The following is a 227644-nucleotide window of genomic DNA, read 5'->3' as shown; positions in this document are numbered from 1 at the left end:
CGCCAGAACTCGTACAGACCGGCCATGGCGAAGACGGAGCCGTCCGCGGGCGTCACGAAGTACGGCTGCTTGCGCGGCCGCTTCTTCCTGCCCTCGACCTCCAGCTCCCGCTCCGCGGACCCGGTCACCCACTCGTAATAGCCGTCCGCGGGGATGATGCAGCGGCGGGCGGCGAAGGCCCGGCGGTAGGAGGGCTTCTCGTGCACGGTCTCCGCGCGCGCGTTGATCATCCGGGCGCCGCCCTCGGGCGTCCTGGCCCAGGACGGGACCAGGCCCCACTTGAGCCTGCGCAGCTGGCGGACCGGCCCGCCGGACACGGAACTGGCGGGTGCGGCCCCGGCGTCCTTCACGGGACGGTCGAGGACCGCGTACACCTCCTTGGTCGGGGCCACGTTGAAGTCGGGGGCGAGGGCCTCTTCGGCGTCCCTCCCCCGAGCTCTCGACTCCGCTCGCCCCGGGGGGACCCCCATCTCGATCTCAAAGATTTCTGCGAGATCCTCGGGCCCACGACTCGCTGCATACCGTCCGCACATACGTGCCAGACTGCCAGATTCCGCGACACCAGAGGGAGCCTTCGCCGACCATGGACAGCACCGCATTCACCTCCCTGGCCGGGCTCTGGGACCAGGTCTTCGGCAGCCAGCCGGACCCGGACACCTGGGTGGTGATCGCCACGATGGCCGCCGCGGTGGCGGTGGTCGTCCCGCACGTCCTGTGGCGGCTCTCGCGCAACGCGATCACCATCGCCCACGAGGGCGGGCACGGCCTGGTGGCGCTGCTCACCGGCCGCAGTCTCAGCGGGATACGCCTGCACTCCGACACCAGCGGCCTCACCGTCAGCCGCGGCAAGCCGACCGGCCTCGGCATGATCCTGACCGCGGCCGCCGGCTACACCGCGCCGCCGCTGCTCGGGCTCGGCGGTGCCGCGCTGCTGGGCGCCGGCCACATCACCGCGCTCCTGTGGCTGGCCACCCTCCTGCTGCTGGTCATGCTCGTGATGATCCGCAACGCGTACGGCGCCCTCACGGTGCTGCTCACCGGCGGCACGTTCCTGGTGGTGTCCTGGCTCGCCGGACCGCAGGTGCAGGCGGCGTTCGCGTACGCGGTGGTGTGGTTCCTGCTGTTCGGCGGGGTCCGGCCGGCCTTCGAGCTCCAGGCCAAGCGCAGGCACGGCAACGCGGGCGACTCCGACGCCGACCAGCTGTCCCGGCTCACGCACGTGCCGGCCGGGATGTGGCTGTTCCTCTTCCACGCGGTGTCCCTGTGCTCCCTGCTCGGCGGGGGCCGCTGGCTCCTGGGGGTGTGAGCCGGGGTGGTCGGCGGGTTCCCCGCCCGGCGGCGCGCGCGGGCGGGGCGGTCGGCGGGTTCCCGGCCCGCCCCGCCCGGCTGCGTGCGCGGGCGGGGCGGTCGGCGGGTTCCCGGCCCGTCGGCGCGCGCGGGCGGGCCGACGGTTCTTACCACCGCTCTGTTTCGCTCGGATTTCGCCGCTTCTGATCAAGATCTCCGCCCATCGGCAGCCACTAAAGTGGGGGCATGACCGTTAACCCCGCGCACACCGCCCTCTGGCCCGCCCCGCACGCAAGCGGAGCCGTCGACGCGACGGTCCACGTGCCCGGGTCGAAGTCGGTCACCAACCGGGCTCTCGTCCTCGCCGCCCTCGCCTCCGAGCCCGGCTGGCTGCGCCGCCCGCTGCGCTCGCGGGACACGCTGCTGATGGCCGGGGCGCTGCGCGCGATGGGCGTCGGCATCGAGGAAACGGTCTCCTCCAGCTCCACCGTCGCGGTGGGCTCCGACGGCACGGGCGAGGCCTGGCGGATCATCCCCTCCGGCCTGCACGGCCCGGCCACCGTCGACGTCGGCAACGCGGGCACGGTGATGCGCTTCCTGCCGCCGGTCGCCGCGCTGGCCGACGGCCCCGTCCGCTTCGACGGCGACCCGCGGTCCTACGAGCGCCCGCTGCACGGGGTGATCGACGCGCTGCGTGCCCTCGGCGCCCGGATCGACGACGACGGCCGCGGCGCGCTGCCGCTGACCGTGCACGGCGGCGGCGCCCTGGACGGCGGGCCGGTGGAGATCGACGCCTCGTCCTCGTCGCAGTTCGTCTCCGCCCTGCTGCTGTCGGGCCCCCGCTTCAACCAGGGCGTCGAGGTCCGCCACACCGGCTCACGGCTGCCCTCGATGCCGCACATCCGGATGACCGTCGACATGCTGCGCACGGTGGGCGCCCAGGTGGACACCCCCGAGTCGGGCGGCGAACCCGACGTCTGGCGGGTCACGCCGGGCGCCCTGCTCGGCCGCGACCTGACCGTCGAGCCCGACCTCTCCAACGCCCAGCCGTTCCTGGCCGCGGCCCTGGTGACCGGCGGCAAGGTCCTCATCCCCGACTGGCCCGAGCACACCACCCAGCCCGGGGACCGGCTGCGGGAGATCTTCACCGAGATGGGTGGTTCCTGCGAACTGACGGACCGAGGTCTGGAATTCACCGGATCGGGTTCGATCCACGGTATCGACGTGGACCTGGGCGAGGTGGGCGAGCTGACCCCCGGCATCGCGGCGGTCGCCGCCCTCGCCGACTCGCCCTCCACCCTGCGCGGGGTGGCCCACCTGCGCCTCCACGAGACGGACCGGCTGGCCGCGCTCACCAAGGAGATCAACGAACTCGGCGGTGACGTCACGGAGACCGCCGACGGCCTGCACATCCGTCCGCGACCGCTGCACGGCGGCGTCTTCCACACGTACGACGACCACCGCATGGCCACCGCCGGCGCGGTCATCGGCCTCGCCGTGGAGGGGGTCCGGATCGAGAACGTGGCGACGACCGCGAAGACCCTCCCGGACTTCCCCGACCTGTGGACCGGAATGCTCGGGAACTGACGGGCGGATCAGGATCATGCGCCGATACGGCAAGCACACCGACGAGGACGACATCCCCAGCCGCCCCAACCGCAAGGGCAACCGTCCGCGTACGAACATCCGGCCCAAGCACGAGGAAGCGGTCGAGGGCATGGTCGTCACCGTCGACCGGGGCCGCCTCACCTGTCTCGTCGAGGACCGCCTCGTCACCGCGATGAAAGCCCGTGAACTGGGCCGGAAGGCCGCCGTCGTGGGCGACCGGGTCGCGATCGTCGGGGACCTCACCGGCGAGAAGGACACCCTCGCCCGCATCGTCCGCATCGCGCCGCGCAGCTCCGTCCTGCGCCGCACCGCCGACGACGACGACCCCTACGAGCGCGTGGTCGTCGCCAACGCCGACCAGCTCGCCATCGTCACGGCCCTGGCCGACCCCGAGCCCCGCCCGCGCCTGATCGACCGCTGTCTGGTGGCGGCGTACGACGGCGGCCTGGAACCCCTGCTGGTCCTGACCAAGTCGGACCTCGCCCCGCCGGACGAACTCCTGGAGCTGTACGGGTCGTTGGGCGTCCCGTACGTCGTGACCAGCCGCACGGAACTGGAGAGCGGCGAGGCGGTGGAACGGGTGCGCAAACAACTCGACGGCAAGATCACGGCGTTCGTCGGGCACTCGGGCGTCGGCAAGACGACCCTGGTCAACGCCCTGGTGTCGCTGGACCGGCGGCGCAGCACCGGCATCGTCAACGCCGTCACCGGCCGCGGCCGGCACACCACCACGTCGGCGCGCGCGATCCCGCTGCCCGGCACGGCCGGCTGGGTCGTCGACACCCCCGGCGTGCGCTCCTTCGGGCTGCACCACGTGGACCCGTCCCGGGTGATCAAGGCCTTCCCCGATCTGGAGCCCGGCACCGAGGGCTGTCCGCGTGCGTGCAGTCACGACGAGCCGGACTGCGCGCTGGACCAGTGGGTGGCCGACGGTCACGCCGACCCGGCCCGCCTCTATTCGCTGCGCCGGCTGCTGGCGACGCGGGAGCGGCACGAGGACGACTGAGCCGTCCGCACGGGAGGGGCCCGCGGGCGGCCTTTGGCGCGGACGCCCGCGAAGACCGCTGACCTCCGCGTTGTTTGCGTCCCCGGCACGTCGGTAAGGGCATAATCGCACCGAGCCCGATCCGAGCCAGGCGAAGCAGTCGACGTGGTACGCGGGAGGACAGGACATGGCGTGGCTGCTGGTCGTTGTGGCGGGCCTTCTCGAGACCGGCTTCGCCGTCTGCCTGAAACTCTCGCACGGCTTCACCAGACTCTGGCCGACCGTCGCGTTCTGCGTCTTCGCGCTCGGCAGTTTCGGGCTGCTGACGCTCTCTCTGAAGAAGCTCGACGTCGGCCCGGCGTACGCGGTGTGGACCGGCATCGGCGCCGCCGGCACCGCGATCTACGGGATGATCTTCCTCGACGACCTGGTCTCCACGTTGAAGATCGTCTCCATCAGCTTCGTGATCATCGGCGTCATCGGGCTCCAGCTGTCGGGTTCCACGCACTGACCCGGCGGTCAACCGGACGCGGCACGCGCGCCGCCCTCAGTTTCCCAAGGCGCGCTGCGGCGGGGCGAGCGCGGACTTCACCAGGCCCGAGACGCCCCCGGCGCTCGGCGGCGCCACCACGCAGGACAGCGAGAGGCGTACGACGAGTTCGCAGGAGCGGGCCAGCTCGGCGGCGTCCGACCTGGTGGCGCCGGGTCCGCAGAGCGCGGTGACGGCGCGGTCGCGCACCAGGCCCACGAGGTCGGCCGGCGAGGGCAGTGGCCCGTCCGCCCGGCGCTGGGCCGGCACCGCGGACGACGACGGCACCGCGGCGAGCGTCGGCGACGGCAGCCGCTCGCTCCAGCAACCGGTGAGCATCGCCCGCACCAGCGCGTTGTCGCGGGCCGTCGAGGCGGTCCACTCGGCGGCCGCCACGAGACGGTCACGTGGATCGGGATGCGCGGCCAGGGCGCGCTCGAAGCCCGCGAGATAACCGTCGGCCTCCCGCCGCACGAGGGCCCGCGCGAGCCCCTCCTTGGTGCCGAACTCGTTGTAGAGCGTCTGACGGGACACACCGGCCACGGCGGCCACGTCCACCATCCGCACCGTGGACCACGGACGGCGGGCGAGCGCCGTGTAGGCGGCGTTCAGCAGGGATTCCCGCGCTGCAGGCATCTGCGCCTCCCAGGGGCGACCGGCTCTGCAGCCCACATTTGACGCGCCCCGAAGCACTGTCAAGGGTTCGCGGCAGCACCGAGGGGGCGCGCGCCGACCGGGCCGCGCGCCACGTCTGCGGGGGCCGCCGTGCGTGTGTGGGGCGTGCCGCGGACGGCGCACACCACGGCCGCGGGGCCGTGCGGGCGGCCGGGGAGCCCACGCTCCGCTGGTGCGCTGGTGCGCTGGTGCGTTCGTGCACTTGGTGCGCTGGTGCGTTCGTGCCGGAGCGACCCGGGCCCGCGTGGCCCCGGGGCGGCGCGGCCGGATACGGTTCTGCCATGCCCGACTATCGCGATGACCTGCGCCTCGCCCACGTCCTGGCGGACGCCGCCGACGCGGCGACCATGGGCCGGTTCAAGGCACTCGACCTCAAGGTGGAGACCAAGCCGGACATGACGCCGGTGAGCGAGGCCGACAAGGCCGCTGAGGAGCTGATCCGCGGCCAGCTCCAGCGGGCCCGCCCGCGCGACGCGATCATCGGTGAGGAGTACGGCGTCGAGGGCACCGGCCCCCGCCGCTGGGTGGTCGACCCGATCGACGGCACCAAGAACTACGTACGCGGCGTGCCCGTCTGGGCCACGCTGATCTCCCTGATGGAGGCGGGCGAGGGCGGCTACCAGCCCGTCGTGGGCGTGGTCTCCGCACCGGCGCTCGGCCGCCGCTGGTGGGCCGCGAAGGGCCACGGCGCGTTCACGGGCCGCAGCCTGTCCACCGCGTCCCGGCTGCACGTCTCCGGCGTCTCCCGCATGGCCGACGCCTCGTTCGCGTACTCGTCGCTGACCGGCTGGGAGGACCAGGGCCGGCTCGGCGGTTTCCTGGACCTGACCAAAGCGGTCTGGCGCACCCGCGGATACGGCGACTTCTGGCCGTACATGATGGTCGCCGAGGGCTCGGTCGACATCTGCGCCGAACCCGAGCTGTCGCTCTGGGACATGGCGGCCAACGCCATCGTGGTCACCGAGGCGGGCGGTTCCTTCACCGGCCTCGACGGCCGCCCCGGCCCGCACAGCGGCAACGCCGCCGCGTCGAACGGCATCCTGCACGACGAACTGCTCGGCTACCTCAACCAGCGCTACTGACGGACGCCCGCACCCGCGTCACGGGAGTGATCCGGGCGCTCCACTGCGAACCCTGAGCGCCCGCGTGACCCGTGGGCGCCCCTGAACTCGCCTCCCGCGCCCTCTTGTTGACCCTCTCTTTCGCTGCCACCCTGAGAGCCCCCACTTGTGAACTTGTGAATCGCTTCTCGTGGGCGTTTCACGAAGGAGGTGGCTCCATCCCATGCTCGTCCGCGACGCCATGAGCACGGTGGTCCTCACCATCGGCCCGGCACACACTCTCCGCCAGGCGGCCCGGCTGATGTCGGCCCGCCGCGTCGGCGCGGCCGTCGTCCTCGACGAGGAAGCCGATGGTCTCGGAATCCTGACCGAGCGCGACATCCTCAACTCGGTGGCCCTCGGCCAGGACCCGGACACCGAGACCGCAGGCACCCACACCACGAACAACGTCGTCTTCGCCACCCCCGCCTGGACCCTGGAGGAGGCGGCCACGGCCATGTCGCACGGCGGCTTCCGCCACCTCATCGTGCTCGACGCCACCGGCCCGGCCGGCATCGTGTCGGTCCGCGACATCATCCGCTGCTGGGCTCCGGCCGGGCAGCACGCCCCGGCCTGACCCGCCCCCGGCGCACGAGCGGGCCGGACCCCCTCCCGGGGATCCGGCCCGCTGCCCACGACAAGCGATCCAGTGCTGTACTCAGCCGCGCAGGGCCTGGACCGCGGCCTCCAGCCGCTTGCCGAAGTCCCCGTCGGCCTGACGGAAGTTGCTGATCGCGCGCTCGGCGATGTCGTCGCGCGAGACCTTGGCGATGAAGCCCGCCAGGTTGTCGACCAGACGGCCCTTCTCGTCCTCGGACATCAGACGGTAGAGGTTGCCCGCCTGCACGAAGTCGTTGTCCTCGGCGTGGACGGGCGCCTCGCTGTTGCCCGTGACCCCGGTGACCGGGACCGGCTGCCACAGCGGACGCTCCGACTGGAACGGGCCGCCGAAGCTGTTCGGCTCGTAGTTCTTCGCGCCCTTGTGACGGCCGTCGTACAGGAAGCCGTCACGGGAGTGGGTGCGCGCCTCGGTGGCGTGCGGGCGGTTCACCGGCAGGTGGTCGGCGTTGATGCCGACGCGGTAGCGGTGGGCGTCGCCGTACGCGAACAGACGGCCCTGGAGCATCTTGTCCGGGGACGGGCCGATGCCGGGCACGAAGTGGGCCGGACTGAAGATCGACTGCTCGACCTCGGCGAAGACGTTCTCCGGGTTGCGGTTGAGCTCCAGCTTGCCGAACTCGACGACCGGGTAGTCGGCGTGCGGCCAGACCTTGGTGAGGTCGAACGGGTTGAAGCGGTAGTGCGCCGCCTCGGCCGCCGGCATGATCTGCACGCCCACGGTCCACGTGGGGAAGTCGCCGCGTTCGATCGCCTCACGCAGGTCCCGCTGGTGCGAGTCCGGGTCGACCCCGGAGAGCCGCACGGCCTCCTCGGTCGTCAGGTTCTTGATGCCCTGGTCGGTCTTGAAGTGGTACTTGACCCAGAAGGCCTCGCCCGCCTCGTTGTTCCACTGGTAGGTGTGCGAGCCGAAGCCGTCCATGTGGCGGTACGAGGCCGGGATGCCGCGGTCACCGAAGAGCCAGGTCACCTGGTGGGTGCTCTCCGGGCTGAGGCCCCAGAAGTCCCAGACGTTGTCCGCCTCCTGCGAGCCCGTGTACGGGTCGCGCTTCTGGGTGTGGATGAAGTCGGGGAACTTGATGGCGTCCTTGATGAAGAACACCGGGGTGTTGTTGCCGACGAGGTCGTAGTTGCCCTCCTCGGTGTAGAACTTCAGGGCCCAGCCGCGGGGGTCGCGCACCGCGTCCGCGGAGCCGAGGTTGCCGGCCACGGTGGAGAAGCGCAGGAAGGTCTCGGTCTGCTTGCCGACCTCGGAGAGGAACGCGGCACGCGTCCACTGCGAGACGTCACGGGTGAGCGTGAAGGTGCCGTACGCCCCGGCACCACGGGCGTGCACGACGCGCTCCGGGATGCGCTCACGGTTGAAGTGGGCGAGCTTCTCGAGGAGCAGCTGGTCCTGCACGAGGACGGGCCCGCCCACGCCCGCGGTCTCGCTGTTCTGATTGTCGGCGACCGGCGCGCCGGCCTCCGTCGTGAGCGGTCCCTGCGTCACGTGCGCCTCCTGCGTCATACCTGTCCGTTCCTGTCCCTTGGCCAATGCCGAACTCGATCCTACAATAGACAATGTCTAAGTCAAGGGACCTTCCAAAGTCACACCTGTTCGGGATCTGGTCCCCCTGCTGTTAGGCTGGTGCGCATGAGTGACCTGTTGGAACGATTGCGTGGACGCGGCTGGCGCATGACCGCGCAGCGCCGTGTCGTCGCCGAGGTCCTCGACGGCGATCACGTTCACCTGACGGCCGACGAGGTGCATGCGCGGGCCGTCGCGAAGCTGCCCGAGATCTCCCGGGCCACCGTGTACAACACGCTGGGTGAGCTGGTCTCGCTCGGCGAGGTGCTGGAAGTGGCCACGGACAAGCGCGCCAAGCGCTACGACCCGAACGCCCACCGGCCCCACCACCACCTGGTGTGCGCGAAGTGCGGCGCGATCAAGGACGTCCACCCGGGCGGCAACCCGCTCGCCGACCTCCCCGACTCCGAGCGCTTCGGCTTCACGGTCTCGGACGTCGAGGTGACGTACCGCGGCGTCTGCCCGAACTGCGCGGCAGCCTGACCCACCGCTCACACGAAAGCCCCGGCACCCATGGGCGCCGGGGCTTTCGCATACGAACGTCTGGGCTTTCGCATACGAACACATACACCGAAGGCCCGGAACCATTGGTTCCGGGCCTTCGGCCTTCAGTAGCGGGGACAGGATTTGAACCTGCGACCTCTGGGTTATGAGCCCAGCGAGCTACCGAGCTGCTCCACCCCGCGTCGGTGAAATGAACACTACGTCAACCGTGTGCACGCATGCAAATCACTTCTGGTTTCGCCCGACTGGACGCCCGAGCCCGCCCCAACCGGCACCCGAGGACGAGGCCAACCCAGCCCGTCCGGCGCTTGAGGACGAGGCCGCAGACCAATCCAGCCCGTCCGGCGCTTGAGGACGAGGCCGAAGGCCAATCCAGCCCGTCCGGCGCTTGAGGACGAGGCCGAAGGCCGACACGGGGGTCTGGGGGCGGAGCCCCCAGGAACGGGACGGGAAGGGGCGGAGGGGGCGAACAAACCCCGCTCACACCCCCGCACCACCGCCGGCACCCGCGCAGCCAAGACGGGCACCGCACCCCACCCACCCGACGCGACTCACGCAGGCCACGGGGCTAACGCGGCTCACGGGGCTCACGGGGCTCACGGCCAACGCGGGCCCCACGGCTCACCGCACACGCAGGCCACGCAGGCCCCGCGGCTCACGCCGTCAACTCCTGCCGCAACGCATCCCGCAACCGAGCCGCCCGCTCGGACACTTCCGCCGGCCCCAGCGACACCGCACGATCCGCCCATCGCTGGCCCTCCGCAAGCTCCCCACGACGCGCGTAGACGAGCGCGAGCCGAAGCGCGGCCCGCCCGTGCCCCGCGTCGGCCGCCCGGGTCCACCACAGCGCCGCCTCGGGCTCGCTCCCCTCACGCGCCAGCAGCAGCCCGAGGTTGAACGCCCCGTTCCGCGATCCGGCCTCCGCGGCCTCGCGGTACCACCGGGCCGCCTCCACGACATCGCCCCGCGCGGCGGCCAGCATCCCGACGCGCACCTGCGCCCGCCGGTGCCCCTGGGAGGCCGCCCGCTCGTACCACTCCTCGCACTCGCTCTTCTCGTACGCCGGCTCCCCCAGCTCGTGCGCGGGCGCCGGGGGCCGCCGGGCGTCGAGCACGGACGCGAGCCGGTACGCGGCCTCCGCGCTGCCACCGCCCGCAGCGCACCGCAGATGCCGCTCGGCGGCCGGCTCGTCACCCTCCCGCAGCCGGGCGATGGCGACCTGGAGCGCCGCCTCGGTGTGCCCCGCGGCAGCCGCCCGCTCGTACCAGCGCAGCGCGGCGGCCTCACCCTCCTCGCCCCGCCCCGCGTGCAGGATGCCCAGGTTGAACGCGGCGTCCACGCTGCCGGCCTCGGCCGCCTTGGAGAACCAGGGCTCGGCCCCGGCCGCGTCGCCGACCTGGAGGAGCAGGATGGCCAGCGCGTTCGCCGCCTCGCGGTGTCCGGCGTAGGCGGCGCGCCGGTACCACTGCTCGGCCTGCGCCGTGCGTCCCTGCTCGGCGCAGAGCAGGCCCAGGTTGTACGCCCCGTTCACGTCACCCGCGTCCAGGGCCGCCCGGTACCACCGCTCGGCGGTCTGGTGCTCGCCACGCTCGGCGTGCAGCGCGCCCAGGGCGTTGGCCGCGTTGCCGTCGCCGTCCTGGGCGGCCCGCAGCCACCACACGGCGGCGCTCTCACTGTCGCCCGCGTCCCGCAGCAGGAATCCGAGCGCGCAGGCGGCCCGGGCCTCACCGTCCTTGGCGGACGTCAGGTACCAGCGTCCGGCCTCCTTGAGGTCGCCGCGCTTCTCCAGGATCGCCCCGAGGTGCAGCGCGGCCCGCCGGTGGCCGCGCGCGGCGGCCTGCCGGTACCACTGGGCGGCCTCCTCCCCACCTGCGCCGATGACACCGTTGTCGGCGCCGACCTCGCCCGCGTCGACGGCCCTGCGGTCCAGGGTGCGCGCCAGCCGGTAGGCGGCCTCGCGGTGCCCGCGCTCCGCGGCGGCCCGCAGCCACCGCTCGGCGCCGACGTCGCCGCGGTGCTCCAGGAGGTCCGCGAGTGCGTACGCGCCGAGGGCGTGGCCCTGCTCGGCGGCCTGTCGCAGCCAGTACTCGGCGGCGGGCTCGTCACCCCGCTCGCGGTGGTGGCGCCCGAGCGCGTGCGCGGCGGCGGCGGAGCCGGCGACGGCGGCGATCCGCCACCAGCCCGCGGCCTCGTCGGCGTACCCGCGCTGATGCAGGAGGACACCCAGGTTGTTGGCGGCGGCGCGGTCACCGGCAGCGGTGGCCGCGCGCAGGTGAGGCTCGGCTCCGTCGAGATCGCCACGGCGCAGCAGCATGGCTCCGAGGACGCTCATCGCCTCGACGTCGCCGGCTTCCGCGGCGAGCCGCTGACGTGCCTCCTCGACAGCTTCGCCGGTTTCGTCCCGGCCGGAAGGCTGCACAAAACGCCCTGTATCCAACAGAGTTGCCTTGTCCCCCATAACGTCCATCGTCGCACCACCTGCAACCTGGGTACACCTGGTATACCGCAGTCAGTGAGGTCACTTCAGCGTTTTGTCGACATGCCCACAGAGAGACAAGTCAAACACAGATCGGCCAACTCGCCGCACAGGAAGCGGTCTTCGCGCGCGTCGCCATCCAACTCCGTACGTACGTCCACATCTTCCGTACGCGCGTCCCACGAGGTACCCGTACAGGTCCCCGACGGCCGCGCGCACGTCCCAGCGCACCTGCCCCGCCCACGCCGGGGCACGCGCAAGTCCCGGAATCAGGCACGCCCGCTCCCCGCTCCCCGCTCCCGTGCGCGCACGCACACACAGCGAAGGCCCGGATCCATAGGATCCGGGCCTTCGCCTTTCAGTAGCGGGGACAGGATTTGAACCTGCGACCTCTGGGTTATGAGCCCAGCGAGCTACCGAGCTGCTCCACCCCGCGCCGTTGTGTTGCAACCGTACCACGGCGCGGGGAGGGCTCCGGTTCAGCCGCCCCCGGAGTTCTTGTCGCTGCTCTTGTCCCCGTCCCTGGGCGTGTCCTTGGAGGTGTCCTTGTCGGCGCCGCTGCCGCCGGCACCGCCGGCCTTGTCGGCCTTGTCGGCCTTGGCCTGCGCGTCCTCGGCCTGCTGCAGCGCGTCCTCGAGATCCTTCTGCGCTTTGCCGTACGCCTCCCAGTCGCCCTTCTTGAGGGCGGCCTGGCCGTCGTCGAAGGCCTTCTGGGCGTCGTCGAGGGCCTGTTGCACCGTCGGGTCCTGCGACGTCGGCGGCTTGGTCCCCTCGCCCTCACCCGGCGGCTCCTGGGTCGCGCCCTCGGATCCGAAGACCTTGTTGAGCGCTTCGCCCAGCGTGTCCTCGAAGGCCGTCGCCCCGCCGTAGGTCACCAACACCTTCCGCAGCAGCGGGTACTTGAGGCCACCACCGCGTACGTAGACCGGCTCCACGTAGAGCAGTCCTCCGTCGAGCGGCACCGTCAGCAGGTTGCCGTACTCGACTTCCGAGTCACCGCCTCTGAGAAGCCTGATGGACTCGGCAATGGACGGCTCGGAGTTGAACTGGCTCTGCACCCGCTTCGGTCCGTCGACCGTTCTGCCCGTGGGCAGTTTCAGGATGCTGATCTTGCCGTACTCCTCCGTGCCGGCCTCGGCGTTGACAGACATGAAGGCGCTCAGGTTGTCCCGGCCGTTCGGTGTGAGCGTCGTCGTCAGAGAGAACGCCTGGGAGTCCTTGCCGGGCAGCTTCATGCTCAGGTAGTACGGCGGCACGGCGTTGCCCGACTTGTTGGTCGGGTCGTCCGGGACCTGCCACACCTCACTGCCGCTGAGGAACGTCTGGGCGTCCTTCACGTGGTACCGGGTGAGCAGCTCGCGCTGGACCTTGAACAGGTCCTGCGGATAACGGAGATGGTCCATGAGGGCCTGCGGGATGTCCCCCTTCGACTTCACCGTCCCCGGGAAGGCCTTCTTCCAGGTCTTCAGGACCGGGTCCTTGGTGTCCCACTCGTAGAGCGTCACCTTTCCGGTGTACGCGTCGACGGTCGCCTTCACCGAGTTGCGGATGTAGTTGACCTGGTTCTGCTGGGCCACCACCGCACGCTGGTTGTTGGCGGCGGTCAGCGAGTCGGCCGTCGTGTCGCCGAGGGTGGTGCGGGAGGCGTACGGATAGCCGTTGGTGGTCGTGTACGCGTCGACGATCCACTGGATCCTGTCGCCGACGACCGCCGGGTAGGCGTCACCGTCGATGGTCAGCCACGGCGCGACCGCCTCGACGCGCTCCTTGGGCGTGCGGTTGTACAGGATCCGCGACCCCTCGCCGATCGCGCCGGAGTAGAGGATCTGCGGTTCGCTGAACGCCACCGCGTACGCGGCCCGGTTGACCGGGCTGGAGAGGTTGACCCCGCTCTTGCCCTGGTAGCTGGTCGTCTTCTCGCCGTTGTCGTCGGAGTAGTCGATCTCCTTCTGCGGCCCGCCGACGATCGAGTACTGGGTGGTCTTCTCGCCGTAGTAGACCCGCTGCTGGTACTCACCGAGGTTGCCCTTGGACGGCAGGTCGTACTCGGTGAACTCCGGGCGGCCCTCGGCGTCGGCCGCGGTTCCCTTGGCGGCGACCACGCCGTACCCGTGGGTGTAGCGGAAGTGGTCGTTGATCCAGTTGTTCTTCGGGATGCCCTGGAGATTCAGCTCGCGCAGACCGATGACCGTGTCCTGGTCCTTGCCGTCCTTGCTGTAGCGGTCGACGTCCAGGTTCGACGGGAACGCGTAGTAGTTGCGCACCTGCTGGAGCTGCTGGAACGTCGGCGAGACGACGTTCGGGTCCAGCAGACGGATGCTCGCGGCACCGTCGGCGTCCTTGCGCAGCTTGCTCTTGTCGTCGGTGTCGCTGCGGCCCGCGTACTCCTTCACCTGGGCACCGTCGATGCCGTAGGCCTCGCGGGTCGCCTGGAGGTTCTTCTCGACGTACGGCGCTTCCTTGGCCTGCTCGTTCGGCTGGACCTGGAACTTCTGGACGATCGCCGGGTACAGCCCGCCGATGAGGATCGCCGAGAGCACCATCAGGCCGAAGCCGATGACGGGCAGCTGCCAGGTGCGCCGCCACAGGGTGGCGAAGAACAGCACAGCGCAGATCACGGCGATGCAGAAAAGGATCGTCTTGGCCGGCAGGTACGCGTTGGCGTCGACGTACCTGAGGCCCGTCCAGTTGCCCGTGGCCTTGAAGTCACTGGACTTCACGGCGAGCCCGTACCGGTCGAGCCAGTACGCGACCGCCTTCAGCGCGACGAAGATGCCGAGGAGCACCGAGAGATGCCCGGTGGCCGCGGCCGTGGCACGCGCGCCGGGGCTGGTGATCCGCAGCCCTCCGTAGAGATAGTGCGTGAGCGCGGCGGCGATCAGCGAGAGCACCGCGGCGGCGAAGCCGAAGCCCAGCAGGAAGCGGTACCACGGCAGGTCGAAGGCGTAGAAGGAGACGTCGAGGTGGAACTGGGGGTCCTTCTGGTGGAAGGGGACTCCGTTCACCCACATCAGCCACGTGCGCCACTGGCCCGCGGCGGACGCGCCCGCGATCAGCCCGACGAGCGAGGTGACCCCGAGGAGCAGCCACCGCTTGTAGGGCGCGATGCCCATGCGGTACCGGTCGAGGCTCTGCTGCTCCATCGACATCGCGCTCAGCGGCGGGCGCAGCCGGTGCGCCAGCCAGACGTTCACGCCGACCGCGGCCGCCATCAGCAGCCCGAAGACGAAGAAGAGCCCGATCTTGGTCCACAGCGTGGTCGTGAACACGGACGAGTAGTCGACCGACCGGTACCAGAGCCAGTCCGTCCAGAACCCCGCGAACATGGTGAACGCCATGGCCAGTACGGCCAGGACGCCCAGCGTCATCAGCAGGGTCCGGACACGCCGGGACGGGCGGCCCACTCTGATCCGTGGCCCCGTCGGGCCTCCGCCGCGGTCCGGCATCTGGAAAGCCAAGGTGCGCACCTCGAAGTTCGCTGTTGATCCGTCAGGCCCCCGAGATCGTGGACCCACACCTATGCAACTTACTCACGCTTTACTCGGTTCCCGCTTCCGGGTACTTCCGAGGCAGGATTGTGACCATGTCCAACACTCCCATGGCAGCGAGCCCGCTCACCCGGGCCGTACTCGAGATCGACGAGTACGCCTCCGGCCTCGGCTGGGACCAGCCCGCTCGTCTCTTCGCCCTCGTAGACACCGCACGACTGCGCGCCCAGGAGCCCGGTCTCGCGGCGCAGCTCGGCCTCGGGGACGAGCAGCAGACCACCGCTTTCACCCCCATCGAGCAGGACGAGGTTCCCGCCGACAAGCCGCTGGACGAGTTCCTCGGCACCATCGCCTGGCCGGACGCGGTCGTCGGCTGCGCGCTGACCGTGGAGCGGCTGATGCTGCCGCCGTCGGCGGAGGCCTCGGTCCCGGAGGGTCTCAGCGACAAGAAGCTCGCGCAGTGGGTGGCCGAGCACCCGGACCGGCAGGAGGTCCGGATGACGGTCGCGGTGCTGCGCGACGGCTCGCGCGACTCCGCGCTGCGGCTGCGTGCCAAGGACGCGCCCACGGAGGTGCTGACGGGTTCCGCGCTGGTGCCCGGTCTCGCGGAAGCCCTGTCGGCCACTTTCGCGGACTGACCGCCTCCCGCTCACGTCTGCACGAGGCTTCCCGTACGGCGACGGGGGCGCGCCCGGTTCCGGGTGCGCCCCGGTCCGTGTACCCGTTCGTGTCCGGGGCGTTCTTCGCGGTCAGCCCTTGGACGTGCACTTCGGCAGGCCGGCGGTGTCACCGGAGCGGATGTCCTTCAGGGCGTCCAGCGCGTCGTCGATGGTGTGCACCTTGACGAGCGTGAGGCCGTCGGGGGTGTCCTTGGCGGCGGCCGCGCAGTTCTCCTTGGGCGTCAGGAAGTACCGGGCGCCCTTGTCGCGGGCGCCGACCGTCTTCATCTCGATGCCGCCGATCGGGCCGACGGTGCCCTCGTCGTCGATGGTGCCGGTGCCGGCGACGAACCTGCCGCCCGTCAGGTTCCCCGGCGTCAGCTTGTCGACGATGCCGAGGGCGAACATCAGGCCGGCGCTGGGGCCGCCGACGTCGGCGAGCTTGATGTCGATGGTGAACGGGAACGTGTGATCGGTCCCGGCGGAGATGCCGACGATGGCGCGGGCCTCGCCGGTGTCGTCGGACTTGTCGGTGGTGATCGTGACGTCCTCGGTGCGGGTCGCCGTCCTGTTCGCCTTCTCGGCGGCGGCCTGTTCCTTGGCGGGCACGATCGTGAAGACGACCTTCTCACCCGGCTTGTGCCTGGTGACCAGCTTCGCCACGTCCTCGGGTGCCTTCACGACCGTGCCGTCGACGGACTTGATGACGTCACCCGCGTGCAGCTCGCCCTCGGCGGGGGTGCCCTTGAGGACCGTCGAGACGATCACCCAGGACTTCACCGGGATGTCCAGCTCCTTGAGGGCCACGACCTTGGCGCTCTCCTGGGACTGGCTGAACTCCTCGGCGTTCTCCTGCGTCGACTGCTCCTCGGTCTTGCCGTCCGGGTAGAGCGTGTCGTGCGGCACGATCTTGTTGTCGTGCGCCAGCCATCCGTAGACCGCCTCGACGAGGTTCATCCTGTAGTCGGCGCTGGTGACCCTGACCGTCGTCATGTTGAGGTGACCGGTCGTGGGGTACGTCTTGCGGCCCGAGACCTGCAGCACCGGCTCGCCCGCGTGCTCACCGAGCGTGTTCACCGTCGGCCCGGGTGACATCTCCGAGTACGGCACGTCGATGAACACTCCCGCGCACAGGAGTGCGATCAGCATCAGGGTGGAGGCGAGCATCGTCGCGGTGCGGCGTGGCATGGAACGACAGTACGGGACCGCGCCGACAGCGCACTGCGGGGGCCGTCCGTCCGTGGTGGGCCTCGGTCACGTCCCGGAGTGGGACTTCTCCATGGCCTCACGGAAGCGCGTGTAGCCCGCCAGTTCGGTGCCGTCTCCCGTGGTCTTGCGATTACGGCCGACCCAACTGCCCCACAGACCGGCACCGATCGCAGCGAACAGCGGAATCAGCAACCAGGCGAGCGCCGCCATACCGACCTCCCGACCCCATGAGCGACCGCAACTGAGTGATCAGCAGATTAACCATCCGCTCGGTCAACGCTCATGCCAGGGGTGCGGTTACGCAACCGGAAGACCGGGCGGGGGTGAGGAGTTCGGGGATCGCCACCCCTTGCCTCCGGCTGTGGAGGCCGCCTCGGTTCGGCAGGCGGCCTCCGGAGCCGGAGATGCTTCGGTCCAGCCGGCGGCCTCCACAGCCGGAGATGCTTCACTCCAGCCGGCGGCCTCCGCAGCCGGAGGTGCTTCGGTCCAGCCGGATGTGCACGGCCCTTCGGCTCGGCAGGCCGGCTTTCGGTCAGCAGGCGCCGACCCATTCCTCCGTGCCGTCGGAGAACGTCTGGTGCTTCCAGATCGGCACCTCGTGCTTGAGGTCGTCGATCAGCTTGCGGCACGCCTCGAAGGCCTCCCCCCGGTGCGGACAGGACACGGCGACGACCACCGCGAGATCTCCGACGGCCAGGTCACCCACACGGTGGACCGCGGCCAGGGCCCGCACCGGATAGTCGGCGGTGACCTTCTCGGCGATCCGCCGCATCTGCGCCTCGGCCGTGGGATGGCACGAGTACCCGAGCCGGTCGACGTCGGCGCCGCCGTCGTGATTGCGCACGGTCCCGACGAAGAGCGCGGTTCCGCCCGCGGCGTCGTCCCCGACGGCCCGGAAGACCTCGTCCAGGGAGAGCGGCGTCTCACGGATGGCGAGCAGCCTGATGGGATCCTGTGCCGCCTGCTCGCCCGGGTGGTCAAACGTAGGTGCCATGAGCCCATCGTGCCGCACGCCGCCGACAGGGCGGAATAGCGCTTTCGCCCGGCACGCGCGCGTAGCCGTTTGGAGCCTCCTACAGGAGCCGGCCTGCCGGACGGGCACGCTTCGACGCGGGCCCCCGACGAGCCGGGCGGCACCCGGAGGGACGCCGACCGGGCCGATTCCGCGGCACCGACGTCAGATCCGGCGCCGGGCCTTGCGGGCCCGGCGGACGAGGGCCGCCGTACCGAGCAGGGCGACCGTCGCTCCCGCGGCTCCCGCGGCGGTCGCGTCCTTGCGGCCCAGCCGCCGCCCGGCCAGCGTGCGCCTCCCGGTGACCTCCTCCAGCAGCTCGGCGAGGACCTCCTCGTTGCTCCACCGGGGCCGCCAGCCGGCGTCGTGCAGCCGGTTCCCGCTGACCACCCACGGATACATCGTGTAGGCCAGGTCACCGGCGGGCGAAGGGGTGAGGCCGATCCGGTGCAGCCGGGCGGCCGCCCCGAGCGCCACGGCGGACGGCAGCTCCATGCGCCGGATACCGCTGAGTTCCTCGACCTCCTCCTGCTCCAGCCACCCGTCGCACCCGACGACCAGCTCCCCGTCGACCTTCTCCAGGACGGCGTACTCCAGAGCGCTGCACAGGTCCTCGACGTGACAGAACTGCCAGGCGGGCCGCGAACCGGCCACGACCAGCAGACGCGGCGACTCGAAGTACCTGGTCAGCGCCGTGTCGGTGCCACCGACCAGCACCGCGGGGCGGGCGACGGTGACGTTCAGGCCGGGGTGGGCGCGAGGGGCGCGCCGCGCGAGCCGCTCGATCTCCAGGAGGTCCCCGACGCCCGTGGCCTCGGCGGTCGCCCGAAGTTCGGCGTCCTCGGAGAGGGGCAGTTCGTTGTCCGGCAGCGCCCCGTAGACCATCGACGAGGTGCACAGCACCACCCGGTGCACCCCGGCGGCGGCGGCCGCCGTGAGCACCGTCTGCGTCCCCCGGACGTTGTAGGCGGTGCGTGCCGCCGGGTCGCTCTCGAGGTCCAGGTCCAGCGCCAGGTGGACGACGACGTCCGCGCCGCGCAGCCGCTCGGCGATGGCCGGGTCCCGTACGTCGAGGATGTGCCACTGGGCGCCGGCGCACTCGCCGCGCCGCTCGTCGATGGCGATGACCTGTTTGATCTCCTCACTGGCGGCCAGCCGCTCGGTGAGGAGCGCGCCCATGCCGGACGCCGCGCCGGTGACGGCGACGACGGGCCCGCGGGCGGCCGGGCTGGTAGAAGGGTTTCGCGCTGCGCGAACCTGCGGATCTGGGGAACTCACCGGGCGTCTCCAGCGGTTGTCTTCAGTAATGAACGCGCGTGACGCGTGCGTACCAGGTGGCATCCATCCTGCCGCAGGCCGACCGTCGGCGGAGCACCGAGGCCCGATCGGCCCATGGTGTCTACGCTGGGTGGTGTTGTCGGGCAGCCGCCGTCGGGAAAGAACCGGCGGCCTTACCAGCCGAGGAATCCCGTGAGTGACACCCCATTCGGATTCGGCCTTCCGCCGGAGGAGCCGGAGAACGGCGACGAGGGCAAGAAGAAGGACCAGGAGAGCGGCGGTGGGCAGGGACCGGCCAACCCGTTCGGCTTCGGGTTCCCCGGCGCCGGCGGTCCCGGCGCCGACAATCCGCTCGCCGCGATGTTCGGTTCCCTGAACCCCAACGACCTGGGCGCCGCGTTCCAGCAGCTGGGCCAGATGCTCTCGTACGAGGGCGGCCCGGTGAACTGGGACATGGCCAAGCAGATCGCCCGCCAGACGGTCGCCCAGGGCACGTCGGACGGCACCAAGGACGCGAGCGTCGGCCCCGCCGAGCGTTCGGCGGTCCAGGAGGCCGTCCGGCTGGCCGACCACTGGCTGGACGACGCGACGTCCCTGCCGTCCGGGGCCGGATCCGCCGTGGCCTGGAGCCGCGCGGAGTGGGTCGAGGCGACCCTCCCGGTCTGGAAGGAACTGGTCGATCCGGTCGCCGAGCGCGTCGGCGCGGCCATGGGCGACGTGCTGCCCGAGGAGATGCAGGCCATGGCGGGCCCGCTGATCGGCATGATGCGCTCCATGGGCGGCGCCATGTTCGGCACGCAGATCGGGCAGGCCGTGGGCGTGCTCGCGGGCGAGGTCGTCGGCTCCACCGACATCGGCCTGCCGCTCGGTCCGGCCGGAAAGGCCGCCCTGCTTCCGCTGAACATCGAGGCGTTCGGCAAGGACCTGGGCATCCCCCAGGAGGAGGTACGGCTCTATCTCGCGCTGCGCGAGGCCGCCCACCAGCGCCTCTTCGCGCACGTGCCGTGGCTGCGCTCGCACCTGTTCGGCGCGGTCGAAGGCTATGCGCGCGGGATCAAGGTCGACACCGCCAAGCTGGAGGACGTGGTCGGCCAGTTCGACCCGCAGAATCCGGAGCAGCTCCAGGACGCCCTCCAGCAGGGCATGTTCCAGCCGGAGGACACCCCGGAGCAGAAGGCCGCTCTCGCCCGCCTGGAGACGGCCCTCGCGCTCGTCGAGGGCTGGGTCGACGCGGTCGTGCACGCGGCGGCCAAGCCGCGGCTGTCGTCCGCCGACGCGCTGCGCGAGACGCTGCGCCGCCGCCGGGCCTCGGGCGGCCCTGCCGAACAGACGTTCGCGACCCTGATCGGGCTCGAGCTGCGGCCGCGCCGGCTGCGGGACGCCTCGCGGCTGTGGGCCTCCCTCTCCGACGCCCGCGGTGTCGACGGCCGGGACGGTCTGTGGGCCCACCCGGACATGCTCCCGACCTCGTCCGACCTGGACGACCCGGACGGCTTCGTACACCGCGAGCAGCTGGACTTCTCCGAGCTCGACAAGATGCTCGGCGAGGCGGCGGACGGCCCCGCGAAGCCGGACCTCGGGAAGCACGAGGCGGCACAGGCCCCGGACACCACGGCCGAGGACGAGAAAAAGGCCGGGGACGAGAACAAGGGCAAGGACGACGGCACCGAGTGACCCTCCACGACGACGCGGTCCTCGTACTGAAGGAGTACGAGGACCAGGAAGAGTTGCGCCAGGCCTATCTGGACCATCTGGAGGCCCACCCGGACGGCCTGTGGAAGGCGTGCACGGCCGGGCACCTCACGGCGAGCGCCCTGGTGGTCGACCCCGGGCACGGCCGCGTGCTGCTGACCCTGCACCGGAAGCTGCGCATGTGGCTCCAGATGGGCGGCCACTGCGAACCCGCGGACACCACGCTCGCGGCGGCCGCACTGCGCGAGGCCACGGAGGAGTCCGGCATCGCGGGCCTGACCCTGCTGCCGGGCGGACCGGTGCGCCTGGACCGGCATCCGATCCCGCCTCCGTGCCACTGCCACTTCGACGTCCAGTACGCGGTCCTCGCGCAGCCGGGCGCCGTGCAGGAGATCAGCGACGAGTCACTGGACCTGCGCTGGTTCTCGTACGACGAGGTCGCGGGCGTTGCGGACGCGTCGGTCGTCCGTCTGGTGGAAGCCACCCGGGCTCGGCTCTGAAGGCGTCCCGGCGGACGGGTGAGGGGCGGTCGCCATGGCGACCGCCCCTCACCCATGCCTTTGCGGAGGCACGTCTCAGCTCCAGGCGTTGCCCTGGTTCTGCGCGTGGGCGCCCTGCTGGCCCATGCCGTACTGCGCGCGCACGCCCTGGCCGATCTGGGCGTTCTGCGGCGGCAGCAGCTCGCTCGGCTGGACGAGGATGTACCCCTGGCCCATGAAGCTGAGCTCCCAGCCCTCACCGGTGCTGCCACGGCGCCGCCACACCCCGGAGGAGTGCGTCTGCGCCTGCATCTGCACCCGGAGCGCGGTCGACCAGGCGACGATCGCGTCCGCGTCGCAGTTGACGTACTTGTCCGGCGTGACCTGCATCATCAGCGGCATCCCGGACGTCATCAGGGCTACCTTGCCCCGGCCCGTGATGTTCAGCTGGTACTTGCCGGATCCCGAGATGCCGTACTGGCTGTCCACGGCGATGACCTCGTGGTGCAGCGAGGAGTCCATCGCGAGGACGTAACTGCTGTCGACGGTGAGACCGTCCTGGTCGATGTCGACCACGTGCACGTGCTGGGCCAGGTTCGCGAGATAGACCGTCCCCTGCCCGTGGCAGCGCATCAGGTCCAGGCCCTCACCGGTCACCGCACGCGAACGGCGCTGGCCGTTGTTCTGGTACTCGGCGTCGAACTCGACGAGCCCCTGGTAGGCGACCATGGTGCCCTTGCGGGCCAGGATGTCGTCGTGGCCCTCCAGAGCGACGCGCAGCATCTGCGAGTTCTGCAGGCTGTAGCGGTCCTGGGACTGCTGTTCGTTGTAGCCGAAAAGCGGGCTCTGCATGGTGTCCTGTTCCCCCTCAGCCCCGGATCCGGAGGCGGTCGGTGCTGTCCTCGCTGGGCTGGACGACGACGATGCCCTGCCCGGAGAACGCCATCTGGTACGCCTCGCCGCTGCCCCGCCCGAGCAGGGACTGCGCCTTGAAGCTGCGCTTGCCCTTGACCTTCAGGTTCGGGGACCAGGCGACGAGCGCGTCCGGGTCGACGTACGTCTCGTCCTCGCCGCCGCCGCAGTCCACGACGATCGGCTTGCCCCGGGAGGTCAGCGCCACCCAGCCCTGGCCGGAGATCTTGGTGTTCCACAGCCCCTGCCCCGCGAACTTGGCGAGCCCCTTGACGCGCTCGACACCCCAGGTGAGGTGCGCGTCGAAGGCGAGCAGGTTGGTGGCGTTGACGGAGATCGCGTCCCCGTTGAGGTTGATGACGACCACGTTGGCGCCGTAGTCGGCGAGATAGAGCAGGCCGTCACCGGAGCACTTCATGAGGGGCGCGCCCTCGCCGGTCATCCAGTCGCGCGCGATCTGGCGTACGGCCGGCGGATTGGGCTCGTACTGGACGAACCCCTCGTAGGCGACCATCGACCCCACGCGCGCGAGGAGGTCGTTTCCGGTCTGCATGGCGACCTTCAGCATGTGATTGCCGTGGTTCTCCATGCGGGCGGTGACGGGTGCCGGGGCGAAGCCCGCGAATGGCTGATTCATGACGGGCTCCCTCAGACCTCGTACGGCTGGACGACGATGAAATTGCCGGGCGCGCCCCGGAACTGCAGGTTCACGCTCTCGCCGGTGTCGCCCGGATAGGCGTTGCGGCGCATCCGCACCTGGCTGGAGACGATCACCTGGGAGGCCGCCGACCAGGCCACGACCGCGTTGCAGTCGGCGAACGTGGTGGGCGTGACCGGCAGCACGACGGGCGCGCCGTGGGTCTTCACCACGATCGTGCCGGTCCCCTGGAACTGCATCGTGAACAGCGCGCCCCCGGGGATGCCGTGCCCTTCGACGCGGCGCACCTCGTACTGGAGCGTCTCGTCGAAGGCGAGGACGTTCTCCGCGGACACACAGATCCCGTCACCCTGGAGTTCGATGGGGTGGAGCATCGTCGAGTTGTCGGCCAGGAAGACCTGGCCCCGGCCGGAACAGCGCATGAGCTGCATCTCCTGGCCGGTCGCGTTGCCCACGATCCGTCCGGCGAAGCCCGCTCCCTTGTAGCTGAAGTCGACCTTGCCCTGGTAGAGCACCATGCTGCCCTGCCGGGCGAGGACGGCCTGGTCCCCGCCGGCGCCGAGGTCGACCCGGACCAGCTTCTTGTTCTGCTGCGTCCACCGCTGGCCGGTGGGCGTCTCCTTGAAGGCCTGGAGCGCGGCGGCCACACCGGCGCCGCCCTGCGGGGCGCCCTGAGGAGCACCGTAGGACGCGGGCGCACCGGTCTGGCCGGGGACCTGTCCGTACGGAGGCTGCTGCCCGTAACCGGGAGGCGGGGCCTGCTGGCCGTAACCGGGGGGCGGGGCCTGCTGGCCGTAACCGGGGGGCGCGCTCGGGGCCTGCCCGTAGCCGGGCGGCATCGGGGCGCTCTGCCCGGGCGGCTGCTGTCCGTAGCCGGGCGGCGGACCGGGCTGGCCGGGCGGCTGCGCGTACGGCGCGGGTCCGGGCGGCGGCACGGTGCCACCGGGCGGCGTGAGCGGCGCGATAATGGTCGGCGCGGCGTGCACCGCGGGTGCCGGGGCGGGCGGCGGCGTGGCTCCCGCCGGCGGTGCGAAGCCCTGCGCGGCGGGTTGCGGCGCGGGGGCGGGGGCACCGAAGGCGGGCGGCGCGGTCCCCTGGGCGGGCGGTGCGAAGGACGGGGAGGCGCCGGTCTGCGGCTGCTGCGGGGCCGCGGGCTCCGCGTCGGCGACCTCGCCGCCGAAGTTCTTCAGCAGTGCGTCGAGTCCGCCGTCGAAGCCCTGTCCGACGGCTGCGAACCGCCATACGTCCTTGAGGTAGAAGTCGCCCAGCATGACGGCACGTTCCGTGGAGAACTCGGCGCCGCTGAACGCGTACCGGGCCACCTCCTCGCCGCCGGCGACGATGCGGAGGTATCCCGGAGCGATCTGCGACATCTGCCCGGCACCGTCGAGCGTCGCCGTGAACGACAGCTTGTGGATCTGCGGCGGGATCCTGTCGAGGGTGACGCGGAAGGACTCCGTGTCACCCGCCTGGGCGCCGAGGAGCTGGATGGACTCCTCGGGGGACTTCGGCTGGTTGAAGAAGACGAAGTACCGGTCGTCCGACAGCCGCTCGTCGGCGTCCAGACCGAAGCAGCTGATGTCGAAGGTCAGCCCGGGGCCGGTGATCTGCACGCCTACGTACAGATCGGTGCCCGCGGTGAGGTCACTGATCTTGGCCTTGTGGCCGCGCTGGAATTCCCTGGCCATGCGTAACGACCGTCCCCCATCCCGAATGCAAGTACGTCGCGTCAGGCTAACGGCAAACTCCGACAGCGGACGAAGCCGGTACAGACCCGGTACACAATCCCTGCCCGGGCTTCGCTCCGGCCGCCGGGGACGGGGGTCCTCAGTCGTCGGCCACGGCGGGCCGGTGGGGCAGCCGGTCGGCGGCGACCACTCCTTCGAGATAGCCGCGGGCCCGCTCGGTGCGGGGATACGCCTCGAGGAGCCGCCAGAAACGGGGCCCGTGGCCGGGTACGAGAAGATGCGCGAGCTCGTGGACCAGGACGTAGTCGACGACGTATTCCGGCATGCCCTGCAGCCGGTGCGAGAGCCGGATGCTGCCCTCGGAGGGGGTGCAGGAGCCCCAGCGCGTGTTCTGATTGGTGACCCAGCGGACCGACGTGGGACGGGCACGGCCGTCGAAGTACAGTCCGGAGAGCCGCGCAGCGCGCTCGGACAGCTCCCGGTCACCGAGTTTCCGCTTGCTCTCCTGCGCGGCCAGCTTGTCGAGCATGACGCTCACCCAGCGCTGCTCCTCCGCCTCGGACATCCGGGCGGGGATGAGCACGACGGTGCGATCGCCCTCGCGGTACGCGGAGACCGTTCTGCGTCGGCGAGCACTCCTGCGGACCTCGATCGCGGTCGCCCCCGTGCCGCCCGGCGGCAGGCTCGTCGTGCTGCGCTGTGGCTTTCCGGCGCGGTGCAGTGGGTCGGCGGGCACGCCCCGACGTTACCCGTTGCGCAGGGTGAAAGTCCCGCCTCCGGGACGGTTCCGTGGCGATCCGCACTCCGTGCGCTGGATTCGTACGACGAATGCGGCAGCCTGTGGACAACTTTCGGCACCGCGGCAGGCGGGGCGGGCATGCTGGCAGTCGTCGGCGGAGCTGGGCCGCTGTCCGCCGACGCACGGGGACCATCCGAGAGTTACGGGGGCCGGTCATGCATCCGATGGTGAAACCCGCGCTGCGGCGCGGCTGGCGGGATCTCAACACCGTGCAGTTCGGCATGGCACCGGCGCACGCGATAGTGCTGGGCCCGGTGGACACGGCGACGGGCAGTTTCCTGACCCTGCTGGACGGCACGCGCGGACTGCCGCTGCTGCGCGACGAGGGACGCCGGATGGGTCTGCCGGACGGTCATGTCGACGGCCTGGTCGAGCGGCTGGCCCGCTCCGGTCTGCTGGACGACGCGACGGGCGGCGGTCCCGCGGCCGACGCCCTCCGTGGGAAGCAGGCGGTCCTCGACCGGCTCCGGCCGGACCTCGCCTCCCTCTCCCTGGCCACTTCCGCGCCGGGCGAGGCGATCGAGCGCCTGGCCGCCCGCCGCTCCCTGCGGGTGCAGGTCCGGGGTGCGGGCCGGGTGGGCGTCGTGCTGGCCGCGCTGCTGGCGGGCGCGGGGGTGGGCGAGGTCCACGTCCGTGACGGCGGCCGGGTGGAGCCGGGTGATGTCGCTCCCGGAGGGCTGTCCGCCGAGTGCGTCGGCGAGCGGAGGGAGGACGCCGCCCGGCGGGCGGTGCGGAAAGCGGCCCCCGACCGGCGCCCGCGCCACCGGCGGGAACCCGCACCGCATCCAGCGGAGGACCGGACGCCGCCTTCCTCGGAGCCGGCCGGGCGGACCTGCGCCCCGGCGGGCCGGACGGCAGTCCCGCCGGACGAGTCCGGCTGGTCGCTGGTGATCCTCGCGCCCCGGGACGGACTGGCCGTCCACGCGCCCGACCCGGCCGCCGTCGAACCGCTGATCGTCTCCGGGACTCCGCACCTCTATGCCGGAGTCGTGGAGGGGACGGGTGTGGTGGGCCCTCTGGTACTGCCCGGCGAGACCGGATGCGCGGGCTGTCTCGACCGGGCCCGCACCGACCGGGACCAGACGTGGCCACGACTGGTCGCCCAGTGGCGGTCGGGCGGCCGTCGGCAGGCCCAGGCCTGCGACCTCGCCCTCGCGACTGCCGTCGCCGGGCTGGCCGCCGGCCACGCGCTCGCTTTCCTCGACGGAATGCCGCCCGTCGGCGCCGGGACGCGCTGGGAGGCCTCGGTGCCGACCCTGACCTGGCACGCACGGCCGGTGTGGCCGCACCCCGCGTGTCCGTGCGGGGCGGCGGGGAGAGGTAACGAAGAACACACCCCGGAGGACAGGGGACCGCACGAGACAATGGCGGAGCAACAGCCGCCGGCGGGGTCACGCCACGAGGCGCACGCCGCGCGGCTGTCTGGGACTTGGAGGGCGCATGTCTGATCTTCCGCGCAAGGCGGTCACCCGGACCGCCAAGCTCGCCGCGCTCCCGCTCGGCTTCGCCGGGCGGGCGACCTGGGGGCTGGGCAAACGCATCGGCGGGAAGTCGGCGGAGATCGTCGGCCGCGAACTCCAGCAGCGCACGGCGGAGCAGCTGTTCAAGGTGCTCGGTGAGCTGAAGGGCGGGGCGATGAAGTTCGGGCAGGCCCTGTCCGTCTTCGAGTCCGCGCTGCCCGAGGAGGTCGCGGGGCCCTACCGCGCGGCGCTCACCAAGCTGCAGGAGGCCGCGCCTCCGATGCCGACCCGGACCGTGCACTCCGTGCTGGAGAAGCGGCTCGGCGAGGACTGGCAGGAGCTCTTCCGGGAATTCGAGGACAAGCCCTCGGCGGCGGCCTCGATCGGCCAGGTGCACCGGGCGGTGTGGCACGACGGGCGCGAGGTCGCGGTCAAGGTGCAGTACCCGGGCGCGGGAGAGGCCCTCCTGTCGGACCTCACCCAACTCAGCCGTTTCGCGCGCCTGTTGGGTCCGCTGATTCCCGGGATGGACATCAAGCCGCTGATCACCGAACTGCGCGACCGGGTCTCGGAGGAGCTCGACTACGGCCTGGAGGCCCAGGCCCAGACGGCCCACGCGGAGGAGTTCGCCGACGACCCGGATGTGGTGGTCCCCGCCGTCGTCCACCAGTGCGAGCAGGTGCTGGTGACGGAGTGGATCGACGGGACACCGCTCTCGGAGGTGATCGCCGACGGCACGAGGGAGCAGCGTGACCGGGCCGGTCAGCTGCTGGCCCGTTTCTTGTTCTCGGGCCCCGCCCGCACCGGCCTGCTGCACGCCGACCCGCACCCGGGCAACTTCCGTCTCCTGCCGGACGAGAAGGCGGGCTGGCGGCTGGGCGTCCTCGACTTCGGCACCGTCGACCGGCTGCCGGGCGGTCTGCCCCCGACCATCGGCAGCTCCCTGCGCATGACCATCGACGGAGAAGCCGAGGCGGTCTACGGACTTCTGTGCACGGAGGGCTTCGTCAAGGAGTCCATAGAGCTGGACCCCGACGCGGTCCTCGACTACCTGCTCCCGATCATCGAACCGGCCCAGGCGGACGAGTTCACCTTCACCCGCGGCTGGATGCGCAGCCAGGCCGCGCGCATCGCCGACCCCCGGTCGCCCGCCCACCAGCTCGGCAGGCAGCTCAATCTGCCGCCGTCGTACCTGCTGATCCACCGGGTCACCCTCAGCACCATCGGCGTCCTGTGCCAGTTGGGTGCGACGGTGCGGCTCAGGGACGAACTGGAGGAGTGGCTGCCCGGTTTCCTCCCCGAGGAGGACACGCCGGACGAGTTGCTGGAGGAGGCAGCCGCGGAGGCGTGAAAGGACCTACCACCAGGCCGGGTCCAGGCGGCCCTCGATCGCCCGGAGGTTGGCTCGGACGCACCCGTCGCAGAGGTAGTGGGGGGTGCCGTTCTCCACGGAGCGCGTCCAGGTGAGCGGTGGCCCTTCGGCGGAGGTGCCGCAGCGGGCGCACACGATGATCACGGGCTCGGCCGTCTCGGCGGGCTTCGCGGAGGCGCTGTCGTCACTGTCCCCGGAAAGACTCGTCACCCGGCGACGATATCCCCGCGCCAAGCACTTCGGTACCTCACGCACCGCGGGGGCCGGTCCGTCCGGACCGGCCCCCGCTCTGAGGTGGTGTCTACTGCCCGCGACCGTTCGCGGTCACTGCATGACGGCCATGGCCAGCGCCCGGCGGGCGCGCATCGAGGCGCGCTCCGCACGGCGCTGCATCCGCCGGGCGGTGGCCAGGTGCACGGCCTGCCGTTCCCGCTCGGCTTCGTGCAGCCGCTCGTGCATATGCGCACGAGCCATGGCTTCTGGGATGAGTTGCATCTCTCGGGTCCTGTTCTGGCGCGAGTCGTGCGCACCGGTGGTGGAGAAGTCTGGAGTCGCGGAGCCGGCGGGCTCGGTGGTGGACGGCGTCATCGGGGCCTGCTTCTTGGGGTCGTTCGTGAGGGGGCGATCGATCGTTCCTACGGTGTTCATGCTGTGACCGGGTTCTTGCGCGGACGGCCACGCGGCCGCTTGCGGGCCACAACGACACCCTGGACGAAGAGCTCGCCACCCCAGACACCCCAGGGCTCACGCCGCTCCTTCGCCCCGGCGAGGCAGGCCTCGATCAGCGGGCAGGTGCGGCAGAGCGACTTGGCGTACTCGACATCGGCCGGCGACTCGGCGAAGAAGACCTCCGGGTCGTAGGAGCGGCAGGGGACGGGCACGCCGAGGTTCTCGATGGCGTCGTCGAGCGCGGTGAGCGCGGTGAGCGGAGTCACGGTGGAGTCCTCGGTGGGGCCGGGCGGGGCGATGGTCTCGGAAGGCGGTACGGACGGGGCGTGCGCTTCGAGTTGCACGGTTTGTTTTCCTCGTCTGGTCGTGCCGGCCGGTTGGCCGGTTGGCGGCTTGGTACCGGGGTCTTTTCTTGTCCCGAGGCCCCTTGGCTCCGGCTGTCCCCGGTCGGGGACAAACAGAAGGGCCGCGGATCCCGGGTGGGGTTCCGCGGCCCTGAAGGCGCCGGCCTGATCGAGATCAGGCTGGATCACTCCAGGGTTCAGGCCCACGGAAGGCCCACATCGTGTGGTGCTGCTTCGTCTGCTCCAGGGATCCGGCACCGGCCGCCGCAAAGGCATAGGTCCGCACCTGTGCCGTTACTGCTTCCAGTGCCTGGATCGGTCGCTCATTGCGCTCACGGATGGGAAGACCCGCGAGAGAAACGACGGACGCCGGACGGACGGCGGAGATGCCGGACAGACCGGTGCCCAGGTTCGGGGCGCCGAGCGTGCAAGCGGAGACGACCGAGCGATCGGTCATTTTGGCGGTGCTGGCGGAGCTGAAGTTGATGCTGATCACTGGAATCGCCTCCTCTCGGCGTCTAGAGGGACCGGGATGAACCGGTCCGACGGTTGTTAAGTACAGCACGGAACCAGGGCCTCGGAGAAGGCCGCCGTTTCCGTGTTAAGAACCTATGGGGAGCGCTGGGGCATGCGCAAACTATTTTCTCGACGAGTTTGAATCAATCAACTTCGTTGCCCCCTGCGGGTTCGCGACCTGCGCAGATGGCCAGAACGTCGGCTCCGAAGCGGTTGAGCTTGCGCACTCCGACGCCGGGGATCCGCGCCAGCACGCCCTCGTCGTCGGGCACCGACTCGGCGATGGCCATCAGCGTCTTGTCGGTGAAGACGCAGAAGGCCGGCTGCCCACTGCGCTGCGCCTGGACCGCCCGCCAGTCCCGCAGCCGCTCGTAGAGACCTTCGTCCATGTCCGAGGGGCAGTCCTCGCAGCGCATCAGCTTCATCTCACCGGCGTCCGTGAGCGTGCGGCCGCAGACCCGGCACCGGGCCGGGGTGCGGCTGGTGCGCCGCACCGCACTTCCGCCGGCGCTCCCGACGCCGCGTTCGACACCTCCCGCTCCGGCTGCCCCGCTGCGGCCCGCGGTGGCGACGGAGCCGGGGCGCAGCCCGTCGAGGAAACGGCTCGGTCGGCGGTTCGCACGGCCGCCGGGTGAGCGGGACAGCGCCCAGGAGACGAACAGCCGCTCTCTGGAGCGCGTGACGCCGACGTAGAGGAGGCGGCGCTCCTCCTCGATCTGTTCATCCGTCTTGGCGTAGGTGATCGGCATCATGCCCTCGGCGACACCGACCAGGAAGACGACGTCCCACTCCAGACCCTTGGCGGAGTGCAGCGAGGCGAGGGTGACGCCCTGGACGGTCGGAGCGTGCTGGGAACCGGCGCGCTCGTCGAGCTCCGCCACCAGGTCGCTCAGGGTGGCGTCGGGCTTGGCCGCGGCGAAGTCCTGCGCGAGATTCACCAGGGCGGCCAGCGATTCCCAGCGCTCTCTGACCGCTCCGGATCCGGCGGGCGGTCTGCTGGTCCAGCCCTCGCCCGAGAGGACCGCGCGGACCTGCGAGGGCAGGTCGACGACGTCGTCCAGGAGGGAGTCGTTGCCTCCGAAGCGGGCCGCGCCGCGCAGGGCGACTCCTGCCTTGCGCACCTCCGGGCGGTCGAAGAAGCGCTCGGCACCACGCAGCTGGTAGGGCACTCCGGCGTCGGCGAGGGCCTGTTCGTAGATCTCGGACTGGGAGTTCGTGCGGAAGAGGACGGCGATCTCCGCCGCCGGGACCCCGGAGGCGATCAGTTCGCGGATGCGGCGGGCCGCGCCCTCGGCCTCGGCGGGCTCGTCCGTGTACTCGGCGTAGACGGGTTCGGGGCCGGGGCCGCGCTGGGAGATCAGCTCCAGCCGGTGATCGGCCGCGCGGCCACGGGCCTGCGCGAGCAGTCCGTTCGCGAGACGGACGACCTGGGGCGAGGAGCGGTAGTCACGGACGAGCTTGACGACCGTGGCCTGCGGGTGGCGGGTGCGGAAGTCGAGCAGGTGGTCGGGGGTCGCGCCGGTGAAGGAGTAGATCGTCTGGCTGGCGTCACCGACGACGCAGAGGCTGTCGCGCTCGCCGAGCCACAGCTCCAGGAGGCGCTGCTGGAGCGGGCTGACGTCCTGGTACTCGTCGACCACGAAGTGCTGGTACTGGGAGCGGACCTGTTCGGCGATGTCGTGCCGGTCCTGCAGGATGGCGACGGTCAGCAGCAGGACGTCCTCGAAGTCGATGACGGCGCGGTCGCGCTTGAGGTCCTCGTAGGTGGAGTAGAGCTGGGCGATCTCCGCGGGGTCGCGCGGGGTTTCCCGGCCGGCCTTGGCGGACGCGGCCGCATAGTCGCCGGGGACGGTCTGGGTGACCTTGGACCACTCGATCTCCGCGGTCACGTCCCGCAGCTCGCCCCGGTCGAGACGGATGCGGCAGGCAGCCGCCGCGTCCGCGACGAGCTGGACCTTCCGGTCGATGAGACGGGGCATGCTGCCACCGACGGCTTTCGGCCAGAAGTACTGCAGCTGACGCAGGGCCGCCGAGTGGAAGGTGCGGGCCTGGACGCCGGAGGCGCCGAGCTGACGGAGGCGGCCGCGCATCTCTCCCGCGGCGCGGTTGGTGAAGGTGACGGCCAGCACGCTGGGGGGCTGGAGGATCCCCGCGCGCACCCCGTAGGCGATGCGGTGGGTGATCGCCCGCGTCTTGCCCGTGCCGGCGCCGGCCAGCACGCACACCGGACCGTGCAGGGCGGTGGCCACCTCGCGCTGCTCGGGGTCGAGCCCGTCGAGCACCGCGTCGGCCGTGTCCGGTACCTGCGGGAAGAGGGTGGAGTGCGTTGCTGCTGTCACACCGCCATGCTGCCAGGTCGCCGGAGACGGATGAGCCGGTTGTCCACAGGGGGGCACTCGTAGTCGTACTAATGCGGCAGGCGTCACAGCGGTCTCGCGGTCCGGCGGTCCGACGTAGTGCGGGACCCCCGCCGTCCAAGGGGCAACGCGCCGCCCGCGAGGCCCGCGAGACCCGCGGGCGGGAATGGCGGCCGGGTCACGTACGTTCCACTCACTGCGAACCGCACCCTGCCGCGAAGGAGCACAACGAAGATGTCGGGCACTGTGACGATGTACAGCACCACGTGGTGCGGCTACTGCCGTCGGCTCAAGAGCCAGATGGACCGGGAGGGCATCTCGTACAACGAGGTCAACATCGAGCACGACCCGGATTCCGCGGCGTTCGTGGAGAAGGCGAATGGCGGAAACCAGACGGTTCCGACCGTCCTCTTCCCCGACGGCTCGACCCTGACGAACCCTTCGCTGGCGCAGGTCAAGCAGAAGATCAGCGCGTAGTCCGAGCGGGGCCGGCCCGCGGCCCGACGGCCGCGGCCGGTCCGGGGACCGCCGTCCCTCGTACGTGCCGCCCGACGGCTTCCGTGCCCCGCCCGCGCGGTGCAATGGGCGGGCGTTTTCGTGCCAGACCCGCGCCCCGCGGTGGCTGGCGGCTTCCAAGCCCATCCCGCGCCCCGCGGTGGCCGACAGCTGCCGTGCCCGGCGCGCGCGGCGCGGTGGACCTCCGCGGCGCGGCGGACCTCCGCCGGCGCGGCCGACCTCAGAGCGCCGAGCCGCCCGGGCGGGGCAGCGGCTTGCCGTACCAGAGCTCGATCAGCCGGGCGGCGATCGAGATGCCGTACGGAGGCAGCACCTCACCGGACTCGAAGGCGGCCCGCAGGTCCTCGCGGGAGAACCAGCGCGCCTCTTCGATCTCCTCGCCGTCGACATTGATCTCCGCCGACGTGGCGCGGGCCATGAAGCCCAGCATCAGGCTGGAGGGGAAGGGCCAGGGCTGGCTGGCGACGTACTCGACCTCGCCGACCGTGACACCGGCCTCCTCGAAGACCTCACGGCGCACCGACGTCTCGATGGACTCGCCGGGCTCGACGAAGCCCGCGAGCGTGGAGAAGCGCCCCTCGGGCCAGTGCACCTGGCGGCCCAGGAGGATGCGGTCGTCGTCGTCCGTGACCGCCATGATCACGGCCGGGTCGGTGCGCGGGTAGTGCTCGGCCCCGCAGGCCGGGCAGCGGCGGATGTGACCGGCGGCGGCGATGACCGTGCGCTCGCCGCAGCGCGAGCAGAAGCGGTGCAGCCGCTGCCAGTTCTCCAGGGCGACCGCGTGCACCATCAGGCCCGCGTCGCGGGGGGACAGCAGCAGCCCCGCCTCGCGCAGCCCCGCCGGGCGCGCGGACTGGTCCATACGGCCCGGCAGGGCGTCCTTCTGCAGGGCGAAGTAGCTCACGCCGTCGTCGTCGGTGCCCAGGAAATAGCGGTGCGCCTCGGTGAGCGGGGCCTCGAAGGACGGGGTCATGACGAGTTCGGTGGTGCCGTCCGCCGTCTCGTCGATGAGGACCTGGCCGCCCGAGACCACGAAGGCGCGGGTGGTGGGGTGGCTCCACGCCGCCGCGAGCCAGGCCTCGTCGAGGCGGTGGTGGGCCGCCCGGTCGATGCCGCTCGGTGCGGTGAGCGAAATGGGTCGGTCGGCGGTGCGGTCGGTCCAGGTGGTCACGGGTGCTTCCAACTCCCCCGGTGGAACGGTTATTTCGACGGGCGGTTCGGCAGGGTCTGCGGCGGGACGGGTCCGGACGTCGTTCTTCAGCACGTGGCCGGGCCTTCTCAGTGTGCCTCGCCCCAGTTCTCGGCCAGGTCGCCCCACAGGTGGGCGGTGGTTTCGACGCCCTTCATCAGGAGATCGAGTTCCACCTTCTCGTTGGGCGCGTGCCAGCCGTCGGACGGGACCGAGATGCCCAGGAAGAGGACGGGCGCCCCCAGGACTTCCTGAAGGTCCGCGGCGGGCCCCGAGCCGCCCTCACGGGTGAAGCGGACGGGCTGCTCGAAGGCGCGGCCCATGGCGCGTACGACGGACTGCAGAGCCGGGTGGTCGAGCGGCGTCAGGCAGGGGCGGGTCGCCGCGCCGAACGTGATCTCGTGCCGGATCCCGGCGGGCAGCCGGCCGGCCGCCCAGGCGCGTACGGCCTTCTCGATGCGGTCCGGGTCCTGTCCCGCGACCAGCCGGAAGGAGAGCTTCACCGTGGCCGAGGACGGGATGATCGTCTTGCTGCCGGGTCCCTGGTAACCGCCGCCGATGCCGTTGACCTCGGCGGTCGGGCGGGCCCAGATGCGCTCCAGGGTGGTGTGCCCGGCCTCTCCGTGGGTCGCCGCCGACTTCGCCGTACGCAGCCACCGCTGCTCGTCGAAGGGCAGTTCGGCGAAGAGTTCCCGCTCACGGTCGGTGAGTTCGACGATGCCGTCGTAGAACCCGGGGACGGCCACGCGCGCGTGCTCGTCGTGCAGCGCGGCGACGAGGCGGGCGGCCTCGGTGGCGGGATTCGGCACGGCGCCGCCGAAGGAGCCGGAGTGGATGTCCTGCTGGGGCCCGTACAGCTCGATCTCACACTCGGCCAGACCTCGCATGCCGGTGCACACCGTCGGGGTGTCCTCGGACCACATGCCGGTGTCGGAGACGATCACCGCGTCCGCGGCGAGCCGGTCCGCGTGCTTCTCGACGAGGGCGCGGAAGTGCGGCGAGCCGGACTCCTCCTCACCCTCGATCAGCATCTTCAGGTGCACCGCGGGGGTCGTGCGTCCCGTGGCGGCGAGGTGGGCGCGCACCCCGAGTGTGTGGAAGAGCACCTGCCCCTTGTCGTCGGCCGCGCCCCGCGCGTGGAGCCGGTTCCCGCGGACGACCGGTTCGAACGGGTCGGTGTCCCAGCCGTCCTCGCGGGCCGCGGGCTGCACGTCGTGGTGCCCGTAGACGAGGACCGTGGGTGCCTGCGGGTCGGCGGACGGCCACTCGGCGAAGACGGCGGGGGCTCCGGGCGTCTCCCAGACCTCGCTGGTCGGAAAGCCGGTCTCCCTGAGTGCGGCGGCGAGCCAGTCGGCGCTGCGTGCCACGTCCGCGGCGTGGTCGGGCTGGGCCGACACCGAAGGGATCCGCAGCCACTCCGCGAGGTCGTCGAGGAAGGCGGCGCGGTGCGCGGCGATGTACGTGCGGACGGCGCTGACAGCGCTGTCAACGGGCTTGCTCATGGCCACGAGCCTATCGGGCCGCGCCGACACGCTCGTCCGGCGGATCCTCCGGAGCGTCCTCGGCGGGGTCGTCCAGGAGCAACCGCTCCAGTGCGGGCCGGTCGGGGAGCCCGTCGAGGCGGACGGCCTCCCCGCTGCGGACGTACAGGAAGGTGGCCGTGACCGAGGTGAGGGGTACGCCCTGCTGCTCGGCCCAGGCCAGCCGGTACACGGCGAGCTGGAGGGGATCCGCGGTGCGGGTACGGCTCGTCTTCCAGTCGACGATCTCGTACGTCGTGCGGTCGCCGTCGTCCTCCCGGTAGACGGCGTCGATGCGACCGCGCACGACGCGGCCGGCGATGGCCAGCTGGAAGGGGGTTTCGACGCGGTACGGGGTGCGGTGCGCGTACGCGCTGCGTTCGAAGGCCTCCTTGAGGGCCTCCAGGTCGTGCTCGTCGGCGATCTCGGCCTCGCTGCCGGGCAGCTCGTCCGGTTCCAGCATGGGCAGCCGCAGCGCTTCGAAGCGGGATTCGATCCAGGCGTGGAAGCGGGTGCCACGGCGGGCGGCCGGCTGGGGCGGGCGTGGCATGGGGCGGGCGAGTTCCTGCGCGAAACCGTCCGGGTCTGCGGCCAGGCGCAGCAGCTGCGACGCCGTCAGCGACGCGGGCAGGGGTACGTCGGTGACGCTCGCGCGGGCCCGCAGGAGTTCGCCGGTGAGGGCCTCCAGGTCACGGTCCCAGGAGGCGAGGGTGCGGGCTTCCTCCGGGGTGAGGGGCGCGGTCGAGGGCGCGAGTCCGTCGTCGGGACCGGCGGGGTGGGCACGCGCGTGGGGGATGACGGGCCGGTCACCCTCGTCCTTCTGTCCGTGCTCGTGGGTGAGCGGTGCGCGCGCGTGGGGCGCCCCGGAAGGCCGGTCCGTGGTCCAGGAGTCCCAGTCGGAGGCGGCCTCCTCGGAGGTGAAGGGGTCCCCGTCGTGGTTCCTGTCCGGGTCGGGGAACTCGTCGTCGTCCGGTGGCGGTGGCCAGTCCGGGGCGTCGTGCGAGGAGGGGTCGTGGACGGCGCCGGGCCGCGCGGTCCCCGGGTGGGCGTCGTCATGGGAGGCGACGCGCTCCAGGTGGGCCAGGACGGTCTCCGCGGCTGCGCGCCGCCGGGCCAGCGCCACGTCGTCCAGCGGGAGCGGCCACGCGTGGTCCGCGGCGGCCTCGTGCAGGGCGGGGTTCTCCTCGTCCTCCGCGGGTTCGTCGGCCCAGACCTCCGTCTCGCCGTACCCGGACGCGCAGTGCTCGTACAGGGCCCGCAGGAAGTCCGAGGGACCGCGCGGGCGCTTCTGCGAAGGCCCCCACCAGTGGCCGGAGCCCAGCAGCAGCGAGCGGGGGCGGGTGAACGTGACGTAGCCGAGGCGCAGTTCCTCGGTGTGCTGGTGGTCCTTCATGGCCTCGTGGAAGGCCTTCATGGCCCGGGCGTCCCAGGCATGGATGTCGGGCAGGGTGTCGGCGTCGCCGCGCAGCTCGTGCGGCAGGACCTTTCCCTGGGCGGTCCACTTCTCGCGGCCCGGGGTGCTGGGGAAGGTGCCGGTGACCAGGCCCGGTACGGCGACGACGTCCCACTCCAGGCCCTTGGACTTGTGGGCGGTGAGCACCTTGACGGTGTTCTCGCCGCCCGGGAGGGCGTTGTCGAGGCCCTTCTCGTACTGCGCGGCCGTCCGCAGGAAGCCGAGGAAGGCGAGCAGGGTGGCCTCCCCGTCACCGGCCGCGAAGGAGGCGGCGACGTCCAGGAAGTTGGAGAGGGTCTCGCGGCGGCGGGCGGCCAGGGCGTGTGGGGACGCCGACAGTTCGACCTCGAGGCCGGTGACGGCGAGCACGCGGTGCAGGACGTCCATCAGGGGGTCGGACAGCGAGCGGCGCAGGTCGCGCAGCTCGGCGGCGAGCCGTGCGAAGCGCACTCTGGCGTCCGGCGAGAACGGCAGCCCGTCGTCCTCGGCCTCGGCGCCGAAAGGCGTCTCCAGGAACGTGTCGAGGGCGTCGGCGAGCGATATCACCTCGGCGGGGTCGACTCCTTCGACGGCGGCGGCCAGCCGGCGGTCGGGGTCGTCGTCGTCCCCGCGCGCGTGGGACACGAGCAGACGGGCACGCCGCCCCAGGAGCGCGAGGTCGCGCGGGCCGATCCGCCAGCGCGGGCCGGTGAGCAGGCGGACGAGGGAGGCGTTGGCGCCGGGGTCCTGGAGGACTTCGCAGACGGCGACCAGGTCGGCCACCTCGGGCAGGTGCAGCAGACCGGAGAGGCCCACCACCTCGACCGGGATGTCGCGGGCGACGAGGGCGCCCTGGATCTCGGCGAAGTCGGTCGCCGTGCGGCACAGCACGGCGATCTCGCCGGGTGCCTTTCCGGTGCGTACGAGGTGGGCGATCGAGTCGGCGAGCCAGGCCATCTCCTCGGCGTGGGTGCGCAGCAGCGCGCAGCGGACCATGCCGTCGCGCTCGGCTCCGGGGGCGGGGCGCAGGGCCTCCACGCCCGCGTGCATCGCGCGCAGTGGTTCCGCGAGGCCGTTGGCGAGGTCCAGGAGGCGGCCGCCGCTGCGGCGGTTCTCGCTGAGCGACTGACGCGTCGCGGAGCGGCCGTCGGCGCGCGCGAAGTGTTCGGGGAAGTCGTCCAGGTTGGCGACGGAGGCGCCGCGCCAGCCGTAGATCGCCTGGCAGGGGTCGCCGACCGCGGTCACCGGGTGGCCGGTGCCACCGCCGAACAGCCCGGCCAGCAGGACACGCTGAGCCACCGACGTGTCCTGGTACTCGTCGAGCAGGACCACGCGGAACTCGTCGCGCAGGATCGCGCCGACTTCCGGACGGGTGCGGGCCAGGGTCGCCGAGAGGGCGATCTGGTCACCGAAGTCGAGCAGGTCGCGCTCGCGCTTGGCCGTGCGGTAGCGGCCCACCAGTTCGGTGAGCTCCCGCCGGGCGGCGGCGGCCTCGGGGACCTTGCGGAGGTCGGCGTTGGTGAGCTTGGCGTCCTCCAGCGAGCGCAGCAGCTCGGCGTCGTACGCCCGCAGGTCCTCGGGGCGTACGAGGTGTTCGGCGAGCTCGGAGTCGAGCGTGAGGAGGTCGCTCACCAGGTCGGGGAAGGAACGCGTCAGGGCGGGGTAGGGGCCCGGGGCCTCCCGGAGGACCCGCGCGGCGAGCTGGTAGCGGGTGGCGTCGGCGAGGAGGCGTGCCGTGGGTTCCAGCCCGATGCGCAGACCGTGGTCGGTCAGCAACCGGCCGGCGAAGGCGTGGTACGTGGAGATGACGGGTTCGCCGGGAGGGTTGTCCGGGTCGATCACGTCGGGGTCGGTGACACCCGCCTTGATGAGTGCCTTGCGGACGCGCTCGGCGAGCTCACCGGCCGCCTTGTTGGTGAACGTCAGGCCGAGCACCTGTTCCGGGGCGACCTGGCCGGTGCCGACGAGCCATACGACGCGGGCCGCCATCACCGTGGTCTTGCCCGACCCGGCTCCGGCCACGATCACCTGCGGAGCGGGCGGTGCGGTGATGCACGCCGTCTGCTCCGGGGTGAACGGGATGCCCAGGAGCTCCTTGAGCTGCTCGGGGTCGGTGATACGGGCTGGCACGTCTGAGAGGCTAGCGGCGCCCACTGACAGCGAGGACCGCATCGGCCGACGGGACGGAAGAAGTGCTGGTCAGCTCGGGGGGTGCGGTACGTCACCCGGGCCGCGTGGTGCGGTACGTCACCCGGGCCGCGTGGTGCGGTACGTCACTCGGGCCGCGCCGGCGGTATCCACGCCGTGCGGCAGGTCACCCGGGGGCCGCGTCGGTCCGACGCCGTGCGGCACGCCACCCGGGCCCGTGTCCGACGTACCGGCGCCGCGCGCGGTACCTCACCGGGGCAGGTCACTCCGGCACGACATCCCTGGGCCGCCTGCTGAGCGGTTGCGGTCACTCGATCACCTGCCGGCCTTCCGGCCGCGCGCTGCACGACGCGCGGAACGCGCAGTGCGTGCAGTGCTGCCCGGCGGCCGGGGTGAACCGCTCGTCGAGGACCTTGCCCGCGGCGGTGGCGAGGAGGTCGCCGACCCACTCCCCCGCGAGCGGCTCCTGGGCCTGCACCTTGGGGAAGGCCTCGCCGCCGTTCTTCTTGGCGGCGCCCTGTCGCAGCTGGACGAGTTCCGCGCCGCCGGTCTCCGGACGCACGCCGTCGAAGACCTCGTCGACCGCCCCGTGGTTCACGGCCAGCTGGTAGACGGCGAGCTGCGGGTGGCGGGCCACGTCCGCGGCGCTCGGTGCCTGCTTGCCGGTCTTGAAGTCCACGACGTAGGCACGGCCCTCGGAGTCCGTCTCGACGCGGTCCATGGAGCCGCGGATGCGCACTTCGTAGGAGCCCGCTTCGAGGGTCACGTCGAAGTCCTGCTCGCTGGCCACCGGCGTACGGCCGGTGCGGTCCATGACGTGCCACTTCAGGAAGCGTTCGAGCGCCACGCGCGCGTGTTCCTTCTCCTGCGACGACTTCCAGGGCGCGTCGAAGGCGAGCGCGTTCCACACGGAGTCCAGCCGCTCCATGAGGACGTCGAGGTCGGCGGGGGTGTGCCCGGAGGCCACCTCGTCGGCGAGGACGTGCACCACGTTGCCGAATCCCTGGGCGGCCGTCGCGGGGGCGTCCGCCTTCACCTCGCGGCCCAGGAACCACTGCAGGGCACAGGTGTTGGCGAGCTGGTCCAGGGCGCTTCCGGACAGCACGACGGGGTGGTCGCGGTCCCGCAGCGGCACCTTGCTCTCGGTCGGCTCGTACATGCCCCACCAGCGGTAGGGGTGCGCGGACGGCACCAGGGGGCGGCCGTCCTCGTCGCCGAGCGCGGCGAGCCTCGCCAGGCGGCGGGCGGCGGCCTCCCGGAGGGTGTCGGAGACGCGCGGGTCGACGGTGGTCGCCCGCAGTTCGGCCACCAGGGCGGCCACGGACAGGGGGCGGCGCGGGCGGCCCGTCACGTCCTTGGGCTCGACGCCGAGCTCGGTGAGGAAGCGGGAGGGCTGGTCCCCGTCGTCCGCCGGGGCCTTCACCGCGGTGACGACGAGGCGTTCACGCGCGCGCGTGGCGGCCACGTAGAACAGCCGGCGCTCCTCGGAGAGCAGCGCTCCGGGCGTCAGGGGCTCGGCGAGGCCGTCGCGTCCGATGCGGTCGGCCTCCAGCAGGGAGCCGCGCCGCCGCAGGTCGGGCCAGAGTCCCTCCTGGACGCCGGCGACCACGACGAGCCGCCACTCCAGGCCCTTGGAGCGGTGCGCGGTCATCAGGCGCACGGCGTCGGGGCGCACGGCCCGGCGGGTGAGCGTGTCGGCGGCGATGTCCTGGGCGTCGATCTCCTCCAGGAAGTTGAGGGCGCCGCGGCCACCGATGCGTTCCTCGGCCCGGGCCGCGGTCGCGAAGAGCGCGCACACCGCGTCGAGGTCGCGGTCGGCGTTGCGCCCCGCCGCGCCGCCGCGCCGGGCCGAGCGCTCCAGGCGCTGCGGCCACGGTGTGCCCTCCCACAGGTCCCAGAGGGCCTCCTCCGCCGTGCCGCCGCCCGCGAGTCGTTCGCGTGCCTTGCGCAGCAGCGCGCCCAGGCGTTGTGCGCCCCTGGCGTACGCCGGATCGTGGGCCACCAGCCGTTCCGGTTCGGCGAGTGCACGCCTCAGCAGTTCGTCGGAGGGCGGGGGCACGTGGTTGCCTCCGGCGCGCTCCTCCTCACGCAGGGCACGGCCGAGGCGGCGCAGGTCGGCGGCGTCCATGCCGGCGAGGGGCGAGGTGAGCAGGGTGAGCGCGGTCTCGGTGTCGAGCCAGGCTCCCACCCGACCGGAGGCGGCCGTTCCGGAGTCCGCCGGGGTCGACGGCGCGGGCGCCTTCGGGTCCGTCAGCTCCGCGGGATCCGCAGGCTCGGTGGGGTCCGCGGAGCCGACGCCCACCGTTTCCGCCGCCGCCGTCGCCACCGCCCTCAGGGCCGCGAGCAGGGGTGCCACCGCCGGTTCGTGGCGCAGCGGCAGATCGTCGCCGTCGATGTCCAGGGGGACGCCCGCGGCCGTGAGAGCGCGCCGGACGGCGGGGATGGTGCGGGAGCCCGCGCGCACCAGGACCGCCATCTCGCCCCACGGAACGCCGTCCTCCAGATGCGCGCGGCGGAGGATGTCCGCGATGTTGTCCAGCTCCGTGCCCGGTGTCGGGTACGTGTAGACCTCGACGCGCCCTCCGCCGCGGACCGGCGTGAGCTCGCGGTGGGCGCGGACCTTCTCCGCAGGCAGGCGGGTCAGCGGCATGCGCTGGGTGACCAGACGCGTGGCACCGAGCAGGGCCGCGCCCGAGCGGCGGGACGTGCCGAGGACCGCCACCGGCGCCGGGCTTCCGTCCACGCGCGGGAACGCGTGCGGGAATTCCAGGATGCCGTTCACGTCGGCACCGCGGAACGCGTAGATCGACTGGTCGGGATCGCCGAAGGCCACCAGGGTGCGGCCGCCTCCCGCGAGGGCGTGCAGCAGCCGTACCTGTGCGGGGTCGGTGTCCTGGTACTCGTCCACGTAGACCGCGTCGTACTGGGCGGCCAGCCGTTCGGCGACCTCCGCCCGGCCGGCGAGCAGCACCGCGCGGTGGACGAGTTCGGCGTAGTCGAGCACTCCCTGCATGTCGAGCACGTCGAGGTACTCGGCGAGGAAGGCGGCCGCCGCCCGCCAGTCCGGGCGGCCGATGCGTGAGGCGAACGCGTCGAGGGCGTCGGGGCTCAGTCCCAGCTCGCGGCTGCGGGCCAGCACCGCGCGGACCTCGTCCGCGAAACCGCGGGTGGTCAGGCAGGCCCGCAGTTCGTCCGGCCAGCGCACGTGCGCGAGGCCGAGCCGCTCCAGGGCGGGCTGCCCCGCGAGCAGCTCACGCACCGCCACGTCCTGCTCGGGACCGGACAGCAGCCGCAGGGGCTCGGCGAACAGGTCGCTGTCCTGATGGGCGCGGACCAGGGCGTAGCAGTACGAGTGGAACGTGGTCGCCCGTGGGGCGCGCGCGGCTCCGATGCGCAGCGCCATGCGGTCACGCAGCTCGACGGCCGCCTTGCGGCTGAAGGTCAGCACCAGGATGCGCTGCGGGTCTCCGCCCCGGGCGACGCGTGCCGCCACCGATTCGACGAGCGTGGTCGTCTTGCCCGTGCCGGGGCCGGCCAGAACGAGCAGCGGGCCCCCCGTGTGGTCAACCACGGAGCGCTGCGCCGCGTCCAGACGAGGGGGATCCGGCCGGGCCGGCGGGGTACGCACCAGTCGGTAGGCGCCACGGGTCCCCTGGCGCACCTGGTGGTGCGACAGGCGCCTGGTGGAAGAGGAGGAGCTCACGTGGTTCGCCGGTCCTGGTGGTTGTGCGTTCGGTCACTGCGGGCGCTGAGCGCCCTCGTTCAGGGGTGGTCGGGCGTCCGGTACGAGGGCCGGCGCGTGCGGGAGGGGGTGACAGCGGGGTGACGGAGACGCGCGTCGCCGGTGCCACACCGGTGGACACCCGGGAAGACGCTACGCCGGTGGACGCCGTGGAAGGAGGGCTTCCCCCCCATGCCGCGTGCCCCGCGCGTCCCTCGCTGCTCGAACGTACGGCATGCCGCGCGGGTGCCCGACTTCCCCCGTACGGGCCACAGGTTCCCCGTTCGCCCGTCCGATGGCGGAAGCTGTCAGGTGTGACCTTCCGCGCGCTCGCCCCCGTCCCATCTGGCCCGTCTCATGTCGACGCGCGGCAGATGACCTTCGGAGGTCCGGCCGGCTTCCTTCAGGGGCGTGCCCTCCGCGCGGTAGTGGCTCAGCGCCTCCAGTTCGTGGCCGGGGACCAGCACCCCGTCCGCGCGGATGACGCGCCACCACGGGACCGCCCCTCCGTACAGGGCCATCACCCGGCCCACCTGACGCGGGCCGCCCTCGTCCAGCCATTCGGCGACGTCCCCGTACGTCATGACGTGCCCGGACGGGATCAGCTCGGCCACGTCGAGCACCCGTTCCGCGTACTCCGGCAGGGCGTCCGCCGGAAGGCTCTCCTCACTCATCCGACCCATCCTGCCCCACCCCACCGACAACGCGACGCGGCGGTCACGGGGCGCAGCACTCGCCCCGAGGACCTGCTTCCGGCAGACGGTGCGCCCCCCGTATTGCACCCTCCTGCCCCCGTGTCCCGGCCGGGCATGCCACCATCGTGCGGGCGGTGACAGGTGATACGAGATCAAGAAGAGACGATGAAACAGCAGGGTGTGCACCCCGAGGACGCGGAGGGCACCTCTGAGTCGTCGTCGCGCCCGGACACCACTCGGGCAGGCGACCGAGCGCCCACGAACCTGGCTGCGGACGACGTGAGCGGACAGAGCGCCGACTGCGCCGAGGACCCGCACAACGACGAGGTCGAGGGCGACGAACCGCTGCTCCCCGCGCGCGTGCACCGCCCCTCGGACCTGATGCGGCTCCTCGTGGGGTTCCTCGCGATCGTGCTGCTGCTGGCCGTCGCCGCGTTCGCCCACGGCACCACGTCGGGGCTCGAACAGGACATCAACAAGGGCACCGGCCAGGCACCCGACCTGCTGATCAAGATCGCCGGCCTGGTGTCGAGCATCGCGATCCTCCTGGTGCCGGTCGCGTTCGCGATCGAGCGGCTGATCAAGCGGGACGGTCTGCGCATCGCCGACGGTGTGCTCGCCGCCGTCCTCGCGCACGGAGTGACGCTCGCCACCGACCTGTGGGTCGCCAAGGCCGCGCCGCATTCCATCCAGGAAGCGCTCACCCAGCCCTCGCCCGGCGATGTCCACGCCCTCACCGACCCGGTGCACGGCTACCTCGCGCCCGTCATCGCCTACATGACGGCCGTCGGCATGTCCCGCCGGCCGCGCTGGCGTGCCGTGCTGTGGGTGGTGCTGTGCCTGGACGCCTTCTCGATGCTGGTCACCGGCTACACGACACCGTTCTCGATCCTCCTGACCGTGCTGATCGGCTGGACGATCGCCTACGGGACGCTGTACGCGGTCGGCTCGCCGAACGTGCGGCCGACCGGCCGGACGCTGATGGCGGGGCTGCGGCACGTCGGTTTCCACCCGGTGAGCGCGGCCCGCGACGAGGCGCCGGACACCACGGACAACGGCGACCGTGGCCGGCGCTACTTCGTCACCCTGGAGGACGGCCCGCCCCTGGACGTCACGGTCGTCGACCGGGAACAGCAGGCGCAGGGCTTCTTCTACCGCGTGTGGCGCCGGCTGACGCTGCGCGGCATCACCACGCGCCGCAGCCTGCAGTCCCTGCGCCAGGCCCTGGAGCAGGAGGCGCTCCTCGCGTACGCGGCCATCGCGGCCGGTGCCAACGCGCCGAAGCTGATCGCGACCTCCGAACTCGGCCCCGACGCGGTGATGCTGGTCTACGAGCACACGGGCGGCCACACACTCGACTCGGTGCCCGACGACATGATCACGGACGACCTCCTGCGGGACACCTGGCATCAGGTCCAGGCGCTCCAGTCGCGGCGCATCGCGCACCGCAGGCTCGCGGGCGACGCCATCCTGGTGGATCGTTCCGGCACGGTGATCCTCACCGACCTGCGCGGCGGCGAGATCGCCGCCGGTGACCTGGTGCTGCGCATGGACATCGCGCAGCTGGTGACGACGCTCGGGCTGCGCGTAGGCGCCGAGCGGGCGGTCGCCTCGGCGGTCGGTGTGCTGGGCCCGGACGCGGTCGCGGACTGCCTCCCGCTGCTCCAGCCCATCGCGCTGACACGCTCCACGCGCGCGACCCTGCGGAAGCTGGCCCGTGAGCGTGCCCAGCGCGAGCGCGACGCGGTCCTGGACGCCTCCCGGCAGGACAAGCTCGCCCGCACCGAGGAGGCCCACGAGCACACCGGGCCCGTACTGGAGAAGCCCGACAAGAAGGCCGTACGTGCCGAGCAGCGGGCGGAGAAGCGGGCGATCGACGACGCTCTGGAGGAGGCACGCGAGGAGGACCTGCTCACCCAGATCCGCCACCAGGTGCTGCTGATCAGGCCGCAGGCGCCGGTCGAGCCGGCCCGCCTCGAGCGCGTCCGGCCACGCACGCTGATCAGTTTCATCGCCGGCGCCATCGGCGCGTACTTCCTGCTCACGCAGCTGACCCACATCGAGTTCGGCACCCTCTTCGACAGCGCCGAGTGGGGCTGGGTCGCCGCGGCCGTGCTGTTCTCGGCGCTGAGCTACTTCGCGGCGGCGATGAGCCTGCTCGGTTTCGTACCGGAGCGGGTGCCGTTCATGCGGACCGTGGCAGCGCAGGTCGCCGGTTCGTTCGTGAAGATCGTGGCGCCCGCGGCCGTGGGCGGAGTCGCCCTCAACACCCGCTTCCTGCAACGCGCGGGGGTCCGTCCCGGGCTCGCGGTGGCCAGTGTCGGCGCGTCGCAGCTGTTCGGGCTCGGCTGCCACATCCTGATGCTGCTGTCGTTCGGATATCTCACCGGCACCGAGAAGACCCCCTCCCTGTCGCCGTCCCGTACGGTCATCGCCGGTCTGCTGACGGTCGCGGTCCTGGTGCTCGTGGTCACCTCGGTGCCGTTCCTGCGCAAATTCGTCGCCACGCGCGTGAGGTCGCTGTTCGCCGGGGTCGTGCCGCGCATGCTCGACGTGCTCCAGCGGCCGCAGAAGCTGATCACCGGCATCGGCGGCATGCTGCTCCTCACCGCCTGCTTCGTGATGTGCCTGGACGCGTCGATCAGGGCCTTCGGCCACGAGGAGACGACCACCCTCAGCCTCGCCAGCGTCGCCGTCGTCTTCCTGGCGGGCAACGCGCTCGGCTCGGCGGCGCCGACCCCGGGTGGCGTCGGCGCGGTCGAGGCGACGCTGACGGTCGGCCTGATCGCCGTCGGGCTCCCCAAGGAGGTCGCGGCACCCGCGGTACTGCTGTACCGGCTCCTGACGCTCTGGCTCCCGGTGCTGCCGGGGTGGCTGTTCTTCAACCACCTGACCCGCAAGGGCGCGCTCTAGCCTGTCGCGGGCAGTCCTCACGAGCCCTCGGGGCATCCGTACGACCCCCGGGTGATCCCTACGAGCCTCCACGTGATCCGGTCGAACCGCCCACGGCCGCTCCTCACCCGCACGGCCCGCGCCCCGAGCGTCCCGCCAGGCGCGACCTCAGGATGGGATCATGCCGAAGCCGCCCCGACTGCGCGCCGCTGCCCTCACCACCGCCGCCCTCCTGCTGTCGTCGCTGATGACGGGCTGCAGTGACGACGACTCCAAGGACGAGGACCTGACGGTTCAGAAGCTGAGCTGGAAGGACTGCCCCGCGCCGTCCGCGTCCGAGGGCGGCGGCAACGCACCCTCGCCGCTGCCGGGGGGCGCCAAGTGGCAGTGCGCCACGATGAAGGCGCCACTCGACTGGGACAAGCCCACCGGCGACACGATCGGCATCGCCCTGATCCGGGCCGGGACCAGCGGCGACAGGAGCAAGCGCATCGGCTCGCTCGTCTTCAACTTCGGCGGCCCCGGCGGCTCCGGAATCACCGCGCTGCCCGCCTTCGGCGAGGACTACGCGAAGCTGCGCACCCGCTACGACCTGGTGAGTTTCGACCCTCGCGGGGTCGGCCGCAGCGCGGGCGTGAAGTGCGAGGACGACCAGCAGCTCGACGAGTACTTCGAGCAGGACGCGACGCCGGACGACGCGGCGGAACGCGCCGCGCTGCTCGACAACACCAAGCAGTTCAACGCGGCCTGCGAGAAGAACTCGGGCCGGACCCTGCCGCACGTGCGGACGACCGACGCGGCCCGTGACATGGACCTGATGCGGCAGGTGCTCGGCGACGACAAGCTGTACTACTTCGGCATCTCGTACGGCACCGAACTGGGCGGCGTGTACGCGCACCTGTTCCCCGGGAAGGTGGGACGTGCCGTCTTCGACGCCGTCGTCGACCCGACGCAGACGCCGGAACAGGGCTCTTTGGGACAGGCCAGGGGTTTCCAGCTCGCGCTCGACAACTTCGCCGAGGACTGCACCTCGAAGACGGAGGACTGCCCGGTCGGCGACTCCCCGCAGGACGTCAAGGACCGCATCGCGAAACTGCTGGCGGACCTCGACCGCAAGCCGATTCCCGGCGTCTTCCCCCGTGAGCTCACCCAGACCGCGGCGACCAGCGGCATCGCCCAGGCCCTGTACTCCAAGGACTTCTGGGAGTACCTCACGCAGGGCCTCGAGGAGGCGTACGACGGTGACGGCAAGGTGCTGATGCTGCTGTCCGACTCGATGAACGGGCGCAACGAGGACGGCGAGTACAGCAACATCACCGCGGCCAACGTCTCCATCAACTGCGCCGACGACAAGCCGCGCTACACCACGGCCGACGTGGAGGCGAAGCTGCCTGAGTTCCGGTCGGCCTCGCCGCTGTTCGGCGACTACCTGGCCTGGGGCATGGTCAGCTGCAGTGACTGGCCGGTGGCGGGCGCGGCCGACCACCCCGACGTGAGCGCGCCCGGATCGGCGCCGATCCTCGTCGTCGGCAACACCGGCGATCCGGCCACACCCTACGAGGGTGCGAAGAAGATGGCGGACGCGCTGGGCCGGTCGGTGGGCGTCCAGCTGACCTACAAGGGCCAGGGGCACGGGGCCTACGACAGCGGGAACAAGTGCGTGCACAACGCGGTCGACGGCTATCTGCTGCAGGGGAACGTGCCCTCCGCCGGAACCATCTGCTCCTAGAAAACAGCAGGTCAAAGCGTTATCCACAGGCTCCGACGGCGGTCGGGCGCAGGCGCCTACTATGGCCTGCATGTGATCCGCGACTTCGAGCGGATCACTGCTGAGGGGGAGAGCGCATGACACGTTTCGCACGATGGACGGCGGCCGCCGCCGCCGCTCTGCTGGTGGCCGGCTGCAGCGGGGGCTCCTCCGGTGAAGGCAAGAACACGTCCGGAGGACAGGACCGTTCCGGCTCGTCGGCCACGACACCCTCCTCCGGCGCCTCGCCGCGACTGCCCTCGTCGCTGACCTCGCAGCGACTGGACTGGGGCGCCTGCAAGGGCACCTCGGAATCCCCCGCCCCGGGCGATGCCTGGCAGTGCACGAAGCTCAAGGTGCCTCTCGACTACGCCCAGCCCGACGGCAGGACCATCGACCTCGCGCTGATCCGTGCGAAGGCGGCCGGCGACGGCAAGCGACTCGGCTCCCTCGTCTTCAACTTCGGCGGCCCGGGCGCCTCGGGCGTCGCCAGGATGCCGTCGTACGCGAGTACGGTCTCGAAGCTCCACCAGCGCTACGACCTGGTGAGCTGGGACCCCCGCGGAGTCGCCGCCAGCGAAGGTCTGCGCTGCCGCAGCGACAAGGAGATGGAAGCCGCCGAGTCGGTGGACGCGACCCCGGACGACGCGACGGAAGAGACGGCCTACCTCAAGGACGCGACGGACTTCGGCAAGGGCTGCCTGAAGAACGGCGGGAAACTGATGTCGCACGTCTCGACGACGGACACAGCCCGCGACCTGGACCTGATGCGCCAGATCCTCGGCGACCCGAAGATGCACTACTTCGGCATCTCGTACGGCACGGAGCTGGGCGGGGTGTACGCCCATCTGTTCCCCGAGCACGTGGGGCGGGTGGTGCTGGACGCCGTCGTCGACCCGAGCGCCGACACGGTGGGCCATGCCAAGAACCAGACCCGCGGCTTCCAGCGCGCTCTGGACGCCTACCTGAAGTCGACCGGCCAGGACCCGAAGCGGGGCTCCCAGAAGATCGTGGACCTGCTGGAGCGGATCGACGCGAAGCCGCTCGCGGCGTCCTCCGACCGCAAGCTCACCCAGACCCTGGCGCTGACCGGCATCGTCCTGCCGCTGTACAGCGAGCAGGCCTGGCCCACCCTGACCAGCGCCCTGAAGGCCGCCGAAGGCGGAGACGGTTCACAGCTGCTGACGCTGGCCGACGGCTACAACGAGCGTGACGCCTCCGGGCACTACGGCACGACGGCCCATGCCCAACGAGTCATATCGTGCCTGGACGACAAGCAGCGGCTGACGCCCGAGGAGGCAGAGGGGCTGCTGCCGGACTTCGAGAGGATCTCGCCCGTCTTCGGCGACTTCATGGGCTGGGACACGGCGGGCTGGTGCCACGACTGGCCGGTCGCCGGGCAGTACGACACGCCGGAGGTCAGCGCGCCCGGGTCGGCTCCCGTCCTGCTCGTGGGCAACACCGGGGACCCGGCGACGCCCTACGAGGGTGCCCGCAAGATGGCGGACGAGCTGGGGAAGGACGTCGGCGTGCTCCTCACCTGGAAGGGCGAGGGCCACGGGGCGTACGGGAGCGGCAGCGACTGCGTCGACTCCACGGTGAACGGCTATCTGCTGGACGGATCGGTGCCGAGGGACGGCAAGGTCTGCTCGTAGCGCGCCGGGATTCGCTCGTAGAGGGCGGGGCTCCACGGAGAGGGGCCCGGCACACGCGGTGCCGGGCCCCTGCCGAGAAGCCGGACGTCCGACGGACCGGCGTGGACGCCTAGTAGATGGGCTTGTCCGGCTCGATCTGGTGGACCCAGCCGATCACGCCACCGCCGACGTGCACCGCGTCGGAGAAGCCCGCCGACTTCAGCACGGCGAGGACTTCCGCACTGCGGACACCCGTCTTGCAGTGCAGGACGATCTTCTTGTCCTGCGGGAGGCTCTCCAGGGCGGTGCCCATGAGGAACTCGTTCTTCGGGATCAGCCGGGCACCGGGGATCGAGACGATCTCGTACTCGTTGATCTCGCGGACGTCGATGATGTCGATGTTCTCGCCGTCGTCGATCCACTCCTTGAGCTGCTTCGGAGTGATCGTCGCGCCGGCGGCCGCCTCCTGGGCCTCCTCGGACACGACGCCGCAGAAGGCCTCGTAGTCGATGAGCTCGGTGACGGTGGGGTTCTCACCGCAGACCGCGCAGTCCGGGTCCTTGCGGACCTTGACCTGGCGGTACTGCATCTCCAGGGCGTCGTAGATCATCAGACGGCCGACGAGCGGCTCGCCGATGCCCGCGAGGAGCTTGATGGCCTCGTTCACCTGGATGGATCCGATGGACGCGCACAGCACGCCGAGGACCCCGCCCTCGGCGCAGGAGGGGACCATGCCGGGCGGCGGGGGCTCCGGGTAGAGGCAGCGGTAGCAGGGGCCGTGCTCGGACCAGAAGACCGAGGCCTGGCCGTCGAAGCGGTAGATCGAACCCCATACGTACGGCTTGTTGAGCAGCACGCACGCGTCGTTGACCAGGTACCGGGTGGCGAAGTTGTCCGTGCCGTCCACGATCAGGTCGTACTGGCTGAAGATGTCCATCACGTTGTCGGCTTCGAGCCGCTCCTCGTGAAGGACCACGTTCACGTACGGGTTGATGCCCAGCACCGAGTCACGCGCCGACGCGGCCTTGGAGCGGCCGATGTCCGCCTGGCTGTGGATGATCTGGCGCTGCAGGTTCGACTCGTCGACCTCGTCGAACTCCACGATGCCGAGCGTGCCCACGCCCGCGGCAGCCAGGTACATCAGGGCCGGCGATCCGAGGCCGCCGGCGCCCACACAGAGCACCTTGGCGTTCTTCAGCCGCTTCTGCCCGTCCATTCCGACGTCCGGAATGATCAGGTGGCGGGAGTACCTGCGGACCTCGTCTACGGTGAGCTCGGCAGCCGGCTCGACCAGGGGTGGCAGCGACACGGTTACTCCGTTAATCGGTCAATCAATGGGTGTCCCCCTGCTCGGGCGCAACCGAGACCGGGGGAGGTCGTTCTCCCTGTAACACTGCCACGCCCTTCTTCATTCCGAGACACCCGTTCCGACTCGCGAGACGATCTCGTCCCAGTAGCCGGGCAGGCTCGCCCACGGGTCGGCGCGCCCGCCGTCGGCGGTGTGGTCGGTGAAGTAGATCGTCGACGCGCCCTGCCAGCGGGCGAGGCGCAGGGCCTCTTCGAGATGGCCGCGCGGGACGCCGTGCACGAAGTGGCAGAAGCGCTCGGGCGGATGGGCGGCGGTCCACTCGGCCGCCTGCGACCAGCGGTAGTCGCCCCAGGAACCGGAGAAGGTGACCAGCTGGTCGGCGTCCTCGGCGTATCCGGCGTACGGGTGCGTGCCGTGACCGAGCACGATGTGACCTCGCTCGCACAGCGCCCGGAGCGTGGTCACCATGCGGCGGACCTCGGGGAGCGCGGCGCGCTCGGTGGGACACCGGTCCAGGAAGAAACCGTCGGTGCGGTACCAGTCGAGGTAGCGGTGGGCGTCGGAGACCAGTTCGCCGAAGGTGCGGGCGCCGTGGGCGGTGTCCAGGTGTCCCAGCACCCGGACACCGGCGTTGCGCAGGCGTCCCGCCGTTTCCAGGCAGCGGGGGTCGGGGCGCGTGCCGGGCCCGTCGGCGACGTTGAGGACGACCCAGTGCAGGGGGGTGGCGGGGCGGGTCAGCTCGCCCCACTCCAGCGGAGCGACGAGGGGGTGCGCGTAGCCGGGGACGCCGAAGCCGAGTCCCACGCCGGTGCTCGCGGTGCCCGCCGCGGAGCGGGTCAGATACGGCATGCCGCCTCCATCCAGATGTCGGCGAGGGATTCCTCGAGGTTGATGCGGGGCCGCCAGCCGAGGCGGTCGCGCGCGGTGCGGACGTCGGCCTGCTGCCAGCTGCCGCAGCCGTCCGGGTAGGGGAAGGCGGTGGGGGGCACGTGGTCTGGTTCGTTGCGGGGGTGGATGATGGACGGCCTCATCGGCCCCGGCGGCCCGTCGAGCTCGTGCAGCGCGCCGCCGTAACCCGCCACCCGGGCGAGGACTGCGGCGGCGTCGCGGAGGCGTACGGCGCGGCCCGAGCCGATGTTGATGACGCCCTGGGCGGCGGAGAGGGAGGCGGCGTGGACGGCGCGGGCCACATCGCGGACGTCGATGAAGTCGCGCTGGACGCCGAGGCCGCCGAGTTTGAGTTCGCCGTCGCCGGACTGGATGGCGCGGCGCATGGCCTCGGCGAGACGGCCGAGCGGAGATCCGGCGGGGGTGCCGGGGCCCGCGGGCGAGAAGACGCGGAGTACGACGGCGTCCAGGCCGGATCCGAGGACGAGTTCGGTGGCGGCGAGTTTGCTGACGCCGTACGGGCCGCCGGGGCGCGGTACTGCGTCCTCCGCGGTCGAGGAGCCGGGCTGGCTCGGCCCGTACTCGGCGCCGCAGCCGATCTGCACGAGTCGTGCGCCGCAGCCGCTGCGGCGCAGGGCCTCGCAGACGGTGGCGACGGCGACGGTGTTGTGCCGGATGAGTTCGCGGGCGCCGCCGCGGGTGGCGCCCGCGCAGTTGACGACGACCCCGGGGTGCACCGCGTCCAGGAAGCGGGTGAGCGCGCCGGGGCTGCCGGAGGCGAGGTCGAACCGTACGTCGGCGTCGTCGCCGCGGCCGAGCGCGGTGAGCTGGACGGCCGGGTCGGCGAGCAGCCGGTCGGCGACGAAGCGGCCCAGGTATCCGTTGGCTCCGATCAGCAGGACCCTCATCGGGCGGCTCCCGGGGCGGACTCTCCGGTTCGGGAGGTGATCATCTGGCGTTCTCCTTCAGGGGTGGTGCCGTGGATCGGGAGTGGGGCCCGCGGTGTCGGCCCCGCGGGAGAAAGGGGGTGCGGGGACCGGGAGCCGGTCCTCACGGGGTGGCTCCGGCCGGTGTGGCGTGGGCGGAGGCGCGGGTCAGGGTGCGGGTCGCGTGGACCAGAAGAACGAGGGCGGCCGCGCCGCACACCACGGCCGGGACGGCCCCCGGACCGCCCGCCCGGACGAGGGTCTCGACCGGCGTGGCGAGGGACGAGCAGCCGGGGAGGCGGCTCGCGAAGACCGTGGACAGGGCGGTCGCCTCGCTCGCGCCCGCGGCGGCGAGGACGACGGCGGGGGCGTGGGTGAAACCGTGCGCGGTGAGCAGGCGGGCGAGCAGGAGCAGTGCTCCGAGAGCCCCGGCTCCGCCGAGGGCGGCGGGCTCGCCCAGGACCGTCCCGCACAGGGCGAGCAGCCCGGCCAGGGAACAGAGGTAGAGCCCGAACGTCCCCAGGAGCAGCGGCTTCACGGAGGCGGCGAACTCCTCAAGACCGCGGCTGACGGTCAGCCTGCGCCGGGCGCGTACGGAGAAGAGGTGCGTGCACCAGGCCGCGGGGGCGCAGGCCAGCGCGAGGGCCAGGAGCGGCGCGACGGCCGGGGGCCAGGCACCGTCGGGGCCGCCCGCGAGGCCGGCGCTCAGCAGTCCGTCGCCGAGGAGGGCGTACGCGAGGAGCCAGCAAGTCCACGCACGTGGGGTGCTGCGGTTCGGGGCGCTGAGGGGTCCGCGGCGCAGTGCCGCCCGGAGGCCGAGCGCGACGGCCAGGACACCGGTCGCGGCCACGGCGAGGCGCGGCCGGCCGTCGGTGAGGCGCAGGCCCGCCACGGTGGCGGCGCACAGGGCGCCCGGCAGCAGGGCGAGTACGGCCCAGCGGGCGGGCGCGCCGGACGCGCCCGTCTGCTCGGGCCGCGCCGTCGGATCACCGTCGCGCGGCACGCGGGCGTACATCTCCTCCGCCAGCGAGAAGACGTCCCGGTGCCGGAAGCGGGCGGCGGTCCGGTCGGTCACGCCGTGCGCCTCCAGGCCCGCGGCGATCTCCAGCGGGTCGACGGCCCGTGCGCACAGTTCGCGGTGCCGGTGCATGAGCGCCTTCACGGGGTCGACGGCGCCTCGACGGCCCACCGCCCTGTGCGCGGCGCCCCCGGCGCCCTCGCTCCGGCCGCCCGGGCCCACGCGCCCCACATCCGGCACGCCCAGATCCGCCGCACCCTTCACCTGCGGCACCTGCTGACCGGCCTCGCCCTCGACATGCGGCACGTCCGTACCGACCGCAGCCGCACCCTGCGCCGCCGGCACGTGCCGGCCGCCCGCGCCCACGCCCCTCACATCCGGTTCGACCACTTCGTCCCGCGTGTCCTTCACACCCGGTTCGCTCAGGCCGCTCACTCCGCCGTGTTCGCTCATCGCACGCACTCTCCCGCGGGGACCGCCGGGACGACGGCAGCCGAGACCGCCGGGACGACGACGGAAGCGGCGGGGACCGCGGCGACCGTTGTCGCGGTCACCGTGGCCCGTACCGGTGCTCCCGCCGCCCAGCGCGGCCGGCCCGCGGACATGAGGCGGGACTCGGTCCAGCGGCCGGGCACATGGGCCTCGGCGGGCATGCCGAACGGCAGGGGCTCACCGGCCTCGCCGACCACCATCCGGCGCACCGGGGAGTGCGAGACGATGTCCAGGTAGATGCCGTGAAACGCCTCGACGTTCTGCTCGACGGTGAACAGTTCGAGAGCCCGGGCGCGGGCGGCGGCACCGAGTCGCTCACGCCGTTCCGGGTCGCGCAGCAGTGCCACGCACGCCTCGGCCAGCGCCCGCGGATTGCGCGGGGGCACCACCAGCCCCGTACCGCCGATGACCTCGACGACCGCGCCGACGTCCGTGGAGACCGTGGCGCGTCCGCAGAACATGGCCTCGACCAGGCTGACCGGGAAGCCCTCGACGACGCTCGACAGGACGACGACGGCCCCGGCCGCGTACGCCTCGGCGAGGCTCGGGACCTCGGGGCCGCCGATCTCCTCGAAGGAGACGGGGTTGTCGCCGACCGCGTGCACGCCCTCCGCCTCGTCGGGGAAGAGCTGCGCGGCCAGGGCCTGGCAGTGACCGAGGTAGGCGGAACCCTCGGCACCGGCGGCGGCACCGACGATCCGCAGCCGCGTCTTCGGCTCCTCCCTGCGGATCTCGGCGAAGGCGTGGAGCAGGGCGATCAGGTCCTTGGCCGGTTCGATGCGGCCGACCCAGACCAGCGTGTCCGGGTCGGCGACCGGCGTGTCCGGGTTCGCGCCCGCGGCGCCCTCCGCGTTCTCGCCGACCTGGGCGAAGCGGGAGGCCTCCATGCCGGGGTAGACCGTGCGCAGCTTGGCGCGGTCGGCGCCGCAGCGCTCCTGCCAGCGGCGGGCGTGCGTGTTGCCGGGCGTGATGACGGCGGCCCGGCGGTAGACCTCGGCGGCCAGGGCGCCGTGGAAGGCGGCGAGGAGCGACCGTACCGCCGGGGGTGCCTGGCCGGAGGCCAGGTAGTGGGCGCGCAGCTGGACTCCGTACTCGGTGACCAGCAGGGGCACGCCGGAGAAGTGGCGGGCGAGCAGGCCGGGCAGCGCGGCCGAGCCGCCGGCCGCGGCGTGGCACAGGTCGACCGAGCCGAGCCCGTCGTCCTCGTACCAGTCGAGGGAGAGGGGGCGCAGCGCCCGCTCGAAGTGGGCGGCGACGGCGAGCAGGTCCGGGATCCCGGCCATGCGGGCGGCCCTGAGCGCACCCGGCGCACGACAGGCGCTTTCCAGGGCGCGTACGGCGGTCTCGGAGCGCAGGGCGCCGACCAGTCCGCCCTCGTCGCGGGCGAGTTCGGCGAGGGCGTACAGGGCACTGCCGAAACGGTCCGCCTCAAGCGCTTCGCGGGTTCCGGAGACGGCGGATGTCCCCGTGCCGGCGGCGGATGCCTCCGTACCGACGGCGGATGCCTCCGTACCGGCGACGGATGCCTCCGTACCGGCGACGAGTGCAGGCATACCGGCGGCGGTGAGCGCGGGCCCCGCGCAGACCACCGCGGCCAACTCTCCGTACGCCTCGGCGAAGCGGCGGCGCGCCCGCCGTCCGAGGACCGCGCCGTCGTCCTCGGCCGTCCACAGCGGCGCGGTGCGCACCCGGCTGACCTGGGGCGGCAGTTCGACCCAGCCCTCGCGCTCCTGGTGCTCGCTGCGGCTGAGCGCGTAGATGTCGAACTCGTGCTGCCGGAGCCCGCGCACGAGCCGGTCGCACCAGAGCCTGGCATCACCGCTCACATACGGATAGCCACCCTCCGTAAGCAGTCCGATGCGCACGAGTGCACCCCCGATCTCCCGTATGGGGAGCCGCCGTTGGTCCGGCGGCTCGCAGCGGGAAGAACGTATGCGGACATGACGGTGGCGCGACGGACGGTTGTCCGCCGCGCCACCAGAAGGGGTGAACGGTCGTAACTTTCCCGCACGGGCGGCGTTCGGTCGCGCTAAGGGATCACGGCGCCACGTTCGGTCAGGCTGCGGCCAGTTGTCGGCGGGCCGCCCGGCGCCGGGCGGCGATCTGCGGGTCGAGCGCCGGCACGGCGGCCAGCAGCTGCTTGGTGTAGGGGTCCCGCGGGGATTCGTACACCTCGTCGACCGGCCCCTGTTCGACGATGCGACCGCGCCGCATCACCGCCACCCGGTCGCTGACCCGGCGCACGACCGCGAGGTCGTGCGCCACGAACACCAGCGCGAGACCCAGTTCCCGTTGCAGCTCGCCGAGCAGGGCGACCACCTGGGCCTGCGTGGTGACGTCGAGCGCGGAGACCGGTTCGTCGCAGACGATGACGCGCGGTTCGGCGGCGAGAGCCCGCGCGATGCCGACCCGCTGGCGCTGTCCGCCGCTGAACTCGTGCGGATAGCGGTCGTAGTGCGCCGGTTCGAGACCCACGCGCTCCAGCAGGTCCCGTACGCGCCCCCGGATCCGGTCCTCGTCCCGCTCGCCCCGCGCCCGTAGCGGATCGGCGATCGACTCGCCCATGCTGCGCCGGGGGTTGAGGGAGGAGACGGGGTCCTGGAACACCATCTGCACGGCCGGGCCGACGCCGGACCGGGTACGCCCCTCGTAGCGGACGGACCCGGCTGTCGGCTCCAGGAGGCCGACCAGCATCCGGCCGAGCGTCGTCTTCCCGCTGCCGCTCTCCCCCACGATCCCCAGGGTCTCGCCCCGGTGGACGGCGAGCGACACGTCGTCGACCGCCGTGACCCGGCCCTTGCCGCGGCCGAACTCGCGCCGCAGTCCCACCGCTTCCAGCACGACATCTTCCGACACGACCTCTTCCAGCACGACCTCGCCGGCCGGCGCCGGACCGGCGGCAAGTGGGGCACCGGACGACCCCGGGACACCCACGCGCCCCTCGTCCACGGAAGTGGCACCCACCCCCGGCTCGTCCGCAGGAGCGACTCCCGCCCGCAGCCCGCGCCCCCGCGGCTCGTCCACCCGCGGTACCGCCCCCAGCAGTTCCCGGGTGTACGGTTCCCGCGGCGATCCCAGCACCGCCCCCACCGTGCCGTGCTCGACGGCGCGTCCGTGGCGCATGACGAGGATGTCGTCCACGCTCTCGGCCGCGACGCCGACGTCGTGCGTGACCAGCAGCAGCCCCATCCCGGTCTCCTCCCGCAACGTGTGCAGCAGGTCGAGGATCTGGGCCTGGACGGTCACGTCCAGGGCGGTGGTCGGCTCGTCGGCGATCAGCAGGTCCGGCTCGCAGGCCAGGGCCATGGCGATCAGCGTGCGCTGCCGCATGCCGCCGCTGAACTCGTGCGGGCGGGAGCGGGCCCTGCGTGCGGCGTCGGGAATGCCGACCCGGTCGAGCACGGCGACGGCACGCGCGCGTGCCGCCCGCCGGGACGCCCGCGTGTGCACCCGGTAGACCTCGGCGATCTGGTCACCGACCGCGTAGTACGGGTCGAGGGACGACAGCGGATCCTGGAAGACCATGGCCGCCTTCCCGCCCCGCAGCCGGCGCAGCTCGTCGTCGGAGGCCGTCTCCACGTCCACACCGGCCACGCGGAGGACCCCGTCGACCCGCGCCCCCGTGCCGCGGTGCAGCCCCAGCAGCGCGGACGCGACGGTGGACTTGCCGGAGCCGGACTCGCCGACCAGGCCCAGCGCGGCGCCCTTCTCCAGCCGGAAGGAGATGCCGTCGACCGCCCGCAGCTCCCCGAACGCGACAGTGAGGTCCCCGACCTCGACGAGACTGCCGTCCGCTCCCCCGAGGCTCCCGCCGGCCCCGGCTGGACGCCGGTCCGTCTTTTCCAGGCTCATGCGAGCACCACCCGTCGGTCCGCCACCGCGAACAGCACGTCCGCGACGGCATTGGCCACGATCACGAAGAAGCCGGTCACCAGGACCATGCCGACGACCACCGGCAGGTCGACGACGTTCACCGCGTGCACGAGCTCGCGCCCGAGTCCGGGCAGGCCGAACATCGTCTCGGTGAGCACGGCGCCGCCGATCGCCGAACCGAAGTCGTTGGCGCTCAGGGCGATGACGGGTGCGAGCGCACCGCGCAGGGCGTGCCGCCCGATGATCGCCTTCTCGCCCACGCCGTACGCGCGGAAGGTGCGCACATGGTCCTCGGCGAGCGTCTCCAGCATCGAGGCGCGGGTCAGCCGGGCGTATTTGGCGGCCTCGATCAGCGCGAACGCGAGCCACGGCAGCAGCAGGTTCCAGGCCCACTGCTCGGGGTCCTCGGTGAAGGGCACGTACTGCGGGAAGGGCAGCAACCGCAGCTGCCCGCACACGACGATCATCAGGACCAGTCCGATGACGAAGACGGGCGTGGCGGTGCCGGCGAGTGTGATGCCGGTCAGCAGCCGCTCGCTGAGCCGGCCGCGCCGCCATGCGGAAAGGACTCCGGTGCCGACGCCGAGGATCAGCCACAGCACCATGGCACCCAGCACGAGGGAGAAGGTGACCGGCAGCTTCGCCCGGATCAGTTGCGTGACCTGCTGGTCGCTCTGGTACGAGAGTCCGAGGCACGGCGCGTCGCAGTGCTGCACGGACGTGCCCGTGGAGTAGTCCTGACCGGCGAGGACGCCCTGGAGGAAGCGCCAGTAGCGCAGGTAGAGCGGGTCGCCGAGCTTCAGCTGTTCCGCCACCTGGTGCACCTGGGCGGGCGAGCAGCGCGGGCCGCAGGTGATCTGCGCGACATCGCCCGGAGCGACGTAGAACACCGCGTAGATGATGGCGGTGATCGCGAGCAGGGTGACGGCGGCACCGGCCAGCCGCCGTACGGCGAATCCGGCGAAGCCGGAGGAGAAGGGCAGGCCGCTCATGCCTTGGCCTCCCGCCTGCGTCCCGTGCCGACGCGCAGCCGGGAGGCCGCGCGCGGGTCGAGCGCGGTCCGCACGCCGTCCCCGAACACGGTCAGGGCGAGCACGGTGACGAACAGCGATCCCGCGGGCAGCAGCAGGTACTGCGGTGCCGCCTGGTACCAGACGTCCGCCGCGGTGAGCATCTGCCCCCACGAGGGCGTCGGCGGCTTCACGCCGACGCCGAGGAAGCTGAGCGCCGCTTCCACGGTGATGTTCATGGGGACGAGCAGGGCGGCGTACGTGATGACGGGTGCGGCGAGCGCGGGCAGCAGCTCGCGGCGGGCGACCCGCCAGGAGCCCCAGCCGCTGAGCCGCGAGGCGGCGACGTGGTCCAGCTCCTTGAGCGTCAGGGTGTGCGCGCGGACGATCTTCGCGATCGAACCCCAGGCCACCAGACCGATGATCAGCGCGACGAGGACGGGCCGCGGGAAGCCGCCCGGCACGATCGCGAGCAGCGCGAGGGACACGATCATCAGCGGCATCGCGATGATGACGTCGGCGGCGCGGCTGAGCAGCTGGTCGACCCACCGGCTGCCGAGGGCGGCGGCGACGCCGACCACGACGCCGATGAGGACCTGCACCAGGGTCGCCGCGAGCGCCACCCCGAGCGAGACCCGGGCGCCGTACACCAGCCGCGCGAAGAGATCGCGTCCGGTCTGCGGCTCCACGCCGAGCCAGTGGCCGCCGCTGACACCGCCGAAGGAGCCGAGCGGAACGCCGCCGCGCGCCGAGTCGATCAGCGAGGGGTGGTAGGTGGTCGGGTCCTGGCCCTCGACGGCCGTGAGGAGCGGCGCGGCGAGCGCGACCAGGACGAGCAGCGCGACGACGGCCGCCGCGACGAGGGCGGCGCGCTGTGCACGCAGCCGCCGCCAGAACTGTCGGGCCCCCGAAACCGCCGGGACGGACGGATCCGTCCCGGCGGCCTCCGAGGCCACCAGGGCCTCACTCATGCTTCTACTTCACCGCGACCTGGGAGATGTCCAGCACGCCGGTCCAGTCGCTGATCACGATGTTCTTGACGTCCTTGCCGTACAGCCGCTTGTAGACGGGGTGGAACAGCGGCACGGTCAGCGCCCGCTCGCCGATCTTCTTGTCCAGTGCGCCCCAGCGCTTGGCGGCCTCGTCGAGGTCGGTCAGCTTGTTGATGGCGTCGATCTCGGCGTTGACGGACTTGTCGTTGAGGAAGCCGGTGTTGAAGTTGGCGCCGTCCTGCACGATCTGGCGTCCGTCGAAGATCGGGGCGAGGAAGGGGCCGCCGGAGGGCCAGTCGGCGCCCCAGTGGGCGAGGAAGAACCCGGGCTCGGTCTTGGCACTGTGGACCGTGTCCGAGTAGTCGTTCTCCTCCAGGCCCTGGAGCTTGACCGTGATCCCGGCCTTCTTCAGGGCGTCCTGGATGGCGGTCGCGATCTCCGGGCTGGTCTCGAAGTCCTTCGCGTTGGAGTGCGTCAGCGTGACCGTGAGCCCGTTCTTGTAACCGGCCTGCTCGAGCAGCGCCTTGGCCTTGGCCGCGTTGCCGGACCGACCCGCCGGGAAGTGGTCGTACGGCGTGTAGCCGAAGGACTTCTGGTCGGGCAGGTAGGTCGTCGCGGCCTCGGCGAGCGAGGAACCGCCGGCCGCGTTGATCACCGAGGAGCGGTCGACGGCGTACGAGATCGCCTGGCGCACCTTCGGGTTGTCGAACGGCTTCACCTTCGGGTTGAAGGCGATGTAGTCGGTGTAGCCGAAGTGCCCGGTGCCGACGCGCGAGGCGAGTTCCTTGTCGCCGGAGACCTTGGCCAGTTCGGCGGGGCCGAGGTTGGTGTCCGTGGTGACGGCGGCGCCGTCCGCGCCCTGGGACGCCGACAGCCGCTGGTTGATCACGGAGGAGTCGAGTCCGGACCGTACGTCGATCCTGTCGGGGTAGGCCTTGCGCTCCTCGTCGGTCGTCGCGGACCAGTGGGTGTTGCGCTCCAGGATCAGCCGCTCGCCGTCGTTCTCGTTCTTGACGACCTTGTACGGGCCCGAGGAGACGGGGTGCTCCTCGTACTTGATGCCGTTGTCCTTGGCCTTCGGCACGGGCGTGAACTGGGTCTGCGTGGCGAGGTAGGGGAACTCGCCCTCGGGCTTGTTCAGGTGGAAGACGATGGTGCGCTCGTCCGGCGTCTCGATCGAGTCGAGTCCCTTGCCCTTGTCCTTGTACGGCCCCTGGTAGTCGGCGCCGCCGATCAGCCAGTCCCTCAGGTACGGCGCACCGCCGGAGAGTTCGGCCGCGAAGGAGCGCTCGATGCCGTACTTGATGTCGGCGGAGGTGATCGCGCTGCCGTCCTCGTACGTGAGGCCCTTCTTCAGGGTGTACGTCCAGACCGTCGCGTTCTTGCTCGGGCGGCCGGTGTCGGTGGCCAGGTCGGGGACGACCTCGGCGCCGGCGGCGCCGTCCTCGCGGTTACGGGTGGTGAGGGTGCGGAAGACGAGGGAGGGGACGTTGCCGCCGCCCGAGGTGTAGAGGCGCGCCGGGTCGAAGTCCTCCTGCGGGTTGGCGTTCAGGACCGTCAGCGTGCCTCCCTTGCGCGGTTCGGAGTCGCCTCCGGTGCTCTTGGCATCGTTGTCCTCAGGGCCGCAGGCGGCGGCACCCGCTGCCACGGCCAGGCTGACGGACACCGCGGCCACACGGCGCGCTATGAGGGACGGTTGACGCATCGGAAGACGACCTCTCGGGAATTGTCTCGCATGACGAGACGGCACGACACAGGGTGAGACGAACGTGAGCAGAGCTCGCCCCGGGCGTCGAAAAAGCGCGTCGAGAGAACAGCCGTGAAGGACAGACGAAACCCAGAAGGGGAATCGCGACGCACGCGCCGGGGGCGGGCGTCAGCGACAGTGAATGTCGGCCACGCAGAGCGCGGTCACACCGATGAGCGCCAGCTCAAGGGCGGCGCATCCGGAGGTGTGACGAGGCGACATGCGGAGAAATATGAACGAACTTTCGCCTGATGTCAAAGCGACCCGGGCCGCCCCTGTCAACTCCCGGGATACTGCCAGGGGTTGGCTTTGCAGTGGATTCCGTCATGGTCGAGGAACTTGGTCTGCTGCTGCATGACGGGAGCGAGGTCGCCGTCCTCGCCGCAGGTCACGTGGCCGAAGCCGAGCCGGTGACCGACCTCGTGGTTGATCAGCATCTGCCGGTACGAGTGAATCCGGTCACCGTAGGTCTTCGATCCCCGGGCCCACCGGTAGGCGTTGATCATGACGCGTTCGGTGGCCGCCGAATCGCACGACACGTTGTCCTCGGTGGTGTCGAGTCCGGACTTCGCGCACCACTCGGCCGTGGTGCCCGGACTCGCCAGGGTGATCACGAAGTCGGGCTTCCCGGAGGAGATCCGCTCGAAGGTGCGGGCCCCGCCGTGTGCCCAGCTCCGGTCGTCGTTCAGGGTCTTCTGCACGGCCTGGGCGAAGAGTTCGGGGTCGAGCCCGAGCCCCTGCTCCACGTCCACCCGGTAGGTGTACTTGCGCCCCTTGCCCGGCGCCTTGTCGAAGCCGAGGACCGCGTCGAACTTCCCGGGTCCCTTGAGCTTCGCTCCGAGCGCGTACTTCTCGCCCATCTTCTGGTCGTACGTCAGCGGTACCACGCTCGGCGTCACGGAGGGCGTCGGGCGGTGGTCACCGCGGGAGGCGAAGTCCCTGGCGTCCCGGTCACCGTCTCCGGCGGCCTGTGGCCGCACGCTGCCGTCCTCGCGTCCGGCGGCGGCCTGTCCGGCGACGACGACCGCCAGCACGGTCGTGACCGCGGCGGCCGCGATCCCCGCGAACGTCCACCCCTTGCCGTTCCTGGTCTTCTCCGGCGGTGCCGGCCGGCCGGCACCGGTGTCCGGTTCGGCTGCCCCGGCCGGGGGCTCGCCGGTTCCGCCGGGCGCGAGGTCGCCGTCGTCCCCGCCGAAGGCGTCGAGGTAGGCCTGCCGCGGGCCGCCCCGGCGGGCCTCCCGCCGAGGTGCCGGTACGCGGGGGCCGGACCGTCCGGCGGGCGGCTCACCCTGCGGCATGCCGCGGGGCACGCCCAGGGGTGCGGTCCGCGGTACGGCAGGAGCCGTCCCCTGCCCGGCCGCGACAGCGGCGGCGGCCGGCGCGCCCATCCTCAACTCGCCCCACCCGCCGCCGGTTTCCCGGGACTCGGGATGCCCGCCCCGCGCCGTGGGCACACCACGCGCGGGCGTGCCGTCGTCGAGGCGCGGCACCCCACGGCCGGGCATCCCGTCGGGGAAACGCGGCACACCGTGCGCAGGCGTCCCGTCCGAAAAAAGAGGTACCCCGTGGGCGGGCGTCCCGTCGGAGAACCGCGGCACACCGTGCGGAGGCGTCCCGTCGGGAAAACGAGGTACCCCGTGGGCGGGCGTACCGTCCGGGAGGCGCGGCACCCCCTGCGGGGGCGTGCCCTGCGGCATCCGGGGCATTCCCCGCGGCGGAGTCCCCGCCCCCGGGGCCCGCCCCGCCGCGCCGGCCACCGGCGCGGTCACTCTCGGAGCGGCCGGCTGTTCGCCGGCTTTCCCGCCGGCGGCGCCGTCCTTGTCGGCCCGCCCGCGGCGGCTGTGCCGTCCCACGCCCCGCCTCAGCTCCCCGCGCCCGCGTTGCCGACCCCGTCCTTCGCGGCCGGGGCGTCCGTGACCGAAGACCCGCCCAGCTCGCCCGAGTCGACCAGAAGTTCACGGAATGCCGTGGCCACCGTATCGGGATACTCCATCATCGCGACATGCCCGGCGTCGGGCAGCGTCAGCAGCCGCGAGTCGCGGAAGGCGCGGGCCGCCCGCCGGGCCATGCGGAATCCCACCAGCTGGTCGCGGCCGCCGTAGACGAGGAGCGTCGGCGCGAGCACCCGCTCGGCCTGCCGCCACAGTCCGTGCTGGCCGCCCAGCGTGTACGCGTTGACGAGGCCGCGCGTCGACCGCGCCATGGCGTCCCAGAAGTAGGGAAGGGCCAGACGCCGCTCCATCTCCTCGACCGCGTTGCGGAAGCCCTCGGGCGTGACCACGGTGGGGTCTCCGTAGCAGAGCGCCGTGACCCCGCGGACGCGCTGCTCGGCGGTCCAGCCCCTGGTGAACCGGGTGAACAGGGGCGCCATGCCGGGCAGCGCCAGCAGCGCGGTCGGCCACGCCGAGCGCTGCGCGCGGATCTCCGGGAGCGCGGGCGAGACCAGGGTGAGGGTGCGGACGAGATCGGGGCGCACGGCCGCGACGCGCGTCGCGACCGCGCCGCCCAGCGAGTTGCCGAAGAGGTGCACCGGGCCACGCCCGGAGGCGTCGAGATAGCGGATGACCGCGCGCGCGTGCCCGGTGAGCGAGTAGTCGCCGTCGTCCGGCGGCGGGGAGTCGCCGAAGCCCGGCAGATCGAGCGCCTCGCTGTCCACGACACCGTCGAGCAGCGGCATCAGCGCCGACCAGTTCTGGGAGGACCCGCCCAGTCCGTGCACGTACAGGGCGGGCGGCAGCCCTTCCCGGGCCGGCGGCCTCGACCGGACGGTGAGCGTGACGCCCGGCAGGCCGACCGAACGCAGCCGCTCCCCCTCGGCGACCCGCACGGAACCGACCCTCGGCGTCACGGTGTTGGCCAGCACGGACGGCAGCTCGGTCGAAGACATGCGGGCAATGTTACGAGACGATCACGCAGCGGCTCACGTGTTCGCCGTCACAGCTCAAGAGGTTCCGGTTCCCCGAGTCGCATCGTGACCCGGTCCCGGACCGCATCGCGTTCGGTCCCCGGACCGCATCGCGTTCGGTCCCCGAATCGCATCGCGTTCGGATCAGGTGTCTCCTAGGCTCGAAACAGGGCACCCATATGTGGCCCCTGCTTCGCACCGCAGGGGCGTTCGAGGAAGCTTCAGGAAGGGAGCCCGCCATGGCCATCGACCCGACGGATCCGGAGACGTTCGAGGACGAGCGGTCCACCGCCCGGATCCACGAGGAGACCCCGGAGGCCGACGCCGCGGAGCAGCACACCGAGGTGGCCCCGAGCCGCGACGAACCGCTGACCGATGCCGACCCCGGCAGCGCCAACGAGGCCGACCTGGCCGAGCAGGCACGCGTCGTCTCCCTCGACGAGGACGACTACCGGTGAGAGGGAGGTGGGTCCCCTGACCGCCCTGCCCCCGTTTGACGAGGTCTGCGCGGCTATCGCTCCTGTCCGGTCCGTGAAATTGTGCGTCCGTGGCGCGCACACCGGGGTTACCGAAAAGTACGATGGCAGCGCGGCGCACACCGCATGTGGACGATTTTGGGAGGCGGCGTGACAGCCATCGAGCAGACAGAGGCAGCACGCCCGCGGGGCACACGCCTGCCGCGCCGTGCCCGACGCAACCAGCTCCTCGGCGCGGCCCAGGAAGTCTTCGTCGCCCAGGGGTACCACTCGGCCGCGATGGACGACATCGCCGAGCGGGCGGGTGTCAGCAAGCCCGTTCTGTACCAGCACTTCCCGGGCAAACTCGACCTGTATCTGGCCCTCCTGGACCAGCACTGCGAGTCCCTGCTGGGAGCGGTGCGCACGGCGCTGGCCTCCACCACCGACAACAAGCTGCGCGTCCGCGCCACGATGGACGCCTACTTCGCGTACGTCGAGGACGAGGGCGGCGCCTTCCGGCTCGTCTTCGAGTCCGACCTGACGAACGAGCCCGCCGTGCGCGAGCGCGTGGACCGGGTCACGGTGCAGTGCGCGGAGGCCATCTGCGACGTGATCGCCGAGGACACGGGCCTGTCCCGGGCCGAGTCGATGCTGCTCGCCTCCGGGCTGGGCGGACTGGCCCAGGTGGTGGCCCGTTCCTGGCTGCACAGCGACCGCAGCGTGCCGCGCGACCAGGCGGTTCAGCTGCTCACGTCGCTGGCCTGGCGCGGCATCGCCGGCTTCCCGCTGCACGGCAGCGAATCCCACTGACGTACCGCGGGCGCGTTTGTTCCCGTCCGCTGTTCGCTGATGGCGTTCTCGGACGGAACGTGCAGGTCCCCTCACCGGGCTAATGTGTGCTGCGTACGGCGCGGAGGAACGCGCACATCACTGACCGTCGGAGGGACAAAGCCGTGGAGGTCAAGATCGGCGTGCAGCACGCGCCCCGCGAGATCGTTCTGGAGAGCGGTCAGACCGCCGAGGAGGTCGAGCACGCGGTGTCCGAGGCGCTGGCCGGCAAGTCGGCGCTGCTGAGCCTCGTGGACGACCACGGCCGCAAGGTCCTGGTCCCGGCCGACCGTCTCGCGTACGTGGAGCTCGGCGAGCCCACCGCGCGCAAGGTGGGCTTCAGCGCGCTGTAGTCGCGACAGCGCGAAGGGGGCTCGGTGGCATCAGCCGCCGGGCCCCCTTTCCGATGATCTGAACGGCACGGACGGAGCACATGGTCCGGACAGGGGAGGGTTGCCTTCCGCACCTCGGGGGTAGATCGAGTAGGACCGATTTGCCCCAGCCGTGCGGGAGGGAACCCACCATGTTTTTGGAAGCGCTCGGCTCTGCGATCCTCGGTCTCGCGCTCGCCTGGGCGGCGCAGCACCGCCTGTCCCACCGGCTCCCGGCGCACAGTCTCGTCCTGTCGACGGGCGTCGCCGGAGCCCTCTTCGGAGCCTTTCTGACCCACAGCGCGCTCGGACCCGGCCACTTCCTGCCGACCCTGATCGGCGCGGTCGCGGTGTCGTCCGCCTCGCTGTCGCTGCTGCTCCGCCCGGCCGAGAGGTTTCGCCGCCGCTCGGCACCGGCGTAAGCGCGCCGCGCACCGGGCACAGCACTGAGCCGACGGACGCCGGCCGGCCTTCCGAGAAGGCCGGCCGGCGTCGTGATCGTCCGTGGACCCCGCGGTCAGGCCGCCAGCCCCAGCGCCGCCATGCGCTTGGTGTGGGCCTCGGTGATCCGGGAGAACATGCGGCCGACCTCCGCGAGGTCGAACCCGTCCGCGACCCCTCCGACCAGCATGGTGGAGAGCGCGTCGCGGTCGGCGACCACTCGCTGCGACTGCGACAGGGCCTCGCCCATCAGCCTGCGGGCCCACAGGGCGAGCCGTCCGCCGACGCGCGGATCGGCGTCGATCGCGGCCCGCACCTTCTCGACGGCGAAGCTGGCGTGCCCGGTGTCGTCGAGGACCGCGAGGACCAGACGCCGGGTGTCGGTGTCGAGCCGCGCGGCGACCTCGCGGTAGAAGTCACTGGCGATCGAGTCGCCGACGTAGGCCTTGACGAGCCCCTCGAGCCAGTCCGAGGGGGCGGTCTGGCGGTGGAATCCGTCGAGAGCGGCCACGAACGGCTCCATCGCACCGGTCGGTTCCACCCCGACCGCGGCGAGCCGGCCGCGCAGCTGCTCGAAGTGGTGGAACTCGGCCGACGCCATCTTCGCCAGCTCCGCCTTGTCGTTGAGTGTGGGCGCCAGCTTGGCGTCCTCCGCGAGCCGCTCGAACGCCGCCAGCTCGCCGTACGCGAGCGCTCCGAGCAGGTCCACGACCGCGGCCCGGTACTGGGGGTCCGCGGAGGCCGTGTCCCAGTTCTGGGCGGCGACTCCGGTGGCCGCGGGAGCGGTTTCGGCGGGGGTGGCAGCGGCGTTGTCGGGCGTCGTCATGAAGCGCACAATAGCCCGCTCGCGGCGGCGTGGACGTTCCTGGTCAATCAGTGTGACGACGACCATGTGACCGAATCGGCCATCGCGTGTGCGTGATTCCGGGGTATGGTGGTAATGCGCCCGTTGAGTATTGCGACGGGCCGCGTGAATGAGGATGCCCGGTCGGAGGCCCGATCGGCTCCGACCCGACAGACCTCCACGTCCGTACGGCACCTCGCGTACGACACCCGGAGGAACCCTCAGCGGTACGAGCGCTCGAGCGTCGGCAGTGGTCCCATGCCACTCGGCCAGCCCGCAAAGCGGCCGACGTCCCCGGCACGGTCCAGACACGACCCCCGCGCTCGCCTCGCACCGCGTACACAGAAGAGGCAGCACCCTGACTACGACTTTTCGAGACCTCGGAATCCTTCCCGAGACGGCCGAAGCCCTGGAGGCCGTCGGCATTCTCAACCCCTTCCCGATCCAGGAGATGACGCTCCCGGTCGCCCTCACGGGCAAGGACGTCATCGGCCAGGCGAAGACCGGCACCGGCAAGACGCTGGGTTTCGGCCTTCCGCTCCTGGAGCGCGTGACCGTCCCCGCGGACGTCGAGGCGGGCCGGGCCCTGCCCGAGCAGCTCACGGACGCTCCGCAGGCGCTCGTCGTCGTGCCGACGCGTGAGCTGTGCACCCAGGTCACGAACGACCTGCTGACCGCGGGCAAGGTCCGCAACGTGCGCGTGCTCGCCATCTACGGCGGCCGTGCCTACGAGCCCCAGGTCGAGGCCCTCAAGAAGGGCGTCGACGTGATCGTCGGCACCCCCGGCCGACTGCTGGACCTCGCGGGCCAGAAGAAGCTGGACCTGAAGCACATCAAGTCGCTCGTCCTCGACGAGGCCGACGAGATGCTCGACCTGGGCTTCCTGCCCGACGTCGAGAGAATCATCAACATGCTGCCGGCCCGCCGTCAGACGATGCTGTTCTCGGCCACGATGCCGGGCGCCGTCATCGGTCTGGCCCGCCGCTACATGTCGCAGCCCACGCACATCAGCGCCACGTCGCCCGACGACGAGGGTGCGACGGTCCGCAACACCGCGCAGTACGTCTACCGCGCGCACAACATGGACAAGCCGGAGATCGTCTCGCGGATACTGCAGGCCGACGGCCGCGGTCTCGCGATGGTCTTCTGCCGCACCAAGCGGACGGCCGCGGACCTCGCCGACCAGCTCCAGCAGCGCGGTTTCGCGTCCGGCGCGGTCCACGGCGACCTCGGACAGGGCGCCCGCGAGCAGGCGCTGCGCGCCTTCCGCAACGGCAAGGTGGACGTCCTCGTCTGCACCGACGTCGCCGCTCGCGGCATCGACGTCGAAGGCGTCACGCACGTCATCAACTACCAGTCCCCCGAGGACGAGAAGACGTACCTGCACCGCATCGGCCGTACGGGCCGCGCGGGTGCCAAGGGCATCGCCGTCACGCTCGTCGACTGGGACGACATCCCGCGCTGGCAGCTCATCAACAAGGCGCTGGACCTCGGCTTCCCGGCCCCGCCGGAGACGTACTCCACGTCCCCGCACCTCTTCGAGGAACTGAACATCCCGGCCGGCACCAAGGGTGTCCTGCCGCGCGGCGAGCGCACCCGCGCCGGGCTCTCGGCCGAGGCGGTCGAGGACCTGGGCGAGACGGGCGGCCGCGGTCAGCGCGGGGCCCGTGGTGGCCGCGCCGCCGCGCCGGTCGCGGAGCGCGAGAGCGAGCGTGAGCGCCCGGCGCGCACGCCGCGCCGCCGCCGCCGTACCCGCAACGGGACGCCGCTGGAGGAGGCCGCCGCGTCTCCCGCGGTGACGGCCGCCGAGCCCGTTGAGTCCGCCGGGACCGCGGAGGCCACCGAGCCCCGCACTCCGCGCCGTCGGCGCCGTACCCGCGGCAGCGGAGCATCCGCCGAGCCGGTCGCGGTGCCCGAGACCGTCGCCGAGCAGCCGTCGGCCGAGGCCGAGGTCGCGGTCGCGGTCGACACGGCCGAGGGCGTCACCGAGGAGCCGTCGAAGCCGCGCCGCCGCCGCACTCGCAGGACCGCGGAAACGGCGGCCGCCGAGACCCCGGTCGTCGAAGCCCCGGTCGCCGAGGTCCAGGTTGCCGAGGCCCCGGTCGCTGAGGCCCCGGCTGCCGAGGTCCCGGAGACCACCGAGACCAAGCCGCGCCGCCGCACCCGCAAGGCCGCCGCCGCGCCCGTCGCCGACTCGGCCGCGGTGGCACCCGAGGCCACCGAGGTCGTGGAGCCGAAGCCGCGTCGCAGCCGCGCCAAGGCCGCGGCGCCGGAAGCCGAGGCTGCTCTGGACACCGCGGAAGCCGCGGAGGCCAAGCCGAGGCGCCGCACCCGCAAGGCCGCGGCTGTCGTGGCCGACGCCGACATTCCGGCGCAGGCGGTCGACGAGCCCGAGGCCAAGCCGCGTCGCCGTACGCGCAAGGTCGCGGAGGCTGCGGTCGACACCGCGGAGGGTGCCGCCGAGGCCCCGGCCAAGCCGCGCCGCACGCGCAAGGCCGTCGCCGCCACGGCGGAGGCCGTGAGCGAGCTAGTGGAGGCCAAGCCGCGCCGCAGCCGTGCCAAGGCCGCGGCTCCGGAGGCCGAGGCCGCCGTCGAGACCACGCCGAAGCGCCGTACCCGCAAGGCCGCGGTTGCCTCCGTCGACGCCGCCATCCCGGCGCAGACGGCTGAGGAGCCCGAGGCGAAGCCGCGTCGGCGCACGCGCAAGGCCGTCGCCGCCACGGAGCCCGCGGACAGCTGATCACCGACCCGATGGCCCGGTCCCCGCACCCGCGGGAACCGGGCCATCGGCGTCTCCGCACGCCGCGGGGGGACCGACCCCCGCGTGAACACCCCTGCGGCACGCCTGCCCGCACCGAAGACCACCCGCACCCGCCCTCCCACCGGAGCCGAGGCGCGACGGGACCTACGACCCACCGCGGAAGAAGAGACACCCCGCACCGATAGCCTCACCGCATGAGCAGGCCGCCCACCTTCGTCCCCCCGCCCGGTGTCCGCGCGTACCGTCTCGCGACCACCCGCGGCGAGTTCGCCGTGCTCGACGCGACACCGCACGCACCACAGGAACCGCAGACACCGCACGCACCACAGGCACCGCCGAAGGGAACCGCCCTCCTGATCCCCGGTTTCACCGGCAGCAAGGAGGACTTCATCGCGCTGCACGAGCCGTTGGCGGCGGCCGGATACCGGACCGTCGCCGTGGACGGCCGCGGCCAGTACGAGACTCCGGGGCCCCCGGACGACGAATCCCCTTACGCGCAGGCCGAGTTGGCGCAGGACGTACTGGCGCAGGCAGCCGCCCTCGGCACCCCCGTGCACCTCGTGGGTCATTCTCTCGGCGGACAGATCGCGCGCGCCGCGGTCCTGCTGGACCCGACACCGTTCAGCTCGCTCACCCTCATGTCCTCGGGCCCAGCCCGGATCTCCGCACCCCAGCAGCAGCGCGTGAAGCTGCTGAGAGACGCCCTCGCGGTGATGGGCATGGCCGACGTCTGGGAGGCCATCCAGGCGATGGAAGCCCCCGCGCAGACCGGCCCGGGCGACCCCGGCGACTCGAACGGCCCCGGTTCCGGCAACCTCGACGCCGGCCTGGACGACCGCGCCGACCTGCGCCGGCGCTGGTTGGCCAACAGCCCGGCCCAGCTCATCGCGACGGGCCGGCAACTGTGCACGGAACCCGACCGCGTCGCGGAACTCGCCGCCGTACCCCTGCCGATGCACGTGCTCTCCGGCGCCTGCGACGACGCCTGGCCGGTGCCGCTCCTGGACGACATGGCCGTACGCCTGCAGGCGCGGCGCAGCGTCGTGCAGGGCGCCGAGCACTCCCCCAACACGGACCGGCCGCAGGAGACGGCCAGGGCACTCGCCCGCTTCTGGGACCGGTGCGGCCCGACCTGACACGCGCAGGGCGGTCGCGCCGGGCACGTCCTAGTACTGCGACTGAAGATGCGCCCAGAAGCCGTCCCGCAGCGCCCGCCGCAGATCCGCCTGCCCGCGCAGGGAGTACTGGAGCAGCCCCTCGGCCTCCACGAGCAGGTCCTGGTCGACGGACCCCGGCAGGTAGGGGTGCCCGGGGAGCAGGTCCACCAGCGCCTCCCGCCCCCGCTCCGCGAGCCACTTCGCGGCGATCTGCGCGCCCACGAACCGCACGTCGTCCCGCCCGGGCCGGGCCGTCCCGGCGGCGTCGTACGTGGCGGCGGTCCGCCGGGACACGTACGGCTTGATGAAGTCGAGGTCGAACGTCCGCTGGCTGTCGACCTCCCACAGCAGCGGCTCGGCCTGGTTGCGGCCCTCCGGCACCTCGATCCCCCACAGGTGGACCCTCGCCCCGTACCCCTGCGCCGCCTCGACGGCCGACACCAGGTCCTCGTCGCCGCCGAGCAGCGCGGCGTCGCTGATGGCACGGTGCCGGGCGAGCGACTCGAGGTCGCTGCGGATCAGCGAGTCGACGCCCTTCTGCTGGTTGTTGGCGTTCAGATTGCCGAGGCGCACCTTGACGTCGGGCAGCTCGGCGATCGACTGCTGTTCGGAGGTGTGGATACGGCGCCGCGCACCGTCGTACCAGTAGACGCGCAGCAGCCTGCTGTCCGCGAAGATCGTGCGGGCCCGGTCGATGAGCGCCTCGATGAGGCCTCCGGCGTCGAGGTCGAAGGCCCGACGGTCCTCGGACCCGGAGACGAGCCGTCCTGCGGCCGCGTACAGATACCCGGCGTCGACGAAGATCGCGTGGGTGGAGGGCGTCTTCGCCACCTCGGCGAGCATGCGCTGGAGCAGCTCGTTCGTACGGTCGATGCGGCCGCCCAGAGCCGCGAGGTCGTCGTTCATCGCTTCCATTGTCCCGGCGGTCACCCTGCGAACACAACCGGCCCCTGCCGGTCCCGGCCGGGGGCCGCAGCCGCCTGCCCCCACCCCTTACCGGCCAGTAATTAGGTTCTCGAAAAATTTCCTTAGCGTAGGGAATGTTTGTAACACGCATCCCGTTGAATCCGTATGAAGCGGAAGGGCAGCGACGCCCCACGCCTCACACATCAGTAGTTCTCCTCAGGAGGATGACCAGACGAAGGGAGAAGCCAATGCGCTTCGAAATCATGCGACTCGACGATGTCGACGGCACCCCCGTGGACACGACCGTCGTGGACGCCGCCTCCGTCAACCGGATCGTTCAGCAGGCCGCGGCCATCGGGCAGCGCCTCTGGATCCGCCCGGCCGACTCGACTGCCTCGTAACACGCGGGTGATTTCCACGTAACCCGCAGACGCTTCGCAGACTTCGGAGCCCCCGTACGGCACATGCCGTACGGGGGCTTTGCACGTGGTCCGCGCCAAGGGGGGCGCAACCCGGCCGACGCCGCTCAGGCGCCCCGGATCACCTGCGTGACACCGTTGATGATCTGCTGCACGGCGATCGCGGAGAGCATCATCCCCGCGAGCCTGGTCACCAGCACGACACCGCCGTCCTTGATGACGCGGATGATCAGCAGCGAGTACCGCATCACGAGCCACAGCACGACGTGGATGGCGAGGATGGCGGCCCACACGGACACCTGGGTGGTCGCGGTGTCCGCCTTCTGGACGGCCAGGATCACGGACACGATCGCGCCGGGACCGGCCAGCAGCGGCATGCCGAGGGGTACCAGGGCGACGTTGACGTCCTTGGTCTGCTTGGGCTCGTCGGTCTTGCCGGTCAGCAGGTCGAGGGCGATCAGCAGCAGGAGCAGCCCGCCCGCGATCATCAGCGCGGGCACGGACACGTGCAGGTAGTCCAGGATCTGGTGCCCGAGCAGACCGAACACGGTGATCACACCGCCGGCCACGCAGACGGCCTGGAAGGCCATGCGCTTCTGCACCTTGCCGGGGCGTCCAGCGGTGAGCGCGAGGAAGATCGGGGTGATCCCGGGAGGATCCATGATCACGAAGAGGGTCAGGAAGAGGGAGCCGAAGACGGCGACGTCGAACACGGTGGTGCCTTGCTGCTTGCGGAGAGACGAGACGGGCAGGACGAGGCGGCCACGCCTCGGCGGGCGGACGCCACACATACGGGTGTTCCGGGGAACGGACTCGGCGAGCCGGAACGAGCGCGGGTGACGGGAAGGAATCCCGACCCCCGGCCCGCCCCCGGCAGGACTTGGAGGCCACCCCGGGACCGGAGAGGCCAAGAGGCCGAAGGGGCCGGACGAGCCAGGGACGCCAGGAGTCCGGGAAACCGGCCGGCCCGAGCCGCGCCGGCCCGAGTCACGCCGACTGGGACGTCGTGACCGGGCCCGCGAAGCCGACCGGAGTGGACTAGACGGAGCGGCGGCTTCCCCCCGCGCCGGGCACGGGGAACGCCCCTGTGGCCCGCCGGGTGATCTCCCCGTAGACCTCGGGGTCGGTGGTGTACTCGCCGAGCGCACACGACTTGCGGCTGCCGTGGTAGTCGGAGGACCCCGTGGTGAGCAGCCCGAGCTCGGCCGCCAGGCCGCGCAGCCGCGCCCGGGTGGCCGGCTCGTGGTCCATGTGGTCGACCTCGATGCCGTCGAGTCCGGCGGCGGCGAGGTCGGCGATCGCGGAGTCCGGCACGGTCCTGCCGCGTTTGGCGGCGCCCGGGTGGGCGAAGACGGCGACGCCGCCCGCGCCCTTGATCAGCCGGATCGCTTCGAACGGGTCGGTCTCGTGCTTGGGGACGTAGCCCCGGCCGCCGTCGGCCAGCCACTCGCCGGTGAAGGCGTCCCCCACGGTGGGCACGACGCCGATCTCGACCAGGGCGGAGGCGACGTGCGGGCGGCCGACCGAGCCGTCGCCCGCGATCCGTGCCACCTGCTCCCAGGTGATCGGAACGCCGAGTTCCTGGAGCTTGGCGACCATGGCCCGCGCGCGCGGCACCCGGTCGTCCCTGACCAGCTCGCGCTCGGCGAGCAGGTCGGGCTCCTCGGGGTCGAAGAGGTACGCCAGTACGTGCATGCCGACGCCGTCGAGCCGGCAGGACAGCTCGGCGCCGGTGACCAGCGTCAGCCCCTCGGGGAGGGCGGCGATCGCCTCCGCGTGGCCCCGGACCGTGTCGTGATCGGTCAGCGCGACGACGTCCAGCCGGGCGGCGGCGGCCTTGCGGACCAGCTCGGCGGGGGTGTCCGTACCGTCGGAGGCGGTGGAGTGGGTGTGCAGGTCGATGCGCACGACGCGGACTCCAAGCGGTGTCGGTACGGAAGGGGCTGTTCAAGGATAACGGGAGTCCGACGCCCCCCTGTCACACCCGCTACGGCCGAGCACCCCCTACGCCCGCCGCGCTCGTCATACCCGCTACGGGCCGAGCACCCCTACGCCCGCCGCGCTCGTCACACCCGCTACGGGCCGAGCACCCCTACGGTCGCGCACGGCGAGCGGGCCGCGAGCGGGTGCCGTACCTACGGCTCCAGGATCCGTGGCGACAGCGCCCCGCACGGCAGCAGGTCCACCTCCGCACCGGCGTCCCGCAGGTCCGTCAGCACCAGTTCGTCGTACATCAGCAGCCCCGACTGCTCCGGCCACACGACGGCCCACAGCCACAGGCCGCGTGCCTCGCCCGCGAAGACGGCACGGTCGTCCGGGGAGCCGGAGACGAGCCAGAGCGGCGTCGGCCGGCCGGCGGCGAGGACCTTGGCCTGGGGAGGCTTCTCCACGTTCAGGTACGGACCGGGGTCGGGGCCGTCGACGCCCGCGTACCGCGCGCCGAGGCCGACGCCGAGTTCCTCGGCGACGAGGACCAGCTCCCCCATGCCGCCCAGCGGGCCGGGGCCCGAGCAGGCGACGACGGTCGCACGGCCGCCGCTGCGGTCGTCGCCCGCGCAGCCCACCCCCGTGAACAGCCAGCCCACCGGCAGCGGCCACGGCATCCACACCGGGACCTGCGCGCGGTGCACCACGACACTGAGCGCCTCGACGCTGGGCGGGATCACGGGCTGCAGCGGATGCACCGTCCCGTGCACGTCGCACTGCCAGGAATCGGAGAAGAGTCCGGGAGCCCTGACCCGGCCACCACACTTCGGGCAACTGGGTTCGCCCCTCATAAACCCCAACGGTCCTCCCCGTCCTCCGCCGCGTCAAGGACGATCACCCGTCCGGCGTGAGCCCTTCACCCCGGGTGAGTAGGCACCCGCACGTGTCGGCGGGGCCGAAGGAGGCCGGGTGCGGACTCGCGGGAAGCCGGCCCCGGCTCAGTCCAGCGGGACGGACCTGCGCAGCGGATCACGCAGGTCCGTCCCGCTGCTCAGCCAGCGTTCCTGGAGGGCGCCCGCGCCGTGCACCCGCTTCCAGGCGGCCTCGTTCGGGGTCATCGGCAGCAGCGGCAGGAACCGCACGGGATCGGCGGGCGCGTCCAGGTCGAGGTCCTCCACCAGACCGCCCGACTCGGCGACCAGGACGGACGTGAACGGTGCACCCGGCCACAGGGGTTCGCCCACGTCGAGAGACGCGCCCGGGGCCACGACGAGGCCCTCCACCTGGGGGGACGCGGCCAGTACGGCGAGGGGGCGGAGCACCTTGTCGGTGTCGGCACCGGCGGCACGCACCGACAGGACCAGCTCGGCGCGCGGGCCCTTGACCGGGTCGGCGAGGACCGCGGTCGGGTCGCTCATCGGCTGCGCCGACATGCCGAGCGTGGCGTAGCGGACGATGTCGCCCGCGGTGAAGCGCAGCACTTCGACGCGGTCGGTGCCCAGGAAGGTGACCGCGGCGCGCGCGTCCGGCTCGCCCAGTGCGGAACGCAACCGGGCCTCGACCAGCGGGAGAACATCTGCCATGAGCCGAGCATAGGCGGCGCTTTTCCGACCTCGGCACCCCGCACGCACCCCGCGCCACGGAGTCAACAACGCGCAAAGCGGGGTCTTGACGCTTCGGGGCGCTGATAGTCTTGGCCGCTGGTCGGGGCAGCACGCAGAAGCGTCGCTCTCGAGCCTCGACGCATGCGACTCCCCTTCGGGGGACGGATCGTCCCTCAAGGGGGACCGGCCGGAGGAGGTGGGGGCTGCAATGGACCGAAGTCGACCGTGCAGTACCACCCGCTCTTCCGGCCGCTGACGCAGCTTCGGCTCTGCCTGTCTGCCGCTTCCCGCGCTCGCATCCTTGTCTGTCCGGTGCACCGACGGAAGAGCACTTCGTTTCCGCCTGATCCATCCGACTGATCCGTCTGATCTGAATCAGTAGCGAAGCTGCCACCGCGACGGTGCGGTGCTCCCCGCTTTGTGGACGTGCCAGACATCCTTCCCCTGCCGCGACGGGCGGGGAGGCCCCTTGCAAGGACGTCCCCATTCCGGGCAGTTCCAACCGTCGCCGGCGGCCTCCGTATGAAGGAGCCTGCCCATGTCGATGATCCGTGACCTCCGCGCGGCGGTCCGTCCGCGCCCCTCGCTGCGCAAGGACAGTGGCTCGTACGACGCCACCCGCGACCCGGCCACGCCCTCCGCCGTGGTCGACTGCGCGGTCTACCTCGACGGCGCCCGCGTCCGGAGTGACGGGCAGCTGACACCGCACGAGGCGATGCGTCAGGTGCGCCGCGACGGCGGCTTCGTCTGGATCGGCCTGCACGAGCCGACCGAGGCCGAATTCGCCGGTATCGCCAGTGAGTTCGGACTGCACCCGCTCGCCGTCGAGGACGCGGTGCAGGCGCACCAGCGGCCCAAGCTGGAGCGGTACGACGACACGCTGTTCACCGTCTTCAAGACCATCCACTACGTCGAGCACACCGAACTCACCGCCACCAGCGAGGTGGTGGAGACCGGCGAGGTCATGTGCTTCACCGGGCGGGACTTCTTCATCACCGTCCGGCACGGCGGGCAGGGCTCGTTGCGGGCGCTGCGGCACCGGCTTCAGCAAGACCCCGAGCTGCTGTCCAAGGGACCCTCGGCGGTGCTGCACGCGATCGCCGACCACGTCGTCGACGGGTACATCGCGGTCGCCGACGCGGTGCAGGACGACATCGACGAGGTCGAGACGGAGGTGTTCTCGCCGGGCCGCAAGGGCACGCCGCGCGGCACCGACGCGGGGCGGATCTACCAACTCAAGCGCGAGGTGCTGGAGTTCAAGCGTGCGGTGTCGCCGCTGCTGCGCCCGATGCAGCTGCTGAGTGAGCGGCCGATGCGGCTGATCGACCCCGACATCCAGAAGTACTTCCGGGACGTCGCCGACCACCTGGCCCGGGTGCAGGAGCAGGTCGTGGGCTTCGACGAGCTGCTCAACTCGATTCTCCAGGCGAACCTGGCGCAGGCCTCCGTCGCGCAGAACGAGGACATGCGCAAGATCACGTCCTGGGCGGCCATCATCGCCGTGCCGACGATGGTGTGCGGGGTGTACGGGATGAACTTCGAACACATGCCGGAGCTGCACTGGCGATTCGGTTACCCCGTGGTGATGGGCATCACCGTGGTCATCTGTCTGGGCATCCACCGCACGCTGAAGCGCAACGGCTGGCTCTGAGCGGGCCGGTCGGCGGCGCCGTGCCGCTGGATAGTCTTGGCCCCATGACCAAGAAGCTGCTCGACCGGGCCCTCGTCGAGGAGGCCACCAAGAAGTCCGGGCTGATCTGGGTGACGGGCGGCCCGCAGGCGCCGGACGCCCCGGAGGGCCACACGGCGCCCTCGCGTCCGCTGTGGCACGTCTGGCACGACGGTGCGGTGTGCCTGGTCGGCGACGGCCCCGGTGAGCAGCCGCTGCCGGGGCTGGCCGACGGCGGCGACGCGGTGGTCACCGTACGCAGCAAGGACAAGGGCGGGCGGCTGGTGTCCTGGGCCGCTCGGGTCGTGGAGCTGGCGCCGCGGTCCCCGGAGTGGGAGGCGGCCGTCGCCGACCTCAAGGGCAAGCGGCTGAACGCGCCCGACGGCGAGGCCATGCCGGAGCGCTGGGCGGCCGAGTGCCGGGTGCTGCGCCTGGAGCCGCGGGGCACCACGGCCGCGCTCCCGACCGGTTCCCTGGCCGCCGTGCCCCTTCCCACCCCGGCGACGACCCGCAGGGCGGCCCCGGCCGGCCTCCCCCGCCTCCTGTTCAAGAAGCGCAAGCGCTCGTAGACCGACGGGAGCCCGGAGCGGCAAGCCCGCGGTAGCGGCAAGCCCGCGGTGGCGCCCGCCCGGCGGGAGCGGCGACCGCGGCGGTTACGAGGCCGGCAGCTGCTGCCCGTAGTCGACCGTCTCCTTCGCCGGCGGCTCCTCCAGGGCGAAATCCTCGCCCCAGTCGGTGAGCCGCAGGGTGCCGGCGTCTCCGGCGCGCACCAGCAGCAGGGGATACGGCTTCCCCTCCAGGGACACGTCGAGGCTGCCGCCCGCGCCCTCCTCGGCGGTGATCCGGACGGTGCGCGCGCCGTTCACCTTGTGGCGGCCGTCCTTCTCGAGAGCCCCGTGCAGCGTGAGCAGACCGTCCAGGAGGACGTCCTTGTCGGTGAAGCCGCTGAAACGCTTGTACGCCGGGTCTCCGGTCGGGACCTTCACGTACATGCCCTCCAGCTTGTCGGCGGCCGCCGCGTCCGAACCGGCGTCGTCACCCGCGCCGTCCTGATGGCTCCAGAACTCCGCGTCGGCCTTCAGGAAGAGGTGCTCCCCCACCCGCAGCAGCCGGAACGTCGCCCCCTTCGAGGTGACCGAGCCCGTGCCGCCGTCGCCCTTGAGGCGCATGTCGAGCCGGTAGGTGCGCCCGTTGGTCACCACGGATCCCGAGAGCCGTACCGCCTTCGCCGCGTCCGCGGTCGTGCGCGCCCGGCTCCGGATCTTCTCGGCGGACAGCTTGCCCACCCCGTTCGTGCCCGCGTCCGGGTCCTCGCTGCTGCACCCCGTCAGCCCCGTCCCCGTCACGACCAGCGCGCACACCGCGCTCACCAGGACGGCGCTGCGGGTACGGCCCAGGGGAGGAATTGCAGTCACGGATGGGCTGCCTCTCGTGCGGGGGTCCTCAACGGCGTACGGCAGCGTACCGGGGCCGGACGACGCCGTCGGAGGCAGTCCATCCGCACCCCCCACCAGCGCGTATCCGACCGGGACGGGCTAGCCTGAAGCCCATCCGAGCGGACATCGCGGCATATAGCGTTCAGTACGAAAAGGAGGCGCGGGCATGGCGGCAGGCGCCCCGAGGATCTTCGTCTCCCACCTCTCCGGCACCGCCGTCTTCGACCCCAACGGTGACCAGGTGGGAAGGGTGCGCGACCTGGTCGCCATACTGCGGGTCGGCCGGCGCCCGCCCCGGCTGCTCGGCCTGGTCGTCGAGCTGTCCACGCGCCGCCGCATCTTCCTGCCGATGACCCGGGTCACCGGCATCGAGTCGGGCCAGGTCATCACCACCGGCGTGCTCAACGTGCGCCGTTTCGAGCAACGGCCCACCGAGCGGCTCGTGTTCGGGGAGCTGCTCGACCGGCGGGTGCGGCTCGCCGACGGTGGCGAGGAGGTCACCGTCCTCGACGTGTCGGTCCAGCAGCTGCCCGCGCGCCGGGACTGGGAGATCGACCGGGTCTTCGTGCGGAAGGGCAAGGGCGGGACGTTCCGGCGCGCCAAGGGCGAGACGCTGACCGTCGAGTGGTCCGCCGTCACCGGGTTCTCGCTGGAGGAGCACGGGCAGGGCGCCGAGAGCCTCCTCGCCACCTTCGAGCAGCTGCGCCCGGCCGACCTCGCGAACGTGCTGCACCACCTGTCGCCGAAGCGGCGCGCCGAGGTGGCCGCGGCGCTGGACGACGACCGGCTCGCCGACGTGCTGGAGGAACTCCCGGAGGACGACCAGATCGAGATCCTCGGCAAGCTCAAGGAGGAGCGCGCGGCCGACGTCCTGGAGGCGATGGACCCGGACGACGCGGCCGACCTGCTGGGCGAACTGCCCGAGGCGGACAAGGAGCGGCTGCTCGCGCTGATGCGGCCGGACGAGGCGGCGGACGTGCGGCGGCTGATGGCGTACGAGGACCGCACCGCGGGCGGCCTGATGACCACCGAGCCGATCGTGCTGCGCCCGGACGCGACCGTCGCCGACGCGCTCGCCCGGGTCCGCAACGCCGATCTCTCCCCGGCGCTCGCCGCCCAGGTGTACGTGTGCCGGCCGCCGGACGAGACGCCGACCGGCAAGTACCTCGGCACGGTGCACTTCCAGCGCCTGCTGCGCGACCCCCCGTACACCCTGGTCGGCGCGCTCGTCGACGACGACCTGCAACCGCTGGCGCCCGGCGCGGAGCTGCCCGTGGTGGTCGGTTTCTTCGCGACGTACGACATGGTCGCGGCGCCCGTCGTCGACGAGAGCGGCTCGCTGCTCGGCGCGGTGACCGTGGACGACGTACTGGACCACATGCTGCCCGACGACTGGCGCGAGACGGAGTTCCACCTCGACGAGTCCCCGGCCGCCGAGGGCACGGGAGCCGCACATGGCTCCTGACCGCGATCCCCGCGAGCGGACGCCCGCCGGGGCGACCGCCACGCCCCGGCCGCGCACCCGGCTCGACCAGCCGCTGCCGCGGCGCCGCAGGCTGCTGCCCGAATGGGACCCTGAGGCCTTCGGGCGGTTCTCCGAGCGGATCGCCCGGTTCCTCGGCACCGGACGGTTCCTGGTCTGGATGACCGCGGTCGTGGCCGTGTGGGTGGTGTGGAACGTCGCCGCGCCCCGGGACCTGCGCTTCGACCAGTACCCGTTCATCTTCCTGACGCTGATCCTCTCGCTCCAGGCGTCCTACGCGGCCCCGCTGATCCTGCTCGCGCAGAACCGCCAGGACGACCGCGACCGGGTCAATCTCGAACAGGACCGCAAGCAGAACGAGCGGTCGATCGCGGACACCGAGTACCTGACCCGCGAGATCGCCGCGCTGCGCGTCGGCCTCGGCGAGGTGGCCACCCGCGACTGGATCCGCTCCGAGCTCCAGGACCTGGTCAAGGAGCTGGAGGAGCGGCACGGGGACGGGCGGGTCGTATTCCCGGCGGAGCACGCTCGGGGACGTGACGTAGACGACCGGTGACGGGGCTTTCCGGGCCCCCCGTCCGGCGCCGTACCATCGTGCCTATGGCTACGGAAGACGCGGTGCGTGAAGCACTGGCGACGGTGAACGACCCCGAGATCCAGCGACCCATCACCGAACTGGGGATGGTCAAGTCCGTGGAGATCGGTGCGGATGGCGTGGTCGCGGTCGCGGTGTACCTGACCGTCTCCGGCTGCCCAATGCGCGAGACCATCACGAACAACGTGACCACGGCGGTCTCGGCGGTCGAGGGCGTCACCCGCGTCGACGTCACGCTGGACGTCATGAGCGACGAGCAGCGCCGTGAGCTGGCGGGGGCGCTGCGCGGCGGGCAGGCGGAGCGCGAGGTCCCCTTCGCCAGGCCGGGCTCGCTGACCCGCGTGTACGCGGTCGCCTCCGGCAAGGGTGGCGTCGGCAAGTCCTCGGTGACGGTGAACCTGGCGGCGGCGATGGCGGCCGACGGTCTGAAGGTCGGTGTCGTCGACGCCGACATCTACGGACACTCGGTGCCCCGCATGCTCGGCGTCGACGGCCGTCCCACCCAGGTCGAGAACATGATCATGCCGCCGTCCGCGCACGGCGTGAAGGTCATCTCGATCGGCATGTTCACCCCGGGCAACGCGCCCGTGGTCTGGCGCGGCCCGATGCTGCACCGGGCCCTCCAGCAGTTCCTCGCGGACGTGTACTGGGGCGACCTGGACGTCCTCCTGCTGGACCTGCCCCCGGGCACCGGCGACATCGCGATCTCGGTCGCGCAGCTCGTCCCGAACGCGGAGATCCTCGTCGTCACGACCCCCCAGCAGGCCGCGGCCGAGGTCGCCGAGCGGGCCGGCTCCATCGCCGTCCAGACCCACCAGAAGATCGTCGGCGTCGTCGAGAACATGTCCGGGCTGCCCTGTCCGCACTGCGGCGAGATGGTCGACGTCTTCGGCACGGGCGGCGGCCAGACCGTCGCCGACGGCCTCACCCGCACGACGGGCGCGACGGTGCCGGTCCTCGGCTCCATCCCGATCGACGTCCGCCTGCGCGAGGGCGGCGACGACGGCAAGCCGGTGGTGCTCACGGACCCGGAGTCCGCGGCGGGTGCCGCCCTGCGCGCCATCGCGGGCAAGCTGGGCGGCCGCCAGCGCGGCCTGTCGGGCATGTCGCTGGGCATCACACCGCGCAACAAGTTCTGACCGCCGCCAGGCCGAAGGGGGCGCCGTCCGATGACGGCGCCCCCTTCGGCGTAGCGGCGATTCCTAGGCGTACGCCGCGATGTCCTTGATCATCGAGAAGCCGAGCCCGTACGCGCTCATCCCCCGCCCGTACGCGCCCACGTGCACGCCCTCCTGGGTGGAGCCGGCCAGGACCCAGCCGAACTCCGACTCCCGGTAGTGGAAGGGCGTGGGGACGCCGTCCACGGGGAGCGACAGCGTGGACCAGTCGGCGCCGGTCAGGTCGTCGGCGAGGACCCACGCGGTCTCGGTCTGCTGGTCCAGCCAGTCGTCCCGCAGCGAGTGGTCCATCTGACCGGGCCAGGTGCACGAGAGCAGCCCCACCCCGGCGAGCCAGGCCGCGGAGGAGACCGAGGTGGCCTCCAGCATTCCCGTGCCGTCGGCGCTGCGCCGTACGGGGCTGGCGGCGACCGTGACCACCACCGCGAACCGTTCCTTGTCCTCCCCGGACTCGCTGCGCAGCGTGGGCTCGTCACCGTGCCCGATCGAACCGTGTTCGACGGCACCGTCCGCCGAGGTGCCGACCTGCATCAGCCAGCGCGGCCCCGTGAAGGCCTCGTCGAGGCCGTACCACGGGAAGGGCGCGAGCAGGTAGCCGTCGACCGTACGCCGGGCGGAGGGGACCTGCTGTCCGCCCTCCGCGGCCGGCGCCTGCGCGCCTACCCGACTTGTCGTCTCCATCTCCCGGACGCCTCCTCGCTCTTGTTGGACCCGAGCGGCCCGCCCCCCGCGGGCGTCCTCGCTCACACCTGGTCCACACGACAACTGGGCAGCATAGCCACACCGTTGCGAGGGGCCCGGTAGCCGTCCGGCGCGCGGGGCGCGTGCGCGGCCGTCAGGGCTGTGAACGAGGGCGTACGTGTATGACTCATATCACGTACGCGGAGGGGGTGCGGCCCGGACGCGCGACCGGGGGACCCCGCCAAGGGAGGGCGCCCGCGGCTCAGGTGGCGTCCGCGTCGAAGGGCGGCCGCTCGTCCGTCTCGAGCTGCTCGCGCTTCTTCGTCATGTCGACGGAGCCGCCGGCGCTGCCGTTCGACGAGGCGGCGGGCGAGTCGGAGGCGGCGTCGGCGTCCCGGCCGTGGACCGCGTCCGTCACCTCGGCCATCTCCTTCTTCAGGTCGAAGCCGTTGCGGATCTCCTTGAGCCCCAGCTCGTCGTTGTCCAGCTGCTTGCGCAGGAACGTCTTGGGGTTGAGGTCCTCGAACTCGAAGTCCTTGAACTCGGGGCCGAGCTCCTCGCGGATGTCCTGCTTCGCGCTCTCCGAGAACTCACGGATCTTGCGGATGGTGCGCGTGACGTCCTGGATCATCTTCGGGAGCTTGTCCGGACCGAAGACGAGCACGGCGAGGACAACGAGCGTCACCAGCTCGAGCGCGCCTATGTCATTGAACACCTGAAGCTCCTTGCGATGTCCTCGGCCCCCGGCAGGTCTTCCGTGGTCCGGGCCGGATCCACGGTACCCGGCGATCCCTCCCGTCCGGTACTGTCCCGGTCTTCCGGCTTCGTGTACACCACCGGTTTCCCGCGATGTCCCCCGCCGGCCGCGGAACGGGGGGCGGGCCGCGGGGCCCCGGCCGCGGTTCCCGTCAGTCGCCGTCGGCGGAGCCGAGCACCAGCGTGAGCCGCTTCTCGGTGCCGTCGCGGTCCAGGGTCAGCTCCAGCCGGTCGCCGGGGCGGTGGGCACGGGTCCTGACGATGAGTTCCTCGCCGGAGTGGACGGGCCGGCCGTCGACCTCGGTGATGACGTCGCCCGCCTCGATGCCGGCGCGGTCGCCGGGGCCGCCGGGGGTGACCGGGGCGCCGCCGTCCTCGGCGCCGGTGCCGACGCGGGCGCCGTCGCCGCCGTAGTCCATGTCGAGGGTGACGCCGATGACCGGGTGTGTCGCCCTGCCCGTGTTGATCAGCTCCTCGGCGACGCGTTTGCCCTGGTTGACGGGGATGGCGAAGCCGAGCCCGATGGAACCCGCCTGGCCGCTCTCCAGGTCGGAGCCGCTGTCGGCGGAGCGGATGGCGCTGTTGATGCCGACGACCCGGCCCTGCGAGTCGAGCAGCGGGCCACCTGAGTTGCCCGGGTTGATGGGCGCGTCGGTCTGCAGGGCGTCGACGTACGAGACGTCGCCGCCGTCGCCCTTCACGCCGCCCGCGGTGATGGGCCGCTCCTTGGCGCTGATGATCCCGGAGGTGACGGTGTTGGGGAGGTCGAAGGGCGCGCCGATGGCGACGACGGCGTCGCCGACCTGCACGTTGTCGGAGTTGCCCAGCGGCAGGGGCTTGAGGCCGCTCACCGAGCCGACCTTGACGACGGCCAGGTCGTATCCGCTGTCCCGTCCGACCACCTTGGCGGTGGCGGTCTCGCCCCCGCTGAAAATGACGGTTATGTCGCCGCCGGTGCCGGCGGGTTCCACCACGTGGTTGTTGGTGAGGATGTGACCCGAGCCGTCGAGTACGAACCCGGTACCGGTGCCCTGGGCCTTCGAGCCGCGCACGTGCAGGGTGACGACGCCGGGCAGCGCGCCGGCCGCGATCCCGGCGACCGTGCCCGGGGCCCGGTGGTTCGGCTCCCTCCCGGCCTGCGGCAGTTCCACGTCCGCCATGCCGCCGTTGCGCTCCAGGTAGGCCCCGACGAGGCCGCCGACGCCGCCGGACAGCAGCGCGACGAGGAGGGCCCCGCCGACGATGACCCGCCTCGCCCGCCGGCGGCGCTGTGCCTTGGACGCGACGGCCGCCCCGTTCTGCTGGAGCGGCGCCGCGGCCCACGGGTCGTAGTTCCCCCAGGGCGCGGACACCGCCGCGTCCTGACCGGAGGACGGGGCGCCCTCCGCCCCCGGCACGACCGCGGACTGAGCCTCGGGGCCGGGGATCAGGGGCGAACCGTGGGCGGGGGCGGCGCCTGGCGGGGGCGTGGCGTGGGCCGGGACCGCTGTCTGCGGCACGGCTGTCTGCGGCACGGTGGGGAGGTGGGTCCCACGGGCAGGGGTGGTGCCCGGGTGCTGAACGGGCGGCGCGGGCGCCCAGGGTCCGGGCTCGCCGTACGGCGGGGTGCTGTAGGGGTCGGGGGCGTGCAGGGGGCGGGGACGCCCGGAGGGGGCGACTACGGGAGACGTGACGGCTTCAGCGAGCGCGCCTACGGGAGACGTGGCGGCCTCGGGGGGCGGAGGCGGACTGGCGGGGGCGGCGGGGGCGATGTCCGGCGTGAACGCCGGGGACGCGTCCGTTCCGGGCGCGGGCGCAGAGGCGGCAACCGGCGTGAGCGCCGGGGACGCGTCCGTTCCGGGCTCAGGGGCGGGGACGGTGTCCGGCATGAGCGCCGAGGACGCATCCGTCGCAGGCGCGGGCGCGGGAACCGCGGCCGACGAAAGCGGCGAGGACCCATCCGTTCCGGGCGCGGGCGCAGAGGCGGCGACCGGCGTGAGCGCCGGGGACGCGTCCGTTCCGGGCGCGGGCGCGGGAATCGCGTCCGGCGGGAGCGCGGGCGCGGCGAGCGCGTGCGGTGCTCGCGGGTCGGCCGCCTCGCCGGTGTCAGGCACCTCCGGCTCCGGGGCCGGCGGGTCCAGCTCGTAGTCACCCTCGTCAACCTCACCGGGCGCAGCGGTCGGCGCGGGGCGGTTCGGCTCGAAGTCGCCGCCTCCGGCGCCGGTCCCAGGCGCCAGCGGGCGTTCCAGCTCGAAGTCCCCGTGGGCGGTGGCCGGGGTATCCCGACTCGCTTCCCGGGGCTCGGTGGGCCCCGTCCCGACGGGGTCCGGAGGAGTCGGCACCGCCGGGTCCGTGGCCGGGTCGGTCCCGGGGTCGTCCGGCCGGGGTCGGCTCCACCACTTCGTCTTCGCGGGCTTCCCCTGGTCCATGCTCTCCCCACACCTGGCCCGCGGCACGACGGCACCGGCGGTCACCACAGACTGTCGACTCCGCGCCCGGAATCTTCGCGGGCGCGGCCCACCCCGGATTCAACCAGGTTCGCGGGGCGGCGCGCAGAGACCGGCCGGGGCCGGTCCCGCGACGGGGCCTAGCGGGAGGAGGACGAGGGGGACGGGGTGTTCGGTGGCGCGGTCAGCAGGCCCGGCTTCACGACGTCCCACGACGCCGACCAGGTGGCCGGCTCGGTGAGCTGGACCGTGGTGAGCGGACGTATGAGCGGGGACATCGCGGCGGCACCGGCCACGATGGGTGTGGTCAGTGTGTGCACGGCCTCCTGCCCCGACGGCGGGGTGGGGACTCCGGGCAGCAGGGGCGCGGACAGGGAGGTCGGTATGACCGGGCCGTCGCCGGGCGCGCGCTGGCCCTGGGCGAGCAGCGGGGCACTGGACCGCCGGCGCTGGGAGTCGGGAGCCGTCGTCGCGCCGGTGCTCTGGGTGCGCAACGGTGTCACGTTGCTCCCCATGCCGGAACCGCCACGTGCTTCCGGGGTGTCACCGGGCACGCCCGTGGACACCCCGCCGAGCGCGACCGCGGCCAGCGACACCGCGCCCGCGGCGGCGAAGGCGAGGCGCAGCCCGCGCGAGGACGACCGCTCGGTCTCCTGGCGTGTGACGTCATGGATACGGAAGCCGCGGCCCGGGGAGGGGGGCAGCACGTCGGCGTGCGGTCCTGCCGGCACGTAGCCGAAGGACTCGCCCCTCGTTCCGAAGACTCCGGCGAGGCCCGAGTGCGTCCCGGAGCCGGGAAGTCTTCCGCCGAATCCGCTCCCGCCCAGCGGCGGTCCGTCGCCGTCGGAGTCGTCTCCCCCGGGGAGGCCCTGGAGCCGGGCCAGGAAACTCTCGGAAGGGGGCGGCGGAGCGACTTCCGCGAACACGTTCTTCAGGCGGCGCTGCGCGTCCGCCTCTGCCTTGCACTTCGCACAGGTGGCGAGGTGGGCGAGGACACGCTCGCGCGCGTCATGACCGAGTTCGCCGTCCACCAGGGCGGAGAGCCGGTCTCCCAGGTGCTGGTCTGCCACGCGCCGTTCGGCGGGGTCGGGCCGGGATCCACTCACGCGGTCGCGCCCCCTCCTCCCAGCGCGGGAACTCCCGTGACTGCGAAGCCGCGGCGCTCGGCGCGGGCTTCCGGGGAGCGGTGGGCGAGGGCCTTGCGCAGCTGGGAGCGGCCGCGGTGGATACGGCTGCGGACCGTGCCGAGCTTGACGCCGAGGGTCGCGGCGATCTCCTCGTACGAAAGGCCCTCGATGTCGCAGAGGACGACCGCGGCACGGAACTCGGGCGCGAGGGTGTCCAGCGCCTGCTGGACGTCGGCGTCGAAGTGCGCGTCGTTGAAGACCTGCTGCGGGGAGGGCTCGCGGCTGGGGAGGCGCTCGGCCGCGTCGTCGCCGAGGGCGTCGAAGCGGATGCGCTGCTTGCGGCGCACCATGTCCAGGAAGAGGTTCGTGGTGATGCGGTGCAGCCAGCCCTCGAAGGTGCCGGGCGTATAGGTCGACAGCGAGCGGAAGACGCGGACGAAGACCTCCTGGGTGAGGTCCTCGGCGTCGTGCTGATTGCCGGTGAGACGGTACGCCAGCCGGTAGACCCGGCCGCTGTGCGTGCTGACGATCTCCTCCCAGGTGGGAGGAGTCCACGCCTGCGTGTCCGCGTCGGTGGCGAAAGTCGCGGTCTGTGCGGAGTCAGCGGTGTGGGATCGGTCAGCGGTGTCAATCACGGATCTCGGCTCACCCGCCGACCTGAGAAAGCGCCGCAGCACTCCTCCCCGATCCTCAGGCGCAGCCGCACCTCCCCTGTCGGCTCTGGCGGTGTCCAGTGGAGCCCCTACCATAGCCACCTCGCCCGTTAGCTCCGGATAAGCGGTTTTACGAGAATTTGATGTGCGCTTCTGCGGCTGCGTCAGCACTTGCTCGGTGTCGTGCTTCATCGGTGTCCCCCCACTGCCTTCCCCACTCTCCTGAACGCCTGGTCCCATCGGCGGGTTCCCGACGGCAACGGATACAGTCACGGCCAGGCAACTACGGGGACAGGAGAGGGTCATTACCGGCAACCGGCAGACGAGCTGGGCGTTCGCCGACGCCTTTGTCGCCGAGGAAGAGGCGCTGCGCTGGGCCCGGGACCGGGCCCGGGAAGCAGGGCTGCGCTCGGTGTCGCCCGGCACGGGTGCCGCGCTGCGGCTGCTCGCCGCCACCGTGGACGCGAAGGCCGTCGCGGAGATCGGAACCGGAACCGGTGTCTCCGGAATTCATCTCCTGCACGGCATGCGCCCGGACGGGGTACTGACCACCGTGGATCCCGAGCCGGAGCGCCAGCAGTTCGCCCGCCAGGCCTTCCGCTCGGCCGGTTTCGCCAGCAACCGGGCCCGGTTCATTCCGGGCCGCGCCCTGGAGGTCCTGCCGCGGCTCGCGGACGCGGGATACGACCTCGTCTTCTGCGACGGCGACCGTCTGGAGTGCCTGGACTATCTCGCTGAATCGTTGCGCCTGCTGCGTCCGGGCGGGCTCGTGGTCTTCGAGGGCGTCTTCGCGGACGGCCGCACGGTCGACTCGGGACCGCAGCCCGCGGAGGTCGGCCGGCTGCGGGAACTGCTGCGCGCCGTGCGCGAGAGCCAGGAGCTGGTGCCCTCGCTGCTCCCGGTGGGCGACGGGCTGCTCTGCGCCGTCAAGCGCTGACCCGGACCCCCGGCCCAGGGCGCTGACCAGGGAGTACACCGGGACCACCGCACCGGAAGGACGTCGCCTCGCCCCCGGAAAACAGTGTCCCGGCACCGCGTGCGGTGCCGGGACAGCTGTAAAAGTAGGGTCGCGTTCCGCGTCAGCCGACGACCTTCTTGAGGGCGTCGCCGAGCGCGTCGGCCTCGTCGGGAGTCAGCTCGACAACGAGCCGACCGCCGCCTTCGAGCGGAACGCGCATGACGATGCCCCGCCCCTCCTTGGTCACCTCGAGCGGGCCATCGCCCGTCCGCGGCTTCATGGCCGCCATGCTCGTTCCCCTTCCTGAAACCAGCTCATCGTCGCCGACGGCCCCTTAGGAGGGCACGCACGTCCCCTCATAGGACACACGTCACCGGCATCGAACACATTGCTTCCAGGCCATTATCCCGCATCTCAGGACCCGATGACCAACATCAGTCGGCATCGCTTGCGCAACGCGCTTGAGCAAAACCACTCAATTCGGCGATGTGACTGCGATACTGCGCCGCCGCATGGACTTTCCCGCGCCGGAATCCTTTGACGCAGGTCACATGTCCGGCTCGCGCCACCGTCGGCGATCTCCGCCATGCTGTCCTCGGAAGCGCGTACCGACCGGTACGACGAGCCGTGACACCGGAGGGGACCCACCATGGCCGACACCGTGCTCTACGAGGTGAGCGACGGGCTCGCGACGATCACGCTGAACCGCCCCGAGGCGATGAACGCGATGAACGTCGCCGCCAAGGTCGCCCTCCGGGACGCCGCGCAGGCGGCCGCCGCGGACGATTCCGTACGGGCCGTGCTGCTGACCGCCGCGGGCGACCGGGCGTTCTGTGTGGGCCAGGACCTCAAGGAGCACGTCGGCGGGCTGCTCACGGCGCGCGAGTCGGGCTCCGGCGAGGGCGTCATGAGCACGGTGCGGGAGCACTACAACCCGATCGTGCGGGCGCTGACCGGCGCGGCGAAGCCGGTGGTGGCGGCGGTGAACGGCGTCGCGGCCGGGGCGGGCTTCGGCTTCGCGCTCGCCGCGGACTACCGCATCGTCGCGGACACGGCCGCCTTCAACACCTCCTTCGCCGGGGTCGCGCTGACCGCCGACTCGGGCATCTCGTGGACCCTGCCGCGGGTCGTCGGGCCGAGCCGCGCCGCCGACCTGCTGCTCTTCCCGCGCAGCATCTCCGCGCAGGAGGCGTACGAGCTGGGCATCGCCAACCGGATCGTGCCCTCGGCCGAGCTGGCCGCCGAGGCGGTCAAGGTGGCCCGGGCGCTCGCCGAGGGCCCGACGCTCGCGTACGCCGCACTGAAGGAGTCCCTCGCCCACGCCCTCTCGCACTCCCTGGACGAGTCCCTGGAGAAGGAGGACGAACTCCAGTCGCGTGCGGGCGCGTCCGAGGACCACCTGATCGCCGTGCGGGCGTTCATCGGCAAGGAGAAGCCGAAGTACCTGGGGCGCTGACCGGCGCGAGCGGTCCCGGGGCGGGTCAGCGCCCCCGGGCCGCGCAGTCCGCGAGGTGGTCGTCGACCAGGCCGCACGCCTGCATCAGCGCGTACGCCGTCGTCGGGCCCACGAAGCGGATGCCGCGCTTCTTCAGCGCCTTGGACAGGGCGGTCGACTCGGCGGTGACGGCGGGCACGTCGGCGAGCGTGGCCGGGACCGGGCGGGAGGCCGGGTCGGGGGCGAAGGACCAGATCAGCTCGTCCAGCTCGCCCGGCGCCCAGCCGGCCAGCACGCGCGCGTTGGCGAGCGTCGCCTCGATCTTGGCGCGGTTGCGGATGATGCCCGGGTCGGCGAGCAGGCGCTCCGCGTCGGCCTCGGTGAAGGCCGCCACCTCGGCGATTGCGAAACCGGCGAAGGCGGCCCGGAAGCCGGGGCGGCGGCGCAGGATGGTGATCCAGGACAGGCCCGACTGGAAGGCCTCCAGGCACAGCCGCTCGTACAGCGCGTCGTCGCCGTGGACCGGACGGCCCCACTCCTCGTCGTGGTACGCCACGTAGTCCTCGGTCGACAGCGCCCAGGGGCAGCGCGGCGTCCCGTCGGTGCCGGGGAGGGCGCCGCTCACCGGTCTTCCTCCCCGGCGGGCTTGCGCAGCGACGGGGCGGCGGACGCGCGGGCGCCGGCGAGGGCGGCCTCCAGGTCCGCGATCCGGGCGTCCCGCTCGGCGATCTCGGCACCGAGGCGGCCGAGCGCGTCGTCGACGTCCGCCATGCGGTAGCCGCGGACGGCGACGGGGAAGCGCAGCAGGTCCACATCGGCGCGGTTCACCGGCCGGTGCGCCGGCAGGGGGTCCTCCAGCCGCTCGGGCGCGACGTCGGTCAGCGGGCCGCTCTCGCCGCCGCCCACCACGGACAGAGTGACCGCGGCGACCACGACGGCGAGCGCGACGACCAGGAACAAGAACATGAACATCGCTGAGGTCCCCACGCTCTGGTGCCGGCACGGGGCGCGCCGGCGTGGAAAGTATCGGAAGTGTCAGGGTCCGATCGTGCCATGCGACGCTGACGGCTAGGGTCGCAGGCGGCCGAACAGCGGGAAGTACTAGGAGAGGTCACAGGGGATGCTCAGGCTGGGCAGGCGTGAATTCGACGCGCACGAGCCGGTGATCATGGCGATCGTGAACCGGACCCCGGACTCCTTCTACGACCAGGGGGCGACGTTCCTCGACGAGCCGGCGCTCGCCCGCGTCGAGCAGGCGGTGGCCGAGGGCGCCGCCGTCGTCGACATCGGCGGGGTCAAGGCGGGCCCGGGCGAGGAGGTCACGGCCGAGGAGGAGGCACGCCGTACGGTCGGTTTCGTCGCCGAGGTGCGGCGCCGGTTCCCCGACGTGGTCATCAGCGTCGACACCTGGCGGCACGAGGTCGGGGAGGCGGTCTGCGAGGCGGGCGCGGATCTGCTGAACGACGCGTGGGGCGGGGTCGATCCGCGGCTGGCCGAGGTCGCCGCGCGGTTCGGGGCGGGCCTGGTGTGCACGCACGCGGGCGGGGCCGAGCCGCGGACGCGTCCGCACCGGATCACCTACGACGACGTCATGGACGACATCCTGCGGGTGACCCTCGGGCTCGCCGAGCGGGCGGTGTCGCTGGGGGTGCCGCGGGAGTCGGTGCTGATCGACCCCGGGCACGACTTCGGGAAGAACACCCGGCACAGTCTCGAGGCGACCCGGCGGCTGGGCGAGATGGTGGACACGGGATGGCCGGTCCTCGTCTCCCTGTCCAACAAGGACTTCGTGGGGGAGACACTCGACCGGCCGGTCAAGGAGCGGGTGGTGGGGACGCTGGCCACGACCGCGGTGTCCGCCTGGCTGGGGGCGCAGGTGTACCGGGTCCACGAGGTCGAGGAGACGCGGCAGGTGCTCGACATGGTCGCGTCCATCGCCGGACACCGGCCGCCCGCGGTGGCGCGCCGGGGGCTGGCGTAGCCCCGGCGCTCCCGTACCCGGGGGCCGCGCCCTGCCGCCTCACGCCGGCCCGCGCCCGCGGTGACGCGCCCGACCGCGGGTCGGGCCAAAACCGGCTTCGAGACGCGGGCCCGCGGGTCGCGGGGTTCGGCCGGAGGTCCCGCTACCTGCCCGCCTCCTTCGACACCAACGCCACCGCCTCCTGCACGTCGTCCGTCAGGTGGAAGAGGAGCAGGTCCTTCTCGGAGGCCTTGCCCTGGGCGATCAGGGTGTTCTTGAGCCAGTCGACGAGACCGCCCCAGTACTCCGTGCCGAAGAGGACGATGGGGAACTGCGTGACCTTCTGGGTCTGGACGAGGGTGAGCGCCTCGAAGAGTTCGTCGAGGGTGCCGAGGCCGCCGGGCAGCACCACGAACCCCTGGGCGTACTTGACGAACATCATCTTCCGGACGAAGAAGTAGCGGAAGTTGAGGCCGATGTCGACGTACTTGTTGAGCCCCTGCTCGAAGGGCAGCTCGATGCCGAGGCCGACGGAGACTCCCTTGGCCTCGCAGGCGCCCTTGTTGGCGGCCTCCATGGCGCCCGGGCCGCCGCCGGTGATGACGGCGAAGCCGGCCTCGACCAGACCGCGGCCGAGCTCGACACCGGCCGCGTACTCCGGGGAGTCGACGGGGGTGCGGGCCGAGCCGAACACACTGATCGCGGCGGGGAGTTCGGCCAGAGTGCCGAAACCCTCGATGAACTCGGACTGGATGCGCAGCACCCGCCAGGGGTCGGTGTGCACCCAGTCCGAGGGCGCGCGTCCGTCCAGCAGACGCTGGTCCGTGGTGCTCGCCTGCACCTGGTCCCGCCTGCGCAGCACCGGTCCCAGCCGCTGCTCCTCCGGTGGCCGCTTCTTGCCCTCGGGATTGCCGGTAGCCATGTCCGCTCCCTCCGCTTGCGGTAGTTCCACCCCAGCGTAGATCCACGCGGGTTACGGAGGGGGGACCTGAGCATGTCCGCCATGAACCGCCACGGCGGGGAACGGGGCTGTCAGGACGTCAGCCAGGCGCGCAGCCGCTCCTCGGCCTCGGGGATCAGGGAGGCCCGGACCCGCTCGTCCACCTTGTGGGCCAGGAGCGGTTCGCCGGGGCCGTAGTTCACGGCGGGCACGCCGAGCGAGCTGAAGCGGGCGACGTCCGTCCAGCCGAACTTGGGGCGGGCCTCGCCGCCGACGGCCGCGAGGAAGGCGGCGGCGGCCGGGTGGGTCAGACCGGGGCGGGCGCCGCCGGTGTGGTCGTCGACGACGAACTCGTCCACGCCGCAGTCGGCGAAGTAGTCCCGGACGAACACCTCCGCCTCCGCCTCCGTGCGGTCGGGCGCGTAGCGGAAGTTGACGACGAGGGTGCACGCGTCGGGGATGACGTTCGTGGCGACGCCGCCCTCGATGCGGACGGCGTTGAGCCCCTCGTGGAACCGCAGGCCGTCCACGACGGGCTGGCGGGGCTCGTACGCGGCGAGCCTGGCCAGGGCCGGGGCGGCCGCGTGGATCGCGTTGGAGCCCATCCACGCGCGCGCGGAGTGCGCCCGCTCCCCCGTGAACCTGAGGAGCATCCGCAGGGTGCCCTGGCAGCCGCCCTCCACCTGGCCGTCCGTGGGCTCCAGCAGGATCGCGAAGTCGCCCGCCAGCCAGTCGGGGTGGGCCTCGGCGACGTGCTTGAGGCCGTTCAGGTGCGCGGCGACCTCCTCGTTGTCGTAGAAGACGAAGGTGAGGTCGCGGTTGGGCTCGGGGACGGTGGCGGCGATGCGCAGCTGCACGGCCACGCCCGACTTCATGTCACAGGTGCCGCAGCCCCACAGGACGCCGTCCTCGTCGAGCCGGGACGGCACGTTGCCCGCGATCGGCACGGTGTCGATGTGTCCTGCGAGCACGACGCGCTCCGCACGGCCCAGGTTCGTACGGGCCACCACGTTGTTGCCGTGCCGGTCGACCGTCAGGTGCGGCAGGGCGCGCAGCGCGGCCTCGACGGCGTCCGCGAGCGGCTTCTCGCTGCCGCTCTCCGAGGGGAAGTCGACGAGCCGCGCGGTGAGGGCGGCGGCGTCCAGCGTGAGATCGAGCGGGGTGTCGGCCATGCCGCCGAGCCTAACGCGACGCCCCTGCGCCCTTCGTCCACAGCCCCCGGCCCCTTCGTCCACAGCCCCGCACCCCGGTCACAGGCGCCTCCAGTACCTTGGGTGCGTGCCAGAGCCGTCCCCCACCTCCTCCCGGCGCGGCCGCCTCCTCCGTCTCGGGGCGGCCGTCGCGGTGCTGCTCGCGGTCGCGGGCTATCTCGTCGTGCAGTACGTGACGGGCGGCACGGGCGCGCCCCGCTGCGAGGTGGTATCGGGCAAGGGCGACGGCGCCTCGTACGAGTTCACCCCGGAGCAGGCGGTGAACGCGGCGACGATCACCGCGGTCGGCACCACGCGCGGCATGCCCGAGCGGGCGGTCACCATCGCCCTCGCGACGGCCCTCCAGGAGTCGGGGCTGCGCAACATCCGCCACGGCGACCGGGACTCGCTCGGCCTGTTCCAGCAGCGGCCCTCGCAGGGCTGGGGCACGCGGAAGCAGATCATGGATCCGGCGTACGCGGCGGGTGAGTTCTACACGCATCTGGCCAAGGTGCCGGGCTATTCGCGGCTGCCGCTCACGGTCGCTGCGCAGCGTGTGCAGCGCAGCGGCTATCCCCAGGCGTACGCGAAGCACGAGCCGGACGCCACGCTGCTGGCCGCGGCCCTGACCGGCCGTGCGGCGGCCACGCTGACCTGTGAGGGGCGGCCGGGCGCCACCCGTACCGGCGGTCCGGAGGCCGTACGGGCCGCGCTCGTGCGGGACTTCGGGCGCGAGGTGCTCCAGGTGGCCGGTGCCGAGGTCGATGCCGGATCCGGGGCCGGGCGGGCGTCGCCCTCCGCGGCGCCCTCCCCGTCCTCGCCGGGCGGCGGCTCCGCCGTCACCGTGCCCGTGCCGGAGGGGACGACCGCGGAGGGCAGCCGCCGTCAGCGCGGCTGGGCGCTGGCCCACTGGGCCGTGGCCAATTCGTCCGCGCTGCACGTCGCGCACGTCTCCTACGCGGGACGCGAGTGGTCGGCGGGGCGTTCCGAGAGCGAGTGGACCGCGACCGGGGCCGCGGGGCCCGGGAAGTCCGCGACGTCCACGGCCGAGGTCCGGATCGTCACCGGTCAGTAGTGCGGGCCCTCACTCTTCGGGGGTACTCCCGCTGCCCCGGACGCAGTCGCTGCCCGGATTTCCGCGCGGTCACCCCCACCTCCGCCAAATCCCTTGGGAACAACGGGCCGTAAGCATTCGGCAGACTTTCGGACCGGGTGGCCTTTGCCCGCTTTCATCCGCAGCCGATAATGCGACGCATTGCCAACTCTTTACGTCGGGTCACCGCAACCTTCGCGGACTTCGAGCGGTAGTCACTGCGTCCGCGCCCCGGGACGATCACAGCCCTACGGTCGACAGCCAGTCGGTCGGATGCCGGGCGATGGCGGACACATCAGTGTTTTCTCCCGTCTAAGGAGCATCATGTCCCTCCCCCTGACCCGCCGGATCGCCCGTGTCGCGCTGCTCGTCGCAGCGGGGGCGGCGCCCGTGGTCGGTGCGGCCGGCTCCGCCGACGCGGCGGCCGGACTGCCGGCCGCCCCGAACCTGGGCGGGCTGACCGCCCTGGACGGCGCGCAGGCAGGCAGCACCGTGGACAGCACGGCCCAGAAGGCCACCGGTCTGGCCGGAGACTTCGGCGGCAAGGCCGTCAAGAAGGCCCTGCCCGCAGCGGGCAGGACCGGCGGCAAGGTCGCCAAGGCGGCCACCCCCGCTGCCCAGAAGACGGCCCAGAAGACGGCCGGGGAGGCGGCGGGCTCCGCGGGCGGGCTGCTCGGCGACACCGCGAAGGCGACCGGCAGCGGCCTGCCGACCGGCTCCGTCGCGAAGGGCGGCCTCCCCACGCAGGGACTGCCGACGCAGGGCCTGCCGCTCGGCTGACACGCGGGACCGCACGGTGACGGGGCCCGGGGAACTCCCCGGGCCCCGTCGCCGTGTCCGGCCGGCCGGACGTCGGTTCGGGCCCGGCGTCGTGCCCGGCGGCTACGCCAGGCGGGCCACCGCCGCCGCGATGCGCTCGTCGGAAGCCGTCAGGGCCACCCGTACGAACCTCTCGCCCGCGGGGCCGTAGAAGTCGCCGGGCGCCACCAGGATGCCGAGGTCTGCGAGGTGGGAGACGGTGTCCCAGCAGGACTCGTCCCGCGTGGCCCACAGGTACAGGCTCGCCTCGCTGTGCTCGATGCGGAAGCCGTGGCCGAGGAGGGCGGCACGCAGTGCCGTGCGCCGGGCCGCGTACCGCTCGCGCTGCTCGCGGACGTGGGCGTCGTCACCGAGGGCGGCCACCACCGCGGCCTGGGTCGGCGCGGACGTCATCATCCCGCCGTGCTTGCGGATCTGGAGCAGCGGGCCGAGGACGGCCGGGTCGCCGGCGAGGAACGCCGCACGGTAGCCCGCCAGGTTCGACCGCTTCGAGAGCGAGTGGACCGACACGATCCCCTCGTACGAGCCGCCGCACACGTCCGGGTGCAGCACCGAGACCGGGTCGGCCTCCCAGCCCAGTTCCAGGTAGCACTCGTCGGAGAACACCAGGATGCCGTGCTCACGGGCCCACGCGACGATCCGGGTGAGCTCGTCCTTCGCGAGGACGCGGCCGGTCGGGTTCGACGGGGAGTTCAGCCACAGGAGCTTGAGATCCGTGGGGTCCAGCTCGGTCGGGTCGTCGTAGGCGACGTGCTCCGCGCGGGCCAGGCGGGCGCCGACCTCGTACGTCGGGTAGGCGAGGCGCGGGTGGGCGACCTTGTCCCCTGGGCCGAGGCCCAGCTGGGTCGGCAGCCAGGCCACCAGTTCCTTGGAACCGACGATCGGGAGCACGTGGTGGTGCGTGATCTCCCGGGCGCCGAGGCGCCGCCCGACCCAGCCCGTGATCGCGTCCCGCAGCTCCGGCGTGCCCCACACCGTGGGATACCCGGGCGAGTCCGCCGCGGCGACCAGAGCCTTCTGGACCAGCTCGGGCACCGGGTCGACCGGGGTGCCGACGGACAGGTCGACGATGCCGCCCGGGTGAGCGGCGGCGGTCGCCTTGAAGGGCTCCAGCTTGTCCCAGGGGAACGTGGGAAGCCGGTCGGAGACTGCGGACACGGGGTCGGGCTCACTTTCTCGCAGGTACGGCTCGCGGCTGCGGGCCGCACTCACGGCGGGTACGGACGGCTCACGCGCCAAACGCCTCGGTCCCGCACGGCAGCGAGGCCGTACGGGACCGGGGCGGCGCGGATCCGGCCGCTTACTGGTTCTGCGGCGGCAGCGCTGCGACGAAGGGGTGGTCGCGCTCGATCAGTCCCAGCTTGCTGGCACCACCGGGCGAGCCGAGCTCGTCGAAGAACTCGACGTTCGCCTTGTAGTAGTCCTTCCACTCCTCGGGAGTGTCGTCCTCGTAGAAGATCGCCTCGACCGGGCAGACCGGCTCACAGGCACCACAGTCGACGCATTCGTCCGGGTGGATGTACAAGGACCGCTGGCCCTCGTAGATGCAGTCGACCGGGCACTCCTCGATGCACGCCTTGTCCTTGACGTCGACACAAGGCTGCGCGATGACGTAGGTCACGCTGTCGTTCCTCCTCGATAGGGCGCTGGCGGGCCTCCTCAGGCTCCGCCGCCTGGCGCGCGGGAGCGCGGCGTCGTCGATGCCCGCCCCTAGTATCTCCGTTCTTGGGCACGATCCGAACAGGAGGGGTGAACTGACCTGTGGAAATCTCCGCGGCCGGCCGCCTTGAGGTCCGCATCACCGCTGCTGACGTGGGCAAACGTGTCTCCGTACGCCGCTTGAACGAGGACGGAGACACAGAAGAGAAGTTCACCGACACGGTCGGTGTTCTCACATCATGGGACGACGGTGTGGTGCTGATCACACGACGCACCGGGGAGAGCGTCCGCATTCCGGAATCCTCGCTGGTCGCGGGCAAGGTGGTGCCCGCCGCACCGGCGCGACGGCGGGGCCCCGCCGCCTCGTACGGGGAGCTGGCGCGGATCGCCGCGCGGGCCTGGCAGCCGGTCGAGAGCGAGCGGCTCGGCGACTGGGAGCTGCGGGCGGCCTCCGGATTCACCCGGCGGGCCAACTCCGTGCTGCCGCTCGGTGATCCGGACGGACCGCTGGACGAGGCGCTCGCGGCGGTACGTGACTGGTACGCCGCCCGCGGGCTGCCCGCGTACGTCCAGACGGCGACCGGGGCCGAGGGCACGCAGGAGCTGCTCTGCGCGGAGCTGGAGGCCCGGGGCTGGACGCGTGAGGTGACGGCCGAGCTGTGGACCGGCCCGCTCGCGCCGCTCGGCGACCGGGAGGCTCCCGAGGTGACGCTGTCCCGGCATGCGGACGAGGCGTGGCTGGGGCGGTACCAGCGCAAGGGCCTGAGCGAGGTGGCGCTGCGGGTGCTGGGCAGCGGTCCCTCCGTGTGGTTCGCGACGGTGCCCGGTGCACACGGCGGCCCGCCGGCCGCGATCGGGCGGTGCGTGGTGGACGGGCGGTGGGCCGGTTTCGCGGCCGTCGAGGTCGACCCCGCGTGCCGGCGGCAGGGCCTCGGGACGGCCGTGATGGCCGCGCTGGCCCGGCGTGCGCTGGACGAGGGCGCCTCCGCGGCCTGGCTCCAGGTCGAGGCGGACAACACGGGGGCGCGGGCCCTGTATGCGGGGATGGGCTTCGGTGCGCATCACGCGTACCACCACTACCGCGCGCCCCAGGCGGTGCAGGCGCCGCACGACGGCCCTCGCCGGGCGGCATGAGAGGACACGAGGCTGCCATGCGTCCCCCTCACCCCCCGGAACCGGAACGGGCCGCCGAGGTGCTGCGGCGGTTCGCCGACGAGGCGCGGTCCGAGCGGCCCGATCTGGCGGTGCTGTGCCTGCTGGTGGGCGCCGCCGCCGACGGGACGCTGGACGAGGCCGGCATGGACGCGGCGCAGATCGAACTGGACCGGCTGGCCGGACAGCTCCCGTTCCGGCCGGGCGGTCCGCGGTCCTGGGCCACCGCGCTCGCCGGACTCCTGGGCGACCGGTGCCGGTTCCACGGCACGCCGGGCGACTACCAGCGGCTGGAGTCGTCGCTGCTGCACGAGGTGCTCCGGCGACGGCGCGGGCTGCCCATCCTGCTGTCCGTGGTGTGGATGGAGGTGGCACGGCGGGCGGGGGCCCCGGTGTACGGGGTCGCGCTGCCCGGGCACTTCGTGGTGGGCTTCGGCCCGCCCGGGGACCAGGTGCTGGCCGACCCCTTCGACGGCGGCCGGGTGCTGTCGGGCCCGGACGCCGAGCTGCTCGTCACAGGGGCCACCGGCGCGCCGCTCGACCCGTCGATGCTCGCGCCCGCCGACCCGCTCGACGTCGTCCTGCGCGTCCTCAACAACATCCGCGCCTGGGCGGCCGCCCGCCCCGAGCGTTCCGACGTCGCCCTGTGGGCCGTCGAGCTGTCCCTGCTGCTGCCCTCGCACCCGGCCGCGCTGCGCCACGAACGCGCCCAACTGCTGGTGCAGCGCGGGGACTTCATCGCGGGCGCCGTCGAACTGGAGGCGTACGCGGACGTGGTGGCCGCCGTCGACGGACCGGCGGCCGACCGGATTCGCCAACAGGCCCGGGCCGCACGGGCGATGCTCAACTGACACCGGGAGGAGCCGGGCACCGGCGGCTACAGCCAGCCCTTCTCCCGTGCCGTCCTGACCGCCTCCGCGCGGTTGCGGACCGCCAGTTTCTGGATCGCCGTGGAGAGGTAGTTGCGGACCGTGCCCTGGGACAGGTGCAGGGCCGCGGCGAGTTCGGCGTTGGTGGAACCGTCGGCCGCCGCCCGCAGCACCTCGCGCTCGCGTCCGGTCAGCGGGTTGGCGCCCCCGGCGAGCGCGGCGGCCGCCAGGACGGGGTCGATGACGCGCTCCCCGGCAAGCACCTTGCGTATCGCCTCGGCGAGTTGGGCCGCCGGGGCGTCCTTCACCAGGAAGGCGTCGGCGCCGGCCTCCATCGCGCTGCGCAGATAGCCGGGCCGCCCGAAGGTGGTGAGGACGACCAGCTTGAGGGCCGGGAACTCCCGGTGGAGCCGGGCCGCCGCCTCGATGCCGGTCATGCCCGGCATCTCGATGTCGAGGAGAGCCACGTCCACGTCGTGCGCGCGGACCCCGGCCGACACCTCGTCCCCGCGCGCGACCTGGGCGACGACCTCGATGTCGGGTTCGAGGCCGAGCAGGGCGGCCAGCGCCTCGCGGACCATCGACTGGTCCTCGGCGAGCAGGACCTTGATCGTACGGCTCATGCCCCGGATCCTACGGCGTCGTCCGTCGGCCCCCGCGGCCTTCGGCCGGCTCCGGTGCGGCCGCCGACGGCACCCGGGCGACCAGCCGGAACCCGTGCCGGGACCGGCCCGCGTCCAGCGTGCCGCCCGCCTTCTCCAGCCGCTCCGCCAGCCCGGACAGGCCGTTCCCCGGCCCCTTGCCCGAGCCGCCCGAGCCGTCGTCCTCGACGGACAGTTCGAGGACCGGTCCGTCCAGGGTCTCGCGGTGGATCAGCTCCACCGTGCAGCGCCGGGCCCCGCTGTGCCGTACGACGTTGGTGACCGCCTCGCGCAGCGCCCAGGCCAGCGCCGACTCGCTGTCCTCGGCGAGTTCGCCGGGGCCGGGCCCGGCGGGCAGGTCGGCGACGACGTCCGCGGCGGTCAACGCGACTCGCGCTCCGGCCAGTTCGCCCGACAGCCGGGGCCGCCGGTAGCCGCTGACCGCCTCCCGTACGTCGACGAGTGCCTGGCGGCTGACGTTCTCTATGTCGGCGACCTGCTGGGCCGCCTTCTCCGGCTGGCCGGGCAGCATCCGGCCGGCCAGCTCGCTCTTCAGCGTGATGAGGGAGAGGGAGTGGCCGAGGAGGTCGTGCAGGTCGCGGGCGAGCCGCAGCCGTTCCTCGTTCGCGGCGAGCTGGGCGACGGTGGCCCGTGCCTCGCGCAACGCGATGGTGGTGCGCACGAGTTCGCGCACACCCGTCATGGCGAACCCGCCGAGGAACGCCGGGACGAGGAGACCCCCCAGGTACTCCCTGCCGCCGGGGACGGTGAGAGCGAGCGCCGCCATCAGCGCGGACACGGCCGGGATGCTCCAGCGCGCGGTCCGCAGCGGCAGCGCGGCGCCGGACGCGATCGACACGTACACGAACAGGACGAGCCACTGCCGGCCCAGGGTGAGGGACAGGACGGCGGACTGGGCCGCGAGCACGGCCAGTGAGCCGAGGACCAGGCCGTCGGCCTCGCCGCGCCCGGTGCGCAGGACCAGGGCCCAGTACCAGGCCACGAAGACCGCCAGACCGAGCCAGCCGAGCACGGTGACGCCGGTGCCGTGCCCGCCGTGCAGCAGGTCGGTGACGGGCGCGCTCAGATAGACGAGCCAGATGCCGGTCCACAGCGACTTGACCAGCTTCTGCCTGCGGTTGTCCGGGCGCTGCCCGGTGCCGGCGCCGCTCATGCCCTCGGGGTGTCCTTCGTCATGGCAGCCATCGTGGCCGCGCGGGAGCCGCACCGGCAGTGCGCGATGTCCTCGGCCCGGGATGACAGATGTCATGGCCGACGCGGACGGGGGTGACCGGCCGTCGGCCGGTCACCCCCGTCACCGGCACGGGGCGACGCGTCCCTAGCTCGGGTCCGTGTCGAGCACGGCGATCCGGTCGGCGGCGTTCTTCGACATGAGCGCCGGACGCAGGACGCCGATCACGTCCTCCACGGTGACCGGGGTCTTCTTGCCGGTGCCCCGGGTGATGAGGACACCGTCGAAGGTGTTGCCGTAGAGCTTGGTCAGCTCCGCCCGGTCGTAGAAGTCGACGAGCTTGCCGTCCTGGGCCTTCACGCGCAGGAACCTCCACAGGGAGTTCTGCGGGCTGAAGGACACCGTGTGGGCGGCGTCCGTCCGGACGGTGACGATCCCGGACATCGCCGGCTCGGCGAACTTCTTCATCATCCGGTCGACCTCGGCGTCCGGGACCGTCGGCTGCTTGGTGGTGGTCGGCACCTTCACGGGGGTGGTCGTGCCGGACTCCACCTGGCTGCGGTAGGCCTGCTCGACGGCCTCGGTCGAGGACGCGACGTCGATGCCCTTGCCCGCCTTGCCGTACACGGCGACGGCCTTGCCGGGCTGGAACTTGATCGTGCCGTCGCCGGCCGAACCCGCACCGCCCGCGGCGCGTTCGAGGGCGGCCTGGAGCTTCTCCTCGTCCACCGGCATCACGGGTTCCACGACGCGCTGCTGCCCGAACAGGGAGCCGATCACGGACACCGGGTTGTAGTCGCTGCCCGCGGCGGCGCTGACCGTGGCCTTGCTGTCGAGCTGGAGGCCCGCCTGGTCCGGCCTGAGGGACACCGTGTCACCGCCGACGGACAGCCGCAGCGCCTTGTTCGTACGGCCCCCGAAGGCGTCGTCGAGCTTCTTGACGGCGTCGTCGCGGGTACCGCCGCCGATGTCGACGCCGAGCACGGTGGTGCCCTTGGGCACGTCCGAGTGGTTCATGAGCAGCCCGGCGCCGTAGGCGACGCCGCCGAGGAACACCACGCCGACGCCGAGGAGCACCAGCTTGCTGCGCCCCTTCTTCTTCTTGGGCTTGGCGGAGGCGGCCGGCTTGGGGGCGGGCTCGGGCAGCTTCGGGGGTGTGTGCGGCAGCGGTCCCTCGGAGTGGCCCCCGGGTCCGAACGGCGAGCTCTGGGCGCCGCCCGGGACGACGGGGATGCCGCTGGTGACCGTGTGCCCGGAGACGTTGTCGTTGGGGCCGTAGGCCCGCCCGCCCGGTTCGGGGGCGGGCCGCTGCGGCGTGAGGATCGCCGTGTCGTCGCTGAGGCCCCCGCCGGGTCCCATGCTGCCGCCCGGACCGCCGGGTCCCGCACCGGGAGCGCCCGGACCGCCGGGTCCCGTGCCGCCGGGTCCCGTGCCGCCGGTACCGCCGGGTCCGCCCGGACCGCGGGGGCCCGCGCCGGGGCCCGCGGGCGGCAGCAGGGGGCCGTCGCCGGTGACCGGACCGCCGGTCGGTCCTGCGGGACCGCGCCCGCCACCGCCCTGGCCCTGGCCGTTGTCGGAGAAGTACGGCAGGTCGTCACGGCGCGACTCGGCGCCGGCCGGAGGGCCGACGAGGGCACCGGAGACGTCGAAGGAGCCGGTGCCGCCGCCGTGGCCGGGAGCCACGGGGCCCCCGCCGGTGGCGCCCGCGGGCCCCGCACCGTTCGTACCGCCGGGCCGGGCACCGCCCGGGCCGCCGAGCGGTCCGGACCCGCCGGAGGCGTTGGGTCGCGCGCCGCCCGGGCCCTGCGGACCCGAGGACATGCCGGCCGCCGGTGCGGAGCCCGCGGGGGCGCCGGTCCCGGCGGGTGCCGAACCCGCGGGCAGACCCGCGCCGTTGGCCGGGCCGCCGCCCGACGCGCCCTTGGGCGCGCCGGACTTGCGCGGCGCGAACCAGTCGCTGGTCTTCTCCTCGCCCGGCCCGGAGGGCTCGCCGGGGCCTTCACCGGCGGGCGCGGGCGGGCCGGAGGCGACCGCGGGCAAGCGCATGGACCCCGTCGTCTCGGGGTCGGTGCCCGCGCCGTCGCCGTGCTCGGCGGACGCGTCGGCGTCACCCATGGGCGTACGCACGACGACAGGCGGGATGGGCCGCGAGCCCGGGATGTTGATCCGGATCCGGGTCGTCAGCGTGGTCTCGGTCTTGCGTTCCTCCGGCCGCGTGGCCGAACGGGCCGCGTCGGTACCGTCTTCGGAAGCCGTGGGGGTCCCGTACGGCGGCGTCCCCGACGGGTACGCGGCTCCACCGCGCCCGTTGGGCCCGGAGGACGAACTGTCAGTTTCACGACTCAAGGCAGGTTCTCCCGGTTGGCTCCGCCGCCCGTTTACTCGACCTCATCTCGGGCAGCTCGGCGGCGCGCACCACCATACTTGCCGTCTCACCGCCCGGACGGTGCCCGCCGGGGAAACCCCCACGGGACCCGCACCTCTCTGATACGGCGAAGTAGTACGTCATTTCTCAAGTCGGGCGGGAGCGGCGCCCGGTTGCCGCTCGACGCCCAGGGTGGCGCACATCACACCGGCTGCCATCCCGCCGAGCAGGAAAAGGTAGGAGCCGAGCCCCGCGCCGAACAGGAAGTCCCCTTCCGGGCGGCTGGCGGTGAGCAGGATGACGGCCAGCGTCCAGCCGACGGCCGGGGCGACGGCTCCGGCTCTGGTGCCGAGGGCGCGCGAGCCGCCGAGGAAGAGCCCGGCCGCGCCCGCCAGGGCGAGCAGCAACCCGCCGGGGAACCAGCCGGATTGCACGAGCGCCCCGGCCGTGCCGACCACCGCGCCCAGCACGAACAGGCCGAGTCCGGCGGCCATGCGCCCGCCGGAGGGGCGCTGCAACGGCTGGGCCAGTCCGCTGCCCTGTCTGCCCGTCGTACTCATCGGCTCTCCGTCTCCCGCTGCCCGGTCCGCGCGTCCGCGAGGCCCGCGAACAGGTCCGTCTCCGGCGTCCCGCCGGGTTCCCCGCGCACCAACTCGTAGTACTCGGTGGTGAAGAGGGGCTGCGCCAGCTCGTTCGAAAGGACGAACCAGGGCTCGGTCACCTCGATCTGGGTGGCGTGCGCCCGCATCGCGGCGGCCTTGGCGGCGGCGAACGCGGTGCCGTCGATCGCCGTGGTGATCACCGCGTCGTCGGCGACGCCCGGCACGTCGGCGAGCTGCGCCGACTTCGCGTACGGCAGGTCCGGCAGCGCCGCGCGCAGGCGGGCGAACGCGTCCTCGGCCACGGAGCGCGGTACGCGGTTCCAGTACACCTTGGCGATGTGCCAGGGCGCGCCGAGGCCGGGGCGGAAACCGTCCTGCGCGGCGAGTTCCGCGGCGCGCATGGCCACGCGGTGGGTCTGGATGTGGTCGGGGTGTCCGTAGCCGCCGTCGGGGTCGTAGGTGACGAGCACCTGCGGGCGCACCTCGCGGATCACCTCGACGAGCCGGGCTGCGGCCTCGTCGACGTCCGCCCGCCAGAAGCAGTCCGGCTCGTCGTTCTCGGGGCCGCCCATCATCCCGGAGTCCCGGTACCGGCCGTCGCCGCCGAGTCGCCGGAAGTCCTCGACGCCGAGGGCGGCCATCGCCGTACGCAGCTCCCCCAGGCGGTGTGCGCCCAGGGCGGCCCCGGTCAGGTGGGCGAGCGCGGGCGGGATGACCTCGCCCTGCTCACCGAGGGTGCAGGTCACCAGCGTCACCCGGGCGCCCTCGGCCACGTACCTGGCCATGGTCGCGCCGTTGTTGATCGACTCGTCGTCCGGGTGCGCGTGCACCAGGAGCAGACGCCGGTCGGGCAGTTCCGTCATGGGTCCCACCCTACGAGGCGGCTTCCTGCCTGGTCGCGTCCTGGGGGTGCCCTCACTCCCCGCGACTGCAAGCGCCTTCTCAAGCGAATCGTTCAGAATCCCAGATAGGTGATCTGAACGACGTATACGCGCTCGCCTCAGCAGCTTTGACCAGCTCGGTCGCGATTCTCTCCACCTCGGAGGAAAAGTTTGCGGGAGCTGTACGGGCGACCTGCTCCGCTCCGAAGGCGTATTCCCATTTCCAGCTCACTCGCGCACTGCCTTCAGGGCTTCGTCCAGGACGGCGCTCAGCTCACCGAGGGCTTCACGGGCGACGACAGGGTCTTCGTGCTCGAGGTTGTTTCTGGCGCGTGCGTGGCGGACGGACAGCTCAGGGCGACGGGCGATCTCGATGTCCCTGGCCCAGGTCAGCACCCAGCTCTGCACCGGACTCGGCGATTGCCATTCCACCGCCTTGGCGAAGGCGTCGTCCTTGGTCGCCTGCATCTCTTCCAGACGGGCAGGGTCGACCACCGCGAGTGCCGCGCGCAGGGCGTCAGGGGTCTGCTGGGGCCGGGGAACCAGCTCGCGTCCGTGATCGGCCTGAGTGCTCATGGTGTCCTCCAGTGCGTGCCCCGGCCAGCGTACCGAGGCACGTTGATGCTGGTACGGGACACGGGCGCGGGAGTTTCGCATCAAGCGGCCGTACGGGCGTCGCGCCGGCAGTCCCGGCAGTTGCCGGGGTCTGGAGCGCGGAAGGCGCGGTCGCAGCCGTCGCAGGTTTGGAGGGGGTGCCGGACGGCCGGAGGCCGGGCTGTCGGCGGGCCGAACGGCGGCGGGGGCGGCAGCTGTGCGGTGAGGCGGTGCGCCAGGAGGGCGGCCGGGCGGCGTACGCCCTCCGGCGGAAGGTCGGAGGTGAGTGCCTGGCGTACGGCGGTGGCGCTGACGTCGCGCTCCAGCCAGGCGGCGACGCCTGGGGCGAGGTGGGCGGTGTCGCAGGCGGAGAGGAGGAGGCGGGGATCGTGACGGCGGAGGCCGGCGAGGAGATCGGTGGCCGCCTGGAGAAGTGCCGGAGCGGGGTGGCCGGGGCGCGGTACGGCGGGGAGTGGCTTGCGGGGCGTGCGCTTCTTCGGGGTGGCGGGAGTGGTTGCGGGGTCGTGCGCGTGATCGGCGGCGGAAGGGCGGCGGTCCTGGTGGCCGGGCTGGTTGCAGGAGACCGTGCGGGTGACGATGCGCCCGCCGGGGACGCGCTCGCGGGTGCGACGCAGATAGCCGTGGGCCTCCAGCTCGCGCAGCGCGGCGGAGATCCGGACCGCACCCTCGGGGAAGCGGACGGCGAGGGTCTTGATGTCGACCCGCGCCCCTTTGGGCAGCGACTGGATGTGCACACCCAGCCCGATCGCCAGGAGGGACAGCTCCCGGTGCTGGGCGAGGTGGTTGCCGATCACCGTGAAGCGGGTGGTGTGACGGGCGTTGTCGTGGGTGAGTCCGCCCGCACGGGGGTGGTTCTTGCCCGTGTTACGGGACTCGGCGCACGGGGGCGCGCTAGGGTTTCGCGTATCCATCGGGAAGCTCCTACTTCCTCGGTGGTCAGGCCCTCGCACTGGGATTGCCGTCCCGGCGGGGGCCGTCGCATGTCTGCGGTTGTGATGCTGCGTCGAGGTCCTGCTCGCGCTGAGCGTAGGGCAGGCAACCCGTCCCGAATCCAGCGGAGTTGGGCATATTCACTCGCGGGAGTGAGTTTGCGCGACGGGCGGGAGGGGTGGGGCTTGGTCGGGTTCTTTCTCCGCAGTCGTGGTCCTTTGGAATGAGCGCCACTTCCCCCGAAGCCCGAGAATCCGGGTTCCGGTGACGGACGCGCGTCGCCCCGTCCGGGTCTTCCGGCGATCAGGAGTCGCGGCGGCTCCGCACGTCCTCCGGTGGAAGTACGACCTCGGCCCAGACCGTCTTGCGCGGGCGCAGTTCCGGAGCCCAGCCCCACCGGTCGGCGAGCGCCTCGACCAGGAGCAGTCCACGGCCCGACTCGGATTCGGCGTCGGGGCCCGGATGCGGTGGCCGGGGCGGGCGGTCCCCCGCCGTGTCGGTCACCTCGATGCGCAGCGTGTTCGCGATGACGTAGAGCGTGAGTCCGAAGTCCCGGCCGGGTACGCGCCCATGGGTCACCGCGTTCGCCGCGAGTTCGGCGACGATCTGGCCGGCCGGGTCCACCGGCATTCCCCAGGAGCGCAGTTGCTCGACGGTCAGCAGTCGGGCGAGGCGCGCTCCGCGAAGTGTGGGAGACAACCGCACGCTGAAGTTGCGGAAGTGCCGGCCGGGTTGGGGTGCGGAGGAGAGGGATTCCTGGATCACGTCACTCAGAGTGGCCACTCCCACTTACCGTGAACAGTGATGGAGCCGTTGCATACGGTGACCGTCCGGGTGTTGTCCGGTGGTGTCGGGACTGTCGGTCTCGACGGCGGAGGGGTGCGAATGACGCAGGTGAACGGAGCTGCGATATGGCACCATCCGGGCCCAGGCTCTCACGCCACGGGAGTCGCTGACCTTCATCGAACAACTGCTGGGAGAGACATGATCAACAAGGGTTCCGCTGGAGAGAACTCCGAGTTGGCGTGGTTCAAGAGCAGCTACAGCGACGGCCCTGACGGTGACTCCTGCGTCGAGATCGCCGCCACCCCCGGCACTGTCCACGTCCGCGACTCCAAGCACGCCGCCGGCCCCCGCCTCCGGCTCTCGCCGCAGGCCTGGGCCGACTTCGTGCCGTACGCGTCGCAACGCTGACGGTCACGCCGCACCGATCACGCGCCGCACGCTGATCAGAACTTGATGCTGCCGATCATGCCCGCGATGTTCGTGGTCAGCTCGTTGATCGTGGGTGCCACCGTCGACGAGGCGAGATAGAAACCGAACAGGACACACACGATGGCGTGACCTCCCTTCAGTCCTGACTTCTTCACCAGGATGAAGACGATGATCGCCAGCAGCACCACCGCCGAAATCGAGAGTGCCACGGCGGCTCACCTCCAAAGATCCCAGGGACGAGGGGCGTCGAACGGGGTCGGTAAACCCATACAGCGGCCAAGCGGGTTCCTACCCACGCAGCGCTAGTGATCATAACTATCCGTACGCGCGCATCGATCGGCGCACGGCCGCACAAGGGGGCGCATGGCCAATATGGTCGGGGCATGACGACCGAGCCCCTTTCCTTCCCGCGCCTGCAGGCGCGCACCCAGCGGTTCACCCTCGGCGCACCTCGCGCTTTCACCGTGTCACCCGACGGTTCACGCGTCGTTTTCCTGCGTTCCGGCTCCGGCACGGACCGGGCGAACCAGCTGTGGGTCCTGGACGTCGCCGAGGGCGGGGAACGCGTCGTCGCCGACCCGCGGACGCTGCTCGGAGGCCGCACGGAACGACTGTCGGCGCAGGAGCGGGCGCGCCGCGAGCGCAGTCGCGAGGGCGGTGCCGGGATCGTCGGCTACGCCACCGACGCGGCCGTGGAGTTGGCGTCTTTCTCCTTGTCAGGGCGGCTTTTCACGGCGGAGCTGCGAGCCGGCACGGCAGGTGAACTGCGGGTGCCGGGACCGGTGATCGACCCGCGCCCCGCCCCCGACGGCCGCCGGATCGCGTACGTGGCCGGCGGCGCCCTGCGCGTGGTCGGCGCCGAGGGTGCGGACGACCGGGTGCTGGCGGAGCCTGAATCGGCGACGGTTTCCTATGGATTGGCCGAGTTCATCGCGGCCGAGGAGATGGGGCGTTCGCGCGGTTTCTGGTGGTCCCCGGAGTCGGACCGGCTGCTGGTCGCCCGGGTCGACGACGCCCCGGTCAAGCGCTGGTGGATCTCGGATCCCGCGCACCCCGAGCGGGACCCGCAGCAGGTCGCGTACCCGGCGGCGGGCACCGAGAACGCGGAGGTACGGCTGTTCGTGCTGGGCCTCGACGGGACGCGCACGGAGGTGGTGTGGGACCGGGCCCGCTACCCGTATCTGGCGCATGTGCACTGGTCAGCGGCGGGAGCGCCGCTCGTGCTGGTGCAGGCCCGGGACCAGCGCAGCCAGCTGTTCCTGGCGGTGAACCCGGACACCGGGGCGACCCGGATGGTGCACGCGGATGAAGATCCACAATGGCTGGATCTTTTCCCTGGCGTGCCCTGCTGGAGCCCCGGCGGACAGCTGGTGCGGATCGCCGACGAGGGCGGGGCGCGGGTGCTCGCCTTCGGTGAACGACCGTTGACCGGACCGCAGTTGCACGTCCGTGCGGTGCTGGACGTGTCGGCCGACGACGTGCTGGTCTCGGCGTCGGCGGGCAGGGCGGCGGCCGACCCGGAGATCGGCGAGGTCCACGTCTACCGGGTGAACGAGCTGGGGGTGGGGCGCGTCTCGCAGGAGCCCGGTGTGCACTCGGCGGTGCGGGCGGGCGGGGTGACCGTGCTCGTCTCGGCGACGCCGGACCGGCCGGGCAGCCAGGTGCAGGTGCTGCACGAGAGCAGGCGGAGCGGCACGGGGGCACCTCCGGCGGGCGGCTCACGCAAGGCGGCCAGTGTGGCGTCGTACGCCGAACGCCCCGGTCTGTCCCCGCGCGTGACCCTCACCGAGGGGGGCGCACGGCGAATTCCATGCGCCGTGCTTATGCCTACGGACTACCACGGTGACACTCCCCTGCCCGTGCTGATGGATCCCTACGGCGGTCCGCACGGTCAGCGCGTGCTCGCCGCGCACAACGCCCACCTGACCTCGCAGTGGTTCGCCGACCAGGGGTTCGCGGTGATCGTCGCGGACGGCCGGGGCATGCCCGGGCACTCGCCCGCCTGGGAGAAGGCCGTCAAGGACGACCTGGCCGCCGTCGTGCTCCAGGACCAGGTCGACGCCCTCCAGGGGCTCGCCGGCTCGTTCCCGCTCGACCTGGACCGGGTGGCGATCCGCGGCTGGTCGTTCGGCGGGTATCTGGCGGGACTCGCGGTGCTGCGCCGCCCGGACGTCTTCCACGCCGGCATCCTGGGCGCACCGGTCACCGACCAGCGGCTGTACGACACCCACTACACCGAGCGCTATCTGGGCGATCCGGGCGTCCGGCCCGAGGTGTACGCGGCGAACTCGCTGATCGACGACGACGGACTGGTGGCCGCCGCGGAGCCCGCCCGGCCGATGATGATCGTCCACGGACTCGCCGACGACAACGTGGTGGTGGCCCACTCCCTGCGCCTGTCCTCGGCGCTGCTCGCCGCCGGCCGCCCGCACGAGGTGCTGCCCCTGTCGGGCGTCACGCACATGACCCCGCAGGAACAGGTCGCGGAGAACCTGCTGCTGCTCCAGGTGGACTTCCTGAAGCGGTCGCTGGGTCTCGTCTGACCATGGCGACGGGCCGGGGCGACATGGTGCGCCCCGGCCCGTCTACGGCACCCGCACGGCCGTACGCTGTTCACCCTGCCGCGTCCGTATATCGGTACGGCTTCCGCCAAGTTGCCTGCGTGTAAACGACGTTCATGCGGGTTTGTGCGCCTATGCCACCCCGCCGGACGGTGGCGAAGGGGGCGGCTCGCCGCTCCCCGGCCGGCGCACGTGCAGGTCCCCGGGGGGTGACGCCCGGTGCTCCTCCGGGGGCACCACGCGCTTCTCCTCCGCGAAGTGACAGGCCGAGTCGTGTGCCGCGGGCCCCTGGGTGAGCCGGAACTCGGCGGGCACCGCGAGCAGCGGGACCTCCAGGGCGCAGCGCTCCCGCGCCTTCCAGCAGCGGGTGCGGAAGCGGCATCCGGAGGGGATGTTCGCCGGGGAGGGCACGTCGCCGGTCAGGATGATCCGCTCCCGGTGCTCGCGCGCCTCCGGGTCGGGCACGGGCACGGCGGAGAGCAGCGCCTGGGTGTAGGGGTGCGTCGGGTGGTCGTAGATCTCGGCGTCCCTGCCGATCTCCACGATCCGCCCGAGGTACATCACCCCGACGCGGTCGGAGATGTGCCGGACGATCGACAGGTCGTGCGCGATGAAGACGTAGGAGAGGTCGAACTCGTGCTGGAGCTTGTCGAGCAGGTTGATGACCTGGGCCTGCACGGAGACGTCGAGGGCGGAGACCGGCTCGTCCGCGACGATGATCTCGGGGCGCAGCGCGAGGCCGCGGGCGATGCCGATGCGCTGGCGCTGGCCGCCGGAGAACTGGTGCGGATAGCGGTTGATGTACTCGGGGTTGAGACCGACCACGTCCAGCAGGTCCTGCACCCGCTTGCGGCGGTCGCCCTTCGGCGCGACCTCGGGGTGGATCTCGTAGGGCTCCCCGATGATGTCGCCCACCGTCATCCGGGGGTTGAGCGACGTGTACGGGTCCTGGAAGACCATCTGGATGTTGCGGCGCACGGCCTTCAGCGCGCGCCCGGACAGCTTGGTGACGTCCTCGCCCCGGTACTTGATCACCCCGGCCGTCGGCTTCTCCAGGTTGACCAGCATCTTGGCGACCGTCGACTTGCCGCAGCCGGACTCGCCCACGATGCCGAGGGTCTCGCCCCCGCCCAGCGCGAAGTCGACGCCGTCGACGGCCTTCACCGACCCGATCTGCTTGCGCAGGACGATGCCCCGGGTGAGCGGATAGTGCTTGACCAGGCCGCTGACCTCGAGGATCGGCTCGCCCGTCGGCGCCGGTGTCGTCTCAGCCATGCAGACACTCCCTCCAGAAGTGGCAGGCACTCCCGCGCTCGTCGGAGACCTCGTAGAGCGGCGGTTCGTCGGTCCTGCACACGTCCTGGGCCATCGGGCAGCGCGGGTTGAAGGCGCAGCCCGGCGGGATGTGCATGAGGTTCGGCGGCAGCCCCTTGATGGCGTAGAGCTCCCGGCCCTTCTGGTCCAGCCGCGGGATCGATTCGAGGAGGCCCCGGGTGTACGGGTGCGCGGGCGCCTTGTAGATGTCGTGGACCGGCGCCGTTTCGACGATGCGGCCCGCGTACATCACGGCGATCCGGTCGGCGACGTCCGCGACCACGCCGAGGTCGTGGGTGATGAGGATGAGCCCCATGCCGAGTTCGCGCTGGAGTTCCGCGAGAAGGTCCATGACCTGCGCCTGCACGGTGACGTCGAGGGCGGTGGTGGGTTCGTCGGCGATAATCAGCGCGGGTTCGAGGGCCAGCGCCATGGCGATCATGATGCGCTGGCGCATGCCTCCGGAGAACTGGTGCGGGTAGTCGCGCACCCGCTGGGCGGCGCCCGGGATCCGCACCCGGTCCATCAGCTCGATCGCCCGGGCCCGGGCGTCCTTGCGGGACATCCCGCGGTGCACGACGAACATCTCGCCGAGCTGGTCGCCCACGGACAGCACGGGGTTGAGGGAGGACAGGGCGTCCTGGAAGATCATCGCCATCTCGGCGCCGCGGACCTTGCGCCGGTCCTCCTCCTTGAACTTCAGGAGGTCCTGGCCCCGGAAGAGGATCTCGCCGCCGGTGATTCTGCCGGGCGGCATGTCGAGGATGCCCATGACGGCCTGTGCGGTCACGGACTTGCCGGAGCCGGACTCGCCGAGCACGGCGAGCGTCTCGCCCTCGTCGACGCTGTAGTTCACCCCGTTGACGGCCCTGGCGACACCGTCCCTGGTCCGGAACTCCACGTGCAGGTCGCGCACTTCGAGCAGCACGGCGGTCACCTCAGCTTCGGGTCGAGGGCGTCGCGCACCGCGTCGCCGAGCATGATGAACGCCAGGACGGTGATCGCGAGGGCGCCGGCCGGCCACAGCAGCATGTGGGGGGCCTGGCGGATGTACTGGGAGGCGGCGGAGATGTCGATGCCCCAGGACACGGTGGGCGGCTTCAGCCCGACACCGAGGTAGGAGAGCGTCGCCTCCAGGGCGATGTAGGTGCCGAGCGCGATGGTCGCCACGACGATCACGGGCGCGACGGCGTTGGGTGTGATGTGGCGCAGCAGCAGGCGTGAGTGGGAGGCGCCGAGGGCGCGGGCCGCCTGGACGTAGTCGTTCTGCTTGGTGGTGATGACGGAGCCGCGGGCGATCCGGGAGATCTGCGGCCAGCCGAGCAGCACCATGAAGCCGATGACGGGCCAGACCGTGTTGCTGGTCACCACGGACAGGAGTACGAGGCCGCCGAGCACCACGGGGATCGCGAAGAAGATGTCCGTGATCCGGGACAGGACCGAGTCGCCCACCCCGCCGAAGAACCCGGCGAGGCCGCCCAGCACCGTGCCGAGGATCGCGACGCCGAGCGTGGCGCAGACGCCGACCGTGATCGAGACCCGGGTCCCGTACACCGTCCGGGTGTAGACGTCGCAGCCCTGGCCGTCGAAGCCGAACGGGTGGCCCGGCTGGGAGCCCTCCTGTGCCTTGGACAGGTTGCAGTTCAGCGGGTTCTGGGAGGCGATCAGCGACGGCCAGAGCGAGATGACGACCAGGAAGAGGATGACCAGTGCGGAGACGATGAAGACGGGGTTGCGGCGCAGGTCGCGCCAGGCGTCGGACCAGAGCGAGCGCGGCTTCTCCTGCGGTCCGGTGCCCTGGGGCCCGCCCGGGGTCTTCTCCAGGGTGGCGCCCTCGCTGGTGGCGAGGTCCATCGCGCCGCCCATGCCGGTCGCGGCGATGGCACCGTCCGGCTCGTACGGCTGCTCAGGCATAGCGGATCCTCGGGTCGAGTACGGCGTAGAGGAGGTCGACGAGCAGGTTGGCGACCAGGAAGACGAGGACGAGGACGGTCACGAAACCGACGACGGTCTGGGTGTTCTGCCGCAGGATCCCCTGGTAGAGCTGGAAGCCGACGCCGTGGATGTTGAAGATCCGCTCGGTGACGATCGCGCCGCCCATGAGCGCGCCGATGTCCGTGCCGATGAAGGTGACCACGGGGATCAGCGAGTTGCGCAGCAGGTGCCGCACGATCACCCGGCGCCGCGGCAGCCCCTTGGCGACGGCCGTACGGACGTAGTCGGACCGTTTGTTCTCCGCGATGGAGGTCCGGGTCAGCCGGGTCACGTAGGCCAGGGACACCGAGGCCAGGACGAGGCCGGGCACGATCAGCTCGCCGAAGGTGGCGTCGGAGGAGACGGACGGTTTGATCCAGCCCCACTCGACGCCGAGCAGCAGCTGGAGCAGCAGGCCGGTGACGAAGGTCGGCACCGAGATGACGACGAGGGTGAGCAGCAGCACGCCGGTGTCGACGGGGCGTCCGCGGCGCAGTCCGGTGACGACGCCGAGCAGGATCCCGATGACGATCTCGAAGAGGATCGCGACGATGGTGAGCCGGATGGTGACCGGGAAGGCGGTCGCCATCAGTTCGGTGACGGGCTGGCCGTTGAAGGCGGTGCCGAAGTCACCGGTGAAGACGTTGCCCATGTAGGTCAGGTATTGCTGCCAGACCGGCTTGTCGAGGCCGAACTCCTTCTTCAGCTGGGCGGCGGTGGCGGGGTCGCACTGGCGGTCGCCGCACAGGCCCGCGATGGGGTCGCCCATCACGTTCACCATCAGGAAGATCAGAAGCGTGGCGCCGATGAAGACCGGGATCATCTGCAGCAGACGCCGGATTACGTACCGTCCCATGGGGGCTCCGGAGGTAGGAGGGGCGGTCCGCTGGTCGGCGGGGCCGCCCGGCGCGGCTCAGCCGACCTTGATCTCGTCGTAGACGGGGACGCTGAACTGGTTGAGCGCCACGTTCGAGAGCCGGTCCGAGTAGCCGGCGCTGCCGTTCTGGTACCAGAGCGGGATGGCCGCCATGTTGTCCCGGACGACCCCCTCGGCCTGCTGGAAGAGGTCGACGGCCTTGGCGGTGTCGGTCTCCGCGTTCGCCTGGTCGACGAGCTTGTCGAAGTCCTTGTCGGACCACTTGCCGTCGTTGGAGGAGGCGTTGGTGTAGTACAGCGGCTGGAGGAAGTTCTGGATCAGCGGGTAGTCCATCTGCCAGCCGGCCCGGAAGGGGCCCGACATCTTCCGCTGCGTGATCTGGTTGCGGTAGTCGGCGAAGGTGCCGACGGGGTTGCCGACGCAGGCCTTGTCGTTGCCGAGGGCGTTGTTGATGCTGTTGCACACGGCGTCGACCCACTCCTTGTGGGAGCCGGTGTCCGCGTTGTACGTGATCTTGATCTGTCCGCCGGGCAGGCCCCCGCCGTCCTCGATCATCTTCTTGGCCTCGCTCGCGTTGTACTCGCAGGCGTCGCCGCACAGCCCCTCCTTGAAGCCGCCGTCCGCGCCGAGCACGGGCGAGGTCCAGTCGGTGGCGGGGGTGCGGGTCTTCTGGAAGATCGTCTCGGTGATCTGCTTGCGGTTGATGGCCATGGACAGGCCCGTGCGGACCTTCTCCATCCCGGCCTTGTCCCACTTCTTGTCGTAGAAGGGGAAGGCGAGGGTCTGGATGATGCCGGCGGGCGTGTTGATGTAGCGGTCGCCGAGGTCGCTCTTCGCGTTCTTGAGCTGGGAGGCGGGCACGTCGTCGACGAGGTCGAGGTTGCCGGCCATGAGGTCGGTGTAGGCGGTGTTGTTGTCGGTGTAGACCTTCAGGTCCACCCCGCCGTTCTGCGCCTTGTCGTCGCCGGAGTAGCCGTCCCACTTGCGCAGGGACATCGTCGAGCCCTTGGTGTACGAGTCGACGGCGTACGGGCCGTTGCCGACCGGCTTCTTCAGCCAGTTCGCGTGGTCGTCGAAGAACGCCTGGGGCAGCGGCGAGAAGGCCGCGTAGCCGAGGGTGTCGGGGAAGGTCGAGAACTTCTGGTTGAGCTTGACGGTGAAGGTCCTGTCGTCCTTGACGGCGAGGCCGGACAGCGTGTCCGCGCTCTGCTTGCCGGAGTCGGGGTGGACCTTGTCGTACCCGTCGATGTACCCGAAGAAGTAGGCGTTCTTCTGGTTGTTCTTGAGGCTGGCGCCGTAGTTCCAGGCGTCGACGAAGGACTTGGCGGTGACGGCCTCACCGTTGCTGAACTTCCAGCCGTCCTTGATGGTGATCGTGAAGTTCTGCGAGTCCGAGGTCTCGATCTTCTCGGCCAGCATGTCGTCGGCCTTGCCGGTCTTCGCGTCGTACCGCTTCAGGCCGCGGAAGATCATGTCGAGGACCTTGCCGCCCTGCACCTCGTTGGTGTTGGCCGGCTCCAGCGGGTTCTGCGGGTCGCCCCAGGAGGAGCTGAGGACCCCGGAGCCGTCGCCGCCGCTGTCGCTCCCCCCGCCCCCGCAGGCGGTCGCCGCGAGGGCTACCGCCGCCGCGCATGCGGCCCATGTGGCGTGCGTGGCTCCACGCATGGAGTGCCTCCTCAGAGTGCGCCGTGCCTCCAGCGCCGAAGCGCTGTACCTTTTCGCCAATATCGGCCCAAAAGGTGAACATGGCACATTCGCCCACCCTTCCGGGTGGCGGCCTCGTCCGGATGGCGGGCACTCCGGCGGACCGACGCAATGGATCTTCAGGATCCGATGCCGAACCGTTGATTTGCTCGCCCCCGATGTACGCATTCCGGGACCCTGGCGTCCGCATAACGAACGTCTTGCACGTTTCGCACCGATTGCCCGTTCTCGGACACAGTACGGCCACAAAGCACTACGCGCGTAGTTACGCTTCGGTCAAGCAGAGGTAAAGAAGGTAAAGACAAAACCAAGGCGGACGAGATTTTATTGACCCTGAATGAATTGCGTTGAAAAAGTCCGGCGTAGCCCGTAGGGAGCGCCCTGCGGAGCCCTTGACCCATCGGGCCTGGAGCATCATGACCCTCCCAACTCCCACCTCGGCCGCCACGCTTGAGGTGATCGACGAGACCGCCGTCACGTCAGGCTCTCTCCCGACCCCCAAGGGCTCCGAGAGTCGCTCCCCGGGACGGCTCGCCTGGAAGCGGTTCAAGCGGGACCGCACGGGCGTCATCTCCGCCTGCATCGTGATCTTCTTCTTCGTGATCGCGATCTGCGCCCCGCTGATATCCAAGCTGTACGGCAAGGACCCGTACACGACGTACGCCAGCGAGCGCCCGGAGCTCCTCGACGCCTTCTCCTACCCGGCGGGCCCCAACGGCGGGATGAGCTCGGAGTTCTGGTTCGGCATCGAGCCCCAGCTGGGACGGGACGTCTTCACCTTCCTGCTGTACGGCATCCGCACCTCGCTGGGCATCGCCGTCGCCGCCACCCTGCTCACCACCATCGTCGGCGTGGTCGTGGGCGTCACGGCGGGCTACCTGGGCGGCAGGACCGACTACCTCGTCGGCCGGGTCATCGACATCCTGCTGTCGTTCCCGTCCACGCTCTTCTTCATCGCCTTCATGCCGGTCGTGTACGGGCTCTTCGTCGCTCCCGACGAGAACATCCCGACCTCCCTGCGGGCCATCTCCCTGATCCTCGTCCTCTCCGCCTTCGGCTGGGCCTCCATCGCCCGTCTGCTGCGGGGCCAGGTTCTCGGCCTGCGCGAGCGGGAGTACATCGAGGCGGCCAAGGTCACGGGCGCGTCGCCCCGGCGCATCGTGTTCAAAGAACTGCTGCCCAACCTGTGGACGCCGATCATCATCCAGTCCACGCTGATGCTCCCGGCCTTCGTGACCGCGGAGGCCGGCCTGGCCTTCCTCGGCGTCGGCATCATCGACCCGACCCCGGACTGGGGCGTCATGATCCAGCGAGGGGCGCAGTTCTACACCGAGGACCTCACGTTCATGCTCTTCCCGGGCCTGTCCATGGTGATCTTCGTTCTCGCCTTCAACCTGCTCGGCGACTCGGTGCGCGACGCGCTCGACCCGAAGTCCAAGCGATAGCCCCTCGATCCACCCGGCCCGTTCAGTGTCGTGCGGCCGGCGTCATCCGTCCCGATCGTCCCTTTAAGGCAGGCTCACCCATGTCTTTCTCCCGTAGAAACTTCCTGATCGCCACCGGCGTGGCCGCGGCCTCGTCCTCGGTGCTGACCGCCTGTGGCGGCGGCGACGGCGACAGCAAGTCGGACCGCAAGGTCCCCCAGGTCAGCGGTTCCAAGACCCAGGAGATACCGGTCGGCACCAAGGCCGACTCGACCGGCCCGGCGCCGGAGGTCAAGGGAGCCGTCAAGGGCGGGACGCTCTACTCGCTCGACCAGTTCGACATGGACCACCTGGACCCGGCGCAGATCTACGTCTCGACCGAGGGCGCCATCACCGTCCCGATCATGCGGGGCCTCACGGGATACAAGATCGACGACAAGGGCGGCGTGACCCTGGTCGGCGACGCGGCCACGGACGCCGGCACCATGAAGGACGGCGGCAAGACCTGGTCCTTCACGCTGAAGGACGGCCTCAAGTGGGAGGACGGCTCGGAGGTCTCCGCAGCCGACCTGCGCCACACCTTCGAGCGCCTCTTCGCCTCCTTCATCACCGAGGGCCCCCGCTACGTGCAGCAGTGGCTGGTCGGCGGCGACAAGTACAAGGGCCCCTACGACGGCAAGAAGCTCGACTCCGTCGAGGTCGACGGCAAGACCATCACCTTCCACCTCACCGAGCCCCGCGCCGACTTCAACTTCACGCTCGCCATGCGCGGCTACTCCCTGGTGAACAAGAAGCACGACACCAAGGAGAAGTACGACAAGCGCCCCTTCTCCTGCGGTCCGTACAAGATCGGCAGCCGCAGCATCGGCAAGTCGCTGACCTACGTGCGCAACGAGCACTGGGACCCGGCGACCGACGCGATCCGGAACAACTACCCGGACCAGTACGTCTTCCAGTTCGGCTTCGAACTGCTGGCCTCGACCGACCGCTACATCTCGGACAAGGGCAAAGACCAGTACGCGATGTCGATCTTCAACGAGGTCGCTCCCGAGCGCATCGCCCAGGTGCTCACCAACGCCAAGCTCAAGAAGCGCGTGCTCACCGAGGTCGACACGGTCACGTACTACTGGCCGATCAACACGACCCGCATCAAGGACGTCAAGGTCCGTCAGGCCATCAACTACGCCTGGCCGCACCAGCAGCTGCAGACGATCCGCGGTGGCGCCTCCACCAGCGAGCTGGCCACCACCATCCTGTCGCCGGTGACCCCCGGTTACCAGAAGTTCGACCTGTACGGCACGACCAAGAAGCCCGGCGGCGACCCGGCGAAGGCCAAGGCGCTGCTGAAGGAGGCGGGCAAGGTCGGCCAGAAGCTGGTCATCGCCTACCAGGCCTCGGACAACGCGCAGAAGTCGGCCGTCGCGATCAAGAACGCCCTGGAGGCGGCCGGCTTCGAGGTCGTCAACAAGCAGGTCGACAAGTCGACCTTCTACACCCAGATCGGCAAGGTCGACAACGACTTCGACCTCTTCGCCGCCGGCTGGAGCCCGGACTGGCCGAACGGCTACTCGGTGTTCTACCCCTGCTGGAGCGGCAAGAACATCGGCGACGGCCGCAGCAACTACGCCCAGCTGAACGACTCGAGCGTCAACAAGGCCATCGACGCCGCCGCCAAGATCGCGGACACCGAGGCGGCCAACAAGGCCTGGGGCAACGTCGACCGCCAGATCATGGAGCTGGCCGCGGTGGTCCCGGACTACCACTCCATCCGCAACTGGATGCACGGCTCCAAGGTCGGCAACGTGGTGTACGACAGCGGCAACACCTGCGTCGCGCTCTGCAAGATGTACGCCATGAAGTAGGCAGTACGACCCGATCCTGCCGCCGTACGCCACCGAACCCGCCCACGAGGCGGGCGAGGGGCGTACGGCGGCAGGTACCCGGGGGCAGCCGTTCGCCCGGCCGCCCCCTCCGGCCCCCTCCTCCACGCCCCCGGCGACGGCGCCCCGTCCGGAAAGTCACGCCCCCATGTCCCGCTTTCTCATCCGCCGAGTCCTCGGCGCACTGGTCATCCTGCTGATCATCAGTGCCATCACCTTCGGCCTCTTCTACGCCATCCCGCGTGACCCGGCGATGATGTCCTGCGGCAAGAACTGCACGCCGGAAGTGCTCGCGCAGGTGCGGCACAACCTGGGCATCGACAACCCGGTCCCGGTGCAGTATTGGGACTGGCTCGTGGGCGTCTTCACCGGACGCGACTACGCCGGCTACGGCTACTGCAACGCCCCCTGCCTCGGTTACTCCTTCGCCAACCGTGAGCCCGTCCTCGGCACGATCCTGGACCGCCTGCCGACGACCCTCTCCCTCGCCTTCGGCGCGGCCGTCGTCTTCCTGATCTTCGGTGTCGCCGCGGGCATGCTGGCCGCCGTCAAGCAGGGCAAGTTCCTGGACAAGTTCGCCAGCTCCGCCTCGCTGTTCGGCTCCTCGCTGCAGATCTACTTCGTCGGCTACATCGCGATGTTCTTCTTCGTCACGAAGCTGGGCCTGTTCTCGCAGCCGTCGTACACGCCGCTCACCGAGGACCCGGTCGCGTGGTTCTCCGGGCTGCTGCTGCCCTGGCTGACCCTGGCCATCATCTTCACCGCCAACTACACCCGCATGACGCGCTCCCAACTGGTCGAGCAGCTCAGCGAGGACTACGTGCGCACGGCCCGCGCCAAGGGCCTGTCCCGCAGAAACGTCTTCTTCCGGTTCGCCTGGCGCGGTGCGATGGGGCCGATCGTCACGGTCTTCGGCATCGACCTGGGCACCCTGATCGGCGGCGCGATCATCACGGAATCGACCTTCAGCATCCAGGGCATCGGACGCCTCGCCGTGGACTCGGTGAACAAGAGCGACCTGCCCATGCTGCTCGGCGTCACCATCCTGTCGGCCGGCGCGATCGTGTTCTTCAACATCATCGTCGACGCCGTGTACGCCCTCATCGACCCGCGGATCCGGCTCGCCTGACCCCGGGCACCCCGCCCCGACAGCTACCCCCGGCATCACCCCCCTCAGGAGCGTCCCCGTGACGAGCACCGATCAGCAGCCCTTCCTGTCCGTCAGAGATCTGAAGGTCCACTTCTCCACCGAAGACGGCGTCGTCAAGGCCGTCGACGGGCTCACCTTCGACCTGGCCAAGGGCAAGACGCTCGGCATCGTGGGCGAGTCGGGTTCGGGCAAGTCCGTCACGAACCTGACGATCCTGGGCCTTCACGACCGCGACCGCACCGCCATCGACGGTGAGATCCTGCTCGACGGCAAGGAGTTGCTGAGCGCCTCCGAGCGGGAGCTCGAGAGGTTGCGCGGCAACAAGATGTCCATGATCTTCCAGGACGCGCTGGCCTCCCTCTCGCCGTATCACACCATCGGCAGGCAGATCAGCGAGACGTACCGCAAGCACACCGGTGCCTCCAAGAAGGAGGCCCGCGACCGTGCGATCGAGATGCTCAAGCGGGTCGGGATTCCGCAGCCGGACATGCGGGTCGACGACTACCCGCACCAGTTCTCGGGCGGTATGCGCCAGCGCGCCATGATCGCGATGGCACTGGTCTGCGACCCCGAGCTGCTGATCGCGGACGAGCCGACGACCGCGCTGGACGTCACCGTCCAGGCCCAGATCATGGATCTCCTCAAGGACCTCCAGCAGGAGTTCGGCACGGCGATCATCTTCATCACGCACGACCTCGGTGTCATCGCCGACATCGCGGACGACGTGCTGGTGATGTACGGCGGCCGGTGCGTGGAGCGCGGCACCAAGAAGGAGGTGCTGCGAGACCCGCAGCACCCCTACACCTGGGGACTCCTCGGTTCGATGCCGAGCCTCGACGGTCCGGTGGACGTGCCGCTGTCCCCGATCCCCGGCTCCCCGCCATCGCTGCTCAACCCGCCGACGGGGTGCCGCTTCCATCCCCGGTGCACCTTCACGGAGAAGGTGCAGGGCGGGCTCTGCAGGACCGAGCAGCCGCCACTGCAGGTCACGGACGGGCGCGGCGCCGCCTGTCACCTCACGGCTGACCAGCGCCGGGACTACTTCGCCGACTACGCCGCGACCCGGTCGCACTGACGTACAAGAGACGGGACCTCACGATCATGAGCAACACGAACCCCCTCCTGGACGTCAGCGGTCTGACCAAACACTTCCCGGTGATGGGCGGATTCCCCTTCAAGCGGAAGGTCGGCGCGGTCCAGGCCGTGGACGGCCTCGACTTCCAGGTCGGCGAGGGCGAGAGCCTGGGCCTGGTGGGCGAGTCGGGCTGCGGCAAGTCGACGACGGGCCGGCTGATCACCCGGCTGCTGGAGCCGACGAGCGGCAGGATCTCGTACCGCGGGCAGGACATCACGCACGCGAACCGCAGGCAACTGGCACCGGTCCGCTCCGAGATCCAGATGATCTTCCAGGACCCGTACGCGTCGCTGAACCCGCGGCAGACGGTCGGCAAGATCATCTCCGGACCGATGGAGATCAACGGCGTCAATCCGGCGGGCGGCCAGGAGAAGCGGGTACGCGAGCTGCTGGAGACCGTCGGTCTCAACCCCGAGCACTACAACCGCTTCCCGCACGAATTCTCCGGCGGTCAGCGCCAGCGCATCGGCGTCGCCCGCGCGCTGGCCCTGGAGCCGAAGCTGATCGTGGCGGACGAGCCGGTCTCCGCACTGGACGTCTCCATCCAGGCGCAGGTCGTGAACCTGTTGCAGCAGCTCCAGAAGGACCTGGGGATCGCGTTCCTCTTCATCGCCCACGATCTGGCGATCGTGCGTCACTTCTCGCAGCGTGTCGCGGTCATGTACCTTGGCAAGATCGTCGAGATCGCCGACCGTGACGACCTCTACAAGAACCCGCGCCACCCCTACACCCGAGCACTCCTCTCCGCCGTTCCCGAGGCCACCGCGGACGACACACCGGCCCGGGAGCGCATCCTGCTCACCGGTGACGTGCCCTCGCCGCTCATGCCGCCGTCGGGCTGCCGCTTCCGCACACGCTGCTGGAAGGCGACGGAGAAGTGCGCGACGCAGGCGCCGCCGCTGGTTCAGATCGAGGGCAGCCGGGCCGGCCATCTGACCGCCTGCCACTACCCTGAGACCACGGAGACCGTCCCGTCTCCGCGTCTCTCCAAAGACCCCGAGGTCGCGGCCTGACACACCCCTTTCGTCAGCCCGTGACCCGCAGGACCGAACTTCGCCGGCCCATTGACCCGAGCCCACGAACGTCCGGTCCTCGGGGAAGGAAGGCCCGCACGCCCAGGTGTGCGGGCCTTCTTCTTGCCCTGAGGGCTGTCCCGCAGTGCCGGGGCACCGCGCCGAGAGCACGGACCGCCGAGGACGGGCGTGACCGCGGGGGAACCAGGGCCTACCCGTCCAGCTCTCCGCGCTCCACGCAGAACTCGTTGCCCTCGGGGTCCGCCATGAGGACCCAGCCGCCGCCGTCCGGGCGCGTCAGGTCCGCGAGCTGCCGTGCCCCGAGACCGAGCGCCCGCTCCACCTCCTGCGCACGCGTGCGGCCCCGCGGCCGGAGGTCGAAGTGGATGCGGTTCTTGGCCGTCTTGCCCTCCGGCACGCGCACGAAGAGGAGAGCCGGACCGCCGGACGGGTCGCCGAGCACCGCCTCCGGGTCACCGGGCTTGTCGTCGTCGGCGAGCGGGCGCCCGAGCAGCTCGCTCCAGAAGAGCCCGAGCGCGTACGGGTCACCGGTGCAGTCGAAGGTGATGTGGCGGATGGCGGGGTCCTGCGGCACTGTCTCTCCCATGCGCTAGACGCCCGTCCGGCCGTCGACCAGCTCGCGCAGAATGTCGAGATGGCCGTTGTGACGGGCCGTCTCCTCGATGAGGTGCAGCAGGATCCATCGCAGGTCGACAGGGCCGCCGTCGCCCCGCGCGCGCTTCGCGGTGTCGTCGAGGCTGTGCTCGGCGACCAGCTTCCGGTAGCGGGCGCTCTGTTCCTCGTACTCCGCGAGGAGGTCCGCGACGGGCACGTCGACGGCGATGCGCATCTCGCGGTCGGGGTCCTCGTCGGTCCAGGGCCCCTCGTCCTCCTCCCCGAGGAAGACCACCTGGAACCAGTAGTACTCGACCCAGCGCAGATGGCTGATCAGGCCGCACAAGGTCATGAGCGGGGAGCCGGGCAGCGGGGCCAGGCGGGCGTTCTCCGGGGAGACGTCCTCGCACTTGGCCCGGACCGTGGCACGGGCGTAGTCGAGGAAGGTGGTCAGCTGTGAGCGCTCGTCCCGTGCGGGAGGCGTGTCAGTTCGAGTCATCGGGGTGAAGCATTCCCGCCCGCGGGGGCGGTGTCGAGCGAATAAGACCCCGTCCCCACGGCCGGTTGGGTCGCTGTCAGCTACCGCCCGCCGACTTCCCGCCGTCGGCGATCCGCTCCTCCAGGGCGGCCAGCGCCGGGTCGAGGACGATGTCCTCGGCACGGGCTTCGATGGTCGGCTCCTCGGGATAGTGGCAGGCCGTCAGATGGCCTTCCTCGTTACCCGGCAACCGGACCAGCGGGGGCTCCTCCTGCGCGCACCTCTCCCGCGCCTTCCAGCAGCGGGTGCGGAACCGGCAGCCGGACGGCGGGGCGACGGGAGACGGTACGTCGCCCTGGAGACGGATGCGTTCCTTCTTCTCGACGTCGAGGTCCGCCTCGGGAACGGCCGACAGCAGCGCGTGGGTGTAGGGATGCCGGGGCCGGGCGTACAGCGAGGACCGGTCGGCCACCTCCACGATCTTGCCGAGGTACATCACCGCGACTCGCCGGCAGAAGTGGCGCACGATCGCGAGGTCGTGGGCGATGAACACGAAGGCGATGCCCATCTCACGCTGGACCTCCTGGAGCAGGTTCACCACCTGCGCCTGGATGGAGACGTCCAGCGCGGAGACCGGTTCGTCGGCCACGATCAGCCGCGGGGAGAGCGCCAGGGCCCGTGCCACACCGATGCGTTGCCGCTGGCCGCCGGAGAACTCGTGCGGGAAGCGGTTGTAGTGCTCCGGGTTGAGGCCGACGGTCTCCAGCAGTTCGCGCACGCGTGCCTCGCGGCCCCCGGGCGGCCTGACGTTGTTGATCTCCATCGGACTGGAGATGATCGCGCCGACGGTCTGACGTGGATTCAGGGAGGCGTACGGGTCCTGGAAGATCATCTGGATCTCGGAGCGGATCGGCGCCAGTTGCCGGCGTCCTGCCCGGCTGATGTCCTTGCCCCGGTACGTGATCGATCCCGCCGTCGGCTCGATGAGACGCGTCAGCAGCCGGCCCGTCGTGGACTTGCCGCATCCCGACTCGCCCACCAGCCCCAGGCTCTCGCCGGGGAAGACGTCGAAGGAGACGCCGTCCACGGCCTGGACGGCGCCGACCGTACGGCGGATCGGAAAGCCTCCCCTGACCGGGAAGTACTTCGTCAGGTCGCGGACCCGCATCAGCGGTTCGGCCGACGTCGGCTCCCGCTGCCCGGGGACCGGTTCGGCCACCGCCCCGTGACCGCCTGTGGCGGTGCCGGTGGAAGCCGCGTCTCCCGCTGTACCCGTGTTCTGGTCGCTCACAGTCAGCTCCCTCAGCCCAGCCGGGGCTGAATCGTCTCGGCGAAGATCCGGTTTTTCTGTTGCAGCGTCAGATGACATGCGGAGCCCCGGCCCAGGGGCAGCCCGGGACGCACGTCCACGCACCGGTCGGAGCCCTCGACCTGATCCACGAACGCGCAGCGCGGGTGGAAGGGGCACCCCGAGGGCGGGTTGAGCAACGACGGCGGGGAACCCGGGATCGGGGTCAGCGGCTCACCCACGTCCGCCGACAGCCGCGGCATCGAACCCAGCAGCCCCCAGGTATAGGGGTGTTGGGGTGACTTGAGCACCTCGCGGACCGTGCCGCGCTCCACCGCACGGCCGGCATACATCACGAGCAGGTCGTCGGCCATGTTCGCGACCACACCCAGATCATGCGTGATCATGATGATCGCGGAACCGAACTCCTGCTGGAGATCCTTGAGAAGGTCGAGGATCTGCGCCTGGACGGTCACGTCGAGGGCTGTCGTCGGCTCGTCCGCGATCAGCAGATCCGGGTCGCAGACCAGGGACATCGCGATCATCACGCGTTGGCGCATGCCGCCCGAGAACTGGTGGGGATAGTCGTCCACGCGGTCCTTGGCGCTGGGGATGCCGACCTTCGTCAGCATCTCGATCGCCCGCCCGCGCGCCTCCCGCTTCGAGGCCCCCGTGTGTTTGCGGAACGGCTCGGCGATCTGCCGTCCCACCGAGTGGTAGGGCGACAGGGCGGTCAGCGCGTCCTGGAAGATCATCGCCATCCTGTTGCCGCGGAGCCGCTCGAACTCGCGCTCCGTAGCGGTGATCAACTCCTTGCCGTCCAGGACGATCTCGCCCTCGACGGTGGTCGTCATCGGGTTGTGCAGGCCCAGAATGGTCAGGTTGGTGACCGACTTGCCCGATCCGGACTCGCCGACGATGCCGAGGGTCGTACCGCGCTCGAGGTCGAAGGACAATCCGTCCACCGCCTTGACGACGCCGTCCTCCGTGGCGAACCGCACACGCAGGTCGCGGACCGAGAGGAAGGCACCGGGCCCGGTGGGCGCCGGGGTCTGTCCCGGCTTGGTGAGTGTGGTCACTGCGGTTCTCCCAGGATGGCGGCACAGGACGAAGGCGCGGGACTACGACAGACGTACACGGGGGTCGACCACCGCGTACAGGGCGTCCACGATGACGTTGAGGAACAGGATGAACGCGGCGCTGATGATCATCACGCCCATCAGCTTCGGCAGGTCCTTGCCGACGACGGACTCCACCGCCAGACGCCCCAGCCCGGCGAGCCCGAAGGTGAACTCGGTGACGACGGCGCCGCCGAGCAGTGCGGAGAGGTCGATGCCGAGGATGGTGAGGATCGGGATCAGCGAACCGCGCCAGGCGTACCGGAAGAAGACGTACCGACCGGCCATGCCCTTCGCGCGGGCCGCCCGTACGTGCTCCTCCTGGAGCTGTTCGATCATCGTCGAGCGCGACAGGCGGGTGTAGTTGGCGGTGAAGATGACCGACATCACCAGCCAGGGGATCAGCAGGCCCGTGAACCACTGCGCCGGACTCTCCGTGAACGGCACGTACTTGGGCTTGTCCAGCCAGCCGGTGCTGTAGACGAACAGGCCGAGCACCACCGGTCCGAGGAAATAGATCTGCATCGAGCTGAGGACCAGCGAGAAGCTGCTGAACATCTTGTCCAGCCAGGTCCCACGGAACCGTGCGGCGATCATGCCGGTACCGAGGCCGACCACGAGGAAGACGACCAGTCCGCCGACGGTGAGCGACAGCGTGAGCGGGAAGCGGTCCATGATCGTGTCCCAGACCATCTGCTGGTCCCGGAAGGAGACACCGAAGCAGGGGGCCGGACAGTGGCCCACGGCGAAGTCGCGCCCCGCGAAGATCCCCACGAGGAACTTCCAGTACTGCACCGGCACCGGATCGTCCAGGCCCAGGTTCTTGTGGATGATCGCCAGCGCGTCCGGGGTGCAGTTCTTGCCGCACGCCAGCGTCGCCGGGTCCTGGGGGATGGCGTAGTACATGAAGAACGTGAAGGCGCTGATCAGCAACAGGATGAGAACCGCGCCGAACAGCCGGCGGATGACGAATCGAAGCATGGCGGATCGCTGCTCTCGGGACGGCGGCCGGGGACAGGAGCGCCCGGGGCGCACTGCGGGCAGAGCGCCCCGGGACCGTGGTCAGCTCTTGAGGTAGAGCTGGGTGACGTCGGTGTAGCTCGTCACCGTGGAGTAGCGCAGGCCGCCGACGTTGGAGCCGGCGATCTGGAACACCTTGGTGTAGTAGATCGGCGACGCCGGGTTGATCTTCTTGCTGATGTACTGGTTCAGCGCGGTCCAGGCCTTGGCCGATTCGGCTGAGTCCGAGACCTTCTGGATGCGCTGGATCTCGGAGTTCACGTGGTCGTCGTTGATGTGCGAGTAGTTCGACGCACCGTCCTGGATCTGCGTGCCGTCGTACAGTGGCGGGAAGACCGTGTTGGCGGAAGGCCAGTCCTGGCCCCAGCCGGTCATGTAGATGTCGTAGCCGTTCTTCACCTTGCCGACCTGCTCGTACCAGGTGGCCGAGTCGATCTCCTTCTTCTGGACGTCGAGGCCGACTTTTTCCAGTGCGTTCTCGATGAGGACGGCCTGCTGCTGGCGGACCGGGGTGTTGGCGTAGGCATAGACGATCTTCTTGCCCTTGGCGCCGGCCTGCTCGATCAACCGCTTGGCCTTGGCGATGTCGCCGTTGGGCTTCTCGGACCGGTTGAAGGGGTCGAAGTCCTTCTGGTAGCCCGGAGTCGTGGGCGACATCAGACTGTTGGCGACTTCACCGCCGTACGCGCCGCCGTCGGCCTTGAACACCGCGGTGGACGGCATGGCGTAGGTGATCGCATCGCGGATCTTCTTGTCCTTGACGCGGTCCATGTTGAAGTTCATCTGCCACACGTACGGGGCGTAGCCCTGGATCGTCCGCTTCATGGCCGCAGCGTCGGAAACCACCTTCTGCACCTGGGTGGTGGCGACCTGTCCGGTGAACATGACCGCGTTCCTGGCGTCCCCGCGGTCGGCGAGAATCGTTTTGGTCTGGTCCTCGTCGTCGTGGTTGATCTCGATGTCGAAGCCGTCGACGTACTGGTGGCGCAGCGGGTCGGTCGCGGCGTCCCAGTTGGCGTTCCTGACCAGCTTCACGCTCTTGCCGGCCTTCAGTTCCGAGATTTTGTAGGGACCGACGGCGACGGGCCTGGTGTCGTACTTGGCCTTGGTGTCCGTCTTCTTCGGGACGATGGAGTAGCCGGCCATGGCCAGGGCCTGCGGCAGGTCGGGCTGCGCGGTCTCGAAGTGGAAGACGACCGTTTTGTCGTCCGGGGTCTCCAGGACCGTGTCGGGCAGGTGCTTGTCCTTGAACGGGCCGGCGTAGGCCTCGCGGTAGGTGGTGCCGGAACCCGACAGCCACTGCTGGATGTAGGACGGGCCGTCCGTGATGAACGGGTCGTAGAGCCGCTCGACGGTGTGGCGGACGTCTGCCGAGTCGATCACGTGACCGGTCTCGTCCTTGACGCCGCTCTTCAGCGTGTACGTCCAGGTCCTGCCCCCGTCCGACATCTTGCCGGGGTCGGTGGCGACGTCGCCCACGACGGTGAGGCCGCCCTTGGCGTCCTCCTTGTACGTCGTCAGCCCCCGGTAGACGAGCTTCGAGAGCAGGCCGCCGTCGCTGACGTATATCTGCCCCGGGTCGAGGTGTGAGAAGTCGGTCTCCTGATAGACCTGCATGGTGCCGCCGGAGCGGGCGCCCTTCACCTCCGGGGCGGGGCCCTTGGAGTCCTCAGCGGTCCCCGTCCTCACCGCGGCCGACTGCGCCGCTGCCTCCTTCTTGCTCTTGCTGTTGCCCTTCGTGCCGCTGTCATCACCGCTGCTGCAGCCGGCCAGCGCCAGAGCGCCGGCCGCGACCGCGACCATGGCGGTCCGCCCTCTTCGGGAACTGAGGATGTTCATGGAGTCGAGTCCACCTGCCTGTGAGTAGTGATCGGAGGATCCGCTGGTACCGCATGGCAGTGCACGGCCGGACATGACCGGCTCCCCGGGGCGGCGCCTTCGCGCCGTTCGGGTCAGCGACCCGTCTTGGGGTCGAAGGCGTCCCGGACCGAGTCGCCGAGAAGGTTGAACGCCACGACGAAGACGACCATGGCGACACCCGGGAAGAACATGTAGACCGGGTCCTGCTCGTAGATGCCCGAGCCGATGGCGAACATCCGCCCCCAGTCAGGGGTCGGTTCCGAGTAGCCGACCCCGACGAAGGAGAGGAAGGCGACCGAGAGGATGGTGCTGGGCAGCATGTAGGTGCCCTGCACCAGGATCGGCGTGACGAGGTTGGGCAGCAGTTCCTTGCGGATGATCCGCCAGGGCGAGGCGCCCGCGACCTTCGCCGCCTCGACGAACTCCCGCTCCCGCAGGGAAAGAGTGACCGCCCGGATCAGCCGGGCGAGCCCCATCCAGCCGAGGAACCACAACACGCCGATGATGGCGAGCGTATGGATGTAGGTGGGTGTCTCCTCGTCCGAGGCGACGAACACCGTGGTGATCACCGGCATCGCCGCGATCATGAAGAGCTGCTGCGGGAACGCCAGCAGGAAGTCCGTGAGCCGGCCGAGCCAGTAGTCGACCTTGCCCCCGAAGTACCCGCCCACGAGGCCGATCACGATGCCCATCAGCACCATCGCGACGGTTGCCGCGAGTGCCGTGTAGAGCGAGGTGCGCATGCCGTACAACAGCTGCGTGAACACGTCTCGTCCCAGGGTGGGTTCGATCCCGAACCAGAACTCGGACGTGATGCCGCCGTTGGGCCCGGAGGGCATGTTGAAGTCGTTCAGGAGCAGCGGATCGTCCTGGCCGTACAGCGTGTACGGGTTCTTGCCGTACACCTTCGAGATCAGCGGGGCGAGGCCCGCGACCGCGAAGAAGAACAGGACGATGTACGCCGAGACCACACCGGTGCGGTCTCGTTTGAACCGGCGCCACATCAGCTGGCCGGGGGATCTGCCCTGCGGCTTCTGTGACTGCTCGACGGAGCGGGGTCCGGCTTCCTCGTCCAACTCGGGCGAGGTACGGGCGCCCTCGGTCTCGATCGGACTCGTCATGATGCATCCATTTCATGGGTACGCCGAGCCCGTGGCCGCCACCGGATGTGGACTGCCACAGGTCGGACCATGCGGATCAGGAGAAACGAGTGCCTATCGAGCGCGGCGCACGGAAGTGCGGAGTGCGGAAACTCGCAGATGAACACGCGTAGTCGGCATTGGGTGCCTCCTCATGACTCAACCGGTGCACGGACAGGAGGGGGCCAGTGACAGTCCTCCGACACCCCTGACGGAGGGTCAAACACCCCGCTGTGCTCGCGAGTCGGCGCTGTCCGAACAGCGCATGACCCATTGACCCGAGCGTTACGCGGCTAACTATCTGCCATGAGGCAACTACCGACCACTGTCTTAAGGTCTCGGTTCAATCACAGCTGACGCGTACATCTTCCAAAATCTGGACAAACTGATCCGCGAAGAAACCCCCGAAACGGACGTGTTACTCGCGTAGCGGTCGAAGGGGTCCGCATTCCGGACACTGTGAGGGAAAAACCGGTTGCAAAAAGCCCGGGCACCCCCACGATGGGGGTGCCCGGGCTCAGTGGGCTGGTTCAGCCGTGCTTGGCGCGGCTCGCGGAGCGCGCGCGCTCCCGGGCGTCCAGGTTCACCTTGCGGATGCGCACGGCCTCCGGGGTCACCTCGACGCACTCGTCGTCGCGGCAGAACTCCAGCGACTGCTCCAGGGAGAGCTTGCGCGGCGGCACGATCGCCTCGAAGGAGTCGGCGGCGGCCGACCGCATGTTGGTGAGCTTCTTCTCCTTGGTGATGTTCACGTCCATGTCGTCGGCGCGCGAGTTCTCACCGACGATCATGCCCTCGTACACCTCGGTGCCGGGCTCCACGAAGAGCACACCGCGCTCCTGGAGGTTCGTCATCGCGAACGCGGTGACGGCGCCGGAGCGGTCGGCGACCAGCGAACCGTTGTTACGGGTCGTCAGCGGGCCGAACCACGGCTCGTGGCCCTCGTGGATCGAGTGCGCGATGCCGGTGCCGCGCGTACCGGTGAGGAACTCCGTACGGAAGCCGATGAGACCGCGGGAGGGGACGACGAACTCCAGGCGGACCCAGCCGGAGCCGTGGTTGGACATGTTGTCCATCCGGCCCTTGCGGACGCCCATGAGCTGCGTGACCGCGCCCATGTGCTCCTCGGGGACGTCGATCGTCATGCGCTCGACGGGCTCGTGGACCTTGCCGTCGATGACCTGGGTGACCACCTGCGGCTTGCCGATCGTCAGCTCGAAGCCCTCACGGCGCATCTGCTCGACCAGGATGGCCAGCGCCAGCTCACCGCGGCCCTGCACCTCCCAGGCGTCGGGACGCTCGGTGTCGAGCACGCGCAGCGAGACGTTACCGATCAGCTCGCGGTCCAGCCGGTCCTTGACCTGGCGGGCGGTGACCTTGCGGTCCTTGACCGCGGCCTTGTTGTCCGCGCCCTTGCCCGTGGCACCCCGGCCGACCAGCGGCGAGGTGTTGGTACCGATGGTCATCGAGATCGCCGGCTCGTCGACCGTGATGAGCGGCAGCGCGACCGGGTTCTCGGGGTCGGCGAGGGTCTCGCCGATCATGATGTCCGGGATACCGGCGACGGCGCAGATGTCACCGGGGCCGGCCTTCTCGGCGGGCTTGCGGGTGAGCGCCTCGGTCATCAGCAGCTCGGTGATGCGCACATTGGACATCGTGCCGTCGCGCTTGATCCACGTGACGGTCTGGCCCTTGCGCAGCTCGCCCTGCTCGACGCGGAGCAGCGCGATACGGCCGAGGAAGTTGTCGGCGTCCAGGTTCGTGACGTGCGCCTGGAGCGGGGCCTCCTCGTCGTACTGAGGAGCCGGGACGTGCGAGAGGATCGTGGAGAAGAAGGGCTCCAGGCTGTCGCTGTCCGCCGGGACGGTGCCGTCCTCCGGCTTGGTCAGCGAGGCCACGCCGTCACGCGCGCAGGCGTAGACGATCGGGAACTCGATCTGCTCCTCGTCCGCGTCCAGGTCCAGGAACAGGTCGTACGTCTCGTTGACGACCTCGTCGATCCGGGAGTCGGGGCGGTCCGTCTTGTTGATGCAGAGGATGACGGGCATCCGGGCCTGCAGGGCCTTGCGGAGCACGAAGCGCGTCTGCGGCAGCGGGCCCTCGGAGGCGTCGACCAGCAGCACGACCGCGTCGACCATCGACAGACCGCGCTCGACCTCGCCGCCGAAGTCGGCGTGGCCGGGGGTGTCGATGATGTTGATGGTGATGACGTCGCCGCCATCCTTCGGGTGGTACTTGACCGCCGTGTTCTTGGCCAGGATCGTGATGCCCTTCTCACGCTCCAGGTCGTTCGAGTCCATCATGCGGTCGTCGAGCGACTCGGCGGCGTGCGCGGCGAAGGCACCGGCCTGCTTGAGCATGGCGTCGACCAGGGTGGTCTTGCCGTGGTCGACGTGGGCGACGATGGCGACGTTGCGGATGTCGTGACGCGTTGCAGTCACAGCCATATTGAGGCGCTTCTCCCGGGGTGAGTGGACGGCCTCCGCTGCGCGGGGCCTGCCGGGCTGAACACGCCACGGCCTTACCCCATGGTACGTGGCCCTGACGGAGGCAGCCTCCGCAGGGCCACGCGGGCCGGGCCGACGGGGCGGTCACGGCCGCCCCGGGTCAGCTCTTGGACGGGCCCGGGGCGGGCTTCGCGCCCTTCTTCAGGAAGCCCATGTCCTCGTAGTGCGGGGTCTGGAAACCGAAGGCCCCGGCGTTGGCCAGGTTCAGGCGGGCGGCCGTGAGCTGGGGGCGCTGATAGAGAGGAATCGATCCTGCGGCGGCCCAGATGCGGGAGTCCGCCTTGCGCACCAGGTCCCGCGACTCCCCCTCGTCGAGCTCCGCGATGGCCTGGTCGAACAGCTGGTCGACCTGGTCGGTGCCGACCCGGGTGTAGTTCTGCTCGACGTTCAGCGAGCCGTCGGCCGCCGGGACCGGCTTGGCGTAGATGGGCCGGGCGTCGGTGGCCGGGAACGCCGAGGCGGGCCACGAGTACAGCGCCAGGTCGTACTGGCCGGACGCGATGTGGTCCTTGAAGTAGCTGCCGTCCGAGACCTTCGAGATCTCCGTGCGGATCCCCACCCGGTCCAGCATCCTCGCGATCCGCGCGCCGACCGCGCGCAGCGACTCCGAGCCGGGCCCCGAGGGCAGCACGAACCGCAGGGTCAGCGGCTTGCCGTCCTTGGCCAGCGCGCCCGCCGCGGCGCCGGCCGGTGCGGCCGTGCCCTTCGGCGCGTACGCCCCGGGAGCGCCGCCCTGCCTGCCGTGCTCGCGCACGTACCGCCGGCCGTCCAGGGGTCTGGCGGCCTGGTCGTCCGCGGTACGCCGCTCCTCCTTGCCGTGCTTCTGCGCGTGATCCTCGGAATCCTTCGTCCGCTCCCGGCCGGCCTGCCGCTCCCGTTCGCCCTCGGAGACCCTGCCGGCCGGCTTGTCGTCCTCACCGACGATGTACGTCCCGTCGTCGCCGGTACCGGACTCGGCGTCCGGCTTCTGCCCCTCGGACCCGGCCGCCTTGTCGGGCTTCTGCTGCTCCTTGACGGGACCGCCGGGCACCCAGCCGGCATCGGCGAGCAGCGCCCGGGCCTCGGCGGTGTCCTGGCCGCCGAGGGTGCCGCTGCTGTCGGCGTACGCGAGCTGGCCGGACAGCGCGAGGTGGCTGCCCACCGGGACGGCGGGCAGACCGAGCGGCTTGAGGACGATCCGGGCCAGTTCCTCGCGGTCGATGGCGCGGGCGACGGCGCGCCGGACGCGCTCGTCGGCGAGGGGGCCCTCGGCACCGTTCAGGGCGAGCTGGGTGAACGAGGGTTCGAGCGACTTGCGGACCTCGAAGCCGCGCAGGACCGACTGCCGGTCCGCGTACTTCGCGAGTGCCCTGCGCTGCTTCTCGCGGGCGCGGATTTCCTTGTCCGCGGCCTTCTCGTCCGAGCCGTCGGCGGCGGCCCGGGAGCGCAGTGCCTCGGCGGTGCCGGCCGCGGCGCCGGGTCCCTGGTGCGGAGCGCTGCCCTTGGTGGCGGCACGGGTGATCCGCCGGGCCTCCTCCGGGTCGATCTCGGCCAGGTCGACCTTGTCGGCGTCGAGGGCGGCGGCCCGCTGGTCGCGCGGCACGGCCCGCAGCACCAGCTCGGAGAGCTTGGCGGGACTGCCCCACCAGCGCGGGTTGCGGGTGAGGGTGATGTCGCCGTCCTGGCGGTCGATCTTCTTCAGCGCGAAGGGGCCCGCGGTCACCTTCAGCTTGCGGCGGGCGCCGTCGTTGAAGGTGTCGGGGGTCCCCATGACCTCCTTGGGGTACAGCGGCGAGAACAGTGACTTCCAGTCCGCGTAGGGGCGGCTGAAGGTGACCCGGACCTCGAGGTTGCTGGCGCCGCGTTCGATCTTCTCGATGCGGTCGTAGCCGGCGTTGCGGGCCGTCCAGTACGCGGTGTCCTTGCCGGACAGCGCCCGCCACTGGGCGGTGAAGTCGGCGGCCCCGATCTCGCGGCCGTCGCTCCAGACCGCCTGCTGGTTGAGCTTGTAGAGGACGACCTGCTTGGGCTCGCGGTCGACGACCTTGGCCGACTCCAGGAAGTCGGCGTTGCGCACGGGGCGGCCCATGGCGTCGGTCCGGTACATGGCGGGCAGGACGGCGCCCGCGATCCGCGAGGTCGCCGCGTCGGCGTCCGCCTGGAAGGTGTTCAGCGTCTCCGGTACGGCGTCCACCGCCCAGCGCAGGGTGCCGCCGTCGGCGACCCGGTCACGGGACGCGGGCGCGATGTCCTGCCCGGCGAGGGGTCTGCCCGCCCGGTCCTCCGCGCTGCACGCGGCGAGAGCGGGCACCGCGAGTGCGCCCGCGGTGAGAAACGCGACCGAGCGCATGACCGCGCGCAGTCCGATGCCGTCGTGGGACACCACTGCAACCTCCGGGTCTCACCGCGCTGCCGCTCCGCCAGGAGGACAGTGCGTCAGTGCGGATTCTGATCACGTTTGGCGGTATATGGAGCTGATCAGATCTATGCGGCCCACTGAAGGGGAGCCCGGACGCCCCGGGACGACGACACGGCGGGGGCGGGCGCGAAGCCCACCCGTGCGGCGCAATGCCCTGCCCCTAGGGGCGAGGCCCCCCGGGGCACGGGGCGAGACCCGGGCACGGGCGAGGCCTCCCGGGGCACGGGGCGAGGCCTCCGGACAACGGGCGGCGCTCCCGGGCGGCGTGCGAAGCCGCCGGGGCACGGGCAAAGCTCCCCTGGGGCACGGGGCGAGGCAACACAGGGGCACACGCGAGGCTTCCAAGCCAGGGCGAGGCCCCCGGGGCAGGGGGCGGAGCCGCCGGGGTACGGGCAAAGCCCTTGGGGGTGCGGGGCGAGGCACCCGGGCCCACGGGGCGCAGCCGCCGGCGTACGGGCAAAGCCCTCTGGGGCGCGGGGCGAGGCACCCCGGACCACGGGGCGAAGCCGTCGGGCCGCGGGTGAAGCTCCTGGGGCGCGGGCGGCGCTCCCGGGCAGAGGGCGAAGCCGCCGGGGCACGGGCGGCGCTCGCTCCCGGCCAGGGGGGCAGGCGGCCCTCGCGGCCCGACCCACGGGTATCCCGGTGATCGGCGACGGCGGCCTGCCGAAGCCGCCGGGGTACGGGCAAAGCCCTCTCGGGTGCAGGGCGAGACACCCCGGACCACGGGGCGCAGCCGTCGGGCCGTGGGCGAAGCTCCCGGGGCGCGGGCGGCGCTTCTCGGTACGGGGTGAGGCCCCCGGGCAGGGGGCGAGCTCCCGGGGGGCAAAGCCCCCCTGGGGCACGGGGCGAGGCACCCCGGACCACGGGGCGCAGCCGCCGGGCGGCGGGCGAAGCTCCCGGGCCGCGGGCGGCGCTCCCGGCCACGGGGTGAAGCCCCCAGGGGCACGGGCGAAGCCCCGGGCCGGGGCGAAGCCTTCGGGCAGGCTGCGGGGCCCCCGAGGCACGGGGCAAAGCACCCCGGCAGGGGCGCAGAGTCCCCCCCCCCCCCGGGGGGGGGAGCCGCCGGGGCAGGGCAAAGCCCCCTGGGGCACGGGGCGAAGCCCCCGGGCAGGGGGCGGGGCTCCCGGCCGCGGGCGAAGCTCCCGGCCACGGGGCGCAGCCCCAGGGGCACGGGCGAAGCCCCCGGGCAGGGGGCGGGGCTCCCGGGCCGCGGGCGGCGCTTCCCGGCCACGGGGCGAAGCCCAGGGCAGATGGCGGAGCTCCCGGGGGGGCGGCCAAAGCCCCCGGGGGGCACGGGGCGGAGCCCCAGTCAGGTGGTGGGGCTCCCGGGAGGGGTCGGCCCCGGGGAGCTCTGCCCGGGCGGCGCTTCCCGGCCACGGGTGGGGCTTCCGGGGCACGGCGCCGCCAGCGCGTGCTCGTGGGCCGCGCGCCGGGAATCCGTGCAGATCTCTTCACAGGGGCTCGTGTGACGCGCGACACTCGCAGGCGCATGAACGTTGCCGCCTGGGGCCCGAGGCCCGTGGAAGTGAGGGCAAGTCATGTCCGTGCACGACGATTTGACGTCCGTTCAGCGCTGCCTGGACGACCTCTCCAGGTGCGTGGGGCGACTGGAACAGCAGATGGGCGCCGGACTGGAGATGCGCCGCGTGCGCACCGACGCCGACCATCTACGCGAGAGCTTCGCCCTGCTGCGCGAGGCAGCCCCGGCACTGACCGCACCCGGGCGGCCCGAGCTGCTCTCGATCCCCGACACCCCGTACGACAGCTCCCTGTGGACCGACTCGGACGACGAGGGACTCGGCGCCCGCGACCGGCACGCCCCCTGACCACCGACCGGAGCGACAGTTGACCACTGGTACGGAACCCCCTCAGGACGGCGGCGGCGTACGCACCCGTACGCGTGCCGCGATCGCCGCCCCGCATCTGCGGACCGACCGCTGGTGGCTGGCGCCCGCCGGCACCGCGGCCGGGCTGCTCGCCTTCGTCGTCTACTCGACCTGGCGGGCCTTCGCGGACACCGACTACTACTCCGCCCCGTACGTCTCGCCGTTCTACTCACCCTGTCTGGCCGAGCGGTGCGCGCCCATGCACTCCGGGCCCAACGCGGACCTGTTCGGCAGCTGGTGGGCCCTCTCGCCTGCGATCATCATCCTGATCTTCCCGCTCGGCTTCCGGCTGACCTGCTACTACTACCGCAAGGCCTACTACCGGGGCTTCTGGGCGAGTCCGCCGGCCTGCGCGGTCGCCGAGCCGCACAAGAAGTACACCGGTGAGACCCGCTTCCCGCTGGTCCTGCAGAACGTCCACCGGTACTTCTTCTACGCCGCGATCGGCGTCGCCGGGATCCTCACGTACGACACCGTGCTCGCGTTCCGCGACGAGCACTACGCGTGGGGCCACATGGGTCTCGGCAGCCTGGTCTTCCTGGTCAACATCGTGCTGATCTGGGCGTACACGCTCTCGTGCCACTCATGCCGGCACATCGTCGGCGGCAAGCTGAAGCACTTCTCCCGGCATCCCGTGCGCTACCGGATGTGGCAGTGGGTCGGCAGGCTGAACGCCCGTCACATGGCGCTCGCCTGGGCCTCGTTGGTGAGCGTGGCACTCGCCGACCTCTACGTGTACCTGGTCGCGTCCGGCGCCTTCGACGATCCGAGGTTTTTCTGATGTCCGCAGTGGAGCGGCAGGAGTGGGACGTCGTGGTGGTCGGTGCCGGCGGCGCCGGACTCCGGGCCGCCGTCGAGGCCCGCGAGCGCGGCGCGCGTACGGCGGTGATCTGCAAGTCGCTGTTCGGCAAGGCGCACACGGTGATGGCCGAGGGCGGCATCGCGGCCGCCATGGGCAACGTGAACTCCGGCGACAACTGGCAGGTCCACTTCCGTGACACCATGCGCGGCGGCAAGTTCCTCAACCAGTGGCGGATGGCCGAGCTGCACGCCCAGGAGGCGCCCGACCGGGTCTGGGAGCTGGAGACCTGGGGCGCCCTCTTCGACCGCACGGGCGACGGACGGATCTCGCAGCGCAACTTCGGCGGGCACGAGTATCCGCGGCTCGCGCACGTCGGCGACCGGACCGGTCTCGAACTGATCCGCACCCTCCAGCAGAAGATCGTCTCCCTCCAGCAGGAGGATTACCGGGAGACGGGCGACTACGAGTCACGCCTGAAGGTCTACCAGGAGTGCACGGTCACCCGGATCCTGATGGACGGCGAGCGGAGCGGGACGGGGGTCCCCCCGGCCGGAGGCGGGCGGAGGGTCTCCGGCGCGTTCTGCTACGAGCGGGAGTCGGGCCGCTTCTTCGTCCTCCAGGCGCCGTCCGTGGTCATCGCCACCGGCGGCATCGGCAAGTCCTTCAAGGTGACGTCGAACTCGTGGGAGTACACCGGTGACGGCCACGCGCTCGCGCTGCTCGCCGGGGCGCCCCTGCTGAACATGGAGTTCGTGCAGTTCCACCCGACGGGCATGGTCTGGCCGCCGTCGGTGAAGGGCATCCTCGTGACGGAGTCCGTGCGCGGGGACGGCGGCGTGCTGCGCAACTCCGACGGCGAACGCTTCATGTTCGACTACGTCCCCGACGTCTTCAAGGAGAAGTACGCCCAGTCGGAGGAGGAGGGCGACCGCTGGTACGAGGACCCGGACCACAACCGGCGGCCCCCCGAGCTGCTGCCGCGCGACGAGGTCGCGCGGGCCATCAACGCCGAGGTCAAGGCGGGCCGCGGCTCCCCGCACGGCGGGGTCTTCCTGGACGTCTCCACCCGGATGCCCGCCGACGTCATCCGGCGCCGACTGCCGTCCATGTACCACCAGTTCAAGGAACTGGCCGACGTCGACATCACGGCCGAGGCGATGGAGGTCGGCCCGACCTGCCACTACGTGATGGGCGGCATCGCCGTGGAGTCGGACACGGCGGCGGCGCGCGGAGTGCCGGGGCTGTACGCGGCGGGCGAAGTCGCCGGCGGCATGCACGGGTCCAACCGGCTGGGCGGCAACTCCCTTTCCGACCTGCTGGTGTTCGGGCGCCGCGCGGGCCTGCACGCCGCCGAGTACGCCGCCGGCCTCGCCGGGGAGCGCCCGGGCGTGGATGACCTCCAGATCGACGCGGCGGCCGCCGAGGCCCTGCGGCCCTTCTCCGCGGAGGGTCCCGAGCCGGGCCGCGAGAACGGGCGCCCGCCGGAGAACCCGTACACCCTCCACCAGGAACTCCAGCAGACGATGAACGACCTCGTCGGCATCATCCGCCGCGAGGCGGAGATGGAGGCGGCGCTGGAGAAGCTCGCCGACCTGCGGGTACGGGCCCGGCGGGCCGGGGTGGAGGGTCACCGCCAGTTCAACCCGGGCTGGCACCTCGCCCTGGACCTGCGCAACATGCTCCTCGTCAGCGAGTGCGTGGCGCGGGCCGCGCTGGAGCGGACGGAGTCGCGCGGCGGCCACACCCGTGAGGACCACCCGGCGATGGACCGCGCCTGGCGCCGAGTCAACCTGCTGTGCCGACTGACCGACCCGACGGGCGGGTTGGCCGCCACGGATCCGGTGCGCGGTCAGATCGACCTCGTCCGGACGACCACCGAACGCATCCGCCCCGACCTGCTCGCCCTCTTCGAGAAGGAGGAGCTGGTCAAGTACCTCGCCGAAGAGGAGCTGTACGAGTGAGCAGCTATGAGGCCCGCTTCAAGGTGTGGCGCGGCGACATTGGGGGCGGTGACCTGGAGGACTTCACGGTCGAGGTGAACGACGGGGAGGTCGTCCTCGACATCGTCCACCGTCTTCAGGCGACGCAGGCTCCCGATCTGGCCGTGCGCTGGAACTGCAAGGCGGGCAAGTGCGGTTCGTGCTCCGCGGAGATCAACGGGCGGCCGCGGCTGATGTGCATGACCCGGATGTCCGTGTTCACCCGGGAGGAGACGATCACCGTCACGCCCCTGCGCGCGTTCCCCGTCGTCCGTGACCTGGTGACGGACGTCGGCTTCAACTACACGAAGGCGCGCGAGGTCCCCGCCTTCGTGCCCCCCGCCGGCCTGGGACCCGGTGAGTACCGGATGCAGCAGCAGGACGTGGACCGCTCGCAGGAGTTCCGCAAGTGCATCGAGTGCTTCCTGTGCCAGGACACCTGCCATGTGGTGCGCGACCACGAGGAGAACAAACCGGCGTTCGCCGGCCCCCGCTTCCTGATGCGCGTCGCCGAACTGGACATGCACCCTCTGGACGCCGCCGCCGACAGCGGCCTGGACCGCAAACGCTCCGCCCAGGAGGACCACGGTCTCGGCTACTGCAACATCACCAAGTGCTGCACCGAGGTCTGCCCCGAGAACATCAAGATCACGGACAACGCCCTGATCCCCCTGAAGGAACGAGCGGTGGACCGCAAGTACGACCCCCTGGTGTGGCTGGGCTCCAGGATCAGGAGGCGGCGGTCCTGAGCGGCCGGGCGGCGCCCGCGGTCACCCGGCCCAGCCCTCCCGGTACGCCGCCCAGTCCTCCTCGTGGGCCGCGAAGTCGACGTACAGGGCCACGCCGAAGCGGGTGCGGGTGCGGTCCGTGCGGGAGAGGCCGAGGCGGGTGCCGCGGACCGCTGCGGCGACCGTCTCGGCGGACTCGTGATGGCTCATGTCGTCCTCGTGGAAGAAGGGCAGCCCCATCAGCAGGTCCGTCGACTCGGGCGTGACTTCGAGGGCGAGGGAGGTCTGCTGGGCGACGTAGCCGCCGAACAGGCTCTCCAGCGGCAGCGCGGTGTCGTACGTCATGACGGCGATCTGGTCGACCCGGCGGGCAACCTGCCCGAAGTACGCCTGCGACCACCACTTGGGGTGTCCCGTCAGGGCGCCCCGTACGGAGTTGGCCGCCGGGAGCGGGTCGATCTGGTGGGCGGCGACGGACAGCGGGACGCCCTCGGCGCGGGTGACCCGGCGCAGGCCGTCCAGCAGGGAGAGGTAGTTACGGTCGCCCGAGTGCAGGGGTTCCAGATCGAAGTGGGCACCGTCGAAGCCGGCCGCGAGGATCTGCCGGGTGGAGCGGACGACCGCGGCCCGGGTCGCCTCCCGCTCCAGTCGCATCCCGTGCGGCCCCTCACTCGCGAGCGCGTCGCCAAGCCAGGCCTGGACACGGACGCCCGGCAGTTCGCGGTGCACGGCCGTGATCAGCCAACGGGCCCTCGGATACGCCGACCGGGGCAGCGTCCCGTCGTGCTCCAGCGGTCCCGCGTGCACGTACAGGTCCCGGATCCCGGTCCTTCGCAGCCGCCGGGCCAGGTCCCCGACGTCCGCGTCCCGTTTCCGCCCGTCGACCCAGGCGTGCCCCAGCCAGAGGGCGTCCCGGTCGCGGGTCCGGGTGCCCGGGGCCGGGTCTCCCGCGTAGTTGACCCGCAGGGCGATGCCGGCCGCCAGCACCGGGAGCAGCAGGACGGTCACGAGGGCGAGCGCGACGCGTCTTGGCCACCTCAGCGACGGCCGCCGCCACAGGTCCAGCACCCGCCGCCGCCACCCGGCGACGGCGGACGGACGTGCCCGGTCCGCACCGGGGACTCCGGGCAACCCCTTGTCGCCCTCGGCGCCGCTGTCCCCCTCAGCGCCGATGGCGTCGGACGGTGACCGTGCTCCGTCCTCGCCCGGCTTCCCGGGACGGTCCGGCCGGGGCTGTCCCCCGGCTTCGTCGTCACTGCCGTTCGCCGCGTTCCGCGGATCCGATGTGCCCGGCCCCGTGTGCATCCCCCACGCCCCTCCGCCGCTCCCCCGAACCCCCCGTACCTTAGACGCCGCACCCCGACGGCGGACCGCTCGCGCCGTCGCGCAGGGGGCCATACGCTCCCAGAGGTGACGTCACTCCTCAGCCGCGGCCGGGCACGGGCGGCGTACGCCCTCGCCGGGGGGATGATGGCGGCGGGCTGGCTGCTCCCGCCGGTCGCGGCGACGGCGGCCGAGGGCCCGGCGGCCGGTGCGGCCGAGCGGCCGGATGCCACCGCCGCACCTCCCGCACGGCCGTCGCCCCCCGGCCATGGAGCCGCTGACCCCGCCGACGAGAACGAGACGTCCGGCGCCGACCTGGTGCTGCCCCTCGCCACGGTGACCGTCGCGGGGGCGCTTGCCGCGTACGGGTACCTGCGGCGCACCCGGCGCGCCCGTACCCGTACGACGCCCGGCGGTGCCCCCCGGCCCCGCGCAGACGCCACACCCGGCTCACCCGGGTCACCCGGGCGGGGCGAACCGCCGGATCCGCCGAGTGACGGTCGGTGAGGGTCGGTGAGGGTCGGTGAGGGTCAGAACAGGCTGAGCAGGGCCTCGGCCGGGTCCGCGAGACTGGTCTCCCCGTCGGGGAGCGGGAGTTCGAACCAGACCGTCTTGCCGCGGGGCGTCCGACGAGAACCCCAGGCCGCGGAGAGCAGCCCGACCAACTGGAGGCCACGCCCGCCCTCGTCGGTGTCGCGCGCCCGGCGCCTGCGCGGCTGGACGAGCCCGGCGTCCCAGACCTCGCACACCAGCGTCCGGTCGAGCAGCAGCCGCAGCCGGATCTCACCCTCGCCGTACCGCAGGGCGTTCGTCACCAGTTCGCTGACCAGCAGTTCCGCCGTGTCGATGAGGGGTTCCAGGTCCCAGGACTGGAGCCGGGCGCGCGCGTACTCACGGGCGCGGCCCACGCTGCGCGGCTCGCGCGGCAGCGTCCAGTCGCCGACGGAGTCGGCGGGCAGCCCCTGGACACGCGCCATGAGCAGCGCGATGTCGTCCTCGCCGTGGTGGGTGTCGAGGGTGCTGAGGACGTGGTCGCAGACGTCCTCCAGGGGGTCGGTCGGGTCGGTGAGGGCGCCGACGAACGCCTGGAGTCCCTCGTCGAGCGGATGGTCGCGCGATTCGACCAGTCCGTCCGTGTAGAGCGCGAGCAGAGCGCCCTCCGGCAGCTCGACCTCGACCTCCTCGAAGGGTTCGCCGCCGACCCCGAGAGGCATGCCCGGCGGCACGTCGAGCATCAGCGCGGTCTCGCCGGGCTCGACCAGCACCGGCGGCAGGTGGCCCGCGTTGGCGAAGGTGCACCGCCGGGTGACGGAGTCGTAGACCGCGTACACGCAGGTGGCGAGGTACACCTCGGACAGGTCGGCGTCGCGGGGCTGGCGGGCCGCGCGGGTGGCCTGCTGGACGCCGCCGGGGGTGCCGAGCCCGCGGGCGATCTCGTCCAGCGCCGAGAGCACCTCGGCCGGTTCGAGGTCCAGCAGCGCCAGGGTCCGTACGGCGGTGCGCAGCTCCCCCATCGCGACGGCGGCCCGCAGACCGCGGCCCATGACGTCGCCGACGACCAGCGCCGTGCGGTGTCCCGGGAGTTCGATGACGTCGAACCAGTCGCCGCCGACCTCGGTGGCCGCGTTGCCCGGGAGATAGCGGCAGGCGATGTCCAGGCCGGAGGCCTCGGGGTCGCCTGGGGGCAGCAGGGAGCGCTGCAGCATCAGCGCCCGCTCGTGCTCACGCCGGTACAGGCGGGCGTTGTCGATGCAGACGGCGGCCCGCGCGGCCAGCTCGACGGCGAGGGCGCGGTCCCGTTCGCCGAACGGCTCGCTGCCCTTCGTACGGGAGAACTGGGCCAGTCCCACGACGGTGTCGTGCGCGACCATCGGCACGGCGAGCGTGGACTGTATGGGACCGCTCTCGTCGGCGGGTATGTGCTGCGGGCGCGCGGTGCGCAGGGCGTCCGCGCAGGGCGAGTTGAAGGGGTAGTGGTGCACGGCCCCGACGGCCACGGGCACGGGCCCGCCGTCGAAGGGTGCGTCGGAGACGGCGCTGGAGAAGGCGACGCGGCGCAGTTCCGCGCTGCCGTCGGCAAGGCCGGGCGGGGTCTCGTCGCCGGCCAGCAGCCCCTGGTAGAGGTCGACGGTCGCGAGGTCGCAGAAGCCGGGGACGACGACGTCGAGGAGTTCGCGGGCGGTGGTCTCGAGGTCGAGGGAGTTCCCTATGCGGGCGCCGGCCTCGTTCAGGAGGGCCAGGTTGCGGCGGGCCGCGGCGGCCTCGCGGGCGGCGGCGCGACGGCGGGTGATGTCGGTTCCCAGCCACGCGATCCCGATGGGGCGGCCGGTGCCGCTGTGCACGCGGTAGAGGTTGACGGACCAGTGGCGGCGCTCGTCGGAGTCGGGCACCTGGCCCGTGACGTGCATGTCGGTGATGGAGTTGCCCGTCTCCAGGACGCGCCGCAGCGTCGCGGAGACGCGCTCGGCCTCCGAGCGCGGCAGGTAGTCGTGGACGGTTCGGCCGCGGTGGTCGTCGACGCCGCCGCCGAAGACCGAGGCGAACCGCTCGTTGGCCCGGCGGATCCGCAGGTCGCTGTCGATCAGCAGGAAGCCGAAGGGAGATTGACCGAAAATCGCCTGCGAGGCGGCGAGGTCCGTCTCGATGCGGCGCAGGGTGCGCACGTCCACGACGATGCAGACGGCGGCCCGCTCGCCGTGCTCGGTCGTGGTGGGCATCACGTAGACCTCGGCGAGGCCTTCAACGGGGCCGCCGTCCTCGGCGGGGGCCGGCAGCCGGAAGGGCACCACGCCGGTCCACTCGCGACCGTCGAGGATCTCCGTCATCTTGCGGTGGCCGCGCTCGCGCTGGTCGGAGGCGACGAAGGCCTCGATGGGATCCATGCCGACGGCCTGCCCGGCGGAGATCCCGAAGAGGTGCTCGGCACGCAGGCTCCACTGGTCGACGAGCCCGTCGGGACCGATGGAGAACGAGGCGACCTTGATGTAGTCGTAGATCGAGCCGGGCGGACTGCTCTGCCACATCGCGTCGCCCGCGCCCTCCGCGTAGCCCACGGTGCCGCCGGACCCGTCGGGCGGGACCTCGCCCGCCGCGGCGTCGGCCCTGGCGCGGTCCGACGGATCCTCGGACTCCGTGGCCTTCGCTGGTATCTCGCTCACGCGAACCGTCCCCTCCAGCTCACCGCGTCCGGCACCGGTCACCGGGGGCGGCTGCCCGCAGTATCCAGCACTACGGCCCCGCACAACACGGTGTTCACGATCACAGCACGGTCCCGATGATTTTCGGACCGGCCGCCTCATACTTCCAGTCTTCTAACCAGGTGAGGCCCAGTCGAACCAAAGTCTCCGGGCCGCACCCCTGGCCGGATCCTGTCGATCCCGCCGCGCATCGGCGTCCCAAGGCCGGCGCACTCCGGCCGGGTGCCCGCGCACCGGCGCCCCATGCGCCCGCAGTGCGCCCTCGCGCCTGTCGCGCGCCGTCATCCGGGGACCGCCAGTTCGAACCAGACGGTCTTGCCGACGTCCCCGGGCCGCATGCCCCAGCGGAGCGAGGAGCCTGCGACGAGCTGGAGGCCGCGGCCTCCCTCGTCGTCCGGCCGGGCGGTCCGTTCGCAGGGCAGGTCGGGCAGCGGGTCGGAGACCTCGACGAGCAGGGCGTCCGGCAACCCGGTGGGCCGCAGCAGCCGGACGCCGATGGGTCCGGTGGCGTGCCGCAGGGAATTGGTGACCAGCTCGCTGACCAGCAGGGCGGTGATGTCACCGAGGGCGTCGAGCTCCCAGGTGCGCAGCTGGCCGCGGACAAGTGCGCGAGCGCTGCGTACGGCGCCCGGTTCCGCGGGAAAGGTCCACTCGGCGCATTCGCCGTCGGTGTGGAGCACGCCGATCACTTCCCGGCCAGAAGAAGCTCACCCATGTCCGCTTTCGTGGGGTTAATGGGCACATACCCTATATCCGGGCCGCCTTACCGCCTTTGTCGGTGCACTGTGGCACGAACGGCGTACGCAGGCGCCGGGCCCGGGGGTGGTGTGCGCCCCGGTGCCGGGGCCGGCCGGATGCCGGGGGCCGGTCAGGCGCCGGGGGCCCACCGGGGCAGGGTGGCCCGTACGGCGGGGACGTCCTGATCGAGCCAGTCCACGTCCCCGATCTCGTCCGGCGTCAGCCAGCGCAGCTCGTCGTGGTCCTGGAGCGGCTGCGGCGCGGCCGAGCGGGGGAGCAGGCGCGCGGTCCACACGCGCAGGACGTACCCGGGTTTCAGTGGCCACTCCCCCGGGACGCGGTCGACGGGCTCCGCCTCGATGCCGAGTTCCTCGCGCAGCTCGCGGACGAGGGCGGCTTCGGGGGCCTCGTCCGGCTCGACCTTCCCGCCGGGCAGTTCCCAGCGGCCGGCCAGTTCGGGAGGGGCGCTGCGGCGCGCGGCGAGCAGACGCCCGCCGCTCAGCAGGGCGGCGGCGACCACCACGGTCCGTTCGGTCATGCGCCGGAGCCTACGGGAGCGGCGCGGGACGCCGGAAGGCGGAGCCTGCGGGGAACGGGTGCGGCACCCGGGCTCCAGGGCTCCCCTGGTCACGGGAGCCGTGCGGGACTCCGGGGCGGCGGGGCCTACGGGAGCGGTACGAGGGGCAGGGGGCGGCTCCGGGCGCCCGGCCCGCGGATCACCCGGTGCCGTTCGGTCCGATGCGCTCGACCCAGTAGAGCTGCCGGTGGCCGCGGGCGTCGAGGCTGTCGGCGATCTTCTGGGCCTCGGCGCGGGTCGCGTACCGGCCGACGCGGTAGCGATTGCCGTTGTCGTCCTGCCGTATGACGAGCCAGGGGAGAGTGATCGTGCCGTCGTTCATCGCCCGCCTCCACTTGCCGCCCCTGGCCTGCTCCGCACCCCGCTCGGTAAGGAAACCGCAATCCGCATATGCCCGAGCCTACGCCCAACCTTCACGCAGCGAATACGGGTTTTCACAAAGAGGTACGCAACCGGCCAAGGCACAGGGGGCGCACGCCGTCGTCCGCGCCGTCGGCCGCCGGCCGGACACCTGTCGAGCCGCACAAGAGCAGCACCCGAGCAGGAGGGAGGACGGGCCGGGGCGACGCCGGAGAACGGCCAGTTTCCAACCGCGCGGACCCACAGGCCGCTTGGCGGCCTCCGGCTCGCGCACGACACTCGCGCGCGACACCGCGAGCCCCCCAACGGCCCCAGCGGACCGGCTACCTGACCGGCAGGTGATACGCCACGCGATAGCGGTCCGCCGGCACCACGACGTCGGCCGTCTCCACCGGCCGCCCCGACGCGTAGTAGGTCCGCTGGACCACCAGGACGACGTGGCCGGGGACACCGCCCAGCGTGAACAGCTCCTCGGCGAGACCGGGGCGCGCCCCGACCTCCTCCGTGACGTTGTCCACGATCACGTCGATGGCGGCCATGCGCTCGACGACGCCCATGCCGCCGAGCGGGCCCTCCTCCGGGAGCATGACCGGGGTGCGGCCCGTGACGGCGAGCGGCTCCCACGAGGTGGAGAGCATCATCGCCTCGCCGGCGTCCCGGAAGACGTACTTCGTGCACATCACGCGGTCGCCGGGCTTGATGCCGAGGCGCTCGGCGATCGCGCCGCCCGCCTCGGCCTGCTCGCTGCGCGATTCCCACGTGCCGCGCGCGGAGACCTCCGCCTGCTCCTGGCGGAAAGGGGTCGCGCCGCTGTCCGGGCGGTAGCCGGAGCGGGCGACGCGGCGCGGGACGGGGCGCTCCCGGACGTACGTGCCGGACCCGGAGCGGCCCTCGACCAGGCCCTCGGCCATCAGCACCTTGCGCGCCTCCAGGGCGACGGTGTCCGAGACTCCGTACTCCTCGCGGATCCGGGCCTGGGAGGGGAGACGGGTGTGCGGGGGAAGTGAACCGTCGACGATCTTCTTGCGGAGATCACCCGCGACGCGCAGGTACGCCGGCTGCTCACCGAATGTCACTGGCCGCTCCCATCAGGTTGTACAGACAGCAACAGCCTGGCAACCCTGGGTTCTCCCGTGCAAGCAAAGGCCAGAGAATCACTCGATGTGATGACATGGGGCCGGTAAGGGCTTTACGCAGGCACTTTCTCCCCGCTATAGGGGTCGTCACACCTCCAGTCCGGCACCGGCTCCCCCGTCGCCCTCACCACCGTCCTCCTCCTCGTGGGCGGGCGGGGTGGTGTCGAGGCCCAGAGCCTCGCGTGCCGTGACCGTCCGGTGGGGGTCGATGAGCTTCGAACCCTTCTCGTAGGGCGGGTAGAAGGCCTCCGCGTCCGCCGCCCCGGCCGCCTCGGACCACTGCTTGCCCGCCGCTTCGAGGTCCTCGACGAGGGCGGCCACGGCCTTCTCCGCCCCGGGGGCGAAGGTGTGGCCGCGCAGCAGGTCCGCCTGCTCGGCGAGCGCGCCCGACATCCGGGTCGCCCACTTCCGGTGACCGGGCAGGTCGTCCTCGACGTACTTCGCCTCGGGTGCCGAGTCCATCGCCGTGTCGAGGACGCGCGCTGCCTCGAGGTAGGCCAGCTGGTCCGCGTCGAGCGTGGTGCCGTCGCTGCGGAGCGAGCCGGTCAGGCCGCCCTTCCCGTCCGTGTTCCCGAACATGCAGGTGATCTCGCGGTCGCCCAGGTTCCAGCTCTGCCGGGTCGGGGTGAAGTAGTAGACGTCGACGTCGTCGGGGACGGCCCAGTAGTCCATGGCGTACTGGTCCTGGAGCGCGTAGCACTTCGTGTCGGCGGTGTCGGTGATCTCGTCCTCGCCGGGGTAACCGCCCGGCGGCATGGTGAAGTCGGCGAACACCTCGGCGTCGTGCTCGCCCTCGCACGGCACCCGGTCGACGTCGTACGCGTAGCCTTCGAGGGAACCGCCCGGCGCGTTGAAGCACTCCCCCTTGCCGACGGAGAAGGTGACCTCGGACCCCTCGGCCGCCGCTTCCCGGAAGCCCTTCCAGAAGTCGTCGGCACCGCCTGTCGCGACGGTGAGCACGAGCAGTACGAGACCGATCGACGACATGACGATCCCGCCCACCGCCAGGCCCGTGCCCCGCTCGCCGCGCCGCTTGATCTGCCGCAGCGCGACGATCCCGAGGACCAGTCCCATGGCGGGCAGGAAGCACAGGACGCCGAGCACGAGGGCGACGATCGCCAGGCCGTTCACGGGCGCCGGGCGGTTGTACGGGGAATAGCCCTGACCCCAGGCCTGGTAGGGCCGCTGGGGGTACGGAGTCTGCGGGTACGGAGCCTGCGGGTACTGCGGCGGGTACGGGCCTTGGGACCGCTCGGACCCGGGCGGCGGGGGTATGGCCACTAGTACCTTGCTCCTCGTGCGGGTGTACGGACGGCCGAGCGCCAGTCGTACGGCTGGGCGAATGGTAAGCGGGGCACGGACGGGGGCGGTATGCGCGTCACGAACGCGACGATCCGGGCGGTGAACGGCCTCACCGCGAGGTGGGCGGAGACCGTGTCCGGCGCGACGGTGTTCTCCGCGGCCGGGGTGTGGCCCCTGCTGGGGCTCCTCGCGGACGGGGCCGGCGGCGCGGCGCGGGCCGAGCTGACGGAGGCGGTCGGCCTGCCGGCGGAGGAATCCGCTGCCCGGGCGCGGGAGTTGCTGGGCGCGCTCGCGGACATGCGGGGCCTCGAATCGGCGCTCGGAGTGTGGACCCTGCGCACGCTGGAGCTGCGGGAGGCGTGGGAGGCCGGGCTGCCGGCGGGGACGCACGGGGTGCTCACCGGCGTCGAGGACACCGACCGGGAGTCCCTGGACGCCTGGGCGGCGAAACGGACCGGCGGCCGGATCCGGCGCATGCCCGTCGCCCTCACCGACCGCACCGAGATGGTGCTCGCCGGCGCGCTGACCCTGCGCACCGACTGGTTCCGGCCCTTCTCGGAGTCTCCCCTGTGCCCGGAGTCCGGGCCGTGGCGGGACCGCGTGCTGGAGGGGCTGTGGCGCACGTCCGCCCTGCTGGACCGGGCCGGGGTCGCGGACACACCGCACGGCGCGCTGACCGAGGTGAAGGTCCTCGGCACGACCGGCCTCGACGTCCACCTCCTGCTCGGTGAGGAGCGGATGAGCCCCGGCCAGGTGCTGGGCGAGGGCGTGCGTGTCCTCGCCGGCGAGCGGCCCGTCGTGCCCGGACCCGGGCTGCCGTACGGCGAGGCGGGCCCCGGCCTGCGGGTGGAACGCGAGCGCTGCGCGGCGCCCCGGCCGCCGTCCCTGGAGGTCACGACCGTGCCGTTCACGCTGTCCGCCGAGCACGACCTGCTGTGCCGGCACGAGTTGTTCGGCCTCACCACGGCGCGGGACGACCGCTACGGGCACTTCCCCGGGATCAGCGGCCGGCCGCTGTGTGTGGGCTCGGCCCGCCAGGCCGCCACGGCGACGTTCGGCGCCCTCGGTTTCCGCGCCGCGGCGGTGACCGCCGTCGCGGCGGCGGCCGGCTCGGCGCCGTCCCGGCTGAGGCACGTCACGACGAGCGTCGGCGCCACGTTCGACCGCCCCTTCGGATTCCTGGCGGTGCACCGCCGTACGCGCCTCGTCCTCGCGGCGGGCTGGGTCGACGACCCGGAGCCCTGCCGCGAGGACGAGGCATCTCACTGAAGACGCGTCAGAACTGGAGGGCCCAGGCGTCGATCTTCCCGGTGTCCGCCGACGCGTTGTCGCTCACGCGCAGCTTCCACGTGCCGTTGGCCACCTCCGAGGAGGCGTTCACCGAGTACGTGGTGTCGATGTTGTCCGCGCTGCCACCGGTCCCGTACGCCTTGAGCGTGTACGCCGAGCCGTCGGGGGCGATCAGCTGGACCTGGAGGTCGCCGATGTAGGTGTGCACGATGTGGACCTCGACCGACAGCGCGGAGGGCGCGTTGCCCAGGACTCCGCTGACGGTCACCGGCGACTCGGCCGTGGCGTTGTCGGCGATCGCGTAGTCACCGGTGTTCTCGAAGCGCGCGCCGGGCGGGGTCGTCGTGCCGCCGCCGACGTTCAGGAGGCGGTTGGGCGAGCCGGTGCCCGGGTTGGTGACGACGCCCGTCGAGGCGGCGGCGACCAGGCCCGAGGCGACCTGAGCGGGCGTGGAGCCGGGGTGGTCGGCGAGGTACAGCGCCGCCGCGCCCGTCACGTGCGGGGTCGCCATCGACGTACCGGAGATGGTGTTGGTCGCCGTGTCGCTGGTGTTCCACGACGAGGTGATCGAGGAGCCGGGGGCGAAGATGTCCAGCGCGGAACCGTAGTTGGAGAAGCTGGAGCGGGCGTCGGAGGACGTGGTCGAGCCGACGGTGATGGCCTCGGCGACCCGCGCGGGCGAGTAGTTGGAGGCGTTCGCGCCGTCGTTGCCCGCGGCCACGGCGAAGGTGACGCCGGAGGCGATGGCGTTGCGCACGGCCGTGTCGAGCGCGCTGTCCGCGCCGCCGCCGAGCGACATGTTGGCGACCGAGGGGCCGCTGTGGTTCCGGGCCACCCAGTCGATGCCCGCGACGACCTGCGCGGTCGTGCCGGATCCCGCGTTGTTGAGCACCCGGACGCCGACGATCTTCGCCTTCTTGGCGACGCCGTACGCGGTGCCGGCCACCGTGCCGGCGACGTGCGTACCGTGGCCGTTGCCGTCCTGCGCGGTGTTGTCGTTGTCGACGGCGTCGTAGCCGTACGAGGCACGGCCGCCGAAGTCGCTGTGCGTGATGCGTACGCCGGTGTCGACGATGTAGGCGGTCACCCCCTGCCCGGCGCTGTCCGGGTAGGTGTACTTGCTGTCGAGCGGCAGGGCCTTCTGGTCGATGCGGTCCAGTCCCCAGGAGGGCGGGTTCGTCTGGGTCGCGTTGATGTGGAAGGTGCGGTTCTGGACCACGGAGGCGACGGCCGGGTCCGCGGCGAACCGTTTCGCCTCGGTGGGGGTCGCCTCGACCGCGTAGCCGTTCAGGGCCTTGGTGTACGTGCGCTCGATCTCGGCGCCGTAGGTCTTGGCGAGGGCCTTGCCCCGGGCCGAGGACGACTTCGCGGCCTGCGGGTCCAGGGTCACGATGTAGCTGTTCGCGACCGCGTCGGCGTCGCCGGCGTACTGGATGCGGCCCTCGCGGGCGGGGGCCGCGTTCGCGGGGAGTGCCGAGACGATGCCGAGTACGAGGGCCGCGGCTGCCGCGCCGGCCAGTCTTCGGCGGGTGTGACGCATCACTGCCATCTGAGGGATCCTCCTCGATCGGTGGTGCGCTGGGGGGGATGGTGCACGAAACCGAAACGGCAGGGGCATGACAACCTGGTGCGGCTTTTCCCTGGCGTCAGCCGAAAGATTGAGGCTTCCACAGGAATTGCACAAGGGTCCTGCACGGCCGTAACGCGAGTGCCATATGCCTGTCATGACAGACCGTCACCAATAGGCCGATCTAACCTGCGGTCATGACACCCTTGCCGGATTGTTTCTGCCCCACGGACGGCACCCGCGTCCCCGCCGGCTCGCTCGCCTGGCGCTGCCCGGCCTGCGGCGGTCCGCTGGACCTGGACTTCTCCCCGACGCCCGCCTCGCTCAAATCCCTGTCCGGGCGCGTCAACTCGCTCTGGCGGTACGCGGAGTGCCTGCCGCTCGCCGCCCCCACGGTCAGCCTCGGCGAGGGCCGCACCCCCCTGGTGCCGCTGCGCGACGGCATCTCGGCGAAGCTCGACTTCCTGATGCCGACGCTGTCCTTCAAGGACCGCGGCGCGGTGCTGCTGGCCGAGCTCGCACTGCGGCTGCGGCCCCACCGGGTGGTCGCCGACAGCAGCGGCAACGCGGGCACGGCGATCGCCGCGTACTGCGCACGGGCCGCGCTGCCGTGCACGGTGTACGTCCCCGCGGGCACCTCGCCGAAGAAACTGGAGCAGATCGAGGCGCACGGGGCGCGGCTGCACGTGGTGGACGGCGACCGCGAGGACACGGCGGCCGCCGTGCGGGAGGCGGCGGACGACCCGGAGACGTTCTACGCCTCCCACGTCTTCAACCCGTACTTCCTGCACGGCACGAAGACCTACGTCCACGAGCTGTGGGAGGCCCTCGACGGGCGACTCCCGGACATCCTCGTCGTCCCCGTCGGCAACGGCACGCTGCTCCTCGGCGCGGCCCTCGCCGTCGCGGAGCTGCACGCCGCCGGGTTCATCGACCGGCGGCCCGCCCTGTACGCGGTCCAGGCGGCCGCGGTGGCTCCGCTGGCCCGCGCCTGGGCCGAGGGCGCCGACGACCTGGTCGGCGTCACGGCCGCGGCGCCCACCTTCGCGGAGGGCATCGCGATCCCCAGGCCGCCGCGCGCCCGCCAGATCCTGCGGGCGGTACGGGAGTCGGGCGGCACGTTCCTCACGGTGACGGAGGACCAGATCCGGCACGCGCAGACGGACCTGGCGTCGCGGGGACTGTACGTCGAGTCGACGGGGGTCGCGTGCTGGGCGGCCGTACGGGAGGAGCAGCTCGGGGGGCGCACGGCGGTGGTGCCGTTGTGCGGGGCGGGGGCGAAGACGGGGTTGGCCGGGGGTAGCGGCTGACGGGAGGGCGGGCGGAGGTAGCGGCTGGCGGGAGGGCGGGCGGAGGTTCTCAGCCCGTGCGGCGCCGGGGGGCGAGCACCTCAGCGCGCTGCGCCGCCCGGCGCGGGGTACGCGGCGGCGCGTCCGCGCCGTACGTACGTCCGTGCCGTACGTGGGTCGCGTCGGCCGCCGTGCGTGGGCCCCGAGGACTCCGGCGTCACCCCGGCCGGGGTTCTCAGGGCCGTTCGTCTTCGAGGAGGCCGACGCAGCGGCCCAGCAGGGCGACGAGTGCCGTGCGCTCCTCGTCCGTGAACTCCGCGGCCAGCGCCCGCTCGACCCGCACCGCCCGCGCGTCCGCGTCGGCCAGGACGGCCCGGCCCTCGTCGGTGAGCCGCGTCTCCAGCACGTTGCGGTGCCACTCGTGCGGCGTGCGCTCGATGAGGCCGCGGTCCTGGAGGTTCTTCAGGACCGTGTTCATCGTGGGCGGGGTGACCCCACACAGGCGGGCCAGCGCGGCGGCCGAGATGCCGGCGTTCGCGCCGAGGTGGAGCAGGGCCGCGTACTGCGCGACGGTCAGGCCGGCCGGCTTGAGGACGGCGGTCTTGGTCGCGTTGAGAGCCTGCTCGGCCCGCTTGATGTGGGAGCCGAGCCGCTCGGCCGCGGGCATGGACGTCATGTCCGCATCGTATCGACCACCCGCTACCGAGCCTTCTTGCGAACATAAACACCTTGACGATCATTAGAGCTCTAACTTAACTTCGTACCCGTCCATTGCTTCAGACGCCGACCGAGAGGCACCGTCGTGTCCCGTCCGATCCAGCGCCGCACCTTCCTGACCGCCGCCGCCCTGACCGTCGCGGCGACCGCGGTCACCGCACCGCCCGCGGCCGGCGCCGCGACCCGCACCGCCCCGGCCCGCGTCACCACCGCGTTCGAGCTTCCGGGCGACCGCGTGTACCCCGAGGGCATCGCCGCGGACCCGCGGACGGGTGACCTCTACGTGGGCTCGTACGCCACGGGAGCCGTCTACCGGGCGACACCCGGCCGCCGTAGCGCCGAGGTCTTCCTGCCCGGAGGCACGGACGGCCGCACCACCGCCAACGGGCTGAAGGCCGACCGCGCGGGACGCCTCTGGGTGACCGACTCGACGTCCGGCGTGGACGTCTACGACCTGCGCACCCGCGCCCTGCTGGCCCGCTTCGACGTGCCCGGCGACGCCCCCCGCTTCGTCAACGACCTGGCGATCACGCCGGACGGCAGCGCGTACCTGACGGACAGCGTGCGCGAGGTCATCTACCGCGTGACGCCGGCCGAGCTGGCCCGAACGGCCGCGCACGGCGGCCGGTCGGCGCTGACCACCGCGTACGACCTCAGCGGTGTCCTCGCCCCGCATCCGCCCGGCACCTTCACCCTGAACGGCGTCGTCGCCACCGGCCACTACCTGCTCACGGTCGACATGACCGCGGGCGCCCTCCACCGCGTGGACCTCGCCACCGGCGCCATACGTCCCGTCACGCTGTCCGGCGGCGACCTGGTGAACGGCGACGGACTGGAACTGGTCCGCGGCACCCTGTGGGCCGCCCACAACGCGACCGACACGATCACCCGCTGGCGGCTCTCGCACGACGGCACCGCGGCCCGCCTGGAACGCAGGGTCACCGACAGCGCCCTCTGCATCCCGACCACCCTCGTGCGGCACGGCGGGCGCACGCTCGTCGTCCGGTCGCAGTTCGACAAGGGCGGACCGATGGGGCCGGGGACGCCCCGGACCCCGTTCACGGTGGCCCGGGTGCACGGCATCTGACGCCGTCTCGACCGCCGGCGCGTCAGGTGCGGGCGGCGGCCAGCCGCTGCTGCTCCTCCTCCACAAGACGGCGGGCGAGCCGGCCGTCCGACACGTCGACCGCGTCCGGGGTCGCCTCCGCCACATCGCTGCGGCGCGCGTAGGCGTCGAACAACCGGTCCTTGTTCTTCAGGATCTCCAGCAGCCGCTCGTCCACGCTGTCCGCGGCGAGGAGGCGGTGCACCTGGACCGTGCGGACCTGGCCCATGCGGTGGGCGCGGGCCACGGCCTGGTGCTCCAGGGTCGGCTTGACCTGCGGTTCGCAGAGGATCACCACGGACGCCGCCTGGAGGTTGAGGCCGACGCCGCCCGCCTCGATCTGGCAGAGCAGCACAGCGTGCCCGTCGGCCGCCGCGAACGCGTCGACCAGAAGCTGGCGGCGGGCGGCGGGCACCGAACCGGAGATCGGGCCGAACACGCGCTCGCCGAGGGCCTCGTGGACGGTGCCGAGCACGTCCCGGAAGTACGAGAACACGACCACCTTCAGTCCGTTCTCCGCCGCCTCCGTCACCAGCTCGCGCAGCCGCTGGAGCTTGGCGGACTGCTCCGCGTCGGCGTACGCGGCCCGGCGCATCGCCATGAAGTTCCCGGCCTCGACCGCCCTGCGGTAGGCGTCCTTGTCCGCCGCGCCGAACTCCTCCCACTCGTCGACCTCGACGAGCGCGGGCAGCTCGGTGAGGACGTCCTGCTGGTTGCGGCGGAGGTAGGCGGGGGCGACCGACCTGCGGAACGCGTGCGGGCCCGCGACCGCGTCGCTGCCGTGGATCCCGGGCACCAGCTCGGGACGGAGGTGGCGCACGAGGCTGCGGAACTCCCCGACCCGGTTCTCCATCGGCGTGCCCGTCAGGAACAGGACCCGGTCGCAGTGCGCGGTCCAGACGGCGACGGCTCTGGCCCGGCGGGTTTCCGGATTCTTCACGTAGTGCGCCTCGTCGACGACGAGCAGGCCGGGGCGGGCGCCGGGTACGGGGGCCGCGGGCGCCGCGTCGGAGGCCGTAACCTGCCGCACCGCGCCGGGTGCCGCGACCGCCCGCGTCGCCCCGGGTGCCGTGGCCGGCCGCGTGCCACCGGTCGCCGTGGCCCGTGCCGTGTCGGGTTTCGTGGTGCGCCGCGCTCTGCCGGGAGCCGGGACCCGCCGCGGTCCGCCGGGGGCCGGGACCGGGGTCTTCGCCGCGGCGTCCGGCCGGGGCAGGGTGTACAGGACGTCGAAGGTGGTGACCGCGACGCCGCCGCGCTCGCACCACTCGGCGTACGCGTCCTGCCGGTCGGGACCGTGCACCGGCAGGGCCCGCAGAGTGCTGCGGGACCGGATCTCGCGCGTCCAATTGATCAGTACGCTCGCCGGGCACACCACCAGGAAGTGGCTGTGCCCCTCCGTCGCGAGGTGGGCCAGCGCGGCGATGGCCTGCACCGTCTTGCCGAGCCCCATCTCGTCACCGAGCACGACCCGGCGCTGGGCCAGGGCGAAACGGGCACCGAAGGACTGGTAGCCGCGCAGCGACACCCGGAGGTGGGTGTCGTCGAGCGCCTGCGCGTGCACCCGTTCGGCGACCTCCGACGGCAGGAAACCCTCGGCGGCCGCGACGTCGGGTGCCTGGTCCGACACCTCGGCGAGCTGGCTGTAGTAGTCGGCGGAGCGCAGCTCGAAGTCGACCCACGCCTCGATGTCGGAGGCCGGTTCGCGCAGCAGGTCCGCGGAGGCCTGGGCGAGCAGCAGCCGCAGGCCGCGTGCCCTCGCGTCGGCCGTCAGCTCGCGCAGCTCGGTCATCGCCGCGGTCGCGCTCTCGCGCCCGTGGCGTCCGGCGAGCGCCATGCGCAGCCGCCCGGCGGCCGGGCGGGCCGCGGGCAGCAGTGCGCCGAGCCGCTCCTCCAGCCGCCCGGCGGCGTCCACGGCGCGCCGCAGCTCCGGGCCGGCGTCGACGAGCCTGCGCAGCGCGACGACGAGGGCGGCGGTCCGCGGCTCGGGACGGTCCACGTCGATGCGCACGGAGACGGTCTCCTCGACCGCGCGGGCGATCTGGCGGGCGGCGGCGAGCGCCTGGTCGGCGGTCTGGGCGCCGACTCCGGGGATCTGCCGCAGTTCGTAGCGGCTCGCCTCGTGCACCGCCCGGACCGAGCCGAGGCCGGCCGCCTCGATCGCCGCGAGCCGCAGCCGGCCCTCGGTGACGTCCTTGAGCCGGGAGACGGGGATGGACTCCAGCTCCCCGGCGACGAGTTCGGCCCGGAGGGGCTCCAGCGCCGCCCGTACGGCGTCCCGTGCGCGGGTGTGGTCGGCGAGGACGGTGCGCGCGGCGTCGTACAGCCCCCCGCCCTCCGCGAGCAGGTCCCGGGCCCTGCGCCCCACGGGCGCTTCCTCCGGCCGCGGCCCCCCGGCCCGCTCCCGCGTACCGCTCGCGCCCGGCACCGCGGATGCCCCGCCCGCCGTCCCGCCGCCACCCGCCATGACGCCCCTCATGTGCTCGCCGCCCGCGCTGCCCGCCCGGATCCGCGCAGTCTTCCACGGGGGACTGACAGCGGGGACGACATCGGGGCCGGGGGCGGGTGGGGTGCGGTGCCGACAGCGGGGGGCCGGGGGCGGGTGCGGACGGTTCTCGTTTCGGCCGTCGTCGACCTCGTGGCCCGGACCTCGCTGACTCGCTACGGTTGAGCCATGACCGCACTGCCCGACTGGATGCGCCCGCCTCGCGCGGAAGGCTGGTTCGCGGAGGACCTGGACCGCCTCCCGGAAGCACCGCGCCACACCGAGCTGATCGACGGAGCCCTCGTATTCATGATGTCCCCGCAGCGGTGGTGGCACGGGCATCTCGTCACGATGCTCACCGTGGCTCTCATGGAGCAGGCGCCGGCCGACGTGAGGGTCGGACGGGAGATGACCATCAAACTCGATCAGCGCAATCGGCCCGAGCCGGACCTGCTGGTGACGACGGCCGACTTCGACGGTGACCGCACCTGGTTCGCACCGGAAGAAGTACGACTCGCCGTCGAGGTGGTCTCCCCCGAGTCCGCACACCGGGACCGCACGGTAAAGCTCCACAAATACGCAGAGGCCGGCATCCCGCACTACTGGCGCGTCGAGGACGAGGACGGAGCACCCATCGTCCACGTCTACGAACTCGACGAGCCAACCGCCACCTATGTACCCGTTGGCATCTTCAGGGGCTCGCTCAACCGTCCCGTGCCCTTCGAGATCAACCTCGACCTGGAGAAACTCGCTCCACCCCGCCGCGGCTGAGTCAGCACCACGTCAGTACGGAAATGCGGTGGGGGCCGGACCTATCCAAGTCCGACCCCTCTGACCAGCATCCAAACTTGACGCATCCAGCACGAACGATCGAACGCCACCAACCCGCCGCGCGCGTTGTGTACACATAGGACACTCGGTACTCTTGGGCGCATGACGCAGCCACTGCCCGTAGAGTCCATCCGCGACGTGCGCGCTCACCTGGCAGAAGTCGTGGAGCGTGCAGACCGCGACGACGTGCCCACTGTGATCACACGCCGAGGCAAGGAAGTCGCTGCTGTGGTGTCCATCGAGATACTGCGCAAGTACCAGGAATGGGAAGAGCGCGAGATCAACCGGATCATCGACGAGCGCATGGCCAACCCGGTACCCGGCATCCCGATCGAGGACATCATGAGGGAGACGCTGGCGCGCAGTGAGTGAGTACCGGACCGTCTTCCGACCCGAGGCTCAGGCAGAGTTGCGCAAGATCCCCCGCGACATGGCGCTCCGCCTCCTGGCCAAGCTGACCGAGCTGGAAAGCGACCCACTCGGCTTCAACACCACCGCACTCGTGTCCCAGCCCGAACGCCGCCGCCTACGTGTGGGTGACTATCGCGTCGTCTACACGATCGACAATGGTGAGCTGGTGGTGTGGGTCGTGCACGTCGGGCATCGCTCCACCGTCTACGGCACCTGATCCCGCGCCAGGAACAGCTGCGATCGGTCAGAATCTGCTGGAGGTAGCGGCACCATCGTCCGGGTGGCCGCGCCAGATTGTCAGCGCCGGCTGCTTCCATGGGGCCATGAGCACTGTGCACTAGACCGCTGCCCCCCCTCCCCGACCCCACTCAACTCCGCGCCCATCTGCGCGCACTGGCCGTCCTGGACGCCACGATCGGGGACGATCCGCGGTTCTGCCGCTACACCTTCGACGCAACCTGGGGCCCCGGCACAGAGGCCGCCCTGATGGAGAACGGCTCTGGGGACGACTTCTCCGTCCTCTTCACCCCGGACCACCCCACCGTCCGCGGCCACCTCCTCGCCGCACTTCGGCTCCCCCAAGCCGGCGACCGGGAAGTCCTGGACCGCCCACTCACCGCCGCCGCCCGCACCGTCCCCGACGGATACCTCCGCACGTTCCAGACGAGGAGGCCTCCGGCTTCTAGCCGATGCTCGAGCACCTGTCCAGCACGGGGACGACGAAGGGGTCGGGCTCACCGAAGCCCGACCCCTCCTGACCTGCATGCTCGACGAACTACCCAGATGCAGTAACGAAACGACTACATACCAGACACTCACCGATCAGTAGTGATACCGGGCAGCGAGGATGACGAGCTCCTTGTCCGTCACCAGATAGACGAGGCGGTGCTCTTCGTCGATCCGTCGCGACCACGCCCCAGGCAGGTGATACTTCAGCGGCTCCGGCTTGCCGATACCGGTGAAGGGGTTACGCCTGACGTCCTCGATGAGCTTGTTGATCCGGGCGAGCATCTTGCGGTCGTTCTTGCGCCAGGACGTGTAGTCCTCCCAGCCCTGATCCTCGAAGACAAGCCTCACGCGGCACCCGCACCTGCGTCCGCCGACTCGGGATCGATCAACTCACGCTCTGACACGTTGAGGTGCGACAGGGCGTTCTCGTACGCCTTGAGCAGCCGCCGGGCGTTCGCCGGCGAGCGCAGCAGGTAGGAGCCCTCGCGCAGCGCCGCGTAGTCATCGGCCGAGACAAGCACGGCGTTGCCGTGCTTGGAGACGATCTCGATGGCCTCATGGTTCTCGTTGACCTTCTTGATCAACGGAAACAATCCCTTACGGGCTTCACTCGCAGTTATGGACATGACCCCGACCCTCCCATCAAGTGGTACCTCATAACGTACCACTCTTGGTGCTATCTGGGAGGGAAGGTCCAGGGGCCCACATCCGGAGAGATGGGCTGCTTCTGACCTTGGGCATTTGCCACGTCAGCGACGTGGTGTTACTTCATCCGCTCAGACGTTGAAGCGGAACTCCACCACGTCGCCGTCCTGCATCACGTAGTCCTTGCCCTCCATGCGTGCCTTGCCCTTGGCGCGGGCCTCGGCGACCGAGCCGGTCTCGACGAGGTCGTGGAAGGAGATGACCTCCGCCTTGATGAAGCCCTTCTGGAAGTCCGTGTGGATCACTCCCGCGGCCTCGGGCGCGGTGGCGCCCTTCTTGATGGTCCAGGCGCGGGATTCCTTCGGGCCGGCCGTCAGGTAGGTCTGCAGGCCGAGGGTGGCGAAGCCGACGCGGGCCAGGGTGGTGAGGCCCGGCTCCTCCGCGCCGACGGACTGGAGGAGCTCCATCGCGTCCTCCTCGTCGAGCTCGGCGAGGTCCTGCTCCAGCTTGGCGTTCAGGAAGATCGCCTCGGCGGGGGCGACCAGGGCGCGCTGCTCGGCCTTGAAGTCCTCGTCGACCAGCTCGTCCTCGTCCACGTTGAAGACGTAGAGGAAGGGCTTGGTGGTCAGCAGGTGCAGGTCGTGGAGGAGTTCCTCGTTGCCGGAGCCCTGGACGATGCCCGCCGAGAAGAGCGTGTCGCCCCGCTCCAGGATCTCCTTGGCCTCCTCGACCGCCTTGACCTTCGGCGCGACGTCCTTCTTGATGCGCGACTCCTTCTGGAGACGCGGCAGGACCTTCTCGATGGTCTGGAGGTCCGCGAGGATCAGCTCGGTGTTGATGGTCTCGATGTCGTCCTTGGGCGAGACCTTGCCGTCGACGTGGACGACGTTCTCGTCCTTGAAGGCGCGGATGACCTGGCAGATCGCGTCGGACTCACGGATGTTCGCGAGGAACTTGTTGCCCAGGCCCTCCCCCTCCGAAGCGCCCTTCACGATGCCCGCGATGTCGACGAAGTCGACGGTCGCCGGCAGGACGCGCTGCGAGGCGAAGATCTCGGCCAGTTTCGTCAGACGGGGGTCGGGGACACCGACCACGCCCACGTTCGGCTCGATCGTGGCGAACGGGTAGTTGGCCGCCAGCACGTCGTTCTTGGTCAGGGCGTTGAACAGGGTCGACTTGCCGACATTGGGCAGACCGACGATTCCGATCGTGAGCGACACGTTGCGACTTCCCGTACGTGAGGATGGGCGGCAGGGCCTACGTGGTGAGCGGGCCGATCCACCAGTCTACGGCGTGCGGGGCTTCGCACCGGCGACGTATCGAACGCATGGCCAAGGTCTGTCCGTCGGCGTGTCCCAGGAGCCATTCCACACATAAAACGACCTAAGTTGGTCCGGTGGAGCAACACAGGACGCGCCCCCCGCAGCCCAGAACCCGACGCGGCACGCCCCTGCCCCCGCAGACGGGGCGGGGCGGCATCGCCGCGGGCCGGCCCGGCCGGGCACCGTCCGCGGGGCGGGGTACCGCCGCCGTACCGCGCGGCGCTGCCGCCGCCCGGGGCGGAAACGGCGTGCAGCGGGGTGCCCCGGGCGCCCGCCGCCCCGCGTCCCCCGTGGTGCAGGCGGTACGGCGGATGCCGAACCCCCGGCTCACCGGGCTCGGCAGCGGGCTGTTCTGCGGCGCGCTGATGTTCGCGCTCGCCTGTCTCGACCAGTTGCTGTTCGGGGCGTCCCTGACGGTGTACGGCGTGCTGTTCCTGCCGGTGTGCGCGGTGACCGCCCTGTGGGTGCGGCGGGGTGACCTCGTCACCGCGCCGGTCGTCGTGCCGATCGCGTTCGCCTTCGGACTGCTGCCCGTCGCCGACGGGGGCGGGGGCTTCGGCGGGCATCTGATGGGGCTGGTCACCGCGCTCGCCACGCAGGCGGGCTGGCTGTACGGCGGGACGCTGGTCGCGGGGCTCATCGCGACCGTGCGCAAGGCACGCCTCATGACGCGGCGGGCCGCCCGGCGTCGCTCCGGGCCCCCGCGGGCGGCGATGGCCCCGCCCCGCCGCCGCCCGACCGCGTGACCGACGGGACCGCGTGACCGCGGGGACCACGTGACCGCATGACGCATGACCGCAGGGACCACGTGACCGACAGGACCGCGTGACCGCGGGGACCGCCCTGCGGTCCCCGCATCCGTCGAACCCCGGCTCGGTCATCGAGTGATCTCAGCTCCTCGGCCGGGCGGCCTCGGTGGGCCGGCACAGCACCCACGTGCCGCCCGGGCGGCGCCGACCGCGCCGCCCGGGCCCAGGGCACCCCCCGGCGGGGCCCTACGCGTGCTCGGCCGCCCGCATCGCCGCGCCGACGATGCCCGCGTTGTTCTGCAGGGCCGCCGGGAGCATCTCCGCCTTGATGCCCTCGATCAGCGGCAGGAACTTCTGGGCCTTGCGGCTGACGCCGCCGCCGATGATGAACAGGTCGGGCGAGAACAGCATCTCGACGTGCGCCAGGTACTTCTGGACGCGGGACGCCCAGTGCTCCCAGCTGAGGTCGTGGTCCTCCTTGGCCTTGGTGGAGGCGCGCTTCTCGGCGTCGTGGCCGTGCAGCTCCAGGTGACCGAGCTCCGTGTTCGGCACGAGGGCGCCGTCGATGAACAGGGCGCTGCCGATGCCCGTGCCGAAGGTGAGCATGATGACCGTGCCCCGGCGGTCGCGGCCCTGGCCGAAACGCATCTCGGCGACTCCCGCGGCATCCGCGTCGTTCAGCACGGTCACCGGGAGGCCGCCCAGCCGGTCGCCGAGCAGGGCACGGGCGTCCGTGTCGATCCAGCGCTTGTCCACATTGGCGGCCGTACGGATCGTGGAGCCGCCGGTGACCACCCCCGGGAAGGTGATGCCGACGGGGCCGGTCCAGCCGAAGTGGTCCACGACCTCCTTCACGCCGTCCGCCACCGCGTCGGGCGTGGCCGGGTGCGGGGTCAGCACCTTGTGACGCTCCTGGGTCAGCTCACCCTTGTCGAGGTCCACCGGGGCACCCTTGATCCCCGACCCGCCGATGTCCACACCGAAGATCTGCATGGCTCTACGTTACGTCGTACGACTGACAGTCACTCCGCGCCCCCGTGATCCACCGGGAACCTTCACGGGCGTGCGGTGCGCTCCGCGACCAGGGCCGCCGCCTCCGCGCGCAGGTCGCGTCGCAGCTCCTTCGGCAGCGAGAAGGTGATGGACTCCTCGGCGGCCTTGACGAGCTCGACGTCCTCGAAGCCGTGGCCGGCGAGCCGCTCCAGGACCTGCTCGACCAGCACCTCGGGGACGGAGGCACCCGAGGTGACGCCGACGGTCGTGACGCCGTCCAGCCAGGCGTCGTCGATCTCGTCGGCGAAGTCCACCAGGTACGCCTCGCGCGAGCCCGCGAGCTTGGCGACCTCGACGAGCCGCTTGGAGTTGGAGGAGTTGCGGGAGCCGACCACGATGACCAGCTCGGCCTCGGCGCCCATCTGCTTCACGGCGAGCTGACGGTTCTGCGTGGCGTAGCAGATGTCGTCGCTGGGCGGGGAGATGAGCTGCGGGAACTTCTCCTTCAGCGCGTCGACGGTCTCCATGGTCTCGTCGACCGAGAGCGTGGTCTGGGAGAGCCAGACGACCTTGGAGGGGTCGCGGACCTCGACCTTGGCGACGTCCTCGGGGCCGTCGACGAGGGTGATGTGGTCGGGCGCCTCGCCGGAGGTGCCGATGACCTCCTCGTGCCCCTCGTGTCCGATCAGCAGGATGTCGAAGTCCTCACCGGCGAACCGGACAGCTTCCTTGTGGACCTTGGTGACCAGCGGGCAGGTCGCGTCGATGGTGGCGAGCTTGCCCCGCGCCGCCTCGTCGTGGACGGCCGGGGCGACGCCGTGCGCAGAGAACATCACGATGGACCCCTCGGGGACCTCCGCCGTCTGCTCGACGAAGATGGCGCCCTTCTTCTCCAGGGTCTGCACCACGTACTTGTTGTGCACGATCTCGTGCCGGACGTAGATGGGGGCCCCGTACTGCTCCAGGGCTTTCTCGACGGCGATCACGGCGCGGTCCACGCCCGCGCAGTAGCCACGGGGGGCGGCGAGCAGGACACGGCGGCCAGACGAAGCGGTCATGCAGACCATCGTAAGGCCGCGCTCGGCAGGTCGAAGATCGCCTCCTTGGGGAGACTGGGGTCGAACGGGGAGGGGCGGGCCGGCAGCGACGCTCGGGAGGCACGGATGTCCGACACGCAGACCAAGGCCGGCGCGGCTGGTGACGCCGGTGGGGAAGGCGCGCTGCGGCGCAGTCTGGGCTTTCGGGACCTGGTGGTCTACGGGCTGCTGTTCATCGCCCCGATGGCGCCCGTGGGCATCTTCGGCACCCTGGACGCGAGGTCGCACGGCGCGGTCGGACTGGTGTACGTCGTCGCCACGGTCGCGATGGCGTTCACCGCGTTCAGCTACGCCCAGATGGTGCGGGTGGTCCCGCAGGCGGGTTCGGTGTTCGCCTACGCGCGCGCGGGGCTCGGCAGCGGGGCGGGGTTCATCGCCGGGTGGATGGCGATGCTGGACTATCTGCTGATCCCGGCGGTCGCCTACCTGTTCTCCGGGATCGCGATGAACGCGCTGGTCCCGGACGTCTCCCGGTGGGTGTGGACCGCGCTCGCCGTCGTCCTCACGACGCTGCTGAACCTGTGGGGCGTCCGGATCGCGGCCCGGGTGGGTTTCCTGGTGCTCGCGATGGAGATCGTGGTCCTGCTCGTCTTCGTCGTCTCCGCGGTCGTCGTCCTCGCGCGCGAGGGGGCCGAGCGCGGCTGGCTGTCCCCGCTGTCCGGCGACGGCTCGCAGGGGGCGTTCGCGCTGTCGGCGGTCATCGGCGCCGTCTCGGTCGCGGTCCTGTCGTATCTGGGGTTCGACGCGATCGCCTCCTTCGCCGAGGAGGTCACGGGCGGTTCGCACAAGGTGGCCAGGGCGGTGCTGTTCTGTCTGGCGCTGGCCGGTGTGCTCTTCGTGGCGCAGACGTATCTGGTGGCGCTCCTGGAGCCGGTGTCGTCCGCCGGGCTTGCCGCCGACCCGGCCGCGCAGGGGTCGGCCTTCTACGACGCGGTGGATTCCTCCGTCGGCGCCTGGCTGCACAACCTGGTTGCCGTGAGCAAGGCGATCGGGGCGGCGTTCGCGGCGCTCGCCGGGCAGGCGGCGGCCGGGCGGCTGCTGTTCGCGATGTCCCGGGACCGGCGGCTGCCGCGGGCGCTGTCGAGGACGGACGCCGGGGTGCCGCGGGCGGCGCTGCTGTGTGCGGCCGTCATCACGCTGGTCGCCGCGGTGTGGGCGGCGCGGCGCGACGACGGTCTCGACCATCTGGTGTCGGTGGTCGACATCGGCGCGCTGACCGCCTTCACGCTGCTGCACGCGAGCGTGGTGGGCTGGTTCGCCCTGCGCGGCAGCGGCCCGGTCATCTGGTGGCGGCACGTCCTGATGCCGGCTGTCGGCGCCGCGATCACCGTGGCGGTGATCGTGGAGGCGTCGCGGACGGCGCAGGTGGTGGGTGCGGTCTGGCTGGCGGTCGGGCTGGGGGTGCTGCTGGTCCAGCGGGGCCGGTCCAGCCCCGCCGGCCGGTCCAGCCCGTCCGGCGGCTGAGGGGGCCCGCACACGTCCGCCGTCGGGGGCGGACCCGGCCACGGGCCCGCGCGGGCCGGATTGTCGGAACCGGCCGATACGCTCGGCGCATGGCTCTGAACACGTCCGCGGACGCACCGCTGCCCGTCGGTGAGGTGTCCCGGCTCATCGGGGGGTGGATCGACCGGCTCGGCGCGGTGTGGGTCGAGGGGCAGATCACCCAGCTGTCGCGGCGCCCCGGTGCGGGCGTCGTCTTCCTGACGCTGCGCGACCCGTCGCACGACATCTCGGTGGGCGTCACCTGCTACCGACAGGTGTTCGACTCGGTGGCCGACGTGGTGAGCGAGGGCGCGCGCGTGGTCGTCCTCGCCAAGCCCGAGTGGTACGCGCCGCGGGGCCAGCTGTCGCTGCGGGCCGCGGAGATCAGGCCGGTGGGCGTCGGCGAGCTGCTCGCCCGGCTGGAGCAGCTGAAGAAGTCCCTGGCCGCCGAGGGGCTGTTCGCGGCCGGACGCAAGAAGGCCCTGCCGTTCCTGCCGCAGCTGATCGGGCTCGTCTGCGGGCGGGCCTCGGCGGCCGAGCGGGACGTGCTGGAGAACGCGCGGCACCGCTGGCCGGCCGTCCGTTTCGAGGTGCGCAACGTCCCCGTGCAGGGGGTGCACGCGGTGCCCCAGGTCGTCCAGGCCGTGAAGGAGCTGGACGCCCGCGACGAGGTGGACGTGATCATCGTGGCGCGCGGCGGCGGCAGCGTGGAGGACCTGCTGCCCTTCTCGGACGAGCAGCTCGTACGGACCGTGGCGTCCTGCCGTACGCCGGTCGTGTCCGCGATCGGGCACGAGCCCGACACTCCGCTCCTCGACTACGTGGCCGACCTGCGCGCGTCCACCCCGACCGACGCCGCGAAGAAGGTGGTCCCGGACGTCGGCGAGGAGTACGAGCGGGTGCGGTTCCTGCGCGACCGGGCGCGGCGGGCCGTCCAGTCCTTCGTCGACCGCGAGGAGCGCGGCCTCGCGCACGCGCTGGCCCGGCCCTCGATAGAGGACCCGCACCGGATGATCGACGAGCGGGCGGACCAGGTCGCCTCGCTGCTCGACCGCGGCCGGCGCTGTATCGGGCACCAGCTCGACCGCGCGGACTCCGAGCTGGCCCACACGCACGCGCGTGTGGTGGCCCTCTCCCCCGCCGCCACCCTCAAGCGGGGATACGCGGTGCTGCAGAAGTCAGACGGTCACGTGGTCCGCGCGCCGGACGAGGTCACGGCGGACGAGCCGCTGCGGGCGCGGGTGGCCGAGGGTGAATTCACGGTACGAGTCGATGCATAGGGTGGACGCATGACCAGCAAGGTGGACGAGGCTCTCGGGTACGAGCAGGCGCGGGACGAACTGATCGAGGTCGTCCGGCGCCTGGAGGCGGGCGGCACGACCCTGGAGGAGTCCCTGGCGCTCTGGGAGCGGGGCGAGGAGCTGGCGAAGGTGTGCCGGCGCTGGCTGGACGGGGCGCGGGCGCGCCTGGACGCCGCCCTCGCGGAGGAGAGCGACGGAAAGGGCGGGGCGGACGGGGAGTAGTCCCGGCACCGCCTGGGGAAGCGGCCTCAGGGAGCGGCCCCCGCACAGGAGAGTGGCCCCGGCATCACCTCGCTGATGTGAAGCGGATCACGACGGCACCGTTTTTGTTGAACTTTGAACTTCTCGGTCGTACTGTCGTTCTCGCAAGCCGGTCCACCGGATCGGACGCACGTCTCGAGAAGGTTCTCCCCATGTCTCTCGTCCTTGACCCCGCCGCCCAGGACCTGCTGTTCCGCGAGGCCCGCACCGCGAACACGTTCACCGACGAGCCGGTGACCGACGAGCAGGTGCAGGCGATCTACGACCTGGTCAAGTACGGCCCGACCGCCTTCAACCAGTCGCCGCTGCGCATCACCCTGGTCCGCTCCGCCGAGGCCCGCGAGCGCCTGGTCCCGCTCATGGCCGAGGGCAACCGGCCGAAGACGGCCTCCGCCCCGCTGGTCGCGATCCTCGCCGCGGACAACGAGTTCCACGAGGAGCTGCCGCAGCTCTTCCCGCACTTCCCGCAGGCCAAGGACGCGTTCTTCTCCGAGCGCCCGGCCCGTGAGGGCGCCGCCGCGCTGAACGCCGCCCTCCAGGCCGCGTACTTCATCATCGGCGTCCGCGCCGCCGGGCTCGCCGCGGGCCCGATGACCGGCTTCGACTTCGCCGGTGTCCAGAAGGAGTTCCTGGACGGCGACCACACCCCGCTGATGATCGTCAACATCGGCAAGCCGGGCGAGGACGCCTGGTTCCCCCGCTCCCCGCGCCTGGCGCCGGACGAGGTCATCACGACCGTCTGATCCCCGCGCCGGCAGCGAGAAGGGCCCCCGGCAGCACGCCGCGGGCCCTTCTCGTGCTCTCGGAGGCGCTACGAGGTCCGCAGGGCCCCGGCCATCTCGGCGAGCCGGCCGAACGACGCCGTGCCGGTCACCACCGTCGTGGCGCCCCTCTCCTTCAGCACGAGCGCGTCGTACTTGGCGCCCTCGTAGCGCTGCCACGTCCGGTCGCCGATGCGCTGGGTCTTCGAGGTGTCCCGGGCGTCCTGACTGGCGTCGGCGATGAAGACGGCCGGCCTCCGCGTGGACTGCTCCACCGCCACGTACTCGCCGTCCGGGGCGCGGTAGCCCAGGTGCCAGGCGTCGAAGCTGTCGCCCCGGAAACGCACGGACGTCGCCTTCCAGTCCGCCGCCAGGCCCTCCGGAGCCGCCACCGGGTAGCTCGCGGCGCGGCGGGCCGTGCTCAGCTCGACGGCGTAGTCGACGCGCTTGATGGGGGGCTCGGAGTCGTCGTGCGGGATGAAGATGTAGATGAAGCCCGCGACCAGCCCGATGAAGCCCAGGGACAGGATCATGTCCCGGACCGTCTGCTTGCCTTTCATACCTGCCACGCCCCCTATCGTCGCAGGTGCAGTGGTTTGCTCATCCGTGGGGGCCCCTGCTCATTCTGTCCGCCTGACGATAGAGTCGGGGCACACCCTCATCCGGCCGTCGTCGTATCAGAAAGGTGCGCTCCGATGACCGAGCATCACTTGCCGTCCGAACTCGAGGTCCCGTCCGAGGCCCCCGACCGCAACCTGGCCCTGGAACTCGTCCGGGTCACCGAAGCAGCCGCGATGGCCGCGGGCCGCTGGGTCGGCCGCGGTGACAAGAACGGCGCCGACGGCGCCGCCGTACGGGCCATGCGGACCCTCGTCTCCACCGTCTCCATGAACGGCGTCGTCGTCATCGGCGAGGGGGAGAAGGACGAGGCCCCGATGCTCTTCAACGGGGAGCGCGTGGGCGACGGGACCGGCGCCGAGTGCGACATCGCCGTCGACCCGATCGACGGGACCACGCTGACCGCCAAGGGCATGACCAACGCGATCGCGGTGCTGGCCGCCGCCGACCGCGGCACCATGTTCGACCCGTCCGCCGTCTTCTACATGGACAAGCTGGTCACCGGCCCCGAGGCCGCCGACTTCGTCGACATCAACGCCCCCGTCTCCGTGAACATCCGCCGGGTCGCCAAGGCCAAGCGGGTCACGCCCGAGGACGTCACCGTCGTCATCCTGGACCGGCCGCGCCACGACGGGATCATCAAGGAGATCCGGGAGACCGGCGCCCGCATCAAGCTGATCTCCGACGGCGACGTCGCGGGCTCGATCCTGGCGCTGCGCGAGGGCACCGGCATCGACCTGCTGCTCGGCATCGGCGGCACGCCCGAGGGCATCATCTCGGCCTGCGCCGTCAAGTGCCTCGGCGGCACCATCCAGGGCAAGCTGTGGCCCAAGGACGACGAGGAGCGCGAGCGGGCCGTCGGCGCGGGCCACGACCTCGACCGCGTCCTCCTCACGGACGACCTGGTCTCCGGCGAGAACGTCTTCTTCGTCGCGACCGGCATCACGGACGGCGAGCTGCTGCGCGGGGTGCGCTACCGCTCGGAGACCGCCACGACCGAGTCGATCGTGATGCGCTCCAAGTCCGGGACGGTCCGCCAGATCACCTCGGAGCACCGGCTGAGCAAGCTGCGTGCGTACAGCGCGATCGACTTCGACCGCGCCAAGTAGCAGTCCGGGCCGGTGCCGGCGCCCGTCAGAGCGACGGCCCGGTGCGTGCGCGTAAGGGGCGCCCTCCGTGCGGGGAGGGCGCCCCTCGTGCGTCGCGCGATGCCGGTCAGCCGGCGGCGGCTATCGCCCCCGAGGCGCGGGCGGTCTTCTTCAGTTCGAGATCCCGGCGGCGGCGCCGGGCGAGCACCACGCGGCGCTCGGCGGCGGTGAGGCCGCCCCACACGCCGTAGGGCTCCGGTTGCAACAGCGCGTGCTCCCGGCACTCGACCATGACGGGACAGCGGGCGCAGACCCGCTTCGCCGCTTCCTCCCGGGACAGCCGGGCCGCGGTCGGTTCCTTGGAGGGTGCGAAGAACAGGCCCGCCTCATCACGCCGGCAGACGGCCTCCGTATGCCACGGGGCTTCCTGATCCCTGTCCCCCACTGGCGTCCGCTGGGCCGGAACGGCAGCTACCTGCAGGGACTGATGCGGCGGTTGCAGCACGGTCTACTCCTGACGACGGCTTCGCGAGCGTGCCGGGCGCCGCGGACCTTCCCACAGCGCCCTCGAGAGACGATGCAGCAAGGCCTACCCGCTGTACGCGCGCCTATGCACTGCGTTCCGAAGCGCGGAGTTTCTCCGCCGCGGACCGGCCGCGCCAGTGGGGCAATCGACTCCGGGCGCCCCCGAGTTCACGGGCGTCGATGCCCGTCACTGCCCCAGGTGCTTGCGCACACCGCGGTCGACCCGCCCCGCGACCCGGTCCGCCACCCGGTCGAGGATGTCGGCAACGACCTTGCCGCGCTTGGCTCTTGCCTCCACATTGCCGAGGACGGCCATCCCGTCGACGTAGATCACGGGGGCGTCCGGGTCCTCCGCGTCCAGCGTGGCCACTTCGAAGTTGCCGAGGACACCGCCGCCGCTGCCGCGCAGCGACACGTTCTCCGGGACGCGGACCTCCACGTTGCCGAAGACCGAGATGGCCTTGATCACGACCTGCTGGTACTCGAAGACCGCCTCGCTGAGGTCGATCTCGACGCTGCCGAAGATCGCGTACGCGTGCATGCGGCGGCCCGCCCGCCAGCGGCCCTTGCGGACGGCCGTGCTGAAGACCGCCACCACGTTCTCGTCGGCGTCGACGGGGATGGCGCCCTCGGTGGGGCGGTTCGGTGCGGGCGCCCAGGCCGGGGCCGCGCGGCGCCGGTGGGCGGCGGGCAGGTCCCGCACGAACACGTCGAGCTCCCCCACCGTCCTGGCGCTCAGCACCCCCTCGACCCGCTCGGCGTGCTCGTCGGGGGTGAGGCGGCCCTCGGCCAGGGCGTCGCGCAGGATGTCCGTGATCCCGTCGCGGTCGGCATCGGAGCAACGCAGCTCGGCCGGTGTCACGGGCCGGGTGTCGGGCGCGCCGGCGGTCGGGGCGGGGCTCTTGTGAAGGTCCACGGCAGCAGCGTACCCAAACGCGATAGATCGCGACTACCCCTTGCGACGGCCTGTGGAAAAACTCCGGCGGCCCGCCCGTCCCGTCCGGCCGTCCGAACTGAGCCCTACCTCACAAGCCCGCCGCTTCCGCCAGGTTCTACGCTGGTGGACGCTGCCAACGGAGGCCAGCCGCTGTCTGTCGAGTGAGGAATGGGCGACATGCCTGAGTTCGCGTACACCGATCTGCTCCCCATGGGAGAGGACACCACCCCCTACCGGCTGGTGACCTCCGAGGGTGTCTCCACCTTCGAGGCCGACGGGCGGACCTTCCTCAAGGTGGAGCCGGAGGCGCTGCGCAAGCTGGCCGCGGAGGCCATCCACGACATCCAGCACTACCTGCGGCCCGCCCACCTGGCCCAGCTGCGCCGCATCATCGACGACCCGGAGGCGTCGGGCAACGACAAGTTCGTCGCGCTCGACCTGCTCAAGAACGCGAACATCGCCGCCGCGGGCGTGCTCCCGATGTGCCAGGACACCGGCACGGCGATCGTGATGGGCAAGCGCGGACAGAACGTGCTGACCGAGGGCGGCGACGAGGCCGCCCTCTCCCGCGGCATCTACGACGCGTACCTGAACCTCAACCTGCGGTACTCGCAGATGGCCCCGCTGACCATGTGGGACGAGAAGAACACCGGCTCCAACCTGCCGGCCCAGATCGAGCTGTACGCGACCGACGGCGGCGCCTACAAGTTCCTCTTCATGGCGAAGGGCGGCGGCTCGGCCAACAAGTCGTTCCTCTACCAGGAGACGAAGGCCGTCCTGAACGAGTCCTCCATGATGAAGTTCCTGGAGGAGAAGATCCGTTCGCTCGGCACGGCCGCCTGCCCGCCGTACCACCTGGCGATCGTCGTCGGCGGTACGAGCGCCGAGTACGCCCTCAAGACCGCCAAGTACGCCTCCGCGCACTACCTGGACGAGATTCCGGCCGAGGGCTCGCCGCTCGGCCACGGCTTCCGGGACAAGGAGCTGGAGGAGAAGGTCTTCGAGCTGACGCAGCGGATCGGGATCGGCGCGCAGTTCGGCGGCAAGTACTTCTGCCACGACGTGCGTGTGGTCCGCCTGCCCCGGCACGGCGCGTCCTGCCCCGTCGCGATCGCGGTGTCGTGTTCCGCCGACCGCCAGGCCGTCGCGAAGATCACCGCCGAGGGCGTCTTCCTCGAGCAGCTGGAGACGGACCCGGCGCGGTTCCTGCCGGACACCACCGACGAGCACCTGGACGAGGCGTCCGACGTGGTGCGGATCGACCTCAACCAGCCGATGGACGACATCCTCGCCGAGCTGACCAAGCACCCGGTGAAGACCCGGCTCTCGCTCTCCGGGCCGCTCGTGGTGGCGCGCGACATCGCGCACGCCAAGATCAAGGAGCGGCTGGACGCGGGCGAGGAGATGCCGCAGTACCTGAAGGACCACCCGGTGTACTACGCGGGCCCGGCGAAGACGCCCGAGGGTTACGCGTCCGGCTCGTTCGGCCCGACCACGGCCGGCCGGATGGACTCCTACGTCGAGCAGTTCCAGGCGGCGGGGGGTTCCAAGGTGATGCTCGCCAAGGGGAACCGGTCCCAGCAGGTGACCGACGCGTGCGGTGCGCACGGCGGCTTCTATCTCGGGTCGATCGGGGGGCCGGCGGCGCGGCTCGCGCAGGACTGCATCAAGAAGGTCGAGGTCGTCGAGTACGAGGAGCTCGGCATGGAGGCGGTCTGGAAGATCGAGGTCGAGGACTTCCCGGCGTTCGTGGTCGTCGACGACAAGGGCAACGACTTCTTCAAGGACCCCGCGCCGGCACCGACGTTCACGTCGATCCCCGTACGGGGGCCCGGGCTGGGCTAGGCCGTGTCCGACCCCTCCGGCGTTCGGGTGGACGGGGGCGGCGGGGGAACATCCCCCGCCCCTCCCACGCTGTACCCGGTATGAGTGACTACCGCATCGAGCACGACTCCATGGGAGAGGTCCGCGTCCCGGCGCACGCCAAGTGGCGGGCCCAGACGCAGCGGGCCGTGGAGAACTTCCCGATCTCCGGGCAGCATCTGGAGCGCGCCCACATCGAGGCCCTCGCCCGGATCAAGGCGGCCGCCGCGAAGGTGAACGCCGAACTGGGGGTGCTCGACAAGGACGTCGCCGAGGCCATCGGGGACGCCGCGGCCGAGGTGGCCGAGGGGCGCTGGGACGAGCACTTCCCCGTGGACGTCTTCCAGACGGGGTCCGGCACGTCGTCCAACATGAACACCAACGAGGTCATCGCCACGCTCGCCACCGAGCGGCTGGGCCGGGACGTGCACCCGAACGACCACGTGAACGCCTCGCAGTCGTCCAACGACGTCTTCCCCTCCAGCATCCACATCGCGGCGACCGCCGCCGTCACGCGCGACCTCGTCCCGGCCCTGGAGCATCTCGCCGCCTCCCTCGGGCGCAAGTCCGAGGAGTTCGCGGACGTCGTCAAGTCCGGGCGTACGCACCTGATGGACGCGACGCCGGTGACGCTGGGCCAGGAGTTCGGCGGTTACGCGGCGCAGGTGCGGTACGGGGTCGAGCGGCTGCGGTCCTCGCTGCCGCGGCTGGCCGAACTGCCCCTCGGCGGCACGGCCGTGGGCACGGGCATCAACACCCCGGCCGGGTTCGCCGCCGCGGTGATCGACGAGGTCGCGCGGACGACCGGGCTGCCGCTCACCGAGGCACGCGACCACTTCGAGGCGCAGGGCGCGCGGGACGGCATCGTCGAGACCAGCGGGCAGCTGCGGACCATCGCCGTCGGACTCACGAAGATCGCCAACGACCTGCGGTGGATGGCGTCCGGACCGCGGACCGGGCTCGCGGAGATCAACCTGCCCGACCTCCAGCCGGGTTCCTCGATCATGCCGGGGAAGGTGAATCCGGTCATCCCGGAGGCCGTGCTGATGGTCGCCGCCCAGGTGACGGGCAACGACGCCACCGTGGCCGCGGCGGGCGCCGCCGGGAACTTCGAGCTCAACGTGATGCTTCCGGTCATCGCCAAGAACGTGCTGGAGTCCGTCCGGCTGCTCGCCAACGTGGCGCGCCTGCTCGCCGACCGGACGGTCGACGGCATCACCGCGAACCGCGAACGCGCCCGTGAGTACGCCGAGTCGTCGCCCTCGGTCGTGACGCCGCTCAACAAGTACATCGGGTACGAGGAGGCGGCCAAGGTCGCCAAGAGGGCCCTGGCCGAGCAGAAGACGATCCGCCAGGTCGTCCTGGAGAACGGCTACGTGGAGCGCGGCGACCTCACGCGCGAGCAGCTCGACGAGGCGCTCGACGTGCTGCGGATGACGCATCCGTGACAGCCGGGCACCCGCGTGAACCGTGACGCACACCGCAGCGTCGTATGCCTGCGGCACCTAATATCTGTTCATGGCAGACGGCGGAGCGGTGAGACGAGCGGAAGCGGGCGGACCGACGGCACACTGGGCCCCCGGGACCCCGATCCTGTGGCGGTACCGGGAGAACGCCGGCGAGCGCTTCCACATCTGCCGCCCCGTCACCGTCGTCCAGGACGACGGTGAACTGCTCGCCGTGTGGATGGCTCCCGGCACGGAGTGTGTGAAGCCGGTGCTCGCCGACGGCACGCCGGTGCACTCCGAGCCGCTGGAGTCGCGTTACACCAAGCCGCGGGTGGTACGGCGCGGCCGCTGGTCGGGCACCGGCGTACTGAAGTTGGCGCGTCCGGGCGACGCCTGGTCGGTGTGGCTGTTCTGGGAGCCGGGCTGGCGGTTCAAGAACTGGTACGTGAACCTGGAGGAGCCGCTCGCGCGCTGGTCCGGCGGGGTCGACTCCCGCGACCACTTCCTGGACATCGCCGTCCACCCGGACCGCACCTGGCGCTGGCTCGACGAGGACGAGTTCGCACAGGCGCAGCGGGCCGGTCTGATGGATACTCAACTGGCGGAGCGGGTGAGAGAAGCGGGACGCTCCGCGGTGGAGGTGATCCGCGCGTGGGGCCCGCCGTTCTCGGACGGCTGGCAGCACTGGCGCCCGGACCCGGCATGGGGCGTACCCTCACTGCCGGACGACTGGGACCGTACGCCCGCGCACGTGTCCACGTGAGACCCTTGATGCGCCCCCGTGGTACAAACGTAGGATCGTCCTCCGCATCAAATTCGGTCAAGGCCGGTGCCCGGCACCGTCGTTGAGGGGTGGTGGCCGGTGACGGGAGGGCGGACAGGGGCAACTCCCGCGGCAGGCACCGGGCTTGGGCATACGTCACCGAGGGGCGGCAGGACGTGAGCGAGGAGTACGAGAGCCACACGGGTACGGCCTGCGGGCGACCGGACGGGCTGTCCGCGCCGATCGCCGGCCGGTCCGTTCCTCATGACGCGGAAATTCCGTTCCCGGGACACGTATTCCGGGTATCGGCACTTCTGCGGGACGAACTGCGCGCACGGCGCGCAGCCCCGGACGGATGGATTCGACACGCGTGACGGAGCACCCGACCTCGCACGAGCGCCACCGGCCCAGCGCCGGGCGGCCGCCCTCCCCCGCGGACCCCCGCGGGGCGCTCCTGCGTACCCCGGAGCAGCCGGGCACTGTCCCGGCCGTGGCTCCGTTCGACCGCGGCGACGCCCACGGCCCCTCGGCGTTACCGGCTCAGGCCCGCACCGGCGACGCCCCGAGCGGCCCGGGTGCGCCCGCGTCCGTGCCGTCAGGACCCGAGCACGCACAGCCCTCCGCCGCCGAGCAGGACCCGCACCGCCCCCGCCCCGCTCCGGAGAGCATTCCGGTCCAGCCGGGCGGCGAGCAGGAACGGACGCCCGTTGCCCCCGGCGGCAAGGACCGGCGTACCGGCCAGGGCCTGCCGCCGAGCGGTCCCATGCCGATGCGCCGCGACGGTGACCGGCTGCGCTTCGTGGGCGCCGCGACCCGGCGGATCGCCCGCGGCATAGACCTCGACGAGATCGTGATGGGCCTGTGCCGGGCGACCGTGCCGACCTTCTCCGACGCGATCCTGGTCTATCTGCGCGACCCGCTGCCCGTGGGCGACGAGCGGCCCACCGGGCCCGTCGTGCTGCGGCTGCGGCGCACCGACCGGATCCCCGAGGAGCGGGACACCGAGGGCGGCTTCATCGCCGCGCTCCAGCCCGAGCCGAGCGACCTGTCCACGACGACCGCGGAACTGTGCGAGGTGCGTCCCGGCGGCGCCCTCGCCGAGGTGCTGCGCGGGGTGCGTCCCGTCTTCGCGGACGCGCCCGCCGCCCGGGCCGCGCTGCCCGAACTGCTCGGCGAAGACGTCTGCGTGCCGGGCGGCCAGCGCGCCATCCTGGCGCCGCTGCGGGGCCGCCGCCGGGTGATCGGCGCGGCGCTGTTCCTGCGCCGCCCGGAGCGCATGGCGTTCGAGACCGACGACCTGCTGGTCGCGGCCCAGCTCGCCACACACAGCGCGCTCGGCATCGACAAGGCGGTGCTGTACGGCCGCGAGGCGTACATCGCCGACGAACTGCAGCGCACGATGCTGCCCGAGACCCTGCCCCGGCCCACGGGTGTGCGGCTGGCGTCCCGCTATCTGCCGGCCGCCGAGACGGCCCGGGTGGGCGGCGACTGGTACGACGCGATTCCCCTGCCGGGCAGCCGCGTCGCGCTCGTCGTCGGCGACGTCATGGGGCACTCGATGACGTCCGCGGCGATCATGGGCCAGCTGCGTACCACCGCGCAGACCCTCGCCGGGCTCGACCTGCCGCCCCAGGAGGTGCTGCACCACCTGGACGAGCAGGCCCAGCGGCTGGGCACCGACCGCATGGCGACCTGCCTGTACGCCGTCTACGACCCGGTCGCGCACCGGATCACCATCGCCAACGCGGGCCATCCGCCGCCGGTGCTGCTGCACCTGGGCGGCCGGGCCGAGGTGCTGCGGGTGCCGCCGGGCGCCCCGATCGGCGTGGGCGGGGTGGACTTCGAGGCGGTCGAGCTGGACGCGCCCGCCGGGGCCACGCTGTTCCTGTACACGGACGGCCTGGTGGAGTCCCGGCTGCGGGACGTGTGGACCGGGATAGAGCAGCTGCGCGAGCGCCTCGCCGCCACCGCCCAGCTGACCGGCCCCGACCATCCGCCGCCGCTGGAGGCCCTCTGCGACGAGGTGCTCGACATGCTCGGCCCGGGCGACCGGGACGACGACATCGCCCTGCTCGCCGCCCGGTTCGACGGCATCGCGCCGAGCGACGTGGCGTACTGGACGCTGGATCCGGAGGACTCGGCTCCCGGGCGCGCCCGGCGGCTCGCCCGCCGCGCGCTGTCCCGCTGGGGTCTCGAGGACATGAGCGACTCCGTGGAGCTGCTCGTCAGCGAGGTCGTGACCAACGCCGTCCGCTACGCCTCGCGGCCGGTGACCCTGCGGCTGCTGCGCACCGACGTGCTGCGCTGCGAGGTCGGCGACGACGTGCCGCAGCTGCCGCGGCTGCGCCAGGCGCGCGCCACGGACGAGGGCGGACGCGGCCTCTATCTGGTGAACCGGCTGGCCCGGCGGTGGGGCGCGACCAGGCTCAGCACCGGAAAGGTCGTCTGGTTCGAGCTGAACCGCAGCTGAACCCGAGGCCCGCCGGCACCGCGGGCACACGTACGAGGAGGGCGCCCGGCCGGTCGGCCGGGCGCCCTCCTCGTGTGGTCAGCGGTCGTCGTCGTCGGGCCGCAGCGGGTCCTCCGGCAATTCCTCGCTGGTCGTCGGGCTCGGTGTGACCGGCTGCTTGGTCGTCGGCTTGGTGGAGGGCTTCTCCGACGGGGTCGCGCTGTCGCTGGGCGTAGGAGTCGGCGTCGGCTTCTTCGTCGACGGCGTCGCCGACGGCGTGTCGCTGGGTGTGGGAGTCGGCGTCGGCGTCTCGGTCGGCGGGACGGCCGCGCCCTGGGTGGTCTCCAGGTCGAACGCGGTCACCCTGCCCATGGCGGCGAAGGTGTACGAGGCCCAGATCTGGGCGGGGTAACCACCGCCGTTGACGCGGCCGCTGCCCGGGAGGAGACCCGTGGCGCCCTTGAGGGAGACCTGCGTCTGGTTCTTGGCGTCCTCGCCGAAGAGGCCCACCGAGGTGACCAGGGTCGGCGTGTAGCCGGTGAACCAGGCGGACTTGTTGTTGTCGGACGTGCCCGTCTTGCCGGCCACCTGCTGGCCGTTGCGGTCCACCGCCTGGGCGACCGACGCCTGCGCCGTACCGTCGTCGACCACGCCGGTCAGCACGGAGGTGACGGTGTCGGCCGCCTCGCGGCTGATGACCCGCTGGCCGATCGCGGCCGGGATCGTGACCTCGTAGTCCTTGTGCTCGGCGGACTTCACCACGGCGGGGGTGACCTTCTTCCCGTGGTTGTCGAGGGTGGCGTAGACGCCGGCCATCTCCAGCGGGCTGGCGCCCATGGTGCCCAGGGTCTGCGCGGGGACCGCCTGCAGGCCTTCGGTGTCCATGCCCAGGTCGCCGGCGGTCTCCAGGACCTCGTCCATGCCGACGTCGACGCCCATCTGCGCGAAGACGGAGTTGACGGACTTGTTCATCGCGGTCTGGACGGTGACGTCGCCGTAGCTGTGGTTGTCCTCGTTCGGAGGCGCGAAGCCGACCTTGGCGCCGCTGTCCACGACGGGGCGCCTGCTGGTGCCGTCGTAGACCGTGCTCGCCGTGATCGGCTTGCCGTCCTGTGTCGTGGCGCCCTGGTCGAGGGCGGCGGCGAGGATCAGCGGCTTGAACGTGGACGCCGGCTGGTAGTCGCGCCGGGTCGCGTTGTTCACGAAGTGCTTGACGTAGTCCTTGCCGCCGTACAGCGCGAGGACCTTGCCCGTCCTCGGGTCCACGGACGCGGCACCCGCCTGGACGTCACCGTCGACCGGGCGCTTCTTGGCGTTCAGCTTGCTGGTCAGCTGGGTCTTGACGGCCTTCTCCAGCTGCTCCTGCTTCTTCTTGTCGATGTTCAGGGTGAGCGTCCAGCCGCCCGCCTCGACCTTCGCCTCGGCGTCCTCCAGGTCGACGGCGGAGCCCTGGGCGACGAGCTGCTTCATCAGCGCCTTGTTGGCCGCGTCGACGAGGTAGCCGGTCTGGCCCTCCATGCCGGGCGCGCCCTTGGGGGCCTTCGGCACGGGGAACGTCATGTCCTGGCGGTCGCCCTCGTCCAGCCAGCCCTGCTCGACCATGTTGTCGAGGGTGTAGTTCCAGCGGTTCTTGACCAGCTTCCTGCCGGTGTCGGTGGCGACCGCCCAGTCGTACTGGCTCGGGGCCTGGAGGAGCGAGGCGAGGTACGCGCCCTGCTCGACCGACAGGCGCTCGGCGTCCTCCTGGTAGTAGGCCTGCGCCGCTGCCTGGATGCCGTACGCGCCGCGGCCGTAGTAGCTGGTGTTGATGTAGCCCGCGAGGATGGCGTCCTTGGACTTCTGGCGGTCCACCTTCAGCGAGATGACCAGTTCCTTCAGCTTGCGCGTGACGGTCTGGTCCTGGGTGAGGTAGTAGTTCTTGACGTACTGCTGGGTGATCGTCGAGCCGCCCTGCTTGCCCTTGCCCGAGAGCGTGTTGACGATTCCGCGGGCGGTGCCCTTGAGGTCCACGCCCGAGTCCTTGTAGAAGGACTTGTTCTCGGCGGCGACGAAGGTGCGCTGGACCTTCTTGGGGACCTTGCCGAGGTCGACGATCTCGCGGTTCACGTCGCCCGTCCGCGCCAGGACGGTGCCGTCGCTGTACTCGTAGACGTTGCTCTGGAGTTTCGCGGCCGCGTTGCCCTCGGGGACGCCGACGACCATGTACAGCACGACGAACGCGCCCAGTACGAGCAGGCACAGGCCGAAGAACGTGCCGACGATCTTCTTCCAGGTGAAGAAGCGGCGTATGCCACCGCGGGTGCCCTTGGCCCCGGACGAGCTCCGGGGCGCCGCGCGGCGGCCACCACGCTGCCGCGCTCGTCTCTCTTCCGCTCGTCCCATGGGTCCGATCCGCTCCGCTTCGGTCTCGTGTCGCGTGGTCGTGTCTCGTGGTCGTGCCGTGCTCCCGTGTCACGCCGGTGCTCGTGCGTCACACAGGTTCGCCGCTCAGGTCAGCTCAGAAAGCTAACACCGCGCGGTATGACAAAGCGCAGCCGATCCGGTCTTTTACGGACGTGAGAATCAGCACCCGTCCCAACAGAACCGACGATCCATGGACACAGAAGGTTGCCGGACGCTATAAAGTGATATCACTTAGATAGAGTTGAGCTAACAACCAGTGCCGTCCGGACGAGCGCCGCGCGGCACGGAACGGGGGGACATCCATGTCCGCACACGAGACCGCGCCGGACGCGACGACCGACGCCGACCTGCCGGAGATGCCCGCGCCGCGCGTGCGGGAGTTCGCCGCGCACAGCATCGGCGGCGGGCTCGCGCTGCTGCTGGGGCTGCTCGGACTGCTGGCGTCCGCCGGCCTGATCGTCGGCGCCACGACGGTCACCGCCACCGGAGTCAAGGCCGCGCTGATCATCGGGGGCGTCCTGATCGGCATCACCGCCTTCTTCGCCATGTGCGGCCTGAACACGGTGGCGCCCGGCGAGGCCCGGGTGGTCCAGCTCTTCGGACGGTACCGGGGGACGATCCGGCAGGACGGTCTGCGCTGGGTGAACCCGCTGACGTCGAGGACCAAGATCTCGACCCGGGTCCGCAACCACGAGACCGCCGTCCTCAAGGTCAACGACGCCTACGGCAACCCGATCGAGCTCGCCGCGGTCGTGGTCTGGAAGGTCGAGGACACCGCGCAGGCCAGCTTCGAGGTGGACGACTTCCTGGAGTTCGTCGCCACCCAGACCGAGGCGGCCGTACGGCACATCGCCATCGAGTACCCCTACGACGCGCACGACGAGGACGGCCTGTCGCTGCGCGGCAACGCGGAGGAGATCACCGAGAAGCTCGCCGTCGAGCTGCACGCGCGCGTGGAGGCCGCCGGCGTCCAGATCATCGAGTCGCGGTTCACGCATCTCGCGTACGCTCCCGAGATCGCGTCGGCGATGCTCCAGCGCCAGCAGGCGGGGGCGGTCGTGGCGGCGCGGCGGCAGATCGTCGACGGTGCCGTCGGGATGGTCGAGGCGGCGATCGCCCGCATCGCCGAACGGGAGATCGTCGAGCTGGACTCCGAGCGGAAGGCGGCGATGGTGTCGAACCTGATGGTGGTGCTCTGCGGGGACCGTGCGGCGCAGCCCGTGCTGAACACCGGGTCCCTCTACCAGTGACGGCTCCGGCGGAGGGAACTCCCGCGGAAGGTGCGCCCCGGCGCCGGCCGCAGCAGCGCAAGCAGGTGCTGCTGCGGCTGGACCCGCTCGTCCATGACGCGCTGGCCCGCTGGGCCGGGGACGAACTGCGGTCCACCAACGCCCAGATCGAGTTCCTGCTGCGGCGGGCGCTGGGGGAGGCGGGGCGGCTGCCGGGGGCGGCGGGACCGATTCCTCGCCGGGGGCGTCCGCCGGTTGCCTCCGGGGAGCCGGAGGACTGACGCCCGCCGTGTCGGCCCGACCGGCCTCGCCCTCGAACGCCGGCCGGGCGCCATCTCCACGGAAGGGCTGAAGAACCCAGCCCCCGCGAGGCAGCTCGGTGACGGAACCGTGACATCCGTCGCTGACCTGGCCGGAAGCGCACCCCGCCCCGGTCTGTCCACTGCATGTATACGCGAGGTGTATACGCACTGTGTAGAGTGCTCCGCATGTCCATCGGTCACACACTCCTGGGACTCCTCGAGTCCGGGCCCCGCCACGGCTACGACCTGAAGCGGGCCTTCGACGAAAAGTTCGGTCACGACCGGTCGCTGCACTACGGCCAGGTCTACTCGACGATGTCCCGTCTGCTGAAGAACGGCCTCGTGGAGGTCGACGGAATCGAGGCGGGCGGCGGACCGGAGCGCAAGCGGTACGCCATCACCGACGCGGGCATCACCGATGTCCAGCGCTGGCTCGCGACCCCCGAACCCCCCGATCTGTACCTTCAGTCGACCCTGTACACGAAGGTCGTCCTGGCGCTGCTCACCCGCCGTGACGCGGCGCAGATCCTCGATACGCAGCGCGCCGAGCACCTGCGGACGATGCGCATCCTGACCGACCGCAAGCGCAAGGGCGACCTCGCGGACCAGCTGATCTGCGACCACGCCCTGTTCCACCTGGAGGCCGACCTGCGGTGGCTCGAACTCACCGCGGCGCGGCTCGACAAGCTCGCCGAGGCGGTGACCCGGTGACGTCTCCCGCCGGTTCCCTGCTGACGGCGACGGAACTCCGCAAGACGTACGGCCCGACCACCGCCCTGGACGGCGCCGAGTTCTCCATCCACCCGGGCGAGGTCGTCGCCGTGATGGGTCCCTCCGGCTCCGGCAAGTCCACGCTGCTGCACTGCCTCGCCGGCATCGTGCCGCCCGACTCGGGCTCGATCATGTACGACGGCCGGGAGATGGCCGGCATGAGCGACGCCCAGCGCAGCGCCCTGCGGCGCGGCGACTTCGGGTTCGTGTTCCAGTTCGGGCAGCTCGTCCCGGAGCTGACCTGCGTCGAGAACGTCGCGCTGCCGCTGCGGCTCAACGGCACTGGCCGCAAGGAGGCCGAACGCACCGCCCTGTCATGGATGCAGCGCCTCGAGGTCGACGATCTCGCGGGCAAGCGCCCCGGCGAGGTCTCCGGCGGCCAGGGGCAGCGGGTCGCCGTCGCCCGCTCGCTGGTCACGGGCCCGCGGGTGCTCTTCGCCGACGAGCCGACGGGCGCGCTCGACTCCCTCAACGGCGAGCGCGTGATGGAGCTGCTCACGGACGCGGCCCGCTCGACCAACGCGGCCGTCGTCCTCGTCACGCACGAGGCCCGGGTGGCCGCGTACTCCGACCGCGAGATCGTCGTGCGCGACGGCAAGTCCCGTGACATGGAGCGCGTCGTATGAGCGCCCGCCAGTGGACCCGGGACCTGGCCATGGGCGCCCGGTTCGCGGTCACCGGCGGCCGTGAGGGCTGGGGACGCGTCCTGCTGACGGCGGTCGGAGTGGGACTCGGGGTGGCACTGCTGCTGCTCACCACCGCGATCCCCAGCGCTCTCGACGCCCGGCACGAGCGGGAACGCGCCCGCAACGACATGACGTACAGCTCGGTGGTCGGCAAGAAGAGCGACAAGTCCCTGCTCATCGCCACCGCCGACACCACCTTCCGGTCCAAGGACGTGCGCGGGCGGCTGATCCAGCCCGAGGGCGTCCGCGCACCGCTGCCGCCGGGGGTGGGGAAGTTCCCCGGGGCCGGCGAGATGGTCGTCTCGCCCGACCTGGCCCGGCTCCTGAAGTCCGGCGAGGGCAGGCTGCTGCGCGAGCGGCTCCCCTACCGGATCAGCGGCACGGTCGGCGACACGGGCCTGGTCGGCCCGCACGAACTCGTCTACTACGCGGGCTCCCAGGACCTTTCCCGGACGGAACGCACCAGCACTGTCCGGATCGAGCGCATCGACTCGTTCGGGTCGGTACACCAGGGCGGTGAGAGGCTCGATCCCGTCCTGCTGCTGCTCATCATGATCGTCTTCGTGGTGCTGCTGATGCCGGTCGGGGTCTTCATCGCCGCGGCCGTGCGCTTCGGCGGCGAGCGGCGCGACCGCAGGCTCGCGGCGCTGCGCCTGGTCGGCGCCGACGGGCGGATGACCCGCAGGATCGCGGCCGGCGAGGCCCTGGCGGGGGCACTCGTCGGACTGGTTTTCGGCGCCGGGTTCTTCCTGGCGGGCCGCCGGCTCGCGGGGATGATCGAGCTGTTCGAGATCAGTGTGTTCCCGGGCGATCTCCGCCCGACGCCCACGCTGGTGGCGCTGATCGCCGTCACCGTCCCGGCCGCGGCGGTCGCGGTGACCCTCCTCGCGCTGCGCGGGGTCGTCATCGAGCCCCTGGGTGTCGTCCGCACGGCCAGGCCCGCGCGGCGCCGGCTGTGGTGGCGGCTGCTGGTGCCGCTGGGCGGACTGGCGCTGCTCTACCCGATGATCGGGCAGGGGCGGGACAACGGGGACTTCAACCAGTACATGGTGGTCGGCGGTGTCATCCTGCTGCTGGTCGGCGTGACCGCACTGCTGCCCTGGGTCGTCGAATCCGTCGTGGCCCGGCTGAACTCGGGCGGGGTCGCCTGGCAACTGGCCGTCCGGCGACTCCAGCTGAGCAGCGGCAGCGCGGCGCGCATGGTCAACGGGATCGCGGTGGCGGTGGCCGGCGCGATCGCCCTGCAGATGCTGTTCGCCGGGGTCGAGGACGACTACACCAAGGAGTCCCGCAACGACCTCTCGCGTGCGCAGATGCAGATCACCGTGCCGTACGGCGTCCCCGTGGCCGAGGCCGCCGGACGCTTCGAACGGACGGAGGGGGTGCGGCGCGTGACGCCGCTGTCCTTCGCCGGGGTGGGCGAAAGCGCCAGGAACCCCGACGTGTCGGTGAACCTGACCGTCGGCGACTGCACGTCGCTGCGCGAGGTGGCGCGGCTGCCCTCGTGCCGTGACGGGGACGTCTTCGCCGTGGAGGGCGCCGAGTACGACAGGGGGACCCTGGACCTGGGCAAGTCCGGCCGGACGCTCTACATCGACCCGTCCTACGACGGCAGCCCCAAGCACCACCAGGTCGCCTGGACCGTGCCCCCGCACCTGAAGAAGGCCGCGTCGCGCGAGGACCCGACGGGCTGGGAGCGCGGGGGAATACTGATCACCACCGGCGCCCTGCCCGCGAAGGCGGCCTCGGCCGTCGAGGGCCAGCTCTTCCTGCAGATCGACCGCTCGGTGCCGGACGTCCACGACCTCGTACGGAACACCGCGGCGGGGATCGGTCCGCTCACCAACACCAACTCCTGGTCGGAGAGCGAGCGTTCGGGGCGCTTCAACTCCATCCGGACGGGTCTGTTCGTCGGCGCGACCGGTGTCCTCGTCCTGATCGGCGCGAGCCTGCTGGTCTCACAGCTGGAGCAGCTGCGCGAGCGCAAGAAGCTCCTGTCGGCGCTGGTCGCCTTCGGCACCCGGCGCCGCACGCTGAGCCTGTCGGTGCTGTGGCAGACCGCGATCCCGATCGCGCTCGGCCTGCTGCTCGCCACCACGGTGGGCCTGACCCTCGGCACCGTCCTGCTGAAGATGACGCAGACCTCGGTGTCCGTGGACTGGCCGAGCGTGCTGTCGATGGCGGGCATCGGCGCGGGCGTCGTCCTGCTGGTGACGGCGCTGAGCCTGCCCCCGCTGCTGCGGCTGATGCGACCGGACGGGCTGCGCACCGAGTAGCACCGGGCGGGTCGCGACCGGGCGGGCCCGCGCACCGCGTGGCACCGGCCGGGCCCGACGGCGCGTCACAGCACCCGGACCGGCAGCGGCCGCAGCGCCTCCCTGAGCGCTGCGGCCAGCTCCTCGTACTCGGCACCCCGCGCGGCGCCCGCCCGCATCGCCAGCGCGATCTGCCGAGTGGGCGCCGGATCCGCGAAGTACCCGGTGAGGAGCTGGTTGCTGCGGCTCGTCTCGACCTTGACGGCGGTGCGCGGCAGCAGGGTCACGCCGAGTCCGCCCGCCACCAGCTGGACCAGCGTGGAGAGTCCGGCGGCGGTGGTGGTGACCGGCGCGTCGGCGCGGCCGGCCTCCCGGCAGATGTCCAGCGCCTGATCGCGCAGGCAGTGCCCCTCGTCCAGCAGCAGCAGGTTCAGCTCGCGCAGCGCCTGGCGCGGGATCCCCTCCCGGCCGCCGAGCCAGTGGTCGAGCGGGGTGACCAGGACGAAGTCCTCGTCGAACAAGGGGAGTTCGACCACGCCCGGCATGCCGAGCGGCACCGCGAGCAGCAGCAGGTCCAGCCGCCCGACGGCGAGCCCGTCCAGCAGGTTGGCCGTCTGCTCCTCGTGGACCTGGAGGTCGAGGTCGGGGTAGCGGTCGTGGACCAGCTTCAGGACGGTAGGCAGCAGGTACGGCGCCACGGTGGGGATCACTCCGAGCCGCAGCACCCCCGTGAACGGCGCCCGTACCGCCTCGGCCTCCTCCATCAGCGCCCCGACCGCGTCGAGCACCGCCTTGGCCCGTACGGCGAGACGCTCGCCCTCGGGCGAGAGGAGCACCTTGCGCGTCGTACGCTCCAGCAGGGTCACCCCGAGCGTCTCCTCCAGGGCCGAGACGGCACCCGACAGGGCGGGCTGGCTCATGCCGATCGCGGCGGCGGCGTCCCGGAAGTGCAGGTGCTCCGCGACGGCGGCGAACGCCCGCAGCTGCGCGAGGCTGGGCTGCCGCCGGCCGTTGCCCTTGGAGCCGAGAGAACCCTTCGGGCCGAGGGAACCCTTGGGACCGAGGGAGCCCTTGGGACCGAGCGGCCCGTTCCCGAGGGGGCTCTGCACACCCGGGGAAACCACGGGACCCGTCGAGCCGCTCGCGCTCACCATGGCCATACCCCTTACTCATTGCTACTGATAGCCGACACCGATCAACACGACCGAGTGTAGCTATTTCACTAATCAATGCAGCCTGTGCCAACATCATCAGCGTCCAACCCATGGGATACATCCTCAAAAGGGGTGTTTCCTCGCTGCAAGGAGAGCGCGTGCTCACTGTTGGTGACAAGTTCCCCGAGTTCGACCTGACCGCCTGCGTCTCGCTGGAGAAGGGCGAGGAGTTCCAGCAGATCAACCACAAGACCTACGAGGGTCAGTGGAAGGTCATCTTCGCGTGGCCCAAGGACTTCACCTTCGTGTGCCCGACCGAGATCGCCGCCTTCGGCAAGCTGAACAGCGAGTTCGCCGACCGTGACGCCCAGGTGCTCGGCTTCTCCGGCGACTCCGAGTTCGTCCACCACGCCTGGCGCAAGGACCACGAGGACCTGCGCGACCTGCCCTTCCCGATGATGGCCGACTCGAAGCACGAGCTCATGCGTGACCTCGGCATCGAGGGCGAGGACGGCTTCGCCAAGCGCGCCGTCTTCATCGTCGACCAGAACAACGAGATCCAGTTCTCCATGGTGACCGCCGGCTCCGTCGGCCGTAACCCCAAGGAGGTCCTGCGGGTGCTCGACGCCCTGCAGACGGACGAGCTGTGCCCGTGCAACTGGACCAAGGGCGAGACCACCCTCGACCCGGTCGCGCTGCTGGCCGGTGAGTGACCCTCATGGCTCTCGATGAACTCAAGTCCGCCATACCGGACTACGCCAAGGATCTCCGGCTGAACCTCGGTTCGGTGATCGGCAACTCCGAGCTTCCGCAGCAGCAGCTGTGGGGCACGGTGCTCGCCTGCGCCATCGCGTCCCGCTCCCCGCGGGTCCTGCGGGAGCTGGAGCCCGAGGCCAAGGCGAACCTCTCGGCCGAGGCGTACGGCGCCGCCAAGTCCGCGGCCGCCATCATGGCGATGAACAACGTCTTCTACCGGACGCGGCACCTGCTCTCCGACCCGGAGTACGGGACGCTGCGCGCCGGTCTGCGGATGAACGTCATCGGCAACCCCGGTGTCGAGAAGGTCGACTTCGAGCTGTGGTCGCTCGCCGTCTCGGCCGTCAACGGCTGCGGGCAGTGCCTCGACTCGCACGAGCAGGTGCTCCGCAAGGCCGGGGTCGACCGGGAGACGATCCAGGAGGCGTTCAAGATCGCCTCGGTGATCCAGGCGGTCGGTACGACGCTGGACGCGGAAGCCGTTCTCGCCGAGTAGTCCTCGGCCGCTTCCCGGAGCCCCGCTCACCGTCAGGTGGGCGGGGCTCCGCCCGTTCGCGCCCCTGTGCCCCTACTCGTCCCGTCCCCGGACCCCCGTCATCACGCTTCGCGCTCGTCCGCGAACGCCGGGCGGGCCGGGAGTTCAGCCCGCGGCGCGCTCTGCACCTGGGCCTGGCGCAGGGCGGTCTCCTCGGCGTAGGAGCGGAGGTAGCCGACGACCGAGTTGGTGACGGCGACCAGCGGCACCGCCACGACCGCGCCGCCGATCCCCGCGATCATCCCGCCCGCGGCGACGGACAGGACGACGGCGAGCGGGTGCACCCGCACGGCCCGCCCGAGGATGAACGGCTGGAGGATGTGCCCCTCGATCTGCTGGACGGCGAGGACCACGGCGAGGACCATGACGGCCGCGAACACGCCCTGGGTGACGAGCGCGACGACGACGGCGAGGGCGCCCGACACCACGGCTCCCACGAGCGGGATGAAGGCGAAGAGGAAGATGAAGACGGCGAGCGGGACGGCCATCGGGACGTCGAGGAAGTAGATGCCGAGGCCGATGAAGATGGCGTCGATCAGGGCGACGATCACCGTGCCCCGGACGTAGGCGGTCAGCGTGCGCCAGGCACGCGGACCGGCGCCGGCGACACCCGGACGGGCGGCGGCGGGGACGAGCTTGAGCGTCCACTGCCAGATGCGCTTGCCGTCGTACAGCAGGAACAGCGTCGAGAACATCGTCAGCAGGATCCCGGTCAGGCCCTCCACGATGACCGTGACGCCTTCGAGCCCGGCGGACGTGATCTGGTCCGTGTTGGCCCCGACCGCCTCGCGCAGGTTCTTGGCGATCTCGTTGATCTGCTTGTCGGTGACGTGGAACGGGCTGTTGAGAAGCCACTTGCGCAGCTCGTCGATGCCGTCCTGGACCTGGCTGGAGAGGTTGTCGATGTTCTCCATGACCTGCCACACCACGAACCAGCCGACCAGGCCCATGACGACGAACCCGAGGATCGCGGTGAGCGCCGTCGCAAGTCCCCGCGGGACGCCGAGCCGGCGCAGCCGCGCCACCGTGGGCTGGAGCAGCGCGGTGATGAGCAGCGCCGCCACGAAGGCGAGGATCACCAGCTGCACGGCGCTGATGACCCGCATCAGCACCCAGACGGTGCCCGCGAGGACGAGCAGCCGCCAGCCGGCCTCGGCCGCGACCCGTACGCCCCACGGCACGGCCGCGGAAGGGTCGGGGCGGGCGGCCACGGCGGGCGCGTACAGGGGAGGCGCCGGGACGTGTTCGGACGCGGAGTCCTCAGCCGCGGAGGTGGTGGTTCCGTCCCCGTCGTCCGCCGGGTCCTTCCGGGTGCGGCCGGGCGCGCGGCGGCCCGGGACGGGCGCCGCGGATCCGCGGGGGACGTCCGCGTCGTCGGGCTCCCCCCGCGTCTCTCGCTCGACCTCGGCGCGGCGCTCGTCCAACCGCTCTCCCCACTCGGTCAGTGATGCTCCGATACGACCGAGCCATCTGGGCACTCGCGACATGATCCGTCCTCTTCCCCCGTTGCTCCCCACCACTCCCCCGGAGTCGTACCGTCCGACGGTACCCCGCCGGTCGCGGCACGGCCGAAGCCCCTCACCCGAGGACGGGGAGGGGCTTCGTGAGGTTCCGTCGGCGCGTCACCGCCGGACCGTTCCTAGTACCAGTGGTTGGCCTGCCAGAACGTCCAGGCCTCGCACGGGCTGCCGTAGCGGCTGTCCATGTAGTTGAGACCCCACTTGATCTGGGTGGCCGGGTTCGTCTGCCAGTCGGAACCAACGGACGACATCTTCGAACCGGGCAGCGCCTGGAAGAGACCGTAGGCACCGGAAGAGGCGTTGACCGCCTTGTAGTTCCAGCTGGACTCGTGGTCCACGATGTTGCTGAAGCACTGGAACTGGCCGCTCGGCACCACCTGGCGCGCCATCGCCTGGATCTGCGCGATGCTGTACGAGCTCTGGACGGCGAAGGTGGACACGTCGCGCGTGGCGGAGCGGCTGGCCTTGGTGGCGGCCTCCGCCTTCTTGCGCTCCTTGGCCTCCTGCTCGGCCTTCTCCGCGGCCTTCTGCTTGGCGATCGCGTCCTCGGCGGCCTGCTTGCGGGCCGCTTCCTCCGCGTCCTTCTTGGCGCTGGCGTCCGCGGCGATGGCCTGGACGTCCGCCTGCTGCGTCAGGGAGGCGGTCTGCACCTGGGCCTGCTGCCCCGCGGGGATGTCCGCGAGGAGCGTCGCGTCGCTGGCCGTCGCCTCGGCGTCGTTGGGGGACTGCGCGGTGCTGCCCGCGGCAACACCGGTGACGGCGCCAACAGCGGTGACCGCGGTGGCAGAAGCCACTGCGAATCCCCGGACCGAAATCCGGCTCACTCGGTTTCCTTCCAGCATCGCCCGCTGTAGGTGACCCTCGCGGACGCAATCGTGCCCCTTGGCGCTGGCCTCCCAACTGCGGGGTCACGGGAGGCACGGACCCGGTGGGCAACTCCCGCTCGGGGAGTGCCGCGTGGTGCTCGGGCGGCATACGACGGCTCTATGGAGTTCTGGTGGTTCCTGTTGTGCCGTATCTCCCCCAGTGCCTTGAAGGGCCTGGGAGGTACCCCCATGGGTACACGTGTGTCGTATGCGGGGCCTGACAGGAACGAGACTCTGCCGTAACCCGACGCCGCGAGGCAATTCTCCGTTGCGTGTGAAAGCTCACACCTCGTTTGCCCCAGTGGTTTCTCGGAAACGGGCGCGCAACAAGACGCCGCCCGGCTAGGCTCTTCGCCTTTGCCGGACGGCGCCAATCAGTCCGCAACCGCACCAAGTTGCCCGGTACGGGACGGGTGACCCTAGATGTGTCCGTCCTCCAGCATTTCGGTCACCAGGGCGGCGATCTGCGACCTTTCGGACCGATTGAGGGTGACGTGCGCGAAGAGCGGATGGCCCTTCAGTTTCTCGACCACGGCGACCACTCCGTCGTACCGGCCGACCCGCAGATTGTCCCGCTGCGCCACGTCGTGGGTCAGTACGACCCGCGAATTGGCGCCGATCCGGGACAACACGGTCAGCAGTACGTTCCGTTCCAGGGACTGCGCCTCGTCCACGATCACGAAGGCGTCGTGCAGGGAACGGCCGCGGATGTGCGTGAGCGGCAGGACCTCCAGCATCCCGCGTGAGGTGATCTCCTCGATGACCTCGCGGCTGGTGACCGCGGACAGCGTGTCGAAGACCGCCTGCGCCCAGGGGCTCATCTTCTCGGACTCGGAGCCGGGCAGATAGCCGAGCTCCTGACCGCCCACCGCGTACAGCGGCCGGAACACCATCACCTTCTGGTGCTGGCGCCGCTCCAGCACGGCCTCCAGACCCGCGCAGAGCGCGAGCGCGGACTTGCCGGTGCCGGCCCGGCCGCCCATCGACACGATCCCGATGTCCGGATCGAGCAGGAGGTCGAGAGCGATGCGCTGCTCGGCACTCCGTCCCTTGATCCCGAAGGCCTCCCGGTCACCGCGGACGAGCCGGACGTTGCCGTCGGGCGTGACGCGCCCGAGGGCCTTGCCCCGCTCCGACTGGATCGTCAGACCCGTGTGCACCGGCAGCTCGGCCGCCTCGGGGACGTAGGCGTGGCCCTCCTCGAAGAGGACGTCCACCTGCTCGCCCGGGAGCGTCAGTTCGGACATCCCGGTCCAGCCCGACGAGCCCGTGACGGCGAGTTCCGCCCGGTACTCCTCGGCGAGGAGGCCGACGGACGACGCCTTGATCCTGAGCGGCAGGTCCTTCGACACGACCGTGACGTCGTAGCCCTCGGCCTGCAGGTTGCGGGCGACCGCGAGGATGCGCGAGTCGTTGTCCCCCAGGCGGTAGCCGCTGGGCAGGATGCTGGGGTCCGAGTGATTGAGCTCGACGCGCACGGTCCCGCCGAGTTCCCCGACCGGGATCGGGGCGTCGAGCCGGCCGTGCCGTACCCGGAACTCGTCGAGCAGGCGCAGGGCCTGCCGGGCGAAGTAGCCGAGTTCGGGATGGTGCCGCTTGGCCTCCAGTTCCGTGACCACGACGATCGGCAGCACGACTTCGTGCTCGTCGAAGCGGTTCATCGCGTGCGGATCGGCCAGCAGGACGCTGGTGTCGAGAACATAGGTGCGCCGGTCTGGCTTGTGGCGCTTTGCGCTGGTCACCACGGAAGGACGTACCCCCTCGGATGAGGTCGGGGAGCGACGAAGGAGATCTGGACCGGTCTCGGCCACGCTGCGCGGGCCGGGGACCGGCCCTCCGCTTCGTCCGTGCTGACCACACGGTCGGGCTGGTGCAAAGGGCCTCCCGGGCGGACGGCCCCGTGCCGTCCGCTGAGATCCGACACCCGTGGTTCGGGTGTCGACCTGGAGGCTTTATGCCCTGTAACGAGCGCCGCCATGCCAAAGGGCATGACGGCGCGTTCGTTAACTCCCGGTGACGTGTGTCCCCTGGGGGCGGTGTTGTCAGCCGCCGTACCGCCGGTGCCGGGCGGCGTAGTCGCGCAGGGCGCGCAGGAAGTCGACCTTGCGGAAGGCCGGCCAGAAGACCTCACAGAAGTAATACTCCGAGTGGGCCGTCTGCCACAGCATGAACCCGGACAGGCGCTGCTCGCCGCTGGTGCGGATCACCAGGTCCGGGTCGGGCTGGTCACCCGTGTAGAGGTGCTTGCCGATGAGGTCGACGTCGACGGAGTCGGCGAGGTCCGCGATCGTGGTGCCCTTGTCGGCGGCGTCGAGGAGCATGGAACGCACGGCGTCGGCGATCTCCTGGCGGCCGCCGTAGCCGATGGCGACGTTGACGACTATGCCGTCGACGTGCGCCGTGGTCTCCTCGGCCTCCTTGAGGACGGTCTGCATCTGCGAGGGCAGGATGTCGGGCGTGCCCACGTGGTGGACGCGCCAGCGGCCGTCGGCGGCGAGGGTGCGCACGACGCCCTCGATGATCTCCAGGAGGGGGACCAGCTCCTCCTTCGGACGGTCGAAGTTGTCCGTGGAGAGCAGCCAGAGGGTGACGACCTCGACGTCGGTCTCGGAGCACCAGCCGAGGAACTCCTCGATCTTGTCCGCCCCGGCGCGGTGGCCCTGGGCGGCGGTGCTGCCCGCGGCCTTCGCCCACCGGCGGTTGCCGTCCATGATGACGCCGATGTGCTTGGGCACCTGGTCGTGGTCGAGGTGGCCTTCCACCCTGCGTGTGTAGAACCTGACCAGCAGACGGCGCAGGTTGTCGCGCAAGGTCACGTGTTGTCAGCCCCTCCGTGCGGATCAGACAGGCGCGAGCGGGCGCAATCCCTGTCCATATGGCGGTCCCCGGGGGCGAAGCCTACCCCCGCGCAACTGGAGCTCCGCCCAGGGGTGTCAGCGCGGTGAGGCGCTTTCGCATCGATGGACGACTCCCCCGTGTCGCACGCGGCGCCGAGCGGAACCGGGCCGGGACGCCCCGTGGGGGCCACCGCGCGGAAGCACAAAAAACGGGCCGGTCCGTGGGGGGGAGACGGACCGGCCCGAGGGGGGGTTTCCACCATAACCCTTCGTAAGTGATGCTGCGTGCATCGGCGGCAGACAACTACTCTCCGGAGTCGCCCGGCAACGTCCCGATGAACACGGAACCCGTGATTCCAGGCACCGCTCGGCCGGATCACAGCGGATTCGAAGGAGGATCGGGGGAATCCATGGAGGTTTCGGGGGTCTGCGCGCACGTATGAGGTGCCTGGTACCCGTGGGCCGCCGTACTCCAGGTGGGTGACGCGCGTCGCGGACGCCGACTTGACGCGGTTCGCTGGCTTCACCGTCTTGACGCGGTTCGCTAGCTTCACCGTCATGGCCACGTTCACCACGCCGGAAACGCCCGCGCCGGTGCCGCTGGAACTCGCCGGGTCGGCACGCGCGAGACGGCGCGGGCTGCTCGGGCGGGACGGGATCGAGGGGGCACTGCTGCTGAGCCCGGCGAACTCCGTGCACACCCTGGGGATGCGGTTCGCGATCGATGTCGCCCATCTGGACCGGACGTTGCGGGTCAGGGCGGTGCGCACGATGCGGCCGGGCCGGGTGGGACTGCCGCGCCCGTGGGCCCGGCACGTCCTGGAGGCCGAGGCCGGGGCGATGGAACGCTGGGGCGTACGGCGGGGGGTGCGGATCACCGTCCGGGACGACGGTCCGGGAACACCTGCGTGACGCCGCGAAGGGGACCCGGCACCGCGCAGCCCCCTCCACTGCGCGGTACCACACGCGCAGCTTCACTCACGCGACTTCCGTTGATCCGAACCTACGTGAGACGGCCGATCGGGCGCGAGCGGCCCCCGGTAACGATGTGGAAACCCCGTGAGGAAATCCGGGATACGGACGGGCGTCTCATGAAGTGACACCACGGACGTTGCCCGTGCCCGCGCCGCCGCCGACCGCACCGTCGCGGAGCTGTCGCCGGACGACGTGGGCACGCCGTGGAACGGCACGACGGTGTCCCTGCGCTGGGTCCTGGTCCACATGATCGAGGAGACGGCGCGGCACGCGGGTCACATGGACATCGTCCGCGAGCTGATCGACGGCGGCACGGGAGACCACCGGCCGGGCTGAACTCCGGGCCCGGGGCGGTTCACACGGGCTCGCTAGTCCACCAGGGGGCGTACCTCGGTCGCGGCGAAGCGGAGGAAGCCCTCGGGGTCGGGCTCGTCCGCGGTGGGCTGGAGAACGACCGTGTCGGCGCCGGCGTCCGCGAGGCGCCGGACGGCCTCGGCGACGGCCTCGGCGTCCCCCGCCACGCCGTGCTCCTCGGCGGGGTCCTCGCCGTTGGCCTCGATCTCGGCCCGCAGCCGGGCGGCGGCGTCCGGGCCGGTCGCCGCGTGCAGGTAGACGACGACCCGGTGCGGGTCGGTGCGGCCCGCCGACACGCGTCCCTCGTCGATGAGGAGGCGCGCCCGCCGTACGCCCTCGGGGCCGGTGGCGGCGGTCAGGACGGTGCCGTCCGCGGCCTCGCCCGAGAGCCGCAGGGAACGGGGGCCGGTGACCCCGGCCAGCACCGGGGCCGCGGTCACGGGCGGCCAGTCGAGGGCCACGCCGTCCAGCCTGACGTACCGCCCGTCGGTCGTGACGCGCTCACCAGCGAGCAGCGCGCGCAGGGCCGCCAGGTACTCGCGGAGCAGCGTCACCGGCGATTCGGCGCACGCCCCGACCTGCCCCATCCAGTCCTGCACGCCGTGGCCGACGGCGAGGCAGGCACGCCCGGGGAACAGCCGGTGCAGGGTGGCCGCCTCCATCGCGGTGAGGGCGACATTGCGCAGCGGCACCGGCAGCAGGCCCACGCCCACCCGCAGCCGCTCGGTCCAGGCCAGGGCGGCGGCGGCGGTGGAGATCCCGCCTTCGAGGAAGCAGTCCTCCCAGAGCCACAGCTCCTCCAGGCCGGCGTCGTCCGCCAGGCGGGCCAGGGCACGGAGCCGCTCGGGAGGCAGCTGGGGACGGAACACGGCGCCGAGTGCGGTCATGGTCACTTCCTACCGACCGCCCGCCGACCGGGCAACTCCTTTACCGCTCCCCCGCCTTGGCGGACGCTCCCTGCTCGCCCCGCTCCTCCCGCTCGTAGCGCAGCAGGACGACGCCGTTGCCGAAGGTGTGGGTCTCGGCGAGCCGGAGCGGGGTCGGGGCGTCCGCCGGCGCGAAGAGGGGCCTGCCGCGGCCGAGGATCACCGGATGGACGTACACCCGGAACTCGTCGACCAGGCCGTAGTGCAGGAAGGTGGCGGCGAGATCGTGTCCGCTCATGCACAGGTCGCCGCCGGGTGTCTCCTTGAGGGCCATGATCTCCTCGGGGACGACGTCGCGCACGATCGTGGTGTTCCAGTCGGCGTGCTCCAGGGTCCGCGAGAACACCGTCTTCGGGATGTTCCGCCAGATCTCCGCGAACTCGGCGATCGCGGGTTCGACATCCGGACCCGCGTCCGCCGTCGGCCAGAACTCCGCCATCAGCTCGTGCGTCACGCGTCCGGACAGCAGACCGCCCATGCCCCGGACCACCTCGTTGAAGTGCCGGTGCAGTTCCTCGTCGACCAGGTTCCAGTCGAGCTCCCGACCGGGTCCTTCGAAGAACCCGTCGAGTGACACCGACGACATCAGAACGATCTTCCTCATCGAGCCTGTCCCCTTCGTTGCGCCTTCAGCCACGGCGGGGTTCAGCTCTGCTCGCCCCCGCCCGTGGAGTCACCCCTGGGGAACGAGACTTCCACCCGGCGGTTCTTCCGGCGCCCCTGTTCGGAGGTGTTGTCGGCGATCGGATAGTCCTCGCTGTAGCCGCGCACCTCGAACGTGACGTCTCCGTCGAGGTCGCCCGCGAGTTCCTCGTGGACCACTTCCGCGCGCTTCTTGGAGAGCGTCAGGCCGTGCGCGTAGGAGCCGAGGTTGTCGGTGAAGCCGAACACCCTGACGCTCGTCGCGTTCTGCGCCTTGATCTCGTCCGCGATCGCCTGGATGCGGGAGCGCGCCTCGGGGTTCAGCTTCGAACTGTCCTTCGGGAACAGCACCTCCGCCTGCAACGCGAACGTCACGTTCTCGTTCGTGTCCTCCCGGCGCTCCTCACCGCCGAGGTCCTCCACGACCGACTTGATGTCCAGGACCTTGGCGGGGGCCAGGGTGGCGCCGTCGGCGAGCTTCAGGCCCGGGCTGTTCCCGTCCACCTCGGGGGGCGGGGACGTCGTCACGCTGCCCGGCGGGGCGCTCGGGTCCTCGTCGTCCGCGTACGCCGGCCCGGGGAGCCCGAGGGTGACCAGCACGGCCAGGGCCGTGAACGTCGTCGCTGCGGTGCGGTTCGGGAGGGGCATGGGTCACTCGCCCTCGGAGAGTTCGACGGAGGCGGGGGGCATGGCGCCCACCTGGAAGCTGACCTTGCTGGTGCCTTCGGGCGGGGCGGGGAACTGGGCGAACCATTGGGCCGTTTCCCCCTGGCGCACACCGCCGCTGAACTGCGTGCAGAGACAGCGCCCCGAGGTGTCCCGGAGGACGAGATACTTCTTCTTACCCTTCTGGTCGACCAGATTGGCGCCTGCCATGGATCCGCCGTTCTTCGCCAGTTCACGCTCGTCGCCGCGCCAGCTACCAACGGACCAGGCTTTACCGGTGCCATTCACGAGGGTGCCCTCGACCGTGACGAAGCCGCCCTCATCACGCTTAGCGGACGAGATCGTGAGAGTCAGGCCACCCTCACCCTTGACCTCCGCCAACACGGGATTTGCCTCGGCGGGCTTCGGCTCCTTCGACCCTCCCCCGCTGTTGCTCGCAGCCGGCGGTGACGATGCACCCTTGTCGGACTCCTTGTCCTCTCCACCGCCACACCCGGCCACCGTGAGAAGCAGGCCAGCTGCGATCGCCACCGCGTTCAGTGCCCTACGGCCCTTCGTGGTGCGCCGGAAGATCATCGGTACAGCTCCCTCTCACTCGGCCAGATGCACAGAGAACATCACGGACGCGTCAGGAAGGTCGTCCGGATCGAAATCTTCGGGGTCGATGTTCACGCTCTCGCCATCACAGTTCAGCTCCACGGGCTTCTCCGGATCCGCCTCGGGGTCGAAGTCGCACCGCGGTTCGATGACGGCGGTGGCATGGGCGTGCGCGTGCATGCCCTCGGTGCCGGGGAGGATCGAGTCGCCGACCGTGTAGTTGGTCTCGATCTCGACCTCGTACCCCGGAAAGCCGTTCACGGGGACGAACTCCGCGCTCAGCAGGGTCGAGTCGTTGTCGGCAGCCAGTTGCTGAGCAGCAGCCGTGGCTCCGGTACCGTCCGGGATGTCCTCGCCCAGCCAGTCCACCCAGTCCTCCCCCTGCTCGATGGCCATCAGTAGGCCATCGAGTGCTTCGTCCCTGGCGTCCTGCGCTGCCGCCAACGCCGCAGCGTCCGCCGCGGACTGAGCTCCATTGCGGGCGGACGCTGCCTGAGCGAACGCAAAGAGGGCGAGTGCGGCGAAGAGCAGAGTTGCCGTCAGCCAAATGTAAATAGGCAAGGTCTGTCCGCGATCACCCAGCGTAGGTACGGCTGTCAGCCGCCGATGACATCCGTCACCGCGTTGAGGATCGCGTCCGAGATCAACCCGTCCAACCCCAGCCCATCGATCAACGTGAAGATCCCCGCAATGATGATCATCAACCCCGCATACTCCACGAACCCCGCCCCCGCATCCCGGTCCTTGCCCTTCATCCGGGTGATCACGGTCCTGGTCCAGCTGTCGAACCTGTTCATCGTCACTGCCCTCCCGCCCGACGCCACTTCCGACCCGAGCACCGTACGTGAGAACTCGCCTACTCCGGGTGGGTCCAGGGGCCCAACTTCCGGGGATGGGAATCACCGGGTCCACCCCCCGCGGGCGGTGCCCAGCCAGTGGGCTATCGCTTCGCTGCGCGAAGAACTGTGCAGCTTCGCGAAGATGCGGTTGATGTGGTTCTTCACGGTCTTCTCGCTGATGAAGCAGGCGGCGGCGATCTGCCGGTTGTTCATGCCGGACGCGATGAGATCCATGACCTCCACCTCCCGAGAACTCAGGCCGTAGTCACTCCGGTTGGGGCCGTGACGGGGCGGCCCGGTGACGGTGCCGGTCCGCGCCTCCGACGAATGTGCCACAGCCGGTTGCACATGCGAAGAGATTTGGTCCGGTTCGTAGGAAACACCGAGCGAATCCGTGATGGTGGCCCGTCCGTACCTCATGTCTCGTACGGCGGTGATCAGTTCGGCGGCGGTGAACTCCCCGTGGACGAGATAGCCGACGGCGCCCCGGCGCAGCGCCTCGGCCACGACCTCGGGCTCCCGGCTGTACGTCAGCATCATCACCGGTGCCAGACGCGCGAGTTGGGGTAGCGCGGTGAGGCCGTCGGTGCCGGGCATGCGGACGTCGAGCAGGACGACGTCCGGGGCGCTCCGGCTCGCGGCCGTCACGGCTTCGCGGCCGTCCGCCGCCTCGGCGACGACCTCGATGTCCGGGTGGGCGCCCAGCAGGGCGCTCAGTCCGGCGCGTACGACCGGGTTGTCGTCGGCCACGAGCACACGCAGGGGCCGGTCGGAGCGTGCCTGGTCAGGCATGGGCGGCCTCCTCTCGGGGGATGGGGCGGGCCGGTCCGGGGAGCGGGCAGGCCAGGAGGATCTCCGTGCCGCCCTGCGGGGGGCCCGACAGGTGCAGGCGCCCGCCGAGGGAGGACGCCCGTTCCACCATGCCGAGCAGGCCGAAGTGGCCGGATTCCGTCAGTTCGTCGAGCACCGCGGTGGGCGGGAGCCCCACGCCGTCGTCCCGGACGCTCAGCCGCAGGACCCCGGACGCGGTGTCGGCGTCGAGACCGAGGACCACGACGGTGGCGCGCGCGTGCCGGTGGGCGTTCTCCAGCGCCTCCGAGACGATCGCCAGCAGGTGCTGTGCCGTCGCGTACGGGAGTGCGGGGACGGTGCCCGTGCAGCGCAGTTCCGCGGGGAGGGCCGTACGGGCCGTGAAGTCGTGCACGCGGCGGGCGAGTTCGCCGGCCAGGTCCCTTCGTGCCGCGGTCAGGTCGGTCTGGTGGCGCAGGTCGGAGAGCAGTTCGCGGGACTCCGTCGCGGCCCGGCGGGCGGCGCCCGCCACCAGCGTCGCCCGGCGTTTGAGGGTGCCGGGGTCGCAGGAGTCCGCCGATCCGGCCAGCGCCTCCGCGGCGAGGGCCAGGCCGTGCAGGGTCTTGGCGACCGAGTCGTGCATCTCACGGGCGAGGCGCGCCCGTTCGGACTCCACGGCCTCCGCCACCGCGAGCCGGGAGGTCGCCTCCGACAGGGCCTGACTCGCCGTACCGAAGCGGAACATCAGGTTGCGCAGGGTGACGCCGATGATGCCGGCGCCGACGCAGAACCCGGCGATCAGAAGGGTGCTGGCGCCGGTGCCCGGCCGGTGCTCCCAGCTCCGGAACACCGTCAGCAGCACGACCAGCTGGAGGCCGGTGAAGACGCCGGAGCCGCGCCAGCCGTACAGCAGGCCCGCGAGCAGCGGGGTGCAGACCGTGGCGTAGGCGAGAGGGGAGGCCGGGGACGCGGTGAGCAGCAGGACCGCGCCGAAGGTCAGGTCCACGGCCAGCAGGCTCGGGTGGGCGAGGAGGCGGGGGCCGAAGCGGTCCCAGTCCCGGAGCATGGCGTACGAGCCCATCACGCCCAGGACGGCCGCGGCGAGGACCGTGTGGCGGGCCGGGCCGTCCGCCGCGTTGGCCATCGCGAAGGGCGCACCGACCGCGACCGCCGCGAGGCGCACGGCGAACGCCTGGCGGCACAGGGCCTGGAGGGCGCTGAGCTGGAGGCGGACGCTGCCGGGAGCCGGGGCGTCGTCGGCGAGATACCCGGCGTCGGCGCCCCGGGGCCAGCCCGGGTCCGCCTCGCCGGCCCGGTCACCGCCGGAACCCGTGCGTGCGTATGTGCTGACGACCGCGCCCACCTCCGGGCCGGCCGTCGCGTCCGTGCTCACGACCGGACCCGCCTCCGCGCCCGCTTCCGCGTCCGGCCTCACGTCCGGAGCCGCCTCCGCGCCCGCCTCCGGGCCCGCCTCCGCGTCCGTGCTCACGACCGGACCCGCCTCCGCGTCCGGCTCCGGGCCCGCCCCCGCGTCCGGGCCCGCCGTCGCGTCCGTGCGCGCGTCGTAGCGCCGCGCCCGCGCGTACCGCCCACCGCGGTGTGCCGTCACTCGGCCGAGCCGGAGGCCTCTCATCAGCGGCCCAGGATCGAGCCGAAGTTCGTGCCGGACCCGAGGAACATCCCGGTCGCGATGAGGATCATCGTTGCGGGGAGCATGAACACGAGCGTCACCATCGTCGCCTTGGGGATGGTCTTCGCGGCGCGGCGGCGGGCGTTCTGGGCGTCGGTCCTGCGCATGTCGGTGGCGAGCTGGATGAGCGTCTCGGCGATCGGCGAGCCCAGTTCCTCGCCCTGCTGGAGGGCGGACACGAACTGGGCGACGGACTCGGAGGAGTTGCGGCGGCGCAGTTCGTCGAAGGCCTGGCGACGGCTGACGCCCATGTCCATCTGGCGCAGGGTGATGCGCAGTTCGTCCGCCCACGGGCCTTCGTACTTCTCCGCGACCCGGTCCAGGGCCTGGCGGAAGCCGAGGCCGGCGGAGACCACGACCGCCAGCACGTCGAGGAAGTCGGGCAGCGTGCGGTCGATGACGTCCTTGCGCTCCCGGATCGCCTGCCAGATCAGGGCGTCGGCGGCGAGCAGTCCGAAGGCGAGCGTGGCGACGGCGAAGAGGGGCCGGCCGTTGGAGAGGAAGACCAGGCCGAGTACGAGGCCGAAGACGCCGTACACCGCGCGGCGGGCCGCGTAGCGGCTGAGGGTGAGGCCGCCGGGGTTGCCCGCCATGTCGATGCGGCGCCGTTTGGCGTCGACGCGGCGGGGGCCCATCATGCGCAGGACGACGGGTGCGAAGCGCATGCCGAGGCGGTCGACGGCCGAGTCCGCCTTGGACACCCGGGTCGCGCCGACCTCCAGGGCGAGCACCAGGTCGCCGGGGAGCTTGGCGTCGGCGCGGATCATGCGGATGCCGAGGAGGGCGCCGGCGACGGCCGCGCCCATCAGGACGGCGAGCAGCAGGGCCTGCAATGGAATCTCCCCCTCACACTTCGATCTTGCCGAGTCGGCGGATGACGAAGAAGCCGACGGTGTAGAGGCCGAGCGAGATCAGGACGAGCGCCTGGCCGAGCGGGGAGCCGGTGACCCGGGCGAGGGCGCCCTCGTTCGAGGAGTTGATCAGCAGCAGCGAGCCGAGGCCGAGGAGCGGCACGGTGAAGGCCGTCGCGTTCACCTCGGAGAGCATGGTGCGGACCTCGCGCCGGGTCTCCTTGCGGTCCTCCAGGGTCTGGGTGAGGTTGCGCAGCGAGCTGACGACCGAGCCGCCCGCCTTGTTGGCGAGGACGAGGGTGGTGACCAGGACGACGAGCTCGCGGGACGGGAGGCGCTCGGCGAGCTCGCTGAGCGCGTCGTCGATGGACCTGCCCAGGGTGAGGTGGTCGGCCACCCGGGCCAGTTCCTCGCCGGCCGGCGCCTCCAGTTCCTCGGCGGCCATCGCCAGCGCCGTGCGCAGGGCGAGTCCGGCGGCGGTGGCGTTGGCCAGCAGCCGTGCCACGTCGGGGAGTTGGCTGATGAAGGCCTCGATGCGTTTCTGGCGCTGCCAGTTGAGGAAGATCGCCGCGCTCCAGACGGCGACGAGACCGGCGATCGGCCCGAAGAAGGGGGCCAGGGTGGTGGCCGCGATCAGCCACAGTGCGACGACGACGGCGACGACGTAGGTGGAGAACTCGCCTGCCGTCAGGTCGAGTCCGGTCGCCGACAGCCGCAGGTGGATGGTGCGCCCGAGGCGGGTGCGGCGCAGCCTGCGGTCGATTCCGGTGAACCGGCGCGCGCGGCCCGCGGTGTCCCGGACGGATCCGCCGGACAGGCGGTCCTCGAGGGCCCGGCGCTGGGCGCGGCCGGCGGCGTACGCGTGCACGCCGGCGACGGCGAGGGTGCCGCACAGGACGGTGGCGCCGAGGGTGAGCAGGGCGGGGTTGTTCATGCCTGCCTCCCGTGCGGGGTGGGGGCCGTCATCCGATGGCCTGCCTCGTGTCGAGGACGTCGACGGCCTCGGCGACGCCGAAGGCGGGCGGCAGTGGTTCGCCCGCGACGTACAGCTTCTCGGCGATCCGGCGGGGCAGGGGGAGGTGTTCGAACCGGCCGTGGACGACACGGTCGGGGCCGGTGGGACTCGGGACGAAGCGGGAGACGGTCGCGATGCGGAACTGTTCACGGCCGTGCGAGACGAGCAGGGCGACCTCGGCGATCTTGCGGGAGCCGTCGGCGTGCCGGGAGAGCTGCACGACGACCTCGACGGCCGAGTTGATCTGGTCCTTGAGTGCCTCGAAGGGGATCTGCACCTCGGACATCGAGCCGAGGGTCTGGAGCCGCATCAGGGCGTCCTCGGCGGAGTTCGCGTGCACGGTGGCGAGGGAACCGTCGTGGCCCGTCGACATCGCCTGGAGCATGTCGAGGGTCTCCCCGCCGCGGACCTCGCCGACGATGATGCGGTCGGGGCGCATGCGCAGGGAGTTGCGGACGAGGTCGCGGATGGTGATCTGGCCCTTGCCCTCGACGTTCGGGGGCCGGGACTCCAGGCGGATGACGTGCTCCTGCTGGAGCTGGAGTTCGGCCGAGTCCTCGATGGTGATGATGCGCTCGTGGGAGGGGATGAGTCCGGAGAGCGCGTTGAGCAGGGTCGTCTTCCCGGTGCCCGTGCCGCCGCTGACGATGACGTTGAAGCGGGCGCGGACGAAGGCCGCCAGCAGCATCAGCAGCTGCTCGTCCAGGGAGCCGAGCCCGATGAGTTCCGGGAGGGTGTAGGCGCGCGGGAAGCGGCGGATCGTGAGGGTGGGGCCGGTGAGGGCGAGCGGCGGGATGATGACGTTGACGCGCTCGCCGGTGGGGAGCCGCGCGTCGACCATCGGGTTGGACTCGTCGACCCTGCGGTTGACGGTGGAGACGATGCGTTCGATGGTCTGCATGAGCTGTTCGGTGGAAGCGAAGCGCAGCGGGAGCTGCTCGACGCGGCCGGCCCGTTCGACGAAGATCGAGTCGGGGCCGTTGACCATGATCTCGGTGATGGACGCGTCGGCGAGGAGGGGTTCGAGGACGCCGAGCCCGAGGGCTTCGTCGACGACGCGCCGGATCAGCTGGGAGCGTTCGGCGGAGGACAGGACGGGTCCCTCGCGGCTGATGATGTGGCCGAGGACGCGCTCCAGACGGGCGCGCCGTTCGGTGGCGGCCAGGCTGGACATCTCCGCGAGGTCGATCTCCTCGAGGAGCTTGGCGCGGTAGACGGCGACGAGGTGTCCGTCCTCGCGGGCGGGTCCCCCCTCTTCGGGGGCGGCGGCGATACGGGAACGCAGGCTCATGTCTTCAGCTCCTCCCGGTCAGTCGTCCTGGTCGTTGGGCATGGTGGCGTGGCGCTCGGCGGTGAAACCGTCCATGAAGGGGATGACGGAGGGGATGTCGACCTGGACGGTGGCGACCACCGTGTCGCCTTCGCCGCCGACCGAGACGTTCGCGTCGAACCGGCCGTCCATCGCGGCCTGGCCCGCCGCGGTTCCGGCCGCCGTGTCCTTCTGGGCGGCGACGCGGGCCGCCGCCCGGGCCCCGGATCCGGCCTGGTTGATGCCGTAGCCGACGAGGCCGAGCTGGATGGCCGCCATTCCGATGACGAGCAGGATGGGCAGGAACCCGGCGAACTCCAGCATGGAGACACCGCGGTCGCCCCAGGGGCGGGACCGCCGGGACGCGGCGGGCGCCGGGGGCCCGTGCCGGTGTGCCGACCGGCGCCCGTCGGGGCCGGGGCACTCCGACGCGTGACGCAAAAGCGACGATCCCCGCCGGCCGGTTCCGGGAGCCCGCGGCAGCCGGCGCAGAGGCAACGACCCCCGCCAGTTCCGCTCGGGCGACCCCGACGGCCGGCACCCGCGTACCCGCGAAAGCACGACGAGGTTCATCCCACGTCCCCCTCCGCCGCCGCGCCCGCCTCGCCCGCGACCTCCCAGCCGGCGTCGAAACCGGGGAAGAACAGCGGTACTTGCGCGGTGACGCGGGCCTTCCACACGTCGCCTTCGAGGGTGCAGGCGATGGCCGCGTCCTGCCAGGCCCCCGGCAGGTGCTCCGCCCCGGCCGCCTGGCAGGCACCGTCCGCGTCACCGTCCACGGCGTACGCCGCCGTGGCCGCCCGCGCCGCCTCGTCGGCCGCGTTCCCGGCCAGGGACCAGGTGTAGCCGTACAGCACGCACTGCCACAGGATCGTCATCACGACGAGCAGCAGCGGGAACATGCCCGCGAATTCGAGGGTCACCGCGCCCCGGTCACCGCCCTTGCGGCGCAGGGCGAGCGCGCCGCGTTCCGGGGCGGCCTTGCGGCGCCGGCCGCCGCCGCCCTCGGGGGCGGGGACCGCGAGGCCCAGTTCGCCGGTGAGGGCCCACAGGGCCTGCTTCACCGTCGAACGGGCGTCCAGGTCCTGGAGGCGGCCCGCGTCGACCACGGACTGGAGTTCCTTGAAGGCGGCGGGCACCGTGGACCGGGCGACCCTGGTGCCGGTGACGCGTTCGACGAGGGACGGCTGGATCTCCGTACCGCGGGAGTGCCGGTTGACGACCGTCGTCGTCTCCTCGGCCTTGCGGATCTGGAGGCGGTCCCACATGCGGACCATGCGTTTGGCGGCGCGTACGGCGACGACGTCGGGGGTGACCAGGAGCAGGGCCTGGTCGGCCATCTCCACGGCGGCCGCGGTCGCGGAGGTCATCTGGGAGCCGCAGTCCACGACCACCACGTCGTGGCGGGAGCGCAGGGCGGCCAGGACCTGGCGGGCGACCCGGTCGGTGATCTCCTCGCCGCGCTCGCCCTCGGCGGGGGCGAGCAGCAGGCCGACCCCGCTCTCGTGCGTGAAGACTGCGTCCTGGAGCACGCGCGGGTTGATGTCGCTGATCCCGGCGAGGTCCGCGACCGACCTGCGGAACTGCACGTCCAGGTAGGAGGCGACGTCCCCGGACTGGAGGTCGAGGTCGAGCAGGGCGACCGTACGTCCGGAGGCCTGCGCGGCGAGGGCGAGGTGGACGGCGGTGACGGTGGCGCCGACGCCGCCCTTCGCGCCGGTGACGGTGACGACGGTGCCGCCGGGGCCGGTGTACAGCTCGGGTGTGCTGCCGAGGTGGCGGCGCATACCGAGCGACCACGCGGCGGCGGCCTGGACGCGCTCGGAGAGGGCGTCGTAGCCCAGCGGCAGGCCGATGATGCCGCGGGCACCGGAGTCCATGGCGGCGGTGAGGACCCCGTTGCCGGTGTCGGCGGTGATGAGGACGACGCCGACCGCCGGGAAGCGCATGACGACGTCGCGGATCAGGTCGAGGGCCGGGACCGGGCCGATCCGTTCGTGCACGAGGACGACCTCGGGCAGCTCCTCCAGGGACTGCGTCGCGAGGCGCGCGAGGGTGTCGAGGAGGGCCGTCGAGTCGGGTACGGGCGGAGCGGGTTCGGTGTCGGCGAGCTGGCTCAGCAGCGTGGTGAGCGCGCGGGCCGAGTCGATGTCACCTACGGCGGGCAGGATGCGGACGGTCATCGGCGGCACCCTCTGCGACGGGCCCCGGCGGGAGCGGTCGACATGTGCGGCCTCCTACTTGTCCTCGTCGAGGGTGTACGTACGGTCGCCGGGGGCGACGGTCGTGTCGGAGCCGCCCGCGACCAGGGCGAGGCGGACGTGGGTCGCGAACGACTCCGCGTACGCGACCCGTTGGGCGTCGGCGGTGTCGAGCGCGAACGTGATGGGGACGGCCTCGCTCGCCGTGCGGCGCCGGTCGTCGCTCGACTGCCCGGGGTCCAGCGCGGTGAGCTTGCCGACGTCGATGACGCGGGCGTTCGCGACGATGACCTTGGACTGGTTCCTGCCCTTGTCGTTCTCCGCCTTGAAGGTGGCGTAGATGTTGACCCGGGCTCCGGGGTCGATCTTTCCGGCCACACCGGTCGCGGCGTCGATCATGATGGCGATCTCCTGCTGGCCGGCCTCCAGCGACGGCCGGTCGACGATCATGTCCGCCTGGAGCAGCGAGCCCTTCTCCAGCCGGGTGACCGCGATCTTGCCGCGGATCTGGGAGAGGCTGGTGACGGCCGTGGACGACACCCAGCGCTCGGGCATCGACACCTTCTCGAACTGGTCGGCGGACAGCTCCCGGTAGGGCGCGATGTCGCTCCTGAGGCGGTACGCCGCCACCTCGGGGCCTACCTTCGAGTTCACGTCACGGATCACCGAGAGCACTCCGGCGAAGGCGCCGAGGGCGCACAGGACCGAGAGGACCAGCAGGATGACGCCGCGGCGCTGGCGTGAGTTCATGACGCGGACAACCTCGATCGGGGGGCGGGGACAGCGGGGTCGAGCGGTCGTGCCTGGCGTTGTTCGGCTGTGGGTACGGTGCGGTGGGCCTAGGTGACGGCCGGGGGCAGGGCGCGCACGGAGGAGCCTGCCCGTGCGGCGGCGTTCGGAAGCTCTCCCGGTGCCGGCAGTGGCGCGGAGCAGAACCCGCAGCGGTCGCCGATGAGTTCGAGGCCGCACCAGTGGCACGTCTCGCGCCGGACGGAGGAGACGAGCTGGTAGAGCACGGAGACGTCGTACAGACCGGCGGCGAACTCGGCGAGTCTCGCCGTCCCCCACCAGCGCGCGGACTGTCCGGGGAGCGGGACGGTGGCGATGCTCTGCACCTGCCAGGCGGGCGCGAGGGTCGTGGTGATCCAGTCGGAGGGCGGCTGGTCGGCCGCGACGAGGAGCCGGGTGCCGAACTCCGGGCCCGTCAGCTCCCCCTGGCCGACCCGCACGAGCTGCGGGCGCGGGTTGGCCAGGACGGCGAACTGGGCGCCGGGCACCCAGGACTTGGCGTGCGACTTCAGGGACACCGGGACGCGGTCGAGTCTGGCGACGGAGCCGAGGAGTGCGCCCGCGTAGATGTAGTGGGCGAGCAGGCGCGCGGCGGAGGCGAGGACGCCGGGGCTGAAGTCGCAGACGGACAGCTGGCGTAACTGCTGTGCCAGCAGCGCGAGTCCGAGCGGCGGCAGGTCGATGCCGAGCAGGGCGATGCGGTCGCTCTCCAGGACCGAGCGGACGGTGTGCAGCCGCCGGGCGAGGTCGTCGGCGCGGGAAGGGGAGGCCGAGTAGAGCGAGATCACGTACCCGTGCTGCTCGATGAGGGTGTGCATGCCGGTGAGGGAGTCCTCGAGGGTGTCCAGCGGCTGCACCACCGCGGGCGGGGTCTGCCGGTCGTGCGGCGGGAGCACCAGATCGGGACTGGTGACGGCTATCGCGGTCGGCACGCTGGAACCACCCCGTTCACCGAGGCGGGATGGTCACCGCCGCCTTCGGATCGCCCCTGTTTCGCCATGGACCGTCACAGATGGCCACACCCGGTCACTCTGACGTCCTCCTGCATCTGCACCATATCCACGGTGTGCCCCGCCCAACACCGACTTCGGCAGATCGACTCACCCGAGGTGCGCGCTTGATCGACGGAGAGTGAATCGCCTCCGGCGCAACGGGGCCGACCCGTAGGGATGTTGGCTCGAACGAGACGCCTTCAGAGGTCTTGACAACCGTATTGGTCTGGACCACCTTGGACCTCCAGCGGTGGCCACCGTTCCGCAACCTCCCCGCCCGCTCCCCCTCACCGGAGGCACCAGTGGACCGCGTACCAGGCATGCCCAGACGCAGACGGACATGGGCGGGGCTCCTCGCCGCCGCGCTCGGGGCGTCGGCCCTCACCCTCACCGGCCTGGCCACCGAGGCGCAGGCCGCCGACGTCAACAACGCGAGGAACGGCGGTTACGAGTCGGGCCTCGGCAACTGGACCTGTTCCGCGGGCAGCGGTACGACCGTGTCCTCGCCGGTGCACGGCGGCTCGGCCGCGCTGAAGGCGACGCCCGCCGGGCAGGACAACGCCAAGTGCTCCCAGACCGTGGCGGTCAAGCCCAACTCCACGTACACGCTGAGCGCCTGGGTGCAGGGCGGGTACGCCTACCTCGGTGCGAGCGGCACGGGGACGACGGACGTCTCCACCTGGACCCCGGACTCCTCGACGTGGAAGCAGCTGACGACCCGCTTCACCACGGGCGCCTCGACGACCTCGGTCACGGTGTACACGCACGGCTGGTACGGGCAGGCCGCCTATCACGCGGACGACCTCTCGGTGTTCGGTCCCGACGGCGGTGGCGGCACCGACCCGGCGCCGACGGTCCCGGCGGCTCCGGCCGGTCTGAAGGTCGCCTCCACCACGTCCTCGTCCGCGTCCCTCGCCTGGAACACGGTCACCGGCGCGACGGGCTACAACGTCTACCGGGACGGCACGAAGGTCACGGCGGTGACCGGCACCTCGGCGACCGTCGCCGGCCTGGCCGCGTCCACCTCGTACTCCTTCCAGGTCACCGCGACGAACGCGGCCGGGGAGTCCGCGAAGTCCGCTGCGGTCACCGGCACGACGGCCGCCTCGGGCGGCGGCGGGGGCGGCGGAACGCTTCCCGCGCACGCCGTCACCGGCTACTGGCAGAACTTCAACAACGGCGCCAAGGTCCAGAAGCTCTCTGAGGTCCAGTCGCAGTACGACATCATCGCCGTCGCCTTCGCGGACGCCACGAGCACGCCGGGGGCGGTGACCTTCAACCTCGACTCGGCCGGGCTCGGCGGCTACACCGTCGACCAGTTCAAGGCCGACGTCCGGGCCAAGCAGGCCGCGGGCAAGAAGGTCATCATCTCGATCGGCGGTGAGAAGGGCACGATCTCCGTCAACGACGCGGCGTCCGCCACGAACTTCGCGAACTCCGTCCACTCCCTGATGCAGACGTACGGCTTCGACGGCGTCGACATCGACCTGGAGAACGGCCTCAACGCGACCTACATGACGCAGGCGCTGCGGTCCCTGTCGGCGAAGGCGGGCTCGTCCCTCGTCATCACGATGGCCCCGCAGACCATTGACATGCAGTCGACGTCGAACACGTACTTCCAGACGGCCCTGAACATCAAGGACATCCTCACGGTCGTCAACATGCAGTACTACAACAGCGGTTCGATGCTGGGCTGCGACGGCAAGGTCTACAGCCAGGGCACGGTGGACTTCCTCACCGCCCTCGCCTGCATCCAGCTGGAGGGCGGCCTCGCCCCGTCCCAGGTGGGCCTCGGCGTCCCCGCCTCCACCAGCGGCGCGGGCAGCGGCTACGTCTCCCCCGCCATCGTGAACAACGCCCTCGACTGCCTCGCGAAGGGCACGAACTGCGGCACGTTCAAGCCGTCCAGGACCTACCCGTCCCTGCGCGGCGCGATGACCTGGTCCACGAACTGGGACGCGTCGGCGGGCAACGCGTGGTCCAACGCGGTGGGTCCGCACGTGCACGGCCTCTGACCCCGGCCGGCACGGACGCCCTCTTCCGGGAGATTTTCCGGGGGAGGGCGTTCGGGGTACGCGTTCACATCATTTCGGGTCGAAGGACCAGACCATCCCGACCTCCATCCTGGACACCAGGACCAAACCGAGATCCCAGTCGTACGATGAGACCGGCGAGCAACAGCTGATGCGCTGGTAGTAGTCCATGTTCCGGCTGTCCCGACCGGTGTTGGCGTAGAAGGCCGACCCTTCCGGGAACCGCGACAGGATGACATCGGCGTCGTCCTCCAGCCCCGGCCTGCGCGCTTCGAAATCCGGAACTTTCTCAACATTGAGCCACAGCGTGGACAGTGCGACGAGAAAGCGTCGAGCGGAGGTCCGTGAAATTTCGGTCAAGCGGAGCTTGAGGCGATCGACCGCATGGTCCACCGGAACTTCGACGAACGGGTAGAAGGGATCGTCGAGCCTTTCGAACTCCTCGGCGAAGGCATCGTTGACGTGCCAGCCGCGAGCGTCCGGCGCGTCTCCACGCATCAGAGTGCCCACGTCGAGTGCCCAGTCCTCGTGCTCTCTGCGCGTCACCTTGGCGATGGTCAGTCGGTGCGCGTACATGCTCAGGGCGTCGGCCCACGCCCTCTCGTGGAGAGCTGCCATCGGTTTCTCCTAGCTCCTCAGTCCTGTCACCATGCGTGGAACGACCACACCATGCCGACCTCTGTCTCGGAGACCAGGATCAGACCGAGATCCCAGACGTGGAACGAGATCGGGTCGCAACCAGAGATGCGTTTGTAGTAGTCGAGGTTCTCGCTGTGGCGGCCGGTGTTGGCGAAGAAGTGGGAACCGTCCGGAAAACGGGACAGGATGACGTCGGCCTTGTCCTCCAAGCCCGCCCTGCGTTCCTCGAAGTCCTCCTCGTTCTCGACGTTGAGCCAGAGCGTGGAGAGGGCCACGAGGAACCGCATGGCGGAGGCGCGCGGGATCTCGGCCAGGTGGGACCTCCAAGCGCCCGTCGTAGCGGGGTCGTCGGGCCGCAGGGCGAAGGGGTAGTACGGATCATCCAGCCTCTCGAGCTCGCCCACGAGGCAGTCCTCGGTACTCCAGCCGCGGTTGTCGGGTGTATCGCCATGCATCAGGGTGTTCACGTCGAGCGCCCAGTCGTGGTGCTCCCTGCTCGTCACCTTGGCGATGCTGTACCTGCGCGCGTACATGCCGAGCGCATCGGCCCACGACCGCTCGTCGAGCCTTCTCATCCGTTGCCTCCTCCCACATCTTCCCTGCCGTACGCCGTCGCGCCGGCCCTCGGCAGCGTCGCCCATATGCGGGTTCCGCCGGCCGGTTCGCGGGCCTTGCCGAAGCCCCAGTCGCCGTCGCAGGCCCGGCAGACGCAGGCCAGGACGCGCAGGGCCGCCCGGCGGCGCGTGGCGCACTCCTCTGCCAACCGGGGGTGCGCGTGCGGCGGGTGACTGTCGTAGACGATCACGCGCAGCGCCTCGGCCCGGTATCGGAGCGCCAGGTAGAACTCCACCGACTCCGTGAACTGACAGGCCACGGCCGTCAGTTCACCGACCGCCTGGAGACCCGCGTCCATCATCCGGTGCAGGTCGTGTGCGGCCAGGAAGGCCCGCGTCGCCGCTCTCGCGAGCTTCGGGCTGGCCAGGGCCGCCGGCAGGGTGAGGCTGTAGGCCAGGGTCTCCGGGCTCGGGGCGGTCGGGTCGGCGGGGTAGGCGGTCGCCAGCGGACAGCGGGACATACGGGCTCCTGTGGTCGTACGCGGATGACGTCACCTCGACGGCAGTAGTGGCCTGTCCCCCTGGCGCGGGCCCGCCCCTCCCAGGGGAGGAGTACGCGGGCAGGCTCACGCGATGCACTTCCGGCTGCCGCGAGTAGCGGGTGCGTCACCGACTGTACGGATAGTCATGGTTACATTGCCACGTAGTTGGTGAGATTGACCCATTCGTGGCCCTGAGATCGTCTGTGGCGTCAGACTGCTGACGACATCGCGGAAGGGAAGTCATGCCAGCGAGGACAGTCACCACCGAACGTCAGCGGCGCCTGGGCAGCGAACTGCGCAAGATGCGGATGGCCGCGGGCATAACGGCGGACCAGGCTGCGGGACTTCTGGGTGTCGACCGCGCGAAGATCTCCAACATCGAGACCGGCATCCGCACCATCAGCCCGGAGCGCCTGCGCACCCTGGCATGCAACTGCGACTGCTCGGACCAGGCGTACATCGGGGCCCTGGTGGCCATGGCCCGTCCCGTCGGCCGCGGCTGGTGGGAGCGTTACCGTGGCGCGCTCTCCCCCGGCCTCCTGGACATCGCCGAACTGGAGTCGTACGCCGTACGGATGCGCACCGCGCACACGGCACACATCCCCGGGCTCTTCCAGACCAGTGACCACGCGCTCGAACTCTTCCGGGCTGTCCTGCCGCCGTTGCCCGAGCACGAGGTCGCGCTGCGTCTGGCGTACCGCGTCGAGCGGCAGCAGGTACTGGAGGGCGAGCACCCGCCCGAGTACGTGGGCCTCGTCCACGAAGCCGCCCTGCGGATGCAGTTCGGGGGCCGCAAGGTGGCCCGCGCCCAGCTCCTGCACCTGATCCACGTGTCCGAGCGGCCCGCCGTGCGCGTGCAGGTCATCCCGTTCTCGGCCGGGACGTTCCCCGGCGCCGGGCAGACGGTCAACTACCTGCACGCACCCGTACCGCAGCTCGACACCGCCCAGGTCGACAGCTCGCACGGCCCGGAATTCCTCGGCGACGAGGCGCAGTTGGCAAAGTACCGTGCCCACTTGGACTGGATGGAGGGCATCGCCCTGACGCCCGAGGCGTCACGCGACTTCATCCACGAGATCGCCAACAGCCTGTGAGGAGACCGCAATGGACCGGATCACCTGGGAGGAACCCTTCTGCGGAGAGGGGGCCAGCTGTTTCCGCCTCGGCACCGACGAAAACGACAACGCCTACATCGCCATAGCCGGGGCCGAGGACGCCTACCTCACCGACTCCCGGGAAGCGCTCCGTACGCTGATCCGGGACATCAAGGCCGGCAAGGCCGACCACCTTCTCTGAGCCGCCCGGCGGTGGTCAGAAGAACTCCGACCACGGCTGGTCCCAGATCTGCTTCACGCACAGGACCAGGAAGAGCAGTCCCGCGGCGGCCAGCATCGCGTTGCTCAGCATGCCGTTGCGCCATTCCGCGGGCGTCCGGGCCGAGTTGAGCAGCCACATCAGGGTGAGGGCGAGGAAGGGCAGGAACGCGGCGCCCAGGACTCCGTACAGGATGATCAGGCGGAAGGGCTGGCCCTCGAACAGCAGCACCATCGGCGGGAAGGTCAGCCACAGGAGGTACGCGCGGAAGGGCCAGGACTTCTCCCGGGCACCGGACGCCACCTCCTCGCCGGAGGCCCCGGGCGCCGGGGACGGCCCGTCGCCGGGGGCCGCCCCTGCCGCCCGGTCCTTGCGGAAGCGTTCCACGAAGTCCGCGAACATCAGGCTCACCCCGTGCCAGACGCCGATCAGCGAGGTGAACGACGTGGCGAAGAAGCCGATCAGGAAGAACTTGGCCGTCGCCGTGCCGTACTCGTCCTCCAGGATGTCGCTGAGCTGGATCAGTCCCTGGTCGCCGGAGGCGATGGCCACGTTCGCCGAGTGCAGGAGTTCCGCGCCGACGAAGAGCATCGCGACGACGAAGATGCCGGTGGTGATGTAGGCGACGCGGTTGTCGAGGCGCATCACCTTGATCCACCCGGTGTTCGTCCAGCCCTTGGCGTTGACCCAGTAGCCGTACGCGGCGAGCGTGATCGTGCCGCCGACGCCGCCGATCAGGCCGAGCGTGTTGAGGACCGAGTCCTTCTCGTCGGGCAGGACGGGGAGCAGGCCGGCGAACGCGTCGCCCAGATTCGGGGTGACGCGGATCGCCAGGTAGACCGTGACGGCGAACATGACGCCCACCAGGACGGTCATGACCTTCTCGAAGACGGCGTACTTGTTGAACCAGACGAAGGCCAGGCCGACCAGCCCGGTGAGGATGGCCCACCACTTGAGGCCCATGACGTCCGGGAAGAGGGCCTGGAGCGGCAGCCCCGAGGAGGACATCGCCGCCGCGCCGTAGACGAAGCCCCAGATCACGACGTAGCCGACGAAGAACCAGGACGTCCAGCGGCCGAGGCTCGCCCAGCCGTCGAAGAGGGTGCGGCCCGTGGACAGGTGCCAGCGGCCGGCTGCCTCGGCCAGGGAGATCTTGACCAGGCAGCCTATGACGGCGGCCCACAGCAGCGTGTAGCCGAAGTTGCTGCCCGCGATGAGCGTGGCGACGAGGTCGCCGGCACCCACGCCCGTCGCCGCGACGACGATCCCCGGCCCGATGTACTTCCAACTGGACTTCCGGGGTAGGGAGGTGACCTCCGCGGACGCTGACTTCCCAGTGGTCTCCGACATGTCGTTCAAGGAAGCGCAAAGGGGCCGGGAACACAAGAGGGCGTGCGGTGCGGAGACCCGGTCGAGCGGGTGCGCGGCCGTGTCTGCGGTGCGGGGCCGGGCCGCACGCGTACAGTCCCGGACCGGGCGGCCCCCGCGTACAGTGCCCGGCTGATTTTCGGCCGGTTCCCGCCACCGGCCACCCACACCTTCTTGACCTGACCATGCCAGCCGCTCACGATGAGCGCCACACCCGCACCAGGCACGTCGCCATGGACCACCCCCCGCTCCACTCCCCACATCCGGAGACCCCGGATTCCCTGGAGAATCTAGGAGACTTCATGCGACTTCGCATACGAGGCAGCGGCGCCGGAAGAGGCCGGCGCACCGCCGCCCTCGCCACGCTCCTCACCCTCGCCCTCGCCGCCCCGATCACCGCCACGGCCACCGACGCCACGGCGACAGGGGCGCGGGCCTCGGCACCCTCGGCGGACGACATCCGCCAGTACGAGATCCACCAGAGCACCACGCCCGTGACGCGTACGGCCATTCAGCGCACCGGCGTCACCGTGGACGAGGCCGACGAGGAGACCGTCGTCGTCTCGGGCCGCGCGGACCAGATCAGGAAGCTGCGGAAGCTCGGCTACGACGTCTCGCCCCTGGGCTCGGCGCCGGACCGGACCGACGGCTCCGACGTGCGGCTCCTGGACTTCCCGTCGGCGGACTCGAAGTACCACAACTACGCCGAGATGAACACGGAGATCAACCAGCGGCTCGCCGCCTACCCGGGCATCATGAGCAAGCGGGTGATCGGCAAGTCCTACCAGGGCCGGGACATCGTCGCCATCAAGGTCAGCGACAACGTCGCGAGCGACGAGGCCGAGCCGGAGGTGCTGTTCACCTTCCACCAGCACGCCCGTGAGCACCTGACCGTCGAGATGGCGCTCTACCTGCTGCGCGAGCTGGGCGCGGGCTACGGCTCCGACTCCCGCGTGACGAACATGGTGAACAACCGCGAGATCTGGATCGTCCCGGACCTCAACCCGGACGGCGGGGAGTACGACATCGCGTCCGGCTCGTACCGCTCCTGGCGCAAGAACCGCCAGCCCAACAGCGGCAGTTCGTACGTCGGCACCGACCTGAACCGCAACTGGAACTTCAAGTGGGGCTGCTGCGGTGGCTCGTCGGGCTCCACCTCGTCGGAGACCTACCGGGGCTCCGCTCCCGAGTCCGCGCCCGAGGTGAAGGTCGTCGCCGACTTCGTCCGCGGCCGGGTCGTCGGCGGGAAGCAGCAGATCACGGCCGGAATCGACTTCCACACGTACAGCGAACTGGTGCTGTGGCCCTTCGGGTACACGTACTCCGACACCACGACGGGCATGACGGCGGACGACCGCAACGCCTTCGCGACCGTCGGCCAGAAGATGGGCGCCAGCAACGGCTACACGGCCGAGCAGTCCAGCGACCTGTACATCACCGACGGTTCCATCGACGACTATCTCTGGGGCACCCAGAAGATCTTCGCGTACACCTTCGAGATGTACCCGAGCTCCGGGGGCGGCGGCTTCTACCCGCCCGACGAGGTCATCGAGCGGGAGACCTCTCGCAACCGGGACGCGGTGCTGCAACTCCTGGAGAACGCTGACTGCATGTACCGCTCGATCGGCAAACAGGCGCAGTACTGCGCGAGCTGACCGGCGTCGCTCCCGGGAGTGCGTGGCTTCCGGGAGCACGTCACTTCCGGGAGTACGTCACTCCCGGAAGTCGTCACTCCTGGAAGTAGGCGTCGAGGACCGCGTCGAGCTGCCTCTCCCACTCCGGGAAACGCGCCCGCGCCGCCGCCTCGATCTCGACCGGGTACCAGCGGCGGTCGGGCGTGTGCACGGTGACCGTGAACCGCTTGCCCCAGCGCGGCAACTCGGTCTCGACGGCGCCGATCTCGTCCCAGCGGAACTCGGCCTCCTGGTCGTCCAGCCGCAGCACCACGCCGCGGTGGTCGGCCCGGACCGAGGCGCGCCGGTCGGCCGCCTCGAAGACGGGACCGTCCGGTTCGCCGTCCTCGTCGGCGGGGGCGGCGTCGGCCGTCTCCGTCCCGGCGGCGGGGTCGGGGGCGTCCGCGGGAGCCGGCTCCTCGGGTGCCGGCTCGGACCCCGCGTCGACGGGACCGGCCTCCGTCCCGGCCTCTTCGGCCGGGTCCTGCGGCTTCACGGGCGCGGGTGACGTGATCCCGGGGACGTACGCCGGATCGACCGCGGCGGCGGGGACGACGGGCACGACGGGCACGTCCGGGGACTGGCTGCTCGAACCTATGCGCTGCTCCACAGCGGGCAGTATGGTCGAAGATCCTGTGCCCGGCACAGCCAGCCCCCGTTTAGCTGCACGGCTGTTATACGAAGAGGCTGAGAACCGCCGCCACCGCGAAGCCGGCCACCGACAGCACGGACTCCAGCACCGTCCACGACTTGAGGGTGTCGCGTTCGGTGATGCCGAAGTACTTCGCGACCATCCAGAAGCCGCCGTCGTTGACGTGCGAGGCGAAGATGGAGCCGGCCGAGATGGCCATGATGACCAGCGCGACGAAGGCCTGCGAGTGGCCGCCGTCGGCCAGCAGCGGGGCGACGATCCCGGCCGTGGTGACGATGGCGACGGTCGCCGAGCCCTGGGCGACGCGCAGCACCAGGGAGATCAGGTAGGCGAGGACCAGCACCGGCAGACCCACGTCGTTGAAGGTGTCCGACAGCGCCTGCGCGACGCCGCTCGCCTTCAGCACGGCGCCGAAGACGCCGCCCGCGCCGACGACCAGCAGGATGTTGCCGACCGGCTTCAGGGACGAAGTCGACACCCGCTCCAGGGACTTGCGGGACCAGCCGCGCCGGATGCCCAGCAGGTAGTAGGCGAGCAGCAGGGCGATGGTGAGGGCGACGAAGGGGCTGCCGAAGAATTCGACGACCGAGCGGCCGGTGGACGGGTCGAACGCGATCGAGGAGAACGTCGCGGCGAGGATCAGCACCAGCGGCGTGCCGATGATGCCGAGGACCGTGCCGAGCGGCACGGCCTTCTCCGGCGGCTCGACACCCGCGGCGCGCTGCTCCTCGACGACGGCGAGCTTGGCCTCCTCGGCGGCCTCGACCATGTCCTGCGGCACGGGGACGAAGATCCGCTTGCCGATCCAGGCCGAGAAGACCCAGGCGGCGAGCACGGCGGGGATGCCGCAGACGATGCCCATGAGGATGACCCAGCCGAGCTGGACGTGCAGCAGGCCCGCGGCGGCGACGGGTCCCGGGTGCGGGGGCAGGAACGCGTGGGTCATCGACAACCCGGCGAGCAGCGGCATGCAGTACAGCAGGATCGACTTTCCGTTGGGGGTCCCCCCGGGACGGAGCTCGTCGGAGTCCTGGGGGAGCTTGGCGGCGGCGTAGACGATCGGCGCCAGGACGAAGATGCCGACGTCGAAGAAGACCGGGATGCCGAAGATGAGGCCGGTGAGCCCCATGGCCAGGGGCGCCCGCTTCTCCCCGAAGAGGTTCAGCAGCCGGGACGCCAGCACCTCGGCGCCGCCGGAGACTTCGAGGATCGCGCCGAGCATGGTGCCGAGGCCGATGATGATCGCGACGTGCCCGAGGATGCCGCCCATACCGGACTCGATGACGGAGACGGCCGTGGACTTCTGGACGGTGCCGAAGAGTTCGGTGACGGACAGTCCGGCGGCGAGGCCGACGGCTATGGAGACGGCGAGCAGGGCGACGAACGGCTGGAGGCGGACCTTGATGATCAGCAGCAGGAGCAGGGCGATGCCGAGGGCGGCCACCGTGAGCAGACCGGCTGTGCCGTCGAGGAGGAGGAGCAGGCCGCCGGTGTGGGGTGGGGTCTCGGGGGCGGGTGCCGGCGCTGCGAGCAGGGGGGACGACATGGTGGTCCTCTGTTTCGTAAGTGCATGAGGCTTTCGGGCAGGGGGGATCGCGGTGCGGCGCCCCGGAGATGACGGGCGCGCCGCACCGTGACGACGTACGGTGTGCGGGAGTCGGGGTGCTGAGGGAGCGTCAGCCGAGGACGGCGAGCGCGTCGATCTCGATGAGGAGTCCGGCCGGCAGGCCGACGTAGACCGTCGTGCGGGCGGCGGGGGGCGCGGTGAGGCCCTGCTCCTCGAAGTAGCTGTTGTAGATGCCGTTCATCTCGGCGAAGTGGTCGACGTCCGTGAGGTAGACGCGGATCATCATCACGTCGTCCCAGGTCGCGCCCCCCTCTTCGAGGATCGCCTTGACGTTGGCGAGGGTCTGGAGGGTCTGCTCGCGCAGGCCGGGCCCGACGGGCGTCGGGGGCTGCCCCTCGACGGCGGGCAGGAAGCCGACCTGGCCGGCGACCTGGAGGATGTTCCCCTTGCGGACGCCGTGCGAGAACCTGGCGGGCGGGGTGGTGTGCGTCGAGGGGGTGAGCGCGGTCTTCTCGGTCATGCGGGGTCCTTTGCTGGGGTCTTGCCGGAGTACTCGCGGCTGATGGCGTCCGCGGTACGGCGCACCAGCGGGAGCAGCGTGAGGAGTTCGTCGGCGGTGACGACGACGTTCGGGGCGGACACCGACATCGCGGCGACGACCCGTCCGTCGGCGCCCCTGATGGGGGCGCCGACGCAGTTGATGGACTCCTCGTGGCCGCCGAGGTCGGTGGCCCAGCCCTGTTCGCGCACCGTCGCCAGCTCCTTGAGGAAGGCGGGGGCGCTGGGGGTCGAACGGGCCGTGTACATGGGGTAGTCGAACTTCTCCGCGAGCTGGCGGCGTTCGGCCTCGGGCAGGTCGGCGAGGAGCAGCTTGGCCACGGCGGCGACGGTGATGGCCACCGGCTTGCCGATCCGCGAGTACATGCGCACCGGGTAGCGGCTCTCCACCTTGTCGATGTAGAGCACCTCGCTCTCCTCGTACACCGCGAGGTGGACGGTGTGCCCGCAGTCCTCGTTGAGGCGGACGAGGTGGGGGTGGGCGATCTCCCGGATGTCCAGGTTCTCCACGGCTTCCTGGGCGAGCGCGAAGAGCCGGGCACCGAGGCGGTAGCGCTGGTCGGACTGGCGGTAGACAAGACCGTGCTCGTGCAGCGTGCGCAGGAGCCGGAGCGCCGTGGACTTGTGGACGCCGAGGCGCTCGGCGACCTGCCCGAGGTCGGCGGGCCCTTCGGCGAGCAGCGGCAGGATGCTCAGTGCTCGGTCGACGGTCTGGCTCATGGGGTGCGTACCTCCTCCTGGGCCCGTGGAGCGGCTTGGGTCCAGCCGGGGCCGAGTCGAAGTCTCCCCCACGCGTCGTCGTCCAGGGCGGCCAGGCGGTCGGCGTGGCCTCGGGCGCAGGGCGCGGCGAGGTCGCCGGGGACGGTGAGGGCGGCGGCGGCCGTCAGGTGGCCGTGGCGCAGCCGCTCGCGGGCGGGCAGTCCGCGCAGGGTGGCGGAGAGGAAGCCGGCGGCGAAGGCGTCGCCGGCGCCGACGGGGGCGACCACGTCGACGCGCGGTGAGGGGACGAAGGTCGCGGTGTCGCCGTCGAAGAGGGTGGCGCCCCGGGGGCCCTGCTTCACGACCAGCGTGGCGGGTTCGGGCAGCGCGGCGCGCACGGCGGCCGGGCCGCCGGTGACGCCCCAGGCGGCTTCGGCCTCGTCCTCGCCGACGAAGACGAGGTCGCTGCCGCGGGCGAGGTCCAGGAGGACGCTGCCCGGTTCCCGGTGCTGCCACAGGTGCACGCGGTGGTTGACGTCGAAGGAGACCAGGGGGCGGCCGGGCCGGGGGGAGGTCAGCTCGCGGAGGAGGTGGAGGCAGTCGTCGGAGAGGGCGGCGGTGATGCCGGAGAGGTGGAGCACCCGGCCCGAGCGGACGGCGTCCAGGTCGACGGTGTCCGCGGACATCGCGGAGGCTGCGGACCCGGTGCGGTAGTACGCCACCTCGTGGGCGTCGGTGGCCCGGTCGCCCGCCGTGCGGAAGTAGACGCCGGTGGGGCGGGCGGGGTCGCGGCGGACGGCGGAGGTGTCGACGCCGTAGGCGGTGACCGCCTCGACGAGGTGGTCGCCGAAGCCGTCGGCGCCCACCCGGCTGACCCAGCGCGCGCTGTGCCCGGCGGAGGCGAGCACGCACGCGACGTTGGACTCGGCGCCGCCGATGCCCCGCTCGAAGGAGGGCACGTCGGCGAGGCGGCCCGGCCGGGACGGCAGGAACGTGACCATGGACTCGCCGAGTGCGACCACCTCGACCGGGCCGGGGCGGCCGTTGGCGGCGCGGTGCCCGGCGGATGCGGGTCCGTTGGTGGTCACGTGGGATCAGACTCCTCGCTTGCTCCGGGTCCACGGCACCGTTGACCCTGCGTTGGCTGGGATGTTAGACAGCAGTGAGCGACATACGCAATGGTCGTTGCACATAATGCAACGGACCCTGACGAGGAGGCTCCATGGCCGCCGACACCACCGCCGCCGAAGCCGTCGCCCGCCTGGCGGCGGACCGCGTCGACCACCGCTTCAAGGGCCTCCCCCCGGACGCCGAGGGCCTGACCGTCGGCGAGCTGGCCGCCCAGCGCCGCAATCTCTTCACCGACGGGTTCACCACCCCCGTCCTCGCCCTCTCCGCCGAAGGACTGCGGCACAACCTCCGGCTCATGGAGACGTACGCGGCCCGCCACGGCCTGGCCTTCGCCCCGCACGGCAAGACCTCCATGGCCCCGCAGCTGTTCCGGCGGCAGATCGAGCACGGCGCCTGGGGCATCACCCTCGCGGTGCCCCATCAGGTGCGTGTGGCACGGGAGTTCGGCATCCGGCGGATCTTCCTCGCCAACGAACTGGTCGACGCGTCCGCCCTGCGCTGGATCGCCGCGGAACTCGCCGCCGACCCGACCTTCCGCTTCGTCTGCTACGCCGACTCGGTGCGCGGCGTCGAGCTGATGGACGCCGCGCTGCGGGGCACGGCGCGTTCCGTGGACGTCGTGGTCGAACTCGCCGCCGGTGAGGGCGCCCGCACCGGCGCCCGCACGGAGGCGGACTGCGCGGCGGTCGCGGACGCGGTCGCCGCCACGTCCACGCTGCGGCTGGTCGGCGTGGCGGGTTACGAGGGCGAGGTCCCGGACGCGACCGGGGACCGCGTCCGCGCCTGGCTGCGCCGCCTCACCGCCCTGGCGGCGGACTTCGACCGGGCGGGCCGCTTCGAGGGCCTGCGCGCGGACCGGGGCGCCGACTTCGAGGACGTCGACGGGATCATCGTCAGTGCCGGGGGCAGCGCCTGGTTCGACGCGGTGGCGGACGTCTTCGCGGAGCTCCCCGAGCTGTCCCTGCCGGTGCTGAAGCTGCTGCGCTCCGGCGCGTACGTCTCGCACGACGACGGTCACTACCGCAGGCTCACCCCCTTCACCCGCGTCCCGGAGGAGGGCGCGCTCCAGCCCGCCTTCCGTCTCTGGGCGCAGGTGGTCTCCCGCCCGTCCGCCGGGCAGGCCTTCGCCAACGCGGGCAAGCGCGACGCCGCCTACGACCTGGACCTGCCGACGGCGCAGGTGATCCGCCGCGACGGCACCGAACGCCCGGCCGCAGGCGTCACGGTCACCGGCCTCTCCGACCAGCACACCTGGCTGAGCACCGCCCCCGGGACGGACCTGTGCGTCGGCGACTGGCTGGGCATGGGCCTCTCCCACCCGTGCACGTCCTTCGACAAGTGGCAGCTGATCCCCGTGGCCGAACCGGACGGCACGGTGACGGAATACGTACGGACGTTCTTCTGACCCCTCCACCCGGCCTGCTCTCGGCGGAGCTGAGGAAACGGGCCGAGACGGGTGGCCGTGAGCGGGCAGGCACCGCGCGGAGCACGCCTGCTCTCGGCGGAGCCGAGGAAACGGGCCGAGACGGGTGGCCGTGGGTGGGCAGGCACCGCGCGGAGCGCGGGAAAGAGACAGCGCGGGCGCAGCCCGGAAACACGCGCCGCAGGCGCGGAAGGAGACGCCCACCATGGACCTGGTGATCAGAGACGCCACCGTCGTGGACGGCACCGGCCAGGCACCGTACCGGGCCGACGTAGGCATCCGGCACGGCAGGATCACGGAGATCCGCAGGGACGGCCCCCTCCCCCGGGGGACCCGAACCGTGGAGGCGGACGGCCTCGCCCTCTCCCCCGGCTTCATCGACATGCACGCGCACAGCGACCTCGCCCTCCTCACCGACCCGGACCACAGCGCCAAGGCCGCCCAGGGCGTGACCCTGGAGGTCATCGGCCAGGACGGCCTGTCGTACGCCCCCGTCGACGACCGCACCCTGACCGAGGTCCGCCGCGCGATCACCGGCTGGAACGGCCCCGGCGACGACATCGACTTCACCTGGCGCTCGGTCGGCGAGTACCTGGACCGGCTCGACCACGGCTTCGACGGCGAGGGCATCGCCGTCAACGCGGCGTACCTCATCCCGCAGGGCACGGTCCGGATGCTCGCCGTCGGCTGGGACGACCGCGAGGCCACGCGTCGTGAACTGGACCGCATGCGGCGCCTGGTCGCGGAGGGCATGCGCGAGGGAGCCGTCGGCATGTCCTCAGGGCTGACGTACACCCCCGGCATGTACGCGAAGGACGCCGAACTCACCGAGCTGTGCCGGGTGGTGGCCGAGCACGGCGGCTACTACTGCCCCCACCACCGCTCGTACGGGGCGGGCGCCCTGGAGGCGTACGAGGAGATGGTGGCCCTCACCCGGGAGGCGGGCTGCCCGCTGCATCTCGCCCACGCCACGATGAACTTCGGCGTGAACAGGGGGAAGGCCCCGGACCTGCTCGCCCTGCTGGACGACGCGCTCGCCGCGGGCGCCGACATCAGCCTGGACACGTACCCCTACACCCCCGGCTGCACCACCCTCGTGGCGCTGCTGCCGAGCTGGGCGGGCGAGGGCGGCCCGGAGGCGGTCCTGGCCCGCCTCGCGGACGACGCGACGGCCGAGCGGATCCGGCACGACATGGAGGTCGTTGGCGCCGACGGCTGCCACGGCGTGCCGGTCGAGTGGGACACGATCGAGATCTCCGGCGTCGGCGACCCCGCTCTCGCGCCGTACGTGGGCTGCACCGTCCAGGAGTCCGCGGCCCGCCGCGGCGAGGCCCCGTGGACCACGGCCCGCCGGCTGCTGATCGCCGACGGCCTCGGCCCGACGATCCTCCAGCACGTCGGCCACGAGGAGAACGTCCGCGCGATCATGCGGCACCGGGTGCACACCGGCGGTTCCGACGGCATCCTGCGGGGCGACAAGCCGCACCCGCGCGCGTACGGCACCTTCCCGCACTATCTGGGCCACTACGTAAGGGAGTTGGGCGTCCTCTCCCTGGAGGAGTGCGTCGCCCACCTGACCGCGCGGCCCGCCGCCCGGCTGCGGCTGCCCGACCGCGGACTCGTGCGCGAGGGCTACCGCGCCGACCTCGTCCTCTTCGACCCGGACACGGTCGCCGCGGGGTCGACCTTCGAGGCGCCGCGCACCCTGCCGGCCGGCATCCCGCACGTCCTCGTCGACGGCCGTTTCGTGATCGAGGACGGGCGGCGGACGGGTGTCCTGGCCGGGCGGGCGGTCCGCCGTACGACGTGACCGCCCGCCGGACGCCTACGGCTTGGGCAGGGTGCACCCGCTGCGGCTCAGGTCGATCTTGTTGTCGATCCCGACGCACGGCACGATCTGGTAGGTCTCCTGGGCGTAGTTGATGCCCTGGCGGACGGTGACGTTGCCGCTCGCGTCGACCTCGCACGGGTTGTTGTCCGTGCAGCGGGCGCCGTCCTCGTTGCCGGTGTTGTTGACGGCGACGACCTTGCCGGTGGTGTTGTCGACGACCGGCGAACCCGACGTGCCGCCGATGGTGTTGCAGGCGGAGGTGTAGCGGACCGAGTCCTTCCAGGTCCACTCCCCCTCCTTCAGGCGGTACACGAAGCCGTCGATGTTGCAGCTGTAGATCCGCTTCCAGTAGCCGGACACGACCTTGATCGCGGTCCCGGCGACGGGGTGCGCCGCGTCGAGCGTCAGCGCGCTGATGCCGTACGAGGCCCTGATCTGCGCGTAGGTGCGGGTGAGCTGGTAGATCGAGATGTCCGTGTCGGTCATCGTCGCGTACGCGATCTTGCTGGCGCGCAGGGTCGCGACCCGGGTGCCCGCGGAGTTGAGCAGGCCGAAGGAGCGGCTGGAGGGCTGGTCGACGACGACCTCGCCCGCGGCCGGGAAGCCGGTCTCCAGACAGTGGCCGTTGGAGAGCACGAGCGCGGGGTCGTCGTCCTCCGATCCCGGCATCCGCACGACGGAGCCGGAACAGTTGCTGAGCGCGACGGTGCCGGCGTAGTTCACCGCCTGCACGGCCGGCGCCTGCACGGCCGGCGCGGGTGCCGTCCGCCCGGCCGGGGCGGGCGCGGGCGCCGCGACCGCGGGTGCCGCGCCGGCCCCGGCGATCACCAGGGCGAAGAGCGCGGCGACGAGAGGCTTTCTCATGTGGGGGTCCCCTCTGTTTTCTGTTGTGCGACATGGGTGGGTGGCCGGAGGTCTTCCAGCCGACTCCTGTTTGTCATGCGCATTGTGAGGGGCCCCCGGCGGGGCGGCAAGGAGCTGTTTCCGGCCGCGAACGGCGTTTTCCGGCTACTTGGGTCGCTTGGTGGAGCCGGATCCGCGACCCGGCCTGCCGTCCGCGCCGTTGCGTGTCGGTTCGGTCGACGCGGCGCTCGTGGGACTCGCCGGGACGCTCCCCGCGGGAACCTTCGGCTCCGCGGCTTCCGTGACGCTCGCGGACGGGCCGACGACCGGGGACGCCGGAGCCGTGGACGCGGGTGCCGGGGAGGCCGACGTCGGTTCCGCGGCGGCGGAAGGACGCTCCGGGGAGCCCCCGGGCGCGGACGCCTCCCGCGTACCGGTGCCCGTGCCGGTCTCCCTGCCGGTACCGGTGCCGGTGTCCATCTCGGCGCCCTCCCCGCGGGGCCGCGGCGCGGGCGACGACCCGGAGCCGAAGACCCCGGCGAGCAGCGCCGCGAGCAGCACGGCACAGACCGCGCCGAGGCCGGCACCCACCAGGCGCAGCAGTCGGGTGCGGCGCCGCCGCACCAGCAGCCGGGCGCGTCGGCCCGGCTCGCCGGCGGACGGGCCGTCGCCCGGCGCCCGGGCGTCGTGGATCTCCATGACCGCCGCCGGACCGGGGCCGGGGCCCTCGGGGGCCGCTCCCCGCCCGCCGGGCGAGCCCGGACCGCCGTACGCGCCCCCGCCCTCGGTCCGCGCCCCGTACGTGTCCCGCGCCCCCGCGCCCCCGGCGCCGTGGGCTTCCGCCGCCCCTTCGCCCCCGGGACCGTAGGTGTCCTGCCAGCCGTGCGCCGCGGCGGGATCCGCGTACGCCTCGTAGGCGGGCGTCACCTCGTCGCCGCGGGGGAGGTACACGTTCGGCGGACTCTCCGGTCCGCCGTGCTGCCATGACATGGGCGCGGATTGTAGAGACCGCAAGGGCTTACGGCGTAGCGGAGCGACAAATCACCCGAAGCCCGACGTCTCACGTGGTGAAAAACACCCCCCGCGCCCCCCGGGGCGGCCGTAAGCTCACGGACATGCAGGTGATCCAGTCCACGAAGCTCGCCAATGTCTGTTACGAGATCCGGGGTCCGGTTCTCGAGGAGGCTATGCGGCTGGAAGCGGCAGGCCACCGCATCCTCAAGCTCAACACCGGCAATCCGGCGGCGTTCGGATTCGAATGCCCGCCCGAGATCCTGGAGGACATCCTCCGCAACGTCTCGTCGGCCCACGGCTACGGTGACGCGAAGGGCCTGCTCGCGGCGCGCCGGGCCGTGGTGATGCACAACCAGACCCTCGGCATCGAGACGGACGTCGAGCACGTCTTCATCGGCAACGGCGTGTCCGAGCTGATCGTCATGGCGATGCAGGGCCTGCTGGACGACGGCGACGAGGTCCTCGTGCCCGCGCCGGACTACCCGCTGTGGACCGCCGCGGTGTCCCTGTCCGGCGGCACGGCGGTCCACTACCACTGCGACGAGCAGTCGGACTGGATGCCCGACCTCGCCGACGTGGAGCGCAAGGTCACCGACCGCACCAAGGCGATCGTCATCATCAACCCGAACAACCCGACGGGCGCGGTGTACGACGAGTCGGTGCTGCGCGGGCTGACCGACATCGCCCGCCGCCACAACCTGCTGGTCTGCTCCGACGAGATCTACGACAAGATCCTGTACGACGGCGCCACGCACACACCGACCGCGTCCGTCGCCCCCGACCTGCTGACGCTCACCTTCAACGGGATGTCCAAG

At 71.5% G+C, this 227644-nt stretch carries 205 protein-coding genes, 2 tRNA genes and 1 pseudogene (2 of these 208 cut by a window edge); 79 read left to right on the top strand and 129 right to left on the bottom strand.

The features are described 5' to 3' along the window. Window positions 1-533 carry the 5' portion of an SOS response-associated peptidase gene (locus ACFYP4_RS19325; protein ID WP_358850143.1) on the bottom strand. It extends 343 nt beyond the left edge of the window, so the window shows 533 of its 876 coding nt (coding positions 1-533); its start codon is at window positions 531-533; its stop codon lies off the left edge, out of view. A gap of 50 nt (window positions 534-583) precedes the next feature. Here ACFYP4_RS19325 and ACFYP4_RS19320 point away from each other — a divergent pair, with 50 nt between their 5' ends. The 4 genes from ACFYP4_RS19320 (at window position 584) to ACFYP4_RS19305 (ending at window position 4391) form a co-directional block, all read left to right on the top strand. Next, entirely contained in the window at window positions 584-1306 is a 723-nt protein-coding gene (locus ACFYP4_RS19320; protein ID WP_358850144.1) for a M50 family metallopeptidase, read from the top strand. A 227-nt stretch (window positions 1307-1533) separates the two neighbouring features. Continuing rightward, window positions 1534-2874 (top strand): 3-phosphoshikimate 1-carboxyvinyltransferase, encoded by a 1341-nt coding sequence (aroA, locus tag ACFYP4_RS19315; protein WP_358850145.1) that lies wholly within the window; start codon window positions 1534-1536, stop codon window positions 2872-2874. A gap of 16 nt (window positions 2875-2890) precedes the next feature. Further along, window positions 2891-3901 carry a ribosome small subunit-dependent GTPase A gene (gene rsgA, locus ACFYP4_RS19310; protein WP_358850146.1) on the top strand — a complete coding sequence of 337 codons (1011 nt, stop codon included), beginning with the start codon at window positions 2891-2893 and terminating at the stop codon, window positions 3899-3901. A gap of 166 nt (window positions 3902-4067) precedes the next feature. Next, window positions 4068-4391: a multidrug efflux SMR transporter gene (locus tag ACFYP4_RS19305; RefSeq protein ID WP_358850147.1), complete on the top strand. Its 324-nt coding sequence runs from the start codon at window positions 4068-4070 to the stop codon at window positions 4389-4391. A gap of 36 nt (window positions 4392-4427) precedes the next feature. Here the strand turns inward: ACFYP4_RS19305 and ACFYP4_RS19300 are convergent, their stop codons facing one another. Then, window positions 4428-5045 (bottom strand): TetR/AcrR family transcriptional regulator, encoded by a 618-nt coding sequence (locus ACFYP4_RS19300; RefSeq protein ID WP_358850148.1) that lies wholly within the window; start codon window positions 5043-5045, stop codon window positions 4428-4430. Between the two features lie 320 nt (window positions 5046-5365). Here ACFYP4_RS19300 and hisN point away from each other — a divergent pair, with 320 nt between their 5' ends. Both hisN and ACFYP4_RS19290 read left to right on the top strand, forming a co-directional pair. After that, window positions 5366-6166, top strand: coding sequence for a histidinol-phosphatase (gene hisN / locus ACFYP4_RS19295; RefSeq protein ID WP_358850149.1), 801 nt, complete (start codon window positions 5366-5368; stop codon window positions 6164-6166). Between the two features lie 202 nt (window positions 6167-6368). Beyond that, on the top strand, window positions 6369-6761 hold the full coding sequence (locus tag ACFYP4_RS19290; protein WP_358850150.1) for a CBS domain-containing protein: 393 nt from the start codon (window positions 6369-6371) through the stop codon (window positions 6759-6761). 81 nt (window positions 6762-6842) lie between these two features. On the opposite strand, the gene ACFYP4_RS19285 is transcribed toward ACFYP4_RS19290, so the two are convergent. Next, window positions 6843-8294 carry a catalase gene (locus ACFYP4_RS19285; protein WP_388786456.1) on the bottom strand — a complete coding sequence of 484 codons (1452 nt, stop codon included), beginning with the start codon at window positions 8292-8294 and terminating at the stop codon, window positions 6843-6845. Window positions 8295-8438: 144 nt separating this feature from the next. Here ACFYP4_RS19285 and ACFYP4_RS19280 point away from each other — a divergent pair, with 144 nt between their 5' ends. After that, a complete protein-coding gene (locus ACFYP4_RS19280) occupies window positions 8439-8855 on the top strand; it encodes a Fur family transcriptional regulator (RefSeq protein ID WP_388786454.1) in 417 nt (138 codons plus the stop codon). Window positions 8856-8984: 129 nt separating this feature from the next. Here the strand turns inward: ACFYP4_RS19280 and ACFYP4_RS19275 are convergent. From ACFYP4_RS19275 to ACFYP4_RS19260, 4 genes are all read right to left on the bottom strand, one after another. Next, window positions 8985-9058, bottom strand: a tRNA-Met gene (locus ACFYP4_RS19275). Window positions 9059-9531: 473 nt separating this feature from the next. Continuing rightward, window positions 9532-11343 (bottom strand): tetratricopeptide repeat protein, encoded by a 1812-nt coding sequence (locus tag ACFYP4_RS19270; protein ID WP_358850153.1) that lies wholly within the window; start codon window positions 11341-11343, stop codon window positions 9532-9534. A 371-nt stretch (window positions 11344-11714) separates the two neighbouring features. Further along, a tRNA-Met gene (locus ACFYP4_RS19265) sits at window positions 11715-11788 on the bottom strand. Between the two features lie 43 nt (window positions 11789-11831). Next, window positions 11832-14798 (bottom strand): UPF0182 family protein, encoded by a 2967-nt coding sequence (locus ACFYP4_RS19260; protein WP_358850298.1) that lies wholly within the window; start codon window positions 14796-14798, stop codon window positions 11832-11834. Window positions 14799-14935: 137 nt separating this feature from the next. Here ACFYP4_RS19260 and ACFYP4_RS19255 point away from each other — a divergent pair, with 137 nt between their 5' ends. Then, window positions 14936-15478, top strand: a complete 543-nt coding sequence (locus ACFYP4_RS19255; RefSeq protein WP_358850154.1) for a PPA1309 family protein — start codon at window positions 14936-14938, stop codon at window positions 15476-15478. A 111-nt stretch (window positions 15479-15589) separates the two neighbouring features. Here the strand turns inward: ACFYP4_RS19255 and ACFYP4_RS19250 are convergent, their stop codons facing one another. From ACFYP4_RS19250 to ACFYP4_RS19235, 4 genes are all read right to left on the bottom strand, one after another. Further along, complete coding sequence (locus tag ACFYP4_RS19250; RefSeq protein WP_388786451.1) at window positions 15590-16687, bottom strand: PDZ domain-containing protein; 1098 nt, start codon at window positions 16685-16687, stop codon at window positions 15590-15592. Window positions 16688-16753: 66 nt separating this feature from the next. Then, entirely contained in the window at window positions 16754-16918 is a 165-nt protein-coding gene (locus ACFYP4_RS19245) for a hypothetical protein (RefSeq protein ID WP_355781820.1), read from the bottom strand. A gap of 322 nt (window positions 16919-17240) precedes the next feature. Further along, window positions 17241-17702 (bottom strand): molybdenum cofactor biosynthesis protein MoaE, encoded by a 462-nt coding sequence (locus ACFYP4_RS19240; protein ID WP_358850156.1) that lies wholly within the window; start codon window positions 17700-17702, stop codon window positions 17241-17243. A 183-nt stretch (window positions 17703-17885) separates the two neighbouring features. Beyond that, entirely contained in the window at window positions 17886-18998 is a 1113-nt protein-coding gene (locus ACFYP4_RS19235) for an SDR family oxidoreductase (protein ID WP_358850157.1), read from the bottom strand. Window positions 18999-19190: 192 nt separating this feature from the next. Here ACFYP4_RS19235 and ACFYP4_RS19230 point away from each other — a divergent pair, with 192 nt between their 5' ends. Both ACFYP4_RS19230 and ACFYP4_RS19225 read left to right on the top strand, forming a co-directional pair. Continuing rightward, window positions 19191-20672 carry a zinc-dependent metalloprotease gene (locus ACFYP4_RS19230; protein ID WP_358850158.1) on the top strand — a complete coding sequence of 494 codons (1482 nt, stop codon included), beginning with the start codon at window positions 19191-19193 and terminating at the stop codon, window positions 20670-20672. Continuing rightward, on the top strand, window positions 20669-21190 hold the full coding sequence (locus ACFYP4_RS19225) for an NUDIX hydrolase (RefSeq protein WP_358850159.1): 522 nt from the start codon (window positions 20669-20671) through the stop codon (window positions 21188-21190). Before ACFYP4_RS19230 ends, ACFYP4_RS19225 begins: the two co-directional genes overlap by 4 nt. Before the next feature lie 75 nt (window positions 21191-21265). On the opposite strand, the gene ACFYP4_RS19220 is transcribed toward ACFYP4_RS19225, so the two are convergent. The 4 genes from ACFYP4_RS19220 to ACFYP4_RS19205 form a co-directional block, all read right to left on the bottom strand. Next, window positions 21266-22021, bottom strand: coding sequence for an AIM24 family protein (locus tag ACFYP4_RS19220; RefSeq protein WP_358850160.1), 756 nt, complete (start codon window positions 22019-22021; stop codon window positions 21266-21268). 16 nt (window positions 22022-22037) lie between these two features. After that, on the bottom strand, window positions 22038-22718 hold the full coding sequence (locus ACFYP4_RS19215; RefSeq protein WP_358850161.1) for an AIM24 family protein: 681 nt from the start codon (window positions 22716-22718) through the stop codon (window positions 22038-22040). A gap of 11 nt (window positions 22719-22729) precedes the next feature. Then, on the bottom strand, window positions 22730-24427 hold the full coding sequence (locus ACFYP4_RS19210) for a TerD family protein (RefSeq protein WP_388786447.1): 1698 nt from the start codon (window positions 24425-24427) through the stop codon (window positions 22730-22732). Window positions 24428-24566: 139 nt separating this feature from the next. Beyond that, entirely contained in the window at window positions 24567-25163 is a 597-nt protein-coding gene (locus ACFYP4_RS19205; protein ID WP_358850163.1) for a M48 family metallopeptidase, read from the bottom strand. A 218-nt stretch (window positions 25164-25381) separates the two neighbouring features. Between ACFYP4_RS19205 and ACFYP4_RS19200 the strand changes: the two genes are divergently transcribed. Together ACFYP4_RS19200 and ACFYP4_RS19195 are read left to right on the top strand one after the other, a co-directional pair. Next, the gene (locus tag ACFYP4_RS19200; RefSeq protein ID WP_388786444.1) at window positions 25382-26674 is read left to right on the top strand and encodes a TOMM precursor leader peptide-binding protein; all 1293 of its coding nucleotides are present in this window, start codon (window positions 25382-25384) and stop codon (window positions 26672-26674) included. Then, window positions 26667-28037 carry an AarF/ABC1/UbiB kinase family protein gene (locus tag ACFYP4_RS19195; protein WP_358850165.1) on the top strand — a complete coding sequence of 457 codons (1371 nt, stop codon included), beginning with the start codon at window positions 26667-26669 and terminating at the stop codon, window positions 28035-28037. Before ACFYP4_RS19200 ends, ACFYP4_RS19195 begins: the two co-directional genes overlap by 8 nt. 6 nt (window positions 28038-28043) lie before the next feature. Here ACFYP4_RS19195 and ACFYP4_RS19190 read toward each other — a convergent pair whose 3' ends face one another. The 5 genes from ACFYP4_RS19190 to ACFYP4_RS19170 form a co-directional block, all read right to left on the bottom strand. Continuing rightward, entirely contained in the window at window positions 28044-28268 is a 225-nt protein-coding gene (locus ACFYP4_RS19190) for a hypothetical protein (protein ID WP_358850166.1), read from the bottom strand. Between the two features lie 114 nt (window positions 28269-28382). Next, a complete protein-coding gene (locus ACFYP4_RS19185; protein WP_358850167.1) occupies window positions 28383-28706 on the bottom strand; it encodes a hypothetical protein in 324 nt (107 codons plus the stop codon). After that, window positions 28703-29071: a WhiB family transcriptional regulator gene (locus ACFYP4_RS19180; RefSeq protein ID WP_358850168.1), complete on the bottom strand. Its 369-nt coding sequence runs from the start codon at window positions 29069-29071 to the stop codon at window positions 28703-28705. Before ACFYP4_RS19180 ends, ACFYP4_RS19185 begins: the two co-directional genes overlap by 4 nt. Before the next feature lie 175 nt (window positions 29072-29246). After that, window positions 29247-29567, bottom strand: a complete 321-nt coding sequence (locus ACFYP4_RS19175) for a hypothetical protein (RefSeq protein WP_358850169.1) — start codon at window positions 29565-29567, stop codon at window positions 29247-29249. A gap of 163 nt (window positions 29568-29730) precedes the next feature. Continuing rightward, complete coding sequence (locus ACFYP4_RS19170; RefSeq protein WP_358850170.1) at window positions 29731-31983, bottom strand: ATP-dependent DNA helicase UvrD2; 2253 nt, start codon at window positions 31981-31983, stop codon at window positions 29731-29733. A gap of 195 nt (window positions 31984-32178) precedes the next feature. Between ACFYP4_RS19170 and ACFYP4_RS19165 the strand changes: the two genes are divergently transcribed. Further along, a complete protein-coding gene (locus tag ACFYP4_RS19165; RefSeq protein WP_358850171.1) occupies window positions 32179-32421 on the top strand; it encodes a mycoredoxin in 243 nt (80 codons plus the stop codon). A 259-nt stretch (window positions 32422-32680) separates the two neighbouring features. On the opposite strand, the gene nudC is transcribed toward ACFYP4_RS19165, so the two are convergent. From nudC to ACFYP4_RS19140, 5 genes are all read right to left on the bottom strand, one after another. After that, complete coding sequence (gene nudC, locus ACFYP4_RS19160; RefSeq protein WP_388786440.1) at window positions 32681-33631, bottom strand: NAD(+) diphosphatase; 951 nt, start codon at window positions 33629-33631, stop codon at window positions 32681-32683. A 107-nt stretch (window positions 33632-33738) separates the two neighbouring features. Then, the gene (locus tag ACFYP4_RS19155) at window positions 33739-35151 is read right to left on the bottom strand and encodes a dipeptidase (RefSeq protein ID WP_388786438.1); all 1413 of its coding nucleotides are present in this window, start codon (window positions 35149-35151) and stop codon (window positions 33739-33741) included. A 10-nt stretch (window positions 35152-35161) separates the two neighbouring features. Then, a complete protein-coding gene (locus ACFYP4_RS19150) occupies window positions 35162-38773 on the bottom strand; it encodes a UvrD-helicase domain-containing protein (RefSeq protein WP_388786436.1) in 3612 nt (1203 codons plus the stop codon). Between the two features lie 283 nt (window positions 38774-39056). After that, entirely contained in the window at window positions 39057-42452 is a 3396-nt protein-coding gene (locus ACFYP4_RS19145) for an ATP-dependent helicase (protein WP_388786434.1), read from the bottom strand. A gap of 326 nt (window positions 42453-42778) precedes the next feature. Beyond that, window positions 42779-43144 carry an MGMT family protein gene (locus ACFYP4_RS19140; protein WP_358850176.1) on the bottom strand — a complete coding sequence of 122 codons (366 nt, stop codon included), beginning with the start codon at window positions 43142-43144 and terminating at the stop codon, window positions 42779-42781. A gap of 186 nt (window positions 43145-43330) precedes the next feature. Between ACFYP4_RS19140 and ACFYP4_RS19135 the strand changes: the two genes are divergently transcribed. The 3 genes from ACFYP4_RS19135 to ACFYP4_RS19125 all read left to right on the top strand — a co-directional run bounded on the left by ACFYP4_RS19135 (window position 43331) and on the right by ACFYP4_RS19125 (window position 49459). Further along, on the top strand, window positions 43331-46078 hold the full coding sequence (locus ACFYP4_RS19135) for a lysylphosphatidylglycerol synthase domain-containing protein (protein ID WP_388786432.1): 2748 nt from the start codon (window positions 43331-43333) through the stop codon (window positions 46076-46078). A gap of 160 nt (window positions 46079-46238) precedes the next feature. Next, entirely contained in the window at window positions 46239-47786 is a 1548-nt protein-coding gene (locus ACFYP4_RS19130; RefSeq protein WP_388786430.1) for an alpha/beta hydrolase, read from the top strand. 116 nt (window positions 47787-47902) lie between these two features. Beyond that, window positions 47903-49459, top strand: a complete 1557-nt coding sequence (locus tag ACFYP4_RS19125) for an alpha/beta hydrolase (RefSeq protein WP_388786428.1) — start codon at window positions 47903-47905, stop codon at window positions 49457-49459. A 109-nt stretch (window positions 49460-49568) separates the two neighbouring features. Here the strand turns inward: ACFYP4_RS19125 and moeZ are convergent, their stop codons facing one another. The 12 genes from moeZ to ACFYP4_RS19065 form a co-directional block, all read right to left on the bottom strand. Further along, the gene (gene moeZ, locus ACFYP4_RS19120) at window positions 49569-50747 is read right to left on the bottom strand and encodes an adenylyltransferase/sulfurtransferase MoeZ (protein ID WP_358850180.1); all 1179 of its coding nucleotides are present in this window, start codon (window positions 50745-50747) and stop codon (window positions 49569-49571) included. A gap of 99 nt (window positions 50748-50846) precedes the next feature. Further along, a complete protein-coding gene (locus ACFYP4_RS19115; protein ID WP_388786426.1) occupies window positions 50847-51596 on the bottom strand; it encodes a spherulation-specific family 4 protein in 750 nt (249 codons plus the stop codon). Continuing rightward, on the bottom strand, window positions 51584-52543 hold the full coding sequence (locus ACFYP4_RS19110; RefSeq protein ID WP_358850182.1) for an NAD-dependent epimerase/dehydratase family protein: 960 nt from the start codon (window positions 52541-52543) through the stop codon (window positions 51584-51586). The genes ACFYP4_RS19115 and ACFYP4_RS19110 overlap by 13 nt, the downstream gene beginning before the upstream one ends. Window positions 52544-52685: 142 nt before the next feature. Further along, window positions 52686-54032 carry a hypothetical protein gene (locus tag ACFYP4_RS19105; RefSeq protein WP_358850183.1) on the bottom strand — a complete coding sequence of 449 codons (1347 nt, stop codon included), beginning with the start codon at window positions 54030-54032 and terminating at the stop codon, window positions 52686-52688. Then, on the bottom strand, window positions 54029-55936 hold the full coding sequence (locus ACFYP4_RS19100; RefSeq protein WP_388786423.1) for a DUF3492 domain-containing protein: 1908 nt from the start codon (window positions 55934-55936) through the stop codon (window positions 54029-54031). The genes ACFYP4_RS19105 and ACFYP4_RS19100 overlap by 4 nt, the downstream gene beginning before the upstream one ends. Before the next feature lie 190 nt (window positions 55937-56126). Then, window positions 56127-57923, bottom strand: a complete 1797-nt coding sequence (locus ACFYP4_RS19095) for a dipeptide ABC transporter ATP-binding protein (RefSeq protein WP_388786421.1) — start codon at window positions 57921-57923, stop codon at window positions 56127-56129. Then, on the bottom strand, window positions 57920-58936 hold the full coding sequence (locus ACFYP4_RS19090) for an ABC transporter permease (RefSeq protein ID WP_388786419.1): 1017 nt from the start codon (window positions 58934-58936) through the stop codon (window positions 57920-57922). The genes ACFYP4_RS19095 and ACFYP4_RS19090 overlap by 4 nt, the downstream gene beginning before the upstream one ends. Next, window positions 58933-59925: an ABC transporter permease gene (locus tag ACFYP4_RS19085; RefSeq protein ID WP_358850187.1), complete on the bottom strand. Its 993-nt coding sequence runs from the start codon at window positions 59923-59925 to the stop codon at window positions 58933-58935. The genes ACFYP4_RS19090 and ACFYP4_RS19085 overlap by 4 nt, the downstream gene beginning before the upstream one ends. Before the next feature lie 4 nt (window positions 59926-59929). After that, on the bottom strand, window positions 59930-61651 hold the full coding sequence (locus ACFYP4_RS19080; RefSeq protein WP_358850188.1) for an ABC transporter substrate-binding protein: 1722 nt from the start codon (window positions 61649-61651) through the stop codon (window positions 59930-59932). A 171-nt stretch (window positions 61652-61822) separates the two neighbouring features. Next, complete coding sequence (locus ACFYP4_RS19075; protein WP_358850189.1) at window positions 61823-61915, bottom strand: Ms4533A family Cys-rich leader peptide; 93 nt, start codon at window positions 61913-61915, stop codon at window positions 61823-61825. A 56-nt stretch (window positions 61916-61971) separates the two neighbouring features. After that, window positions 61972-63546, bottom strand: a complete 1575-nt coding sequence (locus ACFYP4_RS19070; RefSeq protein ID WP_388786416.1) for a DUF3152 domain-containing protein — start codon at window positions 63544-63546, stop codon at window positions 61972-61974. Window positions 63547-63554: 8 nt separating this feature from the next. Then, on the bottom strand, window positions 63555-64580 hold the full coding sequence (locus tag ACFYP4_RS19065; RefSeq protein WP_388786414.1) for an alpha/beta fold hydrolase: 1026 nt from the start codon (window positions 64578-64580) through the stop codon (window positions 63555-63557). A gap of 257 nt (window positions 64581-64837) precedes the next feature. Between ACFYP4_RS19065 and ACFYP4_RS19060 the strand changes: the two genes are divergently transcribed. The 4 genes from ACFYP4_RS19060 (at window position 64838) to ACFYP4_RS19045 (ending at window position 66677) form a co-directional block, all read left to right on the top strand. Continuing rightward, complete coding sequence (locus tag ACFYP4_RS19060) at window positions 64838-65056, top strand: hypothetical protein (protein WP_358850192.1); 219 nt, start codon at window positions 64838-64840, stop codon at window positions 65054-65056. A gap of 168 nt (window positions 65057-65224) precedes the next feature. Next, window positions 65225-65866 (top strand): TetR/AcrR family transcriptional regulator, encoded by a 642-nt coding sequence (locus ACFYP4_RS19055; RefSeq protein ID WP_358850193.1) that lies wholly within the window; start codon window positions 65225-65227, stop codon window positions 65864-65866. 143 nt (window positions 65867-66009) lie between these two features. Then, a complete protein-coding gene (locus tag ACFYP4_RS19050; RefSeq protein WP_358850194.1) occupies window positions 66010-66237 on the top strand; it encodes a DUF3107 domain-containing protein in 228 nt (75 codons plus the stop codon). Between the two features lie 170 nt (window positions 66238-66407). Further along, window positions 66408-66677 (top strand): hypothetical protein, encoded by a 270-nt coding sequence (locus tag ACFYP4_RS19045; protein ID WP_358850195.1) that lies wholly within the window; start codon window positions 66408-66410, stop codon window positions 66675-66677. A gap of 95 nt (window positions 66678-66772) precedes the next feature. Here ACFYP4_RS19045 and ACFYP4_RS19040 read toward each other — a convergent pair whose 3' ends face one another. Further along, on the bottom strand, window positions 66773-67531 hold the full coding sequence (locus tag ACFYP4_RS19040) for a ferritin-like fold-containing protein (protein ID WP_358850196.1): 759 nt from the start codon (window positions 67529-67531) through the stop codon (window positions 66773-66775). Between the two features lie 460 nt (window positions 67532-67991). On the opposite strand from ACFYP4_RS19040, the gene ACFYP4_RS19035 reads away from it, so the two are divergent. Then, a complete protein-coding gene (locus ACFYP4_RS19035; RefSeq protein WP_388786411.1) occupies window positions 67992-70280 on the top strand; it encodes a DEAD/DEAH box helicase in 2289 nt (762 codons plus the stop codon). Between the two features lie 215 nt (window positions 70281-70495). Then, window positions 70496-71437 (top strand): alpha/beta fold hydrolase, encoded by a 942-nt coding sequence (locus ACFYP4_RS19030; protein WP_388786409.1) that lies wholly within the window; start codon window positions 70496-70498, stop codon window positions 71435-71437. A gap of 30 nt (window positions 71438-71467) precedes the next feature. Here the strand turns inward: ACFYP4_RS19030 and ACFYP4_RS19025 are convergent, their stop codons facing one another. Next, on the bottom strand, window positions 71468-72373 hold the full coding sequence (locus ACFYP4_RS19025; RefSeq protein WP_358850299.1) for an NYN domain-containing protein: 906 nt from the start codon (window positions 72371-72373) through the stop codon (window positions 71468-71470). Between the two features lie 239 nt (window positions 72374-72612). Here ACFYP4_RS19025 and ACFYP4_RS19020 point away from each other — a divergent pair, with 239 nt between their 5' ends. After that, window positions 72613-72765 (top strand): hypothetical protein, encoded by a 153-nt coding sequence (locus tag ACFYP4_RS19020; protein ID WP_121405831.1) that lies wholly within the window; start codon window positions 72613-72615, stop codon window positions 72763-72765. A 125-nt stretch (window positions 72766-72890) separates the two neighbouring features. Here the strand turns inward: ACFYP4_RS19020 and ACFYP4_RS19015 are convergent, their stop codons facing one another. The 4 genes from ACFYP4_RS19015 to ACFYP4_RS19000 all read right to left on the bottom strand — a co-directional run bounded on the left by ACFYP4_RS19015 (window position 72891) and on the right by ACFYP4_RS19000 (window position 76292). Next, entirely contained in the window at window positions 72891-73496 is a 606-nt protein-coding gene (locus ACFYP4_RS19015; RefSeq protein WP_358850199.1) for a MarC family protein, read from the bottom strand. 325 nt (window positions 73497-73821) lie between these two features. After that, window positions 73822-74691 carry a PHP domain-containing protein gene (locus ACFYP4_RS19010; protein ID WP_388786406.1) on the bottom strand — a complete coding sequence of 290 codons (870 nt, stop codon included), beginning with the start codon at window positions 74689-74691 and terminating at the stop codon, window positions 73822-73824. 227 nt (window positions 74692-74918) lie between these two features. Further along, complete coding sequence (locus ACFYP4_RS19005; protein ID WP_358850201.1) at window positions 74919-75560, bottom strand: DUF6758 family protein; 642 nt, start codon at window positions 75558-75560, stop codon at window positions 74919-74921. Window positions 75561-75707: 147 nt separating this feature from the next. After that, entirely contained in the window at window positions 75708-76292 is a 585-nt protein-coding gene (locus tag ACFYP4_RS19000; RefSeq protein WP_358850202.1) for a suppressor of fused domain protein, read from the bottom strand. Window positions 76293-76851: 559 nt separating this feature from the next. Between ACFYP4_RS19000 and ACFYP4_RS18995 the strand changes: the two genes are divergently transcribed. Together ACFYP4_RS18995 and ACFYP4_RS18990 are read left to right on the top strand one after the other, a co-directional pair. Continuing rightward, window positions 76852-77964: a magnesium and cobalt transport protein CorA gene (locus ACFYP4_RS18995; RefSeq protein WP_358850203.1), complete on the top strand. Its 1113-nt coding sequence runs from the start codon at window positions 76852-76854 to the stop codon at window positions 77962-77964. A 44-nt stretch (window positions 77965-78008) separates the two neighbouring features. Then, window positions 78009-78551: a hypothetical protein gene (locus tag ACFYP4_RS18990; RefSeq protein ID WP_358850204.1), complete on the top strand. Its 543-nt coding sequence runs from the start codon at window positions 78009-78011 to the stop codon at window positions 78549-78551. 84 nt (window positions 78552-78635) lie between these two features. Here ACFYP4_RS18990 and ACFYP4_RS18985 read toward each other — a convergent pair whose 3' ends face one another. Beyond that, a complete protein-coding gene (locus tag ACFYP4_RS18985) occupies window positions 78636-79397 on the bottom strand; it encodes a hypothetical protein (RefSeq protein WP_358850205.1) in 762 nt (253 codons plus the stop codon). 187 nt (window positions 79398-79584) lie between these two features. On the opposite strand from ACFYP4_RS18985, the gene ACFYP4_RS18980 reads away from it, so the two are divergent. Genes ACFYP4_RS18980 through ACFYP4_RS18970 form a run of 3 tightly spaced genes read left to right on the top strand, consistent with a single transcriptional unit; the run spans window position 79585 to window position 82635 of the window. Further along, entirely contained in the window at window positions 79585-80883 is a 1299-nt protein-coding gene (locus ACFYP4_RS18980; RefSeq protein ID WP_358850206.1) for a magnesium transporter MgtE N-terminal domain-containing protein, read from the top strand. Further along, the gene (locus tag ACFYP4_RS18975) at window positions 80873-81457 is read left to right on the top strand and encodes a DUF1003 domain-containing protein (RefSeq protein WP_388786403.1); all 585 of its coding nucleotides are present in this window, start codon (window positions 80873-80875) and stop codon (window positions 81455-81457) included. Before ACFYP4_RS18980 ends, ACFYP4_RS18975 begins: the two co-directional genes overlap by 11 nt. A gap of 44 nt (window positions 81458-81501) precedes the next feature. After that, entirely contained in the window at window positions 81502-82635 is a 1134-nt protein-coding gene (locus ACFYP4_RS18970; RefSeq protein ID WP_358850208.1) for an Mrp/NBP35 family ATP-binding protein, read from the top strand. Between the two features lie 63 nt (window positions 82636-82698). Here ACFYP4_RS18970 and ACFYP4_RS18965 read toward each other — a convergent pair whose 3' ends face one another. From ACFYP4_RS18965 to sigE, 5 genes are all read right to left on the bottom strand, one after another. Next, on the bottom strand, window positions 82699-83355 hold the full coding sequence (locus tag ACFYP4_RS18965; RefSeq protein ID WP_358850209.1) for a hypothetical protein: 657 nt from the start codon (window positions 83353-83355) through the stop codon (window positions 82699-82701). Window positions 83356-83617: 262 nt separating this feature from the next. Further along, the gene (locus tag ACFYP4_RS18960; RefSeq protein WP_358850210.1) at window positions 83618-84070 is read right to left on the bottom strand and encodes a sec-independent translocase; all 453 of its coding nucleotides are present in this window, start codon (window positions 84068-84070) and stop codon (window positions 83618-83620) included. A gap of 193 nt (window positions 84071-84263) precedes the next feature. Continuing rightward, on the bottom strand, window positions 84264-85979 hold the full coding sequence (locus ACFYP4_RS18955; RefSeq protein ID WP_388786884.1) for a trypsin-like peptidase domain-containing protein: 1716 nt from the start codon (window positions 85977-85979) through the stop codon (window positions 84264-84266). Window positions 85980-86677: 698 nt separating this feature from the next. Continuing rightward, complete coding sequence (locus ACFYP4_RS18950; protein ID WP_388786401.1) at window positions 86678-87643, bottom strand: anti-sigma factor family protein; 966 nt, start codon at window positions 87641-87643, stop codon at window positions 86678-86680. Next, window positions 87640-88341: an RNA polymerase sigma factor SigE gene (sigE, locus tag ACFYP4_RS18945; protein ID WP_388786399.1), complete on the bottom strand. Its 702-nt coding sequence runs from the start codon at window positions 88339-88341 to the stop codon at window positions 87640-87642. Before sigE ends, ACFYP4_RS18950 begins: the two co-directional genes overlap by 4 nt. A gap of 214 nt (window positions 88342-88555) precedes the next feature. Between sigE and ACFYP4_RS18940 the strand changes: the two genes are divergently transcribed. Next, the gene (locus ACFYP4_RS18940) at window positions 88556-89254 is read left to right on the top strand and encodes an O-methyltransferase (protein WP_358850300.1); all 699 of its coding nucleotides are present in this window, start codon (window positions 88556-88558) and stop codon (window positions 89252-89254) included. A gap of 142 nt (window positions 89255-89396) precedes the next feature. Here the strand turns inward: ACFYP4_RS18940 and ACFYP4_RS18935 are convergent, their stop codons facing one another. Continuing rightward, complete coding sequence (locus tag ACFYP4_RS18935; protein ID WP_003966491.1) at window positions 89397-89564, bottom strand: DUF3117 domain-containing protein; 168 nt, start codon at window positions 89562-89564, stop codon at window positions 89397-89399. Between the two features lie 360 nt (window positions 89565-89924). On the opposite strand from ACFYP4_RS18935, the gene ACFYP4_RS18930 reads away from it, so the two are divergent. After that, window positions 89925-90731: an enoyl-CoA hydratase-related protein gene (locus ACFYP4_RS18930; protein WP_358850214.1), complete on the top strand. Its 807-nt coding sequence runs from the start codon at window positions 89925-89927 to the stop codon at window positions 90729-90731. A gap of 25 nt (window positions 90732-90756) precedes the next feature. Here ACFYP4_RS18930 and ACFYP4_RS18925 read toward each other — a convergent pair whose 3' ends face one another. Both ACFYP4_RS18925 and ACFYP4_RS18920 read right to left on the bottom strand, forming a co-directional pair. Further along, window positions 90757-91335 carry a DNA-3-methyladenine glycosylase I gene (locus ACFYP4_RS18925; protein ID WP_358850215.1) on the bottom strand — a complete coding sequence of 193 codons (579 nt, stop codon included), beginning with the start codon at window positions 91333-91335 and terminating at the stop codon, window positions 90757-90759. After that, the gene (locus ACFYP4_RS18920; RefSeq protein ID WP_358850216.1) at window positions 91332-91682 is read right to left on the bottom strand and encodes a DivIVA domain-containing protein; all 351 of its coding nucleotides are present in this window, start codon (window positions 91680-91682) and stop codon (window positions 91332-91334) included. Before ACFYP4_RS18920 ends, ACFYP4_RS18925 begins: the two co-directional genes overlap by 4 nt. Window positions 91683-91830: 148 nt before the next feature. Between ACFYP4_RS18920 and folP the strand changes: the two genes are divergently transcribed. Further along, window positions 91831-92691 carry a dihydropteroate synthase gene (folP, locus tag ACFYP4_RS18915; protein ID WP_358850217.1) on the top strand — a complete coding sequence of 287 codons (861 nt, stop codon included), beginning with the start codon at window positions 91831-91833 and terminating at the stop codon, window positions 92689-92691. 142 nt (window positions 92692-92833) lie between these two features. On the opposite strand, the gene ACFYP4_RS18910 is transcribed toward folP, so the two are convergent. Together ACFYP4_RS18910 and dapE are read right to left on the bottom strand one after the other, a co-directional pair. Then, window positions 92834-93592 carry a TIGR00730 family Rossman fold protein gene (locus ACFYP4_RS18910; protein WP_358850218.1) on the bottom strand — a complete coding sequence of 253 codons (759 nt, stop codon included), beginning with the start codon at window positions 93590-93592 and terminating at the stop codon, window positions 92834-92836. Between the two features lie 110 nt (window positions 93593-93702). Then, on the bottom strand, window positions 93703-94782 hold the full coding sequence (gene dapE, locus ACFYP4_RS18905; protein ID WP_358850219.1) for a succinyl-diaminopimelate desuccinylase: 1080 nt from the start codon (window positions 94780-94782) through the stop codon (window positions 93703-93705). A 106-nt stretch (window positions 94783-94888) separates the two neighbouring features. Here dapE and ACFYP4_RS18900 point away from each other — a divergent pair, with 106 nt between their 5' ends. Further along, a complete protein-coding gene (locus tag ACFYP4_RS18900) occupies window positions 94889-95875 on the top strand; it encodes a heavy metal transporter (protein ID WP_358850220.1) in 987 nt (328 codons plus the stop codon). A 342-nt stretch (window positions 95876-96217) separates the two neighbouring features. Continuing rightward, window positions 96218-96673 carry an ATP-binding protein gene (locus ACFYP4_RS18895; RefSeq protein ID WP_358850221.1) on the top strand — a complete coding sequence of 152 codons (456 nt, stop codon included), beginning with the start codon at window positions 96218-96220 and terminating at the stop codon, window positions 96671-96673. 102 nt (window positions 96674-96775) lie between these two features. Here ACFYP4_RS18895 and ACFYP4_RS18890 read toward each other — a convergent pair whose 3' ends face one another. Both ACFYP4_RS18890 and fdxA read right to left on the bottom strand, forming a co-directional pair. Continuing rightward, window positions 96776-97870, bottom strand: a complete 1095-nt coding sequence (locus ACFYP4_RS18890) for a bifunctional succinyldiaminopimelate transaminase/glutamate-prephenate aminotransferase (RefSeq protein WP_358850222.1) — start codon at window positions 97868-97870, stop codon at window positions 96776-96778. Between the two features lie 142 nt (window positions 97871-98012). Further along, window positions 98013-98333: a ferredoxin gene (gene fdxA, locus ACFYP4_RS18885; protein ID WP_003973842.1), complete on the bottom strand. Its 321-nt coding sequence runs from the start codon at window positions 98331-98333 to the stop codon at window positions 98013-98015. A gap of 140 nt (window positions 98334-98473) precedes the next feature. On the opposite strand from fdxA, the gene ACFYP4_RS18880 reads away from it, so the two are divergent. After that, window positions 98474-99505 (top strand): GNAT family N-acetyltransferase, encoded by a 1032-nt coding sequence (locus ACFYP4_RS18880; RefSeq protein WP_388786395.1) that lies wholly within the window; start codon window positions 98474-98476, stop codon window positions 99503-99505. 17 nt (window positions 99506-99522) lie between these two features. Next, window positions 99523-100374 (top strand): SirB1 family protein, encoded by an 852-nt coding sequence (locus tag ACFYP4_RS18875; protein ID WP_388786393.1) that lies wholly within the window; start codon window positions 99523-99525, stop codon window positions 100372-100374. 26 nt (window positions 100375-100400) lie between these two features. Here the strand turns inward: ACFYP4_RS18875 and ACFYP4_RS18870 are convergent, their stop codons facing one another. From ACFYP4_RS18870 to ACFYP4_RS18835, 8 genes are all read right to left on the bottom strand, one after another. Continuing rightward, window positions 100401-101015, bottom strand: coding sequence for a response regulator transcription factor (locus ACFYP4_RS18870; protein WP_358850225.1), 615 nt, complete (start codon window positions 101013-101015; stop codon window positions 100401-100403). Window positions 101016-101025: 10 nt separating this feature from the next. After that, window positions 101026-102207, bottom strand: a complete 1182-nt coding sequence (locus ACFYP4_RS18865; RefSeq protein ID WP_388786391.1) for a sensor histidine kinase — start codon at window positions 102205-102207, stop codon at window positions 101026-101028. Between the two features lie 165 nt (window positions 102208-102372). Then, a complete protein-coding gene (locus ACFYP4_RS18860) occupies window positions 102373-104571 on the bottom strand; it encodes a hypothetical protein (RefSeq protein ID WP_388786389.1) in 2199 nt (732 codons plus the stop codon). Window positions 104572-104730: 159 nt separating this feature from the next. Beyond that, on the bottom strand, window positions 104731-105150 hold the full coding sequence (locus ACFYP4_RS18855) for a DUF6113 family protein (RefSeq protein WP_388786387.1): 420 nt from the start codon (window positions 105148-105150) through the stop codon (window positions 104731-104733). Beyond that, on the bottom strand, window positions 105147-106055 hold the full coding sequence (gene mshB / locus ACFYP4_RS18850; protein WP_358850229.1) for an N-acetyl-1-D-myo-inositol-2-amino-2-deoxy-alpha-D-glucopyranoside deacetylase: 909 nt from the start codon (window positions 106053-106055) through the stop codon (window positions 105147-105149). The genes ACFYP4_RS18855 and mshB overlap by 4 nt, the downstream gene beginning before the upstream one ends. 246 nt (window positions 106056-106301) lie before the next feature. Further along, window positions 106302-106649 carry a hypothetical protein gene (locus tag ACFYP4_RS18845; RefSeq protein ID WP_388786385.1) on the bottom strand — a complete coding sequence of 116 codons (348 nt, stop codon included), beginning with the start codon at window positions 106647-106649 and terminating at the stop codon, window positions 106302-106304. Between the two features lie 80 nt (window positions 106650-106729). After that, window positions 106730-107599: a helix-turn-helix domain-containing protein gene (locus ACFYP4_RS18840; protein WP_388786383.1), complete on the bottom strand. Its 870-nt coding sequence runs from the start codon at window positions 107597-107599 to the stop codon at window positions 106730-106732. A gap of 322 nt (window positions 107600-107921) precedes the next feature. Next, a complete protein-coding gene (locus tag ACFYP4_RS18835) occupies window positions 107922-108392 on the bottom strand; it encodes an ATP-binding protein (RefSeq protein ID WP_388786880.1) in 471 nt (156 codons plus the stop codon). 210 nt (window positions 108393-108602) lie between these two features. On the opposite strand from ACFYP4_RS18835, the gene ACFYP4_RS18830 reads away from it, so the two are divergent. Then, a complete protein-coding gene (locus ACFYP4_RS18830) occupies window positions 108603-108812 on the top strand; it encodes a DUF397 domain-containing protein (protein ID WP_358850232.1) in 210 nt (69 codons plus the stop codon). A 35-nt stretch (window positions 108813-108847) separates the two neighbouring features. Here ACFYP4_RS18830 and ACFYP4_RS18825 read toward each other — a convergent pair whose 3' ends face one another. Beyond that, on the bottom strand, window positions 108848-109042 hold the full coding sequence (locus tag ACFYP4_RS18825) for a hypothetical protein (RefSeq protein ID WP_358850233.1): 195 nt from the start codon (window positions 109040-109042) through the stop codon (window positions 108848-108850). A gap of 174 nt (window positions 109043-109216) precedes the next feature. Here ACFYP4_RS18825 and ACFYP4_RS18820 point away from each other — a divergent pair, with 174 nt between their 5' ends. Beyond that, window positions 109217-111376 carry a prolyl oligopeptidase family serine peptidase gene (locus tag ACFYP4_RS18820; protein WP_358850234.1) on the top strand — a complete coding sequence of 720 codons (2160 nt, stop codon included), beginning with the start codon at window positions 109217-109219 and terminating at the stop codon, window positions 111374-111376. A gap of 150 nt (window positions 111377-111526) precedes the next feature. Here the strand turns inward: ACFYP4_RS18820 and ACFYP4_RS18815 are convergent, their stop codons facing one another. The 5 genes from ACFYP4_RS18815 to ACFYP4_RS18795 are packed head-to-tail and all read right to left on the bottom strand — an operon-like array spanning window position 111527 to window position 117224. After that, a complete protein-coding gene (locus tag ACFYP4_RS18815; RefSeq protein ID WP_388786380.1) occupies window positions 111527-112669 on the bottom strand; it encodes an ABC transporter ATP-binding protein in 1143 nt (380 codons plus the stop codon). Continuing rightward, a complete protein-coding gene (locus ACFYP4_RS18810) occupies window positions 112662-113636 on the bottom strand; it encodes an ABC transporter ATP-binding protein (protein ID WP_358850236.1) in 975 nt (324 codons plus the stop codon). Before ACFYP4_RS18810 ends, ACFYP4_RS18815 begins: the two co-directional genes overlap by 8 nt. A 5-nt stretch (window positions 113637-113641) precedes the next feature. After that, window positions 113642-114622: an ABC transporter permease gene (locus ACFYP4_RS18805; RefSeq protein WP_388786378.1), complete on the bottom strand. Its 981-nt coding sequence runs from the start codon at window positions 114620-114622 to the stop codon at window positions 113642-113644. Continuing rightward, window positions 114615-115538, bottom strand: a complete 924-nt coding sequence (locus tag ACFYP4_RS18800; RefSeq protein ID WP_358850238.1) for an ABC transporter permease — start codon at window positions 115536-115538, stop codon at window positions 114615-114617. Before ACFYP4_RS18800 ends, ACFYP4_RS18805 begins: the two co-directional genes overlap by 8 nt. Before the next feature lie 57 nt (window positions 115539-115595). Continuing rightward, window positions 115596-117224 carry an ABC transporter substrate-binding protein gene (locus tag ACFYP4_RS18795; protein WP_358850239.1) on the bottom strand — a complete coding sequence of 543 codons (1629 nt, stop codon included), beginning with the start codon at window positions 117222-117224 and terminating at the stop codon, window positions 115596-115598. A 455-nt stretch (window positions 117225-117679) separates the two neighbouring features. Here ACFYP4_RS18795 and ACFYP4_RS18790 point away from each other — a divergent pair, with 455 nt between their 5' ends. From ACFYP4_RS18790 to ACFYP4_RS18770, 5 genes are all read left to right on the top strand, one after another. After that, window positions 117680-118708, top strand: a complete 1029-nt coding sequence (locus tag ACFYP4_RS18790; RefSeq protein WP_388786376.1) for an ABC transporter permease — start codon at window positions 117680-117682, stop codon at window positions 118706-118708. Window positions 118709-118788: 80 nt separating this feature from the next. Continuing rightward, window positions 118789-120549, top strand: a complete 1761-nt coding sequence (locus ACFYP4_RS18785; RefSeq protein WP_358850241.1) for an ABC transporter substrate-binding protein — start codon at window positions 118789-118791, stop codon at window positions 120547-120549. Between the two features lie 166 nt (window positions 120550-120715). Further along, window positions 120716-121696, top strand: coding sequence for an ABC transporter permease (locus ACFYP4_RS18780; protein WP_358850242.1), 981 nt, complete (start codon window positions 120716-120718; stop codon window positions 121694-121696). 58 nt (window positions 121697-121754) lie between these two features. Continuing rightward, the gene (locus ACFYP4_RS18775) at window positions 121755-122792 is read left to right on the top strand and encodes an ABC transporter ATP-binding protein (RefSeq protein ID WP_358850243.1); all 1038 of its coding nucleotides are present in this window, start codon (window positions 121755-121757) and stop codon (window positions 122790-122792) included. A gap of 26 nt (window positions 122793-122818) precedes the next feature. Continuing rightward, window positions 122819-123865 carry an ABC transporter ATP-binding protein gene (locus ACFYP4_RS18770; protein WP_388786373.1) on the top strand — a complete coding sequence of 349 codons (1047 nt, stop codon included), beginning with the start codon at window positions 122819-122821 and terminating at the stop codon, window positions 123863-123865. 211 nt (window positions 123866-124076) lie between these two features. Here ACFYP4_RS18770 and ACFYP4_RS18765 read toward each other — a convergent pair whose 3' ends face one another. The 9 genes from ACFYP4_RS18765 to ACFYP4_RS18725 all read right to left on the bottom strand — a co-directional run bounded on the left by ACFYP4_RS18765 (window position 124077) and on the right by ACFYP4_RS18725 (window position 136252). Beyond that, window positions 124077-124472: a VOC family protein gene (locus ACFYP4_RS18765; protein ID WP_388786371.1), complete on the bottom strand. Its 396-nt coding sequence runs from the start codon at window positions 124470-124472 to the stop codon at window positions 124077-124079. A 3-nt stretch (window positions 124473-124475) separates the two neighbouring features. Continuing rightward, window positions 124476-124979, bottom strand: a complete 504-nt coding sequence (locus ACFYP4_RS18760) for a DinB family protein (protein ID WP_358850246.1) — start codon at window positions 124977-124979, stop codon at window positions 124476-124478. 76 nt (window positions 124980-125055) lie between these two features. After that, a complete protein-coding gene (locus ACFYP4_RS18755) occupies window positions 125056-126177 on the bottom strand; it encodes an ABC transporter ATP-binding protein (protein WP_388786877.1) in 1122 nt (373 codons plus the stop codon). An 83-nt stretch (window positions 126178-126260) separates the two neighbouring features. Continuing rightward, window positions 126261-127325: an ABC transporter ATP-binding protein gene (locus tag ACFYP4_RS18750; protein WP_388786369.1), complete on the bottom strand. Its 1065-nt coding sequence runs from the start codon at window positions 127323-127325 to the stop codon at window positions 126261-126263. Window positions 127326-127367: 42 nt separating this feature from the next. Then, window positions 127368-128345: an ABC transporter permease gene (locus tag ACFYP4_RS18745; RefSeq protein WP_358850248.1), complete on the bottom strand. Its 978-nt coding sequence runs from the start codon at window positions 128343-128345 to the stop codon at window positions 127368-127370. An 81-nt stretch (window positions 128346-128426) separates the two neighbouring features. Then, the gene (locus ACFYP4_RS18740; RefSeq protein WP_388786366.1) at window positions 128427-130223 is read right to left on the bottom strand and encodes an ABC transporter substrate-binding protein; all 1797 of its coding nucleotides are present in this window, start codon (window positions 130221-130223) and stop codon (window positions 128427-128429) included. 113 nt (window positions 130224-130336) lie between these two features. Beyond that, window positions 130337-131365: an ABC transporter permease gene (locus ACFYP4_RS18735; RefSeq protein WP_358850250.1), complete on the bottom strand. Its 1029-nt coding sequence runs from the start codon at window positions 131363-131365 to the stop codon at window positions 130337-130339. 548 nt (window positions 131366-131913) lie between these two features. Further along, window positions 131914-133830, bottom strand: a complete 1917-nt coding sequence (gene typA, locus ACFYP4_RS18730) for a translational GTPase TypA (protein WP_358850251.1) — start codon at window positions 133828-133830, stop codon at window positions 131914-131916. A gap of 160 nt (window positions 133831-133990) precedes the next feature. After that, on the bottom strand, window positions 133991-136252 hold the full coding sequence (locus ACFYP4_RS18725) for an ABC transporter family substrate-binding protein (protein ID WP_388786874.1): 2262 nt from the start codon (window positions 136250-136252) through the stop codon (window positions 133991-133993). 1574 nt (window positions 136253-137826) lie between these two features. On the opposite strand from ACFYP4_RS18725, the gene ACFYP4_RS18720 reads away from it, so the two are divergent. From ACFYP4_RS18720 to ACFYP4_RS18705, 4 genes are read left to right on the top strand one after another with little or no spacing between them, the layout of a single operon-like run. Continuing rightward, a complete protein-coding gene (locus ACFYP4_RS18720; RefSeq protein WP_358850253.1) occupies window positions 137827-138114 on the top strand; it encodes a hypothetical protein in 288 nt (95 codons plus the stop codon). A gap of 19 nt (window positions 138115-138133) precedes the next feature. Beyond that, window positions 138134-138955 carry a hypothetical protein gene (locus ACFYP4_RS18715; protein ID WP_358850254.1) on the top strand — a complete coding sequence of 274 codons (822 nt, stop codon included), beginning with the start codon at window positions 138134-138136 and terminating at the stop codon, window positions 138953-138955. After that, window positions 138955-140937, top strand: a complete 1983-nt coding sequence (locus ACFYP4_RS18710; protein WP_358850255.1) for a fumarate reductase/succinate dehydrogenase flavoprotein subunit — start codon at window positions 138955-138957, stop codon at window positions 140935-140937. Before ACFYP4_RS18715 ends, ACFYP4_RS18710 begins: the two co-directional genes overlap by 1 nt. Next, window positions 140934-141704, top strand: coding sequence for a succinate dehydrogenase/fumarate reductase iron-sulfur subunit (locus ACFYP4_RS18705; RefSeq protein WP_358850256.1), 771 nt, complete (start codon window positions 140934-140936; stop codon window positions 141702-141704). Before ACFYP4_RS18710 ends, ACFYP4_RS18705 begins: the two co-directional genes overlap by 4 nt. A 21-nt stretch (window positions 141705-141725) precedes the next feature. Here ACFYP4_RS18705 and ACFYP4_RS18700 read toward each other — a convergent pair whose 3' ends face one another. Further along, a complete protein-coding gene (locus tag ACFYP4_RS18700; RefSeq protein ID WP_388786363.1) occupies window positions 141726-142988 on the bottom strand; it encodes a hypothetical protein in 1263 nt (420 codons plus the stop codon). Between the two features lie 105 nt (window positions 142989-143093). Here ACFYP4_RS18700 and ACFYP4_RS18695 point away from each other — a divergent pair, with 105 nt between their 5' ends. Then, window positions 143094-143513, top strand: coding sequence for a hypothetical protein (locus ACFYP4_RS18695; RefSeq protein ID WP_358850263.1), 420 nt, complete (start codon window positions 143094-143096; stop codon window positions 143511-143513). 23 nt (window positions 143514-143536) lie between these two features. Here ACFYP4_RS18695 and ACFYP4_RS18690 read toward each other — a convergent pair whose 3' ends face one another. From ACFYP4_RS18690 to ACFYP4_RS18665, 6 genes are all read right to left on the bottom strand, one after another. Next, window positions 143537-146164, bottom strand: a complete 2628-nt coding sequence (locus ACFYP4_RS18690) for a SpoIIE family protein phosphatase (protein WP_358850264.1) — start codon at window positions 146162-146164, stop codon at window positions 143537-143539. 320 nt (window positions 146165-146484) lie between these two features. Next, on the bottom strand, window positions 146485-146892 hold the full coding sequence (locus ACFYP4_RS18685; RefSeq protein ID WP_358850265.1) for an ATP-binding protein: 408 nt from the start codon (window positions 146890-146892) through the stop codon (window positions 146485-146487). A 179-nt stretch (window positions 146893-147071) separates the two neighbouring features. Continuing rightward, window positions 147072-147479 (bottom strand): (deoxy)nucleoside triphosphate pyrophosphohydrolase, encoded by a 408-nt coding sequence (locus ACFYP4_RS18680; protein WP_358850266.1) that lies wholly within the window; start codon window positions 147477-147479, stop codon window positions 147072-147074. A gap of 178 nt (window positions 147480-147657) precedes the next feature. Beyond that, window positions 147658-147840 (bottom strand): SPOR domain-containing protein, encoded by a 183-nt coding sequence (locus ACFYP4_RS18675; protein ID WP_358850267.1) that lies wholly within the window; start codon window positions 147838-147840, stop codon window positions 147658-147660. A gap of 361 nt (window positions 147841-148201) precedes the next feature. Further along, entirely contained in the window at window positions 148202-148954 is a 753-nt protein-coding gene (locus ACFYP4_RS18670; protein ID WP_358850268.1) for a GntR family transcriptional regulator, read from the bottom strand. Between the two features lie 147 nt (window positions 148955-149101). Beyond that, window positions 149102-150295, bottom strand: a complete 1194-nt coding sequence (locus tag ACFYP4_RS18665) for a DUF4190 domain-containing protein (protein ID WP_358850269.1) — start codon at window positions 150293-150295, stop codon at window positions 149102-149104. 90 nt (window positions 150296-150385) lie between these two features. Between ACFYP4_RS18665 and ACFYP4_RS18660 the strand changes: the two genes are divergently transcribed. Continuing rightward, window positions 150386-151585 carry a serpin family protein gene (locus ACFYP4_RS18660; protein ID WP_388786359.1) on the top strand — a complete coding sequence of 400 codons (1200 nt, stop codon included), beginning with the start codon at window positions 150386-150388 and terminating at the stop codon, window positions 151583-151585. A 7-nt stretch (window positions 151586-151592) separates the two neighbouring features. On the opposite strand, the gene ACFYP4_RS18655 is transcribed toward ACFYP4_RS18660, so the two are convergent. After that, complete coding sequence (locus ACFYP4_RS18655; RefSeq protein ID WP_358850271.1) at window positions 151593-153155, bottom strand: S8 family serine peptidase; 1563 nt, start codon at window positions 153153-153155, stop codon at window positions 151593-151595. Window positions 153156-153370: 215 nt separating this feature from the next. Here ACFYP4_RS18655 and ACFYP4_RS18650 point away from each other — a divergent pair, with 215 nt between their 5' ends. Then, a complete protein-coding gene (locus tag ACFYP4_RS18650; RefSeq protein ID WP_358850272.1) occupies window positions 153371-154483 on the top strand; it encodes a pyridoxal-phosphate dependent enzyme in 1113 nt (370 codons plus the stop codon). Window positions 154484-154697: 214 nt separating this feature from the next. Here ACFYP4_RS18650 and ACFYP4_RS18645 read toward each other — a convergent pair whose 3' ends face one another. Next, entirely contained in the window at window positions 154698-155138 is a 441-nt protein-coding gene (locus ACFYP4_RS18645; protein WP_358850273.1) for a MarR family transcriptional regulator, read from the bottom strand. 126 nt (window positions 155139-155264) lie between these two features. Between ACFYP4_RS18645 and ACFYP4_RS18640 the strand changes: the two genes are divergently transcribed. Continuing rightward, a complete protein-coding gene (locus tag ACFYP4_RS18640) occupies window positions 155265-156266 on the top strand; it encodes a superoxide dismutase (RefSeq protein ID WP_358850274.1) in 1002 nt (333 codons plus the stop codon). Between the two features lie 22 nt (window positions 156267-156288). Here ACFYP4_RS18640 and ACFYP4_RS18635 read toward each other — a convergent pair whose 3' ends face one another. Then, window positions 156289-158748, bottom strand: coding sequence for a DEAD/DEAH box helicase (locus ACFYP4_RS18635; protein WP_388786356.1), 2460 nt, complete (start codon window positions 158746-158748; stop codon window positions 156289-156291). Between the two features lie 207 nt (window positions 158749-158955). Here ACFYP4_RS18635 and ACFYP4_RS18630 point away from each other — a divergent pair, with 207 nt between their 5' ends. The 3 genes from ACFYP4_RS18630 to ACFYP4_RS18620 all read left to right on the top strand — a co-directional run bounded on the left by ACFYP4_RS18630 (window position 158956) and on the right by ACFYP4_RS18620 (window position 160225). Further along, window positions 158956-159537, top strand: coding sequence for a Uma2 family endonuclease (locus tag ACFYP4_RS18630; RefSeq protein ID WP_388786354.1), 582 nt, complete (start codon window positions 158956-158958; stop codon window positions 159535-159537). 162 nt (window positions 159538-159699) lie between these two features. Beyond that, window positions 159700-159969, top strand: a complete 270-nt coding sequence (locus ACFYP4_RS18625) for a type II toxin-antitoxin system Phd/YefM family antitoxin (protein ID WP_358850277.1) — start codon at window positions 159700-159702, stop codon at window positions 159967-159969. Beyond that, window positions 159962-160225 (top strand): type II toxin-antitoxin system RelE/ParE family toxin, encoded by a 264-nt coding sequence (locus ACFYP4_RS18620; RefSeq protein WP_358850278.1) that lies wholly within the window; start codon window positions 159962-159964, stop codon window positions 160223-160225. Before ACFYP4_RS18625 ends, ACFYP4_RS18620 begins: the two co-directional genes overlap by 8 nt. A 605-nt stretch (window positions 160226-160830) precedes the next feature. On the opposite strand, the gene ACFYP4_RS18615 is transcribed toward ACFYP4_RS18620, so the two are convergent. The 3 genes from ACFYP4_RS18615 to ychF form a co-directional block, all read right to left on the bottom strand. After that, window positions 160831-161085, bottom strand: a complete 255-nt coding sequence (locus ACFYP4_RS18615) for a Txe/YoeB family addiction module toxin (protein ID WP_358850279.1) — start codon at window positions 161083-161085, stop codon at window positions 160831-160833. Next, the gene (locus ACFYP4_RS18610; RefSeq protein ID WP_388786351.1) at window positions 161082-161363 is read right to left on the bottom strand and encodes a type II toxin-antitoxin system Phd/YefM family antitoxin; all 282 of its coding nucleotides are present in this window, start codon (window positions 161361-161363) and stop codon (window positions 161082-161084) included. Before ACFYP4_RS18610 ends, ACFYP4_RS18615 begins: the two co-directional genes overlap by 4 nt. A gap of 150 nt (window positions 161364-161513) precedes the next feature. Next, on the bottom strand, window positions 161514-162602 hold the full coding sequence (ychF, locus tag ACFYP4_RS18605) for a redox-regulated ATPase YchF (RefSeq protein WP_358850281.1): 1089 nt from the start codon (window positions 162600-162602) through the stop codon (window positions 161514-161516). Between the two features lie 176 nt (window positions 162603-162778). Between ychF and ACFYP4_RS18600 the strand changes: the two genes are divergently transcribed. Then, window positions 162779-163450 carry a DUF6542 domain-containing protein gene (locus ACFYP4_RS18600; protein WP_358850282.1) on the top strand — a complete coding sequence of 224 codons (672 nt, stop codon included), beginning with the start codon at window positions 162779-162781 and terminating at the stop codon, window positions 163448-163450. A gap of 249 nt (window positions 163451-163699) precedes the next feature. Here the strand turns inward: ACFYP4_RS18600 and ppgK are convergent, their stop codons facing one another. Both ppgK and ACFYP4_RS18590 read right to left on the bottom strand, forming a co-directional pair. Further along, window positions 163700-164446 (bottom strand): polyphosphate--glucose phosphotransferase, encoded by a 747-nt coding sequence (gene ppgK / locus ACFYP4_RS18595; protein ID WP_358850283.1) that lies wholly within the window; start codon window positions 164444-164446, stop codon window positions 163700-163702. Window positions 164447-164508: 62 nt separating this feature from the next. Further along, window positions 164509-165513: a 4-hydroxy-3-methylbut-2-enyl diphosphate reductase gene (locus ACFYP4_RS18590; RefSeq protein ID WP_358850284.1), complete on the bottom strand. Its 1005-nt coding sequence runs from the start codon at window positions 165511-165513 to the stop codon at window positions 164509-164511. Window positions 165514-165609: 96 nt separating this feature from the next. Here ACFYP4_RS18590 and ACFYP4_RS18585 point away from each other — a divergent pair, with 96 nt between their 5' ends. The 4 genes from ACFYP4_RS18585 (at window position 165610) to ACFYP4_RS18570 (ending at window position 169330) form a co-directional block, all read left to right on the top strand. Then, window positions 165610-167007 carry an APC family permease gene (locus ACFYP4_RS18585; protein ID WP_388786348.1) on the top strand — a complete coding sequence of 466 codons (1398 nt, stop codon included), beginning with the start codon at window positions 165610-165612 and terminating at the stop codon, window positions 167005-167007. Between the two features lie 89 nt (window positions 167008-167096). Next, the gene (xseA, locus tag ACFYP4_RS18580; protein ID WP_358850286.1) at window positions 167097-168305 is read left to right on the top strand and encodes an exodeoxyribonuclease VII large subunit; all 1209 of its coding nucleotides are present in this window, start codon (window positions 167097-167099) and stop codon (window positions 168303-168305) included. A gap of 9 nt (window positions 168306-168314) precedes the next feature. Then, the gene (locus ACFYP4_RS18575; protein ID WP_358850287.1) at window positions 168315-168548 is read left to right on the top strand and encodes an exodeoxyribonuclease VII small subunit; all 234 of its coding nucleotides are present in this window, start codon (window positions 168315-168317) and stop codon (window positions 168546-168548) included. Between the two features lie 191 nt (window positions 168549-168739). Next, on the top strand, window positions 168740-169330 hold the full coding sequence (locus ACFYP4_RS18570) for a malonic semialdehyde reductase (RefSeq protein ID WP_358850288.1): 591 nt from the start codon (window positions 168740-168742) through the stop codon (window positions 169328-169330). Between the two features lie 68 nt (window positions 169331-169398). On the opposite strand, the gene ACFYP4_RS18565 is transcribed toward ACFYP4_RS18570, so the two are convergent. After that, on the bottom strand, window positions 169399-169917 hold the full coding sequence (locus ACFYP4_RS18565) for a DUF4245 domain-containing protein (RefSeq protein ID WP_388786345.1): 519 nt from the start codon (window positions 169915-169917) through the stop codon (window positions 169399-169401). A gap of 126 nt (window positions 169918-170043) precedes the next feature. Between ACFYP4_RS18565 and glpX the strand changes: the two genes are divergently transcribed. Next, entirely contained in the window at window positions 170044-171075 is a 1032-nt protein-coding gene (gene glpX, locus ACFYP4_RS18560) for a class II fructose-bisphosphatase (protein WP_358850290.1), read from the top strand. 106 nt (window positions 171076-171181) lie between these two features. Here glpX and ACFYP4_RS18555 read toward each other — a convergent pair whose 3' ends face one another. Next, the gene (locus tag ACFYP4_RS18555) at window positions 171182-171559 is read right to left on the bottom strand and encodes a WhiB family transcriptional regulator (protein WP_358850291.1); all 378 of its coding nucleotides are present in this window, start codon (window positions 171557-171559) and stop codon (window positions 171182-171184) included. A 207-nt stretch (window positions 171560-171766) separates the two neighbouring features. Then, on the bottom strand, window positions 171767-172495 hold the full coding sequence (locus ACFYP4_RS18550; RefSeq protein WP_388786342.1) for a DUF1707 domain-containing protein: 729 nt from the start codon (window positions 172493-172495) through the stop codon (window positions 171767-171769). 198 nt (window positions 172496-172693) lie between these two features. On the opposite strand from ACFYP4_RS18550, the gene ACFYP4_RS18545 reads away from it, so the two are divergent. The 4 genes from ACFYP4_RS18545 to ACFYP4_RS18530 all read left to right on the top strand — a co-directional run bounded on the left by ACFYP4_RS18545 (window position 172694) and on the right by ACFYP4_RS18530 (window position 179060). Next, on the top strand, window positions 172694-174361 hold the full coding sequence (locus ACFYP4_RS18545; RefSeq protein WP_358850292.1) for a fumarate hydratase: 1668 nt from the start codon (window positions 172694-172696) through the stop codon (window positions 174359-174361). An 80-nt stretch (window positions 174362-174441) separates the two neighbouring features. Next, on the top strand, window positions 174442-175827 hold the full coding sequence (locus ACFYP4_RS18540; RefSeq protein WP_388786340.1) for a class II fumarate hydratase: 1386 nt from the start codon (window positions 174442-174444) through the stop codon (window positions 175825-175827). A 70-nt stretch (window positions 175828-175897) separates the two neighbouring features. After that, entirely contained in the window at window positions 175898-176590 is a 693-nt protein-coding gene (locus tag ACFYP4_RS18535) for a DUF402 domain-containing protein (RefSeq protein ID WP_358850294.1), read from the top strand. Between the two features lie 370 nt (window positions 176591-176960). Then, window positions 176961-179060 (top strand): SpoIIE family protein phosphatase, encoded by a 2100-nt coding sequence (locus tag ACFYP4_RS18530; protein WP_388786338.1) that lies wholly within the window; start codon window positions 176961-176963, stop codon window positions 179058-179060. Between the two features lie 78 nt (window positions 179061-179138). Here ACFYP4_RS18530 and ACFYP4_RS18525 read toward each other — a convergent pair whose 3' ends face one another. Continuing rightward, window positions 179139-181421, bottom strand: a complete 2283-nt coding sequence (locus ACFYP4_RS18525) for a transglycosylase domain-containing protein (RefSeq protein ID WP_358851676.1) — start codon at window positions 181419-181421, stop codon at window positions 179139-179141. Between the two features lie 323 nt (window positions 181422-181744). On the opposite strand from ACFYP4_RS18525, the gene ACFYP4_RS18520 reads away from it, so the two are divergent. The 5 genes from ACFYP4_RS18520 to ACFYP4_RS18500 all read left to right on the top strand — a co-directional run bounded on the left by ACFYP4_RS18520 (window position 181745) and on the right by ACFYP4_RS18500 (window position 186706). Next, window positions 181745-182692: an SPFH domain-containing protein gene (locus ACFYP4_RS18520; protein ID WP_358851677.1), complete on the top strand. Its 948-nt coding sequence runs from the start codon at window positions 181745-181747 to the stop codon at window positions 182690-182692. Beyond that, complete coding sequence (locus ACFYP4_RS18515) at window positions 182689-182952, top strand: hypothetical protein (protein WP_358851678.1); 264 nt, start codon at window positions 182689-182691, stop codon at window positions 182950-182952. The genes ACFYP4_RS18520 and ACFYP4_RS18515 overlap by 4 nt, the downstream gene beginning before the upstream one ends. Window positions 182953-183159: 207 nt before the next feature. Next, entirely contained in the window at window positions 183160-183684 is a 525-nt protein-coding gene (locus ACFYP4_RS18510; RefSeq protein WP_358851679.1) for a PadR family transcriptional regulator, read from the top strand. Continuing rightward, the gene (locus tag ACFYP4_RS18505; protein ID WP_358851680.1) at window positions 183681-184370 is read left to right on the top strand and encodes an ABC transporter ATP-binding protein; all 690 of its coding nucleotides are present in this window, start codon (window positions 183681-183683) and stop codon (window positions 184368-184370) included. Before ACFYP4_RS18510 ends, ACFYP4_RS18505 begins: the two co-directional genes overlap by 4 nt. Next, a complete protein-coding gene (locus ACFYP4_RS18500; protein ID WP_358851681.1) occupies window positions 184367-186706 on the top strand; it encodes an FtsX-like permease family protein in 2340 nt (779 codons plus the stop codon). Before ACFYP4_RS18505 ends, ACFYP4_RS18500 begins: the two co-directional genes overlap by 4 nt. 65 nt (window positions 186707-186771) lie before the next feature. Here ACFYP4_RS18500 and ACFYP4_RS18495 read toward each other — a convergent pair whose 3' ends face one another. After that, window positions 186772-187845, bottom strand: coding sequence for a LysR substrate-binding domain-containing protein (locus ACFYP4_RS18495; protein WP_388786335.1), 1074 nt, complete (start codon window positions 187843-187845; stop codon window positions 186772-186774). Window positions 187846-187997: 152 nt separating this feature from the next. Here ACFYP4_RS18495 and ACFYP4_RS18490 point away from each other — a divergent pair, with 152 nt between their 5' ends. Continuing rightward, a complete protein-coding gene (locus ACFYP4_RS18490) occupies window positions 187998-188552 on the top strand; it encodes a peroxiredoxin (RefSeq protein WP_358851683.1) in 555 nt (184 codons plus the stop codon). Window positions 188553-188557: 5 nt separating this feature from the next. After that, complete coding sequence (locus ACFYP4_RS18485) at window positions 188558-189091, top strand: alkyl hydroperoxide reductase (protein WP_358851684.1); 534 nt, start codon at window positions 188558-188560, stop codon at window positions 189089-189091. A gap of 101 nt (window positions 189092-189192) precedes the next feature. On the opposite strand, the gene ACFYP4_RS18480 is transcribed toward ACFYP4_RS18485, so the two are convergent. From ACFYP4_RS18480 to ACFYP4_RS18465, 4 genes are all read right to left on the bottom strand, one after another. After that, the gene (locus ACFYP4_RS18480; protein WP_388786332.1) at window positions 189193-190617 is read right to left on the bottom strand and encodes an AI-2E family transporter; all 1425 of its coding nucleotides are present in this window, start codon (window positions 190615-190617) and stop codon (window positions 189193-189195) included. A gap of 152 nt (window positions 190618-190769) precedes the next feature. Beyond that, complete coding sequence (locus tag ACFYP4_RS18475; protein ID WP_358851686.1) at window positions 190770-191492, bottom strand: transglycosylase SLT domain-containing protein; 723 nt, start codon at window positions 191490-191492, stop codon at window positions 190770-190772. Window positions 191493-191935: 443 nt separating this feature from the next. Continuing rightward, window positions 191936-193261 carry a PhoH family protein gene (locus ACFYP4_RS18470; protein WP_358851687.1) on the bottom strand — a complete coding sequence of 442 codons (1326 nt, stop codon included), beginning with the start codon at window positions 193259-193261 and terminating at the stop codon, window positions 191936-191938. 297 nt (window positions 193262-193558) lie between these two features. Further along, window positions 193559-194332 (bottom strand): isoprenyl transferase, encoded by a 774-nt coding sequence (locus ACFYP4_RS18465; protein ID WP_358851688.1) that lies wholly within the window; start codon window positions 194330-194332, stop codon window positions 193559-193561. Window positions 194333-194911: 579 nt separating this feature from the next. Between ACFYP4_RS18465 and ACFYP4_RS18460 the strand changes: the two genes are divergently transcribed. Then, on the top strand, window positions 194912-195265 hold the full coding sequence (locus ACFYP4_RS18460) for a DUF192 domain-containing protein (protein WP_358851689.1): 354 nt from the start codon (window positions 194912-194914) through the stop codon (window positions 195263-195265). Between the two features lie 201 nt (window positions 195266-195466). Beyond that, window positions 195467-195664 (top strand): annotated as a pseudogene (locus ACFYP4_RS18455) (DUF664 domain-containing protein); the annotation flags it as partial. 32 nt (window positions 195665-195696) lie between these two features. On the opposite strand, the gene ACFYP4_RS18450 reads toward ACFYP4_RS18455, so the two are convergent. The 15 genes from ACFYP4_RS18450 to ACFYP4_RS18380 form a co-directional block, all read right to left on the bottom strand. After that, entirely contained in the window at window positions 195697-196569 is an 873-nt protein-coding gene (locus ACFYP4_RS18450) for an LLM class flavin-dependent oxidoreductase (RefSeq protein WP_388786329.1), read from the bottom strand. A gap of 40 nt (window positions 196570-196609) precedes the next feature. Then, window positions 196610-197212: a dihydrofolate reductase family protein gene (locus ACFYP4_RS18445; protein WP_388786327.1), complete on the bottom strand. Its 603-nt coding sequence runs from the start codon at window positions 197210-197212 to the stop codon at window positions 196610-196612. 41 nt (window positions 197213-197253) lie between these two features. After that, window positions 197254-197898: an OmpA family protein gene (locus tag ACFYP4_RS18440; RefSeq protein WP_358851692.1), complete on the bottom strand. Its 645-nt coding sequence runs from the start codon at window positions 197896-197898 to the stop codon at window positions 197254-197256. A gap of 3 nt (window positions 197899-197901) precedes the next feature. Beyond that, window positions 197902-198492 (bottom strand): hypothetical protein, encoded by a 591-nt coding sequence (locus ACFYP4_RS18435; protein ID WP_358851693.1) that lies wholly within the window; start codon window positions 198490-198492, stop codon window positions 197902-197904. Window positions 198493-198507: 15 nt separating this feature from the next. Then, a complete protein-coding gene (locus tag ACFYP4_RS18430) occupies window positions 198508-199074 on the bottom strand; it encodes a pilus assembly protein TadG-related protein (RefSeq protein ID WP_358851694.1) in 567 nt (188 codons plus the stop codon). A gap of 35 nt (window positions 199075-199109) precedes the next feature. After that, window positions 199110-199310 (bottom strand): hypothetical protein, encoded by a 201-nt coding sequence (locus tag ACFYP4_RS18425; protein WP_358851695.1) that lies wholly within the window; start codon window positions 199308-199310, stop codon window positions 199110-199112. A 102-nt stretch (window positions 199311-199412) separates the two neighbouring features. Then, window positions 199413-200144: a response regulator gene (locus tag ACFYP4_RS18420; RefSeq protein ID WP_388786324.1), complete on the bottom strand. Its 732-nt coding sequence runs from the start codon at window positions 200142-200144 to the stop codon at window positions 199413-199415. Then, window positions 200137-201750: a sensor histidine kinase gene (locus ACFYP4_RS18415; protein ID WP_388786322.1), complete on the bottom strand. Its 1614-nt coding sequence runs from the start codon at window positions 201748-201750 to the stop codon at window positions 200137-200139. The genes ACFYP4_RS18420 and ACFYP4_RS18415 overlap by 8 nt, the downstream gene beginning before the upstream one ends. Window positions 201751-201773: 23 nt before the next feature. Then, the gene (locus ACFYP4_RS18410; RefSeq protein ID WP_388786320.1) at window positions 201774-202664 is read right to left on the bottom strand and encodes a DUF5936 domain-containing protein; all 891 of its coding nucleotides are present in this window, start codon (window positions 202662-202664) and stop codon (window positions 201774-201776) included. A gap of 13 nt (window positions 202665-202677) precedes the next feature. Beyond that, a complete protein-coding gene (locus tag ACFYP4_RS18405; protein ID WP_388786318.1) occupies window positions 202678-203616 on the bottom strand; it encodes a type II secretion system F family protein in 939 nt (312 codons plus the stop codon). Window positions 203617-203644: 28 nt separating this feature from the next. Continuing rightward, window positions 203645-204988, bottom strand: coding sequence for a CpaF family protein (locus ACFYP4_RS18400; protein WP_358851700.1), 1344 nt, complete (start codon window positions 204986-204988; stop codon window positions 203645-203647). A gap of 18 nt (window positions 204989-205006) precedes the next feature. After that, window positions 205007-205330: a TadE/TadG family type IV pilus assembly protein gene (locus tag ACFYP4_RS18395; protein ID WP_358851701.1), complete on the bottom strand. Its 324-nt coding sequence runs from the start codon at window positions 205328-205330 to the stop codon at window positions 205007-205009. A 245-nt stretch (window positions 205331-205575) separates the two neighbouring features. After that, entirely contained in the window at window positions 205576-207189 is a 1614-nt protein-coding gene (locus tag ACFYP4_RS18390; RefSeq protein ID WP_388786315.1) for a CpaE family protein, read from the bottom strand. Between the two features lie 54 nt (window positions 207190-207243). Then, window positions 207244-207957, bottom strand: a complete 714-nt coding sequence (cpaB, locus tag ACFYP4_RS18385; RefSeq protein ID WP_358851703.1) for a Flp pilus assembly protein CpaB — start codon at window positions 207955-207957, stop codon at window positions 207244-207246. An 89-nt stretch (window positions 207958-208046) separates the two neighbouring features. After that, window positions 208047-208928: a hypothetical protein gene (locus tag ACFYP4_RS18380; RefSeq protein ID WP_358851704.1), complete on the bottom strand. Its 882-nt coding sequence runs from the start codon at window positions 208926-208928 to the stop codon at window positions 208047-208049. Between the two features lie 380 nt (window positions 208929-209308). Here ACFYP4_RS18380 and ACFYP4_RS18375 point away from each other — a divergent pair, with 380 nt between their 5' ends. Then, window positions 209309-211003, top strand: a complete 1695-nt coding sequence (locus ACFYP4_RS18375) for a chitinase (RefSeq protein WP_388786313.1) — start codon at window positions 209309-209311, stop codon at window positions 211001-211003. Between the two features lie 69 nt (window positions 211004-211072). Here ACFYP4_RS18375 and ACFYP4_RS18370 read toward each other — a convergent pair whose 3' ends face one another. The 3 genes from ACFYP4_RS18370 to ACFYP4_RS18360 are packed head-to-tail and all read right to left on the bottom strand — an operon-like array spanning window position 211073 to window position 212735. Then, window positions 211073-211639, bottom strand: coding sequence for a hypothetical protein (locus ACFYP4_RS18370; protein ID WP_388786311.1), 567 nt, complete (start codon window positions 211637-211639; stop codon window positions 211073-211075). 26 nt (window positions 211640-211665) lie between these two features. Beyond that, on the bottom strand, window positions 211666-212235 hold the full coding sequence (locus ACFYP4_RS18365) for a hypothetical protein (protein WP_388786309.1): 570 nt from the start codon (window positions 212233-212235) through the stop codon (window positions 211666-211668). Then, window positions 212232-212735, bottom strand: coding sequence for an ATP-binding protein (locus tag ACFYP4_RS18360; protein ID WP_388786307.1), 504 nt, complete (start codon window positions 212733-212735; stop codon window positions 212232-212234). Before ACFYP4_RS18360 ends, ACFYP4_RS18365 begins: the two co-directional genes overlap by 4 nt. Window positions 212736-212998: 263 nt before the next feature. Here ACFYP4_RS18360 and ACFYP4_RS18355 point away from each other — a divergent pair, with 263 nt between their 5' ends. Then, window positions 212999-213850: a helix-turn-helix transcriptional regulator gene (locus ACFYP4_RS18355; RefSeq protein ID WP_358851709.1), complete on the top strand. Its 852-nt coding sequence runs from the start codon at window positions 212999-213001 to the stop codon at window positions 213848-213850. A gap of 10 nt (window positions 213851-213860) precedes the next feature. Then, complete coding sequence (locus ACFYP4_RS18350) at window positions 213861-214052, top strand: hypothetical protein (protein WP_358851710.1); 192 nt, start codon at window positions 213861-213863, stop codon at window positions 214050-214052. Between the two features lie 15 nt (window positions 214053-214067). Here the strand turns inward: ACFYP4_RS18350 and ACFYP4_RS18345 are convergent, their stop codons facing one another. Continuing rightward, a complete protein-coding gene (locus tag ACFYP4_RS18345) occupies window positions 214068-215420 on the bottom strand; it encodes an Nramp family divalent metal transporter (protein ID WP_358851711.1) in 1353 nt (450 codons plus the stop codon). A gap of 320 nt (window positions 215421-215740) precedes the next feature. Between ACFYP4_RS18345 and ACFYP4_RS18340 the strand changes: the two genes are divergently transcribed. Continuing rightward, the gene (locus tag ACFYP4_RS18340; RefSeq protein WP_358851712.1) at window positions 215741-217093 is read left to right on the top strand and encodes a M14 family metallopeptidase; all 1353 of its coding nucleotides are present in this window, start codon (window positions 215741-215743) and stop codon (window positions 217091-217093) included. 73 nt (window positions 217094-217166) lie between these two features. On the opposite strand, the gene ACFYP4_RS18335 is transcribed toward ACFYP4_RS18340, so the two are convergent. From ACFYP4_RS18335 to ACFYP4_RS18315, 5 genes are all read right to left on the bottom strand, one after another. Continuing rightward, window positions 217167-217721 carry a hypothetical protein gene (locus ACFYP4_RS18335; RefSeq protein ID WP_358851713.1) on the bottom strand — a complete coding sequence of 185 codons (555 nt, stop codon included), beginning with the start codon at window positions 217719-217721 and terminating at the stop codon, window positions 217167-217169. 64 nt (window positions 217722-217785) lie between these two features. Continuing rightward, window positions 217786-219309, bottom strand: coding sequence for a GntP family permease (locus ACFYP4_RS18330; protein ID WP_388786304.1), 1524 nt, complete (start codon window positions 219307-219309; stop codon window positions 217786-217788). Window positions 219310-219439: 130 nt separating this feature from the next. After that, the gene (locus tag ACFYP4_RS18325) at window positions 219440-219850 is read right to left on the bottom strand and encodes a RidA family protein (RefSeq protein ID WP_358851715.1); all 411 of its coding nucleotides are present in this window, start codon (window positions 219848-219850) and stop codon (window positions 219440-219442) included. Then, window positions 219847-220608, bottom strand: coding sequence for an IclR family transcriptional regulator (locus ACFYP4_RS18320; RefSeq protein WP_358851716.1), 762 nt, complete (start codon window positions 220606-220608; stop codon window positions 219847-219849). The genes ACFYP4_RS18325 and ACFYP4_RS18320 overlap by 4 nt, the downstream gene beginning before the upstream one ends. Further along, window positions 220605-221675, bottom strand: a complete 1071-nt coding sequence (locus ACFYP4_RS18315) for a sugar kinase (RefSeq protein ID WP_388786302.1) — start codon at window positions 221673-221675, stop codon at window positions 220605-220607. Before ACFYP4_RS18315 ends, ACFYP4_RS18320 begins: the two co-directional genes overlap by 4 nt. Before the next feature lie 134 nt (window positions 221676-221809). Between ACFYP4_RS18315 and ACFYP4_RS18310 the strand changes: the two genes are divergently transcribed. Then, entirely contained in the window at window positions 221810-223123 is a 1314-nt protein-coding gene (locus tag ACFYP4_RS18310; RefSeq protein WP_388786300.1) for an amino acid deaminase, read from the top strand. 124 nt (window positions 223124-223247) lie between these two features. Further along, window positions 223248-224951, top strand: coding sequence for an amidohydrolase family protein (locus ACFYP4_RS18305; RefSeq protein ID WP_388786298.1), 1704 nt, complete (start codon window positions 223248-223250; stop codon window positions 224949-224951). Window positions 224952-224966: 15 nt separating this feature from the next. Here ACFYP4_RS18305 and ACFYP4_RS18300 read toward each other — a convergent pair whose 3' ends face one another. Beyond that, window positions 224967-225836, bottom strand: coding sequence for a serine protease (locus ACFYP4_RS18300; protein WP_358851720.1), 870 nt, complete (start codon window positions 225834-225836; stop codon window positions 224967-224969). A gap of 144 nt (window positions 225837-225980) precedes the next feature. Beyond that, complete coding sequence (locus ACFYP4_RS18295; protein ID WP_358851721.1) at window positions 225981-226805, bottom strand: hypothetical protein; 825 nt, start codon at window positions 226803-226805, stop codon at window positions 225981-225983. Window positions 226806-226930: 125 nt separating this feature from the next. Here ACFYP4_RS18295 and ACFYP4_RS18290 point away from each other — a divergent pair, with 125 nt between their 5' ends. After that, window positions 226931-227644: the 5' portion of a pyridoxal phosphate-dependent aminotransferase gene (locus tag ACFYP4_RS18290; RefSeq protein WP_358851722.1), read on the top strand. It continues 498 nt past the right edge of the window; 714 of the gene's 1212 nt are visible here — the first part of the coding sequence; the start codon lies at window positions 226931-226933; the stop codon falls past the right edge of the window.

This window comes from Streptomyces sp. NPDC005551 (assembly GCF_042871785.1).
In the GTDB taxonomy this organism is placed as follows: Bacteria; Actinomycetota; Actinomycetes; order Streptomycetales; family Streptomycetaceae; genus Streptomyces.
This window is presented reverse-complemented; position numbering and strand designations above follow the sequence as displayed.

What these genes read in the sequence shown, in the direction of transcription:
- ACFYP4_RS18910 (WP_358850218.1), bottom strand. Translation starts at nt 93,592, where the DNA reads ATGGCTACCGGCAATCCCGAGGGCAAGAAGCGGCCACCGGAGGAGCAG.
- ACFYP4_RS18320 (WP_358851716.1), bottom strand. Translation starts at nt 220,608, where the DNA reads ATGAGCCAGACCGTCGACCGAGCACTGAGCATCCTGCCGCTGCTCGCC.
- ACFYP4_RS18420 (WP_388786324.1), bottom strand. Translation starts at nt 200,144, where the DNA reads ATGCCTGACCAGGCACGCTCCGACCGGCCCCTGCGTGTGCTCGTGGCC.
- ACFYP4_RS19320 (WP_358850144.1), top strand. Translation starts at nt 584, where the DNA reads ATGGACAGCACCGCATTCACCTCCCTGGCCGGGCTCTGGGACCAGGTC.
- ACFYP4_RS19290 (WP_358850150.1), top strand. Translation starts at nt 6,369, where the DNA reads ATGCTCGTCCGCGACGCCATGAGCACGGTGGTCCTCACCATCGGCCCG.
- ACFYP4_RS18395 (WP_358851701.1), bottom strand. Translation starts at nt 205,330, where the DNA reads ATGCTGGAGTTCGCCGGGTTCCTGCCCATCCTGCTCGTCATCGGAATG.
- ACFYP4_RS18540 (WP_388786340.1), top strand. Translation starts at nt 174,442, where the DNA reads ATGAGTGACTACCGCATCGAGCACGACTCCATGGGAGAGGTCCGCGTC.
- ACFYP4_RS19035 (WP_388786411.1), top strand. Translation starts at nt 67,992, where the DNA reads ATGACGCTCCCGGTCGCCCTCACGGGCAAGGACGTCATCGGCCAGGCG.
- ACFYP4_RS18655 (WP_358850271.1), bottom strand. Translation starts at nt 153,155, where the DNA reads ATGGCAGTGATGCGTCACACCCGCCGAAGACTGGCCGGCGCGGCAGCC.
- ACFYP4_RS18970 (WP_358850208.1), top strand. Translation starts at nt 81,502, where the DNA reads ATGGCTACGGAAGACGCGGTGCGTGAAGCACTGGCGACGGTGAACGAC.
- ACFYP4_RS19080 (WP_358850188.1), bottom strand. Translation starts at nt 61,651, where the DNA reads ATGCGTCAACCGTCCCTCATAGCGCGCCGTGTGGCCGCGGTGTCCGTC.
- ACFYP4_RS18585 (WP_388786348.1), top strand. Translation starts at nt 165,610, where the DNA reads ATGTCCGACACGCAGACCAAGGCCGGCGCGGCTGGTGACGCCGGTGGG.
- ACFYP4_RS19155 (WP_388786438.1), bottom strand. Translation starts at nt 35,151, where the DNA reads ATGAGCAAGCCCGTTGACAGCGCTGTCAGCGCCGTCCGCACGTACATC.
- ACFYP4_RS18575 (WP_358850287.1), top strand. Translation starts at nt 168,315, where the DNA reads ATGACCAGCAAGGTGGACGAGGCTCTCGGGTACGAGCAGGCGCGGGAC.
- ACFYP4_RS18815 (WP_388786380.1), bottom strand. Translation starts at nt 112,669, where the DNA reads ATGGCTGAGACGACACCGGCGCCGACGGGCGAGCCGATCCTCGAGGTC.
- ACFYP4_RS19105 (WP_358850183.1), bottom strand. Translation starts at nt 54,032, where the DNA reads ATGAGCGAACACGGCGGAGTGAGCGGCCTGAGCGAACCGGGTGTGAAG.
- ACFYP4_RS18855 (WP_388786387.1), bottom strand. Translation starts at nt 105,150, where the DNA reads ATGAGTACGACGGGCAGACAGGGCAGCGGACTGGCCCAGCCGTTGCAG.
- ACFYP4_RS18365 (WP_388786309.1), bottom strand. Translation starts at nt 212,235, where the DNA reads ATGAGAAGGCTCGACGAGCGGTCGTGGGCCGATGCGCTCGGCATGTAC.
- ACFYP4_RS19195 (WP_358850165.1), top strand. Translation starts at nt 26,667, where the DNA reads ATGTCTGATCTTCCGCGCAAGGCGGTCACCCGGACCGCCAAGCTCGCC.
- ACFYP4_RS18790 (WP_388786376.1), top strand. Translation starts at nt 117,680, where the DNA reads ATGACCCTCCCAACTCCCACCTCGGCCGCCACGCTTGAGGTGATCGAC.
- ACFYP4_RS18485 (WP_358851684.1), top strand. Translation starts at nt 188,558, where the DNA reads ATGGCTCTCGATGAACTCAAGTCCGCCATACCGGACTACGCCAAGGAT.
- ACFYP4_RS18610 (WP_388786351.1), bottom strand. Translation starts at nt 161,363, where the DNA reads ATGTCCATAACTGCGAGTGAAGCCCGTAAGGGATTGTTTCCGTTGATC.
- ACFYP4_RS19060 (WP_358850192.1), top strand. Translation starts at nt 64,838, where the DNA reads ATGGCCATCGACCCGACGGATCCGGAGACGTTCGAGGACGAGCGGTCC.
- ACFYP4_RS19260 (WP_358850298.1), bottom strand. Translation starts at nt 14,798, where the DNA reads ATGCCGGACCGCGGCGGAGGCCCGACGGGGCCACGGATCAGAGTGGGC.
- ACFYP4_RS19200 (WP_388786444.1), top strand. Translation starts at nt 25,382, where the DNA reads ATGCATCCGATGGTGAAACCCGCGCTGCGGCGCGGCTGGCGGGATCTC.
- ACFYP4_RS19130 (WP_388786430.1), top strand. Translation starts at nt 46,239, where the DNA reads ATGCCGAAGCCGCCCCGACTGCGCGCCGCTGCCCTCACCACCGCCGCC.
- ACFYP4_RS18720 (WP_358850253.1), top strand. Translation starts at nt 137,827, where the DNA reads ATGTCCGTGCACGACGATTTGACGTCCGTTCAGCGCTGCCTGGACGAC.
- ACFYP4_RS18760 (WP_358850246.1), bottom strand. Translation starts at nt 124,979, where the DNA reads ATGACTCGAACTGACACGCCTCCCGCACGGGACGAGCGCTCACAGCTG.
- ACFYP4_RS18360 (WP_388786307.1), bottom strand. Translation starts at nt 212,735, where the DNA reads ATGTCCCGCTGTCCGCTGGCGACCGCCTACCCCGCCGACCCGACCGCC.
- ACFYP4_RS18475 (WP_358851686.1), bottom strand. Translation starts at nt 191,492, where the DNA reads ATGCTGGAAGGAAACCGAGTGAGCCGGATTTCGGTCCGGGGATTCGCA.
- ACFYP4_RS19210 (WP_388786447.1), bottom strand. Translation starts at nt 24,427, where the DNA reads ATGGCCAGGGAATTCCAGCGCGGCCACAAGGCCAAGATCAGTGACCTC.
- ACFYP4_RS19215 (WP_358850161.1), bottom strand. Translation starts at nt 22,718, where the DNA reads ATGAATCAGCCATTCGCGGGCTTCGCCCCGGCACCCGTCACCGCCCGC.
- ACFYP4_RS18445 (WP_388786327.1), bottom strand. Translation starts at nt 197,212, where the DNA reads ATGAGGAAGATCGTTCTGATGTCGTCGGTGTCACTCGACGGGTTCTTC.
- ACFYP4_RS18350 (WP_358851710.1), top strand. Translation starts at nt 213,861, where the DNA reads ATGGACCGGATCACCTGGGAGGAACCCTTCTGCGGAGAGGGGGCCAGC.
- ACFYP4_RS18780 (WP_358850242.1), top strand. Translation starts at nt 120,716, where the DNA reads ATGTCCCGCTTTCTCATCCGCCGAGTCCTCGGCGCACTGGTCATCCTG.
- ACFYP4_RS19000 (WP_358850202.1), bottom strand. Translation starts at nt 76,292, where the DNA reads ATGGCAGATGTTCTCCCGCTGGTCGAGGCCCGGTTGCGTTCCGCACTG.
- ACFYP4_RS18370 (WP_388786311.1), bottom strand. Translation starts at nt 211,639, where the DNA reads ATGGCAGCTCTCCACGAGAGGGCGTGGGCCGACGCCCTGAGCATGTAC.
- ACFYP4_RS18330 (WP_388786304.1), bottom strand. Translation starts at nt 219,309, where the DNA reads ATGTCGTCCCCCCTGCTCGCAGCGCCGGCACCCGCCCCCGAGACCCCA.
- ACFYP4_RS18710 (WP_358850255.1), top strand. Translation starts at nt 138,955, where the DNA reads ATGTCCGCAGTGGAGCGGCAGGAGTGGGACGTCGTGGTGGTCGGTGCC.
- ACFYP4_RS18645 (WP_358850273.1), bottom strand. Translation starts at nt 155,138, where the DNA reads ATGACGTCCATGCCCGCGGCCGAGCGGCTCGGCTCCCACATCAAGCGG.
- ACFYP4_RS18700 (WP_388786363.1), bottom strand. Translation starts at nt 142,988, where the DNA reads ATGCACACGGGGCCGGGCACATCGGATCCGCGGAACGCGGCGAACGGC.
- ACFYP4_RS18660 (WP_388786359.1), top strand. Translation starts at nt 150,386, where the DNA reads ATGCGCGTCACGAACGCGACGATCCGGGCGGTGAACGGCCTCACCGCG.
- ACFYP4_RS18975 (WP_388786403.1), top strand. Translation starts at nt 80,873, where the DNA reads ATGGCTCCTGACCGCGATCCCCGCGAGCGGACGCCCGCCGGGGCGACC.
- ACFYP4_RS18495 (WP_388786335.1), bottom strand. Translation starts at nt 187,845, where the DNA reads ATGGCCATGGTGAGCGCGAGCGGCTCGACGGGTCCCGTGGTTTCCCCG.
- ACFYP4_RS18740 (WP_388786366.1), bottom strand. Translation starts at nt 130,223, where the DNA reads ATGAACATCCTCAGTTCCCGAAGAGGGCGGACCGCCATGGTCGCGGTC.
- ACFYP4_RS18920 (WP_358850216.1), bottom strand. Translation starts at nt 91,682, where the DNA reads ATGTTCATGTTCTTGTTCCTGGTCGTCGCGCTCGCCGTCGTGGTCGCC.
- ACFYP4_RS18845 (WP_388786385.1), bottom strand. Translation starts at nt 106,649, where the DNA reads ATGAGCACTCAGGCCGATCACGGACGCGAGCTGGTTCCCCGGCCCCAG.
- ACFYP4_RS18325 (WP_358851715.1), bottom strand. Translation starts at nt 219,850, where the DNA reads ATGACCGAGAAGACCGCGCTCACCCCCTCGACGCACACCACCCCGCCC.
- ACFYP4_RS19165 (WP_358850171.1), top strand. Translation starts at nt 32,179, where the DNA reads ATGTCGGGCACTGTGACGATGTACAGCACCACGTGGTGCGGCTACTGC.
- ACFYP4_RS18955 (WP_388786884.1), bottom strand. Translation starts at nt 85,979, where the DNA reads ATGCCGGACACCGTCCCCGCCCCTGAGCCCGGAACGGACGCGTCCCCG.
- ACFYP4_RS19005 (WP_358850201.1), bottom strand. Translation starts at nt 75,560, where the DNA reads ATGAGGGGCGAACCCAGTTGCCCGAAGTGTGGTGGCCGGGTCAGGGCT.
- ACFYP4_RS18635 (WP_388786356.1), bottom strand. Translation starts at nt 158,748, where the DNA reads ATGGCGGGTGGCGGCGGGACGGCGGGCGGGGCATCCGCGGTGCCGGGC.
- ACFYP4_RS18805 (WP_388786378.1), bottom strand. Translation starts at nt 114,622, where the DNA reads ATGCCTGAGCAGCCGTACGAGCCGGACGGTGCCATCGCCGCGACCGGC.
- ACFYP4_RS19185 (WP_358850167.1), bottom strand. Translation starts at nt 28,706, where the DNA reads ATGAACACCGTAGGAACGATCGATCGCCCCCTCACGAACGACCCCAAG.
- ACFYP4_RS18300 (WP_358851720.1), bottom strand. Translation starts at nt 225,836, where the DNA reads ATGAGAAAGCCTCTCGTCGCCGCGCTCTTCGCCCTGGTGATCGCCGGG.
- cpaB (WP_358851703.1), bottom strand. Translation starts at nt 207,957, where the DNA reads ATGAACTCACGCCAGCGCCGCGGCGTCATCCTGCTGGTCCTCTCGGTC.
- ACFYP4_RS18355 (WP_358851709.1), top strand. Translation starts at nt 212,999, where the DNA reads ATGCCAGCGAGGACAGTCACCACCGAACGTCAGCGGCGCCTGGGCAGC.
- ACFYP4_RS18980 (WP_358850206.1), top strand. Translation starts at nt 79,585, where the DNA reads ATGGCGGCAGGCGCCCCGAGGATCTTCGTCTCCCACCTCTCCGGCACC.
- ACFYP4_RS19280 (WP_388786454.1), top strand. Translation starts at nt 8,439, where the DNA reads ATGAGTGACCTGTTGGAACGATTGCGTGGACGCGGCTGGCGCATGACC.
- ACFYP4_RS19090 (WP_388786419.1), bottom strand. Translation starts at nt 58,936, where the DNA reads ATGAGCGGCCTGCCCTTCTCCTCCGGCTTCGCCGGATTCGCCGTACGG.
- ACFYP4_RS19020 (WP_121405831.1), top strand. Translation starts at nt 72,613, where the DNA reads ATGCGCTTCGAAATCATGCGACTCGACGATGTCGACGGCACCCCCGTG.
- ACFYP4_RS18480 (WP_388786332.1), bottom strand. Translation starts at nt 190,617, where the DNA reads ATGTCGCGAGTGCCCAGATGGCTCGGTCGTATCGGAGCATCACTGACC.
- ACFYP4_RS18680 (WP_358850266.1), bottom strand. Translation starts at nt 147,479, where the DNA reads ATGACCGAACGGACCGTGGTGGTCGCCGCCGCCCTGCTGAGCGGCGGG.
- ACFYP4_RS18820 (WP_358850234.1), top strand. Translation starts at nt 109,217, where the DNA reads ATGACGACCGAGCCCCTTTCCTTCCCGCGCCTGCAGGCGCGCACCCAG.
- ACFYP4_RS18765 (WP_388786371.1), bottom strand. Translation starts at nt 124,472, where the DNA reads ATGGGAGAGACAGTGCCGCAGGACCCCGCCATCCGCCACATCACCTTC.
- ACFYP4_RS18375 (WP_388786313.1), top strand. Translation starts at nt 209,309, where the DNA reads ATGCCCAGACGCAGACGGACATGGGCGGGGCTCCTCGCCGCCGCGCTC.
- ACFYP4_RS18745 (WP_358850248.1), bottom strand. Translation starts at nt 128,345, where the DNA reads ATGCTTCGATTCGTCATCCGCCGGCTGTTCGGCGCGGTTCTCATCCTG.
- ACFYP4_RS18340 (WP_358851712.1), top strand. Translation starts at nt 215,741, where the DNA reads ATGCGACTTCGCATACGAGGCAGCGGCGCCGGAAGAGGCCGGCGCACC.
- ACFYP4_RS18630 (WP_388786354.1), top strand. Translation starts at nt 158,956, where the DNA reads ATGACCGCACTGCCCGACTGGATGCGCCCGCCTCGCGCGGAAGGCTGG.
- ACFYP4_RS19085 (WP_358850187.1), bottom strand. Translation starts at nt 59,925, where the DNA reads ATGAGTGAGGCCCTGGTGGCCTCGGAGGCCGCCGGGACGGATCCGTCC.
- ACFYP4_RS18770 (WP_388786373.1), top strand. Translation starts at nt 122,819, where the DNA reads ATGAGCAACACGAACCCCCTCCTGGACGTCAGCGGTCTGACCAAACAC.
- hisN (WP_358850149.1), top strand. Translation starts at nt 5,366, where the DNA reads ATGCCCGACTATCGCGATGACCTGCGCCTCGCCCACGTCCTGGCGGAC.
- ACFYP4_RS18840 (WP_388786383.1), bottom strand. Translation starts at nt 107,599, where the DNA reads ATGGATACGCGAAACCCTAGCGCGCCCCCGTGCGCCGAGTCCCGTAAC.
- ACFYP4_RS18830 (WP_358850232.1), top strand. Translation starts at nt 108,603, where the DNA reads ATGATCAACAAGGGTTCCGCTGGAGAGAACTCCGAGTTGGCGTGGTTC.
- ACFYP4_RS19240 (WP_358850156.1), bottom strand. Translation starts at nt 17,702, where the DNA reads ATGGCACCTACGTTTGACCACCCGGGCGAGCAGGCGGCACAGGATCCC.
- ACFYP4_RS18865 (WP_388786391.1), bottom strand. Translation starts at nt 102,207, where the DNA reads ATGAGCGGCGCCGGCACCGGGCAGCGCCCGGACAACCGCAGGCAGAAG.
- ACFYP4_RS19065 (WP_388786414.1), bottom strand. Translation starts at nt 64,580, where the DNA reads ATGTCTTCGACCGAGCTGCCGTCCGTGCTGGCCAACACCGTGACGCCG.
- ACFYP4_RS18995 (WP_358850203.1), top strand. Translation starts at nt 76,852, where the DNA reads ATGTCGATGATCCGTGACCTCCGCGCGGCGGTCCGTCCGCGCCCCTCG.
- ACFYP4_RS18800 (WP_358850238.1), bottom strand. Translation starts at nt 115,538, where the DNA reads ATGGGACGGTACGTAATCCGGCGTCTGCTGCAGATGATCCCGGTCTTC.
- ACFYP4_RS19150 (WP_388786436.1), bottom strand. Translation starts at nt 38,773, where the DNA reads ATGCGGTCCTCGCTGTCAGTGGGCGCCGCTAGCCTCTCAGACGTGCCA.
- ACFYP4_RS19095 (WP_388786421.1), bottom strand. Translation starts at nt 57,923, where the DNA reads ATGAGCCTGGAAAAGACGGACCGGCGTCCAGCCGGGGCCGGCGGGAGC.
- ACFYP4_RS19025 (WP_358850299.1), bottom strand. Translation starts at nt 72,373, where the DNA reads ATGGAAGCGATGAACGACGACCTCGCGGCTCTGGGCGGCCGCATCGAC.
- ACFYP4_RS19245 (WP_355781820.1), bottom strand. Translation starts at nt 16,918, where the DNA reads ATGGCGGCGCTCGCCTGGTTGCTGATTCCGCTGTTCGCTGCGATCGGT.
- ACFYP4_RS18875 (WP_388786393.1), top strand. Translation starts at nt 99,523, where the DNA reads ATGCGTCCCCCTCACCCCCCGGAACCGGAACGGGCCGCCGAGGTGCTG.
- ACFYP4_RS19075 (WP_358850189.1), bottom strand. Translation starts at nt 61,915, where the DNA reads ATGTCGCCTCGTCACACCTCCGGATGCGCCGCCCTTGAGCTGGCGCTC.
- glpX (WP_358850290.1), top strand. Translation starts at nt 170,044, where the DNA reads ATGACCGAGCATCACTTGCCGTCCGAACTCGAGGTCCCGTCCGAGGCC.
- ACFYP4_RS19115 (WP_388786426.1), bottom strand. Translation starts at nt 51,596, where the DNA reads ATGCCGTATCTGACCCGCTCCGCGGCGGGCACCGCGAGCACCGGCGTG.
- ACFYP4_RS19300 (WP_358850148.1), bottom strand. Translation starts at nt 5,045, where the DNA reads ATGCCTGCAGCGCGGGAATCCCTGCTGAACGCCGCCTACACGGCGCTC.
- ACFYP4_RS18450 (WP_388786329.1), bottom strand. Translation starts at nt 196,569, where the DNA reads ATGACCGCACTCGGCGCCGTGTTCCGTCCCCAGCTGCCTCCCGAGCGG.
- ACFYP4_RS18400 (WP_358851700.1), bottom strand. Translation starts at nt 204,988, where the DNA reads ATGAGCCTGCGTTCCCGTATCGCCGCCGCCCCCGAAGAGGGGGGACCC.
- ppgK (WP_358850283.1), bottom strand. Translation starts at nt 164,446, where the DNA reads ATGCAGATCTTCGGTGTGGACATCGGCGGGTCGGGGATCAAGGGTGCC.
- ACFYP4_RS18625 (WP_358850277.1), top strand. Translation starts at nt 159,700, where the DNA reads ATGACGCAGCCACTGCCCGTAGAGTCCATCCGCGACGTGCGCGCTCAC.
- aroA (WP_358850145.1), top strand. Translation starts at nt 1,534, where the DNA reads ATGACCGTTAACCCCGCGCACACCGCCCTCTGGCCCGCCCCGCACGCA.
- ACFYP4_RS18535 (WP_358850294.1), top strand. Translation starts at nt 175,898, where the DNA reads ATGGCAGACGGCGGAGCGGTGAGACGAGCGGAAGCGGGCGGACCGACG.
- typA (WP_358850251.1), bottom strand. Translation starts at nt 133,830, where the DNA reads ATGGCTGTGACTGCAACGCGTCACGACATCCGCAACGTCGCCATCGTC.
- ACFYP4_RS18675 (WP_358850267.1), bottom strand. Translation starts at nt 147,840, where the DNA reads ATGAACGACGGCACGATCACTCTCCCCTGGCTCGTCATACGGCAGGAC.
- ACFYP4_RS19125 (WP_388786428.1), top strand. Translation starts at nt 47,903, where the DNA reads ATGACACGTTTCGCACGATGGACGGCGGCCGCCGCCGCCGCTCTGCTG.
- ACFYP4_RS19045 (WP_358850195.1), top strand. Translation starts at nt 66,408, where the DNA reads ATGTTTTTGGAAGCGCTCGGCTCTGCGATCCTCGGTCTCGCGCTCGCC.
- folP (WP_358850217.1), top strand. Translation starts at nt 91,831, where the DNA reads ATGCTCAGGCTGGGCAGGCGTGAATTCGACGCGCACGAGCCGGTGATC.
- ACFYP4_RS19135 (WP_388786432.1), top strand. Translation starts at nt 43,331, where the DNA reads ATGAAACAGCAGGGTGTGCACCCCGAGGACGCGGAGGGCACCTCTGAG.
- ACFYP4_RS18435 (WP_358851693.1), bottom strand. Translation starts at nt 198,492, where the DNA reads ATGATCTTCCGGCGCACCACGAAGGGCCGTAGGGCACTGAACGCGGTG.
- xseA (WP_358850286.1), top strand. Translation starts at nt 167,097, where the DNA reads ATGGCTCTGAACACGTCCGCGGACGCACCGCTGCCCGTCGGTGAGGTG.
- ACFYP4_RS18990 (WP_358850204.1), top strand. Translation starts at nt 78,009, where the DNA reads ATGACCAAGAAGCTGCTCGACCGGGCCCTCGTCGAGGAGGCCACCAAG.
- ACFYP4_RS18460 (WP_358851689.1), top strand. Translation starts at nt 194,912, where the DNA reads ATGGCCACGTTCACCACGCCGGAAACGCCCGCGCCGGTGCCGCTGGAA.
- ACFYP4_RS18295 (WP_358851721.1), bottom strand. Translation starts at nt 226,805, where the DNA reads ATGTCATGGCAGCACGGCGGACCGGAGAGTCCGCCGAACGTGTACCTC.
- ACFYP4_RS19270 (WP_358850153.1), bottom strand. Translation starts at nt 11,343, where the DNA reads ATGGACGTTATGGGGGACAAGGCAACTCTGTTGGATACAGGGCGTTTT.
- ACFYP4_RS19305 (WP_358850147.1), top strand. Translation starts at nt 4,068, where the DNA reads ATGGCGTGGCTGCTGGTCGTTGTGGCGGGCCTTCTCGAGACCGGCTTC.
- ACFYP4_RS18570 (WP_358850288.1), top strand. Translation starts at nt 168,740, where the DNA reads ATGTCTCTCGTCCTTGACCCCGCCGCCCAGGACCTGCTGTTCCGCGAG.
- ACFYP4_RS19250 (WP_388786451.1), bottom strand. Translation starts at nt 16,687, where the DNA reads ATGCCACGCCGCACCGCGACGATGCTCGCCTCCACCCTGATGCTGATC.
- ACFYP4_RS18405 (WP_388786318.1), bottom strand. Translation starts at nt 203,616, where the DNA reads ATGAACAACCCCGCCCTGCTCACCCTCGGCGCCACCGTCCTGTGCGGC.
- ACFYP4_RS19255 (WP_358850154.1), top strand. Translation starts at nt 14,936, where the DNA reads ATGTCCAACACTCCCATGGCAGCGAGCCCGCTCACCCGGGCCGTACTC.
- ACFYP4_RS19030 (WP_388786409.1), top strand. Translation starts at nt 70,496, where the DNA reads ATGAGCAGGCCGCCCACCTTCGTCCCCCCGCCCGGTGTCCGCGCGTAC.
- ACFYP4_RS18930 (WP_358850214.1), top strand. Translation starts at nt 89,925, where the DNA reads ATGGCCGACACCGTGCTCTACGAGGTGAGCGACGGGCTCGCGACGATC.
- dapE (WP_358850219.1), bottom strand. Translation starts at nt 94,782, where the DNA reads ATGGCCGACACCCCGCTCGATCTCACGCTGGACGCCGCCGCCCTCACC.
- rsgA (WP_358850146.1), top strand. Translation starts at nt 2,891, where the DNA reads ATGCGCCGATACGGCAAGCACACCGACGAGGACGACATCCCCAGCCGC.
- ACFYP4_RS18390 (WP_388786315.1), bottom strand. Translation starts at nt 207,189, where the DNA reads ATGACCGTCCGCATCCTGCCCGCCGTAGGTGACATCGACTCGGCCCGC.
- ACFYP4_RS18785 (WP_358850241.1), top strand. Translation starts at nt 118,789, where the DNA reads ATGTCTTTCTCCCGTAGAAACTTCCTGATCGCCACCGGCGTGGCCGCG.
- mshB (WP_358850229.1), bottom strand. Translation starts at nt 106,055, where the DNA reads ATGACGGAACTGCCCGACCGGCGTCTGCTCCTGGTGCACGCGCACCCG.
- ACFYP4_RS18510 (WP_358851679.1), top strand. Translation starts at nt 183,160, where the DNA reads ATGTCCATCGGTCACACACTCCTGGGACTCCTCGAGTCCGGGCCCCGC.
- ACFYP4_RS18650 (WP_358850272.1), top strand. Translation starts at nt 153,371, where the DNA reads ATGACACCCTTGCCGGATTGTTTCTGCCCCACGGACGGCACCCGCGTC.
- ACFYP4_RS18870 (WP_358850225.1), bottom strand. Translation starts at nt 101,015, where the DNA reads ATGAGCCGTACGATCAAGGTCCTGCTCGCCGAGGACCAGTCGATGGTC.
- ACFYP4_RS19110 (WP_358850182.1), bottom strand. Translation starts at nt 52,543, where the DNA reads ATGAGGGTCCTGCTGATCGGAGCCAACGGATACCTGGGCCGCTTCGTC.
- ACFYP4_RS19140 (WP_358850176.1), bottom strand. Translation starts at nt 43,144, where the DNA reads ATGAGTGAGGAGAGCCTTCCGGCGGACGCCCTGCCGGAGTACGCGGAA.
- ACFYP4_RS18895 (WP_358850221.1), top strand. Translation starts at nt 96,218, where the DNA reads ATGTCCCTCCCCCTGACCCGCCGGATCGCCCGTGTCGCGCTGCTCGTC.
- ACFYP4_RS18425 (WP_358851695.1), bottom strand. Translation starts at nt 199,310, where the DNA reads ATGAACAGGTTCGACAGCTGGACCAGGACCGTGATCACCCGGATGAAG.
- ACFYP4_RS18345 (WP_358851711.1), bottom strand. Translation starts at nt 215,420, where the DNA reads ATGTCGGAGACCACTGGGAAGTCAGCGTCCGCGGAGGTCACCTCCCTA.
- ACFYP4_RS18965 (WP_358850209.1), bottom strand. Translation starts at nt 83,355, where the DNA reads ATGGAGACGACAAGTCGGGTAGGCGCGCAGGCGCCGGCCGCGGAGGGC.
- ACFYP4_RS18935 (WP_003966491.1), bottom strand. Translation starts at nt 89,564, where the DNA reads ATGGCGGCCATGAAGCCGCGGACGGGCGATGGCCCGCTCGAGGTGACC.
- ACFYP4_RS18545 (WP_358850292.1), top strand. Translation starts at nt 172,694, where the DNA reads ATGCCTGAGTTCGCGTACACCGATCTGCTCCCCATGGGAGAGGACACC.
- ACFYP4_RS18500 (WP_358851681.1), top strand. Translation starts at nt 184,367, where the DNA reads ATGAGCGCCCGCCAGTGGACCCGGGACCTGGCCATGGGCGCCCGGTTC.
- ACFYP4_RS18520 (WP_358851677.1), top strand. Translation starts at nt 181,745, where the DNA reads ATGTCCGCACACGAGACCGCGCCGGACGCGACGACCGACGCCGACCTG.
- ACFYP4_RS18525 (WP_358851676.1), bottom strand. Translation starts at nt 181,421, where the DNA reads ATGGGACGAGCGGAAGAGAGACGAGCGCGGCAGCGTGGTGGCCGCCGC.
- ACFYP4_RS18310 (WP_388786300.1), top strand. Translation starts at nt 221,810, where the DNA reads ATGGCCGCCGACACCACCGCCGCCGAAGCCGTCGCCCGCCTGGCGGCG.
- ACFYP4_RS18735 (WP_358850250.1), bottom strand. Translation starts at nt 131,365, where the DNA reads ATGACGAGTCCGATCGAGACCGAGGGCGCCCGTACCTCGCCCGAGTTG.
- ACFYP4_RS19220 (WP_358850160.1), bottom strand. Translation starts at nt 22,021, where the DNA reads ATGCAGAGCCCGCTTTTCGGCTACAACGAACAGCAGTCCCAGGACCGC.
- ACFYP4_RS18590 (WP_358850284.1), bottom strand. Translation starts at nt 165,513, where the DNA reads ATGGTCTGCATGACCGCTTCGTCTGGCCGCCGTGTCCTGCTCGCCGCC.
- ACFYP4_RS18440 (WP_358851692.1), bottom strand. Translation starts at nt 197,898, where the DNA reads ATGCCCCTCCCGAACCGCACCGCAGCGACGACGTTCACGGCCCTGGCC.
- ACFYP4_RS18795 (WP_358850239.1), bottom strand. Translation starts at nt 117,224, where the DNA reads ATGCGTGGAGCCACGCACGCCACATGGGCCGCATGCGCGGCGGCGGTA.